General features: G+C 53.5%; 220 protein-coding genes, 2 pseudogenes, 2 riboswitches and 1 other annotated feature (1 of these 225 cut by a window edge). Of the genes and pseudogenes, 155 read left to right on the forward strand and 67 right to left on the reverse strand.

Annotated features, from left to right (window positions below; translation table 11 throughout):
• The 6 genes from galS to ACUY4S_RS07990 all read left to right on the forward strand — a co-directional run.
• On the forward strand, positions 1 to 481 hold the 3' end of the coding sequence (gene galS, locus ACUY4S_RS07965) for an HTH-type transcriptional regulator GalS (protein WP_458022676.1). 545 nt of this gene lie to the left of the window's left edge; the window shows 481 of its 1026 coding nt (coding positions 546–1026); its start codon lies beyond the left edge, outside the window; the stop codon is at positions 479 to 481.
• Positions 482 to 773: 292 nt separating this feature from the next.
• Positions 774 to 1772, forward strand: coding sequence for a galactose/glucose ABC transporter substrate-binding protein MglB (mglB, locus tag ACUY4S_RS07970; RefSeq protein WP_312687890.1), 999 nt, complete (start codon positions 774 to 776; stop codon positions 1770 to 1772).
• 79 nt (positions 1773 to 1851) lie between these two features.
• Positions 1852 to 3372, forward strand: coding sequence for a galactose/methyl galactoside ABC transporter ATP-binding protein MglA (gene mglA / locus ACUY4S_RS07975; RefSeq protein WP_312687887.1), 1521 nt, complete (start codon positions 1852 to 1854; stop codon positions 3370 to 3372).
• Positions 3373 to 3387: 15 nt separating this feature from the next.
• Complete coding sequence (gene mglC, locus ACUY4S_RS07980; protein WP_312687885.1) at positions 3388 to 4398, forward strand: galactose/methyl galactoside ABC transporter permease MglC; 1011 nt, start codon at positions 3388 to 3390, stop codon at positions 4396 to 4398.
• A 161-nt stretch (positions 4399 to 4559) separates the two neighbouring features.
• Entirely contained in the window at positions 4560 to 4787 is a 228-nt protein-coding gene (locus ACUY4S_RS07985) for a BssS family protein (RefSeq protein WP_312687884.1), read from the forward strand.
• A gap of 205 nt (positions 4788 to 4992) precedes the next feature.
• On the forward strand, positions 4993 to 5418 hold the full coding sequence (locus ACUY4S_RS07990) for a hypothetical protein (RefSeq protein WP_458022675.1): 426 nt from the start codon (positions 4993 to 4995) through the stop codon (positions 5416 to 5418).
• 9 nt (positions 5419 to 5427) lie between these two features.
• Here ACUY4S_RS07990 and sanA read toward each other — a convergent pair whose 3' ends face one another.
• The 4 genes from sanA to ACUY4S_RS08010 all read right to left on the reverse strand — a co-directional run bounded on the left by sanA (position 5428) and on the right by ACUY4S_RS08010 (position 8377).
• The gene (gene sanA, locus ACUY4S_RS07995) at positions 5428 to 6147 is read right to left on the reverse strand and encodes an outer membrane permeability protein SanA (protein ID WP_312687878.1); all 720 of its coding nucleotides are present in this window, start codon (positions 6145 to 6147) and stop codon (positions 5428 to 5430) included.
• Between the two features lie 125 nt (positions 6148 to 6272).
• The gene (gene cdd / locus ACUY4S_RS08000; RefSeq protein WP_312687876.1) at positions 6273 to 7157 is read right to left on the reverse strand and encodes a cytidine deaminase; all 885 of its coding nucleotides are present in this window, start codon (positions 7155 to 7157) and stop codon (positions 6273 to 6275) included.
• Between the two features lie 129 nt (positions 7158 to 7286).
• Positions 7287 to 7982, reverse strand: coding sequence for a CidB/LrgB family autolysis modulator (locus tag ACUY4S_RS08005; protein ID WP_312687873.1), 696 nt, complete (start codon positions 7980 to 7982; stop codon positions 7287 to 7289).
• Complete coding sequence (locus tag ACUY4S_RS08010; RefSeq protein WP_312687871.1) at positions 7979 to 8377, reverse strand: CidA/LrgA family protein; 399 nt, start codon at positions 8375 to 8377, stop codon at positions 7979 to 7981. Before ACUY4S_RS08010 ends, ACUY4S_RS08005 begins: the two co-directional genes overlap by 4 nt.
• Positions 8378 to 8608: 231 nt before the next feature.
• Between ACUY4S_RS08010 and dusC the strand changes: the two genes are divergently transcribed.
• The 6 genes from dusC to ACUY4S_RS08040 all read left to right on the forward strand — a co-directional run bounded on the left by dusC (position 8609) and on the right by ACUY4S_RS08040 (position 16434).
• Positions 8609 to 9565 carry a tRNA dihydrouridine(16) synthase DusC gene (gene dusC / locus ACUY4S_RS08015; RefSeq protein WP_458022674.1) on the forward strand — a complete coding sequence of 319 codons (957 nt, stop codon included), beginning with the start codon at positions 8609 to 8611 and terminating at the stop codon, positions 9563 to 9565.
• A gap of 247 nt (positions 9566 to 9812) precedes the next feature.
• Positions 9813 to 11138 (forward strand): OprD family outer membrane porin, encoded by a 1326-nt coding sequence (locus ACUY4S_RS08020; protein WP_458022673.1) that lies wholly within the window; start codon positions 9813 to 9815, stop codon positions 11136 to 11138.
• Between the two features lie 29 nt (positions 11139 to 11167).
• Positions 11168 to 12040, forward strand: a complete 873-nt coding sequence (gene surE / locus ACUY4S_RS08025; protein ID WP_312687861.1) for a 5'/3'-nucleotidase SurE — start codon at positions 11168 to 11170, stop codon at positions 12038 to 12040.
• A gap of 158 nt (positions 12041 to 12198) precedes the next feature.
• Positions 12199 to 13032 (forward strand): transcriptional antiterminator BglG, encoded by an 834-nt coding sequence (gene bglG / locus ACUY4S_RS08030; protein ID WP_312687859.1) that lies wholly within the window; start codon positions 12199 to 12201, stop codon positions 13030 to 13032.
• 138 nt (positions 13033 to 13170) lie between these two features.
• Positions 13171 to 15027 carry a PTS beta-glucoside transporter subunit IIABC gene (bglF, locus tag ACUY4S_RS08035; protein WP_458022672.1) on the forward strand — a complete coding sequence of 619 codons (1857 nt, stop codon included), beginning with the start codon at positions 13171 to 13173 and terminating at the stop codon, positions 15025 to 15027.
• A gap of 15 nt (positions 15028 to 15042) precedes the next feature.
• Positions 15043 to 16434 carry a glycoside hydrolase family 1 protein gene (locus ACUY4S_RS08040; RefSeq protein ID WP_312687854.1) on the forward strand — a complete coding sequence of 464 codons (1392 nt, stop codon included), beginning with the start codon at positions 15043 to 15045 and terminating at the stop codon, positions 16432 to 16434.
• 41 nt (positions 16435 to 16475) lie between these two features.
• Here the strand turns inward: ACUY4S_RS08040 and ACUY4S_RS08045 are convergent, their stop codons facing one another.
• Positions 16476 to 17390, reverse strand: a complete 915-nt coding sequence (locus ACUY4S_RS08045) for a LysR substrate-binding domain-containing protein (RefSeq protein WP_458022671.1) — start codon at positions 17388 to 17390, stop codon at positions 16476 to 16478.
• Between the two features lie 73 nt (positions 17391 to 17463).
• Between ACUY4S_RS08045 and ACUY4S_RS08050 the strand changes: the two genes are divergently transcribed.
• Positions 17464 to 18411: an MBL fold metallo-hydrolase gene (locus ACUY4S_RS08050; protein WP_458022670.1), complete on the forward strand. Its 948-nt coding sequence runs from the start codon at positions 17464 to 17466 to the stop codon at positions 18409 to 18411.
• Between the two features lie 42 nt (positions 18412 to 18453).
• Here the strand turns inward: ACUY4S_RS08050 and yohP are convergent, their stop codons facing one another.
• Positions 18454 to 18537 (reverse strand): small membrane protein YohP, encoded by an 84-nt coding sequence (gene yohP / locus ACUY4S_RS08055; RefSeq protein WP_015572324.1) that lies wholly within the window; start codon positions 18535 to 18537, stop codon positions 18454 to 18456.
• A gap of 110 nt (positions 18538 to 18647) precedes the next feature.
• Here yohP and ACUY4S_RS08060 point away from each other — a divergent pair, with 110 nt between their 5' ends.
• Positions 18648 to 19421 (forward strand): SDR family oxidoreductase, encoded by a 774-nt coding sequence (locus ACUY4S_RS08060; protein WP_312687847.1) that lies wholly within the window; start codon positions 18648 to 18650, stop codon positions 19419 to 19421.
• Here the strand turns inward: ACUY4S_RS08060 and ACUY4S_RS08065 are convergent.
• Positions 19418 to 20002 carry a DedA family protein gene (locus ACUY4S_RS08065; RefSeq protein WP_312687844.1) on the reverse strand — a complete coding sequence of 195 codons (585 nt, stop codon included), beginning with the start codon at positions 20000 to 20002 and terminating at the stop codon, positions 19418 to 19420. The two genes, ACUY4S_RS08060 and ACUY4S_RS08065, sit on opposite strands and share 4 nt — an antisense overlap.
• A gap of 169 nt (positions 20003 to 20171) precedes the next feature.
• Between ACUY4S_RS08065 and ACUY4S_RS08070 the strand changes: the two genes are divergently transcribed.
• Positions 20172 to 20759 (forward strand): Yip1 family protein, encoded by a 588-nt coding sequence (locus tag ACUY4S_RS08070; RefSeq protein WP_458022669.1) that lies wholly within the window; start codon positions 20172 to 20174, stop codon positions 20757 to 20759.
• Positions 20760 to 20939: 180 nt separating this feature from the next.
• Positions 20940 to 21887 (forward strand): D-alanyl-D-alanine endopeptidase, encoded by a 948-nt coding sequence (gene pbpG, locus ACUY4S_RS08075; RefSeq protein ID WP_312687838.1) that lies wholly within the window; start codon positions 20940 to 20942, stop codon positions 21885 to 21887.
• Here pbpG and ACUY4S_RS08080 read toward each other — a convergent pair whose 3' ends face one another.
• Positions 21888 to 22442: a GNAT family N-acetyltransferase gene (locus ACUY4S_RS08080; RefSeq protein WP_312687836.1), complete on the reverse strand. Its 555-nt coding sequence runs from the start codon at positions 22440 to 22442 to the stop codon at positions 21888 to 21890.
• Positions 22443 to 22557: 115 nt separating this feature from the next.
• Positions 22558 to 24279, reverse strand: coding sequence for a D-lactate dehydrogenase (gene dld / locus ACUY4S_RS08085; RefSeq protein WP_312687834.1), 1722 nt, complete (start codon positions 24277 to 24279; stop codon positions 22558 to 22560).
• 188 nt (positions 24280 to 24467) lie between these two features.
• Here dld and bglX point away from each other — a divergent pair, with 188 nt between their 5' ends.
• The 5 genes from bglX (at position 24468) to ACUY4S_RS08110 (ending at position 30656) form a co-directional block, all read left to right on the forward strand.
• Positions 24468 to 26765, forward strand: a complete 2298-nt coding sequence (gene bglX / locus ACUY4S_RS08090) for a beta-glucosidase BglX (RefSeq protein WP_312687832.1) — start codon at positions 24468 to 24470, stop codon at positions 26763 to 26765.
• Positions 26766 to 26913: 148 nt separating this feature from the next.
• Positions 26914 to 27831 (forward strand): glycine betaine ABC transporter substrate-binding protein OsmF, encoded by a 918-nt coding sequence (gene osmF, locus ACUY4S_RS08095; protein ID WP_312687829.1) that lies wholly within the window; start codon positions 26914 to 26916, stop codon positions 27829 to 27831.
• Positions 27832 to 27839: 8 nt separating this feature from the next.
• Positions 27840 to 28991 carry an ABC transporter permease gene (locus tag ACUY4S_RS08100; RefSeq protein ID WP_312687827.1) on the forward strand — a complete coding sequence of 384 codons (1152 nt, stop codon included), beginning with the start codon at positions 27840 to 27842 and terminating at the stop codon, positions 28989 to 28991.
• Positions 28988 to 29935, forward strand: coding sequence for an ABC transporter ATP-binding protein (locus ACUY4S_RS08105; protein ID WP_312687825.1), 948 nt, complete (start codon positions 28988 to 28990; stop codon positions 29933 to 29935). Before ACUY4S_RS08100 ends, ACUY4S_RS08105 begins: the two co-directional genes overlap by 4 nt.
• Positions 29919 to 30656 carry an ABC transporter permease gene (locus ACUY4S_RS08110; protein ID WP_458022668.1) on the forward strand — a complete coding sequence of 246 codons (738 nt, stop codon included), beginning with the start codon at positions 29919 to 29921 and terminating at the stop codon, positions 30654 to 30656. Before ACUY4S_RS08105 ends, ACUY4S_RS08110 begins: the two co-directional genes overlap by 17 nt.
• On the opposite strand, the gene ACUY4S_RS08115 is transcribed toward ACUY4S_RS08110, so the two are convergent.
• Entirely contained in the window at positions 30631 to 30744 is a 114-nt protein-coding gene (locus tag ACUY4S_RS08115; protein ID WP_312687822.1) for a protein YohO, read from the reverse strand. The two genes, ACUY4S_RS08110 and ACUY4S_RS08115, sit on opposite strands and share 26 nt — an antisense overlap.
• Before the next feature lie 280 nt (positions 30745 to 31024).
• On the opposite strand from ACUY4S_RS08115, the gene ACUY4S_RS08120 reads away from it, so the two are divergent.
• The 3 genes from ACUY4S_RS08120 to ACUY4S_RS08130 are packed head-to-tail and all read left to right on the forward strand — an operon-like array spanning position 31025 to position 33950.
• A complete protein-coding gene (locus tag ACUY4S_RS08120; protein ID WP_458022667.1) occupies positions 31025 to 32713 on the forward strand; it encodes a LytS/YhcK type 5TM receptor domain-containing protein in 1689 nt (562 codons plus the stop codon).
• The gene (gene btsR / locus ACUY4S_RS08125; RefSeq protein ID WP_312687819.1) at positions 32707 to 33426 is read left to right on the forward strand and encodes a two-component system response regulator BtsR; all 720 of its coding nucleotides are present in this window, start codon (positions 32707 to 32709) and stop codon (positions 33424 to 33426) included. Before ACUY4S_RS08120 ends, btsR begins: the two co-directional genes overlap by 7 nt.
• Positions 33427 to 33479: 53 nt before the next feature.
• A complete protein-coding gene (locus ACUY4S_RS08130) occupies positions 33480 to 33950 on the forward strand; it encodes a YehS family protein (RefSeq protein WP_312687817.1) in 471 nt (156 codons plus the stop codon).
• Between the two features lie 85 nt (positions 33951 to 34035).
• Here the strand turns inward: ACUY4S_RS08130 and ACUY4S_RS08135 are convergent, their stop codons facing one another.
• Positions 34036 to 34491: a YehR family lipoprotein gene (locus tag ACUY4S_RS08135; protein ID WP_312687815.1), complete on the reverse strand. Its 456-nt coding sequence runs from the start codon at positions 34489 to 34491 to the stop codon at positions 34036 to 34038.
• A gap of 88 nt (positions 34492 to 34579) precedes the next feature.
• Positions 34580 to 36610: a methionine--tRNA ligase gene (gene metG, locus ACUY4S_RS08140; protein WP_458022696.1), complete on the reverse strand. Its 2031-nt coding sequence runs from the start codon at positions 36608 to 36610 to the stop codon at positions 34580 to 34582.
• A gap of 164 nt (positions 36611 to 36774) precedes the next feature.
• Here metG and apbC point away from each other — a divergent pair, with 164 nt between their 5' ends.
• A complete protein-coding gene (gene apbC / locus ACUY4S_RS08145) occupies positions 36775 to 37884 on the forward strand; it encodes an iron-sulfur cluster carrier protein ApbC (protein WP_312687814.1) in 1110 nt (369 codons plus the stop codon).
• A 69-nt stretch (positions 37885 to 37953) separates the two neighbouring features.
• On the opposite strand, the gene ACUY4S_RS08150 is transcribed toward apbC, so the two are convergent.
• From ACUY4S_RS08150 to ACUY4S_RS08160, 3 genes are all read right to left on the reverse strand, one after another.
• Entirely contained in the window at positions 37954 to 38379 is a 426-nt protein-coding gene (locus ACUY4S_RS08150) for a GNAT family N-acetyltransferase (protein WP_312687812.1), read from the reverse strand.
• Positions 38380 to 38392: 13 nt separating this feature from the next.
• Positions 38393 to 38722 (reverse strand): RcnB family protein, encoded by a 330-nt coding sequence (locus ACUY4S_RS08155; protein ID WP_458022666.1) that lies wholly within the window; start codon positions 38720 to 38722, stop codon positions 38393 to 38395.
• Positions 38723 to 38921: 199 nt separating this feature from the next.
• The gene (locus tag ACUY4S_RS08160) at positions 38922 to 39935 is read right to left on the reverse strand and encodes a zinc-binding alcohol dehydrogenase family protein (protein WP_312687809.1); all 1014 of its coding nucleotides are present in this window, start codon (positions 39933 to 39935) and stop codon (positions 38922 to 38924) included.
• A gap of 308 nt (positions 39936 to 40243) precedes the next feature.
• A riboswitch (TPP riboswitch) is annotated at positions 40244 to 40339 on the forward strand.
• 34 nt (positions 40340 to 40373) lie between these two features.
• On the opposite strand from ACUY4S_RS08160, the gene thiM reads away from it, so the two are divergent.
• The 9 genes from thiM (at position 40374) to ACUY4S_RS08205 (ending at position 49831) form a co-directional block, all read left to right on the forward strand.
• The gene (gene thiM, locus ACUY4S_RS08165; RefSeq protein ID WP_458022665.1) at positions 40374 to 41156 is read left to right on the forward strand and encodes a hydroxyethylthiazole kinase; all 783 of its coding nucleotides are present in this window, start codon (positions 40374 to 40376) and stop codon (positions 41154 to 41156) included.
• Positions 41153 to 41953 carry a bifunctional hydroxymethylpyrimidine kinase/phosphomethylpyrimidine kinase gene (gene thiD, locus ACUY4S_RS08170; RefSeq protein ID WP_458022664.1) on the forward strand — a complete coding sequence of 267 codons (801 nt, stop codon included), beginning with the start codon at positions 41153 to 41155 and terminating at the stop codon, positions 41951 to 41953. The genes thiM and thiD overlap by 4 nt, the downstream gene beginning before the upstream one ends.
• A 151-nt stretch (positions 41954 to 42104) precedes the next feature.
• Complete coding sequence (fbaB, locus tag ACUY4S_RS08175; RefSeq protein ID WP_458022663.1) at positions 42105 to 43157, forward strand: class I fructose-bisphosphate aldolase; 1053 nt, start codon at positions 42105 to 42107, stop codon at positions 43155 to 43157.
• 238 nt (positions 43158 to 43395) lie between these two features.
• Entirely contained in the window at positions 43396 to 44550 is a 1155-nt protein-coding gene (locus ACUY4S_RS08180) for a mandelate racemase family protein (protein ID WP_312688216.1), read from the forward strand.
• 97 nt (positions 44551 to 44647) lie between these two features.
• Positions 44648 to 46276 carry an ABC transporter substrate-binding protein gene (locus ACUY4S_RS08185; RefSeq protein WP_312687800.1) on the forward strand — a complete coding sequence of 543 codons (1629 nt, stop codon included), beginning with the start codon at positions 44648 to 44650 and terminating at the stop codon, positions 46274 to 46276.
• On the forward strand, positions 46273 to 47310 hold the full coding sequence (locus tag ACUY4S_RS08190) for an ABC transporter permease (RefSeq protein ID WP_312687797.1): 1038 nt from the start codon (positions 46273 to 46275) through the stop codon (positions 47308 to 47310). Before ACUY4S_RS08185 ends, ACUY4S_RS08190 begins: the two co-directional genes overlap by 4 nt.
• The gene (locus tag ACUY4S_RS08195) at positions 47307 to 48212 is read left to right on the forward strand and encodes an ABC transporter permease (RefSeq protein ID WP_458022662.1); all 906 of its coding nucleotides are present in this window, start codon (positions 47307 to 47309) and stop codon (positions 48210 to 48212) included. The genes ACUY4S_RS08190 and ACUY4S_RS08195 overlap by 4 nt, the downstream gene beginning before the upstream one ends.
• Positions 48184 to 49047 (forward strand): ABC transporter ATP-binding protein, encoded by an 864-nt coding sequence (locus tag ACUY4S_RS08200; protein WP_312687793.1) that lies wholly within the window; start codon positions 48184 to 48186, stop codon positions 49045 to 49047. Before ACUY4S_RS08195 ends, ACUY4S_RS08200 begins: the two co-directional genes overlap by 29 nt.
• 10 nt (positions 49048 to 49057) lie before the next feature.
• Entirely contained in the window at positions 49058 to 49831 is a 774-nt protein-coding gene (locus ACUY4S_RS08205) for an ABC transporter ATP-binding protein (protein ID WP_458022661.1), read from the forward strand.
• A gap of 51 nt (positions 49832 to 49882) precedes the next feature.
• Here ACUY4S_RS08205 and yegS read toward each other — a convergent pair whose 3' ends face one another.
• The 3 genes from yegS to ACUY4S_RS08220 all read right to left on the reverse strand — a co-directional run bounded on the left by yegS (position 49883) and on the right by ACUY4S_RS08220 (position 53249).
• Complete coding sequence (gene yegS, locus ACUY4S_RS08210) at positions 49883 to 50782, reverse strand: lipid kinase YegS (RefSeq protein WP_312687789.1); 900 nt, start codon at positions 50780 to 50782, stop codon at positions 49883 to 49885.
• Between the two features lie 262 nt (positions 50783 to 51044).
• Positions 51045 to 52403, reverse strand: a complete 1359-nt coding sequence (trhP, locus tag ACUY4S_RS08215) for a prephenate-dependent tRNA uridine(34) hydroxylase TrhP (protein ID WP_458022660.1) — start codon at positions 52401 to 52403, stop codon at positions 51045 to 51047.
• A 117-nt stretch (positions 52404 to 52520) separates the two neighbouring features.
• Positions 52521 to 53249 (reverse strand): tetratricopeptide repeat protein, encoded by a 729-nt coding sequence (locus ACUY4S_RS08220; protein ID WP_458022695.1) that lies wholly within the window; start codon positions 53247 to 53249, stop codon positions 52521 to 52523.
• Positions 53250 to 53530: 281 nt separating this feature from the next.
• Between ACUY4S_RS08220 and ACUY4S_RS08225 the strand changes: the two genes are divergently transcribed.
• The gene (locus ACUY4S_RS08225; protein ID WP_458022659.1) at positions 53531 to 53995 is read left to right on the forward strand and encodes a helix-turn-helix domain-containing protein; all 465 of its coding nucleotides are present in this window, start codon (positions 53531 to 53533) and stop codon (positions 53993 to 53995) included.
• Between the two features lie 37 nt (positions 53996 to 54032).
• On the opposite strand, the gene baeR is transcribed toward ACUY4S_RS08225, so the two are convergent.
• The 7 genes from baeR to yegD all read right to left on the reverse strand — a co-directional run bounded on the left by baeR (position 54033) and on the right by yegD (position 66662).
• On the reverse strand, positions 54033 to 54755 hold the full coding sequence (gene baeR / locus ACUY4S_RS08230; protein WP_312687783.1) for an envelope stress response regulator BaeR: 723 nt from the start codon (positions 54753 to 54755) through the stop codon (positions 54033 to 54035).
• Complete coding sequence (gene baeS / locus ACUY4S_RS08235) at positions 54752 to 56287, reverse strand: envelope stress sensor histidine kinase BaeS (RefSeq protein ID WP_312687781.1); 1536 nt, start codon at positions 56285 to 56287, stop codon at positions 54752 to 54754. The genes baeR and baeS overlap by 4 nt, the downstream gene beginning before the upstream one ends.
• Positions 56284 to 57699 (reverse strand): MFS transporter, encoded by a 1416-nt coding sequence (locus tag ACUY4S_RS08240; RefSeq protein WP_458022658.1) that lies wholly within the window; start codon positions 57697 to 57699, stop codon positions 56284 to 56286. Before ACUY4S_RS08240 ends, baeS begins: the two co-directional genes overlap by 4 nt.
• A complete protein-coding gene (mdtC, locus tag ACUY4S_RS08245; protein ID WP_458022657.1) occupies positions 57696 to 60773 on the reverse strand; it encodes a multidrug efflux RND transporter permease subunit MdtC in 3078 nt (1025 codons plus the stop codon). Before mdtC ends, ACUY4S_RS08240 begins: the two co-directional genes overlap by 4 nt.
• Complete coding sequence (locus ACUY4S_RS08250) at positions 60774 to 63896, reverse strand: MdtB/MuxB family multidrug efflux RND transporter permease subunit (protein WP_312687775.1); 3123 nt, start codon at positions 63894 to 63896, stop codon at positions 60774 to 60776.
• Positions 63896 to 65128, reverse strand: a complete 1233-nt coding sequence (locus tag ACUY4S_RS08255; protein ID WP_458022656.1) for an MdtA/MuxA family multidrug efflux RND transporter periplasmic adaptor subunit — start codon at positions 65126 to 65128, stop codon at positions 63896 to 63898. The genes ACUY4S_RS08250 and ACUY4S_RS08255 overlap by 1 nt, the downstream gene beginning before the upstream one ends.
• A gap of 181 nt (positions 65129 to 65309) precedes the next feature.
• Positions 65310 to 66662, reverse strand: coding sequence for a molecular chaperone (gene yegD, locus ACUY4S_RS08260; RefSeq protein ID WP_458022655.1), 1353 nt, complete (start codon positions 66660 to 66662; stop codon positions 65310 to 65312).
• Positions 66663 to 66796: 134 nt separating this feature from the next.
• Between yegD and alkA the strand changes: the two genes are divergently transcribed.
• Complete coding sequence (gene alkA, locus ACUY4S_RS08265; protein ID WP_312687768.1) at positions 66797 to 67645, forward strand: DNA-3-methyladenine glycosylase 2; 849 nt, start codon at positions 66797 to 66799, stop codon at positions 67643 to 67645.
• A 76-nt stretch (positions 67646 to 67721) separates the two neighbouring features.
• On the opposite strand, the gene ACUY4S_RS08270 is transcribed toward alkA, so the two are convergent.
• Positions 67722 to 71051, reverse strand: coding sequence for a diguanylate cyclase (locus tag ACUY4S_RS08270; protein WP_458022654.1), 3330 nt, complete (start codon positions 71049 to 71051; stop codon positions 67722 to 67724).
• Between the two features lie 354 nt (positions 71052 to 71405).
• On the opposite strand from ACUY4S_RS08270, the gene udk reads away from it, so the two are divergent.
• From udk to asmA, 3 genes are all read left to right on the forward strand, one after another.
• Positions 71406 to 72047 carry a uridine kinase gene (gene udk, locus ACUY4S_RS08275; protein WP_312688212.1) on the forward strand — a complete coding sequence of 214 codons (642 nt, stop codon included), beginning with the start codon at positions 71406 to 71408 and terminating at the stop codon, positions 72045 to 72047.
• A gap of 86 nt (positions 72048 to 72133) precedes the next feature.
• Positions 72134 to 72715: a dCTP deaminase gene (gene dcd / locus ACUY4S_RS08280; RefSeq protein ID WP_312687764.1), complete on the forward strand. Its 582-nt coding sequence runs from the start codon at positions 72134 to 72136 to the stop codon at positions 72713 to 72715.
• A 25-nt stretch (positions 72716 to 72740) separates the two neighbouring features.
• Complete coding sequence (gene asmA, locus ACUY4S_RS08285; protein WP_458022653.1) at positions 72741 to 74591, forward strand: outer membrane assembly protein AsmA; 1851 nt, start codon at positions 72741 to 72743, stop codon at positions 74589 to 74591.
• Between the two features lie 49 nt (positions 74592 to 74640).
• Here the strand turns inward: asmA and ACUY4S_RS08290 are convergent, their stop codons facing one another.
• Complete coding sequence (locus tag ACUY4S_RS08290) at positions 74641 to 75225, reverse strand: NUDIX hydrolase (RefSeq protein ID WP_458022652.1); 585 nt, start codon at positions 75223 to 75225, stop codon at positions 74641 to 74643.
• 84 nt (positions 75226 to 75309) lie between these two features.
• On the opposite strand from ACUY4S_RS08290, the gene ACUY4S_RS08295 reads away from it, so the two are divergent.
• On the forward strand, positions 75310 to 76065 hold the full coding sequence (locus tag ACUY4S_RS08295) for a DeoR/GlpR family DNA-binding transcription regulator (RefSeq protein ID WP_312687757.1): 756 nt from the start codon (positions 75310 to 75312) through the stop codon (positions 76063 to 76065).
• A gap of 30 nt (positions 76066 to 76095) precedes the next feature.
• Here ACUY4S_RS08295 and ACUY4S_RS08300 read toward each other — a convergent pair whose 3' ends face one another.
• Entirely contained in the window at positions 76096 to 77679 is a 1584-nt protein-coding gene (locus ACUY4S_RS08300) for a TerC family protein (protein ID WP_312687755.1), read from the reverse strand.
• A gap of 692 nt (positions 77680 to 78371) precedes the next feature.
• Here ACUY4S_RS08300 and ACUY4S_RS08305 point away from each other — a divergent pair.
• From ACUY4S_RS08305 to ugd, 41 genes are all read left to right on the forward strand, one after another.
• Positions 78372 to 79511: a polysaccharide export protein gene (locus ACUY4S_RS08305; protein ID WP_312687753.1), complete on the forward strand. Its 1140-nt coding sequence runs from the start codon at positions 78372 to 78374 to the stop codon at positions 79509 to 79511.
• 6 nt (positions 79512 to 79517) lie between these two features.
• Positions 79518 to 79961: a low molecular weight protein-tyrosine-phosphatase Wzb gene (gene wzb, locus ACUY4S_RS08310; protein ID WP_312687751.1), complete on the forward strand. Its 444-nt coding sequence runs from the start codon at positions 79518 to 79520 to the stop codon at positions 79959 to 79961.
• A 2-nt stretch (positions 79962 to 79963) separates the two neighbouring features.
• Positions 79964 to 82132, forward strand: a complete 2169-nt coding sequence (wzc, locus tag ACUY4S_RS08315; protein ID WP_312687749.1) for a tyrosine-protein kinase Wzc — start codon at positions 79964 to 79966, stop codon at positions 82130 to 82132.
• Positions 82133 to 82239: 107 nt separating this feature from the next.
• Complete coding sequence (gene wcaA, locus ACUY4S_RS08320; RefSeq protein WP_312687747.1) at positions 82240 to 83085, forward strand: colanic acid biosynthesis glycosyltransferase WcaA; 846 nt, start codon at positions 82240 to 82242, stop codon at positions 83083 to 83085.
• Entirely contained in the window at positions 83085 to 83576 is a 492-nt protein-coding gene (wcaB, locus tag ACUY4S_RS08325) for a colanic acid biosynthesis acetyltransferase WcaB (RefSeq protein ID WP_312687745.1), read from the forward strand. The genes wcaA and wcaB overlap by 1 nt, the downstream gene beginning before the upstream one ends.
• Positions 83573 to 84790, forward strand: coding sequence for a colanic acid biosynthesis glycosyltransferase WcaC (gene wcaC, locus ACUY4S_RS08330; RefSeq protein ID WP_312687744.1), 1218 nt, complete (start codon positions 83573 to 83575; stop codon positions 84788 to 84790). Before wcaB ends, wcaC begins: the two co-directional genes overlap by 4 nt.
• Positions 84765 to 85985, forward strand: a complete 1221-nt coding sequence (gene wcaD / locus ACUY4S_RS08335) for a colanic acid polymerase WcaD (RefSeq protein WP_312687742.1) — start codon at positions 84765 to 84767, stop codon at positions 85983 to 85985. Before wcaC ends, wcaD begins: the two co-directional genes overlap by 26 nt.
• Before the next feature lie 13 nt (positions 85986 to 85998).
• The gene (gene wcaE, locus ACUY4S_RS08340; protein WP_312687740.1) at positions 85999 to 86745 is read left to right on the forward strand and encodes a colanic acid biosynthesis glycosyltransferase WcaE; all 747 of its coding nucleotides are present in this window, start codon (positions 85999 to 86001) and stop codon (positions 86743 to 86745) included.
• 22 nt (positions 86746 to 86767) lie between these two features.
• Positions 86768 to 87322, forward strand: a complete 555-nt coding sequence (gene wcaF / locus ACUY4S_RS08345) for a colanic acid biosynthesis acetyltransferase WcaF (RefSeq protein ID WP_312687738.1) — start codon at positions 86768 to 86770, stop codon at positions 87320 to 87322.
• Positions 87323 to 87347: 25 nt separating this feature from the next.
• The gene (gmd, locus tag ACUY4S_RS08350) at positions 87348 to 88469 is read left to right on the forward strand and encodes a GDP-mannose 4,6-dehydratase (protein WP_044173143.1); all 1122 of its coding nucleotides are present in this window, start codon (positions 87348 to 87350) and stop codon (positions 88467 to 88469) included.
• A 2-nt stretch (positions 88470 to 88471) separates the two neighbouring features.
• The gene (gene fcl / locus ACUY4S_RS08355; protein ID WP_312687732.1) at positions 88472 to 89437 is read left to right on the forward strand and encodes a GDP-L-fucose synthase; all 966 of its coding nucleotides are present in this window, start codon (positions 88472 to 88474) and stop codon (positions 89435 to 89437) included.
• Between the two features lie 2 nt (positions 89438 to 89439).
• Complete coding sequence (locus tag ACUY4S_RS08360) at positions 89440 to 89913, forward strand: GDP-mannose mannosyl hydrolase (protein WP_312687730.1); 474 nt, start codon at positions 89440 to 89442, stop codon at positions 89911 to 89913.
• Positions 89910 to 91208, forward strand: a complete 1299-nt coding sequence (gene wcaI, locus ACUY4S_RS08365; protein ID WP_458023564.1) for a colanic acid biosynthesis fucosyltransferase WcaI — start codon at positions 89910 to 89912, stop codon at positions 91206 to 91208. Before ACUY4S_RS08360 ends, wcaI begins: the two co-directional genes overlap by 4 nt.
• Positions 91205 to 92641 (forward strand): mannose-1-phosphate guanyltransferase, encoded by a 1437-nt coding sequence (cpsB, locus tag ACUY4S_RS08370; RefSeq protein WP_458023565.1) that lies wholly within the window; start codon positions 91205 to 91207, stop codon positions 92639 to 92641. The genes wcaI and cpsB overlap by 4 nt, the downstream gene beginning before the upstream one ends.
• Before the next feature lie 109 nt (positions 92642 to 92750).
• Positions 92751 to 94121, forward strand: coding sequence for a colanic acid biosynthesis phosphomannomutase CpsG (cpsG, locus tag ACUY4S_RS08375; RefSeq protein ID WP_458023569.1), 1371 nt, complete (start codon positions 92751 to 92753; stop codon positions 94119 to 94121).
• 58 nt (positions 94122 to 94179) lie between these two features.
• Positions 94180 to 95574 carry an undecaprenyl-phosphate glucose phosphotransferase gene (wcaJ, locus tag ACUY4S_RS08380; protein ID WP_312687725.1) on the forward strand — a complete coding sequence of 465 codons (1395 nt, stop codon included), beginning with the start codon at positions 94180 to 94182 and terminating at the stop codon, positions 95572 to 95574.
• Positions 95575 to 95583: 9 nt separating this feature from the next.
• A complete protein-coding gene (gene wzxC, locus ACUY4S_RS08385) occupies positions 95584 to 97062 on the forward strand; it encodes a colanic acid undecaprenyl disphosphate flippase WzxC (RefSeq protein ID WP_312687722.1) in 1479 nt (492 codons plus the stop codon).
• Positions 97063 to 97094: 32 nt separating this feature from the next.
• A complete protein-coding gene (gene wcaK / locus ACUY4S_RS08390; protein ID WP_458023566.1) occupies positions 97095 to 98375 on the forward strand; it encodes a colanic acid biosynthesis pyruvyl transferase WcaK in 1281 nt (426 codons plus the stop codon).
• Positions 98372 to 99592 (forward strand): colanic acid biosynthesis glycosyltransferase WcaL, encoded by a 1221-nt coding sequence (gene wcaL, locus ACUY4S_RS08395; protein WP_458023567.1) that lies wholly within the window; start codon positions 98372 to 98374, stop codon positions 99590 to 99592. The genes wcaK and wcaL overlap by 4 nt, the downstream gene beginning before the upstream one ends.
• A gap of 11 nt (positions 99593 to 99603) precedes the next feature.
• The gene (gene wcaM / locus ACUY4S_RS08400) at positions 99604 to 101016 is read left to right on the forward strand and encodes a colanic acid biosynthesis protein WcaM (RefSeq protein ID WP_312687715.1); all 1413 of its coding nucleotides are present in this window, start codon (positions 99604 to 99606) and stop codon (positions 101014 to 101016) included.
• 166 nt (positions 101017 to 101182) lie between these two features.
• A complete protein-coding gene (gene galF / locus ACUY4S_RS08405; protein ID WP_312687713.1) occupies positions 101183 to 102076 on the forward strand; it encodes a GalU regulator GalF in 894 nt (297 codons plus the stop codon).
• A 367-nt stretch (positions 102077 to 102443) separates the two neighbouring features.
• Complete coding sequence (gene rfbB / locus ACUY4S_RS08410; protein ID WP_458022645.1) at positions 102444 to 103529, forward strand: dTDP-glucose 4,6-dehydratase; 1086 nt, start codon at positions 102444 to 102446, stop codon at positions 103527 to 103529.
• Positions 103529 to 104428, forward strand: coding sequence for a dTDP-4-dehydrorhamnose reductase (gene rfbD, locus ACUY4S_RS08415; protein WP_458022651.1), 900 nt, complete (start codon positions 103529 to 103531; stop codon positions 104426 to 104428). The genes rfbB and rfbD overlap by 1 nt, the downstream gene beginning before the upstream one ends.
• Positions 104429 to 104477: 49 nt before the next feature.
• The gene (gene rfbA / locus ACUY4S_RS08420; protein ID WP_458022644.1) at positions 104478 to 105356 is read left to right on the forward strand and encodes a glucose-1-phosphate thymidylyltransferase RfbA; all 879 of its coding nucleotides are present in this window, start codon (positions 104478 to 104480) and stop codon (positions 105354 to 105356) included.
• Position 105357: 1 nt separating this feature from the next.
• Entirely contained in the window at positions 105358 to 105906 is a 549-nt protein-coding gene (rfbC, locus tag ACUY4S_RS08425; protein WP_312687710.1) for a dTDP-4-dehydrorhamnose 3,5-epimerase, read from the forward strand.
• A 6-nt stretch (positions 105907 to 105912) separates the two neighbouring features.
• The gene (locus ACUY4S_RS08430) at positions 105913 to 106887 is read left to right on the forward strand and encodes an FAD-binding oxidoreductase (protein WP_458022643.1); all 975 of its coding nucleotides are present in this window, start codon (positions 105913 to 105915) and stop codon (positions 106885 to 106887) included.
• Between the two features lie 15 nt (positions 106888 to 106902).
• Positions 106903 to 107676, forward strand: coding sequence for a glucose-1-phosphate cytidylyltransferase (rfbF, locus tag ACUY4S_RS08435; protein ID WP_458022642.1), 774 nt, complete (start codon positions 106903 to 106905; stop codon positions 107674 to 107676).
• A 5-nt stretch (positions 107677 to 107681) separates the two neighbouring features.
• Entirely contained in the window at positions 107682 to 108761 is a 1080-nt protein-coding gene (rfbG, locus tag ACUY4S_RS08440) for a CDP-glucose 4,6-dehydratase (protein ID WP_458022641.1), read from the forward strand.
• Positions 108762 to 108782: 21 nt separating this feature from the next.
• Positions 108783 to 110096: a lipopolysaccharide biosynthesis protein RfbH gene (gene rfbH / locus ACUY4S_RS08445; RefSeq protein WP_458022640.1), complete on the forward strand. Its 1314-nt coding sequence runs from the start codon at positions 108783 to 108785 to the stop codon at positions 110094 to 110096.
• A gap of 20 nt (positions 110097 to 110116) precedes the next feature.
• On the forward strand, positions 110117 to 111001 hold the full coding sequence (locus ACUY4S_RS08450) for an NAD-dependent epimerase/dehydratase family protein (protein ID WP_458022639.1): 885 nt from the start codon (positions 110117 to 110119) through the stop codon (positions 110999 to 111001).
• The gene (locus tag ACUY4S_RS08455) at positions 110998 to 112341 is read left to right on the forward strand and encodes an MATE family efflux transporter (protein ID WP_458022638.1); all 1344 of its coding nucleotides are present in this window, start codon (positions 110998 to 111000) and stop codon (positions 112339 to 112341) included. The genes ACUY4S_RS08450 and ACUY4S_RS08455 overlap by 4 nt, the downstream gene beginning before the upstream one ends.
• The gene (locus tag ACUY4S_RS08460) at positions 112334 to 113293 is read left to right on the forward strand and encodes a glycosyltransferase family 2 protein (protein ID WP_458022637.1); all 960 of its coding nucleotides are present in this window, start codon (positions 112334 to 112336) and stop codon (positions 113291 to 113293) included. The genes ACUY4S_RS08455 and ACUY4S_RS08460 overlap by 8 nt, the downstream gene beginning before the upstream one ends.
• 36 nt (positions 113294 to 113329) lie before the next feature.
• The gene (locus ACUY4S_RS08465; protein WP_458022636.1) at positions 113330 to 114628 is read left to right on the forward strand and encodes an O-antigen ligase family protein; all 1299 of its coding nucleotides are present in this window, start codon (positions 113330 to 113332) and stop codon (positions 114626 to 114628) included.
• Positions 114615 to 115175, forward strand: coding sequence for an acyltransferase (locus ACUY4S_RS08470; protein ID WP_458022635.1), 561 nt, complete (start codon positions 114615 to 114617; stop codon positions 115173 to 115175). Before ACUY4S_RS08465 ends, ACUY4S_RS08470 begins: the two co-directional genes overlap by 14 nt.
• Positions 115168 to 116187, forward strand: coding sequence for a glycosyltransferase family 2 protein (locus ACUY4S_RS08475; protein WP_458022634.1), 1020 nt, complete (start codon positions 115168 to 115170; stop codon positions 116185 to 116187). The genes ACUY4S_RS08470 and ACUY4S_RS08475 overlap by 8 nt, the downstream gene beginning before the upstream one ends.
• 16 nt (positions 116188 to 116203) lie before the next feature.
• A complete protein-coding gene (locus ACUY4S_RS08480) occupies positions 116204 to 117358 on the forward strand; it encodes a glycosyltransferase family 4 protein (protein WP_458022633.1) in 1155 nt (384 codons plus the stop codon).
• 13 nt (positions 117359 to 117371) lie between these two features.
• The gene (locus tag ACUY4S_RS08485; protein ID WP_458022632.1) at positions 117372 to 118793 is read left to right on the forward strand and encodes a mannose-1-phosphate guanylyltransferase/mannose-6-phosphate isomerase; all 1422 of its coding nucleotides are present in this window, start codon (positions 117372 to 117374) and stop codon (positions 118791 to 118793) included.
• A gap of 4 nt (positions 118794 to 118797) precedes the next feature.
• Positions 118798 to 120225, forward strand: a complete 1428-nt coding sequence (locus ACUY4S_RS08490; RefSeq protein WP_458022631.1) for a phosphomannomutase — start codon at positions 118798 to 118800, stop codon at positions 120223 to 120225.
• A gap of 48 nt (positions 120226 to 120273) precedes the next feature.
• Entirely contained in the window at positions 120274 to 121710 is a 1437-nt protein-coding gene (locus tag ACUY4S_RS08495; RefSeq protein ID WP_458022630.1) for an undecaprenyl-phosphate galactose phosphotransferase, read from the forward strand.
• 134 nt (positions 121711 to 121844) lie between these two features.
• Positions 121845 to 123251, forward strand: a complete 1407-nt coding sequence (gnd, locus tag ACUY4S_RS08500) for an NADP-dependent phosphogluconate dehydrogenase (RefSeq protein WP_312687684.1) — start codon at positions 121845 to 121847, stop codon at positions 123249 to 123251.
• 265 nt (positions 123252 to 123516) lie between these two features.
• Positions 123517 to 124683: a UDP-glucose 6-dehydrogenase gene (gene ugd / locus ACUY4S_RS08505; RefSeq protein WP_312687682.1), complete on the forward strand. Its 1167-nt coding sequence runs from the start codon at positions 123517 to 123519 to the stop codon at positions 124681 to 124683.
• A 29-nt stretch (positions 124684 to 124712) separates the two neighbouring features.
• Here the strand turns inward: ugd and ACUY4S_RS08510 are convergent, their stop codons facing one another.
• Positions 124713 to 125717 (reverse strand): NAD-dependent epimerase, encoded by a 1005-nt coding sequence (locus tag ACUY4S_RS08510; protein ID WP_312687681.1) that lies wholly within the window; start codon positions 125715 to 125717, stop codon positions 124713 to 124715.
• Between the two features lie 209 nt (positions 125718 to 125926).
• On the opposite strand from ACUY4S_RS08510, the gene wzzB reads away from it, so the two are divergent.
• Positions 125927 to 126910, forward strand: a complete 984-nt coding sequence (gene wzzB / locus ACUY4S_RS08515; protein ID WP_458022629.1) for an LPS O-antigen chain length determinant protein WzzB — start codon at positions 125927 to 125929, stop codon at positions 126908 to 126910.
• A gap of 35 nt (positions 126911 to 126945) precedes the next feature.
• Here the strand turns inward: wzzB and hisIE are convergent, their stop codons facing one another.
• The 9 genes from hisIE to hisL all read right to left on the reverse strand — a co-directional run bounded on the left by hisIE (position 126946) and on the right by hisL (position 134146).
• Positions 126946 to 127557, reverse strand: coding sequence for a bifunctional phosphoribosyl-AMP cyclohydrolase/phosphoribosyl-ATP diphosphatase HisIE (hisIE, locus tag ACUY4S_RS08520; RefSeq protein WP_312687678.1), 612 nt, complete (start codon positions 127555 to 127557; stop codon positions 126946 to 126948).
• The gene (hisF, locus tag ACUY4S_RS08525) at positions 127551 to 128327 is read right to left on the reverse strand and encodes an imidazole glycerol phosphate synthase subunit HisF (RefSeq protein WP_312687676.1); all 777 of its coding nucleotides are present in this window, start codon (positions 128325 to 128327) and stop codon (positions 127551 to 127553) included. Before hisF ends, hisIE begins: the two co-directional genes overlap by 7 nt.
• Positions 128309 to 129046 carry a 1-(5-phosphoribosyl)-5-[(5-phosphoribosylamino)methylideneamino]imidazole-4-carboxamide isomerase gene (gene hisA, locus ACUY4S_RS08530; RefSeq protein ID WP_458022628.1) on the reverse strand — a complete coding sequence of 246 codons (738 nt, stop codon included), beginning with the start codon at positions 129044 to 129046 and terminating at the stop codon, positions 128309 to 128311. Before hisA ends, hisF begins: the two co-directional genes overlap by 19 nt.
• The gene (gene hisH / locus ACUY4S_RS08535; protein WP_312687672.1) at positions 129046 to 129636 is read right to left on the reverse strand and encodes an imidazole glycerol phosphate synthase subunit HisH; all 591 of its coding nucleotides are present in this window, start codon (positions 129634 to 129636) and stop codon (positions 129046 to 129048) included. Before hisH ends, hisA begins: the two co-directional genes overlap by 1 nt.
• The gene (gene hisB, locus ACUY4S_RS08540) at positions 129636 to 130703 is read right to left on the reverse strand and encodes a bifunctional histidinol-phosphatase/imidazoleglycerol-phosphate dehydratase HisB (protein WP_458022627.1); all 1068 of its coding nucleotides are present in this window, start codon (positions 130701 to 130703) and stop codon (positions 129636 to 129638) included. The genes hisH and hisB overlap by 1 nt, the downstream gene beginning before the upstream one ends.
• Entirely contained in the window at positions 130700 to 131761 is a 1062-nt protein-coding gene (hisC, locus tag ACUY4S_RS08545; RefSeq protein WP_312687668.1) for a histidinol-phosphate transaminase, read from the reverse strand. Before hisC ends, hisB begins: the two co-directional genes overlap by 4 nt.
• Positions 131758 to 133062: a histidinol dehydrogenase gene (hisD, locus tag ACUY4S_RS08550; RefSeq protein WP_458022626.1), complete on the reverse strand. Its 1305-nt coding sequence runs from the start codon at positions 133060 to 133062 to the stop codon at positions 131758 to 131760. The genes hisC and hisD overlap by 4 nt, the downstream gene beginning before the upstream one ends.
• 4 nt (positions 133063 to 133066) lie before the next feature.
• Complete coding sequence (gene hisG / locus ACUY4S_RS08555) at positions 133067 to 133966, reverse strand: ATP phosphoribosyltransferase (RefSeq protein WP_312687663.1); 900 nt, start codon at positions 133964 to 133966, stop codon at positions 133067 to 133069.
• 34 nt (positions 133967 to 134000) lie between these two features.
• Positions 134001 to 134123, reverse strand: a sequence feature (His leader region).
• A complete protein-coding gene (hisL, locus tag ACUY4S_RS08560; RefSeq protein WP_001375657.1) occupies positions 134099 to 134146 on the reverse strand; it encodes a his operon leader peptide in 48 nt (15 codons plus the stop codon). It overlaps the preceding feature by 25 nt.
• 174 nt (positions 134147 to 134320) lie before the next feature.
• Between hisL and ACUY4S_RS08565 the strand changes: the two genes are divergently transcribed.
• The 5 genes from ACUY4S_RS08565 to tsuB all read left to right on the forward strand — a co-directional run bounded on the left by ACUY4S_RS08565 (position 134321) and on the right by tsuB (position 138312).
• Positions 134321 to 135145 carry an SDR family oxidoreductase gene (locus ACUY4S_RS08565; protein ID WP_458022625.1) on the forward strand — a complete coding sequence of 275 codons (825 nt, stop codon included), beginning with the start codon at positions 134321 to 134323 and terminating at the stop codon, positions 135143 to 135145.
• A 286-nt stretch (positions 135146 to 135431) separates the two neighbouring features.
• Entirely contained in the window at positions 135432 to 135494 is a 63-nt protein-coding gene (locus ACUY4S_RS23260; protein WP_505311344.1) for a hypothetical protein, read from the forward strand.
• Positions 135484 to 136845, forward strand: coding sequence for an APC family permease (locus ACUY4S_RS08570; protein WP_312687659.1), 1362 nt, complete (start codon positions 135484 to 135486; stop codon positions 136843 to 136845). The genes ACUY4S_RS23260 and ACUY4S_RS08570 overlap by 11 nt, the downstream gene beginning before the upstream one ends.
• Before the next feature lie 165 nt (positions 136846 to 137010).
• Positions 137011 to 138066 (forward strand): thiosulfate utilization transporter TsuA/YeeE, encoded by a 1056-nt coding sequence (gene tsuA / locus ACUY4S_RS08575; RefSeq protein WP_312687658.1) that lies wholly within the window; start codon positions 137011 to 137013, stop codon positions 138064 to 138066.
• Positions 138067 to 138084: 18 nt separating this feature from the next.
• Complete coding sequence (tsuB, locus tag ACUY4S_RS08580) at positions 138085 to 138312, forward strand: thiosulfate utilization sulfurtransferase TsuB/YeeD (RefSeq protein ID WP_312687657.1); 228 nt, start codon at positions 138085 to 138087, stop codon at positions 138310 to 138312.
• 32 nt (positions 138313 to 138344) lie between these two features.
• Here the strand turns inward: tsuB and sbcB are convergent, their stop codons facing one another.
• Positions 138345 to 139769, reverse strand: coding sequence for an exodeoxyribonuclease I (gene sbcB, locus ACUY4S_RS08585; protein WP_458022624.1), 1425 nt, complete (start codon positions 139767 to 139769; stop codon positions 138345 to 138347).
• 210 nt (positions 139770 to 139979) lie between these two features.
• On the opposite strand from sbcB, the gene dacD reads away from it, so the two are divergent.
• From dacD to ACUY4S_RS08605, 4 genes are all read left to right on the forward strand, one after another.
• Complete coding sequence (dacD, locus tag ACUY4S_RS08590; RefSeq protein ID WP_458022623.1) at positions 139980 to 141140, forward strand: serine-type D-Ala-D-Ala carboxypeptidase DacD; 1161 nt, start codon at positions 139980 to 139982, stop codon at positions 141138 to 141140.
• A gap of 120 nt (positions 141141 to 141260) precedes the next feature.
• Positions 141261 to 141734 (forward strand): DNA gyrase inhibitor SbmC, encoded by a 474-nt coding sequence (gene sbmC / locus ACUY4S_RS08595; RefSeq protein WP_458022622.1) that lies wholly within the window; start codon positions 141261 to 141263, stop codon positions 141732 to 141734.
• A 121-nt stretch (positions 141735 to 141855) separates the two neighbouring features.
• The gene (locus ACUY4S_RS08600; protein ID WP_312687649.1) at positions 141856 to 142914 is read left to right on the forward strand and encodes an FUSC family protein; all 1059 of its coding nucleotides are present in this window, start codon (positions 141856 to 141858) and stop codon (positions 142912 to 142914) included.
• A 166-nt stretch (positions 142915 to 143080) separates the two neighbouring features.
• Positions 143081 to 143416 (forward strand): DUF496 family protein, encoded by a 336-nt coding sequence (locus tag ACUY4S_RS08605; protein WP_312687647.1) that lies wholly within the window; start codon positions 143081 to 143083, stop codon positions 143414 to 143416.
• Positions 143417 to 143450: 34 nt separating this feature from the next.
• Here ACUY4S_RS08605 and ACUY4S_RS08610 read toward each other — a convergent pair whose 3' ends face one another.
• Positions 143451 to 144311: an L-threonine kinase gene (locus ACUY4S_RS08610; protein WP_458022621.1), complete on the reverse strand. Its 861-nt coding sequence runs from the start codon at positions 144309 to 144311 to the stop codon at positions 143451 to 143453.
• 612 nt (positions 144312 to 144923) lie between these two features.
• A riboswitch (cobalamin riboswitch) is annotated at positions 144924 to 145102 on the forward strand.
• A gap of 101 nt (positions 145103 to 145203) precedes the next feature.
• On the opposite strand from ACUY4S_RS08610, the gene ACUY4S_RS08615 reads away from it, so the two are divergent.
• Genes ACUY4S_RS08615 through cobT form a run of 20 tightly spaced genes read left to right on the forward strand, consistent with a single transcriptional unit; the run spans position 145204 to position 161674 of the window.
• The gene (locus tag ACUY4S_RS08615) at positions 145204 to 146580 is read left to right on the forward strand and encodes a cobyrinic acid a,c-diamide synthase CobB (protein WP_458022620.1); all 1377 of its coding nucleotides are present in this window, start codon (positions 145204 to 145206) and stop codon (positions 146578 to 146580) included.
• Positions 146577 to 147533: an adenosylcobinamide-phosphate synthase CbiB gene (gene cbiB / locus ACUY4S_RS08620; RefSeq protein ID WP_458022619.1), complete on the forward strand. Its 957-nt coding sequence runs from the start codon at positions 146577 to 146579 to the stop codon at positions 147531 to 147533. The genes ACUY4S_RS08615 and cbiB overlap by 4 nt, the downstream gene beginning before the upstream one ends.
• Before the next feature lie 11 nt (positions 147534 to 147544).
• Positions 147545 to 148177 (forward strand): cobalt-precorrin-8 methylmutase, encoded by a 633-nt coding sequence (locus ACUY4S_RS08625; RefSeq protein WP_458022618.1) that lies wholly within the window; start codon positions 147545 to 147547, stop codon positions 148175 to 148177.
• On the forward strand, positions 148174 to 149313 hold the full coding sequence (gene cbiD / locus ACUY4S_RS08630) for a cobalt-precorrin-5B (C(1))-methyltransferase CbiD (RefSeq protein ID WP_312687638.1): 1140 nt from the start codon (positions 148174 to 148176) through the stop codon (positions 149311 to 149313). Before ACUY4S_RS08625 ends, cbiD begins: the two co-directional genes overlap by 4 nt.
• On the forward strand, positions 149307 to 149912 hold the full coding sequence (gene cbiE, locus ACUY4S_RS08635) for a precorrin-6y C5,15-methyltransferase (decarboxylating) subunit CbiE (RefSeq protein WP_312687637.1): 606 nt from the start codon (positions 149307 to 149309) through the stop codon (positions 149910 to 149912). The genes cbiD and cbiE overlap by 7 nt, the downstream gene beginning before the upstream one ends.
• On the forward strand, positions 149902 to 150471 hold the full coding sequence (locus tag ACUY4S_RS08640; RefSeq protein ID WP_312687635.1) for a decarboxylating cobalt-precorrin-6B (C(15))-methyltransferase: 570 nt from the start codon (positions 149902 to 149904) through the stop codon (positions 150469 to 150471). Before cbiE ends, ACUY4S_RS08640 begins: the two co-directional genes overlap by 11 nt.
• Positions 150464 to 151237, forward strand: a complete 774-nt coding sequence (locus ACUY4S_RS08645) for a cobalt-precorrin-4 methyltransferase (protein WP_458022617.1) — start codon at positions 150464 to 150466, stop codon at positions 151235 to 151237. Before ACUY4S_RS08640 ends, ACUY4S_RS08645 begins: the two co-directional genes overlap by 8 nt.
• Positions 151218 to 152273, forward strand: coding sequence for a cobalt-precorrin 5A hydrolase (gene cbiG, locus ACUY4S_RS08650; RefSeq protein ID WP_458022616.1), 1056 nt, complete (start codon positions 151218 to 151220; stop codon positions 152271 to 152273). Before ACUY4S_RS08645 ends, cbiG begins: the two co-directional genes overlap by 20 nt.
• Positions 152273 to 152998, forward strand: coding sequence for a precorrin-3B C(17)-methyltransferase (locus ACUY4S_RS08655; protein ID WP_312687630.1), 726 nt, complete (start codon positions 152273 to 152275; stop codon positions 152996 to 152998). Before cbiG ends, ACUY4S_RS08655 begins: the two co-directional genes overlap by 1 nt.
• On the forward strand, positions 152998 to 153780 hold the full coding sequence (locus ACUY4S_RS08660) for a cobalt-precorrin-6A reductase (RefSeq protein WP_458022615.1): 783 nt from the start codon (positions 152998 to 153000) through the stop codon (positions 153778 to 153780). Before ACUY4S_RS08655 ends, ACUY4S_RS08660 begins: the two co-directional genes overlap by 1 nt.
• 10 nt (positions 153781 to 153790) lie before the next feature.
• Positions 153791 to 154585, forward strand: a complete 795-nt coding sequence (cbiK, locus tag ACUY4S_RS08665) for a sirohydrochlorin cobaltochelatase (protein WP_312687626.1) — start codon at positions 153791 to 153793, stop codon at positions 154583 to 154585.
• Positions 154582 to 155289, forward strand: a complete 708-nt coding sequence (locus ACUY4S_RS08670) for a cobalt-factor II C(20)-methyltransferase (RefSeq protein WP_458022614.1) — start codon at positions 154582 to 154584, stop codon at positions 155287 to 155289. The genes cbiK and ACUY4S_RS08670 overlap by 4 nt, the downstream gene beginning before the upstream one ends.
• The gene (gene cbiM / locus ACUY4S_RS08675; protein ID WP_458022613.1) at positions 155286 to 156020 is read left to right on the forward strand and encodes a cobalt ECF transporter S component CbiM; all 735 of its coding nucleotides are present in this window, start codon (positions 155286 to 155288) and stop codon (positions 156018 to 156020) included. Before ACUY4S_RS08670 ends, cbiM begins: the two co-directional genes overlap by 4 nt.
• Position 156021: 1 nt before the next feature.
• The gene (locus ACUY4S_RS08680) at positions 156022 to 156303 is read left to right on the forward strand and encodes an energy-coupling factor ABC transporter substrate-binding protein (RefSeq protein WP_312687619.1); all 282 of its coding nucleotides are present in this window, start codon (positions 156022 to 156024) and stop codon (positions 156301 to 156303) included.
• Positions 156287 to 156967, forward strand: coding sequence for an energy-coupling factor ABC transporter transmembrane protein (locus tag ACUY4S_RS08685; RefSeq protein ID WP_458022650.1), 681 nt, complete (start codon positions 156287 to 156289; stop codon positions 156965 to 156967). Before ACUY4S_RS08680 ends, ACUY4S_RS08685 begins: the two co-directional genes overlap by 17 nt.
• Positions 156968 to 156976: 9 nt before the next feature.
• A complete protein-coding gene (locus tag ACUY4S_RS08690; RefSeq protein ID WP_312687616.1) occupies positions 156977 to 157792 on the forward strand; it encodes an energy-coupling factor ABC transporter ATP-binding protein in 816 nt (271 codons plus the stop codon).
• Positions 157789 to 159312: a cobyric acid synthase gene (locus tag ACUY4S_RS08695; RefSeq protein WP_458022612.1), complete on the forward strand. Its 1524-nt coding sequence runs from the start codon at positions 157789 to 157791 to the stop codon at positions 159310 to 159312. The genes ACUY4S_RS08690 and ACUY4S_RS08695 overlap by 4 nt, the downstream gene beginning before the upstream one ends.
• Positions 159306 to 159851, forward strand: coding sequence for a bifunctional adenosylcobinamide kinase/adenosylcobinamide-phosphate guanylyltransferase (gene cobU, locus ACUY4S_RS08700; RefSeq protein ID WP_458022611.1), 546 nt, complete (start codon positions 159306 to 159308; stop codon positions 159849 to 159851). Before ACUY4S_RS08695 ends, cobU begins: the two co-directional genes overlap by 7 nt.
• The gene (cobS, locus tag ACUY4S_RS08705; protein WP_312687610.1) at positions 159848 to 160588 is read left to right on the forward strand and encodes an adenosylcobinamide-GDP ribazoletransferase; all 741 of its coding nucleotides are present in this window, start codon (positions 159848 to 159850) and stop codon (positions 160586 to 160588) included. The genes cobU and cobS overlap by 4 nt, the downstream gene beginning before the upstream one ends.
• A gap of 27 nt (positions 160589 to 160615) precedes the next feature.
• Entirely contained in the window at positions 160616 to 161674 is a 1059-nt protein-coding gene (gene cobT, locus ACUY4S_RS08710; RefSeq protein WP_458022610.1) for a nicotinate-nucleotide--dimethylbenzimidazole phosphoribosyltransferase, read from the forward strand.
• 32 nt (positions 161675 to 161706) lie between these two features.
• Here the strand turns inward: cobT and ACUY4S_RS08715 are convergent, their stop codons facing one another.
• Entirely contained in the window at positions 161707 to 162036 is a 330-nt protein-coding gene (locus ACUY4S_RS08715; RefSeq protein WP_312687608.1) for an ArsR/SmtB family transcription factor, read from the reverse strand.
• A 238-nt stretch (positions 162037 to 162274) separates the two neighbouring features.
• On the opposite strand from ACUY4S_RS08715, the gene fusA reads away from it, so the two are divergent.
• The 8 genes from fusA to ACUY4S_RS08755 all read left to right on the forward strand — a co-directional run bounded on the left by fusA (position 162275) and on the right by ACUY4S_RS08755 (position 172430).
• On the forward strand, positions 162275 to 164377 hold the full coding sequence (gene fusA / locus ACUY4S_RS08720; RefSeq protein WP_458022609.1) for an elongation factor G: 2103 nt from the start codon (positions 162275 to 162277) through the stop codon (positions 164375 to 164377).
• A gap of 192 nt (positions 164378 to 164569) precedes the next feature.
• Positions 164570 to 165511: a L,D-transpeptidase gene (gene ldtA / locus ACUY4S_RS08725; protein WP_458022608.1), complete on the forward strand. Its 942-nt coding sequence runs from the start codon at positions 164570 to 164572 to the stop codon at positions 165509 to 165511.
• Positions 165512 to 165807: 296 nt separating this feature from the next.
• On the forward strand, positions 165808 to 167238 hold the full coding sequence (locus ACUY4S_RS08730; RefSeq protein WP_458022607.1) for an efflux transporter outer membrane subunit: 1431 nt from the start codon (positions 165808 to 165810) through the stop codon (positions 167236 to 167238).
• A gap of 150 nt (positions 167239 to 167388) precedes the next feature.
• The gene (locus tag ACUY4S_RS08735) at positions 167389 to 168414 is read left to right on the forward strand and encodes an LLM class flavin-dependent oxidoreductase (protein ID WP_458022606.1); all 1026 of its coding nucleotides are present in this window, start codon (positions 167389 to 167391) and stop codon (positions 168412 to 168414) included.
• 417 nt (positions 168415 to 168831) lie between these two features.
• Positions 168832 to 170466, forward strand: a complete 1635-nt coding sequence (locus ACUY4S_RS08740; protein WP_458022605.1) for a carbohydrate porin — start codon at positions 168832 to 168834, stop codon at positions 170464 to 170466.
• A 163-nt stretch (positions 170467 to 170629) separates the two neighbouring features.
• Positions 170630 to 171220: a hypothetical protein gene (locus ACUY4S_RS08745; protein WP_312687596.1), complete on the forward strand. Its 591-nt coding sequence runs from the start codon at positions 170630 to 170632 to the stop codon at positions 171218 to 171220.
• Positions 171221 to 171376: 156 nt separating this feature from the next.
• On the forward strand, positions 171377 to 171859 hold the full coding sequence (locus tag ACUY4S_RS08750) for a cold-shock protein (RefSeq protein ID WP_312688201.1): 483 nt from the start codon (positions 171377 to 171379) through the stop codon (positions 171857 to 171859).
• 31 nt (positions 171860 to 171890) lie between these two features.
• Positions 171891 to 172430, forward strand: coding sequence for a DUF2058 domain-containing protein (locus ACUY4S_RS08755; protein WP_458022604.1), 540 nt, complete (start codon positions 171891 to 171893; stop codon positions 172428 to 172430).
• A gap of 89 nt (positions 172431 to 172519) precedes the next feature.
• Here ACUY4S_RS08755 and ACUY4S_RS08760 read toward each other — a convergent pair whose 3' ends face one another.
• Positions 172520 to 173218 (reverse strand): RluA family pseudouridine synthase, encoded by a 699-nt coding sequence (locus ACUY4S_RS08760; protein ID WP_458022603.1) that lies wholly within the window; start codon positions 173216 to 173218, stop codon positions 172520 to 172522.
• A gap of 484 nt (positions 173219 to 173702) precedes the next feature.
• Between ACUY4S_RS08760 and ACUY4S_RS08765 the strand changes: the two genes are divergently transcribed.
• The 4 genes from ACUY4S_RS08765 (at position 173703) to ACUY4S_RS08780 (ending at position 176672) form a co-directional block, all read left to right on the forward strand.
• Positions 173703 to 173978 (forward strand): flagellar transcriptional regulator FlhD, encoded by a 276-nt coding sequence (locus ACUY4S_RS08765; RefSeq protein ID WP_312687590.1) that lies wholly within the window; start codon positions 173703 to 173705, stop codon positions 173976 to 173978.
• A 310-nt stretch (positions 173979 to 174288) separates the two neighbouring features.
• Positions 174289 to 175827: a methyl-accepting chemotaxis protein gene (locus ACUY4S_RS08770; protein ID WP_458022602.1), complete on the forward strand. Its 1539-nt coding sequence runs from the start codon at positions 174289 to 174291 to the stop codon at positions 175825 to 175827.
• Between the two features lie 231 nt (positions 175828 to 176058).
• Positions 176059 to 176304 carry a DUF2543 family protein gene (locus ACUY4S_RS08775; protein ID WP_312687586.1) on the forward strand — a complete coding sequence of 82 codons (246 nt, stop codon included), beginning with the start codon at positions 176059 to 176061 and terminating at the stop codon, positions 176302 to 176304.
• Positions 176305 to 176438: 134 nt separating this feature from the next.
• Positions 176439 to 176672 carry a hypothetical protein gene (locus ACUY4S_RS08780; RefSeq protein WP_312687585.1) on the forward strand — a complete coding sequence of 78 codons (234 nt, stop codon included), beginning with the start codon at positions 176439 to 176441 and terminating at the stop codon, positions 176670 to 176672.
• A gap of 25 nt (positions 176673 to 176697) precedes the next feature.
• Here ACUY4S_RS08780 and ACUY4S_RS08785 read toward each other — a convergent pair whose 3' ends face one another.
• Together ACUY4S_RS08785 and ACUY4S_RS08790 are read right to left on the reverse strand one after the other, a co-directional pair.
• Positions 176698 to 177204 (reverse strand): hypothetical protein, encoded by a 507-nt coding sequence (locus tag ACUY4S_RS08785; protein WP_312687583.1) that lies wholly within the window; start codon positions 177202 to 177204, stop codon positions 176698 to 176700.
• 366 nt (positions 177205 to 177570) lie between these two features.
• Positions 177571 to 178101 carry a lipocalin family protein gene (locus tag ACUY4S_RS08790; protein WP_312687581.1) on the reverse strand — a complete coding sequence of 177 codons (531 nt, stop codon included), beginning with the start codon at positions 178099 to 178101 and terminating at the stop codon, positions 177571 to 177573.
• Between the two features lie 116 nt (positions 178102 to 178217).
• On the opposite strand from ACUY4S_RS08790, the gene ACUY4S_RS08795 reads away from it, so the two are divergent.
• The 10 genes from ACUY4S_RS08795 to ACUY4S_RS08840 all read left to right on the forward strand — a co-directional run bounded on the left by ACUY4S_RS08795 (position 178218) and on the right by ACUY4S_RS08840 (position 186031).
• Positions 178218 to 178946 (forward strand): MerR family transcriptional regulator, encoded by a 729-nt coding sequence (locus ACUY4S_RS08795; protein ID WP_458022601.1) that lies wholly within the window; start codon positions 178218 to 178220, stop codon positions 178944 to 178946.
• 230 nt (positions 178947 to 179176) lie between these two features.
• Positions 179177 to 179611: a nuclear transport factor 2 family protein gene (locus tag ACUY4S_RS08800; protein WP_312687577.1), complete on the forward strand. Its 435-nt coding sequence runs from the start codon at positions 179177 to 179179 to the stop codon at positions 179609 to 179611.
• Positions 179608 to 180327, forward strand: coding sequence for an SDR family NAD(P)-dependent oxidoreductase (locus ACUY4S_RS08805; RefSeq protein WP_312687575.1), 720 nt, complete (start codon positions 179608 to 179610; stop codon positions 180325 to 180327). Before ACUY4S_RS08800 ends, ACUY4S_RS08805 begins: the two co-directional genes overlap by 4 nt.
• The gene (locus tag ACUY4S_RS08810; RefSeq protein ID WP_458022600.1) at positions 180324 to 181583 is read left to right on the forward strand and encodes an NAD(P)/FAD-dependent oxidoreductase; all 1260 of its coding nucleotides are present in this window, start codon (positions 180324 to 180326) and stop codon (positions 181581 to 181583) included. The genes ACUY4S_RS08805 and ACUY4S_RS08810 overlap by 4 nt, the downstream gene beginning before the upstream one ends.
• A 1-nt stretch (position 181584) precedes the next feature.
• Entirely contained in the window at positions 181585 to 182307 is a 723-nt protein-coding gene (locus ACUY4S_RS08815; protein WP_458022599.1) for a DUF1365 domain-containing protein, read from the forward strand.
• Positions 182304 to 183524, forward strand: a complete 1221-nt coding sequence (locus ACUY4S_RS08820) for a class I SAM-dependent methyltransferase (protein WP_458022598.1) — start codon at positions 182304 to 182306, stop codon at positions 183522 to 183524. Before ACUY4S_RS08815 ends, ACUY4S_RS08820 begins: the two co-directional genes overlap by 4 nt.
• Positions 183521 to 184006 carry a DUF2878 domain-containing protein gene (locus ACUY4S_RS08825; RefSeq protein ID WP_312687569.1) on the forward strand — a complete coding sequence of 162 codons (486 nt, stop codon included), beginning with the start codon at positions 183521 to 183523 and terminating at the stop codon, positions 184004 to 184006. The genes ACUY4S_RS08820 and ACUY4S_RS08825 overlap by 4 nt, the downstream gene beginning before the upstream one ends.
• A gap of 14 nt (positions 184007 to 184020) precedes the next feature.
• Positions 184021 to 184530: a hypothetical protein gene (locus ACUY4S_RS08830; protein WP_458022649.1), complete on the forward strand. Its 510-nt coding sequence runs from the start codon at positions 184021 to 184023 to the stop codon at positions 184528 to 184530.
• On the forward strand, positions 184530 to 185060 hold the full coding sequence (locus tag ACUY4S_RS08835; protein ID WP_312687565.1) for a DUF3833 domain-containing protein: 531 nt from the start codon (positions 184530 to 184532) through the stop codon (positions 185058 to 185060). Before ACUY4S_RS08830 ends, ACUY4S_RS08835 begins: the two co-directional genes overlap by 1 nt.
• An 11-nt stretch (positions 185061 to 185071) precedes the next feature.
• Positions 185072 to 186031: a YbgA family protein gene (locus ACUY4S_RS08840; RefSeq protein WP_312687563.1), complete on the forward strand. Its 960-nt coding sequence runs from the start codon at positions 185072 to 185074 to the stop codon at positions 186029 to 186031.
• Between the two features lie 109 nt (positions 186032 to 186140).
• Here the strand turns inward: ACUY4S_RS08840 and ACUY4S_RS08845 are convergent, their stop codons facing one another.
• Together ACUY4S_RS08845 and ACUY4S_RS08850 are read right to left on the reverse strand one after the other, a co-directional pair.
• Positions 186141 to 186647, reverse strand: a complete 507-nt coding sequence (locus tag ACUY4S_RS08845; protein WP_312687561.1) for a DUF6622 family protein — start codon at positions 186645 to 186647, stop codon at positions 186141 to 186143.
• Positions 186648 to 186806: 159 nt separating this feature from the next.
• Positions 186807 to 187871, reverse strand: coding sequence for a GlxA family transcriptional regulator (locus tag ACUY4S_RS08850; protein ID WP_458022597.1), 1065 nt, complete (start codon positions 187869 to 187871; stop codon positions 186807 to 186809).
• Positions 187872 to 187991: 120 nt separating this feature from the next.
• Between ACUY4S_RS08850 and ACUY4S_RS08855 the strand changes: the two genes are divergently transcribed.
• Genes ACUY4S_RS08855 through ACUY4S_RS08865 form a run of 3 tightly spaced genes read left to right on the forward strand, consistent with a single transcriptional unit; the run spans position 187992 to position 189718 of the window.
• Entirely contained in the window at positions 187992 to 188723 is a 732-nt protein-coding gene (locus tag ACUY4S_RS08855) for an alpha/beta fold hydrolase (protein WP_458022648.1), read from the forward strand.
• A gap of 24 nt (positions 188724 to 188747) precedes the next feature.
• Positions 188748 to 189383, forward strand: coding sequence for an FMN-dependent NADH-azoreductase (locus ACUY4S_RS08860; RefSeq protein WP_312687556.1), 636 nt, complete (start codon positions 188748 to 188750; stop codon positions 189381 to 189383).
• Positions 189383 to 189718 (forward strand): YciI family protein, encoded by a 336-nt coding sequence (locus ACUY4S_RS08865; protein WP_458022596.1) that lies wholly within the window; start codon positions 189383 to 189385, stop codon positions 189716 to 189718. The genes ACUY4S_RS08860 and ACUY4S_RS08865 overlap by 1 nt, the downstream gene beginning before the upstream one ends.
• Before the next feature lie 33 nt (positions 189719 to 189751).
• On the opposite strand, the gene ACUY4S_RS08870 is transcribed toward ACUY4S_RS08865, so the two are convergent.
• Complete coding sequence (locus ACUY4S_RS08870) at positions 189752 to 190567, reverse strand: MBL fold metallo-hydrolase (RefSeq protein WP_458022595.1); 816 nt, start codon at positions 190565 to 190567, stop codon at positions 189752 to 189754.
• A 115-nt stretch (positions 190568 to 190682) separates the two neighbouring features.
• On the opposite strand from ACUY4S_RS08870, the pseudogene ACUY4S_RS08875 reads away from it, so the two are divergent.
• Positions 190683 to 190994: pseudogene (locus ACUY4S_RS08875) on the forward strand (hypothetical protein).
• A gap of 85 nt (positions 190995 to 191079) precedes the next feature.
• Here ACUY4S_RS08875 and ACUY4S_RS08880 read toward each other — a convergent pair.
• Positions 191080 to 191856, reverse strand: a complete 777-nt coding sequence (locus tag ACUY4S_RS08880) for a MipA/OmpV family protein (protein ID WP_458022594.1) — start codon at positions 191854 to 191856, stop codon at positions 191080 to 191082.
• A gap of 105 nt (positions 191857 to 191961) precedes the next feature.
• Here ACUY4S_RS08880 and ACUY4S_RS08885 point away from each other — a divergent pair, with 105 nt between their 5' ends.
• Together ACUY4S_RS08885 and ACUY4S_RS08890 are read left to right on the forward strand one after the other, a co-directional pair.
• The gene (locus tag ACUY4S_RS08885) at positions 191962 to 192648 is read left to right on the forward strand and encodes a response regulator (RefSeq protein ID WP_312687547.1); all 687 of its coding nucleotides are present in this window, start codon (positions 191962 to 191964) and stop codon (positions 192646 to 192648) included.
• The gene (locus ACUY4S_RS08890; RefSeq protein WP_312687545.1) at positions 192645 to 193832 is read left to right on the forward strand and encodes a sensor histidine kinase; all 1188 of its coding nucleotides are present in this window, start codon (positions 192645 to 192647) and stop codon (positions 193830 to 193832) included. Before ACUY4S_RS08885 ends, ACUY4S_RS08890 begins: the two co-directional genes overlap by 4 nt.
• Positions 193833 to 194087: 255 nt before the next feature.
• Here ACUY4S_RS08890 and ACUY4S_RS08895 read toward each other — a convergent pair whose 3' ends face one another.
• The gene (locus ACUY4S_RS08895) at positions 194088 to 194975 is read right to left on the reverse strand and encodes a GNAT family N-acetyltransferase (protein WP_458022593.1); all 888 of its coding nucleotides are present in this window, start codon (positions 194973 to 194975) and stop codon (positions 194088 to 194090) included.
• A 27-nt stretch (positions 194976 to 195002) separates the two neighbouring features.
• Positions 195003 to 196421: an efflux transporter outer membrane subunit gene (locus ACUY4S_RS08900; protein WP_458022592.1), complete on the reverse strand. Its 1419-nt coding sequence runs from the start codon at positions 196419 to 196421 to the stop codon at positions 195003 to 195005.
• A 227-nt stretch (positions 196422 to 196648) separates the two neighbouring features.
• Between ACUY4S_RS08900 and ACUY4S_RS08905 the strand changes: the two genes are divergently transcribed.
• Both ACUY4S_RS08905 and ACUY4S_RS08910 read left to right on the forward strand, forming a co-directional pair.
• Positions 196649 to 197758: an efflux RND transporter periplasmic adaptor subunit gene (locus tag ACUY4S_RS08905; protein WP_458022591.1), complete on the forward strand. Its 1110-nt coding sequence runs from the start codon at positions 196649 to 196651 to the stop codon at positions 197756 to 197758.
• Positions 197755 to 200817, forward strand: a complete 3063-nt coding sequence (locus ACUY4S_RS08910; protein ID WP_458022590.1) for an efflux RND transporter permease subunit — start codon at positions 197755 to 197757, stop codon at positions 200815 to 200817. Before ACUY4S_RS08905 ends, ACUY4S_RS08910 begins: the two co-directional genes overlap by 4 nt.
• A gap of 92 nt (positions 200818 to 200909) precedes the next feature.
• Here ACUY4S_RS08910 and ACUY4S_RS08915 read toward each other — a convergent pair whose 3' ends face one another.
• Together ACUY4S_RS08915 and ACUY4S_RS08920 are read right to left on the reverse strand one after the other, a co-directional pair.
• A complete protein-coding gene (locus ACUY4S_RS08915) occupies positions 200910 to 201365 on the reverse strand; it encodes a nuclear transport factor 2 family protein (RefSeq protein ID WP_458022589.1) in 456 nt (151 codons plus the stop codon).
• Positions 201366 to 201390: 25 nt separating this feature from the next.
• Entirely contained in the window at positions 201391 to 201945 is a 555-nt protein-coding gene (locus tag ACUY4S_RS08920) for a VOC family protein (protein WP_458022588.1), read from the reverse strand.
• Positions 201946 to 202077: 132 nt separating this feature from the next.
• Here ACUY4S_RS08920 and ACUY4S_RS08925 point away from each other — a divergent pair, with 132 nt between their 5' ends.
• The 3 genes from ACUY4S_RS08925 to ACUY4S_RS08935 all read left to right on the forward strand — a co-directional run bounded on the left by ACUY4S_RS08925 (position 202078) and on the right by ACUY4S_RS08935 (position 203954).
• Positions 202078 to 202962 carry a LysR family transcriptional regulator gene (locus ACUY4S_RS08925; protein ID WP_312687535.1) on the forward strand — a complete coding sequence of 295 codons (885 nt, stop codon included), beginning with the start codon at positions 202078 to 202080 and terminating at the stop codon, positions 202960 to 202962.
• Between the two features lie 139 nt (positions 202963 to 203101).
• Positions 203102 to 203506: a nuclear transport factor 2 family protein gene (locus tag ACUY4S_RS08930; RefSeq protein ID WP_312687533.1), complete on the forward strand. Its 405-nt coding sequence runs from the start codon at positions 203102 to 203104 to the stop codon at positions 203504 to 203506.
• 55 nt (positions 203507 to 203561) lie between these two features.
• Positions 203562 to 203954: a putative quinol monooxygenase gene (locus ACUY4S_RS08935; RefSeq protein WP_458022586.1), complete on the forward strand. Its 393-nt coding sequence runs from the start codon at positions 203562 to 203564 to the stop codon at positions 203952 to 203954.
• Between the two features lie 102 nt (positions 203955 to 204056).
• Here ACUY4S_RS08935 and ACUY4S_RS08940 read toward each other — a convergent pair whose 3' ends face one another.
• The 5 genes from ACUY4S_RS08940 to ACUY4S_RS08960 form a co-directional block, all read right to left on the reverse strand.
• Positions 204057 to 205280 (reverse strand): MFS transporter, encoded by a 1224-nt coding sequence (locus ACUY4S_RS08940; RefSeq protein WP_458022585.1) that lies wholly within the window; start codon positions 205278 to 205280, stop codon positions 204057 to 204059.
• A gap of 250 nt (positions 205281 to 205530) precedes the next feature.
• Entirely contained in the window at positions 205531 to 206016 is a 486-nt protein-coding gene (locus ACUY4S_RS08945; RefSeq protein ID WP_458022584.1) for an RES family NAD+ phosphorylase, read from the reverse strand.
• A gap of 24 nt (positions 206017 to 206040) precedes the next feature.
• A complete protein-coding gene (locus ACUY4S_RS08950) occupies positions 206041 to 206322 on the reverse strand; it encodes a hypothetical protein (protein ID WP_312687527.1) in 282 nt (93 codons plus the stop codon).
• Positions 206323 to 206433: 111 nt separating this feature from the next.
• Positions 206434 to 206883, reverse strand: coding sequence for an NUDIX hydrolase (locus tag ACUY4S_RS08955; RefSeq protein ID WP_312687525.1), 450 nt, complete (start codon positions 206881 to 206883; stop codon positions 206434 to 206436).
• A gap of 136 nt (positions 206884 to 207019) precedes the next feature.
• Positions 207020 to 207814: an AraC family transcriptional regulator gene (locus ACUY4S_RS08960; RefSeq protein WP_458022583.1), complete on the reverse strand. Its 795-nt coding sequence runs from the start codon at positions 207812 to 207814 to the stop codon at positions 207020 to 207022.
• Between the two features lie 220 nt (positions 207815 to 208034).
• Here ACUY4S_RS08960 and ACUY4S_RS08965 point away from each other — a divergent pair, with 220 nt between their 5' ends.
• The 3 genes from ACUY4S_RS08965 to ACUY4S_RS08975 are packed head-to-tail and all read left to right on the forward strand — an operon-like array spanning position 208035 to position 211055.
• Complete coding sequence (locus ACUY4S_RS08965) at positions 208035 to 209951, forward strand: FUSC family protein (protein WP_458022647.1); 1917 nt, start codon at positions 208035 to 208037, stop codon at positions 209949 to 209951.
• Entirely contained in the window at positions 209944 to 210159 is a 216-nt protein-coding gene (locus tag ACUY4S_RS08970; RefSeq protein ID WP_312687520.1) for a DUF1656 domain-containing protein, read from the forward strand. The genes ACUY4S_RS08965 and ACUY4S_RS08970 overlap by 8 nt, the downstream gene beginning before the upstream one ends.
• On the forward strand, positions 210156 to 211055 hold the full coding sequence (locus tag ACUY4S_RS08975; RefSeq protein WP_458022582.1) for an HlyD family secretion protein: 900 nt from the start codon (positions 210156 to 210158) through the stop codon (positions 211053 to 211055). Before ACUY4S_RS08970 ends, ACUY4S_RS08975 begins: the two co-directional genes overlap by 4 nt.
• Here ACUY4S_RS08975 and yajD read toward each other — a convergent pair.
• The 4 genes from yajD to ACUY4S_RS08995 all read right to left on the reverse strand — a co-directional run bounded on the left by yajD (position 211039) and on the right by ACUY4S_RS08995 (position 213568).
• On the reverse strand, positions 211039 to 211386 hold the full coding sequence (gene yajD / locus ACUY4S_RS08980; RefSeq protein WP_312687516.1) for an HNH nuclease YajD: 348 nt from the start codon (positions 211384 to 211386) through the stop codon (positions 211039 to 211041). The genes ACUY4S_RS08975 and yajD overlap by 17 nt on opposite strands.
• Positions 211387 to 211529: 143 nt before the next feature.
• Positions 211530 to 212015: an anti-virulence regulator CigR family protein gene (locus ACUY4S_RS08985; RefSeq protein ID WP_312687514.1), complete on the reverse strand. Its 486-nt coding sequence runs from the start codon at positions 212013 to 212015 to the stop codon at positions 211530 to 211532.
• A gap of 193 nt (positions 212016 to 212208) precedes the next feature.
• The gene (locus ACUY4S_RS08990; protein ID WP_458022581.1) at positions 212209 to 212739 is read right to left on the reverse strand and encodes a DUF6882 domain-containing protein; all 531 of its coding nucleotides are present in this window, start codon (positions 212737 to 212739) and stop codon (positions 212209 to 212211) included.
• Between the two features lie 79 nt (positions 212740 to 212818).
• Positions 212819 to 213568, reverse strand: coding sequence for a hypothetical protein (locus tag ACUY4S_RS08995; protein WP_458022580.1), 750 nt, complete (start codon positions 213566 to 213568; stop codon positions 212819 to 212821).
• A gap of 176 nt (positions 213569 to 213744) precedes the next feature.
• Between ACUY4S_RS08995 and ACUY4S_RS09000 the strand changes: the two genes are divergently transcribed.
• Positions 213745 to 215382, forward strand: a complete 1638-nt coding sequence (locus ACUY4S_RS09000) for a hypothetical protein (RefSeq protein ID WP_458022579.1) — start codon at positions 213745 to 213747, stop codon at positions 215380 to 215382.
• A 255-nt stretch (positions 215383 to 215637) separates the two neighbouring features.
• Here the strand turns inward: ACUY4S_RS09000 and ACUY4S_RS09005 are convergent, their stop codons facing one another.
• Complete coding sequence (locus tag ACUY4S_RS09005; protein ID WP_458022578.1) at positions 215638 to 216474, reverse strand: MipA/OmpV family protein; 837 nt, start codon at positions 216472 to 216474, stop codon at positions 215638 to 215640.
• 206 nt (positions 216475 to 216680) lie between these two features.
• Here ACUY4S_RS09005 and ACUY4S_RS09010 point away from each other — a divergent pair, with 206 nt between their 5' ends.
• Positions 216681 to 217358: a response regulator gene (locus ACUY4S_RS09010; protein ID WP_312687503.1), complete on the forward strand. Its 678-nt coding sequence runs from the start codon at positions 216681 to 216683 to the stop codon at positions 217356 to 217358.
• The gene (locus ACUY4S_RS09015; protein ID WP_458022577.1) at positions 217358 to 218746 is read left to right on the forward strand and encodes a sensor histidine kinase; all 1389 of its coding nucleotides are present in this window, start codon (positions 217358 to 217360) and stop codon (positions 218744 to 218746) included. Before ACUY4S_RS09010 ends, ACUY4S_RS09015 begins: the two co-directional genes overlap by 1 nt.
• Positions 218747 to 218875: 129 nt before the next feature.
• On the opposite strand, the gene ACUY4S_RS09020 is transcribed toward ACUY4S_RS09015, so the two are convergent.
• Entirely contained in the window at positions 218876 to 219805 is a 930-nt protein-coding gene (locus ACUY4S_RS09020) for a LysR substrate-binding domain-containing protein (protein WP_458022576.1), read from the reverse strand.
• Positions 219806 to 220054: 249 nt separating this feature from the next.
• Here ACUY4S_RS09020 and ACUY4S_RS09025 point away from each other — a divergent pair, with 249 nt between their 5' ends.
• On the forward strand, positions 220055 to 220348 hold the full coding sequence (locus ACUY4S_RS09025) for a DUF1330 domain-containing protein (protein WP_312687497.1): 294 nt from the start codon (positions 220055 to 220057) through the stop codon (positions 220346 to 220348).
• 116 nt (positions 220349 to 220464) lie between these two features.
• Here ACUY4S_RS09025 and ACUY4S_RS09030 read toward each other — a convergent pair whose 3' ends face one another.
• The 4 genes from ACUY4S_RS09030 to ACUY4S_RS09045 form a co-directional block, all read right to left on the reverse strand.
• On the reverse strand, positions 220465 to 220896 hold the full coding sequence (locus ACUY4S_RS09030; protein ID WP_312687495.1) for an SRPBCC family protein: 432 nt from the start codon (positions 220894 to 220896) through the stop codon (positions 220465 to 220467).
• A 76-nt stretch (positions 220897 to 220972) separates the two neighbouring features.
• Entirely contained in the window at positions 220973 to 221884 is a 912-nt protein-coding gene (locus ACUY4S_RS09035; protein WP_312687493.1) for a DMT family transporter, read from the reverse strand.
• A 57-nt stretch (positions 221885 to 221941) separates the two neighbouring features.
• Positions 221942 to 222961, reverse strand: a complete 1020-nt coding sequence (locus ACUY4S_RS09040; RefSeq protein ID WP_312687491.1) for an iron-containing redox enzyme family protein — start codon at positions 222959 to 222961, stop codon at positions 221942 to 221944.
• Between the two features lie 865 nt (positions 222962 to 223826).
• Positions 223827 to 225020, reverse strand: a complete 1194-nt coding sequence (locus ACUY4S_RS09045) for an MFS transporter (RefSeq protein WP_312687488.1) — start codon at positions 225018 to 225020, stop codon at positions 223827 to 223829.
• Positions 225021 to 225123: 103 nt separating this feature from the next.
• On the opposite strand from ACUY4S_RS09045, the gene ACUY4S_RS09050 reads away from it, so the two are divergent.
• The 4 genes and pseudogenes from ACUY4S_RS09050 (at position 225124) to ACUY4S_RS09065 (ending at position 229193) form a co-directional block, all read left to right on the forward strand.
• Complete coding sequence (locus tag ACUY4S_RS09050; protein WP_458022575.1) at positions 225124 to 226041, forward strand: LysR family transcriptional regulator; 918 nt, start codon at positions 225124 to 225126, stop codon at positions 226039 to 226041.
• Between the two features lie 247 nt (positions 226042 to 226288).
• Positions 226289 to 226771: a glutathione peroxidase gene (locus tag ACUY4S_RS09055; protein WP_458022574.1), complete on the forward strand. Its 483-nt coding sequence runs from the start codon at positions 226289 to 226291 to the stop codon at positions 226769 to 226771.
• 446 nt (positions 226772 to 227217) lie between these two features.
• A pseudogene (locus ACUY4S_RS09060) lies at positions 227218 to 228822 on the forward strand (type VI secretion system Vgr family protein); the annotation flags it as partial.
• A gap of 8 nt (positions 228823 to 228830) precedes the next feature.
• Positions 228831 to 229193: a hypothetical protein gene (locus ACUY4S_RS09065; RefSeq protein WP_458022573.1), complete on the forward strand. Its 363-nt coding sequence runs from the start codon at positions 228831 to 228833 to the stop codon at positions 229191 to 229193.
• Positions 229194 to 230048: the final 855 nt, after the last annotated feature.

Consider the following 230048-nt stretch of genomic DNA (forward strand, 5'->3'; position numbering starts at 1 on the left):
GGCGTCCAGTCACAAGATTGAAGATAACGATTTACGTCGCGAAGGCTGGTTCCGCGCACTGGAAGAGCAGGGCATTGCCGCGCCGGATAGCTGGGTAGGCACCGGATCGCCGGATATGCAGGGCGGTGAAGCCGCGATGGTCGAGCTGCTGGGGCGTAACCTGCAACTGACGGCCGTATTTGCCTATAACGACAGCATGGCCGCAGGTGCGCTGACGGCGCTGAAAGATAACGGCATTGCGGTGCCACAGCATTTGTCATTGATTGGTTTCGATGATATTCCCATTGCCCGCTACACCGATCCTCAACTGACTACTGTGCGTTATCCGGTGGCCTCGATGGCGCGTCTTGCTACGGAGCTGGCACTGCTGGGGGCCGCAGGGAAGCTGGATTTACAGGCTTCTCACTGTTTTATGCCCACGCTGGTGCGTCGCCATTCGGTAAGCCAGCGACAAACTGTGGCATCGATCACTAACTTATAACGTCGGGTGATGTAACCGTTTTCAATCTGTGAGTAAATTCACAGTATCTTAACAAGACGCTGACTATGATGTCAGCGTCTTAGAAGCTGAAACACGATGTAACGGTGAGTGTTTATTTTACCTGCGCTTTGCGGCGTTACACATCGAAGAAAGCGAATTCTGGAGCGTTACCGTACACGGACGAATGGATTTTTTTAGCGTGAGCTTCGGTCGAAAGTAACGTTCCATTAACATACTTCCCGCCGAGCATTATTCACAAGAACTACCCTGCATATAAAAAACCGGAGATACCATGAATAAGAAGGTGTTGACTCTGTCTGCTGTTATGGCAAGCATGCTTTTTGGCGCAGCCGCACACGCAGCGGATACCCGTATTGGTGTGACCATTTATAAGTATGACGACAACTTTATGTCTGTTGTACGTAAGGCTATCGAGAAAGATGCCAAAGCAGCGCCGGATGTACAGCTGCTGATGAACGACTCCCAGAATGACCAATCCAAACAGAATGACCAGATCGACGTCCTGCTGGCGAAAGGCGTAAAAGCACTGGCGATCAACCTGGTTGACCCGGCAGCGGCGGGGACTGTTATTGAGAAAGCGCGCGGCCAGAATGTGCCGGTGGTGTTCTTCAACAAAGAGCCGTCTCGCAAAGCGCTGGATAGCTACGACAAAGCCTATTATGTGGGTACCGACTCCAAAGAATCCGGCGTTATTCAGGGCGACCTGATTGCGAAACACTGGGCGGCGAATCAGGGCTGGGATCTGAATAAAGATGGCCAGATCCAGTTCGTACTGCTGAAAGGCGAACCGGGCCACCCGGATGCGGAAGCGCGTACCACTTACGTTATTAAAGAGCTGAATGACAAGGGCATCAAAACCCAGCAGCTGGCACTGGATACCGCAATGTGGGACACCGCTCAGGCGAAAGATAAAATGGATGCCTGGCTCTCCGGTCCTAACGCTAACAAAATTGAAGTGGTTATCGCGAACAACGACGCCATGGCAATGGGTGCGGTAGAAGCGCTGAAAGCCCACAACAAGTCTTCTATTCCGGTCTTTGGTGTCGATGCGCTGCCTGAAGCTCTGGCGCTGGTTAAATCCGGTGCGATGGCCGGTACCGTGCTGAACGATGCCAACAACCAGGCAAAAGCCAGCTTTGATTTGGCGAAAAACCTCGCCGAAGGTAAAGAAGCCGCTGCCGGCACCAACTGGAAAATTGAGAACAAAGTTGTTCGCATTCCTTATGTTGGTGTAGATAAAGACAACCTGGCTGAAATTGCCGGTAAATAATAAGCAAGCCTGTTCTCACTGGGCGCAACCTTTGTTGCGCCCTTTATAACACGATATGCCAGGCCAACAAGGTATAATTATGGTCAGCAATAATACTCAGTCGTCAGGTGAATTCTTGTTGGAAATGAGCAATATCAACAAGTCTTTTCCAGGCGTTAAGGCACTCGATAATGTCAATTTAAAAGTCCGTCCTCATTCCATTCATGCATTAATGGGTGAGAATGGCGCGGGTAAATCAACATTATTAAAATGTCTTTTTGGGATCTATCAAAAAGATTCCGGCAGCATCCTTTTTCAGGGAAAAGAGATCGATTTCCATTCCGCTAAAGAAGCACTGGAAAATGGTATCTCGATGGTTCACCAGGAACTTAACCTGGTGCTGCAACGTTCTGTTATGGATAACATGTGGCTGGGTCGTTATCCCACCAAAGGCATGTTTGTCGATCAGGACAAAATGTTTCGTGATACCAAAGCTATTTTTGATGAACTGGATATTGATATTGATCCGCGTGCACGCGTGGGAACTTTATCCGTTTCACAGATGCAGATGATCGAAATTGCGAAAGCTTTCTCCTATGACGCTAAAATCGTTATTATGGATGAGCCAACATCATCACTGACCGAAAAAGAGGTTAATCATCTCTTTAAGATTATCCGTAAGCTGAAAGAACGCGGCTGCGGTATTGTTTATATCTCCCACAAAATGGAAGAAATATTCCAGCTGTGCGATGAGATCACTGTCCTGCGCGACGGTCAGTGGATTGCCACCCAACCGCTGGAAGGGCTGGACATGGACAAGATTATCGCCATGATGGTCGGCCGTTCCCTGAACCAGCGTTTCCCCGACAAACAAAACGAGCCGGGCGAGACAATCCTCGAAGTCCGTAACCTTACATCGTTACGCCAGCCTTCGATTCGCGATATCTCTTTTGACCTGCGTAAAGGCGAAATCCTTGGGATCGCCGGTCTGGTCGGCGCAAAACGTACAGACATCGTGGAAACGCTGTTTGGTATTCGTGAGAAATCCGGCGGCACCATTAAGCTGCACGGCAAAACGATCAATAATCACAACGCCAATGAAGCCATTAACAATGGTTTTGCACTCGTCACCGAAGAGCGCCGTTCAACCGGTATTTATGCTTATCTCGATATTGGCTTTAACTCGCTGATTTCGAATATTCAGAATTATAAGAACAAAGTAGGTCTGCTGGATAATAGTCGCATGAAAAGCGATACCCAATGGGTTATCGATTCCATGCGAGTGAAAACCCCAGGCCACCGCACACAAATCGGCTCATTATCTGGTGGTAACCAGCAGAAAGTGATTATCGGTCGCTGGCTATTAACCCAGCCGGAAATTCTGATGCTCGATGAACCCACGCGCGGTATTGATGTGGGCGCAAAGTTCGAAATCTATCAGCTAATCGCTGAGCTGGCCAAAAAGAATAAGGGGATTATTATTATTTCCTCTGAAATGCCTGAACTATTAGGCATTACTGACCGTATTCTGGTAATGAGCAATGGCCTCGTCGCTGGAATTGTTGACACTAAAACCACAACGCAAAACGAAATTCTCCGTCTTGCGTCTTTGCACCTTTAAGATCAGGGGCTCCTCATGAGTGCGTTAAATAAAAAAACTTTTCTCACTTATCTGAAAGACGGCGGTATTTACGTTGTTCTTTTAGTGTTACTGGCCATTATCATTTTCCAGGACCCTACGTTCTTAAGTTTGCTGAACTTAAGTAATATTCTGACGCAATCCTCGGTGCGTATTATTATTGCACTGGGCGTGGCAGGGTTGATTGTCACCCAGGGGACAGACCTCTCTGCCGGGCGTCAGGTTGGCCTTGCGGCGGTGGTTGCCGCCACGCTGCTGCAATCCATGGAAAACGCTAATAAAGTGTTCCCGGATATGGCCACCATGCCTATTCCGGTGGTGATCCTGATTGTCTGCGCAATCGGCGCCATTATTGGTCTGGTAAATGGCATTGTGATCGCTTACCTCAACGTGACGCCGTTTATCACCACGCTGGGTACGATGATTATCGTTTATGGTATTAACTCTCTGTACTACGACTTTGTGGGCGCGTCGCCGATTTCCGGCTTTGACAGTGGCTTTTCGACCTTTACGCAAGGCTTTATTGCGCTGGGCAGTTTCCGTCTCTCTTACATTACGTTCTACGCGTTAATCGCCGTTGGCTTTGTGTGGGTGCTGTGGAATAAAACCCGTTTTGGGAAAAACATTTTCGCCATCGGTGGTAACCCGGAAGCGGCCAAAGTCTCTGGTGTTAACGTTGCGCTGAACCTGCTGATGATTTATGCCCTGTCCGGCGTGTTCTACGCCTTCGGCGGTATGCTGGAAGCGGGCCGTATTGGCTCGGCAACGAACAACCTCGGCTTTATGTACGAACTGGATGCCATCGCAGCCTGTGTGGTCGGCGGCGTCTCCTTTAGCGGCGGTGTGGGTACTGTGCTCGGCGTGGTAACCGGTGTCATCATCTTTACGGTTATCAACTACGGTCTGACCTATATCGGCATTAACCCTTACTGGCAGTATATTATTAAAGGCGGCATCATCATTTTCGCGGTGGCGCTCGATTCCCTGAAATACGCACGTAAAAAATAAGCACACTCTGTTTATCCGGCCCGCTGCTCGCAGCGGGCTTTTTTTTACCTGCACACGACGGGAAGGGGGGATCGTGAAAAAACTTTACGGCCGGGAAGTTGTTAAATTTTTCACTCCGGTGCTACGCTCAAATAAGGCACAGCATAAATGAGGTAATTCTAATGGAGAAAGAATTAGCGTTTCCTGCTTTTCCGGTTACCGGTTGGCAGGTGGGGCCAGTGGAAAATGTGAATGGTGTGGTAATGAAATTTGGTTACAGCACGTCGCCGTATGGACCAGGGGCGACAACCTTTGATTCGCAGTTTTTCAGTTTAACCCCGGAAATGGTCAGAAGTCTGATCTACGATTTAGAGTTAAGTTTGCATCAGTTCGAAGATAAAGTGGCCTGATAACCCCGCTGACGAGACTACCTCGCAGACGTGATCGTTTGCGCACTGCGCGGTAGTGATTGCCTTATGCAATTTTCTTACCTAAATGAACAACTTGCCATTAAATATTTAACATTTAAGTCAATTCTGAATGCCATAAGCGCTACGGGTACTTACGCTTTACCTATACATCTCTGAAATTAGTATCCGCAGCTCAGGGGCGCCTATGAATTTAGTGTATTTTAAAGTTGATAACCTTCCGCATGAAAAAACCAGTCACGGCAGTTTCTCCCTTAAGGGTGTTGAGCTACTTCGCGATGGCGAAGTCGTCGTCTCGTTGGGCGATGTGAAGGTCGATACATTGCCGGTGTACCGCTTTTGCACGGTGCCAACCGGGTTTCGTAAAATTGAGTACCGCATCAAAAGCGGGGCGCCAGCGCGCATTCACTGCTCTGCTGGCTATTTAAAAACGGGTGAGTATCTGGTTGATACCCCCCAGGGTGAGCAGACCTTCGCGTTTAACGCGTTGAATGGGCAATGGACGCTGGATAAGAATGCACAAGTGGTGATCGATGTCCGGGCGTTTGTAGAGCGTAAGTTTACGCTTGTCCGCCCGGCCCAAAACATTAACCGCAATGCCCCGGTATATTAATTACCCGTCTTAATTTTTCCCTTTTTTCTGAATATCGAGAAGCTGCTCGGCGGTAACGGCCGGGTAGCCTTGGGCATTGTCCGGGACTTCCTGCAGTGAAGGAATGGGGACCAGCGGCCCTAAGAAGCGCGGCTCGCGTTTAAACATATACAGGTCGGCAATGGTTCCCAGGCGTGCACCAAACTCACGTACACGCACGCTCCACATATCTTTCGGCGATGGTACCGCATAACACTGCGCCTGAATGCCCATATGCAGGGCAATAAACAGCGCACGTTCACAGTGGAAACGCTGCGTAATGATAATAAAATCATTTGTATCAAACACTTTTCGGGTGCGAACGATAGAGTCCAGGGTGCGAAAGCCCGCGTAGTCCAGCACGATATCCGAAGGGTCAACCCCCGCAGCAATCAAATCCTTACGCATGGTCATCGGTTCGTTATAGCTTTGCAGAGCATTATCACCGCTGAGCAGCAGGTAATTCACCTTGCCACTGTTATAGGCGTTCAGCGCACCCTGAATACGATAACGATAGTATTGATTGATGACGCCAGTGCGGTAGTACTTGGCGGTACCGAGCACGACGCCCACTTGCCGCCAGGGGAGATCCTGCAAATCGTCGTAGATATAGGGCGCGGTTTTCCAGCTCATCCAGCGATCGAGGCCAAGCGCGGTTAACAGCAGCAAGCCGACCAGGACTAACAGGCTGTATAACAAACGCTTTAACATGCGGGAGACTCGGTGCAGGATTGAAATTTCACTCAGGCTACTTTACCCGTCCGGCAAGCGCAAGAAACGGCAGCTCAATTGCGGGCTTTTTCATCACTGCGGGTGTGACTCCGCAGTGATGTGCGTCACGCCAACAGAACTCGTTCAATATTCTGGCAACCCAGCGCCCGCAGCGTTGCCACGGTGGCATCCCATTGCGTCAGCGGCGCGTCGGCACGTTCTGCCAGGATGGCGCGTTGCATATCCACATAATCATATCCGCTCAGGTTGAGTAAATTGAGGGCACCTTGTAATGGCGGTAGCGTGGGGTTAAAGGCGGCGTTTTCTGCGTAGCTGCCGTAGAAAATACGGCCATCGCGGCATTCAATCGCCACGCCGGAAGGGGAGTGTGTATACGGCGAGTGGCTTCTGTTCGCCGCGTTAACGGCAGCCTGCGCCAGTGCGTCGCCGCTGTGGGTAAAACCGTGGTTTTGCTCATCCATCAGCAGCGTTTTGATCGACAGATCTTTCGGGCCGAAAGCATCCGGCAGGTAGTCGGCCAGGGTGTGCACCGCGCGTCCTGGCAGATGAATGCGCAGATCCAGCCCACTATTCAGTTCATTCATAAACTGACGGCAGTGGCCGCAAGGCGTGTAGTTGACTGTCACTGACGCGAGTGCTTTCTCGCCGCGCGCCCAGGCATGGCTGATGGCGCTCTGTTCCGCATGGACAGTCTGCTGCATGGTAGCACCGAGGAATTCCATATTGGCGCCAAAATACCAGGCTCCGCTGACTCCCCGGGCAATAGCGCCGACATTGAAATGGGACAGTTCCGTGCGGGCGCAGGCGGCGGCCAGCGGCAGCAGCGCAAAAGCCAGTGCGTTTTCGTCCATCCCGCAGGCGCTGTGCAAGGTTGCCACCTGCTCCGCGCTCAGCATGGCGGGGAAATGCACATCCGCCAACAGGGGAGCCAGCGCGGATTGCACATTCTCCGCAAGCCCGGAAAACGCAGTGTGAAAACGTGAATGCATGGCGTTGCCTCGTAACAGTGTGTTGGAATCGTAGTTTACGGGGCTAAATAGCCCTTATGTGTGATTCACTTCACACTGTATGTGCAACTAATGAAACTCAAATGAAAAATGCGCGACGAATCGCAAATTTTAACGCATTACGGCGACGATCAGCGGAAACAAAAACGGCGCAATCAATGAGGTAATAATGCCGCAGATTACCAGCGCCAGTGAACTGAACGCCCCTTCCTGATAATCCAGTTCTGCGCAGCGCGCCGTGCCCAATGCATGCGAGGCAGTGCCCATTGCAAGGCCGCGGGCAGATTTGGTGTGGATACGCATCAGGTTTAGCAGGGTATGACCAAAGACCGCGCCCAGTACACCGACAAAAATCACACACACTGCGCTTATCGCAGGAATACCGCCGATGCTACCGCCCACCGCCATGGCAATCGGCGTTGTTACCGACTTCGGCAATATTGAGGCGGCGATTTCCGGTGTCGCTCCCATTAACAGTGCGATAGCCGTGCCTGAGACCATTGCCACCAGGCTACCGACAAAACAGATTGTGATGATCGACTTCCAGCGGGCGCGAATCTGGTGCAGTTGCTCATAAAGTGGAAAGGCCAGCGCCACCACCGCAGGTTGTAATAAGTCGTTAAGGATTTTGCTGCCCTGAAAATAGTGGTCGTACGGTGTACCGGTGATCAGCAGGATTGGGATGATCACCACCATGGCCACCAGAAGCGGGTTAAGCAGCGGGATTTTGAAACGTGCGGCCAGCTTACGTGCGGCAAAAAAAACGGCCAGTGTCAGCGGCAACGACCACCAAATATACGTCATCATTGTTTGCTACCTTTTTGCCCCGCCACTTTACGTTCACCGTGCGCCAGATGTGTGCTCCAGCTCACCACCAAAAAGACAATCACCGTGCTGATAGCACAGGAGACGATGATCGGGCCAAACTGCGCGCGCAGCAGGTCGTAATACTGCATGACGCCAACGCCAATCGGCACAAATAACAGCGCCATGTAGCGGATCAATATAAAGCAGCCGGGATTAACCCATTTCGCGGGCAGGATTTGCAGCGCCAGCAGCACAAACATAATCAGCATACCGATAATGCTGCCAGGAATGGCAATAGGCAGCAGCGAAGCCACAAAGATCCCTGCGTACAGGCAGGCATAGATAAGTACAAAAGCACGAAGATATTGCCAGATAATATTCAATGATTTACTCATGGTGAAAGCCCTTGCCTAAACGCATTCATCATACAATTAAAGCTAAAAACGTGCTACCGATCACATCATGAATTATGAGCATACCAAACATTCCTTTTTGGAACGTTATGCATTCCCACATGATCTTTCCGGCTGACTCCCAGCAAAGTGTAGTTTTGCACTACCACAAAGGCACTTTCCACGCTGCAGCAGAGACGCTACTATGGCGCCTCATTTTTTCCGGGGCGATTTATGCGTGTGTTACTGGCGCCAATGGAAGGTGTGCTCGATTCGCTGGTGCGCGAGCTGCTGACCGAGGTAAACGATTACGATTTATGCATCACCGAATTCTTGCGCGTGGTGGATCAACTGTTGCCGGTAAAATCGTTTTATAAAATCTGCCCTGAACTGCATCGGCAAAGCCGCACTTCATCCGGCACGCGGGTGCGCATCCAGCTGCTTGGGCAATACCCGGAGTGGCTGGCGGAAAACGCAGCCCGTGCGGTGGAACTGGGGTCGTGGGGGGTAGATCTTAACTGCGGTTGCCCGTCGAAACTGGTCAATGGCAGTGGCGGGGGGGCCACGCTGCTTAAAGACCCCGAGTTGATTTATCGTGGTGCAAAAGCCATGCGCGAAGCAGTACCCGCTCATCTCCCGGTGACAGTAAAAGTACGGCTGGGTTGGGACAGCCCATCTCGGCAGTTCGAAATTGCCGATGCCGTGCAGCAGGCTGGCGCAAGCGAACTTGTCGTACACGGGCGTACCAAAGAGGATGGCTATAAAGCCGAGCGTATTAACTGGCAGGCGATTGGTGAAATCCGCCAGCGGTTAACCATTCCCGTGGTCGCGAACGGGGAGATCTGGGACTGGCAAAGCGCTCAGCACTGCCTGGCGGCTACTGGCTGCGATGCGGTCATGATCGGGCGTGGCGCATTAAATGTGCCCAATTTGAGCCGGGTTGTAAAATATAATGAGCCCCGAATGCCATGGCCGCAGGTGGTCGCGCTGTTAGTCAAATATACGCAGCTGGAAAAACAGGGTGATACCGGTTTATATCATGTCGCACGTATAAAACAGTGGCTAAGTTATTTACGAAAAGAATATATTGAAGCGGGCGATCTTTTTGCCATTATTCGCACCTATAAAACCGCAAATGAAATTGCAGCAGCTATTTCCCGCGAGCTAAATCACGTTTCTGCAGATTTATAAAATAAGTCGCTGGATCATTGCAAGGCGGAGTGTTATTGATATTCGCGCAGCAACTCAGGATTGTCACTGTAATACAGGCAAAACCTAAAGCGTTTAAATCCATCTTCCATGGGTTTACGGTTTGGGTTTTTTTTGCTTTATTTTTATAACTATTTAAGTGAAATAGTTAAACAATCATCTAATAATTATCTGTATTTTTCTGGATATATGCTTTTTGCATATCTAAATATAAAATGGAAAGAACCGTATGGCGTCATTTAAATTCGCTTTACCTCTGGTTTTCATTATGGGTTGTAATAGTCCGGCATTTTCCGCCGATGATTTACCTTTCGCCACCCAGGGATTTTTTGAAGAGAGTCAGTTTAACGTTACGCTAAAAAATATATGGATGTTCAATACCGGCGATCAACTTGAGCAAGCCGGCGTCGGCGAACAGCGCGCCTGGGCGCAAGGCGTGCTGCTGGATTATCAAAGCGGTTGGTATCAGGATACGCTGGGCATAGATGCCTCCTGGTATAGCGTGGCTAAACTCTATGCCAATGACAACTTCGCTGGCAGGGATCTGGTGCGCGATGCCAACGGCAAGGCGGAAGGCTTCAACAAAGTTGGCCAGCTCTACGCCAAACTGAAATGGGGAGAGGACAACAAATACGCGCAGCTCAATGCTGGCTGGCAGCAGTTGTACAAATTCGGCATCCTCAACGTCACCCGTAGTCGCGCTGCGCCAAGCTCGTGGCAGGGCGTAAGCCTGGTCACACAATGGGAGGACCTGTCTGCCCGTGGCGCCTGGGTTTCTCGTTTTTCTGAGCGCGACGAGCCAGAGAAACGCCGCTTTTATACTTTGCAAAGCGGCAAACCGATTGACTATATCGTCACTGGCGACGTGAACTGGAGCCCAACAAAAAACATGCGCATAACGTGGCTGAGTGGCGAGAGTCAGCACTATTTACAACGCCACGGTTTAGAAACACAATTCTCAATGCCGCTTGGCGTGCAGGAAAAGCTCCTGTTGCGTGGAAGCTGGTATTACAACCGTGGCTTAAGTGAATGGGAAGGCACACGTGGCTTTAACCGTAGCGCCCGGCATCTTTTTGCTCTGGTGGGTTACCAATATAACGATATTGAATCCGGAATAGGCTGGTCAAAAACAAAAGCGCCGCTTAAAAATGGCCTGGGCAGTTTCTACTGGCATTTAGGTAAAAATACCCGGGGTGCATTTAATAGTCCTGCCGACGGAGAAGGAAACGATTATGTCAATGACGGCGAACAAATGCTCTATTGGTATGGGAGATATAAATTTTCGCCGGAATTGACTGTCGGATTGTTTGGTAATTATGGCTTTGGCGCGAAATATCAAGATACGGCGCTAACCCAGTGGGAATATGGCGGTTATTTTGCCTGGACACCGAAAATGATTAAGGGTTTTTCCTTGTTAGCCGGAATCGGACCAAGCTATAGCTGGAAATTAATAAATGGTAAACCCTGGTTGACAGAAGATAAACGCACCTTCCATCGAGCAAAAGGCATTGGCGGCACGGTGTCGATGGAATACAAATTTGGTCTGCTGAATTAAAAGGCTAATATAAATAAAAGGAATTAATAATGAAAAAAACAGTACTGGGATTGCTGTTAAGCATGCTGACCATGGCTCACGCTCAGGCTGCTGAACAGGCAATGCGGATATTGCTGGTGAACGATGACGGCTGCGAGTCTGTTGGCACGATCTCGCTGCAAGAAAAACTGGCCGCCAAAGGCTATGAGGTATGGATGGTGGCACCTGCCACCAATCAGAGTGGTATCGGGTCGGCGATCACCTTTAAACCCAATAAAATTTTTGACGTAAAAAAGGTGGCGGATAAACGCTACTGCTTTCCCGGCACGCCGGCGGATGCGCTGGATTTCGGCTTGCTTGGGGTGCTGAAAGATAACCCGCCGGATCTGGTGATATCGGGCGTTAACGACGGGCCAAATACCGGTGTAGCGCAACTCAATTCCGGTACGGTTGGCGCAGCAGTACGCGCAGTGCGCTATGGCTATCCGGCTATTGCAGCCAGTATTGGATACTTGTTGACAGCGGAGGAGATGAAAGCGGGCTGGCCAGCTACCCATAAATATTGGCCGGACTCTGTGGATTATGTCGTCTCGCTGGTCGATCAAATCAACAGTAACTGGCAGACCGGGCAGCCGGTGTTGCCAAAAGGTTCCGGTGTAAGCATTAACTATCCGCCACTGACGAAAAAGGAGATTAAAGGGCAAAAATACGTGGCCAATGAGCAGTTTCCGGCGCCCCAACACACCTACAAATTGCTTGCAGATGGGCGTGCTCAACAAATCATGAGCCAAAAAGTGTTGGAACCCAGCGAGGCAGACACCGATACCGGTTGGCTGAATAAAGGGTACATTACCTGGTCGTTGCTGGACGGCGAATGGAATGCGCCACAGTATGAGCCTCAATACAAAGCCATTTTTCAATAACTAAACGGCTGAGACGGCGATCACATTTTGTTTGCCGTCTCATTGTTCGTTACGGTGAAGCTGGTAGAGTGCACAGGTGGATTGTTACTGCGCAAGCAGGCTAAACCTGATTATCTGGCTTCTGTCGGATGTCAGGTTTTTTTGTTTCCGGGGTCGGGATGAAGATCGCCAAAGTCTTAAATAACAATGTTGTGGTGGTGCTGGACGAGCATCAGCGCGAGCAAGTGGTGATGGGCAGAGGTATTGCCTTTCAAAAACGTCCCGGCGATCGACTGGATGAAGCCAGCGTCGAGAAAGTGTTTGCGCTGCAAAGCGATGAGCTGGTGCGCCGCCTGAGCGAACTGCTGAGTCAGATCCCGCTGGAGGTGATGACGGCCTGCGACCGCATTATTGATCTCGCGCGTGGCCGGCTCGGTAAACTGCAGGAGAGTCTTTACATCACGCTGACAGACCACTGTTTTTTTGCCATCGAAAGGCAGAAAAAGGGCGCAGTGATCCGTAATGTGCTGTTATGGGAAATTAAACGCCTCTATCCCAAAGAGTTTCAACTGGGGCAGGAAGCACGGGCGATCATCGCCAAACGTCTCGGCGTGGAATTGCCGGAAGATGAGGCCGGTTTTATCGCTTTACATCTGGTCACGGCGCAGCTGAATAGCGAAATGCCAGAGGTGATGCACATCACCAAAGTGATGCAGGAAATTCTCCATATCGTGAAGTACCAGCTCAAGCTGGAGTACGATGAAGAATCGCTGAGCTACCATCGCTTTGTTACGCATCTGAAGTTTTTCTCTCAGCGCATGCTGAGCCGCACGGTAGTCGAAGATGACGATCTCTCGCTGCACCAGGCGGTGAAAGAGAATTACGCGCTGGCCTGGACCTGCGCTGAAAAAGTGGCGCGTCATCTGGTCAGCAACTACCAGCGTGACCTGACGACAGAAGAGATCATGTTTCTCGCCATTCATATTGAGCGAGTGAGAAAGGACCGGCGCTAAGCGCTGGCTTCGAAGACCATCTGGATTGTTACTGCGTGGTAAAACGCAGGCAAAACCTGAGTCCGGCATCGCAAGATGCGGGTCTCAGGTTTTTTTTTACTCAGTCACCGCCTTCGGGCAAGAAGCAAGGAACACAGCATGGAATATCAAGCGCTGGCGAAAGAGATCCTTAGCCACGTTGGTGGAAAGGAAAACATCAACAGTCTGGTGCACTGCGCTACGCGGTTGCGCTTTAAGTTAAAAGAGACGCAAAAAGCCGATGCCGAAGGGCTTAAAGCCAACCCCGGCGTGATCATGGTTGTGGAGAGCGGCGGCCAGTTTCAGGTGGTGATTGGCAATCACGTTCACGACGTCTGGCAGGCGGTACGCGCAGAAGCTGGGTTGACGGATGACACGCCGGTCGAAGCAACCGAAGAAAAAGGCAATCTGCTTGGCCGGTTAATCGACATTGTGTCCGGCATTTTTACGCCGTTTATTGGCATTCTCGCCGCATCGGGGATCCTCAAAGGTCTGCTGTCGCTGGCAACGGTCTGCGGCTGGCTCAGTACGGACAGTGGCACCTATAAAATCTGGTTTGCTACTAGCGATGCCCTCTTTTTCTTCCTGCCGTTGGTTTTGGGCTATACCGCCGGGAAAAAATTTGGCGGCAACCCGTTCGTTACTATGGTGGTGGGCGGCGCGCTGACCCACCCACTGATGATCAGCGCCTTTAACGCCAGCCAGTCCGCGGGGGCGGTGAGTGAATCTTTCCTCGGTATTCCCGTCACCTTTTTGAATTACAGCGGTTCGGTGATCCCGATTATTCTTGCCGCCTGGGTAAGCTGCTGGCTGGAAAAACAGGGCAACCGCCTGCTGCACTCATCGGTGAAAAATTTTATTACGCCGCTGATCTGTATCGCCATCACTGTACCGCTAACGTTCCTGATCATTGGCCCGGTTGCTACCTGGCTTAGCCAGATGCTGGCGCTGGGTTACCAGACAATTTACACGCTGGCACCATGGGCAGCCGGTGCGGCTCTGGGTGCACTGTGGCAGGTTTGCGTAATTTTTGGCCTGCACTGGGGACTGGTACCGCTGATGATCAACAACATTGCGGTGTTTGGTCATGACACCATGCTGCCGATTCTGTTACCTGCCGTGTTTGGTCAGGTTGGGGCCACATTAGGTATCTTTCTGCGCACCCGCGACGGGCGGCAGAAAGCGCTGGCAGGCTCAGCGATCGCAGCAGGGATTTTCGGCATTACCGAACCGGCAGTCTACGGGCTGACCTTACCTCTGCGACGTCCATTTATTTTTGGCTGCACCGCTGGTGCACTGGGCGGAGCCATTGTTGGTTTTAGTCATACGCAGGTTTATTCGTTCGGCTTTGCGAATATCTTCACGCTGGCACAAATGATCCCGCCGGGCGGAGTGGATGCAACCCTGTGGGGCGGGATCCTCGGCTGCGCGGTGGCGTTCATATTCTCTACTGTGCTGACGTGCGTCGCCGGCCTGCCAAAAATGCAGGCAGAAAATGCTCCCATTACCCCGGCAGAAGTGGATGACAATACGTTGCTGGCACCGATGAGCGGCACCGTGTTAGCGCTGGAACAAGTCCCTGATTCTACTTTTGCCAGCGGCCTGCTGGGCGAGGGAGTAGCGATTATTCCGGCGGATGGGCGGGTAACCGCACCGTTTGCGGGGGAAGTAGCCTCGCTGTTTGAAACGAAACATGCCATTGGCCTGCTAAGCGATAACGGCATTGAAGTGCTGATCCATGTCGGTATCGACACCGTAAAACTGGGCGGTAAACCTTTTACGGCGCATGTCCGCGTTGGCGACAAAGTGCAGGCCGGCGATCTGCTACTGGAGTTCGATCGCGCAGCGATCATTGCCAGCGGGTTCGATCTCGCCACGCCAATTATTATCAGTAACAGCGACAGCTTCGGTGGGGTCAGCACCGTCGCAACAAGCTCAGTTCAAGCCGGGATGCCGCTGCTGGCGGTGGCCCGTTAATCAAAGGAGTCTGCAATGAAATTATTCCCGAAAACGTTCTTATGGGGCGGTGCGATTGCCGCGAATCAGGTAGAAGGCGCTTATCTGGAGGACGGGAAAGGCCTCTCCACGTCGGACGTACAGCCGAAAGGGGTGTTTGGCGATGTGGTTGAGCGTGTGCCGGGTGATGCTGCCCTGAAAGATGTCGCTATCGACTTCTACCATCGCTACCCGGAAGATATTGCGCTGTTTGCAGAAATGGGCTTCAGCTGTTTGCGCGTCTCCATTGCCTGGACGCGTATTTTCCCGAATGGCGACGAAACCACGCCAAACGAAGCCGGGCTGGCTTTTTACGACAACCTCTTCGATGAGCTAGCCAAACATGGCATCACGCCGCTGGTCACCCTTTCTCACTATGAGATGCCGTGGGGGCTGGTAAAACAGTATGGCGGCTGGGGTAACCGCCATACCATTGGCTGTTTTGAACGCTATGCGCGTACGGTATTTACCCGTTACCAGCACAAGGTCAAGCTGTGGCTGACGTTTAACGAAATCAATATGTCCCTGCACGCGCCGCTGACGGGGGTAGGTTTGCCGGAAAACAGCAGCAAAGCGGATGTGTATCAGGCCATCCACCATCAACTGGTTGCTAGCGCGCTGGCAGTCAAAGCCTGCCACGAGATCATTCCTGACGGGAAAATCGGCAATATGCTGCTGGGCGGTCTGATGTACCCCCTGACCTGTAAACCGGAAGATATCTTCGAGACACTGCAACAAAACCGCAGTTGGCAGTTCTTTGGCGATGTGCAGTGCCGTGGTGCTTATCCGGGCTATATGCTGCGCTATTTCCAGGACAATGGCATCGCCATTGAGATCACAGATGCCGATCGGGAAGCGCTGAAATCGACGGTCGATTTTATCTCCTTCAGCTACTACATGACCGGTTGTGTCACCACCGATGAAGCGCTGAACCAGAAAGCGCGCGGCAACATTCTTAGCATGGTTCAAAACCCGCACCTGGCGAGTTCCGAGTGGGGCTGGCAGATCGATCCGATTGGCCTGCGCACCCTGCTGAATATGTTGTGGGATCGCTGGCAAAAGCCGTTGTTTATTGTCGAAAATGGGCTGGGTGCGAAAGACAAGGTGGAAGCGGATGGCACCATTAACGATGACTACCGTATTAACTATCTGAACGATCACCTGGTGCAAGTGCGCGAAGCGATTGAAGACGGTGTTGAGGTGATGGGTTATACCAGTTGGGGCCCGATTGATCTGGTCAGCGCTTCAAAAGCCGAGATCTCCAAGCGCTACGGCTTTATCTATGTCGATCGTGACGATGAAGGCAATGGCACGCTGGCGCGTAGTCGTAAGAAAAGCTTCTACTGGTACCGGGACGTGATTGCCAGCAATGGCGCAACTCTGAAGTAAGCTTTACCTGCCCGGTGCGCGCATTGCCGCCGGGCAGCTCCTCACTGCAGTAACTCAGCGATAAATCCTTTTAGCCACATCACTGCCGGATCGCTGCTGTGGCGCTGATGCCAGAGCATAGCGATCTCTACCGGTTCCACCTCGAGCGGGAGCGGGCTTGCCAGCAAACCCCGTGTTCGTTGCCACTCCGTTGCCAGTCCTCCCGGAACCGTTGCCAGTGCAGGCAGGGTTTCGAGCAATCCCGGCAGGGCCGAGAAATGCGGCGTCGTATAGAGGATCTGCCGCTGGTGGCCGGTTTTTGCCAGCAACGTGTCAAAGTGGCTGCTGGTCGCTTCCCGGTAACTGACCATCAAATGCGGCAGAGCGGCAAAGGTATCAGTATCCAGGGGGGCAGTTAGCGTCAGCTGCTTCGGGTGCCAGAGAGTGACAAATGGCATGGTCGCCAGCACTTCGCGCTCAAGCCAGCGTGGCCCGGCTGGCGCGACGCTGATGGCAAGATCCATTTCGCCCCCTTCCAGGCGCGCAGCATCGCTGAAGGGATCGCTGGCTACAACGTTCAGCCGAATGCCGGGAGCCGCGCATTGCAGCGCAGGGATCAGCGTCGGCATGAGCCACATTTCAACCCAGTCGGCCATTCCCAGCGTCAGCGTGGCGCTAACCGTGTGCGGATCGAAAGCCGCCTGCTGGAACAACGCGCTTTGCAATTGCTCCAGCAACGGCAGCAATTCGCTGTGCAGTTCTGTTGCCCGCGCTGTGGGCTGCATGCGATGACCGCTGCGGATAAATAGCGGATCGTCGAACAGATTGCGCAGGCGTGACAGCACACCGCTCACCGCCGGTTGCCCAAGATGCAGTTTATCGGCGGCTGCAGAGACACTCTGTTCGCGAAACAGCACAGCAAAGGCGATCAGCAGATTCAGATCGATCTTGCGGAAATCATTTTCTTTGATAGTCATTATTGCTCCAATCAATTGGATTGATAGTAGCGGTGGCGGGATACTGATGCAACAGAAACTCGCGGAGGGAATAATGAAACGTTATCCACTTTTACTGGCTTTGTTAACCACCGGTATGATGCAAAGCGCCGTGGGCGCGCCATTGTCGACACAACAATCGCAGGCACCCGGCTACTACCGAATGGCGATGGGAGACTGGCAAATCACTGCCGTTTCCGACGGCACGGTGGCGGTACCATTTGATAAATTACTGACGCACATTACGCCGCAACAGATGCAACAGCGGATGGCGCAGGCCAACCTGCCGGTGAATGCCGAAACTTCCATCAATGCTTTTGTGATCAACACCGGTATGCAACTGATTCTGGTCGATGCCGGAGCCGGGCAGCTGTTTGGAAAGGCGGGCGGGCATCTTCCCGAGAACCTGCGGGCGGCGGGTATCGATCCGGACGCTATAGATACCGTGTTGCTGACCCATATTCATGCTGACCACTCCGGTGGCGTACAGCGCGACGGAAAGCCAGTGTTCAGGAACGCAACTGTCCGGGTCGATCAACGCGATGTCGACTTCTGGTTGAATGTGGCCAATAAGAATAGGGTGGAAGAGGGGCAACGTCATACGTTTGCGGAATCTGAACGTTCTCTGCGTCCGGTCATTGAGGCTGGCAAACTCAGTACCTTCCAAGCTCCGGAACAGATCCTGCCAGGCATTGACGCCATTCCCGCACCGGGTCATACGCCGGGCAGCGTGATTTATCGGGTCAATCATGGCGGCAAAACGTTGATGTTATGGGGCGATATTATCCATGCGCATCCCGTGCAGTTACCGCAGCCTGAGGTCGCTATCCATTTTGATGTGAATCAGCAACAGGCTGTAGCGACACGGGAAAAAGTGCTGGCGCAGGTCGCACGCGAGGGGGACTGGATAGCGGCGGCACATATCGCCTTTCCTGGCATCGGCAAAGTGATGAAAGCCGATCAGGGCTATCGCTGGGTCCCGATCAATTACAGTGCGCAGTGAGAGTAACTATCTGGCCGGAGGGCACTGCCCTCCGGCTGGGGATCAGAAGATCATTTTAAACACGCCGGTAACGACTAACAGCCCAATTAAAAAGATAATCAGTATTACCCAAAGTAAAATCTTCAACATTTTCCGTGCCCTCCTGATTTTATGCGTAGTGCAAGCTTAGGCAATCTCCTGCATTTCTGCCTTTTTTCTATACTTAGCTGTTTACGATTCGAGGGGGAGGGCATGACATGTCTGGATCAAAAGTAGCGATTGTGACCGCAGCAGATTCCGGAATTGGCAAGCAGTGCGCGCTAATGCTGGCTGAACAAGGGTTTGATATCGGCATCACCTGGTACACCGACGAAGCCGGCGCGAAAGAAACCGCCCGCGAGGTTGAAGCGCAGGGCCGGCGCGCCGAGACCATCCAGCTTGATCTTAGCCAGTTGCCGCAAGGCGCACAGGCTATCCGTACATTGATTGAGCGCTTCGGGCGTCTTGATGCGCTGGTCAATAATGCCGGGGCGATGAGCAAAGCGCCGTTTCTTGATGTGACATTTGAGGCGTGGCGCAGCATTTTTACCGTGGATGTCGATGGGGCATTTTTATGTTCGCAAATTGCTGCCCGCCAGATGGTAAGCCAGGGGGAGGGCGGACGTATCGTCAATATTACCTCGGTACATGAGCATACGCCGCTACCGGAGGCCAGTGCGTACACAGCCGCCAAACACGCGCTCGGTGGTTTAACGCAGTCGATGGCGCTGGAGCTGGTGGAGCACAACATTCTGGTGAACGCCGTGGCACCGGGGGCCATCGCAACGCCAATGAATAATATGCAGGACGAGGATGCAAAACCCGGTTCCATGCCTATCATCCCGCTGGCGCGGCCCGGTAAGACCCGTGAGATTGCCAGTATGGTGGCCTGGCTCTGTTCGGCTGACGCCAGCTACACCACCGGGCAATCGTTTATTATTGATGGCGGTTTTATGCTGGCGAACCCGCAATTCAAACCGAAAACGTCCTAATGTTCTGACGGAGGGTTACGGCGTTTTTTGCGCCGGTGGTGGATCCAGCCGCGCAGGCAAAGTACCAGCACCAGCGCAATCGCCAGCCAGATCCAGCGTTTTACATGCTGGTCGAACTGGTGCAGCCACGGGCCAATCACTTCCCCGCCTACATAGCCGAGAGTCGTGAAAATCAACGCCCAGACGATGGCACCAATAATATTCAGCGGCAGGAAAATTTTCGGTCGCAGATGGCTGGTACCGATTAATATCGGGCCGATAATGCGAAAGCCATACATAAAGCGTGAACCGATAACGAACAAGTAAGGATGGCGGCGGATCAGTGACTGCGCCTGATGAATTTTCTCCCGGTAGCGGGTAAACCGACGCAGGATTTTGGTGCCATAGCGGCGGCCAACCAGGTAGAGCAACTGGTCGCCAATCATTCCGCCTAACGCCACCGATACGACCACCAGCCAGAAGCGCAGCAACCCCTGATGTGCCGCGACGCCGCCCAGCAGAGTAATGGTTTCCCCTTCAGCAACACTACCAATCACCAGAGCAGCATAGCCATACTGGCTAATCAGATTATTGATATCCATTGGTTATTACGTCCTCCCGGTAAAACGCCTTTAAGCATACACCCGATAACGCGTTCTCGCCGGAACAAACAAAACCGCCGATGCGGTCTTTTTTGTGTTGTACATAAAATAACCGCTAGAGTGAATTATACTGAACGTGTCGATGTTCGGGCATTAGCAAGGGGGCGTTATGAACCATGTCTGGGGACTTCTTTCCCATCCCGATCGTGAAATGCAGCTTATCAAGGGCGAAAACGAGACAATTTCGCATCACTATACCCACCACGTGCTGTTTATGGCGGCGATTCCGGTTATCTGCGCCTATATTGGTACAACGCAAATCGGCTGGAATTTTGGTGAAAACAGTGTGGTGACGCTGTCATTGTTTACCGGTTTCTATCTGGCCGTTCTGTTCTATGCACTTATGCTGGCAGGCGTGGCGGTGATGGGGCGCGTGATTTGGTGGATGGCACGCAGCTACCCGCAACGGCCTTCGCTGGGGCGCTGTATGGTATTTGCCGGTTATGTGGCAACGCCGTTATTCCTCAGCGGGCTGGTCGCACTTTACCCATTAGTATGGCTGTGCGCGCTGGTCGGTACCGTGGCGCTGTTCTATACCGGCTATCTGCTTTATGTGGGCATTCCAACCTTCCTGAATATCAATAAGGAAGAGGGGATGAACTTCTCCAGTTCAACGCTGGCTATTGGTGTACTGGTTCTGGAAGTGTTGCTGGCGCTGACCGTCATCCTGTGGGGCTACGGCTACCGCCTGTTCTGATGCCGTATGATCCCTGTGCGTTGCTGGTGTAAAAGCTGGCAACGCAATCTCTGGCAATCATTCTCCTGTGGCGACAACCCTGACTGACGGCTATTATGCCAAAGCCAGCTCTGTCATAGCTCTGACTTACAGATGCGGTGTGCGTAATAACGTGCGTGAATAATTTTCAGAAGTCTCACCATGCAGAAATTTCGAGTTTCCTTATTAAGCCTGGCCTTATTGTTGGCTGCGCCTGTGGCGCCGTTCGCTGTTGCGAAAACGACTGCTCCGGTCACTGCCGCTCAACCTGAAATTGCTTCAGGTAGCGCGATGATCGTCGATCTGCAAACCAATCAAGTGATCTATTCCAGTCACCCGGATCTGGTCCGCCCGATTGCCTCCATCACCAAGTTGATGACGGCAATGGTGGTACTGGATGCCCGACAACCCCTTGATGAGAAACTCTCTGTCGACATTAGTCAGACACCGGAAATGAAGGGGATTTATTCCCGCGTGCGTCTGAACAGCGAAATCAGCCGCCGCAATATGCTGCTGCTGGCGCTGATGTCGTCGGAAAACCGTGCTGCCGCCAGCCTTGCGCACCACTACCCAGGCGGTTACAACGCGTTTATAGCGGCGATGAATGCTAAAGCCAAAGCGCTGGGTATGACCAACACCCGCTATGTGGAACCAACCGGGCTGTCGATTCATAACGTTTCGACCGCACGTGACCTGACCAAACTGTTGATCGCGACAAAACAGTACCCGCTGATCGGGCAACTGAGCACCACGCGTGAAGAGATGGCGACCTTTGCTAACCCGGCATATACGCTGCCGTTCCGCAATACCAACCATTTGGTGTACCGCGATAACTGGAATATTCAGCTGACAAAAACCGGCTTTACCAATGCGGCCGGGCACTGCCTGGTGATGCGCACGGTTATCAACAATAAACCGGTGGCACTGGTGGTGATGGATGCATTTGGCAAGTTCACCCACTTTGCCGATGCCAGCCGCCTGCGGACCTGGATTGAAACCGGCAAAGTTCAGCCTGTTCCCGCATCGGCGTTGAGTTATAAGCGCCAGAAAGCAGCGCAGATGGCGCAAAACCCGTCTGAGGCTGGCGCGCAAACCGCGCAAAACGATTAACTATTCCGGCAGCGTCCAGTCACCGTCGTTGAGTGGGCGCTGCATAATCAACGTATCCCGCCAGTCCCCTTTTTTATAGCCGACGCTGCGCAACTGCCCGGCAAGCTCAAAACCGTATTTCTTATGCAGACGCAACGAGCCGGCATTGTTGTTGCCATCGCCGATCACCGCAATAAGCTGCCGCCACGGCCCCTCTTCACAACGTGTAATCAGCGCCTGCATTAAGGTGCTGCCAATACCGTGCCCTGGCATGCTGGCGTCGACATAAATCGACTCTTCGAGTGTGTAGCGGTAAGCCTCTCGTGGGCGATAGAAACTGGCATAGCAGTAGCCGACGACAATGCCATGATAGAGGGCGACCATCCAGGGTAAACCGTCGCTGGCCACTTTCGCCATGCGGGCACGCATTTCTTCAATGGTGGGGGGGACTTCTTCGAAGGAAGCGCGACCGTGGAGGACATGCCAGCTGTAAAGGGACGTAATCGCGTGCACATCTTCAGGGCAGGCATCACGCACCACGACCGCAGGGCCAGATAAGACATCAACAGCAGACATAACCGGTGTGCTCCTTCAAAGCAGGAAGCCATAGAAACGTTTCTATGGCCTTTTCGCTACTCTAGTATGAATGGAGCACACAATACAGCGTGTTGTACGGTTACTTTGCCCGCGTTCAGTGACGATTATCCGGCGCTTCGCTTTCTTGCCAGAATTTACGCTTGCTGGTTTTACCAATCCCGGGATTCATACTGTTCGTTGGGTCATTTTCCCGATAAAACCGTTTTAACGCTTCTGTCGCTTCGTACAAGTGACCGACATTATGCTCCGCCGGATATTGCGCTCCACGAGCGCGAAGCAGTGCCAGCATTTGCTCTTTAAGCGCATGGGCATCTACCCCTTTTTTCACAATGTAATCCTGGTGAAAAACATGGCACATAAAATGGCCATAGTAGAGTTTATGCACCAGTTGGCTGTCTATCTCTGGCGGCAGGTGCTCGAACCACTCGGTATCGTTACGCCGCAGGGCAATATCCAGCGGCAGAATATCCTCCACTTCGTCGGCATGCACAGCCTGGTAACGGATGGCGGCCCCCGCCGCTGCAAAACGGTGTAAAAAGGCTTTGCTGCCTTCTTCCGGCGTACAGACGAAAAAGTCGCCCTCCGCTTCGGCAAAATAGTTCTTCAGCCAGTTTTGCGCTTCGTCGATGCCCCCGCCGGACATTTTCAGCAGCAGGTGATGCTCGTACTTATCGCGCCAGGTTTTCATGCGCGGCGGCAGGTGCGACGGGAACAGGGCGCTGATTTTTTGCAGCGAACGGTCAACAAGATGCGGCTTGAAAAGAGCGGCTTTTTCCAGCAGCGCTTCTGTGCGCCCTTTCATGGTGAAGAAGAACGGCATTTTGTCGGTGCCGAGTTTGTCGATCATCAGGAAGGTATCTTTGCCGTAACGCTCGGTAATATCGTAAATATCCCGGTGCATATACTCCCCGGCGACGGGAAGATGCGTGAAGTTGGCCAGAATATGGCGGCGGATATGAGTGAGCACTGCCGTGTCGTTGGTGCCGATGTAAAAGACCTGTTGCTGCGCTTCGGCGGCGAAGGTATCGAGGCGTACAGCGAAGACAGCCAGCTTGCCCGCGCACCCGGAGGACTCAAACAGTCGTTCAGGATCGGCATTGTAACGTGCCGGGGTGTCAGCGTCGATATCGCGTACGCGGGTCACGTAATCGTGATCGTGGCCGTGGCGCTGATCGTATCGTACATCGCTCTCCTGAAGGCGTTCATCATCGAGCTTACTGAGGATTGCTTCTGGTGAGGAACCCAGGTCGATACCAAGATGATTCACCAGTTGCAATTTGCCCTGTTCATCAATGCGCGCAAAGAGCGACATTTCGGTATAGGCCGGGCCACGCTGCACCAGCGAGCCGCCGGAATTATTACAGATACCGCCAATGACCGATGCACCAATGCATGACGAACCGATGACGGAATGCGGCTCGCGACCCAGTGGTTTCAGGGCTTTTTCCAGTGAATAGAGTGTGGCGCCCGGCCACGCCAGCACCTGCTGACCGTTATCCAGCAGGTGTAATTTATCCAGCCTGAGTGTGCTGATAATCACTATCTGGCGATCATAATCGTTGCCGTTTGGCGTGGAGCCCTCGGTCAGGCCGGTATTCGCCGCCTGCATCAGGATAATTTTATCGGCGCGGACACAGGCATCCAGTACGCGCCACAGTTCGAGCAGCGTACCGGGAAAAACAACCGCCAGCGCATCGCCCTGGCCGGAGCGGAAACCCCGACGGTAGCGGGCAGTTTTTGCCGGATCGGTAAGCAGGTGAGATGGGCCAACCAGCCGTTTAAGTTCGGTAATAAAGGTATTATTTTCGTGTGGCATGTTCCCCTCCTTTGGCTAAACATGGCTTTTTTCGCCTATTGATAGTAGTCCTGTTAACCGGGCGGAGGGAGTGAATTCGCATAAAAATCAGAGTTCAACTCTGCAAGACGTGCCAGGATTATGTCACACTGCGTGCTTTCGCGGCCCGTTCCGCGGTTTTGGGTGAAAATACAAGAGAGTGAAACGACATGAAATGGCTATGTTCTGTAGGTGTCGCTGTGAGCCTTGCGCTGCAACCCGCGCTGGCTGAAGAGATGTTCGGCAATCATCCGCTGACGCCAGAAGCAAGGGATGCATTTGTCACTGAGTTGCTCAAAAAAATGACCGTCGATGAAAAAATCGGTCAATTGCGTTTGATTAGCGTCGGCCCGGATAACCCGAAAGAGGCGATCCGCGACATGATCAAAGTGAGCCAGGTTGGGGCCATTTTCAACACCGTCACCCGCCAGGACATCCGCGCGATGCAGGATCAGGCGATGCAGCTTAGCCGGCTGAAAATTCCTCTCTTTTTCGCCTACGACGTGGTGCACGGTCAGCGCACTGTGTTTCCAATAAGCCTTGGCCTTGCCTCCAGTTTTAACCTTGATGCGGTGAAAACGGTCGGCCGGGTTTCGGCGTATGAAGCCGCTGACGATGGCCTGAACATGACATGGGCACCGATGGTGGATGTCTCCCGCGATCCGCGCTGGGGGCGCGTATCCGAAGGCTTTGGCGAAGACACCTTCCTGACGGAAACCCTGGGCCGCACGATGGTTGAAGCGATGCAGGGCAAAAGCCCGGCGGATCGCTATTCGGTGATGACCAGCGTAAAGCATTTCGCCGCATATGGCGCTGTGGAGGGCGGCAAAGAGTACAACACGGTAGACATGAGCCCGCAACGTCTGTTCAACGACTATATGCCGCCGTATAAAGCCGCGCTGGATGCTGGTAGCGGTGGCGTGATGGTGGCGCTTAACTCCCTTAACGGCACGCCTGCGTCGTCGGACGCCTGGCTGCTGAAAGATCTGCTGCGCGATGAGTGGGGCTTCAAAGGCATTACCATTTCTGACCATGGCGCCATTAAAGAGCTCATCAAACATGGTACCGCGGCGGACCCGGAAGATGCCGTGCGCGTGGCGCTGAAGTCCGGCATCAATATGAGTATGAGCGACGAGTACTACAGCAAATACCTGCCGGGATTGGTGAAGTCCGGCAAAGTAACGATGGCAGAACTGGATGATGCGACCCGCCATGTGCTGAACGTGAAATACGATATGGGACTGTTTAACGATCCGTACAGCCATCTGGGCGCGAAAGAAACCGATCCGCAGGACACCAATGCCGAGAGCCGTCTGCACCGTAAAGAAGCACGTGAAGTGGCGCGCGAAAGCCTGGTGTTGTTGAAAAACCGTCTCAACACGCTGCCGCTGAAAAAATCCGGCACGGTGGCGGTGATTGGGCCGCTGGCGGACAGCAAACGTGACTCCATGGGCAGTTGGTCTGCGGCAGGCGTGGCTGACCAGTCAGTGACGGTGCTGACCGGCATTCGCAACGCGCTCGCCGGTAAAGGCGAGGTGGTTTATGCCAAAGGGGCCAACATCACCAACGATAAAGACATCGTTAACTTCCTGAATTTGTATGAACCGGCGGTAGTGGTTGATCCGCGTTCGCCGCAGCAAATGATTGATGAAGCGGTCGCCACAGCGAAAAAGTCTGACGTGGTGGTGGCTGTTGTCGGTGAAGCGCAGGGCATGGCCCATGAAGCCTCCAGCCGGACCGATATCACCATTCCGCAGAGCCAGCGTGACTTGATCGCGGCGCTGAAAGCCACTGGCAAGCCGCTGGTGCTGGTGCTGATGAACGGTCGCCCGCTGGCACTGGTGAAAGAAAATCAGCAAGCGGATGCGATCCTGGAAACCTGGTTCGCCGGGACGGAAGGCGGTAATGCGATTGCCGATGTGCTGTTCGGCGATTACAACCCGTCCGGTAAACTGCCAATGTCGTTCCCGCGCTCTGTCGGGCAGATCCCGGTGTACTACAGCCACCTGAATACGGGGCGTCCGTACAATGCCGATCAACCGAACAAATACACCTCCCGCTATTTTGATGAAGCCAATGGCCCGTTGTATCCGTTTGGTTATGGCCTGAGTTACACTACGTTCACTGTCTCCGATGTGAAAATGTCGGCACCGACGCTGACGCGTAGCGGCAAAGTGACCGCCAGCGTACAGGTGACCAACACGGGCAAACGCGAAGGGGATACGGTTCTGCAAATGTACATTCAGGATGTTACCGCCTCGATGAGCCGCCCGGTGAAACAATTGCGCGGTTTTGACAAGGTCAACCTGAAGCCTGGCGAAACCAAAACCGTCAGCTTCCCGATTGATGTTGAAGCCCTGAAGTTCTGGAACCAGCGCATGAAATACGACGCGGAACCGGGCAAATTTAATGTCTTTATCGGTGTCGATTCTGCCCGTGTTAAACAGGGCGAGTTTGAGTTGCGTTAATCCCTTGCAGGCCGGGAAACCGGCCTGATCCCTCCGGCTATACCTTATTCCTATATCGTTTAACGTGTTCACACGACAAAGCCGCTGTTTTTCAGCTACGCTTTTTTCTCAAGCTGCTGAAAAAGGCAGTAAAACTGAGGAAAACAGAATGACAATCACGAAGAAGATTGCCCGCTCACTGGCGCTGCTGGCGGCGGTGAGTTTACCTTTGCAGGCAGCAGAACCGGTAAAAGTAGGTTCTAAAATCGATACGGAAGGTGCGCTGCTGGGCAATATTATTTTGCAGGTACTGGAAAGTCATGGCGTAAAAACAGTCAATAAAGTTCAGCTTGGCACCACACCGGTGGTGCGCGGGGCCATCACGTCCGGCGAGCTGGATATCTATCCAGAATATACCGGTAACGGCGCTTTTTTCTTTAAAGATGAAAAAGATGCAGCATGGAAAAATGCGCAGCAGGGCTACGAAAAAGTGAAAAAGCTCGACGCTGAACAGAACAAACTGGTCTGGCTCACGCCTGCTCCGGCCAATAACACCTGGACCATCGCCGTGCGTCAGGATCTGGCGCAGAAAAATAAACTGACCTCCCTTGACGATCTCAGCCGTTATCTGAAAGAGGGCGGGGCCTTCAAACTGGCCGCTTCTGCAGAATTTATAGAACGCACCGATGCGCTGCCTGCTTTTGAAAAAGCCTACGGTTTTACACTTAAGCAGGACCAGCTACTGTCGCTGGCGGGTGGTGATACGGCGGTCACCATTAAAGCGGCCGCGCAGCAAACCTCCGGGGTGAATGCCGCCATGGCGTATGGCACCGATGGCCCGGTGGCGGCGCTGGGGCTGCAAACACTGAGCGATCCGAAAGGCGTGCAACCGATTTATGCGCCCACGCCGGTGGTACGCGAAGCAGTACTGAAAGCTTATCCCAAACTGGATGAATGGCTGAAGCCGGTCTTCGCCAGCTTGGATGAAAAGACGCTGCAAAAACTGAATGCCAGCATTGCCGTTGAAGGGCTGGACGCGAAGAAAGTGGCGGCGAATTATCTGCATGAAAAAGGCCTGGTGAAATAAGTCGCACAATGGATGTTTCGATACGCTGCCATAACCGCGTACTGCTGCTGTTAATAGTGCTGGCGCTGGTCGCCACCGCGTTGCCGTTTATCAATTATGCGCCGAACCGGCTGGTGTCTGGCGAAAGCCGTGCGTTATGGCAACTGTTCCCGGCACAATGGTTGCTGATGCCCTGCCTGCTGCTGGTGTTCAGCTTCCTGCCCGGACGGCGTGCGCAGGTGGCGACTCTGCTGCTGGCAGAAGGGCTGGTCTGGTTGCTGGTCTGGAGCGCCGGGAGGGCGGCAACGGATCTCGCACAATCCGGTAGCGCGCTGGCCCGCACCTCCCCCGGTAGCGGCTTATGGCTGTGGCTGGCCCTGTCGCTGCTGGCCTGTAGCGACGCCATCCGCCGTTTTGCCCACCATCCGGTGTGGCGCTGGTTACTGCACGCACAAATCTGGTGTGTCCCTTTGGGGTTACTGCTGAGCGGCGAACTGGATGATCTCTCGCTGCTGCGCGAGTACAGCAATCGTCAGGATGTATTTAACGATGCGCTTGCTCAGCATCTTACCTTGTTGTTCGGAACATTATTCCCGGCACTGGTGATCGGTTTCGCTATCGGCCTATGGTGCTACCGCCATCCCTTGCGTCAGGGGCCCGTCTTTACGCTGTTGAATATTATTCAGACCGTTCCTTCTGTCGCATTGTTCGGCTTGCTGATTGCGCCGCTGGCCGGGCTGGTGCAGCACTTTCCGTGGCTCTCGCGGTTTGGCATTGCCGGAACCGGTCTGACACCTGCGCTGATCGCATTAATTCTCTATGCCTTGCTGCCGCTGGTTCGCGGCGTGGTCGCAGGATTAAATCAGGTTCCGCCAGAAGTGCTGGAAAGCGCCAAAGCAATGGGCATGAATCGCCAGCAACGATTCTGGCGTGTCCGTGTGCCGCTGGCCTTGCCGCTGCTGCTCCGTAGCCTGCGAGTGGTGGCGGTGCAGACGGTCGGCATGGCGGTGATTGCTGCCTTGATTGGGGCGGGCGGTTTTGGCTCGCTGGTGTTTCAGGGGCTGCTGAGTAGTGCGCTGGATCTGGTGCTGCTCGGCGTGATCCCGGTCATCGCACTGGCGGTGATCGTGGATGCCCTGTTCGGTCTGGGCATCGCATTGCTGAAGGTAAAACAGCCATGATTGAGTTTAAGAATGTCAGTAAAATTTTTGCCGGACAGCGGGCAGTGAGCCATCTGGATCTGCACGTCAAAACCGGTGCGTTTTCAGTGTTGATTGGCACGTCCGGCTCCGGAAAATCCACCACTCTGAAGATGATCAACCGGCTGGTTGAGCATGATGAAGGCACCATCTGCTTTGCCGGGGAGGATATTCGTCGCCAGCCGGTGCTGGAGTTGCGCCGTCGGATGGGCTACGCCATCCAGTCGATTGGCCTGTTTCCGCACTGGACGGTGGCGCAAAACATCGCCACGGTGCTGCAACTGCAAAAATGGTCGCGCAGCAAGCGTCACGCGCGAGTTGATGAACTGATGGCGCTGCTTGGTCTGGAGCCGTCGCTCCGCGATCGTTTTCCACACCAGCTTTCCGGTGGGCAGCAGCAGCGGGTCGGGGTTGCCCGGGCACTGGCCGCCGATCCAGAAGTGTTACTCATGGATGAGCCTTTTGGCGCACTGGATCCGGTCACGCGCAGCGCCTTGCAGCAGGAGATGGTGCGTATTCACCGTCTGCTGGGGCGCACCATTGTGCTGGTAACCCATGATATTGATGAAGCGTTGCAATTGGCCGATCACCTGGTGCTGATGGACAGCGGTGAAGTGGTGCAGCAGGGCACACCGCTGGAGATGCTGACCGCCCCGCATAATGATTTTGTGCGCGAATTTTTTGGTCGTAGCGAGCTGGGTATTCGCTTGTTGTCGCTGCGCCAGGTGCGCGGTTACGTGCGCCACGACCAGTTTGTCGAAGGTGATCCCCTGCGGGACGATATGTCGCTGCGCGAGGCGCTGTCTGCCTTTGTTGCCCGCCAGCAGGAAGTCCTGCCTGTGCAGGACGCACAGGGGCAGCGTTGCGGCACTTTACATTTTCGCGATTTATTGCGCGTGGAGGCTGCCGGTGACCTGCCTGCGTGATCCGTTGTTATGGCTGGTGGCGCTATTTGTTGCGCTGCTACTCTGGCTACCGCACAGTACGGCGTTGTTTAGCATGCTGTTTCCGCAACAGCCGCGCCCGGTCTATTTGCAGGAGAGTTTTGTCGCGCTGACTGCCGCCCATTTCTCACTGGTTGCGGTTTCCAGCATGATTGCCATTGTACTGGGCATTGGCGTGGCGGTGGCCGTGACCCGTCCGGCGGGGCGAGAGTTTCGTCCGCTGGCGGAAACCATTGCTGCGGTTGGGCAAACCTTCCCGCCGGTCGCCGTCCTGGCGATTGCCGTTCCGGTACTGGGGTTTGGTAAAGAGCCGGCGATTATCGCACTGGTTCTGTATGGGGTTTTACCGATCCTGCAGGGGACGCTGGCGGGTATTGCCGCTGTGCCAGAGAGCGTGCAAAGCGTGGCGCAGGGGATGGGAATGAGCGGCAGCCAGCGTCTGCTGAAAGTGGAGCTGCCGCTGGCAGCGCCGGTGATCATCGCCGGGGTTCGCACCTCGGTGATCATTAATATTGGTACCGCCACCATTGCTTCAACGGTGGGTGCCAGTACGCTGGGAACGCCGATTATCATCGGCCTGAGCGGTTTTAATACGGCTTATGTGCTGCAAGGGGCGATTCTGGTCGCGCTGGCCGCCATCATTGTCGACAGAGGATTTGAACGGTTAGCGCGGGCGCTTAACCGACACCGCCACGCACAATAAACGAATACCCCGCCAGCATCACCCCGCTGATCCCGCCGATCGCCATCAGCAGAAAAAGGGTGACGACGAGAATTTTACCAGGCTTCATGGCATGCTCCTTTTGTTAAGACGGCTCAGTATAAAGGCTGCCGTGTTGTTGATAAAACATTAAATGCCAGTAAGACAACGCCGGTTGTTGCCACCGCCTCCTGCCGTGATGTTTTCGTACCGCTGCCACCCCCGGCGCTGCGGGATTTACCTTAAGGTATCTTCAGGCTGCGCCACGGTGTGATATTGAGCACGATTTGGCATTTTTTTGGAAAGCTTCAAAGAAACGAAAGGCGACTCCCTGTATGGTACGCGGTTTCGGTTGATGCGGTATGGCGGGTATGTACGAGTTTAATCTGGTGTTGTTGTTGCTACAGCAAATGTGCGTGTTTCTGGTTATCGCCTGGCTGATGAGCAAAACGCGTCTGTTTATTCCGCTGATGCAGGTCACTGTCCGCTTGCCGCACAAGCTATTGTGCTACGTCACGTTTTCTATTTTTTGCATTCTCGGCACCTACTTTGGTCTGCACATCGAAGATTCGATTGCCAATACGCGCGCGATCGGGGCGGTGATGGGCGGCTTGCTGGGCGGCCCGCTGGTTGGTGGGCTGGTAGGCCTGACCGGCGGCCTGCACCGCTATTCGATGGGCGGCATGACCGCGCTGAGTTGCATGATTTCAACCTTCGTAGAAGGGCTGCTTGGCGGGCTGATGCACAGCATCCTGATTAAACGCGGGCGCACTGATTTGGTGTTCAGCCCTTTCACCGCCGGGGCGGTGACGTGCGTGGCCGAGCTAATTCAGATGCTGATCATCCTGCTGATCGCCCGTCCCTTCGACAGCGCACTGCATCTGGTGCAGAGCATTGCGGCGCCGATGATGGTGACGAACACCGTGGGTGCGGCGCTATTTATGCGCATTCTGCTTGATAAGCGCGCCATGTTTGAAAAATACACCTCGGCGTTCTCTGCTACGGCATTGAAAGTCGCCGCCTCGACCGAAGGCTTTCTGCGTCAGGGCTTTAACGAAGAGAACAGCATGAAGGTGGCACAGGTGCTCTATCAGGAGCTTGAGATCGGTGCGGTGGCGATTACCGATCGGGAAAAGCTCCTCGCTTTTACCGGTACCGGTGACGATCACCATCTGCCGGGGCGGCCTATTTCCTCTGTCTGGACGCAGCGCGCTATTGAGACAGGAGAAGTGGTCTACGCTGACGGCAATGAAGTGCCATATCGCTGCTCATTGCATCCGCATTGCAAACTGGGGTCGACACTGGTGATCCCGCTGCGTGGCGAAAACCAGCGCGTCGTCGGCACCATTAAGTTGTATGAAGCAAAAAACCGCCTGTTCAGTTCCATCAACCGCACGCTGGGGGAGGGCATTGCGCAACTGCTGTCGGCGCAAATCCTTGCCGGACAGTACGAACGCCAAAAAGCGTTGCTTACCCAGTCGGAAATCAAGCTATTGCACGCGCAGGTGAATCCCCATTTTTTGTTCAACGCGCTCAATACCCTCAAAGCAGTGATCCGCCGCGACAGCGACCAGGCAGGCTTACTGGTGCAGTATCTGTCGACCTTCTTTCGTAAGAACCTCAAACGTCCTTCCGAGATTGTGACGCTGGCAGACGAAATCGAGCATGTTAATGCTTACCTGCAAATAGAAAAGGCGCGCTTCCAGTCACGTCTGCATGTGCAGTTGCATGTGCCGGACGCGCTCTCTCATCTGCATCTCCCGGCCTTTACCCTGCAACCGATAGTGGAAAACGCCATTAAGCATGGCACCTCGCAACTGCTGGGTGTGGGTGAAATAACCATTAATGCCAGCCTGGAAGGGGAGTATTTGCTGCTGGCGATAGAAGACAATGCCGGGCTGTATCAACCGAAGGGCGATGCCAGCGGGCTGGGAATGAGCCTGGTGGATAAGCGGCTGCACGCCCGCTACGGCAGCGAGTGCGGCATGACCATCGCCTGCGAGCCGGACATTTTTACCCGAATCACTCTGCGACTCCCGCTGGAGGAAAACGCATGTTAAAAGTGCTGATTGTTGATGACGAACCGCTGGCCCGGGAAAACCTGCGTATTTTGCTTCAGGAAGAGCGTGACATTGATGTGGTGGGCGAGTGCAGCAATGCGGTTGAAGCCATCGGCGCGGTGCATAAGCTGCGCCCGGATGTACTCTTTCTTGATATCCAGATGCCACGTATCAGCGGGCTGGAAATGGTCGGTATGCTCGACCCGGAAAACCGCCCCTATGTGGTTTTTCTGACGGCATTTGATGAGTATGCAATTCAGGCTTTTGAAGAACATGCCTTTGATTATTTACTCAAACCGATAGAAGCGCGCCGACTGGAAAAAACGCTTAGCCGCCTGCGCCAGGAGCGTAATGAACAGGATGTTTCCGTGCTGCCGGAGAATCAGGAGGCGCTGAAGTTTATTCCCTGTACCGGTCACAGCCGAATCTGGCTATTGCAAATGGACGAGGTTGCTTTTGTCAGCAGCCGCATGAGCGGGGTGTTTGTTACCAGCCATGAGGGCAAAGAAGGCTTTACCGAGCTGACCTTGCGCACGCTGGAGAGCCGTACGCCGCTGATCCGCTGCCATCGTCAGTATCTGGTCAACCTGGCGCATTTAAAAGAGATCCGTCTTGAAGATAACGGCCAGGCGGAATTATTACTGCGTGATGGCCTGACGGTGCCAGTGAGCCGGCGTTATCTGAAGAATTTAAAAGAGGCGCTGGGCTTGTAAATTCCTGTGCGATGCCTAAACTGCGCGCTGGTTCATTATTTCCGGGAAACAACATGCTTAATAACGATATCCTGCGTAGCCTGCGTTACACACTGCAAGTGGACAACAGTGCGTTGGTGCGCATTCTGGCACTCACAGACACGGTGGTCACGGTTGAACAGCTCGCACCCTGGCTGCGTAAAGAGGATGAGGCAGGTTATGCGCCTTGCCCGGATATTGTGTTGTCTGCCTTTCTGAACGGGTTGATTTACGAAAAACGCGGCAAAGATGACACCGCTCCACCGCTGGTGGCCGAGCGTAAGCTGAACAACAATATTGTGCTGAAGAAATTGCGGATTGCGTTCTCGTTAAAAACCGATGACATCCTGGCGATCCTGACCGAGCAAAAATTCCGCGTCTCGATGCCGGAAATCACGGCCATGATGCGCGCACCGGAGCATAAAAACTTTCGTGAATGTGGCGATCAGTTCCTGCGCTATTTCCTGCGCGGATTAGCCAGCCGGGTGCAGAAACCACAGAGCTAAACAAAACAGGCCGAATGACGGTATGACCCGCTCCGGCCTGTAAAATGATGCATGCCCGGTCAGCAATATGCTGCCGGGCAGGGTGTTATTGCACTTCTTTAAAGCCGCGCGCTTTCAGCAACTGCTCAGACTGCTTCATGCTAATTTTGCCATTGACCGTGCCGGTAAACTCAGAGCCCTGCAGACTATTCAACGCCGAGAAATCAACTTCGTTGTAATCCACATCCAGCGTCTCCTGCGCGTAGGTTTCTTCATAAACCACGCTCTCTTTGATCCCTTTCACGCTCTGGTATTTCTTGCTAATGGGATCCAGCACTTTCATCGCCTCATCTTTGGTTTTCGCGCCGATTGAAGCGTATTCAATTTTGTTTTTCGCCGTCTGGCGCTCAACCTGGTCGCCCTTGTAGTAATAAGTGAGCGTCACTTCGGTGCCCGCCTGTGACCAGCTGAAGGTCTTGCTCTGCTCTTTCTCTCCACAGCCTGCCAGGCCGGTAAGTAAAGCAACAGAAAAGAGTGCGGCAATGAGCTTACTGAATTTCACGATAATCCCCTGTTTTCCATGTGAAGTATTGATTTGTGTAACACCGATTTGAGTATAGAAAAAGGCGCTGAATCCAGCGCCTTATTTTTTACTTAACTTGCTGACCGGCTTTTGCGCCGCTGTCCGGGCTTAACAGGAAGATATCTTTCCCGCCAGGGCCTGCGGCCATCACCATCCCTTCGGAGATGCCGAAGCGCATTTTACGCGGAGCGAGGTTTGCTACCATCACCGTCAGGCGGCCAATCAGCGCGCCCGGATCCGGGTATGCAGAGCGGATACCGGAGAAAACATTGCGTTTTTCGCCGTCCAGATCCAGCGTCAGACGCAGCAACTTATCAGACCCTTCAACAAACTCCGCGTTCTCAATCAGCGCTACGCGCAGGTCGATTTTGGCAAAGTCATCAAAGCTGATGGTTTCCTGAATTGGGTTGTCGGCCAGTTCGCCGGTAGCCGGTGCGGCGGCAGCTTTCACTTCCTCTTTCGAAGCTTCAACCAGCGCCTCAACCTGCTTCATTTCGATACGGTTGTACAGCGCTTTAAACGCGTTCACCTTATGGCCGAGCAGCGGTTGCTGAATAGCGTCCCACTCAAGTTGCGTGTTCAGGAACGCCTCAGCACGTGCCGACAGCGACGGCAGTACCGGTTTCAGGTAGGTAAGCAGCACGCGGAACAGGTTGATACCCATAGAGCAGATGGCCTGCAGATCGGCATCGCGGCCTTCCTGTTTTGCCACCACCCACGGTGCCTGTTCGTCGACATAACGGTTCGCCACATCTGCCAGCGCCATAATTTCGCGTACCGCTTTACCAAACTCGCGGCTCTCCCACGCTTCGCCAATGGTGGCTGCCGCATCGGTAAAGGTTTTATACAGTGCCGGATCCGCCAGTTCAGCGGCCAGCACGCCGTCGAAGCGTTTAGCAATAAAACCGGCATTGCGCGAAGCCAGGTTAACCACTTTGTTCACAATATCGGCATTCACGCGCTGAACGAAATCTTCCAGGTTCAGGTCGATATCGTCAATGCGTGATGAGAGCTTAGCGGCATAGTAGTAGCGCAGGCTGTCGGCATCGAAGTGGTTGAGCCAGGTGCTGGCTTTGATAAAGGTGCCGCGAGATTTAGACATTTTCGCGCCGTTCACCGTGACATAACCGTGCACAAACAGATTGGTCGGTTTGCGGAAACCACTGCCTTCCAGCATGGCCGGCCAGAACAGGCTGTGGAAGTAGACAATATCTTTGCCGATGAAGTGATACAGCTCGGCGTCGGAATCTTTCTTCCACCAGTCGTCGAAGTTCAGATCGTTGCGCTTGTCGCACAGGTTTTTAAACGAGCCCATGTAGCCGATCGGCGCATCGAGCCAGACGTAGAAATATTTGCCCGGCGCATTGGGAATTTCGAAACCGAAATAGGGCGCATCACGGGAGATATCCCACTGCTGCAGACCCGATTCGAACCACTCCTGCATTTTATTCGCCACCTGCTCCTGCAACGCGCCGCTACGGGTCCATGCCTGCAACATTTCGCTGAACGAGGGCAGATCGAAGAAGAAGTGCTCTGAATCGCGCATCACCGGCGTGGCACCGGACACCACCGATTTCGGTTCGATCAGTTCGGTCGGGCTGTAGGTGGCGCCACACACTTCACAGTTATCGCCGTACTGATCCGGCGATTTGCATTTCGGGCAGGTGCCTTTAACAAAACGGTCCGGTAAAAACATCCCTTTTTCCGGATCGTAGAGCTGAGAAATGGTGCGGTTTTTAATAAAACCGTTCTCTTTCAGACGGGTGTAAATCAGCTCCGACAGCACGCGGTTTTCGTCGCTATGGGTGGAGTGATAGTTGTCATAGCTGATGTCAAAACCAGCGAAATCCGTTTGATGTTCCTGACTCATTTCGCCAATCATCTGCTCTGGCGTAATGCCCAGTTGCTGTGCTTTCAGCATAATCGGCGTGCCGTGAGCATCGTCCGCGCAGATGAAATTGACCTGATGGCCGCGCATTCGCTGGTAACGGACCCAGACATCAGCCTGGATGTGCTCCAGCATATGGCCGAGGTGGATGGAGCCGTTGGCGTACGGCAGCGCGCACGTTACCAGAATTTTCTTCGCGACTTGAGTCATAGTAGGCATTACATCTTCTTGAGAAAAAGGGGTATCGATAGTACCAAAAGGGGAATTAATGCGCCAAGCGATTAGGGCATTAATCCATAAATGGATAATTATTACGTGTGCGGTAAACTTGGCCGCTACAATGTCGTTTTCAGCATAACTACAAAGGAGTCGGGATGAGTTCGCAATCCCAGGCCAAATCCCCGGAAGCCTTACGTGCAATGGTTGCCGGAACGCTGGCCAACTTTCAGCACCCAACCCTGAAGCACAATCTCACCGCATTGAAAGCCGTGCACCACGTCGCATGGCTGGACGACAGTCTGCACATTGAACTGATCATGCCGTTTGTCTGGCGCAGCGCGTTTGAAGTATTGAAAGAAGAAACCAGCGCTGAGCTGCTACGCATTACTGGCGCGAAAGCCATCGACTGGAAGCTGTCGCATAACATCGCCACCTTGAAACGGGTGAAAAATCAGCCGGGCGTTAACGGCGTGAAAAACATTATTGCGGTCAGTTCCGGCAAAGGCGGGGTAGGGAAGTCGTCGACGGCGGTCAACCTTGCGCTGGCGCTGGCGGCGGAAGGGGCGAAAGTCGGTATTCTGGATGCCGACATCTATGGCCCGTCCATTCCGCTGATGCTGGGGGCAGAAAATGAGCGCCCGACCTCGCCGGACGGTACCCATATGGCGCCGATCATGTCTCACGGCTTAGCCACCAATTCGATTGGCTATCTGGTCACAGACGACAACGCGATGGTCTGGCGCGGCCCAATGGCCAGCAAGGCGCTGCTGCAACTGTTGCAGGAGTCGCTGTGGCCGGACCTGGATTATCTGGTGCTGGATATGCCGCCAGGCACCGGTGATATTCAGCTGACGCTGGCGCAGAATATTCCGGTAACCGGTGCGCTGGTGGTGACCACGCCGCAAGATATCGCGCTTATCGATGCGAAAAAAGGCATCGTCATGTTCGAGAAAGTGGAAGTTCCGGTGCTGGGCATTGTGGAAAACATGAGCATGCATATTTGCAGCAACTGCGGTCATCATGAGCCAATTTTCGGTACTGGCGGTGCGGAAAAACTGGCGCAGCAGTACCATACGCAACTGTTAGGCCAGTTGCCGCTGCATATTACGTTGCGTGAAGATCTGGATAACGGTACGCCGACTGTCGTGAGCCGCCCGGATAGCGAGTTCACGGCTATTTACCGCCAGCTCGCCGGGCGCGTTGCGGCGCAGCTTTACTGGCAGGGAGAGGTGATCCCCGGCGACATCGCCTTCCGCGCAGTGTAAAACAGACAGCCGGGCGGTTTATGCCGCCCGGCTGTCATCGTTTTACTGCCATTCATCACTTCAGCATCATCACTTCAGCACATAGTGCAGCAGCAAATAATCCCCTTGTGGCGAGGCACCCTGCGCTTCGATATGCCAGCCGTGGCGTTGATAAAACGCCAGCGCTTTTTTATTCAGCAACAGGCATTTCAGCGATCCGGTATGGGTAAAGGTCGATTGCACATGCCTGAGTAATGCACTGCCAACGCCCTTGCCCTGTGCATCCGGGTCAATAAACAAGTTATGCAGGAAGTTGTCGTTCTCGTAGACCGAGGCGAACCCAAGACGGTGCCCTTCCTCTTCGGCGACCCACACCGTTTCGCCCAGCACAGCGGCATCGAAATCTTCCAGCTGCCAGTCACTGCCATCGAGCCACGTCCAGCCGCTTTTGCGGGCACGCAGATAAAGAGTACGTAAAAACGGCCTGTCACTTTCTTGCCAGCGGCGAATAATCAAACCAGCCCCTTACTTAGCGGTGATAGAAGATATCACCATTATAGGCTTTAAGAATTTTGCCGTCGGTATCGGTGATCAGCACATAGTTGCCGCCCATATAGGTCCAGTGGCTACCCGCATCTGGTGCTGGCAGGTTGCGTAACTGCCACTGTTTAATATTGTACTCCTGACTGCGGTACATCTCCGGCACCGTATCACCGATGTTAAACTTGGTGAAATCGGCCACGAACTCCTTCACCTCGTAGGATTGCGGCCCACTAGCCGGTGTGGTCTGCGATTCGGCAAAGGCAGAAGTTGCGGTTGCCAACAGCGCGCCCAGAAGCATCATTTTTGTTTTACGCATACTCTCTCCAGGTTGTTCTTATCCATTTCACGCGGTTGCATAAATTAGCATGCCATCATTGCCGTTAACTTACGGGGGAGCAACAACGAAAAAATAACGCTTTGGTAAAAAGTGTAAGCAAACCCAGGAGAAAGCAGGAAAAGCGAACAGCAATTTCCGCTATCCGCTTGTAACCTTTGGGAATAATCCTGGCATCCCGTCAGTCCGTAAAGCCTTCCAGCACGATTTTACCGACTGCACGCTGGCTTTCGAGCAGGGCATGGGCTTTACGCAGATTAGTCGCATTGATGGCACCAAAGTGTTCCCCGAGCGTCGTTTGTAATACACCTTCGTCAATCAACGCGGCGACGCGTGTCAGTAATCGGTGCTGGGCAATCATATCGTCCGTGGTAAACATCGACCGGGTAAACATAAACTCCCAGTGCAGGGACACACTTTTTGCCTTCAGCGGCAGTGCATCAAGACTGTCGGGATCATCAATGAGCGCCAGCTTGCCTTGCGGTTTCAGGGCATTAATCAATTGCTGATAATGGTCCTGCGTGTTGGTAAGGCTGGCGACATGCGTCACCTCTTTTATGCCAATCCGTGCCAGCTCTTCGGTCAGTGGCTTGCTGTGATCAATCACATGATGAGCACCGCGCTCCAGAACCCATTGCTGGCTGGCGGGGCGTGAAGCGGTTCCAATCACCGTCATGCGCGTCAATTTGCGCGCCAGTTGGGTAATGATTGAGCCGACGCCGCCTGCCGCGCCAACGATCAGCAGTACATCCCCTTCGTTGCCGTTTTCGCGAATGCCAAGCCGGTCAAACAACATCTCCCAGGCGGTGATAGCGGTTAACGGCAGGGCCGCGGCAGAGGCGTTATCCAGCGTTTTGGGTTTCAGCGCTGTAATCCGCTCATCCACTAGTTGAAATTCGCTGTTACTGCCTGGCCGCGTTAATGCCCCGGCATACCACACTTCATCGCCCGGTCGAAAAAGCGTGACAGCTTCTCCCACCTCTTTCACCACGCCGACGGCGTCCCAGCCCAGCACGCGAGGCGTTTCGGCATTGAAACCGGCGCGCACTTTAGTATCGACCGGGTTAACCGAGATGGCTTTCACTTCTACCAGCAGGTCATGGCCGCTGGCCTGCGGCTGCGGCAGTTGGATATCGTTCAGGAAGGCCAGGTTGTTACCGTTTGGGGCAGCGTGGGTAATGGCGATTGCTTTCATAAATACTCCGTTAATGCGTTATTTATCTCAGTGCCGGTAAGGGTAGACAACGCCGTCATGATGAAAAACCCGTAAAAAGGAGCAGCACTTATCCTTAAGCAGTGAAAATCGCCACAGCCTGTAGCGCAGCCGTAGCCGGGAATGGCAGGCCACCGAACATCCATTGCTTCGCCACTGCGCTCGATCCTTGAGCGACAGGGGGCCATCAGCGGATATTTATCAACGCCAGATTATCTGCCATCGCCTCTTTTTGGGCTCCCTTGTATTCGCCTGCACATTCCCTTACTCTGCTGACCGGGACGCACTGTCCCTTTGACTCGGGGTGCCCTTCGTATGAAGGCTGAGAAATACCCGTACCACCTGATCTGGATAATGCCAGCGTAGGGAAGTCAGATGCCTGCCCGGCATCCCTTCTTCACGCCGGGCAGGAGCGAATTTATGCAACCTGACCTGCTTGATCGTGCGCAGACCGCGCATGTGTTACAGCAATTCCGCCGCCGTTCTCCCCTAGTGCACTGTATGACCAATGACGTGGTTCAGACTTTTACAGCCAATGTGCTGCTGGCTTTGGGCGCGTCGCCCGCGATGGTGATTGAACCCGAAGAGGCACAGCAGTTTGCAGCCATTGCCGATGCGTTGTTGATTAACGTCGGTACCCTTACTCGTGATCGTGCCGAAGCAATGCGCGCGGCCATCGACAGCGCGCAGGCAGCAGATACGCCGTGGACGTTAGATCCTGTTGCCGTCGGCGCGCTTACTTACCGAACCTCTTTCTGCGCACAACTCCTTACTTTGCACCCTGCGGCGATCCGCGGGAATGCCTCGGAAATTCTTGCCCTTGCCGGAATGAGCAGCGGCGGGCGCGGCGTCGATACCACGGACACCGCCAGCGCAGCGTTACCCGCAGCGCAAACACTGGCAAGGCAGACGGGCGCTGTCGTTGCGGTGAGTGGCGAAGTGGATTACATCACTGACGGGCAACGCACCCTGATGGTCACCGGTGGCGATGCGATCATGACGCGAGTAGTGGGCACTGGCTGCGCATTGTCGGCTGTTGTGGCGGCCAGCTGCGCGCTTGCTGGCGATCGGCTGGCGAATGTCGCCGCGGCCTGCGCGTTGATGTCGCAAGCCGGGAGCCAGGCGGTGGCCCGCAGCGAAGGACCCGGCAGTTTTGTGGCGGCCTTCCTTGATGCGCTGCATTCAGCAGGGGCAGATGCATGAAACGTATTAACGCACTGACTATCGCTGGCACCGATCCCAGCGGTGGCGCGGGAATTCAGGCTGATTTAAAAACCTTTTCTGCACTGGGGGCGTATGGCTGCTCGGTGATCACCGCGCTGGTGGCGCAAAACACCCGTGGCGTGCAATCGGTTTATCGTATCGAACCGGATTTTGTGGCAGCGCAACTCGACGCCGTGCTGAGCGATGTGCGCATTGATAGCACTAAAATCGGCATGCTGGCAGAGACGGACATCGTCGAAGCGGTGGCAGAGCGGCTGCGGCACTATCAAGTGCGTCATGTTGTGCTGGATACGGTGATGCTTGCCAAGAGCGGCGATCCGCTGTTGTCGCCATCGGCGGTGTCGGCGCTGCGGCAGCATTTACTGCCGCAAGTTTCGCTTATTACGCCTAATTTGCCGGAGGCGGCAGCGCTGTTGGAGGCGCCGCTTGCAGGTAGCGAACAGGAGATGCATGCGCAGGGCGAAGCGTTATTGGCGTTGGGCTGTGAAGCGGTGTTGATGAAAGGGGGCCACCTTAACGACGCCGAAAGCCCGGACTGGTTATTCACCCGTGATGGCGCGCAGCGTTTTACCACCCCGCGCGTGATGACGAAAAATACCCACGGCACAGGATGCACGCTCTCGGCTGCACTGGCGGCGTTACGCCCGCGTCATGCCAACTGGGCGGCCACTGTCGCCGAGGCGAAAGGGTGGCTAACAGCGGCGCTGTTACAGGCGGACTCGCTGGACGTCGGCCATGGCATTGGGCCGGTGCACCACTTCCATCAGTGGTGGTAAACCGGCATACGAAACGTGCCAGCAGATTATGCTGAAAAAGTGCGCTCGCGGTGGAAAATCGCGCACAGGAAGACCAGGATTATTGCTGCCCATCGTCAGATGGGTAAGGACAATCCATTTCGCCCTGTGCGAAGCTTACGGGAGCATAGCTATGACTGATATTGTGCAGTTACTTGGCAAAGACGCCGACAGCCTTCTGCAACACCGTTGTATTACCATCCCCGCTGATCAGCTCTATCTGCCGGGGGAGGATTACGTCGATCGCGTGATGGTGGATAACAATCGCCCGCCTGCGGTGCTGCGTAATATGCAGACGCTGTATAACCACGGGCGTCTGGCTGGCACCGGGTATCTGTCCATTTTGCCTGTCGATCAGGGCATCGAACACTCTGCGGGCGCGTCGTTTGCGGCGAATCCGCTCTATTTCGATCCGAAGAATATTGTCGAACTGGCGATTGAAGCTGGCTGTAACTGCGTCGCGTCGACCTACGGCGTGCTGGCTTCAGTTTCCCGTCGTTATGCGCACCGCATTCCGTTCCTGGTTAAACTTAACCATAACGAAACGCTGAGTTACCCCACCGAGTATGATCAGACCCTGTACGCCAGCGTCGAGCAGGCGTTTAATATGGGTGCAGTGGCCGTTGGCGCGACAATCTACTTTGGTTCCCAGGAGTCCCGCCGCCAGATTGAAGAGATCTCCGCTGCTTTTGAACGTGCTCACGAACTGGGCATGGTGACTGTGTTGTGGGCCTACCTTCGCAATTCTGCCTTCAAAAAAGAGGGCGTCGATTACCATGCCTCCGCCGATTTGACCGGCCAGGCGAACCACATTGCCGCTACCATCGGCGCTGACATTGTGAAGCAGAAAATGGCGGAAAATAACGGCGGCTATAACGCGGTGAATTTCGGTTACACCGATGAGCGCGTTTACAGCAAGCTGACCAGCGACAACCCAATCGATCTGGTGCGCTATCAACTGGCGAACTGCTATATGGGCCGTGCTGGGCTTATCAACTCCGGCGGCGCGGCAGGGGGCGACACCGACATGAGTGATGCCGTGCGCACGGCGGTCATTAATAAACGTGCGGGCGGCATGGGGTTGATCCTCGGCCGTAAAGCCTTTAAGAAATCGATGGCCGATGGCGTGAAGCTGATTAACGCCGTACAGGATGTTTACCTCGATCCCAAAGTCACCATTGCCTGATGGACGTTATCCCCTCTCTCGCAGAGGGGATAATGCTTTAAAACAACGCCTTAATTGCCTGAATTCTCCTTCCCGATCTTCATCACATTTCCGTAACCTTTTGTGAAAAATGTCACGCATCCTTGTGCGTATGCCCAGAAAATGACCGCCGCTTAGCGGAGATTGTCCGAGGATACGGCGTATTTTTGTGCATATATTTTGTAATGAAACAGCTTTTCAAAAACACCAAGGATCCATGATGAAAATTGAATCTGTAAATGTCACCGTCTTTCAGCACCCAACGCGACGGGTTTCCGACAGCGCCGGGCACTCTCATCCCGGCCCGGAGACGCAGGCGAAAATGGCCATGCTGACCATTACTGCAGACGATGGCAGCAAAGGGTATTCGTTTGCGCCGCCGGAAGTGGTGCGTCCCTTTGTCCTTAATGCGTTTTTCCGCAAAGTGATGGTGGGTCAGGATCCGTTTAACCGTGAACGCATCTGGCAGGATCTGGTGCACTGGCAGCGTGGCAGCGCTCATCAGCTGACCGAACGCGCACTGTCTTTTGTCGAGCAGGCACTGTGGGATTTGATTGGCCGTAAACTCAATATGCCCGTTTATAAATTGTTGGGTGGCTACCGCGATAAAGTCCCGGCCTATGGCAGCACCATGTGCGGCGATGAACTGGAGGGCGGGCTGTCGACCCCGGAAGAGTATGCCGCGTTTGCCGAACAACTGGTGGCCCGGGGCTATAAAGCCATCAAACTGCATACCTGGATGCCGCCCGTCAAATTCGCGCCAGACCCAAAGATGGACGTGAAAGCCTGCGCCGCGGTGCGTGAGGCGGTAGGGCCGGATATCGATTTAATGATTGATGGCTATCACTGGTACAGCCGTACCGAAGCGCTCTACATCGGCAAGGCGCTGGAGAAACTCAACTTCGCCTGGTTTGAGGAGCCGATGGAAGAGGAGAGCATGTCCTCTTACGCCTGGCTGGCGGAAAACCTGTCGATTCCCGTCATCGGGCCGGAAAGCCTGGGAGGTAAACATCACAGCCGCGCCGATTGGGTGAAAGCGGGGGCCTGCGACATCCTGCGTGCCGGGGCGAATGGCGTAGGCGGTATCTCGCCGACGCTGAAAGTCGCCAACCTTGCCGAATCGTTTGGCATGGATTGTGAAGTCCACGGTAACGGGGCGGCAAGTCTGGCGGTAATTGGTGCTATCCGTAACTGCCGTTGGTATGAGCGCGGGCTGTTGCATCCGTTCCTGGATTACGACCAACCGGCGGCCTACCTCAATAGTCTTGTCGATCCGATGGATGAGGACGGTTATGTCCATCTGCCACAGCGCCCCGGGCTCGGTGAAGACATCAATTTTGCCTATATCGAAGCCAATACGCTCAGCCACGACTGACCCATAACAATAGCCCGGAAGCACTGACTTTCGGGCCACGCAAGCCGGTAAGGCAGTAGCCATCTGGCAAAACGTACCCTACAAACGGTAGACAAAGATGAAAAAATCCTCGCTTGCCGGAGCGTGTCTCGTTGCGCTCTCGCTGATGATGGGGAGTGGAGCGGCGCGTGCAGCGACACCGCCCGACCAGCTCATCATTGGCATGAACATGAACAACCTGCTGACTCTCGATCCGGCGGCCATGACCGGCAACGAAGTGGTCGGTATTGTGGTTAATCTTTACGACTCGCTGGTGGAACTGGATCCGAACGAACAGACCAACGTCAAACCGGCGCTGGCAGAGTCGTGGGCGATCAGTCCGGATGGCAAAACGCTGACCTTTCATCTGCGCAAAAACGTCAAATTTCATTCCGGGAATCCGCTGACCTCAGAGGATGTGGTGTGGTCGATGCGCCGTTTGCTGCATCTTAACCTTGCGCAGGCCTCGGTATGGAAATCTTACGGTTTCAGTAAGAAAAATATTGATGACCAGATTTCCGCCCCGGATGCCTACACGGTACAAATTCGTCTGCCTAAGGCCAACGATCCGCAACTGGTGATTTATTCACTGGGCGCGCTGGGTAATCTGGGGGTGCTGGACAGCAAAACGGTGCAAAGCCATGCCGTGAATAATGACTGGGGCAACCGCTGGCTGACCACCAATGAGGCGGGATCCGGCCCCTTTATGCTGGAAACCTGGCAGGCAAAAGATGTCCTGCGTATGAAGCGCAACCCGGGCTACTGGCGTGAAGCGCCGAAGCTCAGCCGCGTGGTGCTGCGCCACTTCCAGGAGTCGCAAACCCTGCGTCTGATGCTGGCGAAAGGCGATCTGGATATCGCCAACAATATGGCGGTGTCCGATATCAATGCGCTACGTAAAGACCCCAATGTCACGGTAGAAGCGGTGCAAAAGGGCACGGTGTATTACGTGGCGATGAGCATGAAAGAGCCGCATTTTGCTAACCCGAAAGTGCGCGAAGCAGTGCGTTACCTGATTGATTATCAGGGCATAAATAAAGCCTTGATGCCGGGTTACGGTGTGCTGCATCAGCGCCCTATTAAAGCGGGTATGCCCTCGACCTTGCCAGATCCTGGGTACCGGCTGGATATCCCCCGCGCTAAAAAGTTACTGGCAGAAGCCGGTTATCCGGACGGTTTTGATACCACTCTTCGGGTACTGGCCGATCAGCCGTTTTTGAATATCGCCATTGCCGTGCAGTCGACACTGATGCAGGCAGGGATCAACGCCAAAATCGTCACCGGCACTGGCAACCAGATTTACGGTGCGATGCGTGAACGGAAATTCGACATGCTGGTCGGTCGCGGCGGCAGCGGCGTTGAGCCGCACCCCCATTCCAGCCTGCGCGCGCTGGTCTATAACCCGGACAACAGCGATGAAGCGCGGCTGACCAATTTTCAGGGCTGGCGTACCAGTTTTTATGACAAGCCGCTGAATGAGATGATCGACAAGGCCCTACTGGAGCGCGACCCGGAGAAGCAGAAAACCGACTATCAGCAAATCCAGTTGCGGTATGACCAGCTTATACCGGCCCTTATCCCGTTGTCGCAAATGGTGGATTCGGTGGTAGTGCGTAATGACGTGAAAAATTTCCAGTCGCACCCCTCGGCAACCACCTTCCTGCGCGAAGTCTATAAAAGCCCGTCTACCGGAGGAGAGAAAGGATGAGTACGCTGATACTTGCGCCTGGCTCGCGGGCCAGACGTCTGTCAAAACGGCTGACGCAGGTTATTGTCACGCTGTTTGGTTTATTGCTGCTGACGTTCTTTATCGGCCGGGTAATGCCTGTCGACCCGGTTCTGGCGATTGTCGGCCCGGATGCGGATCAAAGCACCTACCAGCAGGTCTACCAGCAGTTAGGTTTTGATAAGTCGCTGCTCACTCAGTTTGGCATTTACCTGAATAATCTCCTGCATGGCAACCTGGGGAATGCACTGCTGACCGGTAAGCCCGTGCTGGACGACATTGTTCGTGTCTTCCCGGCGACGCTGGAACTGGCAACGATGGCGATTCTCGTGGGGGCGGGTTTAGGGATCCCGCTCGGCGTGCTGGCCGCCGCCCGCCGTAACAGTCTCTCTGACTATGTGGTGCGCATTATCAGCCTGGCAGGTTATTCCACACCGATTTTCTGGGTCGGCATGATGGGGTTGCTGCTGTTCTACGCCTGGCTGGGGTGGGTTGGCGGTGCCGGGCGGCTGGATCTTGGGCTGGACGGTGTGGTGCCGCGTCGCACCGGGCTTATGACCGTCGATGCGTTGCTGGCGGGCAATGGTCAGGTGTTCTGGAATGCGCTCAACCATCTGGTGTTACCTGCTTCGTTGCTTGGTTTTCATTCGCTGGCGTACATCAGCCGTATGACCCGTAGTTTTATGCTGGCGCAGCTGTCACAGGAGTTCATTATTACCGCGCGGGTGAAAGGGCTGACCGAGCGGCAGGTGATCTGGAATCACGCCTTTCGCAATATCCTGGTGCAGTTGTTAACGGTGGTGGCGCTGGCTTATGGCGCATTGCTGGAAGGGGCGGTATTGATTGAAACCGTCTTTTCCTGGCCGGGGTTTGGCTCTTACCTGACCGGCAGCCTGCTGCTGGGTGATATGAACGCGGTGATGGGCTGTGTGCTCCTGGTCGGGGTGATCTTCGTGCTGCTCAATCTGCTCTCCGACATGCTGTACCAACTCTTTGATCCGAGGACGAAATCATGACGGTCTCTTTTGATTCGCCGGTTTCTTCTGCCCGCCATGAGCGTCATGTGCGGCTGAGAAAGCGCGTCGGACGCGCGGCGGGTTTTGTTGGCAAAATGGCGCGTAATCCGCTGACCGCTATCGGTGGCGGCATTGTTTTGCTGCTGCTCATTGTGGCGCTCTTTGCGCCGTTTATCGCACCCTACAACCCGTTGGTGCAGGATCTGGACAGCGCGCTTTCGCCACCCAGCGCCGCGCACTGGTTCGGCACTGATGAGTTCGGGCGCGATATCTTTAGCCGGCTGGTTTATGGCTCGCGGATTACGCTCTACATCGTGTTGCTGGTGTCCGTTACCGTGGGCCCGCTCGGCCTGCTGCTGGGCGTTACCGCCGGTTACTTTGGCGGCAAGGTCGATACGATCCTGATGCGCGTGACCGATATCTTTATCTCTTTCCCAAGCCTGGTGCTGGCGCTGGCGTTTGTGGCGGCACTTGGCCCGGGTCTTGAGCATGTGGTGATTGCCATTACACTCACCGCCTGGCCGCCAATTGCGCGTCTGGCGAGGGCCGAAACACTGTCGTTGCGGCAGGCCGATTTTATTTCAGCGGTACGCTTGCAGGGAGCCTCGCCGGTGCGGGTGCTGTGGCATCACATTGTGCCGCTCTGTCTGCCGTCGGTGATTATCCGTATCACCATGAATATGGCCGGTATCATCCTTACCGCCGCCGGATTGGGCTTCTTAGGACTGGGGGCGCAGCCGCCGGATCCGGAATGGGGCGCGATGATCTCCAGTGGGCGCACTTACATGATGGAGTGCTGGTGGGTAGTAACCATTCCGGGGCTGGCGATTTTAATCAACAGTCTGGCGTTTAACTTCTTGGGAGACGGCTTACGTGACATCCTCGATCCTCGCAGCGAATAATTCGCCGCTTCTTGATGTGCAAAATCTGCATGTCGACTTTGTCAACGGCCAGGCAGTCACGCATGCGGTGCGTGGTGTCTCTTTCACGCTTGGGCGGGAAAAACTGGCGATTGTTGGTGAGTCCGGTTCCGGAAAATCTACCGTCGGGCGGGCATTACTGCGTCTGCACCCGGCAAAAGCGCGCATTCATGCCGACAGCATGCAGTTTGGCAATATCGACCTGTTGAAAGTGGATGAAGCGCAAATGCGCGGCATTCGTGGCAAACGGATTTCGATGATTATGCAGGATCCGAAATATTCGCTGAACCCGGTAGTTTGCGTGGGCGACCAGATTGCCGAAGCCTGGTTAACGCATCATCCGGGTAAGAAAGCTGACGCAAAGGCCAAAGTACTTGAAATGCTGGATGTGGTGCGTATTCGCCAGCCAGAGCGTGTTTATCATCTCTACCCGCACGAGATCTCGGGCGGTCAGGGGCAGCGCATCATGATTGCGATGATGCTGATCACCGACCCGGAACTGGTCATTGCTGATGAGCCAACCTCGGCGCTTGATGTCTCTGTGCGCTTGCAGGTGCTGGGATTGCTGGATGATCTGGTCCAGTCACGCGGCCTTGGGCTGATTTTCATCAGTCACGATATCAACCTGGTGCGCAGTTTTTGTGACCGGGTGCTGGTGATGTACGCCGGGCGTGTCGTGGAGTCCATTGCGGCGAAAGACTTAGATCAGGCGCAACACCCCTATACGCAGGGGCTGATCCACGCCCTGCCGGAAATTCATCATCGCCGCCCGGTACTGCCGGTGTTGCAGCGCCAGGCCAGCTGGCTGGGCGAATAAGGAGCGCAAAATGATCACTGTGCAAAACCTCAACCTGGCGTTTGGCGAAGGGGAGAAGCGGAACCAGGTACTGAGCGATGTCTGTTTTTCGGTGCAGACTGGCGAGATCTTCGGCCTGGTCGGGGAATCTGGGTCGGGTAAAACCACCGTGCTGAAGTGCCTTGCCGGGCTGTTTACCCACTGGGATGGCGCGCTTTCCATCAATCATCAGCCGCTGGAAAAACGCCTTAGTCAGCCGCGTTGCCGGCTGGTACAAATGGTGTTTCAGGATCCCTACGGGTCGCTGCACCCGCGCCATACCATTGGCGATATTCTTGAAGAGCCGCTACACATTCATGGCATTCACGACCGCGATCGGCGTGTGAATACCTTGCTGGATAAGGTCGGATTGAGCCGCGCGTTTCGCGATCGCTATCCTCATCAACTCTCTGGCGGGCAGCGTCAGCGTGTGGCGATTGCCCGGGCGCTGATCCTTGAGCCTCGCGTACTGCTACTGGATGAGCCGACCTCGGCGCTGGATGTGTCGGTGCAGGCGGAGATCCTCAATTTGCTGGCGGCATTGCATCAGGAGTCGCACCTGACTTACCTGATGGTCACCCACGACCTTGGCGTGATTGCCCACCTGTGCCAGAAAGTCGCGGTGATGCAACACGGCAGGATCCTGGAAACGCTCACGGTGGATGACCTGGTCAGCGGGGCAGCGCAAACGCCGTATACGCAAATGCTGGTCAATGCCAGCCAGCGCTACAGCCGTGAAATGGCGCGGGAAGTGGCAGCGTATTAAAGGAAGGCAGGCCGGAGAAGGCAGTTGTGCCTGATCCGGCCTGGCGTGCGACTAGCGCAGTAACGGGCAATCTGGCGGCAGCCGGCATTGCAAGGCGTTGGGTAACACTTCTATGCGAAAATGTTCGCCGCGCAGCGGTTCGCCGTCGAGGTTAAAAGTGATCTCATGAGGGGCACTGATTTCAAACCACGCCGACTGACCGTCGACAATGTGCGGGTTGTCATCCGGCTGTGTCAGGGTGGTGAACAGGGCAGGCAGCAGTTCATCGCCGGTAAAAATACGCAACTGCAATAAGCCATCGTTGATCAACGCCTGCGGGCAAAGCTGTTGCCCGCCGCCCGCCTGGCGCCCGTTACCTATGCCAATCACCAGCGCATCGCCCTGCCAGTGAAAATTGTCGCCACGAATTTCACAGCGGTCGGCTTTCAGCATATCCATGCGCATCAATCCGTGGATCAGGTAAGACACTCCGCCTAGCGCCGCTTTCAGTTTTTCCGGCGTTTCGCTGGTAATGCGCGTCCCAAAGCCGCCCGTCGCCATATTAATAAAACAGGTTTCATCATTAACCCTGGCGATATCTACCGGTACGGCTTTGCCAACAATCGCCAGTTGCAGCGCTTTATCCAGCGTTTCGGGTATGGCGGCGCTGGTAGCAAAATCATTGGCGGTGCCGAGCGGTAAAATGCCCAGTGCCGGTACAGCGTCGCCTGCGCATTCCACCAACGCTGTTGCCACTTCGTTGATGGTTCCGTCGCCACCGGCCGCAATCACCGTTGCGACGCCAAGCTGCTCTGCCTCTTTGACGTAACGTCCGGCATCGCCTTTTTCCCAGGTAACCCGAACCTGAATATCCATACCTTCTTCGCGAAGGAGTGTCACTGCCTCGCGTAGCGTCTCGTCACCGGCGCTTTTACCGTTGAGGATCAATAAGCTTGTGGGAAATTTGCGCATCCTTTTTCATCCTGGCTGAATAACATTAGAAAGTGTATCTCATGAAAAAGGGTAGTTGAGGAAAAGCGGATGAAGAGAGAAAAAATCAGCCTGCGTAAGGGAGATTACGCAGGCTAAGGAGGTGGTTCCTGGTACAGCTAGCATTTATGGGTTATGTTTTTCAGCGACAGCGATAATACCCATATTAACCGCAACGGTATGTGATCCGATTCTAAGAATCTTACCCTGCAATAAATAACCGTGCTTAACTATCCCTCTGCACTCAGGCGTGCGGATTTCGCGTCGACTGCCCGGTAAAATTACGCATCAACAATGCGTATTCCAGCGCCATATCTTCCGGTACGGGCAACCAGACTGTGTATCCGTCGCCAGGGGCGACAGGCATGGCTTCGCCTTTGGCGTTTTCCATATGCTCAAGGGTAAAATTGACGTTGCCCTGCGGCGTCATCAGTTCGAGGCTATCGCCCACCGAGAATTTGTTTTTGACCGCCACTGCCGCGAGGTGGCCTTTGCGTTCGCCGGTAAATTCGCCAACGAACTGCTGGCGCTCGGAGACGGAGTAACCGTACTCGTAGTTCTGATAATCATCATGGGTATGGCGGCGCAAGAAACCTTCGGTATAACCGCGGTGCGCCAGTCCTTCCAGCGTTTCTAACAGCGAGGCGTCGAACGGTTTACCTGCGGCGGCATCGTCAATGGCCTTACGGTACACCTGCGCAGTGCGGGCACAGTAGTAGAAAGACTTCGTGCGGCCTTCAATTTTCAGCGAGTGCACGCCCATTTTTGTTAGCCGCTCAACATGCGCGATGGCGCGCAGATCTTTCGAGTTCATGATGTAAGTACCATGCTCGTCTTCAAACGCGGTCATGTACTCACCCGGACGCTGGGCCTCTTCAATCATAAACACTTTGTCGGTCGGCGCGCCGACGCCCAGTGTAGGTTCGATGTTTTGCACCGGGATCGGCTCATGAACATGGACGATATTGCCAATGGCGTCTTCTTTGCCTTCCTGCACCTTGTATTCCCAGCGGCAGGCGTTGGTGCAGGTGCCCTGGTTCGGGTCGCGTTTATTGATATAACCCGACAGCAGGCAGCGACCGGAGTAGGCCATGCACAGTGCGCCGTGAACGAAAATCTCAATTTCCATATCCGGCACCTGGGTGCGAATCTCTTCGATCTCTTCCAGCGACAGTTCACGGGAAAGGATCACCCGGCTCAGACCCATTTGTTGCCAGAACTTCACCGTTGCCCAGTTGACGGCATTCGCCTGAACGGAGAGGTGAATTGGCATGTGCGGGAAGTTTTCGCGCACCATCATGATTAACCCCGGATCGGACATGATCAGCGCATCCGGCCCCATATCCACCACCGGTTTCAGGTCGCGGATAAACGTTTTCAGCTTGGCGTTATGCGGAGCAATATTCACCACCACGTAAAATTGCTTGCCCAGCGCATGGGCTTCATTAATGCCGATTTGCAGGTTTTCGTGGTTGAATTCGTTATTACGCACGCGCAAGGAATAGCGCGGCTGGCCCGCGTAAACGGCATCTGCGCCGTAGGCGAAAGCGTAACGCATATTTTTCAGCGTTCCCGCCGGGGAAAGGAGTTCCGGTTTAAACATGATGTTCTCATTCTGATGACAGGTCAGATAGCTTCACCGGGGTGAAGCCGTAGGGGAGTTCCCCTAAATTTAGGGCGGGAATTGTAGCGCTGCGGGCGGGGGGAGTAAACCTGCGCGTTACTGCACGCGCAGGTATTTACCGTCGGCACTGACGTTATGACCAAAACCGCAATTCATCGGGTCATCGGTCTGGGCTTCCAGGGTTTGCATATCTGCCGATAGCGCCAGCGAAATGGTGCATTGCGAAATATCATCATGCAGCTTAATGTCGCCTTTACCGTTTGTAAGCGTCACTTTCTCGGAGAACTCCCCGAGGTTTGGCCCGGAATAAAGCCCCATGATCCCAAACGAGTAACCTGCCCAATCGGCCTGATAGCGCGCATTGCCTTCTGCTTTCAGCGTCAGCACTTCCCATTCACCACGCCCGGCGTATTGCCAGTACTCCCCGGCGGCAGAGGTCGGCTTGGGCAGCGCTTTCAGCTTGTCCTGAATGCGCGACAGATTGTACTGCGACTTCTGATCGTCCGGCATGATTTGCAGCCAGGCTTGTGCCTTGCGATATTCGCCCTGGCGGATCCACGTCAGCGCCACGTTATTGTAAGCCGTGGCCATGAGCACATCATTGGGCTGATCTTTGCCATATTCACATTGCTCAATCCATGCGGCTTGCTGTTCGAAAGCCTCTCTGGCTTTGGGGTAATTTTTGGCCTGATAATATTGGTTGCCCTGTTTGGCGTAATCGGTAATTTTGGCGCAGTCGGCGGCGATTTGAGCCTCGGTAATCTCCGCCTGGCAGCCAAACGCAGCAAACAGCAGCGTCAGCGCGCCGTAACCATATTTCCTCATCATCCCTTTCCTTTTTTGTGGGCCACGCGATTTGCCGCATCGCCTGGTGTTATGACTCTCGATAAAACGGCCATTTTTGCGGGAGCTATCATACAGAGGATGGTGCCCTTGTTCGCGGTAAAATACCCTACCAGTAAAGATGGGTCTGTCGCCTGTGTTGCTTCCCGGCTTATACTGACGGTGGGCTGTCGGGGCCGTGTCGGGCGGCTGTCGGGTCAGGATCGTGTTCCCGGCGCCAGGATTAAGCGACACTGCAAGCCGGTTATCTGTGGAGAGAAAAGATGAGTAGCAATAAAGTAAAAACGCTGCGTCTTGCCCGCGCCTGGTCTCAGGAGCAGCTTGCAGAGATGGCCGCGTTGAGTGTCAGAACGGTGCAGCGTATTGAGAATGGCGATCATCCTTCACTGGAGACATTGAGTGCACTGGCAGCCGTCTTCGGCGTGAGTGTGACGGCGTTGTCCGGCCAGGATGAAGCGGGTGACGACGCGCTGGATCAACGGGTGCAAGCCGCGCGGGAAAAGGTCGAGGCCGAGGGTAAATTCTGGCGTTCGCTGCTGACGGGGGGGATTGTTTGCGTTTTTCTCTTTTTCCTGAATCGCAGTACTGCGCCGGAAAGCATCTGGTCACTGTGGGTGGCGGCAATGTGGGGAGGATTGTTGCTGGTGAAAGGGTTGCGCTTGTTTGTGTTTGACGGGTGGATTGCGCAGTGGCAAAAGCAGCGTTTACAGCGTCTGGTGCGCAAATAAGCCTGTGCCGGGCGGTTAGCCCGCCCGACACGCGCGGTTATGCCAGTTTGCAGGCGTCTGCTTCCCAGCGATACCCCACGCCATACACCGCGCGGATGAAAGATTGCTCCTCGTCCAGCGCTTCCAGTTTACGGCGCAGATTCTTGATATGGCTGTCTATTGTCCGGTCGGTCACTACACGGTAGTCATCATAAAGATGATTGAGCAGCTGCTCGCGAGAGAAGACTTTACCCGGCTCGCTGGAGAGGGTCTTCAGCAGGCGGAACTCCGCCGGTGTTAAATCCAGCAATTTGTTGTGCCAGCTCGCCTGAAAACGCCCCTCGTCTACGATTAGTGGGCTTTCTGCATCCAGCGCCTGCAGCTCACGTTGTGGTTTGCAGCGGCGCAGAATGGTTTTCACCCGCGCCACTACTTCGCGTGGGCTGTAAGGTTTGCAGATGTAATCATCTGCGCCAATCTCCAGCCCCAGCAGGCGGTCAATCTCTTCGATTTTCGCGGTCACCATAATGATGGGCACATTGCTGAAACGGCGAATTTCACGGCACAGCGTCAGGCCATCGGTTCCCGGCAGCATCAAATCAAGCAGCATCAAATCCGGTGGCGTCTGGCGCACATACGCCAGCACCTGGTCACCATGATTGATCAGCGTTGGTGCATAGCTGGCCGCGCGCAGATAGTCGATCAACAACTGCCCCAGCTTGGGTTCATCCTCCACGATCAAAATGCGTGGCGTGTTTTCATCAATGGGTAACTCAGTCATATGTCTCTCGATTTTTCGCGTTCAAGCGGTAGTTCAACTGTAATGCTAACCCCGCCAAAAGGCGAGTGCGCGGCATGGATAGCGCCACCGTGCGCCTCCACAATATTTAAACAGATAGCAAGCCCTAACCCGGAACCGCCGCTGGCGCGGTTACGGGAACCTTCCGTGCGATAGAAGCGTTCGAACAGCCGGGTTAGCTGCTCATCACTCACCCCTGGCGCGCTGTCGGCAAAAGACATGAGCAACTTGCCATTCTGGGTTGTCGCCCGGATAGACGTTCCGCCACCGGCATCGGTATACCGTAAACTGTTCTCCAGCAGGTTATTGAACAGTTGCATCAGCCTGTCAGGATCGCCAAACACAATGGCACGCGGTGGCGCTTCCAGTGACAGTGTCAGGTTGCGGCTGGCGAAGCGCTCGCGAAACGCGCCCGCGGCAATCTCCAGCAGCGAAACCACATCCAACGGCGCACGCTGATAGGCCAGTGCGCCTTCATCAGACATTGAGAGCTGGTGCAAATCATCCACCAGTTTGGTAAGTGTGCCCACTTCCGCCTGCAAGGACATCACCGACTCGGGAGTGAACTTACGCACGCCGTCCTGAATCGCTTCCAGTTCACCACGCAGGACCGCCAGCGGGGTGCGCAACTCGTGGGAGATGTCAGCCATAAAGTCGCGGCGCATCTGCTGGTTTTTCTCCAGCGTACTGGCCAGCAGATTAAAATCGCGTGCCAGGCGCCCCAGCTCATCATGGCTGCCGGGTGTCACCCGGGTTGAAAAGTCGCCGGAAGCCAGTTTATGCGTCCCTTCGACCAGCCGTTTAACCGGTGCCAGCAAGCCGCGCGCCAGCGGGAAAGTGGCGATCGCCGCCAGCAGGGTGGCAAGCGCCACAATTAACCAACTGGTGCGCTGTTGTTGGCGGTCAAAATTGATGTCGGTATTACGTGTCAGCCGCTCAATGGGCGAGGCGATAACCCAGCCCACGGTCTTGTGATTAACCTGAATGGCTTTGCGGGTACCGTCGTCCGGTACAGGCGAACGCGGCCCGACCAGGACGTTGTTGTCCAGATCAACCACCCAAAACCGGGTGCGCCAGCCAGGCGGTGGCATCCCCGGCCCTGGCGGGCCCGGTTCCCGTTCGGGCTCACCTTCCGGAACGGGAGGCATGTCACGATCTCTTTCGCCGCCCATGCCTTCTTCCATACTGGCTCCAGGGCCACGAATGTTAGTGTACGGCGGGTTGCCACCATGATCCTCGTCATGCTCATTTTCGCGCTCAAACGATCGCAGCAACTGGAAAATCATCCGGTTATTGTTACGTAAGAACTGCCAGCTGCCGTTCTGGGCGTACTGTTCTGCCAGCGAGTCGCTCAGCATCTGCAGACGTTGCTCATTACCCCGCTTAACGTAATCGATAAAGCCGCGCTCAAAACTGATTCGCACCGCCCAGTGCATGGTGATCAGCAGCACGATGCAGGTCGTCAAAATGGCGAGAAACAGTTTGGCCGTAATGCCCGGCCGCCAGAATTTCATGATTGACTCCTTTTGCGCCGGGCAATGACGACGTTTTTGCTGGCGTCATCCGGGACGCGAGCGAAAAGCAACACCGGTAGTGCAATCACCACTGCCATGCTGAGATAAGCGTACAGAAAAACATGATGCGCCATACCGCTGCCAGCCGACAGATGCTGCGAGCCAAAGAGCCCCAGCAGCAGACCCGCGACAGTGACACCAATACTCATTGATAACTGCATAATCATCGATAACAGGCTGTTGCCGCTGCTGGCCAGTTCGTCCGGCAGATCTTTGAGCGTCAGGGTGTTCATTGAAGAGAAACGCATGGAGTTAATCATCCCCTGGCAGAACAACACAACAGGCAACACGTAGTACCAGCCAAGCAGGGCCACGCTCATAAACAGCAAGCTTACTAATGCCAGTCCAAGCGTTGAGCAGACCAGCACCCGGCGGTAGCCGAAACGGTTGACTACCTGCACAACGATACGTTTCATTCCCATGCTACCCAGCACCATGGGGATCATCATTAACCCTGCATGAAACGGGGAAAAGCCGAGGCCAATTTGTAAAAACACCGGCGTCATAAACGGCAACATGCCGCTGCCCACTCGCCCGGCAAAACTGCCTGCCAGACCAAGTGAAAAGGTTGGGGTACGGAACAAACGTAAATTAAACAATGCGCCATCATTGCCTTTTGCATGCAGCAGGTAGGTGATAATGGCAACCGCGCCCACGGCGACCAGCAGCGCGAGCGCCAGGGGGGAAAGCCCCAGCCCTTTATGCCCGTCGAGAGCCAGCGTTAGCGTTGCCATGCCGCAAGCCAGCAAAACAAAACCGGCGATATCAAAACGGCGGGTTTGCAATGTGTAATTCGGCATCAGGGTGAGGGTCGCGATAGCGCCGATAATCCCCACGGGCAGGTTAATCAGGAAAATCCAGTGCCAGGAGGCGTACTCCACCAACATGCCCCCCAGCGCCGGGCCGAGCAGTGGCCCCACCTGGCCGGGCAGGGTGACGAAGGTCATGGCCGCCATGTATTGATCGCGCGGCACGATCTTCATCACCGTCAGCCTGCCGACAGGCACCATCATTGCACCGCCAACGCCTTGTAGCACACGCGCCATCACCAGTTGATCGAGCGTGGAGGCTTGCGCGCAGAACAGGGAGCCGGCGGTAAACAGCACGATAGCGACGAAGAAAATATTGCGCACGCCGACCCGATCCGCCAGCCAGCCGCTGGCGGGCAGCATAACGGCCACTGTCAGAACGTAAGAAACCACCACCATATGCATATGCAACGGACTCTCCCCCAGGCTGGTGGCCATGGAGGGGAGGGCGGTATTCACAATCGTCGTGTCCAGTGATTGCATAAAGAAGCCAAAGGCGACGATCCAGAGTTGCCAGCGTATGTTTTTAGGGAGTTCATTCATTCACTAACGGGCTCTCTCTCATGGCGGCGAAAACGCAGGCGCAGGCGATCAAAAAACAGATAGACCACTGGCGTGGTATACAGCGTGAGTAACTGACTCATTACCAGACCGCCAACAATGGTGATCCCCAGCGGCTGACGCAGTTCCGACCCATCGCCACCAGAAATCACCAGCGGTAAGGCGCCAAACAGCGCCGCCAGCGTGGTCATCATAATCGGGCGAAAACGCAGCAGGCAGGCCTGGAAAATAGCCTCTTCGGCATTCAGATTACCCTGGCGCTGTGCTTCGAGGGCGAAGTCGACCATCATAATGGCGTTTTTCTTCACGATGCCAATCAATAGCATAATGCCAATTAATGCAATCAGGCTAAAAGGAGCATTGAACAGTTCCAGCGCCAGCAGTGCGCCTACCCCGGCCGAAGGCAGAGTTGAGAGGATAGTCAGCGGATGGACATAACTCTCATACAAAATACCCAGTACGATATAGACCGTGGCGATGGCCGCCAGGATCAGGATCACCTGGGAATTCATCGTCTCCTGGAACACCTGAGCAGTCCCGGCAAAACTGCCTCGCACGCTGGAGGGAACGCCGAGCTGGGTCATGGTGCGGTTAATGGCATCGCTGGCCTGAGATAACGACGAGCCGGTCGCCAGGTTAAATGCGATGGTCGAGGCCGCAGACAATCCTTGATGGTTTACCGACAGCGGCGCATTGGCCGGACGCCAGTGCGCAAAATCGGAGAGCGGGATCGATTTGCCTTCGCTGTTGATGATAAACATTTTATCCAGCGCGCTTATGTCCTGGGTGTAGCGCGGATCGACCTCCATCACTACTTTGTACTGGTTCAACGGTTGATAGATGGTCGAAATCTGCCGCTGACCAAACGCGTTATTCAGCAGGCTGTTGGCTTCCTGCACGCTGATGCCAAGGCGCGACATGGTGGCGCGGTCATAAACCAGATTCATTTCAGCGCCATTATCTTGCTGGTCAGAGTTCACGTCCGCCAGTTCAGGCAGGGCGGCGAGGGCTTTACGGATCTTTGGCTCCCACTCGCGCAGCGCGCTCAGATCATCCGACAGCAGCGCGTACTGATAGCTGGCATTGGCTTGTCTGCCGCCGACGCGAATATCCTGTACTGCCACTAAAAACAGACTCGCACCCGGCTCTTTCGCCAGCTTGCCACGCAGACGATCAATCACCTGCTGGGCGGTTTCATGGCGCACATCGCGAGATTTCAGGGTAATAAACATCATGCCGCTGTTAACCCGCGAGCCACCGGTAAAACCGGTAACATTATCCACCGCCGGATCGTCGCGGATGATCTTCATAAAATCCTGCAACTTAATACGCATCGCCTGGAAGGAGATGCTCTGATCTGCCTGAATGCCACCCATCAGCACACCGGTATCCTGCTCCGGGAAAAACGTTTTGGGGATGGTGATATACATCCAGATATTTAGCGCGATGGTGGCGAGCAGTACCATACCGACCAGGCGGGCGTGGTTTAGCACCCATTTTAAAGAGCGGGCATAGTGTTGCTGAAGGGCAATCAACAGGCGACCTACGCCGCGTTCACGGGTACGCGAACGCGGCTGATGGCGTTTCAGCAGCCAGCCGCACATCATGGGAGTCAGTGTCAGCGAGATCGCCAGCGAAATACCAATCGCCACGGATAGCGTCACGGCGAATTCCCGCAGTAGCCGACCAGGCAGGCCCGCCATCAAGAGCAGCGGCAGGAACACCGCCACCAGCGAAATACTCATCGACAGTACGGTAAAACCCACTTCCCGCGTGCCTTGCAGTGCCGCCTGCAACGGTTTCATGCCCGCCTCGAGATGGCGGGAGATGTTCTCCAGTACCACGATGGCATCATCCACCACGAAGCCCGTGGCAATGGTCAGCGCCATCAGCGACAGGTTATTCAGGCTAAACCCACACAGGTACATGGCGGCAAAGGTACCAATTAACGACACCGGTACTGCCACTGCCGGGATCAGCGTTGCCCGCCCCGATCGCAGGAACAGAAATACCACCAGGATCACCAGCGCAACGGAAATAATCAGCGTTTGCTCGACTTCCGCGAGCGATGCACGAATGGTCGGAGAGCGATCCTGGGCGATTTGCAGGTCAATTGCCGCCGGAATGGTCTTTTGCAGCCCCGGCAGGCGCGCGCGAATACTGTCGACGGTTTCAATAATATTGGCTTCCGGCAGTTTGCGGATCATCAGCAAAATCGCCGGTTTGGCATTGGTCATCCCCGCGTTGCGCACGTCCTGGACTGAATCCGTGACTGTTGCGACATCGCTTAAACGCACTGCGGCACCGTTATTGTGGTGAATAATCAATGGCTGGTATTCGGCGGCGGTTTTCAGTTCATCATTGGACTGAATCTGCCAGCGGTGCGTACCATCTTCCACAGCACCTTGCGGCCGGCGCACATTGGCGTCGCTGATGGCGGTGCGCACAGCATCCAGTGAGACGCCTTGATTAAACAGCGCTTGCGGGTTGAGATCGACCCGCACGGCAGGCAGCGAACTGCCGCCTACATCCACATCGCCGACCCCCTGGATCTGCGCGATGGTTTGCGCTAACTGGGTCGAGGCAAAATCGTACAGCTGGCCCTGCGAGTACGTGTCTGACGTAAGCGTCAGGATCATGATCGGCGCGTCAGACGGATTGGCTTTGCGGTAGGTCGGGCGGCTGGGCATCCCGCTCGGCAGCAGGCTTTGCGCAGCATTGATCGCAGCCTGGACATCGCGCGCCGCGCCGTTGATATCGCGGTCGAAATTAAACTCCAGAATAATCCGCGTGCTGCCCAGTGAGCTGGTTGAGGTCATCTCGCTGACCCCGGCAATACGGCCGAGTGAGCGCTCCAGCGGCGTGGCGACCGACGAGGCCATGGTTTCCGGCGCGGCGCCGGGCAGCGAGGCGCTGACCATGATCACCGGAAAATCCACCTGCGGCAGTGGGGCGACCGGCAGCAGCCGGAAGCCGAGAATGCCGCACAGCGTAATGGCCAGCGAAATCAGGATCGTGGCCACCGGGCGGTAAATGAAGATCGCAAAAAACTTCACTTACGCCTCCTCTTCACGCCGGGGGAAGCGGTTTTTCGCCCACAAAGCCAGCTGGTCGAACAGCAGATAAATAACCGGGGTGGTAAACAGCGTCAGCACCTGGCTGACCAGTAAGCCGCCGACCATGCCGATGCCCAGCGGGCGGCGCAGCTCCGCGCCAACGCCTGTGCTCAGCATTAATGGCAACGCACCGAGCAGGGCCGCCAGCGTGGTCATCAGGATCGGGCGGAAACGCAATAAGCAGGCCTGGAAAATGGCCTCCCGCGGCGACATGCCCTCTTCACGCTCGGCGGCGAGGGCGAAGTCGATCATCATGATGGCGTTTTTCTTCACAATGCCGATCAGCAAGATAATGCCGATAATGGCTATCACGTCCAGTTCGCTACCGGATATCAACAGTGCCAGTAGAGCGCCCACACCGGCGGTGGGCAGCGTGGATAAGATCGTGATCGGATGGATAAAACTCTCATATAACACGCCGAGCACGATATACATTGCCGCCACAGCGGCCACAATCAACCAGATCGTACTGCCCAGCGCGGCCTGGAAGGCCAGCGTACTGCCCTGGAACTGGGTAGTAATGGTGGTCGGGAAGTTGAGCGTTGTTTCGCTATCGAGAATAGCCTGTACCGCTTCGCCGAGTGAATAACCGTCGGCCACATTAAAAGAGATGGTGGTGGCAGGGAACTGATCCAGGTGGTTGATACTTAGCGGGGCATAACGCTGTTCAACTTTGGCAATCGACGACAGCGGCACGACGCCGCCATCGGTGCTGGTCAAACGGATATTATCCAAAGCAGACAGGCCAGGCGTTTGCGCCGTATCGTGCTCCAGCACCACGCGATACTGGTTAGCCTGAGTATAAATCGTTGAGATCAGTCGCTGGCCAAAAGCGTTGTAAAGGGCGTTATCCACATCCGACAGGGTAATACCGAGACGACTGGCGCTGTCACGATCAACGTTCACATAGGCCACCAGGCCTTTATCCTGCCAGTCGCTGCTAACATCGGCGAGCTGCGGCAGCGCCTCTAATTTACTGACCAACTGCGGCACCCAGGTACTCAGGGCGTCCAGCGAGTTCGCTTGTAAAGTGAACTGATACTGTGTGCGGCTGACCTGAGTATCGATGGTTAAATCCTGGATCGGTTGCAGGTATAACGAGACTCCAGGCACTTTCGCCGTTGCCTGCTGCAAACGTTCGATCACCGCTTGCACGCGATCGTCGCGTTCATCCAGCGGTTTTAGATTGATTTGCAAGCGCGCGCTGTTCAGAGAGGGATTGGTACCGTCGACGCCGACAAACGAGGTCAGGCTCTCTACCGCCGGATCCCGCAAAATAACGTCTGCTGCCTGGCGCTGGCGCTCGGCCATGCTGGCGAAAGAGGCCGATTGCGGCGCTTGCAGCGTCCCCTGGATAATGCCGTTGTCCTGCACAGGGAAGAAGCCTTTCGGGATCACCACCCACAACATGATCGACAACAATAACGTGCCCACGGCGACGCTCAGCGTCAGCCACGGGTGATTAAGCACTTTGGCCAGTAACCGACCATAGGCGGCAATCACCCGCTCGAAGAAACGCTCGGAGGCACGCGAAAAACGGTTCTGCTTGCGCAAGGATTCTGCGCTCAGCATGCGTGCGCACATCATGGGCGTCAGCGTTAGGGACACCACCGCCGAGATAAGGATTGCAATGGCCAGCGTAACGGCGAATTCACGGAAAAGGCGGCCCACAATGTCGCCCATAAACAGCAGCGGGATCAACACGGCAATCAACGAGAAAGTCAGCGAGATAATGGTGAAACCAATTTCGCCCGCACCTTTCAGCGCAGCCGCCAGCGGTTTTTCGCCCTTTTCGATATATCGCGAGATGTTTTCAATGACCACGATGGCATCGTCCACGACAAAGCCGGTAGCAATGGTGAGCGCCATTAACGTCAGGTTATTGATGGAGAAGTCCAGAAATACCATCGCCGCGAAGGTACCTATCAGCGATAGCGGAACGGCAACACCAGGAATAATGGTGGCGGGAATATTACGCAGGAACAGGTAGATGATCATCACCACCAGCGCGATGGCCAGCATCAGTTCAAACTGCGTATCGCTAACCGAGGCCCTAATATTGGTAGTGCGGTCAGACAACACTTTCACGGTCACCGATTTCGGCAGGCTTTCAGTCAGTTGCGGCAGCAGCGTGCGAATACTGTCGGCGGTATTGATAATGTTCGCGCCGGGCTGGCGCTGCACGTTCAGCACAATCGCCTGTTGCTTATTCGCCCATGCGCCGAGCCAGCTATTCTCTGCCCCTTGTTCGACCGTGGCGATATCCCCCAGACGGATCGGTGCGCCATTTTGATAAGCCACAATCAGCTGACGGTACTCCTGCGCGGATTGCATTTGATCGTTGGCTGAAAGGGTGATGGCACGGGTCGGGCCGTCGAGACTACCTTTCGCCGAGTTAACGTTGGCATTACTGATGGCGGTACGGATGGTTTCGCTGGTCAATCCCAGCGCGGCGACTGCCTGCGCATTGAGCTTGACGCGAACCGCCGGGCGCTGACCACCCGAGAGCGTGACCAGGCCGACGCCAGAAACCTGGGAAATTTTTTGCGCGACCCGGGTTTCCACCATGTCTTCCACCTGCGTCATCGGCAGGGCAGAAGAGGTGACTGCCAGTGTCATGATTGGCGGATCCGCCGGGTTCACTTTGCTATAAACCGGCGGATTGGGCAGATCGGAGGGCAACAGACTGTTGGCAGCATTGATGGCTGCCTGCACTTCCTGTTCCGCCACATCCAGCGGCAGGGTGAGCTGGAATTGCAGCGTGACCACCGAGGCGCCGCCAGAGCTTTGCGATGCCATCTGTTTTAACCCGGACATTTGCCCAAACTGGCGCTCAAGCGGTGCGGTCACCGCCGAGGTCATGACATCGGGGCTGGCACCGGGATAGAGCGTTACCACCTGAATGGTGGGGTAGTCCACTTCTGGCAAGGCAGAAACAGGCAGGAAGCGGTAACCGATAATCCCGGCAAGCAGAATGGCCACCATCAGCAATGTGGTGGCGACGGGACGCAAAATAAACAGGCGCGAAGGGCCGCCGGTTCTCCCTGGCGGTAACAGTTGCATCAGGCGCGCGCTCCCCTGGCGGGATTTTCACGCCTGGCTGGTATCTCCTGCGCGCTTTTAGCATCCACCACTTCGACTTTAGCCCCTTCCGTCAGACGATCAATACCGTCTGTCACTACCCGGTCGCCAGCGGATAACCCGGCGGCGATCACCACTTTCTGGCTGTCCTGGATCCCTGGCGTGACGATGTGTTTGCTGACCTGATTTTTGTCATTCAACACCCAGACGAAGTTACCTTCATTACCCATTTGCAGGGCAGCTGCCGGGATCACGACCGCATCTTGTTGCGTGGACACCAGCATTCGCGCATTGACGAACTGGTTGGGGAACAGCAAATCATCCTGATTATCAAAACGGGCCTTCAGCTTGATGGTGCCGGTTGTCGCATCGATCTGGTTATCCAGGCTTAACAGCGTACCGCTGCTGAGCTTCTGTTTATTGGTGCGATCCCAGGCTTCAACAGACAATGCCTGCCCGTTTTTCTGCGCCTGCATAACGGTGGCAATGTCGCTTTCCGGCAGGCTAAACACCAAATCAATGGGATGAGTCTGCGTCAATACCACAATGCCCGTCGTATCGCTGCTGCTGATTTGATTACCAATATCAACCTGTTTTAAACCCACGCGGCCTGATACCGGCGCGGTAATACGGCTCCAGTCGAGTTGTAACTGCGCACTGGCGACGGCGGCTTCATCCGCTTTTACGGTACCGGCTGATTCGGTGACCAACGCTTGCTGGGTATCCAGATCCTGGCGGGAAACAAGGCTGGTTTTCGCCAGTTGCTGATAGCGCGCCAGGTCACGACGGGCATTCGCCAGAGTCGCCTGATCTTTCGCCAGTTGCCCTTGCGCCTGCGCCAGCGCAACCTTGAATTCGCTCGGGTCGATTTCGGCTAACAGATCGCCTGCTTTCACCTGCTGGCCTTCCTGAAAGTGGAGCGCCAGCAGTTGGCCGCTGACGCGGCTGCGCACGGTGACCGTGTTAACGGCGGTGATAGTGCCAAGACCGGAGAGATAGCGGGGTACAGATTCATGCGTTGCCTGAGCCGCCTGTACTGGCGGCAGTGCGCCGCCTCGCATACCATGGCGACCGCCCCCCGGGCCCGGGCCCTGCATTTGCGCGGTTGCAGCAGGTGAGTTCTCTTTATGACTGAAGTGGTACCAGACAGCGGCAATCGCCGCGATGACCACGACCGCGACAATCGCGCGGCTGAAACTAACACTGCCTTTCATCGTAATATGTATCTCATCCAAAAAACGATTGCCGCAATAATACTAGTTTAGTAATGCTATGCCGCAGAAAAATGGAGGAAAAATGAAACACTGTCTGGAAACGTATACAAGGAATGGTAATTTGCGTTAGGGGTATTCTGGCGCAGAAAATAATGCCGGGTGGAGGACACCCGGCAGAAGATTAACGGAACAATACCTGCGCCCAGCGCGCCAGTCCCGCCGTTACAGAACCGAAATCGTCTCCGCCCGCGATGGGAATACCAGGGAGCGTTTCCGCCAACGCTTTTTTGATAATGGGTGAGCGGGCGCTACCGCCTGTCAGGTAGATCACTTCCGGCATGGTGGTGCTGTTTGCCAGGGCCAGTTGTACCTGCTCAAGGATCCGCTGTAACGGCTGGTTGAGTGCTGCTTCCAGTCCCTCCTGGCTGATGGATGTCGCCAGGCTGTCGCTAATAAACGGCAATTGCGCGACGGTGTCTGCCTGTTCTGAGAGGGCAATTTTGCTCTCTTCAGCGCTGCGCACGAGGCGGTAGCTAAGACGCTGACGCCACACTTTATGCAACAGTGCGACTTTGTCAGCATCGCGCGCATCGCGCAGCAGATCATTCAGCAACCGGCCATTCGCCGCGCTGTAAAACTCCGTCTGCGCCGGCACATCGTTTATTGCCACTGCGTTCCACCACGGCAGGATCGGCAGCGCAATGCCTTTTTCTGTCTGTCCGCCCATGCCAAGTAACGGCATCAGGTTTTTAAACGCCAGCGCAATGTCCAGATCGTTACCGCCCACGCGGCAACCACTGTGGCCGAGCAGGCTGTCAGCACGATCCTGCCTGGCGCGCCATTGCGGCCCCATTAACAATAAGGAGCAGTCGGTTGTTCCGCCGCCGATGTCGACAACCAGAACACGTTTCTCTGCGCTGAGCGTGGCTTCAAAATCGAGCCCTGCCGCCACGGGTTCATACTGGAAAACGACATCGCGGAAGCCCGCGCGTTTGGCCGCCCGCGCCAGGATCCCCTGCGCCTGCGCGTTGGCTTCTTCTCCGCCCAGCCCCTGGAAGTTGATCGGGCGACCAATCACTGCCTGGTCAATGTTTTCAGGCAGTTGCGACTCGGCCTGCAGGCGAATGTGTAGCATCATGGCGCAAACCAGATCTTCAAACAGCGCGATTTGCTGGGGTTTTAGCCCGCTGGCACCCAAGAAGGACTTCGGCGATTTAACGAAGTACACTTCTTCCGGATCGCTGACATACTGGCGCAGTGAGGCGAGGCCAAACTGCACACTGTTTGTCGAAACCTCAATATCTTCCTCGCGGTTAAAGCTGACCGCCCGGCGCAGCAACGCCTGGGTTTCGCTTCCCGTTGCCGGAACCTGATGATGGCGGAACAGCCATTCGCTGACCGCTTCGCGCGTAGGTGCGCAAAGCATCGACGGCAGCAGCGTGCTGCTATTTTCCATGGTCAAAAGTTGCGGCGTATCGTCGCGCATGACGGCGACTGAGCAGTTCGCTGTACCGTAGTCAAAACCTACAAACACGTAGTGATCCCCATGCCAGTGAAGAAGGGGGGCGACTTTAGCCGAATGCACGTCAGGCGACAACCGGAATATGAAAGCAAGGCGCAGATCCGCTAAGGTATTTATGCTGTTAGCCTCACACTTCAGGAGTTGTTATGTACACACTGCGTTGGCAGCCGCCCTACGACTGGGCGTGGATGCTGAGTTTTTTAGGTGCGCGTGCGGTAGCGGGCGTCGAAGCGATCGACGAAATGCGTTATGTGCGCTCGTATGCCCGGGACGGTTACCGGGGGCTGATTACCGCGCAACCGGATGCGGCGACGGCAACGCTCAATATTACTCTTAGCGAAGGCCTGAAGCCCATCGCCGATCATTGTCTGCAGCGGGTGGCCTGTTTGTTCGATCTGCAGTGCGATCCGCAATTAATCGGTTCTGTGCTGGGCGAGTTAGGTGCCGCGCGCCCCGGTTTGCGTTTACCCGGTTGTGTCGATCCTTTTGAGCAAGGGGTTCGCGCTATTTTAGGGCAACTGGTGAGCGTGGCGATGGCGGCAAAACTGACGGCAAAGGTGGCACAGCGCTACGGTGAAGCGCTTGAAGAAGCGCCGGGTTTTATCTGTTTCCCCACGCCGCAGCAGTTAGCACAAGCCCGGCCGGAAGATCTAAAAGCATTAGGAATGCCGCTTAAACGTGCCGAGTCATTGATTTATCTGGCGCAAACGGCATGTGACGGGCGTTTGCCGCTTTCACAGCCTGCCGATGTGGAACAGGGAATAAAAACGTTACAGACATTTCCGGGGATCGGACGCTGGACGGCAAGTTATTTTGCGCTGCGTGGCTGGCAGGCACCGGATATTTTTCTGCCAGATGACTACCTGATTAAACAACGCTTCGCCGGAATGACGCCCGCGCAAACCCGGCGTTATGCAGAGCGCTGGCAGCCGTGGCGTTCATATGCCTTGCTGCATATATGGTATACGGATGGCTGGCAACCTGACGAGCAATAAAGCTCTCGGTCTGGCCGCCTGGCACCCGGTCAGAGTGTGATTTTCTACGGTATGGCGACCTGGAGGGTATGCGCCCTCAGTTGATGGCGAAATAACTGGTATTGAGCATTAAATCCAGCGGTTGTGGCTGCGAAATAATATCGCCATAAATTAAATCGATACCGATGCCGGATAGCGTATCCATCATCAAGGGCTGATTGGTCGGCCCGGCGATGCTCTTCAGGCCAAGGCGCTGGGCGTGGTTCTGGATAATGGTCACCATCATCTCATCCATCAAATTGCCCTGTACATTGGCCACCAGCCCTGGCTCCAGCAGTAAATAGTCGGCCATATGGGGGGCGAGGCGGTTGAACACCTCCAGATCGTGACCAATATGACTCAAAATGATGCGGCAGCCAGCATGACGCAGGCGCTTCATATTTTCTGCCAGGGTTGGGCCTTCATGCATTAACGCATCGGCATCGATCACCAGGTGCAGCAGACGTCCCGGCATTGGGCCATGTTCCAGCAGATCCAGCAGCTCATCGACCAGTGGTACGCTGGCAAGCCCGGAGACGGAGAGTGGCAAAGCAATGCCCAGCCCTTTCCCGGCGACGGCAGTGGCATGATTACGAAAGAACTCGTGGAAGACGCGGCGATCGAGCGCGCGGATCAGTTCTGACTCGGTTAAGCCAGACCGGAAAGCATACTCCTCCATGACTTCTCCTTCGCTGGTCCACAAACGCAGGGAGATCAGCCAGAAATTACAGGCTTCGGGCACGCGTGGTGAGGCAACACCGCGCGCAATTAACAGCAGATGGTTGTCTTTGATCATGTGCCACTGCTCGTCCTGCGACATCACGTTGCGTTCTTGCGTCATCATGTCCTGCTGCGGCTCGTAAACGGTCACCACGCCGCGGCCTTTATTCTTCGAAGCATAGAGCGCAATGTCCGCCTGCGACATCACGTCGGTCGCCTGGTGGTTGTTCTGATCAATAAGTGTGATGCCGCAACTGGCGCCGATCCGGTGCTGACTGCCTTCCCACGCAAAAGTGTAATCATTGATGGCCTCGACAATACGCCCGGCAATATAGCGTGCACTTTCAATATTACAATCCGGGAGTAACAGGCCAAACTCATCGCCGCCGAGGCGGGCGAGGATGTCGGTAGAACGTAACATGCTCAGCATCAGCGAGGAGATTTCGCGCAGCAATGCATCGCCAGCCGCGTGCCCGGCGCTGTCGTTCACCGCTTTGAAACGGTCCAGATCGATAAACACCAACGCATGGCGCAGCGGGAATTCCTGCACGGTCACCAGCAGGCGTTTCAGGTGGTTTTCAAAGCTGACGCGGTTTGCCAGGTGGGTGAGGGCGTCGTGAGAGGCGCTGTAACTCAGTTGACGCAGCATTTTACGTGATTCGGTGACGTCCTGAATGACCAGTACCGAACCGATATTTTGCCCGTCCAGCGTACTGAGTGGCGTAATGCTGTAATGGATATCGAAATGGCCGCCTGTCCGGCAGTGCAAAACCACATCCTGTTCAATATCCGAACGGGACATATCTCCGCTGTGAATATTTTCCATCGTCGGGCCGTGATCGCCAAAGGTGATTCGCAACACGGTGAGCAGCGGTTGCCCCATCGCCTGTTCTTGCGACCAGCCGCTCATCTTTTCAGCCACCGGGTTCATAAAGGTGACATTCATTTCGACATCTGTACAAAGCACGGCTTCGCCGATGGAGTCCAGCGTAATGTGCAGGCGCTCTTTTTCCTGGAACAGCGCGTCGTTAAGTTGCTTAACCTCGGTCATATCCATATTGACGCCCAGCAGGCGTTCAACTTCGCCGTTTTTGTTCAGTACCCGGTTCGCCAGCGCACGAATATGGCGAATGCCGCCTTTTACGTTAATGCGGAACTCTAGCTTAAAGGCGATGCGTGCGACCAGCGAGTCGCGGATAACGCGTTCGATTTCAGCGCGGTCTTCCGGCACCACACGCTCATACCACAATTGCCAGGTGGGCTTGATGTGCGAGGGCACTTCGTACATCTCGAACATCCGCTTATCCCAACTGATAATGTCTGGCTCCAGCTCCCACTCCCAGATGCCAATACCGCCAGCTTCGTTGGCGAGCGTAATGCGCTCCATTAACCGCTTATTTACCCATTCGGTCTGTTTCAGATCGTTAATGTCTTCTATCTGGGCAATAAAGTAGAGCGGCGTACCGTCTGCATGGCGCACTACCGAAACGGCGAGTAACGCCCAGACCAGATCGCCACTGCGGGTGTAATACCGTTTCTCCATGGAGTAGCTGGGGATCTCGCCGCGCACCAGCTGAGCCATCTGTTCAAGATCGGCACTCAAATCTTCCGGCCAGGTCAGCTGTTGAAAGGTCATTAAACGCAATTCTTCCTGGCTGTAGCCGAGAAACTTGCACAGCGCCTTGTTAGCCTGAAGCCACTGGCCGTCGGTTCCTACCAATGCCATGCCGATGGCCGAGTATTCCATGGCGTTACGAAACCGTTCCTCACTCTCGGTAATGTGTTTGCGCTCCGCGCGAAACGCGTACATCACCATCGTCATCACGTTCACCGGCAGCAGGATCATCAGGAAAGGCAGCCAGGGGGCGTTGATCATCACGCCGGTTCTTGGCTGGGTAATCAGTTGCGGGTCAAGCGCGATGACCATTGAGACCATCATCACCGTACTTAGGAACACTAAAAATGCTTCGACACGTGGCAACCGCACCGCGCTCCACATCAACAGCACAATCACGGCGGTGAAGGGCCAGGGCAAGTAATGCAGCGCCAGCCAGCTCAGTACCAGCGTGGCCGCAAGGGTCGCGAGGGTTTCCACCAGCAATTGCGGTTTACGGTGACGTAATAAATAGTGCGGTTTAAATAGCAAACCCAGCGGCACCAGGGCCAGCGCGGCAATCGACTCGGATAAAAACCACGTCAGGAAAGTGCGCAGCAGCGAGTCGCCCGGTACCAGCAAGCAGACCAGAACGGCCCCGACCAGCGGAGGGATCAGCGCGCTGCCGATAGCGAGGCGGATCCAGTCACCGAGATTTTGCAGCGGGTTGTACCAGGGGAGCAGTTTGCGCAACAAGATAGCGCCGACGGCGGCTTCGACAATATTGATTGCCGTATAGCGTAAATCGACATAATTCACCGAGAAGAGAAAGACGGTGGCGGCCACATTGCCTAATACACAGGCGAAAGCAATGCCCGGCCACATCCGCCCGGCATGACGATAAAAGGCGACGGTCATAATGACGGTCGGAAACCACAGCGGCGCGATCAGCGTGCCAAAACGAATCAGCTCAAGCGAGAACAGGGTGAAGATAAAAGAGAGCAGACCTAAACTGACGAGCCGCAGTCCAGGATGGGGTGTGGTAACCAAAACGCGCTGGTATTGTTTCTTCATTACCGCCTAATCCGCAAATCCTGTTCCGTCGGGAACGGAGTCCGGACGTATAAATTTGAATTTTGGATTATGCTAGTACAAACAATTTACAATTCCTATGGTAGCCGCTCATAATTTGACATCATAATGATATTAATTACTTAGTCGGTCGAAAAATGGCGCACGCTGCGTCATTTTTGCACGTTTAAATTTGCCCAAAGTCACTCTGCTGGCTGAAAATCCCCGCCGTTTGCCATGGCCTTCATCACGCGCGTATTCGACTGGTATCGCGACCGCGAAATCCCTATAATTGCCGCGTTTGACGCCCCGGCGTCGTCCTTCCTTTACATCCAGGTTAATCAGGTCGCTAAATTTATGACTGATAAGTCTCATCAGTGCGTCATCATCGGTATCGCCGGCGCCTCCGCTTCAGGTAAAAGTCTTATTGCCAGTACACTCTATCGTGAGCTGCGCGAACAGGTTGGTGATGAACACATTGGCGTTATTCCGGAAGACAGCTATTACAAAGATCAAAGTCATTTGTCGATGGAAGAACGTGTCAAAACCAACTACGACCATCCAAGCGCGATGGATCACAGCCTCTTATTCCAGCACTTACAGTCTATTAAGCGCGGCGAAGCCATTGAATTGCCCGTGTACAGTTATGTCGAACATACCCGTACGCAGGAAACGATTCTTATTGAGCCTAAAAAAGTGATCATCCTTGAAGGGATCCTGCTGCTCACGGATTCCCGCCTGCGCGGTGAGATGAACTTCTCAATATTTGTCGATACCCCGCTGGACATCTGCCTGATGCGCCGTATCAAGCGCGACGTGAATGAACGCGGGCGCTCAATGGACTCGGTCATGGCCCAGTATCAAAAAACGGTGCGTCCGATGTTCCTGCAATTTATTGAACCTTCCAAACAGTACGCAGATATCATTGTGCCGCGCGGGGGCAAAAACCGTATCGCCATTGACATCCTGAAAGCCAAAATCAGCCAATTTTTTGAATAATACATGTTAGGCTGTAACACTCAGTATTAACTCACTGACCCCTGAGGAAACTTCAGGGGGATGTCGCACCAAAAGGAGAATGTGCCATGCGTCTTTGTGACCGCGATATTGAAGCCTGGTTGGATCAGGGCCGCCTCGCGATTAACCCGCGTCCGCCGGTAGAGCGAATTAATGGCGCTACTGTTGATGTCCGTCTGGGCAACAAATTCCGCACATTCAGTGGGCATACGGCGGCGTTTATTGATTTAAGCGGCCCGAAACATGAGGTCAGTGCCGCACTCGACCGCGTGATGAGTGATGAAATTGTCCTCGCTGAGGGTGAGGCGTTTTATCTGCATCCGGGTGAACTGGCGCTGGCTGTCACTTACGAGTCCGTGACGTTGCCTGCGGATCTGGTGGGCTGGCTGGATGGCCGCTCGTCGCTCGCGCGCCTGGGCCTGATGGTGCATGTTACGGCACACCGTATCGATCCGGGCTGGTCTGGCTGTATCGTGCTGGAGTTCTATAATTCGGGCAAGTTACCGCTGGCGTTGCGTCCGGGTATGCTGATTGGCGCGCTGAGTTTTGAACCGCTCTCCGGCCCGGCCGATCGTCCCTATAACCGCCGTGAAGATGCCAAGTACCGCGATCAGCAAGGCGCTGTAGCCAGCCGTATTGATAAAGACTGAGTGACTTATCCGTACTGAGGATGCCATGAGAAGAGTGTTAACCACGCTGATGATTTTACTGGTCGTGCTGGTAGCCGGCCTGTCGGCGCTGGTATTGCTGGTCAATCCCAACGATTTTCGCGCTTACATGGTGCGCCAGGTCGAAACGCGCAGCGGCTATCAGCTTCAGCTTGATGGCCCGTTGCGCTGGCATGTCTGGCCGCAGCTTAGCATTCTTTCCGGACGCATGACTTTAACCGCGCCAGGGGCACAAACGCCGGTCATAAAAGCCGATAATATGCGTCTTGATGTCGCGCTCTGGCCGCTGCTTTCACACCAGTTGCAGGTCAAGCAGGTGATGTTGAAAGGGGCGATTATTCAGCTGATCCCCGGCAGCAAACCCGTGGCGCAAAAAGACGCGCCGGTGGCACCGCAAGAAAATACCCTGCCGGATGTGGCGGACGATCGCGGCTGGTCGTGGGACATTGCCGGTTTGCAGGTGGCCGACAGCGTACTGGTACTACAGCATGAAAATGATGAACAGGTCACCGTACGCGATATTCATCTGCAAATGGAACAGGATGCCCGCCATCAGGCGACGCTGGATTTCTCCGGGCGCGTGAACCGCAATCAGCGCGACCTGACGTTGTCGCTCAGTGCGAAAATGGATGCCCACGATTACCCGCACACGCTTACCGCGGTGATCGACAATCTGAAATGGCAAGTGCAGGGCGGCGATATCCCGGCGCAAGGCATTGCCGGGGAAGGGCAGTTGCAAGTGCAGTGGCAGAGCGCCCAACAGCGGGTGACGCTAAGCAACCTCAGTCTGACAGCCAACGACAGCGCCTTAACGGGTAATGGCAGTGTGACGCTGGGTGCGAAGCCGGTCTGGGCGCTGGAGTTGCAGTTCGCCAACCTGAATCTGGATAACTTACTGGTGCCGGAAGCGTCTGCCGCCGCCAGTGCCGACGTGCAGCAGCAGGGGCAGGCGCAAAACCGCCTGCCCCGGCCGGTGATCGCCAACAGCCAGGATATGCCACAATATAACAGCCTACGCGACTATAGCGCGCAGATTGGCCTGACTGCGAAGACGCTGCGCTGGCGCGGCATGACATTTACCGACGTGAAGGGGCTGTTTAATAACCAGCAGGGCCTGCTTTCCATTCCGACCCTCGAAGGGAAAATGGGCAATGGTCAGATATCGCTGCCTGGCTCGCTGGATGTGCGTAGCGAGCAGTCGCAGGCCATGTTCCAGCCGCGTCTGACCGACATTGAGATCGGCACCATTCTTAAGGCATTCAACTATCCTCTCGGCCTCAGTGGCGACCTGACGCTGGCGGGGGATTTCTCCGGGCCACGTATCGACGCGGACAATTTCCGTCGTCACTGGCAGGGTGAAGCGCATATTGATCTGAAAAACAGTCGTATGGAAGGGCTTAACTTCCAGCAACTCGTCCAGCAGGCTGTTGCGCGCAGCAGTGATGTAAAGGCGCAGGATAATTTTGAAACGGCCACACGGCTGGACACGTTCACCACCGATCTTTCGCTGGAAGAAGGTCAGGTCACTTTCAGCGATATGCAGGGTAGTTCCCCGGTGCTGTCGCTGACTGGCGAAGGGCACATGGATTTGCTGCAGGAGACGGCGAATTCGCGCTTTAATGTGCGGGTGCTGAAAGGCTGGCAGGGTGAGGGAGAGCTGGTCGAGTTCCTGAAAAACACCCCAATCCCGCTTACCGTTTACGGTAAATGGCAGGCGCTGAATTACAGTCTGCAGGTCGATCAATTGCTGCGTAAGCATTTGCAGGATGAAGCCAAACGCCGCCTTAGTGACTGGGCGGATCGCAATAAAGATCGTCAGAGCGGTAAAGATGTAAAAAAACTGCTCGATAAAATGTAACGCCCTGTCCGGCCTCGTGCAGGCCGGACATGCGCAGCGCATTGCGGCATTACATTATGCCTTCGAGTGCCAGGTGTTGTAGCAGCATAATGGTTTTGCCGTCGGCAATTTCACCGCTGCGGATCCCCGCCAGCGCAGCGCTGAATTCCATTTCCACCACTTCAATATCTTCGCCTTCGTCTGCCAGCCCGCCGCCATCGCTGATGCGTCTGCTGTCGTCATATTCGGCAATAAAAAAGTGCAACTTTTCCGTGACCGAACCAGGGCTCATCCACGCTTCGAAAACCTTCTGTACCTGCTCAAGGCGATAGCCGGTTTCCTCTTCCACTTCATGCTTGATCCGTTCTTCCGGTTCAAGCGCATCCAGCAGCCCGGCAGCCGCTTCCAGCAAAAAGCCATCGTGCTGATTAACAAACAGCGGCAGGCGAAACTGCCGGGTGAGGATAACGCTACGGCGGGCTTTGTTATAAAGCAGGATCACCGCGCCGTTACCACGATCGTACACTTCGCGGGTCTGGCGCTGGTATTCGCCATCACGACGACGGAAGTCGAAAGTGTATTGCGTGAGTTTTCCCCAGTGTTTTGATAGTGGCCTGGAGGAAATAATGCGTATTTGTGCATGTTCAGTTTGCATGGTGGCTCCTGTGGACGTAATATTTGCAGCATAACGTGCAGTTTCGTGCATTATCAAGATATTTCGTGCAAACAGGAGTGCGCAGTGCTGACCTCACAACGTAAGCAGTTGATCCTTGAGCGCCTGGCCGCAGAGGGGCAGGTGCTGTCTAAACATCTCAGCGAGCTTTTTGGCGTTTCTGAAGATACCGTGCGCCGCGATTTACGTGAGCTGGCCGCTGAGGGACGCCTCCAGCGTGTTCATGGCGGGGCGCTGCCAGCTTCTGCGGCTATCGCCACTTTTTCAGAACGCCAGAGCCTGCAATCGGACGCCAAACGGCGCATTGCACAAAAAGGGGCGGAGCTGGTGTCGCCGGGCCAGGTGGTGATGATTGACGGAGGAACAACGACTGCCGAACTGATCACTTTCTTCCCGCCGGATCTCCATCTGACGGTAGTGACTCACAGCCCGGGCATTGCGGTAGGGCTGGCACAACATCCGTTGATCAAGGTCATAATGATTGGCGGTCAGCTTTATAAGCACTCGATCGTCAATGTCGGTGCTGCGGCGTTGGAAGGCATTTCCCGCGTGCGCGCCGATCTCTTCTTTATGGGTGTGACAGGCGTACATGTGGAGGCCGGTCTGAGCACCGGGGATTTTGAAGAGTCGCGGATCAAGCGAGCAATGGCAGACAGGGCGGCAGAAACGGTAGTGCTGGCCTCTCCGGAAAAACTGCATACTGCCTCGCCATGGGTGATTGGCGATATCTCGCTGGTCAATACGTTGGTGGTGGATGCGCAAACCGACACCAGCAGTCTGGCGGGATTTGCGCACCGGGGGATCGCGATTGTCAAAGCCTGAAGTCCTGCCGGGCCTTCGTGGCCTGGCGGGCTACACTTCGTAATCGAGATCGTCTTCGCTTTGCAGGGGGATTAACTGCACTTTCTGCACGCGATGGCTTTCCACTTCGAGCGTTTTCAGCATGACGTTACCCACCTGTACCTCTTCGCCGGGCTGTGGCACCCGTTGCAGGTATTCCATCAGCAAGCCGGCAATGGTGTGGTACTCACGTTTATCGTCCAGCGGCAGGGGAACGTATTGCACCAGGTCTTCCAGCGGCATATGGCCGTTAGCTGTCCAGCTACCGTCGCTGTTTTTCTGAATATCATGGCGGGCGTCGATCTCCTCGACTTCATTGGGCAGGTTACCGGCAATGGTTTCCATCACGTCACTTAGCGTGACAATCCCTTCTACGGAACCGAACTCATCCACCACGAAAGCAAAGTGCGTACGGGCATTGCGGAACTGCTCAAGCGCCGGTAACAGCGGCAGGGTTTCCGGGAATACCAGCGGCTGGCGGATTAAGGCTTTCAAATCCAGGGCGTCCCCGCGCAGCGACTGCTGCAACAGATCAATCACATGCACGACACCGAGCAACTCTTCTTCATCATCTCCGCCTGTGATGACCATCCGGGTATGCTGATTTTTATCGATCAGGGCGCGGATTTCCGCTTCCGGCGCACTGAGATCAATGTGCTCAATATCATGGCGCGAGGTCATAATGCTGCTGACGGAACGCTGATTCAGGTTCAGTACACGTTCAATCATGCGTCGCTCTTGCGGGTTGAAAATCTGGTTGTCATCGCTATCGCGTAGCATCGACGCGGTGTCGGCGTCCAGCTCGGCATCTTCTTTCCGCCCGCTCAGCAGGCGCATTACTGTTTCGGTGGTGCGCTGACGCAACGTCTGATTGGCGAATAAGAAGCGCCGCCGGTTGAAAATCGCCAGCTGATTCAGGGCTTCAATCATTACAGAGAAACCAATCGCCGCGTACAGGTACCCCTTCGGTATATGGAAACCAAAGCCATCTGCGACCAGACTAAAGCCAATCATCAGCAGGAAGCTTAAACAGAGGATCACAATCGTTGGGTGGCTGTTGACGAAGCGGGTCAGGGATTTGCTGGCGATCAACATCAGGGAGATAGCAATGATCACTGCCGCCATCATTACCGCCAGGTGGTCAACCATGCCCACCGCGGTGATCACCGAGTCGAGGGAGAAGACGGCATCCAGCACTACTATCTGTATCACCACGCCCCAAAATTTTGCCCCGCGCCGCTGCGACGGGTTATCGCTATCTTTCCCTTCCAGCCGTTCGTTAAGTTCGACCGTGGCTTTAAACAGCAGAAACAGGCCGCCAATTAACATAATCAGATCGCGGGCGCTGAAGCTTAAATCCCGTACCGTAAATAGCGGGTTGGTCAGTGTCACCAGCCAGGAGATCGAGGCCAGTAGCAGTAAGCGCATCAGCATGGCGAGAATAAGCCCGGTCACACGGGCGCGATCGCGTTCTGCGGGGGGTAATTTTTCTGCAAGAATTGCAATAAAAACCAGGTTATCAATCCCGAGCACCAGTTCGATCACCACCAGCGTGACCAGCCCAGCCCAGATTGACGGATCGGCAATCCATTCCATCGTTAACGTAACACCTTCAGTGATATGACAATTGTCACAGGGCGATCATGGATAAAGCCGACAGAAAATGCAACGCCAGCCTACGATTAATCTTATTTAATATGCCAAACAGGATATATGACAATCTCTTTTCCCTATTTTTATTGGGATTAATAGTTTCTGAATAATAATCAAATTAAGACATTTCGCATGGGTAGTCGTGGATATTGAATTTGTCAATATACGTAAAATCCTAAAAAACGAAAAGTTTGGCCTTAATATTATTCTTAAAAAGATGTTAATCACCAGATGTTAACTTGCCTGCTATTCGCTTAGCTGCAACAATTCTCCGTGCATCATTCAAATATACCAGCGATGTTATTTTCAGCATTGTTTGTCAGTGCTAAAAACACCACCCGCAGTATTTTATCTGACCTGTCTCGTGTCATCGTCAGAAGAGGATAAAAAGGATGTCTGGCAATACCTTAGCGTCGAATCAGTGGTTTGGTTACTGAAAGCCAAGGGCGGTAGCGTGCCCGACAGTTGTCAGATAACCCAGATTATTCTGTATTCGCATGTGGTTGAATAAGCTCTTTTTAGGACTGATGCCAGTTATATTTCTTCGCGATTAACTGCATTCTGAATCTGTGTACAGCTTGAGCGCTTATATAAATCGCACAGGATAATTACTCTGCCAAAGTGATAATTAATCAATGATGAAATCTAAAACGAAATTGATGCCATTATTGGTGTCCATAAGCTTAATGAGTGGCTGCACAGTTTTCCCCGGTAGCAATATGTCTACGATGGGAAAGGATGTGATTAAACAGCAGGATGCAGACTTTGATTTAGACCGCATGGTGAACGTTTACCCATTGACGCCGCGTCTGATTGAACAATTGCGCCCGCGTCCGAATGTTGCTCAGCCAAATATGTCGCTGGATCAGGAAATTGCGGCCTACCAGTACCGTGTTGGCCCTGGCGATGTCCTGAACGTCACCGTCTGGGATCACCCGGAATTGACGACCCCGGCCGGTCAGTATCGCAGCTCCAGCGATGCCGGTAACTGGGTACAGCCAGATGGCACCATGTTTTACCCTTATGTCGGCCGCATTCAGGTTGCCGGCAAAACGCTTAGCGAAATCCGTAGTGATATTACCGGCCGTTTAGCGACGTACATCGCTGACCCGCAGGTGGACGTTAATATCGCCGCCTTCCGCTCGCAAAAAGCCTATATCTCAGGCCAGGTGGGCAAATCCGGTCAACAGGCCATTACCAACGTGCCGCTTACCGTACTTGATGCGGTCAACGCCGCGGGCGGTCTGACCGATAATGCCGACTGGCGCAACGTTGTTCTGACCCACCAGGGGAAAGAGCAGCGCATTTCTCTGCAAGCGCTGATGCAAAACGGCGACCTAAGCCAGAACCGTTTGCTTTACCCGGGCGACATTCTTTTCGTTCCACGTAATGACGATCTGAAAGTCTTCGTGATGGGTGAAGTGAAAAAACAGAGCACCCTCAAAATGGACTTCAGCGGCATGACGCTGACCGAAGCGCTGGGCCAGGCCGAAGGTATCGATCTGACAACCTCCAACGCCAGTGGTGTGTTTGTGATCCGTCCGCTGACAGGCGAGAACGGTCGCGGCGGCAAGATTGCCAATATTTATCAACTGGATATGTCAGACGCCACGTCACTGGTGATGGCGACGAATTTCAGACTCCAGCCGTATGACGTGGTGTACGTCACAACTGCTCCGGTGGCGCGCTGGAATCGTCTTATCTCCCAGTTGCTGCCGACAATCAGTGGCCTTCGCTACATGACCGATTCGGCCAGCACCATACATAAATGGTAATGCGCAATGTTCAATAAAATTTTGGTGGTATGTGTGGGGAACATTTGCCGTTCCCCCACGGCAGAGCGGCTGCTGAAAAAATACCAACCCGCATTAATTGTGGAGTCTGCTGGTCTGGGGGCGCTGTCTGGACGTAGCGCCGATGCCAGCGCCGTAAGTGTGGCGGCGGATCATCAACTTTCTCTGGAGGGGCACATCGCGCGGCAAATTACCGGGAAAATGTGCCGCGAATATGACCTGATTCTGGTCATGGAAAAGCGCCATATTGCCGCGCTGTGCGAGATTGCCCCGGAAATGCGTGGAAAGGTCATGCTGTTTGGCCACTGGGATAACGAACGGGAAATCCCCGATCCCTATCGCAAAAGCCGCGAAGCCTTTGAAGCCGTTTACACCTTACTTGATCAGTCTGCCCGCCAATGGGCGCAGGCATTGCAAGCTCAGCAGGGATAACAATGACAGAGAAAACACACCAATCGCATCATGCTGCCCCGGCGGTGGGCAATGACGAAATTGATATTGGCCGTTTGTTGGGCACAATTGTTGAAGCTCGCTGGTGGGTGCTCGGCATTACGTCGGTGTTTGCGCTTATCGCCGTCGTATATTGCTTGTTTGCTACGCCGATCTATAGCGCAGACGCGCTGGTGCAAATCGAGCAGAACACGGGCAGTTCACTGGTTCAGGATCTGAACAGTGCACTGTCGAACAAACCACCCGCCTCGGAAGCAGAAATCCAGCTCATCCAGTCACGCCTGGTGCTGGGCAAAACCGTGGATGATCTCGACCTCGATATTTCCGTGGTCAAAAACACCTTCCCGTTATTTGGTGCCGGTTGGGACCGCTTGATGGGGCGCCAGAATGAAACAGTAAAAGTCACCACCTTTACGCTGCCGAAAGGCATGAATGAAGACACCTTTACGGTGAAGGTGCTTGGCCCGAAACAGTACATTCTGTCCAGTGATAATGGTTTTGAAGCCCGCGGTGAAGTGGGGCAGTTGCTGAGCAAATCCGGCGTCAGCATGATGGTTGGGTCGATTCAGGCGTCTCCGGATAGCGAGTTTACCGTAACCAAGTTTTCGACGCTGGGGATGATCAACAACCTGCAGAACAACCTTACTGTCACCGAGACAGGTAAAGATACCGGGGTGCTGAGCCTGAGCTTTACCGGCGAAGATCGTGAGCAGATCCGCGCCATCCTTAATAGCATTACCCGCAATTACCTTGAGCAGAATATTGAGCGCAAATCAGAAGAAGCCGCCAAGAGCCTGATTTTCCTCGATAAGCAGTTGCCAGAAGTGCGCCACAATCTCGACGTCGCCGAAGATAAACTGAACGCCTATCGTCAGACGAAAGATTCAGTGGATTTGCCACTGGAAGCGAAATCCGTGCTGGATTCGATGGTCAACATTGATGCGCAGTTAAACGAGCTGACCTTCCGTGAGGCCGAGATTTCCAAGCTGTACACCAAAGTGCACCCGGCTTACCGCACACTGCTGGAAAAACGCCGCGCACTGGAAGATGAAAAAGCCAAACTGAACGATCGCATCACCGCCATGCCGCAAACGCAGCAAGAAATTGTGCGTCTGACCCGTGATGTCGAATCTGGCCAGCAAGTCTACATGCAACTGCTGAATAAACAGCAGGAACTGCGTATCACCCAGGCGAGTACCGTTGGCGATGTGCGTATCGTGGATCCGGCGATTACCCAACCTGGTGTGCTGAAACCGAAGAAGGCGCTGATTATTCTCGGCAGCATTATTCTTGGTCTGATTGTCTCAATAGTGGCCGTACTGCTGCGTTCACTGTTCAACCGTGGTGTTGAAAGCCCGCAGGTACTGGAAGAGCATGGTATGACCGTTTATGCCAGCATTCCGCTGTCGGAATGGCAAAAAGCACGCGACACCATCAAAACCAATAAAGGCGTTAAGCGTTACAAACAGAGCCAGTTGCTGGCGGTCGGTAACCCAACGGATCTGGCGATTGAAGCCATTCGCAGCCTGCGCACCAGTTTGCATTTCGCCATGATGCAGTCGCGTAACAATGTCCTGATGATGACCGGGGTCAGCCCGTCAATTGGTAAAACCTTCGTCTGCGCCAACCTGGCCGCGGTGGTGAGTCAGGCCAACAAACGCGTACTGCTGATCGACTGCGATATGCGTAAAGGCTATACCCACGAACTGCTGGGCACCGACAACATCAACGGCCTGTCTGATGTGCTGGCCGGTAAAGGCCCGGTGGAAAACTGCGCCAAACCGACTTCCATCAGCAACTTTGACCTGGTGCCGCGCGGGCAGATCCCGCCGAACCCCTCTGAATTGTTGATGAGCGAGCGTTTCGCACAGCTGATCCAGTGGGCCAGCAGCCACTATGACCTGGTACTGATTGATACCCCGCCAATTCTTGCCGTGACCGATGCGGCCGTCGTGGGTCGTCACGCTGGCACGACTCTGATGGTTGCCCGCTACGCGGTGAACACGCTGAAAGAGATCCAGACCAGTTTGAGCCGCTTCGAGCAGAACGGCATTGACGTTAAAGGCGTGATCCTGAACTCGATCTTCCGCCGGGCCACGGGCTATCAGGATTACGGTTACTACGAGTACGAATACAAGTCCGATTCGAAATAACAAGACCTTCACCTCTACCCTCAGCGCGCTCCGCCCTCTCCCGAAACAGCGGGGGAGGGCGGGAGTGAGGGCGAAAGCGGCATGTTGAACGTATTAGGGATCGCATCATGAGCACAACAGCAAATCCGTTAATTTCAATTTATATGCCAACCTGGAACCGGCAGCAGCTGGCGATCCGCGCCATCAAATCGGTACTGCGCCAGGATTATCCGCACTGGGAAATGATCATCGTTGATGACTGCTCCGCCTCCTTTGAGCAGTTACAACAATTTATAGAAGAACTGGGCGATCCGCGTGTCAGCTATACACGCAACGCGTTCAACTCGGGTGCCTGCGCGGTGCGCAACCAGGCGATTTTGCAGGCGAAGGGGCAATACATCACCGGCATTGATGACGATGATGAATGGACACCAAACCGTCTGTCTGTCTTTCTGGCACATAAAGATCTGCTGAACACGCGCGGCTTTCTCTACGCCAATGACTATGTCTGCCAGGGCGAAGTGTATAGCCAGCCAGCCAGTCTGCCGCTGTACCCGAAATCGCCGTTCTCGCGCAAGCTGTTCTACAAGCGCAACATTGTGGGTAATCAGGTGTTTACCTGGGCATGGCGCTTTAAAGAAAGCCTGTTTGATACCCAACTGAAAGCCGCGCAGGATTACGACATTTTCCTGCGCATGGTGGAAGAGTACGGCGAGCCAGCGAAAATCGAAGAAGCTACGCAGATCCTGCACATTAATCACGGTGAAATGCAGATCACCTCGTCGCCGAAGAAGTTTTCCGGCTATTTCCATTTTTACCGTAAGCACAAAGCGAAGTTCGACCGCGCCAGTAAAAAATACCAACTGTTTACGCTGTACCAAATCCGCAATAAGCGCATGAACTGGCGCACGCTGTTAACGCTGTTTTCACTGCGCAACGGTAAACGTCTGGCTGATGGATTGCGGGGGAAATAATGCGTCTGGAAGACTTTCGCGCAAACCACTGGAGTCTGCGCCCATGCTGCATGGTTGCGGCCTACCGCATTGCCCATTTTTGCTCCGTATGGCGCAAAAAGCATGTGATTAACAATCTCTGGGCAGCCCCTGTTTTGCTGCTCTACCGCTTTGTCACCGAATGCCTGTTCGGCTATGAAATCCAGGCCGCCGCCACCATTGGCCGCCGTTTCACCATTCATCATGGCTATGCCGTGGTTATCAACAAAAATACCGTAGCGGGTGATGACTTCACTATTCGTCATGGCGTAACGATTGGAAACCGCGGGGCAGATAATCTGGCATGTCCGGTCATTGGTAATGGCGTTGAGCTCGGTGCCAATGTGGTGATGATTGGCGATATCACCATCGGTAACAACGTCACCATTGGGGCGGGCAGCGTCGTGCTCGACAGTGTGCCGGACAACGCGTTAGTGGTCGGTGAGAAAGCGCGTGTGAAGGTGATCAAATGAATATTTTGCAGTTTAATGTCCGCCTTGCCGAAGGCGGCGCGGCGGGTGTTGCGCTCGATTTGCACCAGCGTGCGCTACAAAAAGGGATGCAGTCGCGTTTTATCTATGGGTATGGCAAAGGCGGCAAAAAAAGCGTCAGTCACGATGACTATCCGCAGGTCTACAAACAGACACCGCGCCTGACGTCGATGGCCAACCTGGCGCTGTTTCGCCTGTTTAACCGAGATGTGTTTGGCAATTTAAACAATCTCTATCGCACCATTACCCGCACGGCAGAGCCAGTGGTGCTGCATTTTCATGTGATGCACAGCTACTGGTTAAACCTGAAAGAGGTGGTCGAATTTTGCCAGAAGGTGAAAGCGCATAAGCCCGATGTCACGTTTGTCTGGACCTTGCACGATCACTGGAGCGTGACAGGGCGCTGCGCCTTTACCGATGGCTGTGAAGGCTGGAAAAACAACTGCCAGAAATGCCCAACGCTGACTAACTATCCGCCGGTGAAAGTGGATCGTGCGCATCAGTTAGTGGCCAGTAAGCGTGCGCTCTTTAACGAGATGCTGGCGCTGGGTTGCCAGTTTATCTCGCCCAGCCAGCACGTTGCGGACGCGTTTAATAGCCTGTATGGCGCAGGCCGTTGCCGCATTATTAATAACGGCATCGATGTGGCGACAGAAGCGATTCTCTCAGAGCTTTCGCCCGTGACCGTAACCCAGGGGAAACCCAAAATTGCTGTGGTGGCCCACGATTTGCGCTACGACGGTAAAACGAACCAGCAGCTGGTGCGCGACATAATGGCGCTGGATGACCGCGTTGAGTTGCACACTTTCGGCAAGTTTTCGCCCTTTGAAGCGAAAAACGTAGTGAACCACGGTTTTCTCACTGACAAACGCAAACTGATGAGTGAACTCAATCAGATGGATGCGTTGTTATTTACCTCGCGCGTGGATAACTACCCGTTGATCTTATGTGAAGCCTTATCGATTGGCGTACCGGTGATTGCCACCCACAGTGATGCGGCGCGCGAAGTACTGCAAAAATCTGGCGGGAAAACCTTTAGCGAACAAGAGGTGCTGCCGCTGGTGCAGTGCCATAAAGCGGAGATCGCGCAGGCGGTGTTTGGCGACAGTCTGGAGGCGTTCCGCGCCCGCAGCCGCCAGGCCTACAGTGGACAACAGATGCTGGAGGAATATGTCTCATTCTATCAGGGTCTGTAGTTATCTTTTGTTGCCGCTGATTTACCTGCTGGTCAACGTTAAGATAATTTCGCTCGGCGAAAGCTTCCCGGTCACCATTGTGACGTTCCTTCCGCTACTGCTGCTGCTGTACGTGGACAGGATCAGCGTGAAAAAGCTGATGATCGCATTAGGCGCCGGGGCAGGGCTGACGCTGTTCAACTTCGTGTTCGGTAAATCGCTGGACGCCAGTAAATATGTCACGTCGACGATGCTGTTTGTCTACATCGTGATTATTATCGGCATGGTATGGAGTATTCGGTTTAAAACCATATCGCCGCATAACTACCATAAGATTTTGCGATTTTTCTATATGGTGGTGACGTTTGTGGTAATGCTTGCGGCAATGGAAATGGCGCAGATTATCCTTACTGGCGGCAGCAGTTTGATGGAAACGATCTCGAAATATCTCATCTACAGCAACAGTTACGTGCTGAATTTCATCAAATTTGGCGGTAAGCGAACCACGGCACTCTATTTCGAACCGGCCTTCTTCGCTCTGGCATTAATCTCAATTTGGCTCAGCGTGAAACAGTTCGGTATCAAAACGCCAAAGACCGATGCTATGATTTTGGCAGGGATAGTACTTTCGGGATCGTTCTCTGGGGTAATGACGTTTATCCTGTTCTACCTGCTGGAGTGGGCTTTCCAGTATCTGAACAAAGACGCGATCCGTAAAAAGTTACCGTTAGCAATTATTTCATTGGCAGTGTTTATTGTCGGCCTGGTATTTGCTTTTCCATATATCGCCACACGCATTGGCGATTTAGGGACGGAAGGTTCTTCCTCTTATTACCGTATTATCGGTCCGTTAGTGATGGTGGGATATTCCCTGACCAATATCGACGGGGTAGTAAGATTCGGCTCACTTTATGAATATGTCGCATCATTCGGAATCTTTAACGGTGCAGACGTCGGGAAAACAATAGACAATGGGTTGTATCTGCTGATCATTTATTTTTCATGGTTCGCAGTAATACTGACCGGATGGTACCTGTTTAAAGTTGGGAAAATGATGATCAGCGCCTTTGGCAATAATCAGAATTTTCGCGTTCAGCTTTACTTGTTCACTCCGATATCGTTGTTTTTTACGGGGTCAATTTTTAGCCCGGAATATGCGTTTTTAATTGTTTGTCCATTTATTCTGCGCAAGGCGTTGAATATAACGGCAAGATGATGAGGTGGGTCACATGCTGCTAACTGTTATTACTGTTGCATTTCGCAATCATGAAGGTGTGGTGAAGACCTGGCAGTCTCTGGCCCATCTGGCGAAAGCGCAGGATATCGAGTTCGAATGGATTGTGGTTGATGGCGGCTCGCAGGACGGAACTGCGGATTTTCTGAAAAGTCTTAACGGTCAATATAATTTACGTTACATCAGTGAGCGTGACAAAGGCATATATGATGCTATGAATAAAGGCATTGATATGGCGTCAGGCCGCTTCGCTTTATTCCTCAATTCCGGCGATATATTCCATGAAGAAATTGTGGATGTTGTTCGTCAGCTGGAAGATCAAACCGAAACCGCGATGTATATTGGTGATGCGATGCTGGATTTTGGCGATGGTACTAAAATTCGCCGCACGGCAAAACACGGCTGGTATATTTATCACAGCCTGCCAGCAAGCCATCAGGCAATATTTTTCCCGGTGACGGGTCTAAAAACATACCCCTACGATCTGCAATTTAAAGTCTCTTCCGATTACGCGTTAGCAGCCAGAATGTTTAAAGCGGGTTTTCCGTTTAAGCGTTTGAAAGGCCTGGTGTCTGAATTTTCTATGGGCGGTGTTTCTACATCGAATAACCTTGAACTCTGTCAGGATGCCCGAAAAGTTCAGCGCACAATATTGCGAGTGCCAGGTTTTTGGGCGCAATTGTCCTATTTATTGCGTCTGCGGACGACAGGCAAAGCAAAGGCCTTATATAACAAAGCATAACGCTCAAATATAAGGAAAACCGATGCAGGACTTACAAGGATTCTCCGTGCCGAAAGGCTTTCGGGGCGGCAACGCTATTAAGGTTCAACTGTGGTGGGCGGTTCAGGCGACATTATTCGCATGGTCCCCACAGGTGCTGTATCGCTGGCGTGCATTCTTATTACGCCTGTTTGGCGCAAAGGTAGGTAAGGGCGTGGTTATTCGCCCTTCGGTGAAAATCACCTACCCGTGGAAATTAACGTTAGGCGATTACTGCTGGGTAGGAGATGACGCAGTGTTATACACGCTGGGTGATATTTCTATCGGTGCGAATTCAGTTGTTTCACAGAAATGTTATTTGTGCACTGGCAGTCACGATTATATGAGCGCGCATTTCGATATTAACGCGACGCCAATTGTGATTGGCGAGAAATGCTGGCTGGCGACAGATGTGTTTGTCGCTCCCGGCGTGACCATCGGCGACGGGACGGTGGTGGGTGCGCGCAGCAGTGTTTTTAAAACGCTACCGGCAAATGCGATTTGCCGTGGCAATCCCGCAGTGGTGACGCGCGAACGCGTTGAAAAGGTAACCCCCTAACAGGGAACATTGAGGAAAATAAATTATGTCTAAAGTCGCTCTCATCACCGGCGTAACCGGGCAAGATGGTTCTTATCTGGCAGAACTGCTTCTGGAAAAGGGCTATGAAGTCCACGGCATTAAGCGTCGCGCCTCCTCATTCAATACCGAGCGTGTGGATCACATCTATCAGGATCCGCACACCAGCAATCCGAAGTTCCACCTGCATTACGGTGACCTGACTGATACGTCGAACCTGACCCGTATCCTGCAGGAAGTTCAACCGGATGAAGTGTACAACCTGGGTGCGATGAGCCACGTTGCGGTCTCTTTCGAGTCCCCGGAATACACCGCCGATGTGGATGCCATGGGTACGCTGCGTCTGCTGGAAGCGATTCGCTTCCTCGGTCTGGAAAAGAAAACCCGCTTCTACCAGGCATCCACTTCCGAGCTGTACGGCCTGGTGCAGGAGATCCCGCAGAAAGAAACCACGCCTTTCTACCCGCGCTCTCCGTATGCTGTTGCCAAACTGTATGCCTACTGGATCACCGTGAACTACCGTGAATCTTATGGCATGTACGCTTGTAACGGCATCCTGTTCAACCACGAGTCTCCGCGCCGTGGCGAAACGTTCGTCACCCGTAAAATTACCCGCGCTATCGCCAACATCGCACAGGGTCTGGAATCCTGCCTGTACCTCGGCAACATGGACTCCCTGCGTGACTGGGGCCATGCCAAAGACTACGTGAAAATGCAGTGGATGATGCTGCAACAGGAAAAACCGGAAGACTTCGTTATTGCGACCGGCGTGCAGTACTCCGTGCGTCAGTTTGTTGAAATGGCGGCAGCACAACTGGGTATCAAACTGCGCTTCGAAGGTACGGGCGTGGAAGAGAAAGGTATTGTTGTTTCCGTGACTGGCCACGATGCGCCAGGCGTAAAACCGGGTGATGTGATTGTTGCCGTTGACCCGCGTTACTTCCGTCCTGCTGAAGTAGAAACCCTGCTTGGCGACCCGACCAAAGCGCACGAAAAACTGGGCTGGAAACCGGAAACGACGCTGCAGGAAATGGTTTCCGAGATGGTGGCGAAAGATCTGGAAGCAGCGAAAAAACACTCACTGCTTAAGGCCCATGGTTACGAGGTTGCGATCGCACTGGAGTCCTGAGCATGACGAAACAACGTATTTTTGTGGCTGGCCATCGCGGGATGGTGGGGTCAGCCATCGTACGGCAGCTGGAACAGCGTGCGGATGTTGAACTGGTGCTGCGTTCCCGTGAGGAACTGAACCTGTTGGATTCCGCCGCCGTGCATGCGTTTTTCGCGAATGAACGTATCGACCAGGTGTATCTGGCGGCTGCGAAGGTGGGGGGTATTGTGGCGAACAATACCTACCCGGCGGACTTCATCTACGAAAACATGATGATTGAGAGCAACATCATTCACGCCGCGCACCAGCATGACGTGAACAAATTGTTGTTCCTCGGTTCGTCCTGTATTTATCCGAAACTGGCGCACCAGCCGATCGCGGAAAGCGAACTGCTGCAAGGTACGCTGGAGCCGACTAACGAACCTTATGCGATTGCCAAGATTGCCGGTATCAAGTTGTGCGAATCCTATAACCGTCAGTACGGTCGTGATTACCGTTCGGTAATGCCGACCAACCTGTATGGTCCGCACGATAACTTCCATCCGAGCAATTCTCATGTGATCCCGGCGCTGCTGCGCCGCTTCCATGAAGCCACAGCGGAAAATGCGCCGGATGTGGTGGTGTGGGGCAGCGGTACGCCGATGCGCGAATTCCTGCATGTGGATGATATGGCCGCGGCCAGCATTCACGTTCAGGAACTGGCCAGCGAAGTGTGGCAGGAAAATACCGAACCGATGCTGTCGCACATTAACGTAGGCACCGGTGTGGACTGCACTATTCGCGAGCTGGCGCAGACCATTGCTAGCGTGGTGGGTTACAAAGGGCGTGTGGTGTTTGACGCCACCAAACCCGATGGTACGCCGCGTAAATTGCTGGATGTGACGCGCCTGCATCAGCTTGGCTGGTATCACGAGATTTCACTGGAAGCAGGGCTTGCGAGCACCTACCAGTGGTTCCTTGAAAACCAGCACCGGTTCCGGGGGTAGGCATGTTTTTGAGTCAGGAAGATTTTGCCACGGTGGTGCGTTCAACCCCGCTGATTTCTATCGATTTAATCGTGGAAAATTCACGCGGCGAGTTTTTGCTCGGCAAACGCACTAACCGTCCGGCCCAGGGTTACTGGTTCGTACCGGGCGGACGCGTGCAGAAGGATGAGCCGCTGGCGGCCGCTTTCGAGCGTCTGACCCAGGCTGAACTGGGACTGCGCCTGCCGATGTCGGCGGGCGAGTTCTACGGCGTCTGGCAGCACTTCTATGACGATAACTTTTCCGGCCCGGACTTCTCCACCCATTACATTGTGCTGGGATTCCGTTTGCGGGTAGACGAACAGACGCTCGAACTGCCAACGGATCAGCACAATGATTATCGCTGGGGAACGCCGGAGTCGCTGATTGCCGATCCGTTGGTGCATGACAATAGCCGCGCCTATTTCCTCGACGCACAGGGAGTGCCGGGCTTATGAAAATCCTGGTCTATGGCATTAACTATTCGCCGGAGCTGACCGGGATCGGTAAGTACACCGGCGAGATGGTGGAATGGATGGCCCGTCAGGGCCATGACGTGCGCGTGATCACCGCGCCGCCGTACTACCCGGAATGGAAAGTGGGCGAGCACTACAGCGCCTGGCGCTGGCGTAAAGAGCAGGGGGCCGCAACCGTCTGGCGTTGCCCGCTGTACGTTCCTAAGCAGCCGTCAACGCTGAAACGATTGCTGCATCTGGGTAGTTTTGCCCTGAGCAGCTTCTTTCCGCTGATGGCGCAACGTAGCTGGAAACCCGATCGCATTATCGGTGTCGTCCCGACGCTGTTTTGCACGCCAGGTATGCGCCTGCTTGCCAAACTGAGCGGTGCGAAAACGCTGTTGCATATTCAGGATTATGAAGTCGACGCCATGCTCGGTCTGGGCATGGCCGGCAAAGGCAAAAGCGGTCGTGTGGCGCGACTCGCGATGGCCTTTGAGCGCAGTGGATTGCACAACGTGGACAACGTATCGACCATTTCCCGTTCAATGATGAATAAAGCGCGGGAAAAAGGCGTTGCTGCGGACAAAATTATCTTTTTCCCGAACTGGTCTGAAGTTGCGCGTTTCCGCGATGTCGACGCGGAGAGCGTCGCGCAATTACGCCGCAACCTTGGTCTGCCGGAGGATAAAAAAATCATTCTTTATTCCGGCAATATCGGTGAAAAGCAGGGGCTGGAGAGCGTGATTGAAGCCGCTGCCCGGCTGCAAAGCCATCCGTGGCTATTTGTCATTGTCGGACAGGGCGGCGGTAAAGCACGCCTGGAAAAAATGGTAAGCGAACGGGGCCTGAGCAATGTGAAGTTCTTCCCGTTACAGCCTTATGACGCGTTGCCCGCGCTATTACGCATGGGCGACTGCCACCTGGTTATCCAGAAGCGCGGTGCGGCAGATGCCGTTTTGCCGTCCAAATTAACCAACATTCTGGCGGTAGGTGGCAACGCGGTGATCACCGCGGAAGAGAGTACTGAACTCGGCCAGCTGTGTCTGACCCAGCCTGGCATTGCGGTCTGCGTGGAGCCGGAATCGGTGGATACGCTGGTCTGGGGCATTGAACGCGCACTGGCGCTGCCCAAAAACAACACGGTGGCACGTGAATATGCCGAACGCACGCTCGAAAAAGAGAACGTGTTACGCCAATTTATTGCTGATATCAGCCCGGAGGATTCGGCTCAGCCTGTGGCCGCGCATGCGCATCACAGCAGCCTGAATTTCGACGGCAATGGGGATAAATCATGAGTCAAACGCAACTGTATCCGGTGGTGATGGCCGGAGGCTCTGGCAGTCGTCTGTGGCCGCTGTCCCGCGTGCTTTACCCTAAACAATTTCTCTGCCTCAAGGGCGATCTCACCATGCTGCAAACCACCGTCAGCCGTCTGAATGGGGTGGAGTGCGAAAGCCCGGTGGTGATTTGTAATGAGCAACACCGTTTTATTGTTGCCGAGCAACTGCGTCAGCTGAACAAGCTGACCGAGAATATCATTCTCGAACCTGCCGGGCGCAATACCGCACCGGCTATCGCGCTGGCGGCACTGGCGGTGAAACGCCATAACCCGGATAGCGATCCGTTAATGCTGGTGCTGGCGGCTGACCATGTGATCCAGAATGAAGAAGCGTTCCGCAGCTCGGTGCGAGACGCCATTCCGTATGCAGAGAGCGGCAAACTGGTGACCTTCGGCATTGTGCCGGATCTGCCGGAAACCGGGTATGGCTACATCCGTCGTGGCGAGGTCTGTGAAGGCAAGGCCGACGCGGTTGCGTTTAACGTGGCGCAGTTCGTTGAAAAGCCAAACCTTGAAACCGCGCAAGGCTATGTCGCGACAGGCGAATATTACTGGAACAGCGGTATGTTCCTGTTCCGTGCCGGGCGCTTCCTTGAAGAACTAAAAAAATACCGTCCGGATATTCTCACCGCCTGCGAACAGGCGATGGAGGCTACCGACCCGGATATGGACTTTATCCGTGTGGATGAAGAGGCGTTCCTGGCCTGCCCGGAAGAGTCTATTGACTATGCAGTCATGGAAAGAACCGCTGATGCGGTGGTCGTGCCGATGGATGCAGGCTGGAGCGATGTGGGCTCATGGTCTTCGCTGTGGGAAATCAGCCAGCACACGCCGGAGGGAAACGTCCACCACGGCGACGTGATTAGCCACAACACCGAAAACAGCTATGTTTATGCGGAGTCCGGGCTGGTCACCACCGTCGGGGTAAAAGATTTAGTCGTAGTGCAGACCAAAGATGCTGTGCTGATCGCTGACCGCAATCAGGTGCAGGATGTGAAAAAAGTGGTCGAAAAAATCAAAGCGGATGGTCGCCATGAACACCATATCCACCGCGAAGTCTATCGTCCGTGGGGGAAATATGACTCTATCGATTCCGGCGACCGTTATCAGGTAAAACGCATTACCGTTAAGCCGGGTGAGGGGCTTTCCGTGCAGATGCATCACCACCGTGCCGAGCACTGGGTGGTGGTCGCGGGCACGGCGAAGGTGACCATTGACGACGACGTCAAGCTGCTGGGCGAAAACGAGTCTATCTATATCCCGCTGGGCGCGCGTCACTGCCTGGAAAATCCCGGCAAAATCCCGCTCGATCTGATTGAGGTGCGCTCCGGTTCGTATCTCGAAGAGGACGATGTCGTGCGGTTCAAGGATCGTTACGGGCGCGTGTAACGCCCGACACCGGATGAGGCGACCTCATCCGGTCTGCACACTTTTTTTAATCCCATATTGATGGCCATTTTGCGGTCAAGGCTGACTGTTGCCTGAAGAAGAGGTAATGATGGAAAAATTAACCTGTTTTAAAGCTTACGATATCCGTGGAAAGCTGGGCGATGAACTGAATGAAGATATTGCATGGCGTATTGGCCGCGCCTACGGTGAATACCTGAAGCCCGAGACAATTGTGCTGGGCGGTGATGTACGGCAGACCAGCGAGTCGCTGAAAATGGCGCTGGCAAAGGGTCTGCAGGACGCCGGCGTCGATGTGCTTGATATCGGGCTTTCCGGTACGGAAGAGATCTATTTCGCCACCTTCCACCTCGGCGTGGATGGCGGCATTGAAGTCACCGCCAGCCACAACCCGATGGACTACAACGGGATGAAACTGGTGCGTAAGGGTGCGCGCCCGATCAGCGGTGATACCGGTCTGCGCGATGTGCAGCGTCTGGCGGAAGCGAACGATTTCCCGCCGGTGAACCCGGAAAAACGCGGGAGCTATCAACAAATCGACCTGCGCGATGCCTATATTGACCATCTGCTTGGCTATATCGACACCAACAACCTGACGCCGTTAAAACTGGTGATTAACTCCGGTAACGGTGCCGCAGGCCCGGTGATCGATGCGATTGAAGCCCGCTTTAAGGCACTGAATGTGCCGGTAACCTTCGTGAAAGTGCATAACGACCCGGATGGCACCTTCCCGCACGGTATTCCTAACCCGCTGTTGCCGGAGTGCCGCGCCGATACCCGTAATGCGGTGATTGAACACAACGCCGATATGGGTATTGCGTTTGACGGCGACTTTGACCGCTGCTTCCTGTTTGACGGTGACGGCCAGTTTATCGAAGGCTATTACATCGTGGGGTTGCTGGCGGAAGCGTTTCTGGAAAAACACCCCGGCTCCAGGATCATCCACGATCCGCGTCTCTCCTGGAATACCGTCGACGTGGTAAGCCGCGCTGGCGGTACCCCGGTAATGTCGAAAACCGGCCACGCCTTTATCAAAGAGCGTATGCGCCAGGAAGATGCCATTTACGGTGGCGAAATGAGCGCACACCACTACTTCCGCGACTTTGCCTATTGCGACAGCGGCATGATCCCCTGGCTGCTGGTAACCGAACTGCTGTGCCTGAAAGGCAAAACGCTGGCTGAACTGGTCAGCGATCGCATGGTGGCATTCCCCGCAAGCGGTGAAATCAACAGCAAACTGGCCGATCCGGCCACGGCGATTGCCCGTGTTGAACAACATTTTACCCCGGGTGCGCTGGAGATCGACCGCACGGACGGGATCAGCATCGCTTTCGCCGACTGGCGCTTTAACCTGCGCTCTTCCAACACCGAACCGGTGGTGCGTCTGAACGTGGAATCCCGTCACGATGTCTCGTTGATGGAAGCACGAACGCAGGAAATTCTGGCGCTGTTGAATCAGTAACTATGAGGCGTTCCTCTCCCCTGGTCGGGGGAGAGCGAACAAACAGGCAGGTACAACGATGACGAATCTAAAAAAGCGTGACCGGGCCAAAACGAATGCATCGTTAATCTCCATCGTGCAGCGCTTCTCTGACATCACCATTATGTTTGGCGGGCTGTGGGTGGTGTGCAAGGTGAACGGGTTGCCGTTTTTTTACATGCATCTCATGATGGCTCTGATTACCCTGGTCGTCTTCCAGATGATTGGCGGGATGACTGATTTTTATCGCTCCTGGCGGGGCGTCAAAATGATGACTGAACTGACGTTGCTGCTGCAGAACTGGACATTAAGTCTGATCTTCAGCGCGGGCGTGCTGGCGTTCAACAATGATTTTGACAACACCTTCAATATCTACCTTGCCTGGTATCTGTTAACCAGTATGGGCTTAATGCTGAGCCGTGCGGTGATACGTTTCGGCGCGGGCTGGTTGCGTAACCTGGGTTACAACACCCGACGCGTCGCGGTGGCCGGGGACCTGCCCATCGGCCAGGAACTGCTTGAAGGCTTCCGTAATGAGCCCTGGCTGGGGTTTGATGTGGTGGGGGTGTACCACGATCCGCAGCCTGGCGGTATTACCACCGGTTGGGCTGGCAATCTCGATCAACTGGTTGAAGATGCCAAGTCTGGCAAAATCCATAATGTCTATATCGCTATGTCGATGAATGACTCGCGTTGCATTAAAAAGCTGGTGCGCGATCTGGCGGATACCACCTGTTCGGTGATCCTTATTCCGGATGTCTTTACCTTTAATATCCTGCATTCACGTATTGAAGAAGTGAATGGCGTGCCGGTTGTCCCGCTGTATGACACGCCGTTGTCCGGGGTAAACCGTATCCTGAAGCGCATTGAAGACATTGTGCTCTCGTCGCTGATCCTGCTGCTGATTTCGCCGGTGCTGCTGGCCATTGCCGTGGCGGTGAAGATGAGCTCACCGGGGCCGATTATTTTCCGCCAGACCCGCTACGGTATGGACGGTAAGCCTATCAAAGTGTGGAAATTCCGTTCAATGCGCGTGATGGAGAACGACAAAGTGGTGACGCAGGCCACACAGAACGATCCCCGTGTTACTCGCGTCGGCAGTTTCCTGCGCCGGACCTCGCTGGATGAGTTGCCGCAGTTTATCAACGTGCTTACTGGTGGGATGTCCATCGTTGGGCCGCGTCCGCATGCGGTTGCGCACAATGAGCAGTATCGCTCGCTGATTGAAGGCTACATGTTGCGTCATAAAGTGAAACCTGGCATCACCGGCTGGGCGCAGATCAACGGCTGGCGTGGCGAAACCGACACGCTGGAAAAAATGGAAAAACGTATTGAATTCGACCTTGAGTATATCCGTGAGTGGAGCCTGTGGTTCGATATCAAAATTGTTTTTCTGACCATCTTTAAAGGCTTTGTTAACAAAGCGGCGTATTAAGGAAAGGTCATGAGCCTGAGAGAGAAAACCATCAGCGGCGCCAAGTGGTCAGCCATGGCCACCTTGACCATTATTGGTCTGGGGCTGGTACAGATGACGGTTCTGGCGCGCATTATCGATAATCACCAGTTTGGTCTGCTGACCGTATCGCTGGTGATTATCGCCCTGGCGGACACGCTGTCGGATTTCGGTATCGCTAACTCTATTATTCAGCGTAAAGAGATAAGCCACCTTGAGCTGACCACGCTTTACTGGCTGAACGTCGGGCTGGGGATTGTGGTCTGCGTGGCGGTTTTTTCCCTGAGCGGTGTGATTGCCGATGTGCTGAATAACCCGGACCTGGCGCCGCTCATCAAGACGCTGTCGTTGGCTTTTGTGGTTATCCCGCACGGTCAGCAGTTCCGCGCCTTGATGCAAAAGGAGCTGGAGTTCAACAAAATCGGCGCCATTGAAACGCTGTCGGTACTGGCAGGCTTTAGCTTCACCGTGGTGAGCGCCTTTTTCTGGCCGCTGGCGATGACCGCTATCCTCGGTTATCTGGTCAATAGCGCCGTGCGCACGCTGCTGTTCGGCTATTTTGGTCGTAAGATCTACCGTCCTGGGCTGCATTTTTCCCTTGCATCGGTAAGTTCAAACCTGCGTTTTGGCGCATGGTTGACCGCAGACAGCATTATCAATTACGTCAACACCAACCTCTCAACACTGGTGCTGGCGCGCATTCTTGGTGCCAGCGTCGCCGGGGGATATAACCTGGCGTACAACGTGGCGGTGGTGCCGCCGATGAAGTTAAACCCAATTATCACCCGCGTGCTGTTCCCGGCTTTTGCAAAAATTCAGGACGATACTGAGAAACTGCGCGTGAACTTCTACAAACTGCTGTCGGTCGTGGGGATCATTAATTTTCCAATTCTGCTCGGGCTGATGGTGGTGTCGAATAACTTCGTGCCACTGGTATTTGGCGACAAATGGAACAGCATTATTCCGATCCTGCAGTTGCTGTGCATCGTGGGGCTGCTGCGTGCGGTCGGAAACCCGATTGGCTCACTGCTGATGGCAAAAGCGCGCGTGGATATCAGTTTTAAATTCAATGTCTTTAAAACGTTTCTGTTTATCCCGGCCATCATCATCGGCGGGCATCTGGCTGGCGCGCTGGGCGTAACGCTTGGTTTCTTGCTGGTGCAAATTATCAACACCATTCTGAGCTACTTCGTGATGATTAAACCGGTACTGGGCTCCAGCTACCGTCAGTACATTTTGAGCCTGTGGCTGCCGTTCTACCTGTCATTGCCGACGCTGGTGGTCAGCTATGGCCTGGGGCTGGCACTGAATGGCCATATGCCGCTGGCCGCCATGCTGGCAATTCAGGTTGCTGCCGGTGTGGTCGCTTTTGCGCTGATGCTGATTGTTTCGCGCAATGCGCTGGTGGTGGAAATGAAGCGTCAGTTTTGCCGCAACGAGAAATTAAAAACGCTGCTCCGCGCAGGCTAAGAAACGTTATTGAACCCCTTTAAGAGGTCGTTATGAAATTATTGATCCTTGGCAATCACACCTGCGGTAACCGTGGCGACAGCGCAATTTTACGCGGATTGCTGGATGCGATTGCCCTGATTGAGCCTGACGCAGAAGTCGATGTGATGAGCCGTTATCCGGTGAGCTCATCGTGGTTGTTAAATCGCCCGGTGATGGGCGATCCCCTTTACAGTCAGATGAAAGAGCACAATAACGCTGCCGGGTTAATGGGGCGCGTGAAAAAAGTGCTGCGCCGCCGTTATCAGCACCAGGTGCTGCTGTCGCGCGTGACCGACACCGGCAAGCTGCGCAACATTGCGATTGCGCAGGGCTTTACCGATTTTGTTCGTCTACTCTCCGGCTACGACGTCATTATTCAGGTGGGCGGCTCCTTCTTCGTCGATCTCTATGGCGTGCCGCAGTTTGAGCATGCACTCTGTACGTTTATGGCGAAAAAACCGCTCTACATGATTGGTCACAGCGTTGGGCCGTTCCAGAATGAGCAGTTCAATCAACTGGCGAATTATGTGTTCGGTCACTGCCAGGCGTTGATACTGCGTGAAACCGTCAGCCTGAACTTAATGAAGCAAAGCAATATCACCACCAGCAAAGTGGAGCAGGGCGTCGACACGGCCTGGCTGGTAGATCATCACCAGCAGGATTTTGTTGCCAGCTATGCGGTGCAGCACTGGCTGGATCTGGCGGCGAAAGAGAAGACCGTGGCGATCACGCTGCGTGAGCTGGCGCCGTTTGATAAACGCCTTAACACCACGCAGCAAGCCTACGAACAGGCCTTTGCAGGCGTGGTGAATCGTATTATTGATGCGGGTTACCAGGTTATTGCTCTGTCGACCTGTACCGGGATCGATAGCTATAACAAGGATGACCGGATGGTGGCCTTGAATATGCGCCAGTATGTCAGCGACCCGTCGCGCTACCATGTGGTCATGGATGAGCTGAACGACCTGGAAATGGGCAAAATCCTCGGCGCTTGTGATTTAACCGTGGGGACGCGTCTGCATTCGGCCATTATCTCCATGAACTTTGGCACGCCGGCAATTGCCATTAACTACGAACACAAGTCGGCCGGCATTATGCAACAACTTGGGATGCCGGAAATGGCCGTGGATATTCGCCACCTGCTGGATGGTTCGCTGGCATCAATGGCTGCCGATACGCTTGGTCAACTGCCTGCCATCAATGCGCGCCTGGCGACCGCAGTGGCGGCGGAGCGCGAGAAGGGCATGACGATGGTGAAATCGGTGCTCGATCGCGTGCAGGGGGTGAAATGAAAGTCAGCTTTTTTCTGCTGAAGTTTCCTCTCTCGTCTGAAACTTTTGTCCTCAACCAGATTGTTGCTTTTATCAATATGGGATTTGAGGTGGAAATCGTCGCCCTGCATAAGGGCGATATGAGTAATACGCACGCAGCGTATACCGACTATAAGCTGGCGGAGAAGACGCACTGGCTGCTGGCTGAGCCGGAAGGGAAGTTGGCGAAACTGAGCTATCGCGCGCAAGCCATCGCGCGCGGCTGCTGGAAATCGTCCACCTGGAAAGCGCTGAACATGTCACGCTACGGGGATGAAGCGCGCAATTTGATCCTCTCGGCCATTTGCGCGCTCGCACCGCGCGCCTTTACCGCGGATGTGTTTATTGCCCATTTTGGTCCCGCGGGCGTCACGGCAGCTAAGCTGCGCGAGCTGGGGGTGCTGAAGGGTAAAATTGCGACGGTTTTTCACGGTATCGATGTTTCGCACCGCGAGGTGCTTAATCACTACACCCCGGAGTATCAGCGACTGTTTCAGCGTGGCGATTTGATGTTGCCGATCAGTGAATTGTGGGCCGGGCGCCTGAAGAGTATGGGCTGCCCGGAACAGAAAATTGCCGTTTCACGCATGGGTGTTGATATGACCCGCTTCAGCCTGCGTCCGGTCAAGGCGCCAGGCTCTCCGCTGCAGATTATTTCCGTTGCCCGCCTGACCGAGAAGAAGGGCTTGCATGTGGCGATTGAAGCCTGCCGTTTACTAAAAGAACGTGGCGTCGCCTTTAAATACAGCATTCTTGGCATTGGCCCGTGGGAACGACGCCTGCGCACGCTGATCGAACAGTTTCAACTGGAAGATGTCATTGAGATGCCGGGTTTCAAGCCCAGCCATGAAGTCAAAGCGATGCTCGATGAAGCAGATGTGTTTCTGCTGCCTTCAGTTACCGGCGCGGATGGCGACATGGAGGGCATTCCGGTGGCCTTGATGGAAGCTATGGCGGTGGGGATCCCGGTGGTTTCTACGGTGCACAGCGGCATTCCGGAATTGATTGAAGCTGGCGCATCTGGCTGGCTGGTACCGGAAAACGATGCGGAAGCGCTGGCGCAGCGCCTCGCGGCGTTCGGCAAGATGCAGGATCAGGATCTGGTGCCGGTCGTTACCCGTGCGCGCGAAAAGGTCGAGTCCGACTTCAACCAAAAAATCATTAATCAGCAACTGGCAAGTCTGCTGCAAACGCTTTGAACAGAGGTTTTATGGCCGCTAAGAAATCAACAGCCCTTACCCGACGTTCCTTCCTCGCCGCCGGTTCAGCCCTGGCGGCTTTGCCCCTTTTGCACTCTCCGGCCGCGCGTGCGGTCACGGGGGGCGGCACCGTTGATATCCGTAAGTACAATAATAACGACTGGCCTGCGGCGTTGAAGCAGGCCTTTAACGATGGGCAAACGGTGGAGATCCCCGCAGGCCTGGTGTGTGAAAATATCAACACCGGGATTTTTATACCGGCAGGCAAAACGTTGCTGATACGCGGAGCCCTGAAGGGCAGCGGCCGCGGTCGTTTTGTCCTGCAGGATGGTAGCCGCGTCATTGGCGAGAACGGCGGTAGCCTCTACAACATTACGCTGGATGTGCGCGGCTCTGACTGCGTCATCAAAGGCGTATCGATGAGCGGCTATGGGCCGGTGATGCAAATTTACATTGGCGGCAAAGAAAAACGGGTGATGCGTAACCTGGTGATCGACCAAATCACCGTCACCAAAGCAAACTACGCGATCCTGCGTCAGGGCTATCATAATCAGCTGGATGGCGTGCGCATTACCAACGGTCATTTTAGTGATTTGCAGGGCGATGCGATTGAATGGAACGTGGCGATTAACGATCGCAACATTCTGATTTCTGACCATGTCATCAACAATATCGATTGCACAAACGGCAAGGTGAACTGGGGCATCGGTATTGGTCTGGCGGGCAGTACCTACGACAATACTTACCCTGAAGATCAGGCCGTTAAGAACTTTGTTGTGGCGAATATCACTGGCAGCAACTGTCGTCAGTTGGTGCATGTGGAGAACGGTAAGCACTTCCTTATCCGTAATATCAAAGCGGAAAATATCACCCCGGATTTCAGCAAAACGGCGGGGATTGATAATGCGACGGTGGCCATTTATGGCTGCGACAACTTTGTGATTGATAATGTCAGCATGGTTAACAGTGCGGGAATGTTAATCGGCTATGGGGTGATTAAGGGTAACTACCTCTCCATTCCTCAGAATTTTAAGCTCAACGACATCCATCAGGACAACACCAGCAGTAAATATAAGCTGCGCGGTATCCAGATATCATCGGGTAATGCCACCTCGTTTGTGGCAATAACAAAACTGAAAATGCAACGCGCAACGCTCACGCTGCATAACAAACCTCAGCATCTTTTTTTACGTGATATCAATGTGATGCAGGAAGCCGCAGTCGGCCCGGCGCTGAAGTTGAATTTTGATTTACGCAAAGATGTGCGTGGCCGTTTTATGGCCAAACAAGATACGCTGCTGTCGCTGGCGAATATTCATGCTGTAAATGAACATGGGCAAAGTTCAGTGGATATCGACAATGTCGATCAGCATGTGGTGAATACCAATAATTTGAATTTCCGTTTACCCGCTCAAAAACGATAAGTCAGTTTACGATAAATCCTGGTGATTTGATCTGCAGGACAGGCGTAAATCTACAGCCCGGGACATTTGGCGTAACAATCTTTCACTGTAGCGGGCTGCGAACCCACTGGCGAAAATAGCGTAAAGGTCTATAATTCATCCAATTATTTATAGGTGGAAGAAATCAATGGTTAATTTGAAAGCAGTTATTCCGGTAGCGGGTCTGGGGATGCATATGCTTCCCGCCACCAAAGCAATTCCAAAAGAGATGCTACCGATTGTCGACAAGCCGATGGTTCAGTACATCGTCGACGAAGTTGTTGCTGCAGGGATCAAAGAAATCGTGCTGGTCACTCACTCGTCTAAAAACGCGGTTGAGAACCACTTCGACACCTCCTATGAGCTTGAAGCGCTGCTTGAACAGCGTGTTAAGCGTCAATTACTGGCGGAAGTGCAATCCATTTGCCCGCCGGGCGTGACCATTATGAACGTGCGTCAGGCACAGCCGCTGGGGCTGGGTCACTCGATTTTGTGCGCACGTCCGATTGTGGGCGATAACCCGTTTGTTGTCGTTCTGCCGGATATCGTTCTCGATACCGCTACCGCCGATCCGCTGCGCTATAACCTCGCGGCGATGGTTGCGCGCTTTGCTGAAACGGGCCGTAGCCAGGTGCTGGCGAAACGCATGAAAGGCGACCTCTCTGAATACTCAGTGATTCAGACCAAAGAGCCGCTGGATAGCGAAGGAAAAGTCAGCCGTATTGTTCAGTTTATTGAAAAACCGGATCAGCCACAGACGCTGGACTCCGATCTGATGGCAGTAGGGCGTTATGTACTTTCTGCCGATATCTGGGCGGAGCTGGAAAAAACCGAGCCGGGCGCATGGGGCCGTATTCAGTTAACCGATGCCATTGCTGAATTAGCGAATAAACAGTCCGTCGACGCGATGCTGATGACCGGCGAAAGCTACGATTGCGGTAAAAAAATGGGTTATATGCAGGCCTTTGTTAACTATGGGCTGCGTAATCTGAAAGAAGGCCAGAAATTCCGCGAAAGCATTAAAAAATTGCTGGCGCAATAAGCGAATAATTCGCAATACGTTTGCAGGGGCAGTAAAGAGTGGCGGTAAGACGATAATGTCTTCGGCATATTCTTTCTGCCCTTTTATTTTGTATATGAATCAATAAATAAGCAAAGGTCAGTGTGTGAGCAGTACAAGGGGGAGGGTGTGATTTTCCCTTGTTTCCGGGGCTGTTTCGGCGGAGAATAGCCGTTTAACTTTTTGTGCTTGATGGTCAGCTAAATGCGCTGGCATAAAAATGAGCCGTCATCGTACAGTACACTGGTAGCTGAAGAGCCAGGGGCGGTAGCGTGTCTGAATTTCCCTGCGTTATTCTTCATCGCTCTCCTTCATTTAAGACAATGCAAAGCAAGAACGGAAAAATCTCGTGAAAATACTGGTCACAGGTGGCGCTGGCTTTATTGGGTCGGCCGTTGTCAGGCATATCATTAATAATACGCAAGATTCTGTGGTTAATGTTGATAAATTAACCTATGCCGGCAACCTTGAATCACTTATTACTGTTGCGGACAATGACCGCTATTTTTTTGAGCATGCCGATATTTGCAATGCCGCAGAGATGGCGCGTATTTTCGCGGAACATAAACCGGATGCCGTCATGCATCTGGCGGCCGAAAGCCATGTCGATCGTTCTATTACTGGCCCGGCCGCTTTTATTGAAACTAACATTGTTGGTACCTATGTTTTGCTTGAAGCGGCGCGCGCATACTGGACCACGCTGGAGAGCACAGCAAAACAGGCTTTCCGCTTTCACCATATTTCGACGGATGAAGTGTACGGCGATTTGCCGCATCCGGATGAAGTCTCTGCCGGGCAGGCGCTGCCGCTGTTCACAGAACAGACCGCCTATGCGCCGAGCAGCCCTTACTCTGCTTCTAAAGCTTCCAGCGATCACCTGGTTCGCGCCTGGCGCAGAACCTACGGTTTTCCGACCCTCGTGACCAACTGCTCGAACAACTACGGTCCGTTCCATTTCCCGGAAAAACTGATCCCGCTGGTGATCCTCAACGCTCTCGAAGGTAAGCCATTGCCAATTTACGGTAAAGGCGATCAGATCCGCGACTGGCTGTATGTAGAAGACCACGCACGCGCGCTGTATACCGTGGTGACCGGCGGCGTGGCGGGTGAAACCTACAACATTGGCGGCCATAATGAGAAGCAGAACCTGGAGGTGGTGCACATCATTTGCGATCTGCTGGACGAAATGGTGCCGAAGGCTGGGTCATACCGCGATCAAATCACCTATGTTACTGACCGTCCCGGTCACGATCGCCGCTATGCGATCGATGCGGATAAAATCAGCCGCGAGTTGGGCTGGAAACCGCAGGAAACGTTCGAGTCCGGTATCCGCAAGACTGTGCAGTGGTATCTGGATAACCAGCAATGGGTTGAGAATGTTAAAAGCGGTGCCTACAAAAGCTGGATCGAACAGAACTACGAGAAACGCTCATGATGAATATTCTGTTATTCGGCAAAACCGGGCAGGTCGGCTGGGAGCTGCAACGCGCGCTCGCCCCGCTGGGCAATGTTATCGCGGTTGATGTAAGCTCCACCGACTACTGTGGAGACTTCAGCAATCCGCATGGGGTTGCTGAAACGGTGCGCCGTATCCGTCCTGATGTAATTGTTAACGCCGCAGCGCACACCGCGGTAGATAAGGCAGAATCAGAACGCGAGTTTGCTGAACTGTTAAACGCGACCAGTGTTGCCGCGATTGCGCGCGAAGCCGCCGCCCTCAATGCATGGCTGATTCACTACTCGACCGATTACGTTTTTCCGGGGACCGGGGATAAACCCTGGTGCGAAAACGATGAAACGGCGCCGCTGAATGTCTACGGTGAAACAAAATTAGCGGGCGAAAAGGCCGTACAGCAGTTTTGCCCGAAACATCTGATTTTTCGTACCAGTTGGGTATATGCCGGTAAAGGCAATAATTTCGCTAAAACCATGCTAAAGCTGGCGAAAGAGCGTGAAACCGTGTCCGTGATTAACGATCAGTTTGGTGCGCCGACCGGCGCGGAACTGCTGGCTGACTGTACGGCACATGCTATTCGCATTGCACAGCAGCAGCCTGACGTCGCGGGGCTTTACCATCTCGTCGCCAGCGGAACAACCACCTGGCATGCCTATGCGCAACTGGTTTTCGAGCAGGCGCGTAAAACGGGCATTACCCTTGCGGTAAACAACGTTAATGCCGTGTCCACTGAAGCCTTTCCTACACCGGCAAAACGCCCGCATAATTCACGCCTCAACACAGAGAAATTCCAGCGCACGTTTGGGCTTGTGCTTCCGCAATGGGAAACGGGTGTAAAACGCATGCTGGAAGAACTTTTTACCTCTGTGACGCTTTAACGAGGCGTCATTTTTCTGTGTGATGGCCACTTTTGTTCGAGATAACAAAATGAAAACACGTAAAGGAATTATACTGGCGGGCGGTTCCGGCACACGCCTGTACCCGGTGACCATGGCTGTGAGTAAACAACTGCTGCCAATTTATGATAAGCCGATGATCTATTATCCTTTGTCCACGTTAATGCTGGCAGGGATACGCGACATTTTAATCATCAGCACGCCACAGGATTTGCCTCGCTTTGAACAATTGCTCGGCGATGGCAGCCAGTGGGGCCTTAATCTGCAATATCAACTCCAGCCAAGCCCGGATGGCCTGGCACAGGCTTTTATCCTCGGCGAAGCGTTCATTGGCAACGATCCTTGTGCGCTGGTGCTGGGTGATAACATCTTCTATGGCCATGACCTACCAAAACTGATGGATACTGCGGTTAATCAGGAGAGCGGCGCGACGGTGTTTGCTTACCATGTTAACGATCCAGAGCGTTACGGTGTGGTGGAGTTCGACAGTGCAGGCACTGCCATCAGCCTTGAAGAGAAGCCGCTTGAGCCGAAAAGTAACTATGCGGTGACCGGGCTCTATTTCTACGATAATGATGTTATCGACATGGCGAAAAATCTTAAGCCTTCTGCACGCGGTGAACTGGAAATTACCGACATCAACCGGATTTATATGGAGCAGGGCCGTTTGTCCGTGGCGATGATGGGGCGTGGCTATGCGTGGCTGGACACCGGCACGCACCAGAGTTTGATTGAAGCCAGTAACTTCATTCAAACCATCGAAGCGCGCCAGGGATTGAAAGTTTCCTGCCCTGAGGAGATTGCCTTCCGTAAGAAATTTATCGATGCGGAGCAGGTGAAAGTTTTAGCAGAACCGCTGAAAAAAAATGCCTATGGTCAGTATCTGCTGAAAATGGTTAAAGGTCATTAAGATGAATATTGTCAAAACTGCGATTCCCGATGTACTGATTTTTGAACCTAAAGTCTTTGGTGACGATCGCGGATTTTTCTTTGAAAGCTTTAGCCAGCGCATTTTTGAAGAGGCTGTTGGCCGCGAAGTCCGTTTTGTTCAGGATAATCACTCCAAATCCAAAAAAGGGGTGCTGCGTGGTCTGCATTATCAGTTGGCACCTCATGCGCAGGGCAAATTAGTTCGCGCCGTTGCTGGTGAGGTGTTTGACGTGGCGGTAGATATCCGCCGAAGCTCCTCCACGTTTGGCCAGTGGGTCGGCGTGCATTTGTCGGCGGAAAATAAACGCCAGCTATGGATCCCGGAAGGATTTGCTCACGGATTCGTGGTTCTCAGTGAAACGGCAGAATTTGTTTATAAGACCACCAACTATTATTTTCCACAGTCTGAAGGCAGCATTGCCTGGAATGATCCGCAACTGAATATCGAATGGCCGCTTAACGCAGAGCCCGAGCTCTCGGCGAAAGATGCTGCCGCGCCTTCCTTTACCGATGCAAAAATGTTTGAGTAAAAGCCTGTGTCTCATTTAATTAAAATCTTCCCGGCGGATATCTCCTTTTCCGGTGAAAGCGAAAAAACCCTGCTGGATGCTGCGCTGGATGCAGGTATCCACTTGGAGCACAGTTGCAAGAATGGCAGCTGCGGGGTTTGCGAAGCGCAATTGCTTTCAGGTGAGGTTCGCGATGCGCAAGAGAGCCTTATTACGGCGGGCAATAACATTCTGACTTGCAGTTGCCACCCTGTTGGAGATGTGTCGCTGCAGGCGACCTATTATCCGGAGCTCGCCGGGCAGGTGAAAAAAATCACGCCTTGTAAGGTCGTTTCTGCCGAATATGTCTCTGCGGACGTGCTTAAACTGATCCTCCGCTTTCCGCCGACCGCACAAATTAACTATCTGCCGGGGCAGTACATCAATTTGCAATATCAGGGCGTCACGCGCAGTTATTCGGTGGCAAACGCCGATGAGAAACAAGGCATTGAGCTACATATCCGTAATGTACCCGGCGGGCAAATGAGTCAGTTGGTATTTGGCGGACTGGCCGCGAATACCTTAATGCGTATTGAAGGCCCATGCGGAACCTTTTTTATCCGTAAAAATGATCGCCCGGTTATATTTATTGCTGGTGGTACTGGTTTTGCCCCGGTTAAAGCCATGGTGGAGTCATTACTGGCTGAGCAGACACAGCGCGATATTTATATTTACTGGGGCATGCAACGGGAAGAACATTTCTACTCTTCTTTACCGCAGCAATGGTCTTCGCAATATACCCATATTCGTTTTATTCCCGTCGTCTCCAGCGATCAAGGCGAGTGGCAGGGCCGCAGAGGTTTTGTCCATAATGCGGTTGTAGAGGATTTCGATAATTTAGAAGATTTTGATGTTTATGCTTGTGGTTCGCCCGTGATGATCGAAGCTAGTCGAAAGGATTTGATGACGTTGGGATTGCCGGCTAAACATTTTTATTCAGACGCGTTTACCGTATCAAAATAATTTGAGGACAAAGATATGAAAGCCGTGATATTAGCCGGTGGCCTGGGTACACGTTTAAGTGAAGAAACGGTATTAAAACCAAAGCCGATGGTTGAGATCGGTGGGAAGCCCATCCTGTGGCATATTATGAAAATGTACTCTGCTCACGGTATCCGTGATTTCGTCATTTGCTGCGGCTATAAGGGATATGTGATTAAAGAGTATTTCGCCAACTATTTTCTTCATATGTCAGATGTGACCTTCCATATGGCGGAAAACCGCATGGAAGTTCATCAAAAACGCGTTGAACCCTGGAATGTTACCCTCGTTGATACCGGTGAAGCGTCCATGACCGGCGGGCGACTGAAACGTGTTCGCGATTACGTCAAAGATGACGAAGCTTTTCTTTTTACTTATGGCGACGGCGTCTCCGATCTTGATATTACCGCCACCATTGATTTCCATCGTCAACATGGCAAAAAAGCGACGCTGACGGCGACTTTCCCTCCGGGCCGATTTGGCGCGCTGGATATTCAGAATCGACAGGTGCGTTCGTTTAAAGAGAAGCCGAAAGGCGACGGCGCAATGATTAACGGTGGTTTTTTTGTGCTTAATCCATCCGTTATTGATTTGATTGATAACGATGCCACCACATGGGAACAAGAACCGTTGATGAAGCTGGCAGAGCAGGGCGAATTGATGGCGTTCGAACATCCTGGTTTCTGGCAGCCGATGGATACCCTGCGTGATAAAACTTATCTCGAAGGACTCTGGGAAAAAGGGACCGCTCCCTGGAAAACGTGGGAGTAATGCGGATGATTGATGCTTCATTCTGGAAGGGCAAACGTGTCTTTATTACCGGACATACCGGTTTCAAAGGTTCCTGGTTGACGCTGTGGCTGCAATCCATGGGCGCCGTGCTTAAAGGCTATTCGCTGAATCCGCCGACAGAGCCGTCTTTATACGACAGCGCCGGGGTGGAAAAGCTGATTGATTCCACCATTGGTGACATCCGTAACTATGATCAGTTATCGGCTGCCATCAATGAGTTCAAACCAGAAATTGTCTTTCATATGGCTGCACAGCCGCTGGTCAGACTCTCTTACGATGAGCCTGTTGAAACCTATTCGACTAATGTTATGGGTACCGTCCATTTACTGGAAGCGGTTAAACGTGTTGGTGGCGTAAAAGCGGTGGTGAATATCACCAGCGACAAATGTTACGACAACCGCGAATGGGTCTGGGGCTATCGCGAGCACGAAGCGATGGGGGGATATGATCCCTATTCAAACAGCAAAGGTTGCGCAGAGCTGGTGGCTTCGGCGTATCGCAATTCTTTCTTTAATGAGAAAGATTACGAAAAACATGGTGTTGCACTCGCTTCCGTGCGCGCAGGCAATGTGATTGGCGGCGGCGACTGGGCAAAAGATCGCCTGATTCCTGACATTCTGCGTTCGTTTGAGAAGCAACAAACTGTTATCATCCGCAACCCTCACGCGATACGTCCGTGGCAGCACGTGCTGGAACCGCTGTCGGGCTACATTACGATTGCTCAGCGGCTGTATAACGAAGGGCCGGCATTTGCCGAGGGCTGGAACTTTGGTCCGCGTGAAGATGATGCAAAGCCGGTGCAATTTATCGTCGAAACCATGGTGAACATTTGGGGAGACGATGCGGCATGGCTGCTGGACGGTAATGAGCATCCTCATGAAGCCCATTACCTGAAACTTGACTGCTCAAAGGCGCGTATGCGTCTGGGCTGGCAGCCGCGCTGGGATCTTGTTGAAACGCTGGAGCGTATTGTGAAGTGGCACAAAGCATGGATTGCTGGCGAAGACATGCTGATGCGCACCCGGAAGGAAATCAGCGAATACATGAACACTCCTTTGAAATAATTGAATAACAGGAACGAAGCAATGAGCGCAAACAACCTGCGTGAGCAAATCTCTCAATTAGTTGCCCAATATGCTGACGAAGCGTTAAGTCCGAAGCCGTTTGTTGCTGGCAGCAGCGTCGTACCGCCCTCTGGTAAAGTGATTGGCGCGAAAGAGCTTCAGCTGATGGTTGAAGCCTCCCTGGATGGCTGGCTGACAACGGGCCGCTTCAATGACGCGTTCGAGAAAAAACTGGGTGAGTTTATCGGTGTACCGCATGTACTGACCACTACCTCTGGTTCTTCTGCAAACCTGCTGGCACTGACCGCGCTGACTTCCCCGAAGCTGGGCGATCGTGCACTGAAGCCGGGCGATGAAGTGATCACCGTGGCTGCTGGCTTCCCGACTACGGTTAACCCAACCATCCAGAACGGCCTGATCCCGGTATTTATCGATGTGGATATTCCGACGTACAACGTCGATTCCAAACTTATCGAAGCCGCCGTATCGGATAAAACCAAAGCGATCATGATCGCTCACACACTGGGCAACGCATTCGATCTGACTGAAGTTCGCCGCATCGCGGATAAATATAATCTGTGGCTGATTGAAGACTGCTGCGACGCGCTCGGTACAACCTACGACGGAAAAATGGTCGGTACTTTCGGTGATATCGGTACCGTCAGCTTTTACCCGGCGCACCACATCACAATGGGGGAAGGCGGAGCGGTATTCACCAAATCTTCCGAGCTGAAAAAGCTGATTGAGTCCTTCCGTGACTGGGGTCGTGACTGCTATTGTGCGCCGGGTTGCGACAACACCTGTGGCAAGCGTTTTGGCCATCAACTGGGCTCTCTGCCGTTCGGCTACGACCACAAGTACACCTATTCCCACTTGGGTTACAACCTCAAAATCACCGATATGCAGGCAGCCTGCGGTCTGGCACAGCTGGAGCGCATTAACGAATTTGTGCGCCTGCGTAAAGAGAACTTTGCGTACCTGAAGCAGGGGTTACAGTCCTGTGCGGAATTCCTCGAACTGCCGGAAGCAACAGAGAAATCCGATCCGTCATGGTTTGGTTTCCCGATTACCCTGAAAGAAACCAGCGGCGTAACGCGTGTTGATTTGGTGAAGTTCCTTGATGAAGCTAAAATTGGTACGCGCCTGCTGTTCGCCGGGAACCTGACTCGCCAGCCTTACTTCGCCAACGTGAAATACCGCGTTGTTGGTGAGCTGACAAATACTGACCGTATTATGAATCAGACCTTCTGGATCGGTATTTACCCAGGGCTGACCAAAGAGCATTTGGATTTTGTGGTTTCCAAATTTGAAGAGTTCTTTGGTTTGAATTTCTGATAGCAATTGATGGGCGTTTTATGTTGAACAAAAAAATTATCCTCACCGGAGCGAGTGGTTTTATTGGTAAGCATTTACTCGTAAAGCTATTAGCAGAAGGTTACACTGTATTAGCATTAAAACGCCCAGAAAGCGCAATCAGCACCAGAACAGAGAATGTTGTCTGGATAAATATTGATGACGTTGAATCCCATCCATTTTTTCAGGATGGTGTGGATGCAATAATTCATCTGGCTACTGATTATGGACGGGGGGAAAAAAAAGGCGTTACGTCACAATATGAATGCAACGTCCTGCTGCCACTTCGTCTTATGGAAATTGCGGCGATGAATAAAATCCCATTATTTATCTCTGCAGACACCTTCTTCGGTAAGTTTGAGGAACAGTATTCGTACATGAAAACGTATATGCTGTCCAAACGACATTTCAGAGAGGTTGCCCGAGAGTTTCTTCTTAATACAGACACCGGTTTTGCTAATCTTCGCTTAGAGCATGTTTATGGTGAAGGTGATGGGGCTAAAAAATTTATCCCCTTTATCATCAGCGCGCTTGTGGATACTGCCGAAGAGGTCAAATGCACAAGTGGTGTTCAGCGGCGTGATTTTATCTATGTCGAAGATGTTATCAATGCTTTTATGGCTGTTCTCAGACGCCATCCAGCAAGGCAATTTGTTGAATATGAAGTCGGAACAGGTCAGTCGCATTCTCTAAAAGAAATGATTGAAGAAATTAAATGTCAACTCAAAAGTGTTACGCCAGTTAATTATGGTGCCATGAAGCTTAGAGATGATGAAATAATGGATTCAAAAGCAGATTTAACAAATCTCAATAAATTAGGTTGGCATCCTTCTTATAGTTTGAAAGAGGGTGTGAAAAAAATGTTGAGCAAAGAGAAGTCAATTTGAGCATATTACAACGACTCGGGATGGATAGGGCAGTTATTTATGTTTTGCTCGGAAAAACAATATCGATATTATCAGGTCTGTCGATTATTTTATTAATTCCTCATTTTTTGAGTGAAGAGTTGCAAGGGTATTACTATACTTTTAATTCTTTAGTTGCTTTGCAAATTATATTCGAATTGGGTTTTTCAGGCGTTATTATTCAGTTCGTAAGTCATGAAATGGCGGCGCTTCAATATGTTATTGAACGTAAAACCTTTGAAGGTGAGTTGCAAAAAAAACAACGCATCCTGTCGATCGTAACATTTTCAATCAGATGGTATGGTGCTATTGCAATGGCCATCGTGCTGTTTGTTGGACCGACAGGTTATATCTTTTTCAGCCTTGAAAACAATGGTACTATACACTGGCAGAACGCCTGGATAACACTAACCGTTGCAACTGCTATTAATGTGTTTTTTATCTCTGTGGTGTCGATAGCTGAAGGGTGTGGCCTGGTTGTAAAAGTAAATAAAATGCGAGCCATACAGGCATCGCTAGCCGCATTATTATCTATATTCTTCCTTGTAAGTGGTTATGGTCTGTATGCCACCGCAGCTATTGCTATTTCGGGGTGCGTGGTTTATTTAATTTTTGCATTGCGCTATTTCAGTCGCACGTTACATGAGTCCTTTTTTACAAAAATAGCTGAAAATTTGACATTTTCTGGAATTTCTTGGAAAAAAGAAATTCTCCCGATGCAATGGCGAATCGCCTTAAGCTGGATGTCAGGATATTTTATCTTTTTTGCTATGACGCCAATCGCGTTTAAGTACTTTGGCCCTGTCTATGCCGGTAAATTAGGGATGTCCTTGACGCTTTGTAATATGATTATGGCAACCGGTCTGGCTTGGGTTTCGACCCGTTTTCCTAAATGGGGAAAATTAATTTCTCAGGGCAACAGAGCCGAACTGGATGCTTCTTTTCGTGGGTCACTTATCCAATCATCATGTTTTGTATTGATTTGCCTAATCGGCGCAATCTGTTCATTGATTACGCTCAATTATTTGGAGTTTGACTTTACGCAACGCTTCTTTTCACCTGGAGAGTTTTCAATTCTCTGCGTGGCGATTTTAGGCTCACATTTGGTCGCCTGTATGGCAACTTATATTCGGGCCCATAAGATTGAAAAAATGGCGATGGCATCGCTGATTATGGCTATTTTAACTACCTCGTGTATGTCGTTAGTAGCGGTATTGCATTTCGAGAGATGGTATATGGTAGTATATTGCTTAATAGTCTGGGTATATTTCGTTCCTCACGCCTTTTTGATTTTTAGGGAGTTCAAAAGAAATAATGGCTGATGTGCAAAAACTATTATCGATAACCATTCCTACATATAATCGCGCGGATTATTTAAAACGGTTATTAGAGTCTATTCAGCCCCAAATAAAAGAATATAACCATGATTTAGAAGTTATAATCATTGACAACGCATCGGCCGATCATACGCAGGAGGTTGTTTCTGATTTTTTAAGCAATGTATCTATAGCGCAATACATTCGGAACGATGAAAATCTTGGTATGGATGGTAATTTCAAAAAATGTTTCGAATCAGCCACTGCGAAATATTTCTGGATGATCGGTGATGATGATGTACTTAGTGATGATGCGATTGCGAATGTAATATCTGTACTGAAAAATGTGGATACATACAATTTACTCTATATATCATCGACTATTACCCATTGTGCATCAAATGAACGGTTGAGTTATAATGTTTTTACCTCGAGCGAAGACTTTATTAAGCGAGTAGGCATAATGTTCACTTTCATTTCAGGCATGGTGTGTAATAAGCAAGCGTATTTGTTACTGGCTAGTCAAAATAAACCGACTATGATAGAAGGTTCTTTTCTGATGCATATGTATTGGCAACTGCCGCTGCTAAAGAATGGGAAAAATTTTGCAGTTATTAATAACAAAATGATCTACGCAACGCCAGATAATTCAGGTGGATACCGCCTTTTCCATGTTTTCTCTAAGAATTTATCTTCTCTCTTGGATACGTTTTATAACAGAAAAGATTTTGCCAGTAAAAAAATCAGAAGCGCAGCCGCACTCTTCTTAATGAATTTTCTTAATAACGCGCAAAAAACACGTGGCTATGAGAAAGAGGATTTTATGACAGACTGTGATTATGCGTTCAGAGACTTGGCTATGTATCGTTATTTCTTGCGATTTTTTTATCTAAATCCTGCGTTGCTTAAATTTTCTCATCAATTAAAACCATTGATTAAACGAATACTGGGAAAGTGATTTTTGGCATTCACCAACATATATGGTAAATCTGAAATGTTAAACAGAGTTTCGTTTGAAAGAATCATTCTTTTTTTGATAATAACAATCGTTGGCTCTCCATATCTTAGTTCGTGGCTCCCTAAAGTTTCAAATATGCCGATAGGTCCGCTTATTCGCTGCATGGCTATCATTTTATTTTATGCAGTGATTATCTACGCATTATTTTTATCTGGAAGAGTGAAAATCAATGGCACGCTGTGCACAATTCTTATTCTGATGCTGGTAGGTATTCTGCTGTCAATTATTGAGAATCAGTCGAATATTTTACAAGTGGTTTTGGGGTTGCATGCGCTAGTCTTCTATCCGATGGTTTTTAGTATCCTCGCGTGTTATTTCAATAATGATTACGACAGCGACCGCTGGCGCCGAATTGCTCTTTTTTTAAAGCAAGTTCTAACTATTATTTTTCTTATCACCAGTACGATTGCAATTATTGATGTCGTAACCGATGGGCAATTCACCCTAGTGCTTGGCTACAATCCGAACTACGGTGGAGATAATTTTTCGCTTATTAACCGGTATTATGATCTCGTTAGAGCCAACGGGGGATTTGCTGATGCGCTGGCATTCGGTTATTTGATGGTTATTGCCTTCATCTTCTTTGCTTATAATATTTTTAGTAAGTATGGTTCGAAGTATGTAAATTTTTTGGGTGCCATACTTTCTACCGTCGCCTGCTTTATGTCAATTACGCGCGGAGCAATTATTGCTCTAGTACTCGCTGGGTTAATATTCCTTTTACGCAGTAATATTATAGTCAAAATCAGTGCTGCATTTATGGCTTTGTTGTTGCTTGTTGCCATTTCTTTGAGTAGTTATTCTGATGTTTTTATAGGGCGTTTCACCGACAGTGACAAAGGTTCAAAAGTTTCCACCACGTTGCGTTTTGATATGGCATTAAAGTCGGTAGATTTTCTGGTTAAACACCCGCTAGGAGAAGGTCTGGGATCGCAGGGTGCAGGAAGTACGCTCTCGAAAACAACCGAGAGAATTAACACCGACAACTTTATTTTCCATGGTTTGTTAGAAGCTGGCATTTTTGGTGGTTTGATGTTTCAGGTGCTTGTGTTATATCAGTTCAGAGTTTTCTATAAAAAAACAAAGGGATCCCGGCAATTTTTCTTCGCATTATTCTTCCTTTACTGGTTGTCTGCAGCGGTGAGTTCTTCGTTACAAGCAGGCATTCTGTCTGTTTTATTTTGGGTCGTGTGTTTTATTATTTATAGTGAAACTATAATTAAGAGAAGAAAAGTACTCTATGAATGCAGGGAAGTAAGCTATGTTGACCTATAAAATTAAGAGTAGGTTGCGTGCGTTGTATTACAATCTCACACGCAAGTTATCCATACGAATGTTGGGAACTAATCCAAAGATTTTCGGGGCAAAATATATAAAAATGACGAACTGCTCAATTGGAGATAATTGTTGGATACAAGCGGTCGATAAATATAAAAAACAACGTTTTTTTCCGGAAATAATTTTCGGGGAAAACGTGATGATGAGTTGTAACGTTCATATCTCTGCAGTGAAAAAAGTAGAAATCGGGAATAACGTTCTATTGGGTTCTAATATTTATATTGGTGATCATTCACATGGTTCAACACGTCCTGAAAAATATGAACCAAATCTCCCTCCTGCGTTACGCGATCTGGATGATATTGCAGAGATAAAAATTGGAGACAACATCTGGGTTTGTGACAATGTGGTGATCCTTGCCGGAGCATCTATTGGGAAGGGATCGATAATTGCTGCGAATTCAGTTGTAAAGGGGCATTTCGAAGAAAATAGTCTTATTGCCGGAAACCCAGCAAGACTCATAAGGAAACTGACTAATGGGTAATGTCGCAACAATTTCAGTTGTTATACCAAGCTATAATCGGGTTCAGGAGTTGCAAGAACTTCTTGATTCTGTACTGACTCAGAAGAATTACCCTGATGAAGTGCTCATTTGTGAAGACAACTCTCCGGAAAAATTCAATATTCAAAAGATGGTTGATTCTTTTCGGAGTGAGTACGAAAAAAATAAAATAAAGCTCACTTTTATTATCAATGAAGCCAATCTTGGTTACGATAAAAATCTAAGAAAATGCATTGAAAGCGCTTCTGGAGAATGGGCGTTGATTATGGGTAATGACGATCTACTATTACCTAACGCTGTCTCTGAAGTGAAGAACTATATCGCAAAAAACTCTCAGGTAAATTTCATTTCGCGCACATTTTTGCGTTTCAATCATGATATTAACAAGCCAATTGGTTTGTCTTCCTTGAATGATAAAGATACGATTTATAAATTGGGCTTATCAGAACCAAAAATGATTTTCAGAACAGCAGGTTTTGTTGGCGGATTAGTTGTCAAAGTTCCTTTCGCAAAAACATTACATACTGAAGAATTTGATGGTTCACTCTATTATCAAATCTATCTGGCAGCTTCAGCTTTTATCGGTACTGGTATCGGCTATATCTCACAACCTATTATCGGTGGCCGTGCTGATAACCCCCCCATGTTTGGTCAGGCGGCGGACGATAAAGAAGTTCATATCCCTGGCAGCTACACGGCTCGCGGGCGTGCTGCCATGTGGCGTGGTGTTCTCACCATTGCGAAAAGCGTGGGTGAAAAACATAATGTTGATCTTTACACGTCGTTAAAACGGGAGCTCACAACCAGACAGTCATTCCATATTTTTGAAATGAATGCGGGGCAAAGCATCAAGGTTAATAAAGAATTAAAGCAAGAACTTGCGGCATTAGGTTTAATGAGCCACCCTGTGCCACTTGCATTTTATTTTCTCAACTGTACGTTGAAATCTAATTCACGTTTTGTTTACAAAGCCATCCGCAAAATCATGCAATAGTGACAAGGTCATTTCAATGAAAAACGATGTTAAAATATCCCTTGTTCATGAGTGGCTGTTAAGCTATGCAGGTTCAGAGCAAGTTTCCGCACAAATACTAAAGACTTTTCCTGAGGCTGACCTTTTTTCGGTGGTCGATTTTCTTACGCCGGAACAACGTGCACATTTCCTTAATAAAAATGCGAAGACAACCTTCATCCAAAATCTGCCAAAGTCGCAAAAATATTATCAAAAATATCTCCCGCTAATGCCGCTTGCTATTGAGCAGTTGGATGTTTCGGCGGCGGATATTGTTATCTCCAGCGCGCATGCGGTTGCGAAAGGGGTGATTACCGGCCCGGATCAATTACACATTAGCTATGTGCATTCACCTATTCGATATGCATGGGATCTTCAACACCAGTATTTACGAGAGTCTGGCCTCAATAAAGGATTAAAAGGCTGGTTGGCCAAATGGATTTTGCACAAAATGCGTATTTGGGATTACCGTACAGCAAATGGCGTCGATCATTTTCTGGCAAACTCCCAGTACATTGCTCGTAGAATAAAAAAAGTTTACGGTCGCGAAGCTGATGTTATTTATCCTCCGGTGGCCGTAGATGATTTTGAGCTGAAAACCGAAAAGTCTGACTTTTATTTGACAGCATCAAGGATGGTTCCTTATAAGCGAATCGGTTTGATTGTTGAAGCGTTTAATGCCATGCCTGACAAAAAACTGATAGTTATTGGCGACGGTCCGGATTTCGAGAAAATTAAAAAAACTGCTGCAGCCAACGTCACAATGATGGGCTATCAGTCATTTGCAGTTTTGCGCGAGCATATGCAAAACGCAAAAGCCTTTGTGTTTGCCGCTGAAGAGGATTTCGGCATAATTCCTGTTGAAGCCCAGGCTTGTGGTACGCCTGTGATCGCGTTTGGTAAAGGGGGGGCACTCGAGACCGTCATCCCGCCGGAACACAGCCATCCGACGGGCGTTTTCTTTGCGGAACAGACCGCCAGCGCCATTGTTGAAGCTGTTGAAACTTTTGAGAAGAGCAGATCCATATTTACCCCGGAAGCATGTCGTAGAAATGCTGAGCGTTTTTCACAGCAGCGTTTTGAGCGTGAAATAAAAGAATATGTCGAATCAAAATGGGCGGACTTTTGCCGTTATCGGCAGGTAAAAGGTTAATGTTGGTAGCGCTATGAAAAATATTATGCCAGTGATCATGGCTGGCGGCAGCGGAAGCCGTTTATGGCCACTTTCGCGGGAGATGTATCCAAAACAATTTTTGCAGGTCGGCGGCAGCAAAACCATGCTGCAACAAACGGTCAAGCGCCTGGAAAAATTACAAACTAATCCGCCTGTCGTGATATGCAATAACGAGCACCGGTTTCTTGTTGCGGAACAACTGCGCGCTATCGATAAACTGGCTAATAATATTATTCTGGAGCCATTAGGTCGTAATACTGCCCCGGCCATCGCTTTAGCGGCGTTTACGCTCCTCCAAAACAAACAGCACAATGTGGATCCAATCATGTTAGTGCTGGCTGCTGATCATGTTATTCAGGATGAAGATGCCTTTATTGCATCTGTCAGGCAGGCCGTTGAATATGCCGAACATGATAAACTGGTGACTTTTGGTATTGTTCCTTCCCATCCTGAGACCGGGTACGGTTATATTCGCCGTGGACAGGCTCAAGGTGACAGGGCATTTGTTGTTGCCGAATTTGTTGAAAAACCTAGCTATGATATAGCCTGCGATTATTTATCCAGCGGTGAATACTACTGGAACAGTGGTATGTTCATGTTCAAAGCTGAAAGTTACCTGGCTGAGTTAAAAAAATACCGCCCCGATATTTTTGCTCAGTGCGAACGCGCGATGGCGCGGATCAATCAGGATTTAGATTTTGTAAGGATTGACGAGCAGGCTTTTGCGCAATGTCCCGCGGAATCCATTGATTACGCCGTGATGGAGCACACCGATCATGCTGTTGTCGTACCAATGGATGCCGGCTGGTCTGATGTCGGGTCGTGGTCGTCGTTGTGGGATATTTCTACAAAGGATGAACGCGGCAATGTAAAACATGGGGATGTCCTCGAGTTTGACTGCCATAACATCTATGTCCATTCGGAAGACGCGCTGGTAGCGACCTTAGGGCTGCAAAATACCGTCGTGGTCCAGACCTGTGATGCGATTTTGATTGCGGATAAAGGCCACGTGCAGAATGTGAAAAAAGTGGTTGAGCATCTTAAGTCCAGCCGCCGAACTGAGCATCGTGATCACCGCGAGATCTATCGGCCCTGGGGAAGCGTTAATACGCTAGTGCAAGGAGAGGATTACCTTGTTCGTAAAGTTACCGTGCGGCCAGGAAAGCAACTTGCTGCGCAAATCCATCATCAGCGTGCTGAACACTGGACGGTACTATCCGGGCGCGCAAAGGTGATTCTTCAAGACCGTGAATATTTCGTCGAAGAAAACCAGTCAACATTTATTCCTGCAGGTCTGGTCCATATACTGGCAAATGCGGATTCAACTCCTCTGGAAATCATTGAAATTCAATCAGGCAAAAATTTAAGCGAAGACGATGTCATTCGTGTAGTAAATCCTGTTTCAGAGAAATAATAAAATGTCAGACTTTTTAAGCAATGTTGTGATTAACAGTTCGAACATCCAGTTTGGTACCAGCGGCGCAAGGGGACTGGTGCACCATTTCACACCGCAAGTGTGCGGTGCTTTTACTGCTAATTTTTTGAGTACGACTGCTGCCACGTATACTTTTGATACCGTTGCGATTGGTATCGATAACCGCCCGAGTAGTTATGATATGGCACGAGCGTGCGCCGCGGTCGTCGAGTATATGGGATTCAAGCCGTGTTACTGTGGTGTTATTCCCACTCCGGGACTGGCCTGTTTTGCACTTGAGAAAAAAATCCCGGCTATCATGATAACCGGTAGCCATATCCCATTCGATCGAAACGGGTTGAAGTTTTATCACCCTACGGGGGAAATAACGAAGTCTGACGAAGCGGTAATTTTAACGGGAAGTACCCGTTTTTCCTTGCCTACCAGATTGCCTGAATTGCCGGTTAACAACGATGCCAGCGCGCACTATATCGCGCGTTATACTTCATTCTTCCCTGAAAATGCCCTTGCCGGAATGCGGATTGGTATTTACGAACATTCCAGCGCCGGGCGGGATATTTACCCTGCACTGTTTGCGATGCTCGGCGCTGAGGTTTTTTCCCTTGGCCGTAGCGATCAGTTCGTGCCTATCGATACTGAAGCGGTATCCGAAGAGGATCGGCAGCGGGCGATAAACTGGTTACGCGAGTATGACCTGGATGCCGTATTTTCAACCGACGGTGATGGCGATCGGCCACTACTGAGCGATGAGAAGGGACAGTGGCTGCGTGGCGATATTCTCGGATTACTATGCTCTTCGCATCTGGGTATTGATGCAGCGGCAGTGCCGGTGAGCAGTAACAGCGTTATCTCGACTAGCGGTTTGATCCCTCACGTTGTGCTGACCAGAATCGGCTCGCCGTATGTTATCGCTGCATTTGACGCATTACTGGAACAATTCGGTCAAGTTGCCGGTTTCGAAGCCAATGGTGGCTATCTGTTAGCCAGTGATGTCAACCATGCGGGCCGTACGTTGAAAGCATTACCAACCCGTGATGCGTTGTTGCCAGCAGTGACGGTATTGGTTTCAAGTCAGCACAAAAAGATCAGTCAGCAATTAGCGGAATTACCACCGCGTTATACCTCATCGAATAGACTGCAGAATTTTTCTCCCGCCCGGAGCGTTGCTTTGCGGGATAAACTTGTGAATGACCCTGCGAGGGTCCTAAACGCTTGCGGTTTAGCTGATGCGCGCGTTGTTGGACAGGATATGACGGATGGCGTCAGGTTGCGGTTAAACAACGACGATATCATTCATCTCCGACCCTCCGGCAATGCGCCTGAATTACGATGCTATGCTGAGTCCGCCTCTTCAGACAAAGCAGATGAGTTAGTCAGAGTGGTTCTCTCACATATTGAGGATAACTTCTGATGACTAACGTAAATCAGCTTTCCAATCAATTAGAATCGTGAGGGGATAATGGAATTTAAGGATGTGAAAAATAATTATAAGCCCTTCTTGTGTCAGTTTTTTCTCGCGCTGTCTGATTTTATCTTTTTTAATCTGTCACTGGTTTTTGCACTGGCGCTAGTCTATTTTCTGTTCGATGATTTACAGCGTTTCATCCCGCAGGAGCAGTTTCAATATCGTATTGTTTCCCATTTTATATTGTCATTAACCTGTGTCGCGTGGTTTTTAATCCGCCTGCGTCACTATTCTTACCGCAAACCGTTTTGGTATGAGCTGAAAGAGATCCTGCGTACAATCATCATTTTTGCGATCTTTGATTTGGCGTTGATTGCTTTTACAAAATGGCAGTTTTCGCGTTTTGTCTGGGTGTTCTGTTGGAGTCTGGCGCTCTTTATGGTGCCCTTTTTCCGCTTTACCACGAAGTATTTGTTGAATCGGTTTGGTATCTGGAAAAAGAAAACCATCATTTTGGGCAGCGGTAAGAACGCACGCGAAGCCTGGTTTGCCCTGCAAAGTGAAGAGATGCTGGGATTTGAAGTCGCGGCTTTCTTTGATGACGAGACAACGCAGGACAAGCTTCTCGATTGCCCGGTTTACAAAGATGCTGATGACATCTGGCAGGATCCCGATCTTAAACATGTGCATTTTATCATTGCTTTCGATGTCGATGAGATAGACAAGACGGTCGCTTGGCTGAGGGAGTTGTCCAAACATCAGTGTCGCTCAGTAACTGTCATTCCTTCATTGCGAGGACTGCCGCTGTATAACACTGATATGTCTTTTATTTTCAGCCATGAAGTGATGCTGCTGCGCATCAATAACAACCTTGCGAAACGCACCTCGCGCTTCCTTAAGCGTTCTTTTGATATTGTATGCACGCTGCTTATCCTGCTCGTTTCATCACCGTTGTTTATCTACCTGTGGTACAAGGTGACGCGTGACGGTGGGCCAGCCATTTATGGGCACCAGCGGGTCGGCCGCGCCGGAAAACTATTCCCGTGCTACAAATTCCGCTCTATGGTGATGAACTCGCAAGAGGTTTTACAAAACTTGCTCGAGAATGATCCACAAGCGCGCGAAGAATGGGACAAGGATTTCAAACTGAAGAATGACCCACGCATCACGAAGGTAGGGCATTTTATCCGCAAAACCAGCCTTGACGAGTTACCCCAGCTGTTTAACGTATTGAAGGGTGAAATGAGCCTCGTAGGGCCGCGTCCGGTGGTGACAAAAGAGCTGGAACGCTACGAACTGGATGTGGACTATTATTTGATGGTGAAACCCGGAATGACGGGCTTGTGGCAGGTGAGCGGACGAAACGACGTAGACTACGATACGCGCGTCTATTTTGACTCCTGGTATGTGAAGAACTGGTCATTGTGGAACGATATCGCCATTCTTTTCAAAACAGTTAAAGTTGTGCTTCGCCGGGATGGCGCTTATTAGTACAGGCGCGACAGCGCGCGGCGTCAAGTGGCATCTATTGCTACCAGCTTAGGGTATTCCTGAGTTAACATTACTTTTACTTAACCCAGCCAGAGAAAGCATGGCAGGGTATTCACACCTGACAGGAGTATGTGATGTCCAAGCAACAAATCGGCGTTGTGGGTATGGCCGTGATGGGGCGTAACCTGGCGCTTAATATTGAGAGCCGTGGCTATACCGTTTCCGTTTTCAACCGCTCCCGCGAAAAAACTGAAGAAGTGATTGCAGAGAATCCGGGTAAAAAGCTGGTTCCTTACTACACCGTGAAAGAATTTGTTGAATCCCTGGAAACCCCGCGCCGCATCCTGCTGATGGTGAAAGCGGGCGAGGGCACCGACAAAGCCATCGAATCGCTGAAACCGTACCTGGACAAAGGCGACATCATCATTGATGGCGGTAATACTTTCTTCCAGGACACTATTCGTCGTAACCGCGAGCTCTCTGCAGAAGGCTTCAACTTCATCGGTACCGGTGTTTCCGGCGGTGAAGAGGGCGCGCTGAAAGGCCCGTCCATCATGCCTGGCGGCCAGAAAGAAGCTTACGAGCTGGTGGCACCGATCCTGACTAAAATTGCGGCCGTTGCAGAAGATGGTGAACCGTGCGTGACTTACATTGGTCCGGATGGCGCGGGTCACTATGTCAAAATGGTGCACAACGGTATCGAATATGGCGACATGCAGCTGATCGCCGAAGCGTACGCACTGCTGAAAGGCGGCCTGAACCTCTCCAATGAAGAGCTGGCGAAGACCTTTAGCGAGTGGAATGCTGGCGAGTTAAGCAGCTACCTGATCGACATCACCAAAGATATCTTCACCAAAAAAGATGAAGAGGGTAAATACCTGGTTGATGTGATTCTGGATGAAGCGGCGAACAAAGGCACTGGTAAATGGACCAGCCAGAGCTCGCTGGATCTCGGTGAACCGCTGTCGCTGATCACAGAGTCTGTCTTCGCACGTTACATCTCATCCCTGAAAGATCAACGCGTTGCCGCATCTAAAGTCCTCTCCGGCCCGCAGGCTAAACCTGCTGGCGACAAAGCCGAATTCATCGAGAAAGTCCGCCGCGCACTCTACCTGGGCAAAATTGTGTCCTATGCACAGGGCTTCTCACAATTGCGCGCCGCATCTGACGAGCACAACTGGGATTTGAACTACGGTGAAATCGCGAAGATTTTCCGTGCTGGCTGCATTATTCGTGCGCAGTTCCTGCAGAAAATCACCGATGCGTATGCAGAAACCCCGGCTATTGCTAACCTGCTGCTGGCTCCGTACTTCAAGAAAATTGCCGATGACTATCAGCAGGCGCTGCGCGACGTTGTAGCCTATGCGGTCCAGAATGGTATCCCGGTTCCGACTTTCTCTGCCGCCGTCGCTTATTACGACAGCTACCGTTCAGCGGTGCTGCCGGCGAACCTGATCCAGGCGCAGCGCGACTACTTCGGGGCACATACTTACAAACGTACTGATAAAGACGGTGTGTTCCACACTGAATGGCTGGATTAATCTGATAATCAGCCCGTTGATAAAGCAAGCCCGGTTATTGTAACCGGGCTTTTTTTTCCGCTGAATCGCCGCCGTTACGCGACGTCGTCTTCATTTTCCTGAACGTTGCCTGCTAAACGGTGCATAAACGCCGCCGTTACGCGCCGTTTGCCGCCTTGACAGTCCCTCAACTTAAGAGGTAAAAACCCCAACAGTTATTGATAATAAGCGGTGGCGGCAGGGTCGCCATCTCCGGTTTCATACACTCACTAAAGTTGCTTATCGAATGAAAATAACAATCTCCGGAACAGGTTATGTTGGTCTATCGAACGGGATCCTGATCGCGCAGCACCATGAGGTCGTGGCGCTGGATATCGTGAAAGAAAAAGTCGATATGCTTAATCAGAAGATTTCTCCTATCGTTGATAAAGAAATCCAGGAGTATTTGCAGAATAAGCCGCTGAACTTCCGTGCCACCACAGACAAGCACGATGCTTATCGCGGCGCAGACTACGTCATTATCGCGACGCCGACGGATTACGATCCGAAAACCAACTATTTTAATACCAGCTCAGTAGAAGCCGTGATCCGTGACGTACATGAGATCAACCCGCAAGCGGTGATGATCATCAAATCGACGATCCCAGTGGGCTTTACCGAATCCATTAAAGAGCGTTTTGGTATCGATAATGTGATCTTCTCGCCTGAATTTCTGCGCGAGGGAAAAGCGCTCTACGACAATCTCTACCCGTCACGTATCGTCATCGGTGAGCGCTCCGCGCGTGCAGAACGTTTCGCCGCTCTGCTGCAGGAAGGGGCTATCAAAGAAAATATTCAGGTGTTGTTTACCGACTCTACCGAAGCGGAAGCGATCAAACTGTTTGCTAACACCTACCTGGCAATGCGCGTCGCTTACTTTAACGAGCTGGACAGCTATGCTGAGAGCCTGGGGCTGAATAGCCGCCAGATTATCGAAGGTGTTTGCCTTGACCCGCGTATTGGCAATCACTATAACAACCCGTCGTTTGGCTATGGTGGTTACTGTCTGCCAAAAGATACCAAGCAACTGCTGGCGAATTACCAGTCGGTGCCGAACAATATTATCTCGGCCATTGTGGATGCTAATCGAACGCGTAAAGACTTTATTGCTGACTCCATTCTTTCACGTAAACCGAAAGTGGTGGGTGTTTATCGTCTGATCATGAAAAGCGGTTCTGATAACTTCCGTGCCTCATCTATTCAGGGCATTATGAAGCGCATCAAAGCCAAAGGGGTTCAGGTCATCATTTATGAACCGGTGATGAAAGAAGATGAATTCTTCCATTCCCGCGTGGTACGCGACCTGGAAGCCTTCAAGCAGGAATCCGATGTCATTATCTCTAACCGGATGGCAAAAGAGCTGGCGGATGTGGCAGATAAGGTCTACACCCGCGATTTATTCGGCAACGACTAAAAAAGAAACGGCCCTCAGGGCCGTTTTTCTTACATCTTGTAGTACGTTTTGTACCACTCCACAAATCTCTTCACGCCTTCTTTTACCGACGTCTGCGGTTTAAAACCAATAGTTTCATACAACGGTTGCGTATCGGCGCTGGTTTCCAGTACATCCCCTGGTTGGATCGGCATCATATTTTTCTGTGCTTCCATTCCCAACGCCTCTTCCAGTGCCGTGATGTAATCCATCAGTTCTACCGGTGAGCTGTTGCCAATGTTATAGACATGGTAAGGCGCAGAACTGGTTGCGGGGGTGCCGGTTTCCACGGTCCATTCCGGGTTCGCCTGGGGGATCACATCCTGCAAACGAATAATCGCTTCAACAATATCGTCGACGTAGGTAAAGTCGCGCTTCATTTTGCCGTAGTTGTACACGTCAATGCTTTTCCCTTCCAGCATTGCTTTGGTGAACTTGAACAGCGCCATATCCGGGCGTCCCCACGGGCCGTATACGGTGAAGAAGCGCAGGCCTGTGGTCGGCAAACCATAAAGATGGGAGTAGGTGTGCGACATCAGTTCATTGGCTTTTTTAGTCGCCGCATAGAGTGAAACCGGGTGATCCACGGTGTCATCCGTTGAGAATGGCATTTTGCGGTTCAGGCCATAAACCGAACTTGAGGACGCATACAACAGGTGTTGTACGTGATTATGGCGGCAGCCTTCAAGCACGTTAAGGTGCCCAATCAGGTTGGCTTCTGCATAAACATGAGGATTTTCCAGGGAGTAACGAACACCCGCCTGCGCGGCAAGGTGGATGACCCGATCAAATTTTTCCCCGGCGAACAGTTGAGCCATTTTCTCACGATCGGCGAGGTCTATCTTATGAAACGTGAAGGCAGGATCGTTGAGCAGATCCAGGCGGGCCTGTTTGAGGCTGACATCGTAGTAATCATTCAGGTTATCAATGCCTGTGACCTGGTGGCCCGCCTGTAGAAGGCGCTGGCTAACGTGAAAACCGATAAAACCGGCGGCGCCGGTAACCAGATATTTCATCTCTCATCCTTTCTGATATCAAAAAACAGCAATCCCTTATTGTATGATGATGGTCGCGCGATCGCTATCAGTTATAAATACAGAAATTACTCACATTGTTTGAGTAATACTCAAGTAATAAAATGTCAGAAAAATTCTATAGTGAAATGAGGCAATGTCGTTAAACTTGCCGTTCATCGGTATATTTTACTTTCCGCATTAAGGTTGCTATGACACACGAAAAGAATAACACGGCTGTAAGACGCGATGATGATAGTGAAGGTATTGATTTATTTGATGTAATCCTGCAGATCTGGCGTGGAAAATGGATCGTTGTCATTTTTATCGCTTTGGCCCTTGCCATCGCTGTTGCATATTTAAGCACAGCCAAACATAAGTGGACGTCAACCGCGGTTATTACTATGCCGGATGCCGGACAAATCGCCGATTATGCTACTGCATTCAGCACGGTCAGTAACGATCCCACACTTAAAATGCTGGATATTCGTCAGCAGGTGATTGAACGCTACGGCTCCGCGTTTATGATTTTTGCGCAGAATTTAGCGAAACAAAATGCTGGCGGTGAATTATCAATTGATAATCAGGTCAGTGGTCAGACTCTGCCACTGAAGGTCAATTACCGCGCTTCCAGCCCAGATGAAGCGCAACAGAAACTGACCGAATACATTCACGAGGTTGATGCGCGTACCAGCAAGGAGCTGAACGAAGAACTTCTGCCAAGTATCCAGGCTCGTCTGCGTGAGTTACAAGCCGGGATGGATACACAAGAAAAAGTGGCGCAGGAACAAAAGGCACTGCGTTTGCAGCAAATCACCCAGGCGCTGACTATCGCCCGCGATGCAAACGTCACCGCGCCGCAAATCACACAGGCGCAGAATGTTTCTCAGGATACGCTGTTCCTGTTGGGCAGCGCTGCGCTGGAGTCGATGATCAAAAACGCTGCATCCCGCCCGCTGGCGCTATCTGAGGATTACTACAAGTTCCGCCAGGAATACCTGGATGTGCAAAGCCTGAAATCCGATCCAGCCAGTATGCACACTTACCGCTATGTGATGGAGCCGGATTTGCCTGTCCAGCGCGACGGACCGAAGCGTAGCCTCGTGTTGATCATCGCTGTTCTGCTAGGCGCAATGCTAGGGGCGGCTTTCGTACTTGCCCGGCACGCCATTCGCAGTTACACGCGCAGAGCGTAAAAAAAACCGGGCCAGGCCCGGTTTTTTTATCGCTCTTATTTATGCCGCTTGCGCAGGTTTTCGATCACTGTTGTCAAATCCAGTTGCTGATCCTGCAGTAAAACGAGCAGGTGGTACATCAAATCAGACGCTTCGTTCGTCAGTTCTTCGCGATCGTTCACCGTGGCCGCCAGCGCGGTTTCCACACCTTCTTCACCCACTTTCTGCGCGATACGTTTGGTGCCGCTGGCATAAAGTTTGGCGGTATAAGAACTTGCCGGATCCGCTGTTTTGCGCGACGCCAGGAGTTCTTCAAGCTGGTACAGGAACAGCCACTGATGGCTGTTGTCGCCAAAACAGCTTGATGTCCCGGTGTGGCAGGTGGGGCCAATCGGGTTTACCAGAACCAGCAGGGTGTCGTTGTCGCAATCCGGGGCAATATTCACGACGTTGAGAAAGTGGCCGGAGGTTTCGCCTTTTGTCCACAAACGCCCTTTGGTGCGCGAGAAAAAGGTCACTTTACCGCTGTCCAGCGTTTTTGCCAGCGCATCCTTGTTCATATAGCCCAGCATCAGGACTTCACCGGAAACCGCATGCTGCACCACGGCGGGCAGCAGTCCGTCGGTTTTTTCCCAGTCCAGTTGGGCCAGTTGTTGCTCTGTTAACATATCCTGATCTCCACGCCCTGGCTTGCCAGGTACGTTTTTAACTCACCAATATTAATGATCTGTTTGTGGAACACGGAGGCGGCCAGCGCGCCGTCAACATCCACATCGCGGAAGGCCTCAAGGAAATGCTCCATGGTGCCAGCGCCGCCGGATGCAATAAGCGGAACATGGCATACGTCGCGCACTTTCTTTAATTGCTCAAGGTCGTAACCGTTACGCACGCCATCCTGGTTCATCATGTTTAACACGATTTCCCCGGCGCCGCGCTTTTGAACTTCCTGCACCCAATCCAGCGTTTCCCATTGCGTTACCCGGGTGCGGCTTTCATCGCCGGTGTATTGATTGACATGGTATTTACCTGTCGCGGCGTCAAACCATGTATCAATGCCGACCACAATGCACTGCACGCCAAAGCGATCCGCCAGCCGGGTGATCAGTTCAGGATCCGCCAGCGCAGGGGAGTTAATGGAAATTTTATCGGCACCGAAAGAGAGGATCTTTGCTGCATCGTCAGCCGACTTAATACCGCCAGCCACGCAGAAAGGGATATCAATGACCTCCGCCACGCGCGCTACCCAGCTTTTATCGACCACACGCCCATCGCTGGAAGCGGTGATATCGTAAAACACCAGTTCATCTGCGCCTTCTTCCGCATAACGTTTTGCCAGTGGCACTATGTCGCCAATGATTTCGTGATTGCGGAATTGCACGCCTTTCACGACCTGACCATCACGCACGTCAAGACAAGGGATTATCCGTTTTGCCAGCATTGAATGGCCTCCTTCACCGTGAATTTACCTTCCAGCAGCGCACGCCCAACAATCACGCCACGTACGCCAGTGCCGCGCAGTGCAGCGATATCATTAAGGTCGCCAATTCCCCCTGAAGACTGGAATGCCACCTGCGGCCAACGCGCACAAATTTCCTCATAGAGCGAGACATTGGAGCCCGCTAACGTTCCGTCGCGGGAAATATCGGTGCACAGCACGTGCTTCAGTCCGACAGCGAGATAGGTCTCCACCAGTTCTTCCAGCGTCACGCCGGAGTTCTCCTGCCAGCCGCTGACGGCGACCTGTTTGGTTCCCTGGTGGTCAAGCCGCACATCCAGCGCCAGTACCAGTTTGTCGGCACCGAACCGCGTAAACCAGCCTTTAACCACGTCCGGCGATTTTACTGCCGTCGAGCCGATGACCACCCGGGCGACACCGGCTTCCAGCAGGGTAGCCACGTCGTCTTCCGTACGCACGCCGCCCCCCACTTGCACAGGTACATTGACCCCAGCGACCAGTGTTTTTAATAGTGGGATCTGGCGACGTGCGGGGTCTTTCGCACCGGTTAAATCGACCAAGTGCAGCACTTCGGCTCCCTGTGCGGCATAATCCTGCAAACGCGGCAGCGGATCGCTACCGTAGTCCCGTTGTTGCGCGTAATCCCCCTGATGGAGACGCACCACGGTACCGTCAATCAAATCTAACGCGGGAATAATCATCACATCTCCAGGAAGTTTTTCAGCAACTGCGCGCCAGCGCGCCCCGAACGCTCCGGGTGGAATTGCACGCCGTAGAAATTGTCTTTCTGTACGGCGGCAGTAAATGGTTCACCATAATCGCAACGGGCAAGGGTGTTTTCATTCACCGGCATGGCATAGCTGTGCACGAAGTAGAAATAGGCACCGTCGTCGATCCCCTGGAACAGGCGAGTGCCCGCTTTCGGGTAGACCTGGTTCCAGCCCATGTGAGGCAGCGGCAGACCGACATCGCGCATTTTGGGCACATCCTGATCGATGATACCCAGCAGCGAAACGCCGTTATTCTCTTCACTAAAACGCCCGAGTAGTTGCATGCCGAGGCAGATGCCGAGCACCGGCTGCGTACAGGCTTTAACCAGGTCGACCAGCTCGCGCTCGCGTAGCTGATCCATCGCTGCCTGTGCGGTGCCCACGCCGGGCAGAAAGAGTTTATCTGCGCGCAATACCACGTCCGGATCGCGGCTTACCCGCGGATCGTAGCCGTGGCGGGAAATGGCTGACCTGACTGAGTTCAGGTTGGCGCAGCCGGTATCGAGGATCACCACATTCATTACAGCACTCCTTTTGAGGAGGGGAGGGTGTCGCCTTCTACGCGGATAGCCTGTCGCAGGGTACGGCCGAATGCTTTAAACAGGCTTTCCACACGGTGATGGTCGTTCTTACCTTTGGTTTTCAGGTGCAGCGTTACGGCCATGGTATAGGAGAGTGAGCGGAAAAAGTGCTCGACCATCTCGGTACTCAGATCGCCCACGCGCTGATAGGTAAACTCAGCTTTATATTCAAGGTGCGGGCGGCCGGAAATGTCCAGTGCACAGCGGGCCAGGCATTCATCCATCGGCAGCACGAAGCCGAAACGGTTAATGCCGCGCTTATCGCCGAGCGCCAGTTTCAGTGCTTCGCCCAGCGCCAGACCGGTATCTTCAACGGTGTGGTGATCGTCGATATACAGATCACCCTTGACGGTGATTTCCATCCGAAAACCGCCATGTGTGGCAATCTGATCCAGCATATGATCAAAGAAACCGACACCGGTGTGGATCTTGCTACCACCCTCGCGATCCAGCCACACTTTGACATCAATCTGCGTCTCTTTAGTGTGGCGTTCTACATGAGCGTAGCGGTCGCGCCGGGTAAGCTGTTCGCCAATCATCGGCCAGTTCAGCGTTTCGCGGTTATAACGAAGGCCGGTAATGGCCATATTGTTCGCCAGCTCGATATCCGTGGCACGGTCGCCAATAACATAGCTATTAGCCACGTCGAGCACGCCGTCCGCCAGCCAACGCTGCACCAGTTTTAATTTGGGTTTACGGCAGTCGCAGGCATCGTCCGGGAAGTGCGGGCAAATCAGCACCTCTTCAAACGCCACACCCTGCGAGTTGAACACTTGCATCATCAGATTATGCGGGCCATCAAAGTCCGCCTGCGGGAAGCTGTCGGTGCCAAGCCCATCCTGGTTAGTGATCATCACCAGTTTAAAACCTGCTTGCTGTAGCTTCAGCAGTACCGGGATCACCTCTGGCTCAAATGCCAGCTTGTTGAAGTTGTCGACCTGATAGTCAGTGGGCGGTTCGGAAATCAGTGTTCCATCACGGTCAATAAACAGGTACTTCTGGCTCATACTTGCTCCGCACGTAAAGCGTCAATGACGCGCTGGCTCTCTGCACGGGTGCCGATAGTAATGCGCAGGCAGCCGCTTAAAGAAGGTTGCTTGTTCTGGTCTCTAAGGATAATGCCCTGATCCCACAAAGATTTAAACACTGCACTGGAAGCCGTGAAACGCACCAGAATGTAGTTTGTCTCGGAGTCAAACACCTGTTCCACGCACGGGATGTCTTTTAACGCGGTGACGAGGTATTGACGCTCGGCGAGAATTTGCGCCACGCGTTCGCGCATCGCCACAATTCCTAGCGGGCTAAGGGCTTGCGCCGCGATGTCCGCTACCGGCGTTGACAGCGGATACGGTGCGATCACCTTCAGCAGCAGGTTGATAACGTCTTCGTTAGCCAGCGTAAAGCCGCAGCGCAGACCGGCGAGTGCGAAGGCCTTTGACAACGTGCGCAATACCACAAGGTGCGGGTATTCGCTCAGCCAGCCTGCCAGCGTTGCTTGCGGGCAGAACTCAATATAGGCTTCATCAGCGACGACAATCGCTTTACCGCGGGTCATCTCCAGCAGTACACGCAGATCCTGCGGATGAATAATCTGTCCGGTTGGGTTGTTCGGGCTACAGACGTAAACCACTTTCACGTTGTCGAGTTTATCGGCGATACCCTGCAGATCCAGTTGCCAGTTGTCCAGCGCCTGTACAGTTCGGTATTCCACGCCAAAGGTTTCGGCGCTAACGCTGTACATGCCATACGTCGGCGGGCAAAACAGCACCGCATCCTTACCTGGTTCGCAGAACGCACGGATCAGCAGTTCGATGCCTTCATCAGCACCCCGGCTGACCAGCACTTGCTCCGGTTTTACGCCCGCGTACTGCGCATAATTGTCGATGACCGCTTTCGGCTGGCATTCCGGGTAACGGTTTAATGTTTGCTGCCCCAGCTGGAATTCTACGGCTGTCGGGAATTCGTTCGCATTCAGCCAGACATCGCCTTTACCGCCAAGGCGGCGGGCGGACTGATACGGTGTCAGTTCACGCACATTCTTGCGCGCCAGTTCTTCAATACTCATGCTTGCTCCTTCAGCGCCTTGACGCGCAAAGTGACGGCGTTTTTGTGGGCGGCCAGGCGTTCGGCCGCCGCCAGCGTTTCAATGGTGCTGGCCAGTGCGGCAAAGCCATCACGGGACAGCTCCTGAACCGTCATTCGCTTCTGGAAATCAGCCAGCCCAAGGCTGGAACAGGTGGCGGTATAACCGTAGGTCGGCAATACGTGATTCGTCCCGGATGCATAATCGCCCGCCGATTCCGGGGACCAGTCGCCAAGGAACACGGAACCGGCGCTGGTGATGCTGTCAACCAGCGCGCGGGCGTCGCGGGTCTGAATAATCAGGTGCTCCGGGCCATACTGATTCGAAATCTCCACACACTGTTCGAGGTCGCGCGCCACAATGAGACGGCTGGCAGACAACGCCTGGCGAGCGGTTTCAGCGCGCGGCAAATCTGCCAGTTGACGCTCAACAGCTTGTGCAACGCGGGTCGCCATCTCGCTGTCCGGCGTCAACAGGATCACCTGCGAGTCCGGGCCGTGTTCCGCCTGCGACAGCAAATCAGAGGCGACAAAATCCGGTGTTGCACCGCTATCGGCAATGACCAGCACTTCCGACGGACCGGCTGGCATATCGATTGCCGCGCCGTCAAGACGTTGGCTAACCTGGCGTTTTGCTTCCGTGACAAACGCGTTGCCTGGCCCGAAGATTTTATCGACGCCTGGCACCGACTCCGTGCCGAACGCCAGCGCGGCAATCGCCTGCGCGCCGCCCACTTTAAAGATCTCCTGCACGCCACAGAGCTGTGCGGCGTAGAGGATCTCGTCGGCAATCGGTGGCGGCGAGCAGAGCACTACTTTCTGGCAACCGGCAATACGTGCCGGCGTCGCCAGCATCAATACCGTAGAGAACAGCGGGGCGGAACCGCCAGGAATATAGAGACCGACCGACGCGATAGGGCGGGTAACTTGCTGGCAACGCACGCCGGGCAGGGTTTCGATATCCACGGTGTGCAGTTTTTGCGCATTATGGAAGGTATCGATATTTTTCACTGCCACGGCCATTGCCTGTTTGATCTCCTCGCCCAGCCGTGCGCTTGCGGCAGCGATCTCTTCCGCGGTGACTTTCAATGCGTCGACCTGGGTTTTATCGAACTTTGCGCTGTATTCACGCAGGGCACTGTCGCCGCGGGCTTTGACGTTATCCAGAATCTCAACCACGGTACGGGTGATGCTGTCAGAAGCGGAGATTGCCGGGCGCATTAACAACGCACGTTGTTCTTCTGCGCTGCTGCTGTTCCAGTCGATTACGGTATTGAAGCTCATGGCCTTACTCCATCATCTTCTCAATCGGCAGCACCAGGATTGAGCTTGCACCCAGCGCTTTCAGTTTCTCCATGGTTTCCCAGAACAGCGTCTCGCTGCTCACCATGTGCATGGCAACGCGCTGCTGGTCGCCTGCCAGCGGCAGAATTGTCGGGCGTTCTGCGCCTGGCAGCAGGGCGATAACTTCCTCCAGACGTTCACTGGGTGCATGCATCATGATGTATTTGGATTCACGCGCCTGGATAACACCCTGGATACGGGTCAGCAGTTTGTCGATCAGTTGCTGCTTCGCTTCAGTGATGTCGCCATCGCGCTGGATCAGGCACGCTTTAGAGCGGTAAATCACTTCGACTTCACGCAAGCCGTTTGCCTCCAGCGTTGCGCCGGTAGAGACCAGATCGCAAATGGCATCAGCCAGGCCGGCACGCGGTGCTACTTCTACAGAACCGTTCAGCAGGCAGGAGCGGAAAGCCACGCCTTTCTGGTCAAGATACCGTTTAAGCAAGTGCGGGTAAGAGGTGGCGATACGTTTGCCATCCAGGGCTTCCGGGCCGTTCCATACTTCGTCAACCGGGGTGGCCAGCGACAGACGGCAGCCGCCGAAATCAAGACGGCGCAGTGTAAAGTAGCGCGGGTCTTCGCCCTGCGCACGGCGGGTCAGGAGCTCTTCTTCCAGCACGTTCTCACCAATAATGCCGAGGTCGACAACGCCGTCCATTACCAGGCCTGGAATGTCATCGTCACGTACGCGCAGAATATCGATTGGCATGTTTTCCGCCAGTGCGATCAGACGCTGGGTGTGCAGGTTGATCTTAATGCCGCAGCGGGCCAGCAATTCGCGTGAGTCTTCACTCAGGCGACCGGATTTCTGAATAGCTATGCGTAAACGCGAGTTATCTAACATTCTGTTGTCCTCTTTATCCTGCTGAATTTTGTTCAAAAAAAAGCCCCCGGAAGAAAATCTTCCGGGGGCTTTCTCTGCGTTCATGCACCACTGGAAGATCTAAACGTCTTCCAGCACACATCGCCTGAAAGACTAGTCAGGATGATGGTGATGATGGTGTTTAAATTGAACGCGGGTCATAAAATTCTCGATGAATGCTTATTCATATGTTGTCGTTTAACCTAAACCACTTTGGTTGCGGAAGGCAAGGGCTTTTTTTCATCTTTAAATCATTTCATATAGGTTCTATAAATTGTCAGTTATCGCGGACTGGCGTAGCCTTGGAAGGTCGGAAGCAAGAGAGCAGGGGGACGCATGAAAAAGGTCGCGATTATTGGCCTGGGGTGGTTGGGCATGCCGCTGGCGCTGTCACTGACGGCCAGGGGCTGGCAGGTCACCGGTAGCAAAACCAGCCAGGATGGCGTGGAAGCAGCGCGCATGTGCGGCATTGAGAGCTACAAACTGAATCTCGAGCCGGAATTAGTTTGCGAGGCGGCAGATCTCGATGCATTAATGAACGTTGATGCGTTGGTGATTACTCTTCCCGCCCGCCGCAGTGGCCCAGGCGAAACATTTTACCTGCAGGCGATGCAGGAAATTGTCGACTCAGCGCTGGCATACCATATTCCGCGGATCATTTTTACCAGTTCCACTTCTGTTTATGGCGATGCCGCAGGACTTGTGAAAGAAACCACCGCGCGCAACCCGGTGACCGCCAGCGGGCGCGTACTGAAAGAGCTGGAAGATTGGTTGCATAATTTGCCTGGCACCTCGGTGGATATTTTGCGTCTCGCCGGACTGGCGGGGCCTGCGCGGCATCCGGGGCGTTTTTTTGCCGGTAAAACGGCACCGGATGGTGAGCAGGGTGTCAATTTTGTCCATCTGGAGGATGTGATCGCCGCCATTACGCTGTTGTTACAGGCGCCGAAAGGCGGGCATATTTACAACCTCTGTGCGCCGGAGCATCCGGCTCGCGCCACTTTCTACCCGGCAATGGCGCGCCAGCTTGGGCTGGCACCGCCGCAGTTTTCCGCGTCACACAGTCCGCAGCGAGGGAAAATCATCGACGGCAGTCGCATTTGCAAAGAGTTAGGCTTCGACTACCTTTATCCCGATCCGATGCAGATGCCGTTGGAGTAATAATTTTTAGCAAATAGTGCTATTGATAAGATTGATAATCGCGCGATAGCCTATTAATCATGCGCTTAGATACATGATTTGCGTAAACTGCGTCGCATTGTATTGTCATCACGCTTTAGTTTGGTGCAAAATATGCCGCTGCAAAAAATGAAGAGATTAACCGACGCCATCTGCCGTCGGTTATTTTTTTGCAGGCAAAACGTCATTCAATAAAAGAGGCCGGGCTTCGTACCGGATAGATACACATTTAAAAACCGACAGTCGTTGTCGCTGAGGAAAGAACAAAATGGGGCAATTTTTTGATTTTGCGCCGGCTCTCGCCGTACAGGAGGAAAGCCATGTCGCATAACGTTACTCCAAAAACCTCTCGCGTGGAATTACGTAAGACTCTTACGCTGATTCCGGTTGTAATGATGGGCCTTGCCTATATGCAGCCGATGACGCTGTTCGATACGTTTGGTATCGTCTCTGGCCTGACCGATGGCCATGTGGCGACCGCGTATGCCTTCGCGCTCGTCGCTATCCTCTTTACTGCGCTGAGCTACGGTAAGCTGGTACGCCGCTTCCCGTCTGCGGGCTCTGCCTATACCTACGCGCAAAAATCAATTTCTCCGGCCGTGGGTTTCATGGTGGGCTGGTCGTCGCTGCTGGACTATTTGTTCATGCCGATGATCAACATCCTGCTGGCTAAAATTTACTTCGAAGCGCTGGTGCCTTCGGTGCCGTCGTGGCTGTTCGTGGTGGCGCTGGTGGCCTTTATGACCATCTCTAACCTGCGCAGCATCAAGACCGTTGCGAACTTCAACACCCTGATTGTGATCCTGCAGATGGGGATTGTTGCGGTGATTGTTGGCCTCATCGTCTATGGGGTGTCCCATGGTGAAGGCGCGGGAACACTGGTGAGTTCGCGTCCGTTCTGGTCGGAAGGTGCGCATGTGGTGCCGATGATCACCGGGGCGACGATCCTCTGCTTCTCGTTCCTTGGTTTTGACGGTATTTCATCTCTGTCTGAAGAGACTAAAGATGCCGAACGCGTGATCCCGCGTGCGATTTTCCTGACGGCGTTGATTGGCGGTGTGGTGTTTATCGCAGCATCTTACTTCCTGCAACTCTACTTCCCGGACATCTCGCGCTTTAAAGATCCGGATGCGTCCCAACCGGAAATCATGCTCTATGTTGCCGGTAAAACCTTCCAGTGGGGCGTGCTGATTTTCTCCAGCGTAACGGTATTGGCCTCCGGTATGGCGGCGCATGCAGGTGTTTCACGTCTGATGTACGTTATGGGGCGCGACGGTGTTTTCCCGAGCCGTTTCTTCGGATACGTTCATCCGAAATGGCGCACCCCGGCCTGGAACGTGTTGCTGGTGGGCGCGATCGCACTGCTGGCAATCCGCTTCGACCTGGTGACAGCCACCGCGCTGATCAACTTTGGTGCATTGGTGGCTTTCACCTTCGTTAACCTGTCGGTGATTTCACAGTTCTGGATCCGCGAGAAGCGCAACAAGACGCTGAAAGACCACGTTAACTACCTGGTGTTACCGGTGTGCGGCGCCCTGACTGTCGGCGCGCTGTGGGTCAACCTTGAGCAGAGCTCAATGATCCTCGGCCTGATTTGGGGTGGTATCGGTCTGGTTTACCTGGCGTGCGTTACCCGCAGCTTCCGTAATCCGGTTCCACAATACGAAGATATTGCCCAATAATCTTCGCGCTAGCCGCATAAAAACCGGAGCATTGACTCCGGTTTTTTTATGCCTGCGATTTACCGGTAAATAACCAAAGGCACTAAATTAGATTTTTTCGTTATTGATTGCGCACCGCCTGCCCGGGAATAATCCCCGGTCTAATTATTTTCCGGCGTAGTAATTATGTTATCTATGATTTTGAGTGGATTAATCTGCGGGGCGTTGCTGGGCTTCGTCATGCAGCGTGGGCGCTTCTGCCTGACGGGCGGTTTCCGCGATATGTATATCGCCAAAAACAACCGCATGTTTTATGCCTTGCTGATTGCCATTGCGATACAGAGCGTCGGGGTTTTCGCCCTGATTCAGGCCGGGCTGCTGCAGTACAACGCCGGTGCGTTCCCGTGGCTGGGGACGGTCGCTGGCGGCTATATCTTTGGCCTTGGGATTGTCTATGCGGGCGGTTGCGCCACGGGCACCTGGTACCGTGCGGGCGAAGGGTTAATTGGCAGCTGGATTGCCCTGTTTACCTATATGGTGATGAGTGCGGTGATGCGTTCTCCGCACGCCGACACGCTTAACGGGGTGCTAAAAACGTACAGCACGCCGCATAATTCTATTGCCGAAACCTTCGGCCTCTCCGTGTGGCCCTTAATCGCCGTATTGCTGGTCGTTACCCTGTGGTTTGTCGTCAAAGAACTGCGTAAACCGAAGCTGAAAATTGCCTCGTTGCCGCCGCGTCGCCGTGGGCTGGCGCATCTGTTGTTCGAAAAGCGCTGGCATCCGTTTGTCACCGCGGTGTTGATCGGCCTGATTGCGTTGCTGGCCTGGCCGCTCAGCGAAGCCACCGGGCGGATGTTTGGCCTGGGCATTACCTCCCCGACCGCTAACATTCTGCAGTTTCTGGTGGCAGGGCAGAGCAAGTTCCTGAACTGGGGCGTCTTCCTGGTCCTGGGGATCTTTCTGGGGTCGTTTATTGCCGCGAAGGCCAGCCGGGAGTTTCGCGTCCGTGCGGCAGATGTACAAACCACGTTGCGTAGCGGAGCCGGCGGGCTGCTGATGGGGGTCGGGGCGAGCATGGCCGGTGGCTGCTCAATTGGTAATGGTCTGGTGATGACCGCCATGATGACCTGGCAGGGCTGGATCGGGCTGGTATTTATGATCTTTGGCGTATGGACTGCGTCATGGTTTTTATATGTTCGTCCACAGCGCAAAGCAAAACTTGCAGCGGCTGCGGCATAATTATTAACAGGAGCTGTTATGGCCGTAAAAAAACTGGACGTGGTAACGCAGGTTTGCCCGTTCCCACTGATTGAAGCAAAAGCGGCGCTGGCGGAGATGGCCAGCGGCGATCAACTGATCATTGAATTTGATTGCACCCAGGCGACCGAAGCCATCCCGCAATGGGCCGCAGAAGAAGGCCACACCGTAACGGATTATCAGCAGGTTGGCGATGCCGCCTGGAGCATCACCGTTCAGAAAGCGTAAGCCACATGCCCTCCCATCACGGGAGGGCGCACTCAGACAATCTCTTCTGCGTACTGCCACAGCGCCTTTAATAACGCCTGCTTTTCACTGTCGCCTTCATGCTGCTGAAACAACATTTGCAGTTGATCGGCATACTGTTGCAATGCCTCTGGCGTAAAAACATTGCGGCGATGCTGTAGCCAGCGTTGCTGCTCGTTTTCATCCAGCGTTCCGGGGAAATTACGCGCGCGGTAGTTGAACAACAGTTTTTCAATGCGGCTATCGGCAAACGTAATATCCAGTGCCGGCAGGTTGCGCGGCTCGGTTTCCAGTACGATTTTCATTGCTGCACGGTCGGCGTCGCTGAAGAAGCCGTTATATAGCTGTGCATCAACATTTTCCGAGGGTACGAAAGGTTCGGCGTCAGCAAAAATCGCCAGCACCTTTTCACGTACCTGCGGGTTATCACGCAGGATCTGCAGATTATCGAGACACTGTTGACGATTAATGCCCAGACGTTCGGCATCCTGCGGGCGCAACGTGTTGCCTTGCGCAAGGATGGGGCATTTATTCAGATGTACCAGTTTTACCGGCACGGCGGCGTTATCGCCCAGGTCCGTTTTCGCTGTGTACAGCCGTTCGCGCAGGGCGTCGGCATCCAGTTCCAGCAATGGCGACATATCGCCCGCCAGATCCACCATAATCACCGCGTTGCGGTTTTCCGGGTGCCAGGCCAGGGGCGCCACCCAGCTGGTGTTACCACGCCAGGCACCGAACATCCCGGAGACATGGACCAGCGGCTTCATTTGCGGCACATCAATCAGCGTCGCCAGCTTTTGTTTATGACGATGGCTGAACAGATAATCAAACAGTTTTGGCTGCTTCGCTTTTACCAACTGCGCCATGGCAATGGTGGCGTACACATCAGCCATCGCATCGTGGGCATTACTATGCTCAATCCCGTTGGCTTTGGTCAGATGCTCAAGGCGGAAACTTGGCAGGCCATTGTCATTTTCCGGCCAGTTAATGCCCTCCGGGCGCAGCGCATAGCAGGCACGCATCACATCCAGCAGATCCCAACGGGAGTTGTGATTCTGCCAGCTCCATGCGTAGGGATCGTAAAAGTTGCGATAGAAAATATTGCGCGTGACTTCATCGTCAAAACGCACGTTGTTATAACCAAGTACGCAGGTTTTCGGCACCGTAAACAGGTCGTGAATGCGCCGGGCGAAGGCCGCTTCGTTATCGCCTTTGGCGCGAGCGATTTGCGGCGTAATGCCGGTTATCAGTACCGCTTCTGGTTGCGGAAGATAGTCGTCTGCGGGCTTGCAATAGAACACCTCCGGCTCGCCGATGATGTTGAAATCTGCATCGGTGCGAATGGCAGCGAACTGCGCCGGGCGATCCAGCGACGGGCTGGTGCCGAAAGTTTCGTAATCATGAAAGAGAAAAGTGGGCGTTACGGCGGAATCAGACACCAGAAACTCATCCTGTCAGTAAATATGCCCTCTATGGTAAACCATCCGGCGTGGAGTGCCGAAGAAAAACCCGCGCGGCGTACGGTAAACTTCGCAAAATCAGGCTGCTAAATCAGACTTGTGTCACATTTTATTGCAATTTAAACAGGTAACGACACACGAACTTCCGTAAAAAGAACGGCGATTTTAGATGCTTATGAGGATATTTCATTGAAACGCCGTTTGTTTGCTGCTTCCTTGCTGGCGCTCTGTGTAAACAGCGCCCTGGCCGACGATTTACCTTTCGCCCCGCAGCCACCGGCGATTCAGGCTGGATCCTGGGTACTGATGGACTATACGACCGGGCAAATTTTAACTGCAGGGAATGAACATCAGCAGCGCAACCCGGCGAGTTTGACCAAACTGATGACCGGCTATGTGGTGGATCGCGCTATCGACAGCCACCGCATCCGTGCCGACGACGTCGTGACCGTGGGCCCCGATGCATGGGCGAAAGGCAACCCGGTGTTTGACGGATCATCGCTGATGTTCCTTAAACCGGGCGATCGCCTGACGGTACGTGACTTGAGTCGTGGTCTGATTGTCGATTCCGGCAATGATGCCTGCGTCGCGCTGGCGGACCATGTGGCGGGCGGGCAACCGCAGTTCGTCGCTATGATGAATGATTACGTGCAGAAACTGAACCTGCGCGATACGCATTTCGAAACTGTGCACGGACTGGACGCCCCCGGACAGCACAGTTCGGCTTACGATCTGGCAGTGCTCTCCAGGGCTATCATTCACGGCGAGCCGGATTTCTACCATATGTACAGTGAAAAAAGCCTGACATGGAACGGCATTACGCAGCAAAACCGCAATGGCTTACTGTGGGATAAGACATTGAATGTCGACGGGCTGAAAACCGGGCACACGTCAGGCGCAGGATTTAATCTGATTGCTTCCAGCACTGATGGCCAACGCCGTTTGATCGCGGTCATCATGGGCGCAGACAGCCCAAAAGGCCGCGAAGATCAGGCCCGCAAATTGCTGCACTGGGGCCAGCAGAATTTCGACACGGTACAGATCTTACGTAACGGTAAAAAAGTGGGCAGTGAGCGCGTCTGGTATGGCGATAAAGAGCAGGTGGACGTGGGTACCGACCAGGATTACTGGATGGTACTGCCCAAAGCCGAGTTGCCTAATATCAAAGCCAAATATGTGCTGGATGCCAAAGAGCTGAACGCGCCGCTGGCGGCACATCAGCGCATTGGAGAGATCCAGCTCTACGATCGCGATCAGGTCGTTGCACACTGGCCGCTGGTCACGCTACAGCGTATTGGCAAAGGCGGTTTCTTCTCACGTCTGAGCGATTATCTGCATCATAAATCCTGACGTTGCGGCGGGCCGAGAGGTCTGGGTGCGAGTCTGCTCCCATAATTGCGATGGGAGCGTGGTAGCCCTTTGCTAAACGGCTATACTGTATGTCCAAACAGTAACGGTAAGGGAGGCAGCATGGGCTACAACGTGAAGCAGCTTGAAAAACGCCGTATCGCCGGTTTCCATCTGGTGGGGCCGTGGGATGAAAAAGTCAAACAGGGTTTCCAGCAGTTGTTGATGTGGGTCGATCATCACCACATCCAGCCGCTGGAGTGGATCTGCGCTTATTACGATAACCCGGACGAAGTGCCGCCAGAAAAACTGCGCTGCGACGTAGCGATTACCGTCGACAGCGCGTTTCAGGTGCCGGCGAACAGCGAAGGGGTCATCACTACCGAAATTCCCGGCGGGCAGTATGCCGTTGCGCATGCCCGGGTCTACAACGAAGAGTTTGAGCAGTGCTGGGATCGCTTTTTCGATGAGTTACTGAGCGATCAGTCGTTGCAGATTGCCGCCGGGCCCTGCTTTGAGGTCTACCAGAACGACGGGCAAAGCGATGGCTACTGGGAAATCGACATGCATATCCCGGTGGAGCCAAAAGTACTTTAACGCGTCGGGCAAGATAAAAGAGGCGACAGTCGGCATTTGTCTGCCTCTTTTTTGTTTTAAACAGTGATTCACGCCACGGAAAAATCGCTACAATTTCGCTTTTGCAGACTGGAGAGCGGCAGTGCGTCGCGATAAATCACTCAGCCCTTTCGAAATTCGTCTTTACCGCCACTACCGCATCGTGCACGGTTTACGCGTGATGCTGGCCTTTATCCTGACGTTTTTGTTGATCCGTCTGTTGAGCGTACCAGAGGGCACCTGGCCGCTGATCACGCTGGTTGTGTTGATGGGGCCGATCTCATTCTGGGGGAATGTGGTACCGCGGGCGTTTGAACGTATTGGCGGTACGATTTTTGGCGCAGTGCTTGGCCTGATCGCTTTAAAATTAGAGCTGATCTCACTGCCGGTTATGCTGTTGTGGTGTGCCGCAGCCATGTTCCTCTGCGGCTGGCTGGCGCTGGGGAAAAAACCCTACCAGGCCCTGTTGATTGGCATCACGCTGTCGGTGGTGGTTGGCGCGCCGCCCGGTGATATGCATACCGCGTTGTGGCGCAGCGGCGATGTGATTATCGGTTCACTGCTGGCGATGTTATTTACCGGTATCTGGCCGCAGCGCGCCTTTCTGCACTGGCGTATCCAGATGGCAAGTTTTGTGACCGCGTTTAACCGGGTCTATCAGGCGGGCTTCTCCCGTAATCTGGTTGATCGTCCCCGGCTGGAAAAACATCTGCAAAAGATCCTCAACGATGTGGTGAAAATGCGTGGGCTGATTACACCGGCCTGTAAAGAGACGCATATTCAGAAAGCGATTTTTGAGGCTATCCAGACGGTCAGCCGCAATATGGTATGTATGCTGGAACTGCAAATCAACGCACACTGGAGCTCACGCGCCAGCCATTTCGTGATGATTAATGCCCGGACGTTGCAGGAAACGCAGCAGATGACACAACAGACGCTGTTGACCATTGCGCATGCGTTGTATGAAGGCAACCCGCAGCCCATTCTCGCCAATACGGAAAAACTGAATGAGATTGTCGCTGAGCTTCGCCAGCTAAGCGAGGCGCATAAAGGCGATGCGCTGGCCGAAACAGCGATCCACGGTTATGTCTGGTTGAGTATGGAACTGGCGCGCCAGCTGGAACTGTTGTCGCATTTGATCTGTCGCGCCCTGCGCAAATAAGCGACAGATAACCATTTGCTTCAGTCAGGTTGTTTCGATTCAGCATGGTTTGAGGTTATGATAGCGAAAAGGAAAAATCATTGTCATCTGCAGCGGCTTTGAGTTAGGTTTGCCTCCATGCCGTTGCTTTAACGAATCCGAATCTCACATAATCAGGGGTGTAAAAATGGAAACGAATAAGCCTTCATTCCAGGACGTACTGGAATTTGTGCGTCTGTTCCGCCGTAAAAACAAATTGCAGCGCGAAATCCAGGACGTCGAGAAGAAGATCCGTGATAACCAGAAGCGCGTACTGCTGCTGGACAACCTGAGCGACTACATCAAGCCAGGCATGAGTGTTGAAGCTATTCAGGGCATTATCGCCAGCATGAAAACCGACTACGAAGACCGCGTTGATGACTACATCATCAAAAACGCCGAGCTGTCGAAAGAACGTCGCGACATTTCCAAAAAGCTCAAAACCATGGGTGAACTGAAAGCAGGTGATGCGAAAGCAGAGTAACCCGCTTGAGCGGTGAGAGGTTTGCCTCTCACCGTTATGTTACCCCTCCCGCCACCATTTTCAGCAGGAAGTTCTGCGGCCAGTGCGCCAGCAGTTTCATCTCTTTAAGCCAGCCGCGTACCGCCTCCACATCATGACGATCACTGTCGAGCAACAGCCCGACCACGCTGCCGCTGTGAGCAACATTCAGACCGTACAGATCCCCTCGTTCCACCAGACGCAACAGCGTATTAAATGCCGGCTTGGGCAGTAACGCCTGGCTGGCGATGGCGCTAATGGTTGCCGCTTCGCCGAGCAGCGTCGCGTTGTTCTCTGCGCAGGCTTGCTGCAACTTACCCCAGGCGCTTTCCAGCGCGGTGGCATTCTCCTGCAGGATCTGCTGGCGCGGCAGGCGATGGTAATCCGCGGTAGTCAGCGTAAGCGGGCTTTCCAGCACCAGTACCTCCACCTGCGGCAGGCCTCCACAGTGGATTTGCGTACCGGCCGTATTGTGATCAAACAACGTCAACTGCGGGAAGAGGGTGCTGTCGGTCGGTTCCAGTGCCACGCACAATTGTGCCAGCGTGCGTTCATCAAGGGGGAGTTGCAAATGGCGGGCGGTTGCGACAGCGGTCGCAGCAATATCCGCAGTGCTGCTCGCCATCCCTTTCGCCACCGGAATGGTGGAGTGACACGCAATGCGCAGAGTTTGTCCCAATCCTGGCGGCAGTTGCCAGTGAGCAAGCAACTGACGGACCATCGCACGGGTGAGTGGGCGCTCATCATTACGTGGCTTACCGCTGGTAACCTCGACACAGCTATACCAATCCACCGGACAGGAAACCAGCTTTTCACTGCCAAGGATCCAGCCCTGGATAAGTTCACCGCAGGATGCGGGACACTGAGCCTGTGCCACAGCGCTGCTCCTTAAAAATAAAAGCCCGGATAGTGTCACTTTGCTCCGTCGAACGCCAGCGTTTCCCAACGTGTCGCCGCCGTCTCCCTTTTGTTGCTGCTGTGGGCAGGTGCGAAGAGGGGCAAACATACCACAGAGCCAGCGCTGCGCTATATCATTGTCAGTGGGATTTACCGGGAAAGCGTAGCAGTGCATTTTTACCGGACCCTTAATGAGTGAAGTAAATTATTTCCCCCCTCTCTGGGAACGGGAATCAACCACCGGGATCTGCACGCATAAAAAACTCTCTCACTGCGGTGGATGTGCAACCGGCAGGGTGGCAGTTAAGGATTTTCTCACACCGGTTATTTTTCACTCATTGCGCTAAACCTATCCGTTAACAACGCAAACATTTCGTGTGCAGAATCATGCAAATGATAGCAGCGATAAAATTCCCAACACCCGCAAGGGTTTCGCCAGATGCTGGATATATCAGGCTTCGTTCAGCGTGGTAAGCAATAAATTGTTATAGCGCAACAAAATAGTGATCCCATGCCGTTAAACTGAATCCGTTTTTATTTCCCTGATGCGATAAAGTGCATCAGGGAAAAATCAGGGTGATAGTTCTTTGCCGTGATTATTATTCTATCAGGTTACGCCGCAATATAATGCGGCAGGGAAGGGGGTGAAATTCCCCCGCAGCCCCCGCTGCTGTGATGCTGACAACCCCGTATGGCCACTGATCGCACGATCGGGAAGGGCGGGTGAGGATGACGCTAAGCCAGAAGACCGACCTGATCAGATATTTATCAACAACTTCGGTGGGAAGCGTGTTGCTCAGAGGCGTACAGTCGAAAGACTGGACTGACGCGCGTCCTGACTTCATCTTTCCGCCGGTAACGGGGTTTCAGGAATGTCAGACAGGCGCAGCGCTTTTATTCTTGCCGGAACCGGTAGCGGCTGTGGTAAAACCACCGTCACCCTTGGGCTGCTGAAGGCGTTACAGCAGTCTGGCCTGCGCGTACAACCTTTCAAAGTCGGCCCGGACTACCTCGACACCGCCTGGCATACCGCCGTTACGGGAGTTTTCTCGCGTAATCTCGACAGTTTTATGCTGCCTGCACCCACCCTCAATGCCCTTTTTACTGAACATCTGCTCGCTGCCGACGTAGCGGTGATCGAAGGCGTGATGGGGCTGTATGACGGGTATGGCACCGATCCCCACTACTGCAGCAGCGCGGCTCTGGCGAAACAACTTGGCGTACCGGTGATCTTGTTGGTGGACGGCAAAGCTGTCTCCACCTCCATTGCTGCCACGGTCATGGGCTTTCAGCATTTCGATCCGCAGTTACCCATTGCCGGGGTGATCATCAACCGTGTGAACAGCGACAGCCATTATCAATTACTGAAACACGCCATTGAACGTTATTGCGGGTTGCCGGTGCTGGGTTATGTGCCGACGGTGGCGGGCGTGGCGCTACCGGAGCGCCAGCTCGGGCTGGTGACCGCACGGGAATCGGTGATTGATACCCCGGCATGGCGCGACTTTGCTCTGCGCCTGCAACAGACGGTTGATATCCATCAACTGCTCGCCCTGAGTAAGATTGACACCTTACCGCAGGGCACATCGCCCGCGCTGCCATCACTGGCGGGGGCCGGGCTGACGTTGGCGCTCGCTGACGATGAAGCGTTCAATTTTTACTACCCCGATAATCTGCAACTGCTGGCGCGTGCGGGCGTGCGCATTGTGCGTTTTAGCCCCCTGCATGACAACGCGTTGCCGGAGTGCCAGATGCTATGGCTGGGTGGCGGCTATCCGGAACTGCATGCCCACACCCTTTCGGAAAACAGAGCCATGCTGGAGGCCATTCGGGACGCGCACCGGCGTGGCGTGGCCATTTATGCCGAATGTGGCGGGCTGATGTACCTCGGTTCTTCGCTCCGCGATGCAGACGGCGTGTGCTGGCCGATGGCAAACGTCATTCCAGGCCACAGTGAGATGGGCAGGCGCCTGACCCGGTTTGGCTACTGTGAAGCACGCGCCACCCGCCAGACACTGCTTGCCGCCGCAGGAGAAACGCTGCGCGGCCATGAGTTTCACTACTCTGATTTCACCGCGCAGCGTGAATGTGTGCTGGATTGCCACAAAACCCGTGATGGCGAAGTGCTGTCACGCTGGCAGGGCGGCTGGCAGGTGGGTAATACCTTTGCCAGTTATTTGCATCTTCATTTTGCGCAACGCCCGCAAATGCTCAACCACTGGTTCGCCGCCGCGAGGCACAGCCAATGACGCTGCTGGCATGGTGTGCAGCTTTTTTACTGGATCGTCTGCTTGGCGACCCGCAGCACTGGCCGCACCCGGTGCGCTGGATAGGCGCGTTGATCACCCTGAGTCAGCGGGCGGTGCGCCGTTGCTGCCACAGCGATACGGCGTTACGCGTCGGGGGCGGGGTGATGTGGCTGGTGGTTGTCGGGGCGAGCTGGGGCGTTGCGTGGGGCATTTTATCGCTGGCGGCCGCTGTTCACCCGTGGTTCGGCTGGTGCGTGGAAGTATGGATGATCTACACCACGCTGGCGGCACGTTGCCTGGCAGATATGGCGCGCAACGTCGAACGCGCACTGCGTTATGGTTCACTCAGCGACAGCCGTAAACAGCTGTCGTGGATTGTCGGGCGCGATACCTCGCAACTGCAACCGCCGCAAATCACCCGGGCGGTTGTCGAGACGGTGGCAGAAAACACCGTCGATGGGGTGATTGCGCCCCTGTTCTTTTTGCTGGTGGGCGGCGCACCGCTGGCGATGGCCTACAAAGCCGTGAATACACTGGATTCGATGGTCGGTTACAAGCATGAAAAATACCGCGCCATCGGGATGGTCAGCGCGCGGCTGGACGATGCCGCGAACATCCTTCCTGCCCGTTTGAGCTGGGTACTGCTGAGCATTGCGGCCCTGCTCTGCGGCAATCATGCCCGTGAGGCATTACGCATTGGCTTTCGCGACCGACGCAACCACAGCAGCCCGAACTGCGCCTGGCCGGAAGGCACCGTTGCCGGTGCGCTGGGTGTGCGCCTTGGCGGGCCGAATAACTACTTCGGCGAGCGCGTCGAAAAACCCTGGATCGGAGATGAACGCCGCGCCATTGACGCAGACGACATTCCGCGAACAATTCGATTGATGTGGGTCGCCTCCACGCTGGCATTGGCGCTGTTTGTGCTGGTGCGTTATGCGTTGGCGGGAGCCTGAGGATAAAACAGATGGATTACTTGCAGCAACCGCAGGCTATTGAAGCCAGGAGTTTTGTCATCATTGGCGACATCATTACCCAAACCCGCCCGGAATACCGCTTTGCCAGCCCACTGCATGAAGCCGTGATCAAACGGGTGATCCACACCACTGCCGATTTTGACTGGCTGGACATCCTGTGGTTTTCCGCCGACGCGCTGGAAGGCCTGTGCAGCGCCATTACCCGCGGCTGCACGCTCTATACCGATACCACCATGGCGCTCTCCGGCATTAACAAAACGCTGCTGGCGCACTTTGGCGGGGAAGTACGCTGCTATATCTCCGATCCGCGCGTGGTGCGCCGTGCCAAAGCGGACGGCATCACACGTTCAATGGCGGCAGTCGATTTAGCGTTGGGTGAAGAGGGCGAAAAAGTTTTTGTCTTCGGTAATGCGCCGACAGCGCTGTTTCGTCTGCTCGAACACCAGGCGCAAGTTAGCGGCGTGGTGGGCGTACCGGTCGGTTTTGTTGGCGCGGAAGAGTCGAAAGAGGCGCTGGTTGCAAGCGGTTTACCCGCCATTGCCGCCCGTGGGCGCAAAGGGGGCAGCAACGTTGCGGCGGCCATCATCAATGCGCTGCTCTACCAGTTGCGGGAGGCACAATGAGCGAACCGGCGTTTGATGCTCCGGTGTGGCATAACGGAAAAGCACTTCGCAAAGGTTATACCACCGGGTCCTGCGCCACGGCGGCCGCGAAAGTCGCCGCGCTGATGGTGCTGCGTCAGCACATCATCCATCAGGTTTCCATTGTCACGCCCTCTGGCGTCACCTTGCATCTCAACGTGGAGTCGCCTCATATCGAAGGGCAACAAGCCCTGGCCGCGATACGCAAAGATGGCGGTGACGATGTGGATGCGACTCACGGCATGCTGATTTTTGCCCGTGTGGCGTTAAACGACAGCGGGGACATAACGCTGCGTGGCGGCGAAGGCGTAGGGCGAGTTACCCGCAAAGGCATCGGCCTTGCGATAGGCGAAGCGGCGATCAATCGCACGCCGCGGCAGACCATTGAAGCCGCTGTCCGCGAGGTGATTGGCCCGACACGTGGCGCTGAGGTGGAAATTTTCGCCCCGGAAGGGGAAGCGCGGGCAAAGAAAACCTACAACGGGCGGCTTGGTATTCTGGGTGGCATTTCGATTATCGGCACGACCGGCATTGTCACGCCCATGTCGGAAGAGAGCTGGAAACGGTCACTGTCGCTGGAGCTGGAACTGAAACGCGCAGCCGGCATGGAGCGGGTGATTCTGGTTCCCGGCAACCACGGCGAACGCTTTGCCCGTGAGCAGCTTGGCGTGTCGGGCGAGCTTGTGGTGACAATGAGTAACTTCGTTGGCTACATGATTGAAGAGGCGGTACGGCTCGGGTTCAGGCAGGTCGTCCTGATTGGCCACCCCGGCAAACTGGTGAAAATTGCCGCCGGGATCTTCCATACCCACAGCCATATTGCCGACGCACGTATGGAAACCCTGGTGGCGCATCTGGCTCTTCTCGGCGCTCCTCACGCGTTACTGCTGGCCGTGAGCGAATGCGACACCACTGAAGCGGCGATGGAGCATATCGACGCGGCCGGATTCAGTCACCTTTACGATCGCCTGGCAACGCGCATTTGTCAGCGTATAGAGCAGATGCTGCGTTTCACCCGCCAGCCGCCACAATGCGATGCCGTGATGTTCTCCTTTGATAACACGGTGCTGGGCAGCAACCGCCCGCTGGAAACTATCGCAAGGGAGCTGCAATGTTAACCGTCGCAGGAATGGGGCCAGGCAACCTTGCCTTAATGACGCCCGCAGCTTTAGACGCCGTAGCCCAGGCGGACGTGCTGGTCGGCGGAAAGCGCCATCTGGCGCAGTTTCCCGCTTTCGGTGGTGAGAAACGTGCGCTGGATGCGGATATCCCCGGTTTACTGACCTGGCTGGAGCAGCAAGCCGCCCGCCGTGTGGTGGTGCTGGCGTCTGGCGACCCGCTGCTGTATGGCATTGGCACCCGTCTGGTGGCGCATTTTGGCATTCAACGGCTGCGCATCATTCCTGGCATTAGCGCCGCTCAGTATCTCTGCTCACGCACGGGGATTGATATGAACGACATCTGGCTTACCAGCAGCCACGGGCGCGACGTGGATTTTGCGCGGCTTGTGCGTGAGCGAAAAGTGGCGATGGTCACCGACGCGCACTGTGGCCCGAAAGCCATTGCCGATGCCCTGATTGCGCGTGGCGCGGCAGATCGCTGGCTGGTGATCGGTGAAAACCTGGGCATGGACAATGAGCGTATCCACCGGGTACGCCCGGCGGATGTCCTGGAGCAATACGCGATGAATGTGGTGGTGATCCTCAATGAAAGATGAGCTGTTTATTCGTGGCGAAAAAGTGCCGATGACCAAAGAAGCGGTACGTGCGCTGGCGCTGTCGAAACTGGCACTGCAGCATGCGCACCACTTGATTGATATCGGGGCGGGGACGGGCAGCGTCTCGATTGAGGCGGCGCTAACGCACCCACAACTGCGGGTCACGGCCATTGAACGTAACCCCGCGGCGCTCGGTTTACTGGAAGAGAACTGTCTGCGTTTTGCCTGCCGCAATATCGCCATTGTGGCCGGGGTTGCGCCACTGTTTGTCGATCAGACCGCAGACGCCGTATTCATGGGCGGCAGCGGCGGCAATCTGACGCAACTGATTGACTGGTCTTTGGCGCAGTTGCACCCCGGTGGTCGATTAGTGATGACTTTTATTTTGCAGGAGAACCTCAACACCGCGCTGGCGCACCTGGCCTCTTGCCCGGTAATCGCGCTGGATTGCCAGCAAATTCAGGTTTCGCTGCTGACCGGGCTTGGCAGCGGTCACTACTTTAAACCCCATAATCCCGTTTTTTTGATTTCCTGCGAAAAGGAGAAGCGCCATGGCTGACAACATGTCGGCAAGCACTGTGTGGTTTGTTGGTGCCGGGCCGGGCGACAAGGAGTTGATCACCCTCAAAGGGTATCGACTGCTGCAACAGGCGCAGGTGGTGATTTACGCCGGATCGCTGATCAATACCGAACTGCTGACCTATTGCCCGCCGGGAGCGGAGTGCCATGACAGCGCGGAACTGCACCTTGAACAAATTATTGACCTGATGGAAGCCGGGGTGAAACAAGGCAAAGTGGTGGTGCGCCTGCAAACCGGCGATGTGTCGCTGTATGGATCCGTTCGCGAACAGGGTGAAGTATTAACCCGCCGTGGCATTGACTGGCAGGTGGTGCCGGGGGTTAGCGCATTTTTGGGCGCAGCAGCAGAACTGGGGGTCGAGTACACCGTCCCGGAAGTGTCACAAAGCCTGATTATCACCCGGCTGGAAGGGCGCACCCCGGTCCCGCCGTGCGAACAACTGGAAGCCTTTGCCCGCCATCAGACCTCAATGGCTATCTACCTCTCCGTGCAGCGCATTCATCGCGTGGCGGAGCGCTTAATCGAAGGCGGTTACCCGCCGAACACACCGGTGGCGGTGATCTATAAAGCCACCTGGCCGGAGAGCCAGACCGTGCGCGGCACGCTGGCGGATATTGGTGACAAGGTTCGCGAGGCCGGGATCCGCAAAACCGCGTTGATCCTCGTCGGCGCATTTCTCGGTGAGGAGTACCACTACTCCCGACTCTACGCGGCGGACTTTAGCCATGAATACCGTAAAGCCTGACTCTGTTGCGCTGTTCTGCCTGACGCCAGGCGGCAAGGCGCTGGCTGAACGCCTGAAACCGGCGCTGCCTGTGACCTGTTTTACCAGCGAAGCGCTGCACTCGCCAGGATTTGTTGCTTTTGACGGCGGCTTTGCTCACGCCCTGCGCGAGGCATTTCGCCACGCTTCGGCAATCATTTTCATTGGCGCGACCGGCATTGCCGTGCGCGTTCTCGCGCCGCTGGTGAACGACAAATTTAGCGATCCGGCGGTGATCGTTATTGATGAGCGGGGCCAGCATGTGATTAGCCTGCTCTCCGGTCACTACGGCGGCGCAAATGCACTGGCGCGTTACCTGGCCGGGGTACTGGGGGCCGATCCGGTGATCACCACCGCGACCGATGTCAATGAAATGGCGGCACTGGACATGCTGGCCATTCAGTTGGATGCGCGTATGGCGGATTTACGCCCGGCGGTGAAAGAAGTCAACCACATGCTGGTGAGCGGTAAACGCGTTGGCTTGTGGTGCGAAAAGGCGCTGCAAGAAGAGCTCGACAGGTGCGATACGCGCGGGTTTATACCTGTGGCAGATCTCAGCGTGCTACCCGAACTGGATGGCCTTGTCTGCGTTACCACCCAGGCGACATTACCTGCGTCTGGCGTGCCACTTTACAAACTGGTGCCAAAACGGGTGGTTGCCGGCATTGGCTGCCGTCGTAATACGCCGTTTGAACTGCTCCTGACGTTGCTACAACGGCAGTTGCTGGCGCACCACTTCGATCCGCTGGCGCTGCGTGCCATCGGCAGCATCACCCTGAAAAAGGATGAGCACGGGCTAAACGCGCTGGCGCAGCGGTTGCACGTACCGTTCGAGGTTTTTACTGCCGAGGCGCTGCGTCAGCATGAGCACCATTTTCCCGCTTCAGACTTCGTGCGGCAAGCCGCCGGGGTCGGCAGCGTGTCCGGCCCGGCCGCATGGCTCATGTGCCAGGGGCACAGGGTGGGCGAAACCCTGCGTGAGCAGGGCGTGACTATTACTTTGGGAGTATCACACTGATGTTAACCGTAATCGGGATTGGCCCGGGCTCGCAGGCGATGATGACCATGGAGGCCGTGGAAGCCTTGCAGGCGGCGGAGATTGTCGTCGGTTATAAAACGTATACCCATCTGGTGAAGGCGTTTACCGGCGATAAGCAGGTGATCAAAACCGGCATGTGCAAAGAGATTGAGCGCTGCCAGGCAGCCATTGAACTGGCGCAAGCCGGGCACAACGTGGCGTTGATCAGCAGCGGCGACGCTGGCATTTACGGCATGGCCGGGCTGGTGCTGGAACTGGTCAGTAAGCAGCAACTGGATGTGGAGGTGCGTCTGGTGCCGGGCATGACCGCCAGTATTGCCGCCGCTGCGCTGCTGGGTGCGCCGTTAATGCACGACTTTTGTCACATCAGCCTCAGCGATCTGATGACGCCCTGGTCGGTGATTGAAAAACGCATTGTTGCTGCCGGTGAAGCAGATTTTGTTATCTGTTTCTACAACCCGCGTAGTCGTGGTCGCGAAGGCCACCTTGCGCGGGCATTTGAATTGCTGGCGGCCAGCAAAAGCGCCAGTACCCCGGTTGGGGTAGTGAAATCCGCTGGTCGTAAAAAAGAAGAGAAATGGCTGACCACACTGGGCGACATGGATTTTGCCCCGGTGGATATGACCAGCCTGGTGATCGTCGGCAACCGCGCGACCTATGTGCAAAACGGCCTGATGATCACCCCCAGGGGGTACACCTTGTGATGGCCGGAGAAGTACTGGTGATTGGCGGCACCAGCGACGCACGCCATATCTGCCAGCAACTGGATGCGTCCGGGGTGTCGTATACCTTATCGGTGGCGACACCGACCGGGCAGCAACTTGCCGGAAATATTCGTGGTCAGGTGCGTTGCGGTCGTCTGGACATGCACGACATGGTGGCCTGGTTGCAACAAAACCGCACACGCTGGGTGATCGACGCCTCTCACCCGTATGCCGACGTCGTGAGCCGCAATATTGCGCTGGCCTGCGCGCAGGCAAAGGTGCTGTTAAGCCGTTATCAGCGACCGGAACAACAGCCGGATTTTGCCCACCCTCTGCTGTTTAACGTCGCCACCCTGGAAGCCGCGTGTGACAAAGCCCGCGAGCTGGGGGAGCGCGTTTTGTTGACCACCGGCAGTAAAGATCTGGCGCGCTGGCGGGCTGGTCTGCCCGGCAAAACGCTGTTGGCGCGCGTGTTGCCAGTGCCGGATGTTCTGGCGCAGTGCGCAGCGTTGGGGTTTGGCGTCGGCGAAATCTTCGCGCTCTGCGGCCCGTTCAGCGCGGAATTTAACGCGGCCTTTTACCGCCAGTCCCGGGTTGACGTGATGATCACCAAAGCCTCGGGGGCAGAAGGGGGGTATCTGGAAAAGGTTTTGCCCGCGCTGGATGCTGGCATCCCGTGCATTGTAATTGCCCGCCCGCAGCCTGCGGTGATGGGGGAGGAGTTACTCGAGAGTCAGGACGCATTTTCGCAGCGTTTGCGGCGCTGGCTGGCGGCACAGTGAAGGAGAAAACATGAAAAAAGCACTTCTGGTAGTGAGTTTCGGCACCAGTTATCACGATACCTGTGAGAAAAACATCGTCGCCTGCGAACGTGAACTGGCGGCCAGTTGCCCGGATCGCACGCTTTTTCGCGCGTTTACCTCCGGCATGATCATTCGCAAACTGAAGCAGCGCGACAATGTGCATATCGACACGCCACTGGAGGCGCTGCAAAAGCTGGCGGATGCCGGTTATCAGGATGTGGCGATCCAGTCGCTGCACATTATCAACGGTGATGAATATGAAAAAATCGTCCGTGAAGTTCAGGCGCTGCGCCCGCTGTTTCAGCGGCTGGTGATTGGCGCACCGCTGCTCAGCAGCCATGACGATTACCTGCATCTGATGCAGGCGCTTTCACGCCAGATGCCGATGATTGGCCACGATGAGCGCGTGGTATTTATGGGGCATGGCGCCAGCCATCACGCCTTTTCTGCCTACGCCTGCCTTGACCATATGATGGCAGCGCACCGCTTCCCCGCGCGGGTTGGCGCGGTGGAAAGCTACCCGGAAATCGATCAACTGATTGACGAGCTGCGCCATCAGGACGTTAAGGCCGTGCATTTAATGCCGTTGATGCTGGTTGCGGGCGATCACGCGATTAACGACATGGCATCGGAGGATGACGATTCTTGGAAAACGCAATTTGAACGGGTTGGCATCGCCGCCACGCCATGGCTGCAAGGACTGGGGGAAAATGCCGACGTACGGGCGATGTTTGTTGATCATCTGCAACAAGCGCTGGCACAGAAAATGGAGGCCGCAGCATGAGCGGTAAGCTTTACGCCTTGAGCACCGGGCCAGGCGCAGCCGATCTGATCACCGTGCGCGGCGCACGCCTTCTTGGGCAGCTCGATGTGCTCTACGCCCCCGCCGGGCGCAAAGGCGGCGACAGCCAGGCGTTGTCAATTGTGCGTGAATACCTGGGTGAACAGACGGAAGTACGCTGTTGCCACTTCCCCATGAGCGCCGACAGCGCGGAAAAAGAAGCCGTGTGGAATGACGTTGCCACTGCGATGAACGCAGACGTGCAGGCCGGAAAGCAGGTCGGTTTTATCACCCTTGGCGATGCCATGTTGTTCAGCACCTGGGTGTTTTTGCTGCAACGTCTGCCGCACCTTGAATTACTGGAAATTGTTCCGGGGGTGACGTCGTTTGCCGCCATTGCGGCCCGCACACAGATGCCGCTGGCGATGGAGCAACAGTCGCTGGGCGTTATCTCCTGTACCGCTCCCGAGACGGACATTCGCCAGGCGTTGCACCATCACGACAGCCTGGTGTTGATGAAAGTGTATGGCCGCTTTGGACGCATCAAAGCATTGCTGATGGAAGCCGGTTTGCTCGACTGCGCGCTGATGATGGCCGAAGCGACACTGCCGGGGGAACAATGCTGGCGGCAGCTCGGTGAGGTCAGCGACGACCAGCCGCTACCCTATTTTTCCACTATCCTGGTGAATAAAGGAGTGAAGGGATGATCGCGCAAGGTCTGAAACGGCTGTCATTCAGCGGCCTGGCGGCAGCGTTGCTGCTGATGGTGGTGCCGCAAGAAGCGTTTGCCATGCACATCATGGAGGGGTTTTTGCCGCCCTTGTGGGCGCTGGCATGGTGGATGCTGTTTCTGCCGTGCCTGTGGTACGGGCTGGTGTGTCTGCGCCGCATTGTGGCGGAAGATAACAACCAGAAAGTGCTGCTGGCGCTGTGTGGTGCGTTTATTTTTGTCCTGTCGGCGTTAAAAATCCCCTCGGTAACGGGCAGTTGTTCGCACCCTACTGGCGTTGGCCTGGCGGTGATTATGTTTGGCCCCGGCGTCGTGGCGGTGTTGGGCGCGATTGTGCTGCTGTTCCAGGCGCTGTTGCTGGCGCACGGTGGCCTGACAACGCTTGGCGCAAACGGTATGTCGATGGCGGTAATTGGCCCGGTGATGGGTTACCTGGTGTGGAAACTGGCCTGCCGCGCGAGGGTTCGCCGCGATGTGGCGGTGTTCCTTTGCGCCATGCTGGCGGATCTGGTGACTTACTTTGTTACGTCAGTACAGCTTGGGGTGGCCTTTCCGGACCCGCAACAGGGCGCCAGCGGATCGATCGTCAAATTTATGGGTATCTTCTGCCTGACGCAAATCCCGATTGCTCTCGCTGAAGGATTACTGACGGTGATGATTTACGAGCAGCTTACGAAACGTCAGCTGCTGAGCGTGCGGGGGCATTAAGGTGAAAAAAACAGTGATGTTACTGGCAATGGTGGTGGCGCTGATGGTATTGCCCTTTTTTATTAATCACGGCGGTGAATATGGCGGCGCTGACGGTGAGGCAGAAAGCCAGATCCTGGCCCTTGCTCCGCATTATCAACCGTGGTTCCAGCCCCTGTACGAACCCGCCAGCGGTGAGATCGAAAGCCTGTTGTTCACCCTGCAGGGTTCGATTGGTGCAGCGGTGATTTTCTACATCCTTGGCTATATGAAAGGCAGGCAGCGTGATCGCGACCGCGCTTGATCGGCTTAGTTACCAGAGCCGCTGGTATGCGGTGGCACCCGAGCGTAAGTTACTGTTCTGGCTGGTAATAATGGCACTGGCATTGACCCTGCCGCCGTTTGGGCAGGCTATGTTGCTGGCGCTACTGGCGGCTTTCACCTGCTGGCTGCTGCGCATCTCGCTGCGGCGCTGGCTACGCTGGATGGCGATCCCGATTGGTTTTTTGCTGGTGGGTGTGGTGACCATCCTGTTCAGCATTACCCCCGAACCGCAACAGGTGATATTCGGCGTGCAGATGGGCAGTGTGTGGCTGGGGGTGACGCCGGAAGGGCTGGCGGCGGCGAACGGCACGCTGTGGCGCAGTCTGGCTGCGCTGGCAGCCACGTTCTGGCTGGTGCTGAATTTACCTTTCCCGCAATTGATCCTGCTACTGAAACGTGGGCGTGTGCCGCGTCTGTTGACCGAGCAAATCCTGCTGACCTGGCGTTTTATCTTTATTCTGCTGGACGAAGCGGCGGCGATCCACCGGGCGCAGACGCTGCGTTTTGGCTACCGAACCCTGCCGCAGGGTTACCGTTCGCTGGCGATGCTGGTTGGTCTGTTATTTACCCGCGTGCTGTTGCGTTATAAAGCGATGGCGATCACGCTGGATATCAAACTTTATCAGGGTGATTTTCACCTGTAAGGATATGGCATGCTGGTCACCGATAACCTGTGGTTCAGTTACCAGGATGAACCGACGCTGAAAGGGTTGACCCTCGACTTTTCCCGCCAGCCGGTCACCGGCCTGGTGGGAGCCAATGGCTGCGGCAAATCGACGCTGTTTATGAACCTGAGCGGCATTTTGCGCCCGCAACAAGGGGCAGTGTTGTGGCAGGGTAAACCGCTGGACTACAGCAAGCGTGGCTTGCTGGCGTTGCGCCAGCAAGTGGCAACGGTATTTCAGGATCCCGATCAGCAAATTTTTTATACCGATATCGACAGTGACATAGCCTTTAGCCTGCGTAACATTGGCGTACCGGAAGAGGATATTGCCCACCGCGTTGACGATGCGCTGACGCTGGTCGATGCGCACTCTTTCCGCCAACAGCCGATTCAGTGCCTGAGCCATGGGCAGAAAAAACGTGTCGCTATCGCTGGTGCGCTGGTATTACAGGCGCACTATTTGCTGCTGGATGAGCCGACCGCCGGGCTGGATCCTGCCGGGCGAACCCAGATGATAAACATCATTCGGCGTATTGTGGCGCAGGGCAATCATGTGGTGATTTCCAGCCATGACATTGATTTGATTTATGAAATCTGCGATGCAGTGTATGTGCTGCGTCGCGGAGAATCGCTGGCGCAGGGGACGCCGGGCGACGTATTTGCCCGCCGGGCGTTGATTGAAGCGGCCGGTCTGACACAGCCCTGGCTGGTGAAACTGCACAGCGAGCTGGGAATGCCGCTGTGCAAAAGCGAAGATGAATTTTTTGCCCGGATGCGGGCAATGCCGGTTAAGGAGGCGTCATGACGCAGGCAATTATGCTGCAAGGCACCGCGTCGGATGTGGGCAAGAGCGTGCTGGTCGCGGGGTTGTGCCGTATTTTTTATCAGGATGGGCGAAAGACCGCGCCGTTTAAATCGCAGAACATGGCGCTGAATTCCGGCATAACACCGGAGGGCCAGGAGATGGGGCGTGCACAAATTTTCCAGGCTGAAGCGGCAGGTATTGAACCGGATGTGCGCATGAACCCGGTGTTACTGAAACCGACCAGCGACAGGAAAGCGCAGGTGGTGCTAATGGGTAAAGTCGCCACCAATATGGACGCCGTAAGCTATCACGCCTATAAACCCCGCTTGCGCGAGCAAATTATTGGGGTGTACCAAAGCCTTGCAAGCGAGTATGACGTGCTGGTACTGGAAGGGGCTGGCAGCCCGGCGGAGATTAACCTGCGCGATCGCGATATCGTTAATATGGGCATGGCAGAAATGGCAGGGTGCCCGGTGATCCTGGTGGCAGATATCGACCGGGGCGGCGTTTTTGCCGCGATTTACGGTACGCTGGCGTTGTTGCAGGAGCATGAGCGCTGGCGCGTGAAAGGGGTCATCATCAATAAATTTCGCGGCGATGAGGCGCTGTTAACCCCCGGCATTCAGCAGATCGAAGCGTTGACGGGCGTCCCGGTCATTGGCGTGATGCCGTGGCTGGATGTCGACCTCGAAGATGAGGACGGCGTGGCATTACAACGCGGCAAATACCTGCTTAGCCACGAGCGGGCACTGGATATCGCGGTTGTTCAACTGCCGCATATCGCTAATTTTACCGATTTTAATGCGCTCGCGGCCCAGCCGGATGTTCGCGTGCATTATGCCCGCACCGCCGAGGCGCTGTGCACCGCCGACCTGATTATTCTGCCAGGCAGTAAAAATACGCTGGGCGATCTCAACTGGTTACGGGAAAGCGGGCTGGCAAAAGCGGTGCTTGATGCCCACCGCGCCGGTGTGCCGGTGATCGGCGTGTGTGGTGGTTACCAAATGCTCGGCGAAACCATCATCGATGAGGTGGAGTCCACGCTGGGTACCCAACCAGGGCTGGGATTACTGGAGACGGTCACCCGGTTTGCCCGTGACAAAACCACGATCCGCGTAGAGGCTTGCATGCATGCCTCGTTGCCCGGCTGGCTGGCTTGTTGCAACGGACTGGCGCTGCGCGGCTACGAAATTCACATGGGCGAAACTACCCTGCACAGCGACTGCCAGCCCGCATTGTGGCTGCACAAAAATGGCCACCATGTGGCGGATGGCGCGGTGAGTGCCGACGGGCAGGTGTGGGGGACTTACGTGCACGGTCTGTTCGACAACGATGCGTTTACCCGCGCATTGCTGAACGGCCTGCGCCAGCGTAAAGGACTGCCACCGCTGGACGTAGCGCTGAATTATGCGCACTACAAAGCGCAGCAGTTTGATATTCTCGCCAGCGCCATGCGCAAGCATGTCGATATTGAACGCATTTACCAGATTATGCAGCAGCATCAGGAGCCAGCATGTTAACCCTTGTTACCGGCGGTGCGCGCAGCGGCAAAAGTCGCCATTCGGAGTCGCTGGTTGCCCATGCCACCAGCGTGTTGTACATCGCTACTTCGCAAATTTTCGATGCGGAAATGGCGGCGCGTATCCAGCATCACCGGGAAGACCGCCCGACCCACTGGCGCACCGAGGAGCGCTGGCAACAGCTGGCAGAGATTATTACCCCGCGAAATAACCCCGATGAAGCCGTGCTGCTGGAGTGCATCACCACTCTGGTGACCAATCTGCTGTTTGCCTTTGGCGAAGGTGAAGAGGTCGGGAACTGGGATTACGTTGCGCTGGAAGCCCGCGTGCAGCAAGAGATCGACGCATTGCTTGCCGCCTGTGCGGCCTGCCCGTCGCCCGTGGTGCTGGTAACCAATGAAGTCGGAATGGGCATTGTGCCGGAAAACCGCCTGGCGCGGCACTTCCGGGACATTGCCGGGCGCGTCAATCAACGGCTGGCACAGGCGGCAGATGACGTGTGGCTGGTGGTGTCGGGTATTGGAGTCAAAATCAAATGATCAAATTGTTCTTCGCCACGCTGTCGTTTATCAGCCGTTTACCGGTACCCGGCCGTTGTGTTCAGGGGCTGGATGTGGCGGATTATGTGCGCGGCATTGTGACCTTTCCGCTGGTGGGCGTGCTACTCGGTGCGTTAAGTGGCGGGGTACTGGTGGTGTTGCAACCCTGGTGTGGCGCGCCGCTGGCAGCTTTGTTTGCGGTGCTGACGCTGGCGTTATTAACGGGCGGTTTCCACCTGGATGGTCTGGCCGATACCTGCGATGGCGTTTTTTCCGCCAGGCGGCGGGAAAAGATGCTGGAAATCATGCGTGACAGTCGTCTCGGCACACATGGCGGTCTGGCGCTGGTCTTTGTGCTGGTGGCGAAAATCCTTGTGCTCAGTGAACTGCAATTGCGTGATAGCGCCATGATCGCCTCGCTCGCCGCAGCCTGTGCCGTGGGGCGCGGCGGCTCGGTGTTACTGATGTTCGGCCATCGTTATGCCCGTGAAGAGGGGCTGGGAAACCTGTTTATTGGGAAGGTTTCGGGCAAAGACACCCTGATCACCTTGATCCTCACCGCGTTGATTGTGGCCGGGCTACTCGGCGGTAAAGGCGTTGTGGCACTGCTGGTGACGCTGGCGGCGCTGTTTTTGCTTGGGCTGCTGCTCAAACGAACGCTCGGTGGGCAGACCGGCGACACGTTAGGGGCGGCGATTGAGCTGGGCGAACTGATTTTTCTTCTGGTGCTGTTATAAACAGCACGCAACATAATGAGAAACACCATGCAGACTTTGACGACTTTACTGGCTGGGATCCCCGCGCCCGATGATGTGGCAATGGCACAGGCACAGCAGCATCTTGATGGCTTACTGAAGCCCGTGGGCAGCCTGGGGAGGCTGGAGGCATTAGCCGTCCAGCTGGCGGGGATGCCCGGGCTGAACGGGTTACCGCGAATGCGCGAAAAAGCGATCGTGGTGATGTGCGCCGACCATGGCGTCTGGCATGAAGGGGTGACCGTTTCTCCTCGCGTGGTGACAGCCATTCAGGCGGCAAATATGACCCACGCGACGACTGGCGTCTGCGTTCTGGCCGCGCAGGCCGGGGCGAAAGTGCATGTGCTGGATGTCGGTATTGATGCCGATCCCATTCCCGGCCTGGTCAATATGAAAGTGGCGCGCGGCAGCGGCAATATCGCCACTGGCCCGGCAATGAGTGCGCAACAAGCGGAAGCGCTGCTGCTGGAAACGGTTCACTATACCCGTGAACTGGCGCAGCAAGGGGTGACCCTGTTTGGCGTGGGTGAACTGGGTATGGCGAACACCACGCCAGCGGCAGCCATCGTCAGCGTGTTGACTGGGGAGGCGCCGGGATCCGTGGTGGGTATTGGCGCGAATCTGCCGGAATCCTTGCTGGGGCACAAGGCGGCGGTAGTGCGTAACGCAATAGCAGTTAACCAGCCCGATGCGGCGAACGGGCTTGATGTGCTGGCGAAAGTCGGCGGTTATGATCTGCTGGGCATGGCCGGGGTGATGCTGGGAGCGGCCTCCTGCGGGTTGCCCGTGGTGCTGGACGGTTTCCTCTCCTACGCGTCGGCGCTGGCCGCGTGCAGGATTGCCCCACAGGTAAAACCGTATCTGATCCCCTCACACCTCTCCGCCGAGAAAGGCGCGCGTGTTGCGCTCGAACATCTTGGCCTCGAGCCGTATCTCAATATGGGGATGCGTTTAGGGGAAGGCAGCGGCGCAGCGCTGGCGATGCAACTGGTGGATGCCGCCTGCGCCATTTACCACAACATGGGCACGCTTGCAGACAGTAATATTGTGTTGCCAGAGGGTAAATAACCCGTCTTAACTTTCTGATAATAATGTATTTATCAGGCCTGATCATCCGGCATACTGCCGCGCGCCATCGCCTGTAACAGGGTATCCAGCAAGCCGGGGAAACAGATATCCAGGTCTTCCCGGCGCAGTGAAATCATATTTTCCCGCCCCTGCGGGCGCTGCCACACCACACCGCTATCGCGCAATACGCGCCAGTGATGGGTCATGGTCGATTTCGCCACATCGTCCGGGCGCAGCGCATTACAGCTCAGTTCACTGCCGTCGGCCAGCCGCTTTATGATCGCCAGCCGCAGGGGGTTGCCAAGGGCCAATAGCACATTTTCAAGGCGAAATTGTTCACGTTCTGGGTGGTTAGCGATCATCATTTTCCTGTAGTGGCGGGTACGCGGCAGACATCAATTGCGGACCGCATCGGCGGCTGGGCCGGTACTATACGCAAACTGTATGGCGAAAGCCACGACGTCAATCGTTACGCCATCAATCGTAATAATAGCAAAAATAGTTCGAATATACTCGTACTGTTGTACTATCATAGATGCCGTGAATGAAACGCGGCCAATTCCGGCCGCGAACAAACAGTCAAATGACTAAGGACGCATCATGCCCCGACCCATTCCTCTCGAACGTTATCGCAACATCGGTATCTCCGCGCATATCGATGCCGGTAAAACAACCACCACGGAACGCATCCTGTTTTACACCGGGATGAGCCACAAACTGGGGGAAGTACACGATGGCGCGGCAACAACCGACTGGATGGCGCAGGAGCAGGAACGCGGCATTACCATTACTTCGGCTGCGGTAAGCTGCTTCTGGCCCGGTATGGACCGCGGTTATGAGCCCCATCGCATCAATATTATTGATACCCCAGGGCACGTGGATTTCACGATTGAAGTGGAACGTTCTATGCGGGTACTCGATGGCGCAGTGATGGTGTATGACTCCGTTGGCGGCGTGCAGCCGCAGTCGGAAACCGTATGGCGTCAGGCCAATAAATATCATGTGCCGCGTCTCGCCTTTGTCAACAAAATGGATCGCCCCGGCGCGGACTTCTTCCGCGTGGTGCAGATGATGGTCGACCGGCTGAAAGCCAACCCGGTGCCGATTGTTATTCCGATTGGCGCAGAAGAGCACTTCACTGGCGTGGTGGATCTGATCAAAATGCGCGAAATCATCTGGGATGATGCCACGCAGGGGATGACATTCAGCTACGGCCCGGTGCCGGACGAGTTGCTGGTAACGGCACAGGTGTGGCGTGAAAAAATGATCGCTGCCGCCGCTGAAGCCAGCGAGACATTGATGGATAAATATCTGGAAACGGGTTCGCTGGATGAGGCCGAGATTATCGAAGGTCTGCGTAAACGCACCATTGCGGGTGAGATCCAGCCGATGTTGTGTGGCAGTGCGTTTAAAAACAAAGGCGTTCAACGCATGCTGGATGCGGTCGTCGAGCTAATGCCTTCGCCGCTGGATATTCCTGCCATTCAGGGCGTGGATGAAAAAGGCCGGGTGGCTGAACGTCATGCCAGCGATGACGAGCCGTTCTCGGCGCTGGCATTCAAACTGATGACCGACCCGTATGTAGGCCAGTTGACCTTTATCCGCGTCTATTCCGGCGTGCTGAAAAAAGGGGATGCTGTCTACAACCCGGTCAAAGGTAAGAAAGAGCGCATTGGGCGTATTGTGCAGATGCATGCCAACGATCGCCACGAAGTGGACGAACTGCGCGCAGGCGATATAGCCGCCTGTGTCGGACTGAAGGACGTCACAACGGGCGACACGTTAAGTGACCCGGATACGGTGATCACCCTGGAACGGATGGAGTTTCCGGAGCCAGTGATTTCGCTGGCCATTGAACCGAAAACAAAAGCGGACCAGGAAAAGATGGGCATTGCGCTGCAACGACTGGCCGCTGAAGATCCGTCGTTCCGTCTGCATACTGACGAAGAGTCTGGCCAGACGATCATTTCCGGCATGGGTGAGTTGCACCTGGAAATTATCGTTGATCGGATGAAACGTGAATTCGGCGTGGAGGCGAACATTGGTCGCCCGCAGGTGACTTACCGTGAAACGTTACGCAAAACGGTAAAAGATATTGAAGGCAAATTTGTCCGCCAGTCCGGTGGTAAAGGGCAATATGGGCATGTGGTATTAACACTTGAGCCGCAGGCACCGGGAACGGGCTTTGTATTTGAAGATGCCACCAAGGGCGGCGTGGTGCCGCGCGAGTATATTCCCTCGGTGGAAAAAGGCCTGCGCGAAGCCATGAATAACGGCGTGCTGGCGGGCTATCCGGTTGTCGATGTGAAAGCGATCCTGACATTTGGTTCCTATCACGATGTTGACTCCTCGGAAATGGCCTTCCGTATGGCGGCGATTTTTGGCTTTAAAGAGGGGGCGCGTAAAGCGGACCCGGCGATCCTTGAACCGGTGATGCACGTAGAAGTGGAAACGCCGGAAGAGTACGCCGGTAACATTATGGGCGATCTCTCCTCACGGCGCGGAATGGTGCAGGGCATGGAAGAGCGCTTTGGTAGCCAGATTATTCGGGCAGATGTGCCGCTGGCAGAAATGTTTGGCTACTCCACCACGCTGCGTTCCATGTCGCAGGGGCGTGCAACCTACAGCATGGAGTTCCACCACTACGCGGAGGCGCCGCGCAACGTGGCAGACGATATTATCGCGAGCCGCACCAAAGCCTGACGCATAAGCGACAAAACCCAAACCCCGCTTCGGCGGGGTTTTTATTGTGATCGCTTTCTCGTCCTGACCGAACATCCTGTGTCGTGCATGTTTTTTTGACGCACCAGGCGGGTAACGCCCTGTAAAAAGGGAGAAAAAGGATAAAGCGGGCTATGATATACACATCTTTGCGGTGCCCGAGGAAAGGAACTGATGCGTCGAATTCAATTTTTGTTTTGCCTGTTGGCCCTGCTCTGCGCGTCCCGTGTGCTGGCAGTTAGTTACCCGTTGCCGCCGGAAGGTAGCCGACTGGTGGGCAACCCGCAAATTATCACGGTTCCGCCGGGTAATACGCTGCCGCTGGAAGCTTTCGCGGCGCAATACGGTCAGGGGCTGAGCAATATGCTGGAAGCGAACCCGGACGTCGATCCGTTCCTGCCCAAATCGGGGTCGCAACTGACCATACCGCAGCAAATCATCCTGCCCGCTACCGTGCGAGAAGGCATCGTGGTGAATGTGGCCGAAATGCGCCTCTACTATTACCCGAAAGAGAGCAACACGGTGGAGATTTTACCCATCGGTATTGGCCAGGCCGGGCGAGAAACGCCGCGCAACTGGGTGACGGCGGTCGAGCGTAAGCAGGAAGGGCCGACCTGGAGCCCAACGCCGAATACCCGGCGTGAATATGCCAAAGAGGGGAAAACCCTGCCGGCGTTTGTACCCGCCGGGCCGGATAACCCGATGGGGCTGTACGCCATCTATATTGGTAAGCTCTACGCCATTCACGGCACCAATTCGAATTTTGGTATCGGGCTGCGCGTCAGCCAGGGCTGTATCCGCCTGCGAAACGCAGACATTCAATATTTGTTTGATAACGTGCCTGTGGGGACCAGGGTGCAGATTATCGATCAGCCGGTAAAAACCACCCTCGAACCGGATGGGAGCCGCTGGATTGAAGTCCATGAACCGTTGTCGCGCAACCGCGCGGAGTTTGAATCGACCAATAAAGTGCCGCTGCCCATGTCGCCGGTGCTACGCGCCGCGATGCAGGGTGAAGGGGTGGATGCGAACCGGGCAACTGAAGCGCTCGAACGTCGTTCCGGCATGCCGGTGAATATCAGCACGCTGCAGGTAACCAAGAGCGGTCACTTATAATTTGGTGATACAGGAATACATTTACCCGAATGAAAAAATATTCATTCGGGTTTTATTGTCATCCCTAAATCGTCTCCCCGGGAGGGAGGTTTAATTTTTTAGACATATCCTGAAAAATAAACTTCACAAAATGGAGTAAATACGTTTTCTTTGTGTTTTATTTTGGGTGCTGTCTTTCGGTAAATAGAAAATTCTACTTTTAAGCACTAAAGGATAACCTCTCAGCCTGTATTTAAACGGTAGGATGTCAATAATAGTTAAATCTAAAATCTATGACATTCGCAGGGCAATCCATAATGAACATTTATCCGCAGGGGAAGATATTCAGCCTGTCGATTCTGACGGTGTTAATTTTAAGCGGCTGTGCCACATCTGAAGGTTTAAACACCCGCAATAAAATGTTAAATGCAAAAACGTTGCAGGCAAATGAGACGTTATCTGGCGTGCAATTCAGCCCGGCCAGATGGCCGCAGCGCAACGTGTGGCAAAGCTTTAACGATCCGCAACTTAATGCACTTATCCGCGACGGACTGGCCTCGAGCCCGACACTGCAGGAAGCCAACGCACGTGCCGACAAGGCCAATGCCTCTGTCACCGCCGCACGGGCGGCGCAGATGCCGGACATCAATATGGATGCCAGCCTTACCCGCTCCCGGGTGGCAAAAGTTGATGACCCCTTATTGGAAGGTAAAAATTACAGCACGCTGCGTACCACGTCGCTAGGTGCCAGTTATATGCTCGATTTATGGGGTGGGAAAAAAGCCGCCTGGGAAGCGGCATTAGGTAATGCTAAAGCCAGCGAACTGGATAAACAAGCTGCCAGTCTGAGCTTATCGGCAAATATTGCCCGTGCGTGGAATAATCTGAATACTGCGTGGAAATTAGAAAAAATAGCCGCAGCTAATGCCGGGCGGCTGAAGAAGATCAGTGAAATACAGCGCCAGTTTTATCAGGGCGGTCTTTCACCGGAGTATCAATACAAACAGGCGCTGGCAAATAATAATGATGCACAGGCCACCTGGTTGCAGACGCAAGAAAATGTGACTACTGCCGGAATTAAATTATCGACCCTGGTGGGGAAAGGCCCGGATTACTGGCGGTATTTAAAACCTGCCGAACAAAATATTACAGCGCAAGATACGTTGCCGTCGGTCATTCCGGCGGAATTAGTCGGGCGTAGACCGGATGTGGTGGCAGCACGCTGGCGCGTAGAGGCGGCAGAAAAGCAAATCACGGCGACGAAAACCGCGTTCTACCCGAACATTAACCTGGTGGCAGAAGCCGGGACACGTAACCTGCTGGGCGATGCTTTCGTTGGCGCGCCCAGCCAGTTCTTCAACGTTGGCCCGACGCTATCATTACCCATTTTCGATGGCGGCAAACGCCGGGCGGATCTGGCCAGCAGTAACGCCGACTGGGATATCGCGGTCGCGCATTATAACAGCCTGCTGGTTTCAGCCATTGGCGATATCAGCACCACGATTGTGAGAATGAAGTCGCTGGAGCAGCAACGGGTGCAAAACGAAGAGGCCGATAAGCTGGCGCACAGTGCCTGGGATGATGTTTCTGCACAGTTTAAAGCCGGTATCCGCCCGTGGCTGGATGTGCTGTCGCTACAGGATCAGTTGCTCGCTTCCGATCGCAACCTGGTACAAATGAACGCTGACATCATGGATCAAAACATCCTATTGATTGAACAACTGGGTGGCGGAGTGGTGACCCGGTAGGCAGGTTGGTCAATTAATTTGAAGCATTATGTTAATCAAACGATATTTATTTGCGGCGGGTAATGCGTAGAGTAGGGAAGACGCAAAGCAGGGCTGCGGCAACAGGCGCAGTTCTGCTGAAGATTTCCCTGAAAAAAGGACAACTACGTCATGAAGAAGATCGGATTTTTGTCATTTGGTCACTGGACGCCGTCGCCGCAGTCCGGAACCCGTTCAGCAGCGGATGCGCTGCTGCAATCCATCGATCTGGCTGTTGCCGCCGAAGAGTTGGGTGCCGACGGCGCCTATTTCAGGGTGCATCATTTTGCCCGCCAGTTGAGTTCACCGTTCCCGTTACTGGCGGCTATCGGCGCGAAAACCCGGTCTATTGAAATTGGCACTGGCGTTATTGACATGCGTTATGAAAACCCCTTGTATATGGCGGAGGATGCCGGTGCAGCGGATTTGATCGCCGGCGGTCGCTTGCAACTGGGGATCAGCCGGGGTTCGCCGGAGCAGGTCATTGATGGCTGGCGTTATTTTGGTTACCAGCCTGCAGAAGGTGAAAACGAATCGGATATGGCGCGCCGCCACACCGAGGTGCTGCTGGATGTGCTGCGTGGTGTAGGGTTCGCCAAACCCAATCCCCAACCAATGTTCCCAAACCCGCCGGGGCTATTGCGTCCAGAACCCTTTTCAGAAGGGCTGCGCGAACGCATTTGGTGGGGCGCGGGGTCCAATGCCACCGCGGTATGGGCAGCACAACGAGGGATGAACCTGCAAAGTTCGACGCTAAAAGATGATGAAACCGGTGAGCCGTTCCATATTCAGCAAGCGAAACAGATCCGTGCTTATCGCGAAGCCTGGGCACAGGCCGGGCATAGCCGCACGCCGCGCGTTTCTGTCAGCCGCAGTATTTTTGCGCTGATGGACAACCGCGATCGGGCTTATTTTGGTGCCAGCAGTAACGACAGCGATAAAGTCGGTTTCCTTGATGAGAAAACCCGCGCCATCTTCGGGCGCAGTTATGCAGCAGAACCCGAGAAATTAATCGAACAACTGAAGCAGGATGAAGCGATTGCCGAAGCGGATACGCTGTTACTTACTATACCGAATCAGTTGGGTGTGGATTATAATGTGCATGTGATTGAGGCAATTCTTAAGCATGTTGCACCTGCAATGGGCTGGCGGAATTAACGCTAAACTCTGAGCGAGTTCACAAAATAACGTGACAGTGCAATGCAGGACTTGTCTGTGTAATAAAAGACAGTATTCTGTCGCAGAAGAAACTGGATTGTAACCGTATTCGTTGTTACCCGATGCGGGCAAAACCTGAATCAATTTCTGAGCGCATAGCGCCGGAAAACGATTCGGGTTTTTTTTTGCGCGCAAAACAGGCCAGGCGCTGGTCCTGTCATTATCAGGCTAAATCATAAGCCCAACGGCGGAGTGTTATGCACATCAGCTAACCGACAATATTACTAAAAATAGCCAGTGCGGGCGTCGCGCTGGACAGGGAATTACCGGTACACCGGATGCAATATGAATGCATCAGGCGGCCAGCTATTACCAAAATAATACTTCTCAGTCACGCTACTCTACAGGGTTATTGTTATGAATAAGAAGACTATAAATAAAAAGCATCAGTTGAAATGGATAGTAGTATTAATCTCTTCAGCGCTTGTATCTAATAGTGCTATTGCAGCGAAGCTGACTGTAGAGCAGCGTCTGGAATTGCTGGAAAAAGAGCTGGCGCAAAACAAACAGGAATTACAGGCCACAAAACAAACATTACGGCAATATCAACGTTATTTCGAGCGGCAGCCGCAGAGTAATAACAGTGAGGCAACCGTGGTTGCCAGTAATGTGAAAACTGGCGAGAAAAAACCTGCTGCACCGGCTACTGTGCCCGCGGCCAGCACAACGAACGTCAGTGGCGCAACACCGGCACAGGACGTGACGCTGGCCGACATTAGTCAATACGTGAAAAACGATATTGGTTTTGAGTATTCCGGTTACTTCCGCTCCGGCTGGTCTACCGGCACACGCGGTGCACCGAAGTCCTATGCTATTGGATCGCTGGGGCGTTTTGGCCAGGAAAACAGTGCCTGGTTTGATTTGCAACTCTCGCAGAAGGTCTACGACAACGGCGGCAAGGTGGCGAAAGCGGTAGTGATGCTCGACGGTAACGTTGGCCAGCAGTACAGCGCGGGCTGGTTCGACAGCACCTCGGAGAATTTGCTGCAATTCTCCGATATCTACGTGACGACCAAAGGGTTCCTGCCGTTTGCGCCTGGGGCAGACTTCTGGGTCGGTAAGCACAATATGCCGGTCTATGAAATTCAGATGCTGGACTGGAAAAGCCACCGCACCAATGCGGGTTCTGGCATCGGGCTGGAGAACTGGCAGCTTGGCCCGGGTAAACTGAATGTCTCGCTCACCCGCGAAGATGTTAATGCGCATGCCGTAGACTATGCGACTTCCGGCAACACTCAGCAGGTGAACACCAATAGCGCCGAGGTGCGTTATAAAGCGATCCCGCTGTGGGATAAAGCAACGCTGGAAGTGTTTGGTCGCTACGCCATGCCAAATGAAACCGATGATAACCGCAGCAATGAGAATGATGGCAGCTACTACAGCGTGAAAGATGCCTGGCACGCCGGACTGATTCTGCGCCACACTTTTACCGGCGGTGGATTTAACGAATTAACGGTGCAGGGGGCGGATAACTCCATCGCCAGCGGCTTTGCCCTTATTTCGGACTCCAACCCGACCTTCGGCTATAACGATCAATACTATGGCGAACATTCTTACGGCAAAGCTTTCCGCGTGGTATCTCAGGGCGAAAACTATTTACGCCCGGATGTGATCATGGCGCATGCGCTGGTCTATGCACACGGTAACGATGTTTACGATTACAATACTGGCGCGCACACCGACTTTAATTCCGTCCGCGCAGTTATTCGCCCGGCCTATATCTGGGATACGAATAACCAGACCGGCGTGGAGCTGGCGTGGTTTGATCAGAAAAATAAAACCGCAGGCGAGACGTATCACGAGTCTGGGTATAAAACCACGCTGTACCACGCGTTGAAAGTGGACACCAGCATGCTAACCTCGCGCCCGGAAATTCGCTTCTACGGCACTTACCTCAAAGCGCAGGAAAATGGCATCAGCCAGTTTGAGTTTGCCGATGCAAAAAGCGATCAGTTTACTGTCGGCGTCCAGGCCGAAGTATGGTGGAAGTAAATTCGTAATATAAAGCCTGTGTCCTGCAGGCTTTTCCTGCCCTGTTTATGGTCTGTTTTGCCTCGCGTATCCTTATTTCTGGTAGTGGATCCGATTTTTGCTCTACCCGGTTAGGGTGCATAATCATTTCTTTCATCGGAAATAAAAGTCAGAGGAGAGACAAATGCGAAGTGTCCTCATCCTGCTGCTTGCCGGTTTACTGGCCGGATGCGAAGTCAGTTCACCGCAAAAAGCGCAATACAATGCGGAATATGAAAACAGACAGGATATTCACACACAAAATGTGTACCGCTTTAAAGCACAACCCCTGAAGTCCAGTGGTAAAAAATATTGGGGCGCCGGAAATTTAGCCGAGCTTTTTTATGTGAATGCGGATAACACCGCCGTGGTGGAGTTACATTTTAACTACCCGGCAAAGTCACTGGATACCGTCTCACGGGACGCACAAAACACCCTGCTGCGCGAGAGAACCTGGCACCTGCTTGATGAGTCAGCATCGAAACCCGCCGACCCGGAAGCGAATTACCTTTATCTGACCAAAGACGGCAGGTTACTGCGGCAAAAGCGACATTGCACCCCGGATATGGGCGTTGGGTGTCAGTGGCACAATTATGAACTGTTTATTACCCGTCACGGCGATCTGATGGTGCAATATGCTTCAGGCGGCGCAGGTCTGGCATTTCTGATATTGCCGGTTTACAGCTCGTATCAATACGTTGAAATCTTCCCCAAAGTACAGACTACAACACCCTAGCGCGATGCAGGCTTCCTGAGCGACAGCAGGAAGCCATTGCCTCGCATCACTGAAATTTCTCGTCCACACTTACACCAAAGACATGGTTTGCGCAGGCATTGTGCTTTACACTGCGCGCTGCAAAATTTGAGTAGATTAACGATTATTCAGGCGGTAATGGCGATGAACGGTACGATCACAACGTGGTTTAAAGATAAAGGTTTCGGATTTATCAAAGATGAGAATGGGGATAACCGCTATTTTCACGTGATTAAGGTCGCCAACCCTGATTTGATCAAGAAAGATGCGGCCGTGACTTTCGAACCCACCACCAATAATAAAGGGTTGTCCGCCTATGCGGTGAAAGTCGTGCCTGAGAGTAAATACATCTATATAGCGGGCGAGCGTCTGAAGCTTACCTCAATCAAGTCTTATCTGGTGTACAGCGAAGAAGTGCCTGTTGATACCCGCATTGATAAAGAGAACGCGGTGCTGTCCGTAGGGCTATTGATGGGGAATATTCGCCCTAAATCCACCGCACAGCCGGGGGAAATGCGCGCGCTGAAAAAGCTGGCGATCACCACCTTCCAGGGCACGACGCTGATCTTCACCGAAGATGAAATAGACATTGATGCCACAGTAAAAATGTTGAAAGTCTGACACTCCATTTTATTGAACGGGTTTGATAACGATGACAAAACTTACCTTGCAAGAGCAAATGCTGAAAGCAGGCTTAGTGACCAGCAAGAAAATGGCCAAAGTTCAGAGAACGGCTAAAAAATCCCGTGTTCAGGCACGTGAGGCCAGAGAGGCGGTGGAAGAGAATAAAAAAGCGCAGCTTGAGCGTGATAAGCAATTAAGTGAGCAACAAAAACAGGCCACGCTGTCGAAAGAGTACAAAGCACAGGTGAAACAGCTGATTGAAATGAACCGGATCACTGTAGCGAAAGGCCATATTGGGTTTAATTTTACCGACAATAACCTCATTAAAAAAATCGAGGTCGATAAGCAGACTCAGGCGCAGCTGATCAATGGCCGTCTTGCCATTGCCCGCCTGTCGGTAGATAACAACGGCGAAAGTGAATATGCGATTATCCCGGCGAGCGTGGCAGATAAAATTGCCCAGCGCGATGCCAGCAGCATTGTATTAAACAGTGCGCTCAGCCAGGAAGCGCAGGATGAAGACGATCCTTATGCTGATTTTAAAGTGCCTGATGATCTGATGTGGTGATGCACTGCCTGCGACTTATCTTCCCCTATTTCTGCTCTCGCATGTCCTGCTTCGCCTGGCGTTCTCGCCAGGCTCTCTTCTTCATGGTGTTAAAACGGGCTGGCGTAATGCATGCTGAGCGGTGCTTTACTCACCGGATGGACAAATTGCAACGTACTGGCATGTAACATCAGCCGTGGCGTCTGTTCGCTACCAGGCAGCAGGCGGCCACCATACAAATCGCAACCCAGAATCGGGTGGCCGAGTAGCTGGCAGTGAATGCGCAACTGGTGGGTGCGGCCGGTTTCGGGTGTGAGTTCAACACGCGATACCGGCAACCGGGTACCGGTTTCTGACTGACGGTAAAAACGTTCGATAACACGATAGCGTGAGCGGGCGGGTTTACCGTGGAGGGCGCAAATCGACATACGCGGGAATAATGCCGGATCTCTGGCGATTGCCGCGTCGATGACCCCGTTATCATGATCCAGATGGCCACACAGCAGTGCGCTGTATGTCTTGCTTACGCTGCGTTGGCTGAATTGCTGACAGAGCGCGGCATTGATCGCTTTGTTGTGGGCCACCACCATCAGCCCGGATGTGCCAAAATCCAGGCGGTGAACCAGCGTACAGCCGGGGAAGCGCTGCACCAGTCTGTAATGCACAGAATCGAGATTTTGTGGATTTTTCCCCGAGAGGCTAAGTAACCCGCTGGGTTTATTGATAATCACCAGGTGTTCATCCTGCCAGAGCGTCTTTATCTGCTCATGGCACGGTGGGGCAATAAACGTATCGTCAATCGTCGACATCAGGCTACCTGCGGAGAAAGGGGCAGCGGATAATACCCCATTTACAGCCGACTGACGAATGGGGTTATGCACGTCACTGGCATACCTCCGCTTCGCGGAAAGATATTTCCTTCGGGCTTTTATGCCAACCAGCGGCCCAAAAAATTGAACCAGGCGCTAACCCACCCGGGAAGGTATTTCTTAATTATTCTTAAGGTTCGCGCTCTTAAATTGAGAGAATATAATATATCATTTATTCAAAGGTGATATATTCCTATTCTTACAGCCACTTGAATATGCTAAATAAGAGATTAGCGACTAAAAGCGTAACGGGAAAAATGTCATTACAGCATTAACGGAATGATAATTAATTATTTTTTAACAGTCTGAAATAAGTTTACATTATTTCTATAGCTAATTTGCATTTTATATATATTATTGCGGCCGACGGATGATGTTGCCAGGGGGGCTTCACTTTAGATGATATATTCTCTGGGGCAAAAAAATGATTAACCGCGACAACCTTCTGCAAGATATTCATCAATTAAATTTAGCCTACCTCTTACTGGTCCAGCGTCTGGCAAGTGAGACCGGCGACGTCAACACGTTGAGCAACGGTCTTAGCGGTGAGATGCTGGAGAAAGTCGCCGCATTAACCCTTCCGCAGCTTGTTTCTCTTGCAGAGACAAACCAGATTATTGTCAAGCCTACTTTTAACTGTGCCGAACCCGCAAAAAATAACGCATACGAAAGTTTAAAATTGAGTTCGCGTTTTATTTAACCGCAAGAGTCCTGACTTTTCACTGGCGTCAGGAAAATCTCATCTCATTCACCTGAGCGAGCCGCTCCCTGTTTTATAGCGTGGCGATATAATAATTCTCTGTTCAAAAAATAAATAAAAAGCCGGTTTGAATTAAATGGCATGTGATTGCTGCGTTTGCCGGTTTATAAATGCCCTGTCTAACTGTTTGATTTAAAAAACTAAAGAAAATTAAGTTAAATCTCAACGCTAAGTGGCCGATAACATTAATCTTATTGGCTGTGCTCCGGCGCGGCCTTTTTTTGAAATAATCTCAAGCAAAGGAATAAATATGTCAGTAAGGCGTTTTTCGTTTCTCGTTTTCAGCCTTTTACTTGGTATCTTCCTCGTCAGTTCAGCGTCTAACCTGTGGTCACTGACCCGCAGCAACGACTCGCTGGATAATGTGAATAAAGAAATTCGTGTGGTGCTGTCGGTCATCGATCCGATTAACCACAGTCGCACACTGCGGGTGCGGCTGATGGAAGCCATGATTAATGCTTCCCTGGGCGACAAACAGAAAACGCAAGCGTCGCTTGAGAGCGCTAAAGCCGTGATGCAGAAGGCGACAGATGCATTCAATAATTATCAGGCTGCGCCTGCTGTCGAAGGGGAAGAGGCGCTTTCCGCCCCTTATCGCCGCGCCTGGCAGACCTATGTCGACGAAGGGCTGCGCCCGCTGATGGATGCCGCAAGTGCCAATGACACTGCACGGTTTAATCAGCTTGTCAGCACGACCATTCCGCAACTTGACCGTCAGTTTGAGATTACACTCGATAACTTGCTCGCTTTTCGCGAAAAATACGCCCAGCGTCTTAATAACGAGGCGCAGAATCGCTTTGTGAACAGCATGGTGACCCTTGGCGTTTTTGTGGTGCTGTTTACGCTGATCATTGCTGCCATATTTATCCTGCTTCGACGTCGTGTGCTTTCGCCGCTGGACACTGCACGCCGCCATTGCCAACAGATGGCAGCAGGGGAGTTGCATCTTCCTGTGAATCACGGCTCGAAAGATGAAATTGGCGATATGCTGGGTTCGCTGGAGCAGATGCGTCTGTCGCTGGTGGAAATCATTACTCAGGTACGTACCTCCAGCCAGAGCGTGGCGCACGCGGCAGAAGAGATTTCTGCCGGTAATACCGATCTCTCAGCACGTACCGAAGAGCAGGCTGCTTCGCTTGGGCAGACCGCGGCCAGCATGGAACAACTGACTTCTACTGTGAAGCACACCTCTGAAAATACCCAGCAGGCGAACACCCTTGCGGCAACGATGCGTGACTCTGCGCAGGAAGGTAACACGATCGTTGAAAAAGCGGTGATGTCGATGAAGGAGATCGAGTCCAGCTCCGGCAAAATCGACACCATCATTTCATTAATTGAAGACATCGCTTTCCAGACCAATATCCTGGCGCTGAACGCAGCGGTTGAAGCCGCAAGAGCCGGCGAGCAGGGGCGCGGGTTTGCCGTGGTGGCAAGCGAAGTGCGAAACCTGGCGCAACGCTCATCGCTGGCGGCGAAAGAGATCAAAGAACTTATTGAGGCGTCCAGCAGGCAAGTGCTGTTGGGGAGCGAAAGGGTATCGCAGGCGGGTGAAAGCATGCAGCGAATTATCAGCGCTGTTCAGCATGTTTCCGGGTTAATGTCGGAAATTGCACTCTCGACCGGTGAACAGAGTCGGGGCATTGACCAAATAAACCAGGCTGTTGCACAGATGGATACTGTCACGCAACAAAACGCCGCACTGGTAGAGGAAGCGTCTGCAGCGGCCTATTCGCTTAAAGAGCAGTCGCAGGTATTGGAAGAGACGGTGGCCGTTTTTAAACTCGGCTAATGCTTTACCGAAAGAAAGCACAGGCAGGCGAAAGCCTGCCTTGTCGTTTTTGTGGCAGTCATGGTGATGGATTGGGCGTAATGCTGAGACGGGTGGCGAAGGGGTAAAAAATTATTCGGTGTCCCGATGATATGATGAGTGCCGGAACAAAAAATAAAATAAGAGTGCTATTATCCTCGCTGGATGCTGCGAACCAACACTGTCACCGACATTAACCCCAGGGGAACACCTATGAGCCAGCAAGTACCGCTGAAATTTTATGACATTGTCGATGAGTATTCGACGGAATCGGCAACGCCGGTTAACGAGTCTGAACGTGACGCACTGGCGTACTATTTCCAGCTGCTGCTCACACGCTTAATGAATAATGAAGAAATCAGCGAAGCCTCTCAGCAGGAGATGGCCCGTGAAGCGGGTATCCAGGAACCGCGTATTGATGATATCGCTAACTTCCTGAATCAATGGGGCAACGAGTAACTTCTGTTGCCATTCATGAAAATATATTTTCAGCCCTAAAAATATATCCGCTTCAGCCGATACTTAAAGTAGAACACAATCGTCCCGTCACCTCTCAGGCAGGCTGTTGATTTACTTTAAATTTCGGAGATGTTATGAAGCGGATAACATTAGGTCTTATTCTCGCGGTGGTGATGAACAGCGCGCTGGCAGGGGGCGATGTTCACGGCACGATTGCTCTTCGGCTGGTGATCCTGCCGGCCAATGGCTGCCTTGAAGACGTCTGCGTGGTGGATCCCGGCAAAGCATTCGCTGCCATGCAACAGGGGAAACAGGCAGATGCGTTTATCACCACCCGGCAAGGACATCTGCTCACCATCGCCTTTTAGCGCCAGTGCTGACCTGGCGCGCAAATTAATACTGAATATTCGCCATCGCTTTATAGCGTTCCGGCAATGCACTGTTCAGTGCCAGTACTTTCTCCAGAATGGAGAAAGCGGGTGTACCTTTCGCTCGTTCTGCACTGACAATGGCCTCACGGATAGTGAAGGCGGCGGCAGAAACCCGGGCAAAATATGCCTCGGAATCGGCGGTTTGTAATTCACCGGAAACGGCATAACGCACCGTCGGCCATTCGGTAAAATCGATTAAAGGAAAAGCCTCTTTATCCGGCGAAACATTGGCAGATAATAACTCTTCTGCCTGCGACGGATCTTTTTTTGCCAGTGCCAGCAGTGCTAAGCGATATTTTATTTTTGACAGAATGTCGCCGCTTTCTTTTTCTGCCGCCAGCGTGGTTACCCATGCCGATAATTCATCTGCCACCTGTTTCTGCGGCGGTGCGGTTTTATGGTCTTCCTTGGTTTGCGCACTGTTAAGTGCTGCAATTTCAATTAAATAATTTAAAATTTCTAATGTCATCTGTGACACCTGGTTATATTGGCAGTCTTACTCTGTAAAAAATGCGATTGACAGAGATGGGCAGTGGCTTTATCAGTTTGTTAATTACGCAAACGTAATGTCCTGTTCAAAAAGACGCTCAAATAACCATCAGCAGGTGAGGGCTTTTATTTTGAGTTCCTGTATTTCATGGCGCAATAACATTGCCAATGAATATAATATATCTGTTTGCTGAAACAGTATTAGCGAGAGAAAGTATTTTGAAAAACGAAAAAAACTGCGGCGTAGTGTGAGTTCAACTCAACATAGCGGGGAGTGTGTGCGGGCGGGCAGCGGGAGTTCTCAGCGCAGCGCCGACGGGCTGGCGAATCACTCCCGCATTCCGCGTTACGCTTTTTGTTTTACCCACACCAGTTGATCAACTCTGAAACCCAGGCTTCGTGCGGTGTTCAGGTAATCCTGCTTGACTGCATCCGGCAGTGTTGGTGTGCGCGACAGGATCCACAAGTACTCACGGTTCGGGCCGCTAACCAGCGCGTACTGGTAATGCTCATCCAGCTTAATGACGTTATAACCGCCATAGAATGGCCCAAAGAACGACACTTTTAACGCGGCAGTGGTCGGCTCGCCGGTAAAGTAGGCTTTCCCTTCGCTCTCGCTCCACCTGTTTTTCTGCGGATCATGCCCACGATTGAGCACGCTAATGCCGCCATCGCTGCGTTTGCCGTAGGTGGCGGTGACCTGGTCAAGGCCGCGTTCGAAGCGGTTTTCCAGGCGAGCAATTTCATACCATTTGCCGAGATAACGGCTGGCATCAAAGCCTGTGATGGGCTGAACCCCTTTCGGTGGGGTAGGCGATTTGCAGGCAACCAGCGTCAGGGCGATAGCGACACCGGTAACAACGGGCCATAGCTTCATGAGAACTCCTTTCATTGCGCGATTGGGAGAAAGTGTAGTGCAATCATTGCGTACTTCATTCACCCCGGAAATATTCGTATTATATTGAGAGTATTCTTTGTTATCAGGCGTACCCCATGTCTTACTCCATCGGTGAATTTGCCCAGTTGTGCGGCATAAACGCAACCACGCTACGCGCGTGGCAGCGTCGTTACGGCCTGCTCAAACCGCTGCGCACGGACGGAGGGCACCGGTTATACAGTGACGAGGATGTTCAGCAAGCGCTGAAAATTCTCGACTGGGTGAAAAAAGGCGTACCGGTCAGCCAGGTTAAACCGCTGCTGGCGCGTCCAGGCGCGCGGCGTACTAATAACTGGCTCACTCTGCAGGAGAACATGCTGCAGCGGCTGAAAGAGGGCAAAATCGAATCTTTGCGCCAGTTGGTTTACGACGCAGGGCGTGAATATCCGCGCCCGGAACTGGTCACGGAAGTCTTGCGCCCGCTGCGCAGTAAAGTTTCCGCCAACGTTCCGGCCATGATGACCCTGCGCGAAGTCCTCGACGGCATCATCATTGCCTATACCTCGTTCTGCCTCGAAGGGGATAAAAAAGCACCGGGTGATAATTACCTGATCACCGGCTGGCACCTCACCGACCCATGCGAAATCTGGCTTGAAGCGCTTAAACGCACCGGGCAGGGGCACCGCATTGACGTGCTCCCTGTGCCGCCCGCCACGCTGGCCCCGGAGATCTTCCCGGAACGCAAATGGTTGTTGGTGACCTCCGGCAAACTCACCCTTGCGCGCAAAAAACAGCTTGAACAGTGGCAGCACCAGGTACGCTTCCTCGACGTGATTCCGCTCTAACCCCGTCTTTCCCCGTCCATTTTGTTTGCAGGCAACCCTCCTTCAGGAAGGCGCCTTGCTACGTCTTTAAAAAAATACCAAAAATAACTGCATAAATTAACTCTTTTTAAGTTATTGAAATTAGTGATTTATAAAAAATATTTTCATCAAAACTTGGACAAATAAAAGTAATTGTGTAAGTTTTAGATATGCCGTTACACCACGTTGTTCAACGCCCAGGTGAGAAACCCATGAGCACAAAGTCCTCTGTCATCGATCGGTTTGTTGATTACTACACCGGGCTGGAGAACCAGCCGCCAGCGGCGTTGGCTGCGCTCTACCACACGGATGCCGGGCTTATCGATCCGTTTGGCGAGCACCAGGGATTGTTCGCCATCCAGCGTTATTTCACCCACCTGCTGGTCAACGTGCAGCATTGCCGTTTTTCCATCGATACCCTGCTGTGTGACGGCAACCGCTGGGCCGTGACCTGGACGATGTACTGGTCGCATCCGCGCATTTCGGGTGGCGAGACGCTGACGCTTCCGGGTTGCTCAATCGTCGATGTGCAGGACAACCTGATCATTCGCCAGCGGGATTACTACGATGCGGGGCAGATGATCTACGAACACCTTCCCCTGCTGGGATGGGCGGTACGTGGTGTAAAACGGAGAGTGTGCGCATGATGACTGTCCTCATCACAGGCGCCAGCTCTGGTATTGGCGCCGGACTGGCGAAATCCTGGGCCGACGATGGCTGCCATGTCATCGCCTGCGGCCGGGATCCCGAGCGGCTTGAGGCGCTGCGCCAGTACCACCCGAACATCAGCGTCCGGCTGTTTGACATGACCGATGCTGAAGCCTGCCGCCAGTCGCTGGTGGACTGTGCTGCCGACCTGGTCATCCTGTGTGCGGGAACGTGCGAGTATCTGGATCACGGCCTGGTGGATGCCGCACTGGTGGAACGGGTACTGACCACCAATGTGCTGGGACCGGTAAATTGCCTGGCGGCATTGCAGTCGCAGCTTGTTGCCGGCAACCGCGTGGTGCTGGTCAGTTCCATGGCCCACTGGCTGCCGTTTCCCCGTGCTGAAGCGTATGGTGCATCCAAAGCCGCGCTCACCTGGTTTGCCAATAGTCTGCGCCTCGACTGGGAGCCAAAAGGCATTGCCGTCACGGTGGTGTCGCCAGGTTTTGTCGATACCCCGCTAACGCGTAAAAACGATTTTGCCATGCCGGGCCAGGTCAGCGTGGCGGACGCCGTAAAGGCGATCCGCCGCGGGCTGGCGAAAGGGAAAAATCACATTGCTTTCCCGTCCGGTTTCAGTGTTGTTCTGCGCCTGCTGTCGGCGTTACCTGTTTTTCTCCAATATGCGCTGTTGCGCAGGATGGTGCGCTCATGAAGATTGCCATTATCGGCAGCGGTATCGCCGGGTTGACCTGCGCCTGGCGGCTGGCGGGGCATCACCAGGTCACACTGTTCGAAGCGGAGCCGACGGTCGGCGGCCATACCGCCACCGTTGATGTCGCCACCCCGCAGGGTACATATGCCATCGATACCGGGTTTATTGTCTATAACGACCGCACGTATCCACGCTTTATGGGCTTACTCAGCGAACTGGGCCTCAGCGGACAAAAAACGCAGATGAGCTTCTCTGTGCATAACCCGCACAGCGGGCTGGAATATAACGGGCATACCCTCATCTCGCTGTTTGCGCAGCGGCGGAACCTGGCTAACCCGGCATTCTGGGGATTGCTGAAAGAGATTGTGCGTTTTAACCGGCTGGCGAAACAGACGCTGATGGCTGAAATAGACGACCACGCCACGCTGCAGACCTTTCTTGAGCAACACCGTTTTGGCGACTTTTTTGCCCGGCATTACATTTTGCCGATGGGGGCAGCCATCTGGTCTTCCTCGCTTCAGGAGATGCGACGTTTCCCGTTGCCGCTGTTTTTGCGCTTTTTTGCCCACCATGGCTTGCTGGATATTGCCGATCGGCCGCAGTGGTACGTGGTGCCCGGTGGTTCACGCGAATATACCCGTGCGTTGCTGGCAAAACTGGGCGATCGCCTGACGCTTCACCTGGATTCCCCGGTGCATCAGGTGGTTCGCCATCAGGACAGTGTCACGCTGCAGCTTGCAAATGCTCATCACACTTTTGACCAGGTCATTTTCGCCTGCCACTCCGCACAAGCGTTGCAGTTGCTTGCCGAACCCACATCCGCCGAACGTGCGGTGTTGGGTGATATAGGCTGGCAGCGCAATGAGGTGGTATTGCACAGCGATCCTCGCTGGTTGCCGGTGCGTCAGCGTGCATGGGCAAGCTGGAACTATCGCCTGAGCGACAGCGATCAGCATCGTGCCTGTGTGACCTACAACATGAATATTTTGCAAGGGCTGCCAGCGGGCAGTCCGCTGTTTTGCGTGACCCTGAACCCGGATGCCCCGATCGATGACCGCCACGTCTGGCGGCGCTTCGTCTATGAGCACCCCCTGTTTAACCCACAAAGCTGGCGTGCTCAGGCCAGGCGCAGCGAGATCAATGGTCAGCAGCGCAGCTGGTACTGCGGAGCCTACTGGTACAACGGCTTCCACGAAGACGGGGTACGCAGTGCGCTTGATGTGGTGCACGGTATTGCTGCCGGGGAGGGCCAGTAAAATGAACAGCTGCCTCTATCACGGGGTGCTGCGCCACCGTCGCCTGCAGCCAAAAGCGCACCATTTTCGCTACCGCGTGTTTATGGCCTGGCTCGATCTGGACGAACTGAACTGTCTGCCGTCGGTTGGCGTGCATCGCAACCGTTTTGCCGCGGCGGCATTCCACGATGCGGACTATCCGCTTGGCACGCCGTTGAAAAACAACGTGCTCAACCGGCTGGCAAGCCTGACCGGGGAACGCCCCGATGGCTGCGTAATGCTGCTGACGCAACTGCGCTATTTCGGCTTTCACTTTAACCCGGTCAATTTTTACTACTGTTACGACGCTGCTGGCGTGCTGCGCTGGATCCTGGCGGAAGTGCGTAATACGCCGTGGAACGAGCGCCACTATTACGCCGTAGACGGTCAGGCGGCACGCCCGCTGGAGAAAGCGTTCCATGTCTCGCCCTTTAATCCGATGGACATGGTTTATCACTGGCGTTTCAACAACCCCGGTAAAACGCTGCATATGCATATTGAAAACCATCAACAGGCGAAAGTGTTCGATGCCACGCTGACGCTCCGCCGCGAGCCGCTGACGCGCGCCAGCCTGCGTTCGCTATTGCTGCGTATTCCGTTTATGACACTCAAAACCGTACTGGCCATTTACTGGCAGGCGCTGCGGCTGTGGCTGAAGCGCGTCCCCCTTTACAACCATCCCGCTAGCAGGAGTGAACGCTCATGACCGATCCCGCCTTTGCGCTTGAACCCGATATTTCGCGCAATGTCCGTATCGCACGATGGCTGCTTTTTCGCCTGCTGAGTGGCATCCGCGAGGGGGCGCTTACGATACGTGATGGGGCGCAGACCTTCCGGTTTGGCGATCCTTCAGCCGCGCTGCATGCCGAGGTGCAGATCCTGGTGCCAGGCGTTTACTGGCGGCTGCTGACAGGCGGCAGTCTCGCTGCCGCAGAAGCCTGGATAGATGGCGAGTGGCAGACCCACCAGCTTCCCGTGTTGTTGCAGATTGTGGCACTCAACAGCAAGGTGCTGGCACGGCTGGAAAGCGGTTTTCGCTGGCTCGGCAGGCCGATTGAGCGGCTGCGCCACTGGACGCGACGCAATCACCGCCAGCAGGCACGGGAAAATATCGCTGCACATTACGATCTGGGCAACACGTTTTATGCCCACTTTTTGGATGAAGATTTGCTCTATTCCAGCGCCCTGTTTACGGCAGAGGATCAGGATCTCGGCGGGGCTCAGCAGGCCAAAATGGCCCGTCTGTGCGAGCAACTGGCATTAACGCCGGATGATCATCTGCTGGAAATCGGCACCGGGTGGGGGGCGATGGCGGAGTACGCCGCGCGTCATTACGGTTGCCGTGTAACCACCACCACGCTATCGCACGAGCAGTATGCCTGGGCAACCGCGCGGATTGCCCGTGCGGGGTTGCAGGATCGGGTGCAGGTTCTGCTGTGTGATTACCGAGATCTGACCGGTGTGTTCGACAAACTGGTCTCGGTAGAGATGATTGAAGCGGTGGGGGAACGTTATCTGCCCGCGTTCTTCCGCACCTGTCAGGCGCGTTTACGCCCCGGTGGGCGCATGGTGATTCAGGCCATCACCATTCAGGATCAACGCTACCGTGAGTACAGCAAAAGCGTTGATTTTATTCAGCGCTATATATTTCCCGGCGGATTTTTACCGAGCATCACGGTAATGAATACCTTAATGACGCGCCACACCGATTTCGTGGTGCGTAATCTGTTCGATATGGGGCCGGACTACGCCCGCACGCTGGCGCACTGGCGGCAGCGCTTCGTTAACGCCTGGCTGGAGATTGAAAAACTGGGGTTCAATGACCGCTTCCGCCGGATGTGGCTTTACTACTTTGGCTACTGCGAAGCCGGGTTTAATGCCCGCACCATCAGCGTGGTGCAGCTCACTGCGGAGCGGGTATGAAACGCTATCTGCAGGTTTTTCTGCTGGCGGTTGCCTTTGATCTCTACTGGACGCTGGTGGTGCTCTTTCGCGAGCGCGGCCTGTTTTTGTGGCTGGGCCTGGCGATCCTCGCCTGCATGTTGCTTTCGCCTGCGCAACGCCTTAATGCCGTATTGCTGGCGGCCGCAGGCAGCGGGCTGGATGCCGCCTGGGCAGGGACAGGGCTTCTCAACTTTCACGGCGACGGGCTGTTGCCGTTGTGGATGGTGGCGCTGTGGCTGATGTTTGCCACCGTCTGGACGTCACTGACGCGAACCACCACGCTGCCGGAATGGCTGCTGGTGGTACTGGCAACGCTGGGCGGCCCGGTGGCATACCTCATCGGTGAGCGGCTGGGGGCGATCGTGTTCCTGCAACCCACGTTTATTGTCGTCAGTTGGATGGCCTCTGGCTGGTTGGTAATGATGTTGTTTTTCCACATCTTTCTGGGGAGACGACCATGAGACGCACAGTACTGATGCTGATGCTGATGCTGCTGGTCGCAGCTGCGCCTGCCAGCGCCGCCGACTGGCTGAACTGGCGCAAAGTGGGGGACGCAACCCTGAGCTGGGGGCCGTTTACAGTCTATAACTCGCAACTGCGCACGCCAGCCGGGCATTATAGCGGGCCTGGCGCGGATCAAGCGCTCATTATCACCTATCAACGTGATATCGACCGCGAGACGCTGGTGGAGGCTACCCGTGAGCAATGGCAGGCACAGGGGATCCTGACGCAGGAGCCGCAAAGCGAGGCCTGGTTGCAGATGTTGCAGACGCTCTGGCCGGACGTCACGCCAGGCGCACAGCTGGCGTTTGTGCTCACCGCTCAGCAGGGGCAGTTCTGGTATCGCGCTTCGCCACGACAGAAGGGCTTTACCCCGCTGGGTCCACGCCAGTCAGCCGCCTTTAGCCGCCGTTTTCTGGCGATCTGGCTTGATCCCAACACGCAATACCCTGAACTGCGTAAGCAGTTAATCGGAGGTCACTGATGAAACGCATGATAATGATTGGCCTGGCGCTGATGATGCTACTGGCCGGTTGTAGCACAGGGATTGAAGAGTACCGCCACCAGCAACCGCCGCTGGATATTTTTCACTATTTCCAGGGCGACACCGAAGCCTGGGGCATGGTGCAGGATCGCAGTGGTAAACAGCTGCGCCGCTTCCATGTTGCGATCCACGGCGAGGTGGCGGGCGAGACGCTGACGCTGAATGAACATTTTGTCTATGACGATGGCGAGAAACAGCAGCGGGTGTGGCACATCCGGCGCATTGGCGCTGACCGCTACGAGGGCACCGCGGGCGATATCGACGGCGTCGCCACCGGGCAGGCGGCAGGTAACGCTTTTCACTGGCGCTACAGCATGAACGTGAAGGCCAGCGGCAGCACCTGGCTGCTACACTTCGATGACTGGATGTATCTGCAGGACGGGACGCATCTCTTTAACAAAACCGAGATGAAGAAATTCGGCCTCACCGTCGGGACCGTAACACTTTTCTTCAGCCGTAAAGCGCCGTAACAGGAGGGCTTATGAACACGCAACCCGTCATTGGCATCAGTGGATGCCTGACCGGCTCAGCCGTACGTTTTGATGGCGGGCACAAACGGATGGGCTTTGTGATGGACGATCTGGGGCAGTGGGTGACCTATAAACCCATCTGCCCGGAAATGGCTATCGGCCTGCCAGTGCCTCGTCCGGCGCTGCGTCTGGTGCAGACCCCTGAAGGGGAAAGTCGTATGCGTTTCAGCCATGCGCCACACGATGATGTGACCGAAAAAATGGCGGCCTTCAACGCTGCCAGCCTTCCACAGTTTGCAGGTTTGTCGGGCTTTATTGTCTGCGCCAAATCGCCGAGCTGTGGTATGGAGCGTGTGCGGCTGTACGATGAGAAGGGCAATCGCGGACGTAAAGAGGGGGTGGGATTATTTACCGGTGCGTTGCTCGACGCCTACCCGTGGCTGCCGGTCGAAGAGGACGGTCGTCTGCACGATCCGCAGCTACGAGAGAATTTTGTTGAGCGTGTGTTCGCCCTGCATGAACTGAACACCCTGCGCGCCAGCGGCCTGACCCGTCACGCACTGCTGGACTTTCACAGCCGCTACAAACTGCAATTGCTGGCGCATCATCAGGCGGGCTACCGCGAAATTGGGCCGTTTGTCGCGTCGCTGCATGAGTGGGACGATCTGGACGCGTTTTTCGTCGTCTACCGCGAAAAACTGATGGCGATCCTGAAAAAAAACGCCTCGCGGAAGAACCACACCAACGTGCTGATGCATATTCAGGGCTATTTCCGCGAGCACTTAAACAGTCGCCAGCGCGGAGAGCTGCGCGATGTGATCCTCCATTATCGCAACGGCCTGCTGCCGATCCTCGCGCCGATAACCCTGCTGAAGCACTATCTGGCGGAGTACCCGGACCACTACCTGCTGCAACAAAACTACTTTGCCCCGTATCCGGACGACTTAGGTCTGCGTCTGGCCGTTAGCTAACACTCATGAAAAGAAGGCCCACCTGACCCTGTAGGGCACACCACATGCCACCTTAGACGACACTTCACTGTCGTCTTTTTTTATGCTTAGCACTGGCATCCGGCCCGTGTTACCCGGCGCGGTGCCGGTACCACGGTATAAACACCCGCAGCGTACCCCCCCAGAACAGGCCATCGACCAGCCCTGTCAGGAGCCCATACAGCAGGCAAAAAGGCGGTGCGTTACGCAGTTCAGGGTGCAAATAAAGGGCGGCGTTCAGCCCATATTTAAGGCCGAAGGCAAGAAGAATGAGCACCAGCGTCAGCGGTGTGCCAGGGCGAATGATCAGGCCCGGCGAACCGGCACGCTTCACCGGTGGTTGCGTGCGCCATAACAGATAGCCAAGGGCAACGCCTGCCGGCATACCCGCAGCCATCATTGCCAGGCCTACTTTCGCATGGCCCAGCTCGCCTGTGAGGGTCACGGTTCCCCACACCAGAAACAGCAGCGGGAGAAAAAACAGCCTGCCTGGCGGCATTTCCCGATCGGACAGCGCCTTCACCCCACGAAAGAGCAGCAACATAAACAGGCCCCACACCCACACCGGTGTATTGCTAATAAACGGTATTAATGACATCACTCCCCCTGATGACTTCGCATTTTTGGACGGCCAGAGCCAGCGTTCGCAAGCAGGAAGAGGTTGCCCTGTGTTCACCGTCAGGCCCACGGCAGGCAGGCGACAGCCGCCTGACAGCAGGCTGACAGAGACGATCCGCAACGGTAGAAGGCGGCGTGGTCAGGTGGGGCTGACATCGCCCATGCGGGTTTTAACCCACTGGCGGTAACTGCCCGGCGACATGCCCATCAGCGCACTAAAAGCCCGCCGGAACGCCGTCTCATCTTTGTAACCGCAAGCGAGCGCCACCTGTAATACGCTTTTCGCCGGCATGGACAAAAGCATGGCCGCATTTTCAATTCGCACCCGGGTAATAAACGCTTTTGGGCTTTCCTGAATGAGCGCCGCCATTTTGCGGTTCAGTGTGCGGGTGGTCATGTTGAGCGCCGCCGCCAGTTGTTCGACGGTGATGTCCGGGTGCTGATACCGCACCAGATGCTCTGCCTGCATCAGAAGAGGGTGCCTGGCATTAAGGAAGCCACCAGGGGCATAAAGCTGTTGCGACAAGGGCTGGCTGTCCGCCACCGCCATATCGGCGGTCAGTCTGGCTAATTCGCTCCCCGCATGCTGGCGGACGAGGTGGATAACCAAATCGACCCATGACAGGGGGCCGCCGGTGGTCACCACGTTATCTTGTTCGACCAGTACTCTTCCCCATTGCGGTCGGGCCTTTGTGAAGCGATCCCGAAAGGTGTGATACAGCCACCAGGTGGTGGCGCAATCCCGTTCATCCAGTAACCCCGCTTCAGCAAGCACAAAACTGCCGGCGCAGGCACCGGCTACACCGCTTCCCTGCTGGTATTGCTGTTTCAGCCACGCGGCGGCGGCTGTCACGGCTTCCCGCTCTAGCGGGTATTTTTGCTCATCCAGTTGCATGCCGCTGGCAATGATCAGATTGAAGCGCGGCACGCTGTCAAAGGCACCGTCGCTGGCTATTTCCCGACCCTGCACATCGGCAACGGGTTTACCGTCGCGGGTGATCACGCTGACGTCAAAAAAAGGCGAGTCGCGTTGCAGCGCTGGATTGAGCGTCGGGTTTTGCACAATAACCTGATTTGCCAGCCAGAACATGTCCGCCAGCCCGGAGAGGGCCGATCGCATACTGCCCGGCAGTGCCAGTAAGCCAATTTTCATGGTGAATTCCCGAAGCTGAAATAATGTCTGATTTTGCATGTTACATGTCATTAAAGACACTTCATAGCGCACAACGCTGGCCGTTACACTGATGAAAATTCACTGCACTCACGCAATAAGGAGCGGGGCAGGGTGAGACATTTCAATAACATCATTCGACGACTGAGGCTAATGACCGGCCTGCTGGTGGCGTTTAACCCGGCTTCACACGCGGAGGATCGCAACATCAAAAATATCGTCCTGGTTCACGGTGCCTTTACCGATGGCTCAAGCTGGTCTGCCGTAACGGCACGGCTTCAGGCTAAGGGGTATCACGTTACCGCCGTGCAAAACCCGCTGACCTCGCTTCATGAGGATGTGGCAGCCACAGAACGGGTGATTGAACGGCAGAAAGGGAGTGTGTTGCTGGTGGGGCACTCATGGGGTGGCGCGGTGATCACCCAGGCCGGAAATGCGGCAGCGGTAAAGGGGCTGGTCTATTTATCTGCGCTGGTACCGGACAGGGGTGAATCGGTAGCACAAGCGCTGGCGCGGTTTGGTGCGCCAATGCAGGGTATGACAGCGGATAAGCAGGGCCTGATTTGGCTCGATAACGCCGCGATGTTTCAGCGCCTGATGGCCAATGATCTTGCCGCGCCGCAGGCGCGTCTGCTGGCCGCTGTTCAACAACCTATTACGGCGGCAGCCTTTGAGGAGAAAGTGACTGCTGCTGCGTGGCGTGACAAACCGAGCTGGTATCTCATTACCGAAAATGACCACGCGCTGAACGCAGCGGTTCAGGCCCGTTTCGCCAGGCAGATCAATGCCCATGTTTCACGAGTACCTTCAGCTCACATGTCTATGATGTCGCACCCTGCAGCGGTGGCCGAACTGATAGACCGGGCTGCACGTCGTCTTCATTAACCCTTCTTTGCAAAGGTGGAACGTATGAAAGTCCTGCATCTCGACGCCAGTATTACCGGAGAATATTCCCTTACTCGTCAGCTTTCCCGCGAGGTTGTCAATACGCTGACCGCGCGCGGAAACGTTAATAGCGTGATTTACCGGGATCTGGTGAAAGACGAAATCAGCCATTTAACGGGAGCCATCGCCGCAGGTTTCCGCCCGGTTCCTGGTAACGAGCCCACACCCGACGCACTGACCCGTGAATATCAAACGTCAGACACACTGATGGCTGAGTTTCTGGCAAGTGATGTGATTGTAATGGGCGCGCCGATGTACAATTTCTCTGTTTCCTCCCAACTGAAAGCCTGGCTTGACCGCCTTGCCCAGCCGGGTAAAACCTTCCGTTATACCGCAGAAGGCCCGATCGGGCTGGTGAAAGAGAAAAAGGTGATCATCGTTTCCGCAAGAGGGGGGTTTTATTATCAGACACCCCTGGAAAAAATGGATTTTCAGGAGCGTTATTTGCGCACGTTTCTGGGTTTCCTCGGCATTACAGATATTGCCGTGATCCGGGCTGAGGGTGCGTCTAAAACCGATGAAATCAAACAGCGCGGGATTGCACAAGCGCTGGAAACCCTGCCTTCAGTCATCGACGATCTTTTACGTGCGGAGAAATAATGATGTTGCATGCTGTCATACTGCATTACCAGTGCCGCAAAGAGGAACTTACCGTTCACCTTGAAGGGCATAAAACCTGGCTAATTAATGGGATGAGTTCAGGCAGGGTTATTTTCGCCGGGCCATTAAGTGACAACCGCGGCGGGTTTATTCTGCTTGACGGGGAAAATGAAGAGCACGTCGTGCAGTACATGCAAACCGATCCCTTTGTCGACTATCACCTTGTCAGCGTGACGATCTACAGCATTGAACCGGCGATGATTGCGCAGGGCTTCGCGGAAAAGTGGGCACCGACAGCGAAGGTGATCGCCGCCAGCGGCCCAGGCGGAAGCTAAAAAGCGGGCCACAGCCAATCTGGCCAACGTTTCTCACCGGCAATGATTTGCCGGTGTGTCCTCCAGGCAGGCAATATACATTTCAGCGGAACGGCGCACGATATCGTCTGCCTGTTCCGTTATTTCTCTGCCTTCAAACCCGCCGTAGAGTTTCGCAAACCGCAGACTTTCCAGGCGGCGCACCATCTCGCTAACCGTTGCGCCGGGGAGCGGCAACATATTGGGGTAGCTCCACATAAACGAGACGGCATTTGCGCCAGGCGTGACTTGCAACGTATCGCCGGTGAACAACGCGCCGTCGCCGCGTGACCAGTGCAGCACGCTGCTGCCGGGGAAATGCCCGCCCGTACGGAGAATGCTCACCTCTGTGTTTAGCGCAAAGGAATCGCCTTCCCACAATGTCAGGTAGGGACTGTCGCGCATGATCCACTGGCGATCGCTGGCGTGCAGGTAAACCGGAGCCGCAAATTCCGCCGCCCAGTCTTGCAGAGTGGTGTAAAAATGCGGATGTGAAATGGCGATAGCCTTTAGCCCACCCAGTGCGGAAATCAGCGTTTTGGTGGCATCGTCCAGGTTGGCGATGCAGTCCCATAAAATATTGCCTTCCGCGGTGCGCAGCAGGAACGCTCGTTGGCCGATGGCAAATTCCGGTACCGTGCTCATGCTCAGCAGATCGTGTTCGTGCTGCTGCCATTTATTGGTGTGCGTGGCAATGAGGTCAGGGAAGTTAACCCATTGCTGCCCAGTTTTGGGCACAAACTGACGCGCATCCGCACAAATGGCGCACCGTGCCGGAGGGGAGGACGTTATGGACCAGGAAGTGCCGCAGGCGTTGCAAAGTGTGATCATCGCGTTGTCCTTTTTTTGTTTACCCTTCAAGCCTGGCACAGCCTGTAGCGGGCGTGACACTCTGCCTAACGAAGGAGGGTATGCTGCTCCTTCATGACCAACAGAGGAAAAACGCATGATTGTCCGTACATGGCACGGTTGCGTTCCGCTTCAGCATGCGGAAGGCTTCGCGAAACACCTTGAACTTACCGGTGTATGACATGCTAAAAGCATCGCGGGAAACCGGGGCGCGTGGGTGCGCAGAGAAGATCAGGGGGACTGGGCGCATTTTTTTCTTGCCACCTACTGGCAGGATCTTGCGGCGGTGAAGGCATTCGCCGGGGAACATTATCATGTTGCCGTGACCTATCCGGACGATGAGGTTTTTGCGTTGTTGTCCGACCCCTATGTTTTTCAGCATCAGGTGGACGCGGTTACACCGCTGTAAAAGGCATTCAGCCACGCCCTGCAAGAGACGATGTTGCGGTAAACCTGCCTGCTGGCTTCATGCCGTCAGACAGGTTTTTCGCATCTTAAAATGTGTAAGCTGCGCCGAGGGTGAAGGTAAAATAATCGTCTTTTTTAACAATCGGACTGTTGTTCACCCGATTGGGTAAAGTGGTATAACGCACATCAGCATAACCTGACCAGTTATTACTGAACATATGTTGCCAGTTAATACCGTAATCAATACTGTTAATACCGCTCCCCGCAGAATATTTTCTGAAGCCAGAATTTACACTTTGTTTATCATTCACACCAAACCAGGTATTATTAAAGCGGGCATCACCATATTTGGCTTCAGAGCTGAAAACGAGCGTATCAATATCATTATTAAAGGCCACAATATTCACTTTCCCGGTATATTGCATCCCCTGGCTGTCCGTCAGCGGAGCAATGATATTACCTTCAAAGCCAATCCACGGGGTGGCCCACCATCCCATCGTCGCTGTGGTGGTTATTGCAGGGTCGATTTTCCCCATGCCTTTTAGCGTGTCCGAACCGTCCTGAATCCATGAGTTACCGCTATCCGTGCGGCCTGTCGAATAGCCAATCGCCTGACCGAGATAAAGACCATTGTCGAACTGATGGCTATAACCCAGGCCTTTTTCTGTATTGAGGAACCAGCCACCAGAAGTCCATTCGAAGTAAGGTAATGCATGCGTCTCATACTTATCGGAACCGGTATATTTTGGTGCATACTGTGCGCCCAGTCCGAGGGTAATTGATGACGATGAATTTTCTGCTGCAGCGTGCACTGAAAATGAAATAATAAATAATGCAGCAACAGTGGTTTTTATTTCCTTCATAAAACTCCCGGGATCAATTATGCTTACAACAATGGGATTCAAAGTATGCATGCAGATAATCAAAATACCTGCAAGATTTAATCAAGATTCTGTCAAGGTGCGAATGTGAAACGTGTCTTAATTATTGAAGATGACCTCGATGCGGCGAATGTGCTTGAGGCTTATCTCAAGCATGATCAATTTCAAACATCCATCGCCAGCAATGGCCAGCGTGGTCTGGAGCTGGTGTTTAGCTGGAAGCCTGACATTGTTTTGCTTGACGTAATGCTGCCCGCGTTGAGTGGCACGGATGTTTTGCTTGCGCTGCGCCGCCGGAGCGATGTGCCGGTGATCATGATCACCGCGGTCAGTGACGGTAGCGATAAAATCACCGCGCTGCGTTTTGGCGCCGATGACTACGTGGTCAAACCCTATAACCCCGGTGAAGTGGTGGCCAGGGTGCATGCCGTGCTGCGGCGCTATGCGGGCGAACGCAGTAATGCCTTGATTCAGTTCAGGGGGCTGAAAGCAGACACCGAGTCGATGACCGTCAGTGTGGAAGATGGAAACGGGGCCTCAACAATACTGGATCTGACGCCGACGGAGCTTTCCTTGTTGGTCACTTTTTTGAAGTCGCCGAATAAAGCGTTCACCCGCCAGGCGTTGCTGGAAGCCTGCCTGCCTGAAAGTGATGCGCTGGAACGCGTGGTGGATACCCATATTTATAATTTACGCAAAAAACTGGAAGCGGCAGGGCAAACCGATCTGCTGATTAATATTCGCGGCATTGGTTACAGGTTTGCCAACCTATGAAACCCTTTCAGTCCCAGCCGCAAAAAGAACCGCGCACCTTATGGGCATGGATTTGCCGGCGTTTGGTCTCGCTTGCCGTCGGCAGCATTTTCATTATCGCTTTTCTCATGTGGCTGCGATTTTATGTGCAGAATAAATGGCACGAATATCGGATGCCGGAAGCAGTGCGAGCGGAACTCGCTGTGCTGCTTCAAAACCCGATGCAGGACATTAACCGTTACCACCAAATTATTGATACCTGGTACGGGCTACACTATTCCGACCCAACTATCGGGGTTATGGACTGGTTGATTCTGGTTGCGCTGGTGCTGGTGTTTATTCCCGTTATTGTGCTGGTTACACTGAAGGCTGCGCGGCCCATTTCACACCATATCGGCCGGCTGGATCGCGCTGCCCGCTCTGTGGCCACGGGGGGGTTCGGCTATAAAATACCGGTTCCTGAAACACTGCCGCTTGAATTACGCAGCCTCACTGAAAACTTTAATGGCATGTCGTTGCAGCTTGAACGGTATGAAAAGGACTTGAAAAAAGCGCACGTCATGTTGGCGCATGAGCTTCGCTCGCCGCTTACTGCCGCCATTGGGCGCTTACAAGGGATGATTGACGGGATATTTGAACCCACGCCGGACCAGTTGAATATGGTCATGCGACAAATGAAAGCCCTGAACCGGCTGGTAGAAGATCTGCATTTGCTGAAACTGGCAGATGCCGGTGAGCTTAACCTCAATATTATGCCGGTCAATATCAATGATATTGTCCGGGAGAAGATTGCATGGATAACGCCAACGGCAGAAAAGGCCGGGGTCGCCATTACCCAGCAGAAATTGCCCGCGCTTACGGCAATGGCCGATCCGTATCGTATTGGCCAGGTTTTCCTGATACTGATGGATAATGCGTTGCGCTATGCCGCTGACGGGAAAATCATCGCGATCAGTTATCGCACCGACGGCGAGACAGTCAGCGTTATTTTCAGGGATCAGGGGCCCGCGGTAGCGGATAATTTTCTGGAAAATATCTTTGCCCCGTTTGTGCGCGAAGATACCTCCCGCTCCCGCCATGCCGGTGGTTCCGGGCTGGGGTTATCCATCGCTCACGCTATTTGCGCAGCGCACGGCGGTAAGCTGAGCGTTGAAAAGTGCAGCGAGGGTGGGCTGGCATTCAATGTGCAACTTCGCGTGCGTTAATTTATTGGGTAGGTTGACGTATTCTTAACAATACGCGCGCAGAAACTTGATGATGAGGGCGTTAAATACAGGGTAAACGGAGGTTTACCATGTCGTTTACGCTCATTGATTGTTTGCTGTCCGCGTATCATAAAATGCCTTATCGCTGCATCTGGATACTCATCATCGCGCTGTTTCTTTTTGCTGTTCAGATTGTGCTGGCAATAATGCTGGATGCTCCCGCATCACGTCGAAAATAACCGCTGTACGAAGCGGTTAGCAGATTATTTTGCCGGTGCGCGTCGGTTCTGACCACCGCAGTTTATATTCCCAGTTCTTGTCGTACAGTCCGATAGCAAAGGCCATGTGTTTATTTTGTGCGTGGCATAATTTGCGGGCATCGGTGATGTTCGCCCACATCAACAGACTGCCGGGGCTGTGCTGCGCAAATTGCGGATCCAGCCCGCCATTGGGTACATCAAAATAAATCATACGCTGGCTCGGAGCCGCCAGAACCAGGTCAATGGCACAGGGCATGCCGTCAAAAAACAAGACATTGCCAAAAATCATATGCCGTACAGCAGACAGCAATTCTGTTATTTTCATTCGGTCATAGCATCTTACCGTATCAGCAAAACGGCGTTTGAAAAGGTATACATAAAGCCGGGCAATCTCGGCGGAGGACAATTCAGCGAGCGGATAACAGGTGCCGCCGGCCGCAAGAAATTTTTTTAATTCACTGTTTCTTTTGCGTGTGGTTTTGACGGAAAAGTGATCCTTTATGCGGCATATCTGGCGTTTGTTACGGTAAATAAATGCCGCATTAATAATATTGCGACGATTTGCCGCCGACAGGCGATTCGTTCGCTCCGGAAACCAGATTTTTTGTTCCGCAGCCACTGGCATCATCACCTCATCATAGGATATCGGATAGTCGCGCCAGACATTCAATCCGACGTGTTTCCCATCAGCAGTGAAATACGCAGCAGTGGTTTCGCCCCGCTGGCAATAGTGCCAGAATGTGAACTTCATACACCCTTTTTTTAAAAAGAATTGCACCAGATCCGGGTGCATATTTACGCTGCCACCAAATTGATAATACGCAGCGGCATAACGTTCAAAATCACAGGGGGACCACCCCATGAGTTTATGTTTTATATTCATTATTCCGTAACCTGAATTAAAAAAGCGTTAAATCGTATTATCGCCACCCAGCACGGCATACAGTTTTACCGTCTGAATCAGATAGTGCAGACGCGATTCAAGCTGTTGTTTTTGTGCTTCGAGGAGGTCGTTGTTTTGCTGTATCAGGCTCTCTTTACTGAGCTGACCGGCAGCCTGAGACATGGTGCTCATCTGGTACTGTTTTAGTGCCGCGCGGTATATCGCCTCACTATCATCCAACTGGGCTTTCATGGCCGTCTGGCCTGCAAGGGCATCGGAGACATCCCTGAATGCCTGTTGAATGGCTTTCTGGTAATTCACTATTTCAATTTGCTTATTCAGATCGGCGTTCGTCAGGTTGGCTGCATTTTTTCCCCCATCAAAGATGGGCAATGTTATGGAGGGCACAAAACTCCAGGCCGCGGTGCCGCCTGTTAACAGCTTACCGAGATCTGCCGAGGAGGAGCCGCCCGCCGCGGTAATTGAGATGGTCGGGAAAAAAGCTGCCCGTGCCGCGCCAATACGCGCGTTTGCAGCCTGCAATTGGTACTCTGCCGCCACGATGTCCGGGCGTTTGAGCAGCACTTCGGAGGGCAAGCCGCTTGCCAGCGCCGGGAAATGCCAGGCCTGATCGAGGGTCGCGCCAGTGAACAACGAGGCAGGCAACGGCTGGCCGACAAGAAGTTGCAAGGCATTGTAATTTTGCTGGGCCTGTAACTTAAGCTGCATCAGTTGCGCTTGCGCGCGGTCGGCCGCTTTGCTGGCATTCATGACTTCATTCTGGCTTAACGCGCCTGCCGCGCAGGCCTGCTGCGCCATTTCTTTCAGCGTCAGTGTATTGTTAACCAGGCGCTCATAAATACCCACGGCTTGCTGGGTGGAGAGATAAGTAAACCAGGCACTGACGGTTTGTTCGATTAAATTAATGCGCAGCGCCCTTGAGGCGGCTCCGGCAGCGAGATACTCGTTTAGCGCGGCCTCTTTCAGGCTTTGCAGACGCCCCCAAAAATCGATTTCCCACGAGGCTGACACCAGTTTTGCATCATATTGTCGCCACGTTACCGCTCCCGTATCGACGGTGTCGAAGATGCCAGCCGGTTCATGGGCCGCGGTTTTCTCGAGAGTAAGAGTGATATTCGGTAGCGGTGATAACCGTTCTACGCCATATTGCGCCGCGACTTTTTTTAAATTCAGCGCTGAAACCTGCATGTCTTTATTTCCGGCGATGGTCAGCGCGATCAATTGTTGTAATCGGGCATCGCTAAAAAAAGGAGGGGCGGTGTGAGAAGCGACAGCTACTGTATTATCCGCAATGATCTGCTGATTCCAGCGCAGGGGGATATGCGCGTCCGGGCGATGATAATTCGGCGCAAGATGGCAGCCTGTTAATAATGCTGAAAACAGTGCGGCAGTTAATAATGAAAGTGGGGTGGTCGCTGACGCCATTATTCCGTCTCCGAAGCCTCGTGAATATGAATGAAAGACGGCTTTTCCCGCCTGCACGGCAGATTATCCAGAGCTTTATCAATAAACGGTCAAGGGCCATTCAAGGTTGACGCAATATTGTGGTAAAGGGGGATTTTTTATTAGCGTTGACCATATCTTGATAATCCCTCATCTATTCCTTGTTCTTCCTGCGTTGAGATACTGACCTGGAATAACCCGGGATTGATATGATGCGATATCAGAAAAAAACAACGCTTCAGGAACGGATCACCTCGCCTTCAGGTAAAGTGATTTGCGCCTTTGCTTTTTCGCTGCTGCTGGCGGCGTGCGATGATAGCCAGATAAAAACCGCGTCTCTGCGGCCCGTGAAGACCTGGATCGTTAGCCAGGCGCAGCCCGCGCCGTCCATGACCTGGACAGGAACAATTGAGCCTGCCGAAGAGGTCACACTGCAATTTCGTCTCAACGGTAAACTGGGCAGCAAGCCGGTCGATGTTGGGGCCAGCGTGACGAAAAACCAGACGGTAGCGCAACTGACGGCAACGCAGAGCGCCGAAGACACCGCTGCGGCACTGGCGGAATATCAGGATGCCGTGGTGGCCGAGGAGAAGGGGCGCCAGGCCCTGGAAAGAAGTAAAAAGCTGTTTGCTATTGGCACCGTTTCACGCGCTCAACTTGAAGAGGCGGTATCCTCTCTTGCCACACTGACCGCGCGCAAAGTCCGTGCGCAGGCGCAAAAAAATAACGCCCTGAATGGATCCGATTTCAGCAAACTGCAGGCGCCGTTCGATGGCAGGGTGACGGCTTATCCCGCGATGGTTGGGCAAAACATCTCCGCTGGTCAGGATGTGCTCAAGATCGCTTCTGCACAGGCGGAAGTGCAATTCAGCGTGTCCTCTGAACTGGCAGCAGCGCTTCACCCCGGCGACGGGCTTACTGTGCTTTACGCAGGTCGCCGCCTGCCCGGACACATCAGGTACATCACTCCGCAACTCGACAGCACCACCCGCACCAGTCTGGTTCGCGCCTCGCTGGTGACAGAGGGTGTTGATCCGGTGTTTGGCACAGCAGTCTCTGTTGAGCTTGCGGTTGCAAAAGAGCAGGTGATGCCTTTACCTGCCTCTGCACTGACGCGTGCGGGCGATCAACCGGCGGTATTTGTTGTCAACCCGACCACCGGCGCACTCGATATCCGCCCGGTCAGCATCGCCCGTTTTTCTGCGGATAAAGCCTACGTCTCGGCGGGCCTGAAAACCGGCGAGAAAGTGGTCACGGCTGGCGTCAATACATTACAGAACGGGGAAAAGGTGAGTACCGGTGCTGAGGCCGCAAAATGAATCTTGAGAAATATAACCTTTCCGCATGGGCTTTAGCCCATCAGCAACTGGTCAGTTTTTTTCTGCTGATCATTATGGCCGCAGGTTGCCTCTCTTTCACCGCACTTCCGCGTGACGAGGATCCGGCCTTTACCATTAAAACCGCCGTGATCAGCGTTGACTGGCCGGGAGCCACCCCGAAGGAGATGGTCGATTTGGTGGCCGATCCGATCGAAAAAGCGGTGCAGGAGCTACGCTGGTTTGACAGCGTAGACAGCCTGAGTCGTAACGGCCATAGCGAAATCACCGTGAACCTGCTGGATGCCACGCCGCCTTCTGAGGTGAAGCCATCCTGGGAATCGTTGCGCAAAAAAATGCGCGATATCGCCCCCAGCCTGCCAGAAGGTACCAGCGAACCGGCGGTAAACGATGAGTACGATGCCACTTACGGCACGATTTATGGCATCACCGGTGAGGGGTTTTCCAGCGAGGAGTTCCGCACTTTCGCCGATAACATCCAGCGCGATCTCCGCACGGTGAAGGATATCGGCCGCACAGTACAGATCGGTGTGCAGCCCCAGCAGGTGATCCTGAGCTTCTCTGCACGCCAGCTTGCGACCATGGGGATCTCCCCGGACGACATTTTGACGGCGCTGAAAAACAATAATGCCGTCACGCCATCAGGAGATTTACGCACCGCGGATGACCGTATCCGTTTTCAAATCAGCGGCACGAAGCTGAATGAGGATGCGCTGAAACAGATCACGTTGCATGCCGGCGGGCGCGCCATTTCGCTGCCGGAAATCGTTACCGTTACGCGAAAAAACGCGCAAACGCCGCAGCCGGTGTTCCATGTTAATGGCCAGCCTGCACTGGGCATCGGCATCGCGATGTCGCCGGGCGGCAATATGTTGCAGTTTGGCAAAGCACTGGATAACAAGCTGGCGCAGATCACCGCCACGCTGCCGCATGGCATCACGATAACCAAAGTCGCCACGCAACCTGCGATTGTTGACGAGGCCGTCGACGGCTTTTTACACGTCCTGCTGGAAGCCATCATCATTGTGATGGCCGTATCGTTTGTTTCGCTGGGGTTGCGGGCAGGGCTGGTTGTCGCTGTGGCTATTCCTATCGTGCTGGCGCTGACTTTCGTGGGGATGGATCTGGCCGGGGTAGGGCTACAGCGGATTTCGTTGGGTGCGTTGATCATCGCGCTGGGTCTGCTGGTGGATGACGCCATGATCACCATTGAGTCGATGGTTTCACACCTTGAGAAAGGGGAGCCGTTGCGCAAAGCGGCTTCCAGCGCCTTTGTCAAAACCGCCTTTCCAATGCTCACAGGCACGCTGGTGATGATTGCCGGGTTTATTCCCGTCGGGTTCGCCAAATCGATGGCGGGGGAGTACTGCTATTCGTTATTTGCGGTGATCTTTATTTCCTTACTCAGTTCCTGGATTGTGGCGGTGCTGTTCTCCCCCCTTAGCGGAGTCTGGCTACTCAATGGTGCGAAGGTCGCCCGGCATGATGATGCCCGACCCGGTCGCGTGGCGGGGATGTATCACCGCTTGCTGGCATTTACCCTACGTCACCGCATCGCCGTTATTGCCTCATCCGTGCTGCTGTTCGTGATCGCCGCCTGGAGCAGTCAGTGGTTGAAAAGTGAGTTTTTCCCCGCCTCAGACCGCCCGGAACTGCTTGTCAGCCTGACGTTACCGCAAAACGCCACGCAAGCGCTGACCGAAAAAGAGACCCGGCGGCTGGAGAGACTTCTCAGTAACAATCAGAACGTTCGCCGCTACTCCTCGTACATTGGCACCGGCGCGGTGCGTTTCTATCTGCCGATGGATATTTTGTCGGACGCAGAAAATACCGCTCAACTGGTGGTGGTCGCGAAAGATCTGGCCGCGCGGGAAACGCTGCAGGCTGAACTGACCACCGTTCTGCAACAGCAGTTCAGCGATATTGTGACGCGTATTGCGCCGCTTGAACTGGGCCCGCCGGTTGGCTGGCCATTGAAATACCGTGTTACCGGGCCGGATTTCAATCAGACCCGCATTTATGCACACCAACTGTCTGGCCTGCTGGCAAAAGATACGCGCGTCACGGGACTGAATATGACGGCGGGCGATCCGCAGCGTACCGTGAAGGTCACAATCAACCAGGCCGCCGCCAGCCTCGCGGGCCTTGACGCTGAGCGCATCGCGAAAACGCTGAACATGTTTTATACCGGTCTGCCGGTGACTGAATTGCGGGAGAACACGCACCGTACAGAGGTTATTTTGCAGGGCAGCGATGAAGACAGACACAACCTTTCCGGTCTGGAAGGGACGCTGATTACAACCGCGACGGGCGCGAAAGTTCCCTTATCACAGGTGGCTTCTTTGTCATGGGGCTTAACCACCCCGGAGATCCAGCGCCGTAACCGGGAAGCTTCGGTAACGATTCAGGGCGATGTCATCGCCGGGCAGAATGTCAACCGGGTGGGAGCCGCGCTGGTTCCGGTCATCGATCGCTTCAGGCAAACGCTGCCGGCCGGGTACAATGTGGCGGTGAGCGGGGCATCTGAAGAGTCTGACAAAGGCAACGATTCTTTGATGTCCGTGCTGCCGGTAACCGTGATCGTGATGCTCGGCGTCATGATGGTGCAACTGCAGAGTTATTCACGGGTGATCCTCGCCACGCTGATGGCGCCATTTGGCTTTATCGGGGTGGTTGCCGCGTTACTGCCAACCGGCACGCCACTGGGGTTTGTCGCGCTGCTTGGCGTTATTGCGTTGAGTGGCATGATCATCCGTAATGCGATAATCCTGATTAGCGAGGCCGACGAGAACCTCAGGTCGGGCCTCGCCAGCCAGGATGCGATTGTGAATGCGGCGAAACACAGAGCCCGGCCTATTATGCTGACCGCCTGTGCGGCGATCTTCGGCATGATCCCCATTGCCCGGCAGGTTTTCTGGGGACCGATGGCATTTGCCATTATCGGCGGGCTGGTGGCAGCCACGTTTTTTACCCTGACACTGCTGCCGGCATTGCTGAGTTATTTACTGGCCTGGGAATCGCGACACTCCGCTGAGCAATAGGGCTTTGCCTGGCGGGTAAGAGCGTTAACGCGCTCAGCGCTTTTTTACCTCGGGTCGCGCGTTGGCGGGGAAGTCCCCGCCAGCCTGTTGCCTCAACGGCCAGGGAACACGCGTGCACTCGACAGCTTACCGTCTTTAAGCGTAAAGATATCCTCTCCGCGCACCCGATAAGGGTTGTCCTGCGGGCCGTAACCCCAGGTTACACGGGCAATGCCGTGATTCCACTCTGCCGCCGCTGGGGTAAAGATAAACCCCGGATGTTGTGCCTGAACCTGACGGATGGCGGCATTGACACGCGCCGATCCCGCTGACAGGCCGTTTTCGTCGGCCACGAAAAAATCGGCCGTGTAGACAGCGGCAAAACCTTTCGCTCGCGCTGCTGCATCGGTGTTATTCCAGAGCGCAAAATGGTTGTCGATGAGCTGTTGCAGTTCTGCAGGGGCTGCCAGGGTTGTCTCAATGTTCATGGTCGTGCTCTTTGCGAAGGTGATAGATGTGCCTGCCAGCAGTGCAGCCAGCAGTATCCTTTTGGGGATTAACGTTTTCATTGCTTTCTCCGGTGAGTGCAGGCCGTCACTGTCTCGGGCGCGCGTTGCCCACCAGTTCAATCTGCGAGCCCCAGGGTGTCAGGAAGTAAAACCACTGAGTACCATCGGCATTAGTCACTGGTTCGTTAAGCGTTTTCAGTCCCGCTTTCTTGATCGCCTCATAGCTGGATAAGACATCATGCGTTCTCAGCGCGATATGGGTGGCCGCGTCGTCATCCTGGTGTGGGCGGTGATGGTTAATGTGCTCGCCCCGGTACTGAAAGAGTTCCACCCCGGTCCCGTCTGGCAGACGCAACATGACAAAACGCGTTAGCTCGCTGGAGCGGCGCCAGTTGAAGGCAGATTTCCACGTTGCCGGGAGGGGGCCAGGTGTCGCGTCTGTCTCCAGCGTCGCGCCGAAGGTGGTCTGGAAAAAAACGATCGCCTTGTCCAGATCCGGCACATTGATGCCGGTATGATCGACACCCGCCACGGCGACCAGCGGCGCGGACGGGGCGCTGAAAGCCGGTGCAGCCATGCTGGCTGCGGCTAACAGCAGCGAAGATGCAAAGAGCGTTGAAGTGATACGGTTCGTTTTCATGGGGGTGTTCCTGTTGTCAGGGTTGCGATGGGAAAAGCATATCGACGGCAGGATGTTTTCAAAATAGAATGATTCGAAATTCATCATTGCAGATTTGAAATGACCAGGTTCCCTGATTTCGAAGGACTCGCGATGTTCGCCAAAGTGGCCGAAGAGGGCTCTTTTGCCGCAGCGGCAAGAGTGATGGGCGTCTCCGTGCCGACCGTCTCGCGTGCTGTTGCAAGGCTTGAAGAGCGCCTGGGCGGCAGGTTGTTTAACCGTACCTCCCGCCAGCTTGCCCTCACGGAGTTTGGTCAGAGCATGGCCGCAAAAGCCTCGGAGATGTATCGCCAGGCGGAAGAGGTGGAGAGCGAAGCGCATGAACTGTCGGTGCAGCCGCGCGGCCTGGTAAGGCTGGCGGTGCCAATGTCGTTTGGCTTGCGCTGGGTGGCACCTCTGTTGCCAGAACTGATCCGCGCGTTCCCTGAGCTGAGCGTGGATCTGCATCTGTCTGATGCGTCCGCTGATTTGATTGCAGAAGGCTATGATGCCGCACTGCGTATTGCCGCGTTGCCGGACTCCTCGCTGGTGGCGCGCAAGCTGTGCGCGGTAACGCAATATTTGGTGGCCGCCCCTGCGTACCTTGCAGCACACGGCGCGCCGCAGCATCCTCGCGAGTTATCTTCCCGGCCCTGTTTCAGTTATGCCTACCGGGCACGCAGCCAGGTCTGGCGTTTTACCCATCCGTCCGGCGCGCAGGAGGATATCGTGCCCAACGGCCCGCTCAGAGTGACCAATTCCGATGCGTTGCTGCCGCCGCTGCTGGCAGGACTGGGTATAGCCGAGCTGCCGGAGTTTATTGCAGCAGAGTATTTGCAAAACGGGCAACTTGTGCAGCTGCTGGAACCGTGGTCCATGACCCAGGGTGGGCTCTATTTTGTTACGCCCACATCGCGCAGTCGTCCGTTAAAAGTCAAAGTATTGTCCGACTTCTTTGCCCGGCATCTCAGCCAGCCCGTCTGGCGCTGGCCCGGCTGATCTCCCCGTGGCGGCCATCCTTTCATTTTTGAAAGGATGAGTTTCATTCTTTGCTATTTCACACGCTCCTGAGTCTCTTTATTGTGGCTTAACGCCGCCGATACCGGCCCGGCACCTCAATAACAGGAGCGTACTCACCATGAAAACCGCCGTGCAGTTACTGCAAAACTACCTGGACAGCATTCAGCATCCCGGCATCGCCGCCGCCCTTTTTGCCGATGAAGGCGTGCTGGAGCTGCCTTACCTGCAAACGCTGGGTCTGCCGCATCGCGCACAGGGGCCTGCCCAAATCGAGGCCTTCATCACCGGGTTACTGGCAAAGGTTCCGGATTTTCGTTTCCGACATATCCAGTTTTTTATCGATACCCCGACCCAGGCTTTCGGTGAATACAGCGTAGAGGCGGCAATCGCCGGGACCGACCGTATTTATAAACAGACCTATGCCGGACGGCTGGTGGCAGAAGGGGGGAAAATCACGCTGCTGCGTGAGTCGCTGGATACGCTGGCAGCATGGCGCGCCTTCGGCGGCGGGCAGTCCGCCTGATGGCCGTCGGTTTAATCCTTTACGCTCTGAATTTATCGACACTAAGGTGAGAAAAATGAAACGAAATACAACGGCTGCACGTCCGTCTTCTGTGGGCGACCATGATAAAACGCAGGCCACCCAAATTGTGGTGAGCGCCTGGTACCGCGTACATCCGGAGGATCGCCAGACTTTTATCGATGCCGTAAAACCGGACATGCAGGCCGCACAACAAATGCCAGGCTGCGTGTTTTATGCCTTTTCTCAGGATCTGCTTAACCCGGACGCTTTTCACTTGTCTGAGGGCTGGACCGACATCGAGGCGTATGAACGGCATGAAAACGCAGAGACGTTTTTAACGGCGCTGGCGACGGTAGTTAAACATGTACGCATCCTGCATCGTGAAGGGGTTCGCTATGAGGTCGCGAAACAGCACATTGAGGATCCGCGCGGCAAAGTAACTGATTAATGAGTGGTCAGTGATGCAAAGCGTGCCGCCCAGGGCAGCACGCTTCACCACAGTCCTTTCTTAAGTATTGATATGCCCGGCCAGAAACAGGCCGGGCGGATTTTAGTCTGTTGTGCTTGCGCTATAGACCCAGAGCAAAACGCCAACGCCACCCAGACTGAGGAGTGACATGCTGTAAAGCGCCGTAAATGCACTCAGGTTATTTGCGATCACACTGGTGATGCCGGTAAAGAACGCGGCGGTCATGACTTGTGAACGCCATGTCATTGCACTGGCTCTCGCCACCTGGTCTTCGGGGAAGTGTTTAAGCACGCCGAAGGTTCCCAACGCAAACACCATATTCGACGCCACGTGGGCACTGAAAATTATCACCAGCCCGGCCCAGAGGGATCCGGCGGAGAGCGGTAACAGAAAATACCCGCCAATAAACCCGCCCAGGCATACCAGCAACAGTCGGTTATTCGCGCCATAGCGCTGCATTTTACGGGCATCAAGCATTAGCGGGCCACAGAGTTGCCCAAGGCTACGAGCGAAAAGCAACGGGAGTGCCAGGCTGGCGGGATCTTCAGGCCTGACTTCCTGTGCCAGCGCCGGTAAAAGTGCCATAGCCGGAGAACCCACTGCGGCAAGCGCAGGTAACAGCATCACGCTTCGTTTTTGCAAGGGAGATAGCGTTGGCCAGAAGCGTTTCTGCATAACCGTTGCTTTCTCTTCAGGATGGCACGTCAGTACCTGAAATACAGACGCCGAGGCCAGCAATAAAACAGCAGACGCGGCAAAGCTCAGGGCGTCTATGGCAAGAAGATGGAGAGGCGACATCACGTCGAACAGTAATACGCCCAGTCCGGTTCCCAGGAGTACGTGGGCGGCAAAAATGAGGGTTTCCATCGCGGTGGCTGCGGGTAACTCGTCATGATGTAAGCCACGTTTAAACAGCAGTGTCAGCGCCGGATAACTCATGCCGCTGAGCAGGGCCTCCAGACTCTGAACAGCCAGCAGCGCCGGAATGTTATGCCACAACACCCCCCATAATGGGAAAGCCAGGGCAAGCAGCCCGAGTAGCTCCGTCAGAATAAGGATCCGCAGCGGTGAAACGTGCTTGCAAAGCGTCTCGCCCCACAAGCTGCCGATAAAACTGGGCACCATCGACAACAGATAAACGAGGGTAAGTGTCGCAGGGGAAGCCTGCCAGTGTAAAAGTGTTGAAAACACAATGACCTGAGTAAGCCCATTACCGAGTGATGACAAAATGTAGGCAAAACCCAGGAAGCGCAGCCAGCCATGGCGACGCAGTGCGCGAATGAGCGCAAGCAGTAAGGTATTCATGTATAAAGATTCTCATCATAAATAACAGAAGCCCGCAAAGCCCACTGGCAGTGCGGAAGGGCAAAACTGTTAAAAAGAGAGCATCTTTACATTGGGAAATGGACTCGCATGAAAGCAGACGCGGTACTGTACCACATAAGCAGTCGATAGCACTTATGAGGTGATCACCGCGGCAATACCGACGTCATATCCGGTTCAGTTAACACCATCTTTACCCCCTTGTTGGCGTAACCGCTTTTGGGGGAATCATTTATTCAATAAGAGACACCTGAGCCAGGCTGCTGCCATTCCAGGAGAAAAGCACCAGATGCCAGAGGCCGGGCGCTTTGCGGGAGGGATCGATTAACCCGTTCATTCCTAAAGATTCCAGGCGCTCACGGACATGCCATGAGCGTGGAATACCTCCCTCCTTCACCGCTTCCTGCCAGGGAGAAATCGCATCGTTAAGGTCAATGCCAGCGGCCCGTCGTGCCTCACTGTTTCTCAAATCCAGAATCTTATGCGCGATAACTCTGACTTTTACAATTTCCAGGCGGGCGCTCCGGTTGCCTTTATGCGTTTGCATTGCGGCTTCTACCCCTTCGGGAGAGGAACTGAGATAGAGCGTAGGCTGATGGCTGTTCGAATAGCGTCCAGGCGCGCTGGAGCCCGACAACGCAAATTCCCGGTAGAGGGGATCGATTGCCCGATAAAAAATCCCATTGATGTCTGTATGAATAGGGAGGCGTTCAATCATTTCGCCGCTACCTCTGCAATAGCGTTATTTTTCGTTAGGGTTCCAGTAGACCTGAACGCCCGTTATCAGCGAGAAGAACTTGATTGCGGCTTCTTTGCCTTCTTCAACCGTGGGGTAAGGTTGGGAAAGATACACCTCGCCACGCGCGTGTGTGAAAAAGCGGCGGTGTTCCGGTTTAACTTCAACGCCCGTTAATTTTTTCACCTGCTCCCGGCTGCAATGGATGCGGTATCCCTGATCTTTATAGTTCTGAAGGGCAAAAACGCCCGTGGTATTGTTAGCCGCAGTGCGCGCAAGATTGGTCATATTTCTTTCCTGTTTACCCTTAATGTTGGCAATGTTTTGTCTCGTGTTGCTCAGTGTTAAGCGGCTGCTTATTATAAGGGCAGACGCTGTACTTCCTGCTGCTAACCCGTTTCAAACCCTTTCATCCCAGCCAAATTCTGAATAGGTTTGCCCGTCATGAATGGCGTTTATCGCCTGGCGCACATACGGGATGGTCTTGTCAGGCAACATGGTGATATTCATCCAACGGACGTCTGCGTGTTTGTCGGGTTCCGCCAGGAAAGGCAGCCCCCGCCACTGACGGCAGATAAAAAAGTGACCCATCCAGGAACGGTTTTCAGTCCACACATGCAGGGTGTGAGCAAGATGCATTGAGGCAGGCGAGGCCTCAACACCGGTCTCTTCCTTTAATTCTCTGGCTGCGGCACAAGATAGCGTTTCCCCCTGTTCAAGTCCTCCTGCGGGTAAGCTATAGCAGCCATCCATCCAGCCCGTATTGGCGCGTTGTAGCATCAAAATCTCGTCTCCTTCAAGAAGTAAGACGAAGACGGCAATAGAAAGGTGATATCTGTCCCGACTCATGCTGCGGTTCCCTGAACGCGGATAATACTGACTCTATATACAGTGATTGTTCGTCGCTGGGTATCTACCAATTCTGGAACAGGATCGTCGTAAAGGTCGTTTTTTCGCGCAGCCTGAGTAAGGGGCATGCCCACCGTTAGCGCGCACCGGCTTTGCGTTCGGCAAAGTAGTGCGCAGGTGTGCTGCCCATGGTTTTCCTGAACATAGTAATGAAGGCATTGACCGACTCATAACCCAGTTTCGCTGCCACATTTTGCACGGATACGCCGCTGGCCAGCTCTTGCAGTGCAATGATCAAATGCAGTTGCTGACGCCAGCGCCCGAAAGTCAGCCCGGTTTCGCGCAGCATTAAACGCGCAAGGGAACGTTCGCTGAGCGCCAGCCGTTTTGCCCACGTTTTAAAGGTGCTGCGATCCTCCGGGTGGCTGACCAGCGTATCGGCCATGGCACGGATTTTAGGGTTGGCGGAAACCGGCAGGCTCAGTTTTTGCTGCGGCATTGTCACCAGTTCATCCAGCGTCACACGGGTCAGCCTGGTGACATGGCTATCCGGCGGCTGATCCACCCCTTCGCGGGTTAACCGGTCCACCAGGGCAGTAATCAGGGGAGAAATCGCCAGCGTGCAACATTTTTCCGGCAACGTGGCGGCCCCCGGTTCAATAAACAAATAATTGAGATGCGCATTCCAGGTTGCAGTGGCGCTGTGCGGAATGCCGCCAGGGATCCAGACAGCACAATCGGGCGGCACTATCCAGATATCGTTTTCCGCGCGACAGATCACCGCGCCGTACAGCGCAATAATCAGTTGCCCTTTGCGGTGGGTATGCACCGGCACTTCTGCGGCATATTCCATAAAATCCAGATGACGTGCGACAGCCGGGCACGCGGTGCTATCGGGGTCAAACAAGGTTGTAGCGAATTGAGGGTTCACGTGATTGGCCACATTTAGGTATTTTTTGACAGAATAGAGTATTTAATCGCATCTGCAAGCCGGTAATAATCCCGGCATGAACAAAACAGACTGCTTTTACTCGCCCGCCTGGCGGGCTACCGGCGAGGTGTGTCGCCGGGTGCTGCGGGCGCTTGCTGCCCCTGCCGTACTGAATGATGCCAGTGCGCTGCTCTACTCTGCCAAAAGCTTTGCCGCCGCGATGCTGGCCTATTACATCGCGTTGTCAGTCGGCCTGCAAAGGCCCTCCTGGGCAATCATTACTGTTTATATTGTGTCGCAAACCTCGGTGGGTGCGTCGCTGAGTCGGAGTCTCTATCGTCTGGCTGGAACGGTCATCGGGGCCGGGGCGACCGTGTTGATTGTGCCTGCCTTCGTGAATATGCCGATTCTATGCAGCGCGGTGCTTACTGGCTGGATCACGTTCTGCCTTTTTTTATCGCTACTTGAGCGCACGCCGCGCGCTTACGCTTTTGTGCTGGCAGGTTACACCGCCAGTTTGATTGGCTTTCCTGCGGTTACCGATCCGGGGGCGATGTTTGACACCGCCATCACCCGGGTACAGGAGATCACCATTGGTCTTTTCTGCGCCGCCGTGATCCATCGCTATGTGTTGCCGAAACGGCTTTCCGGTCTGTTCAACAGCACCTTAGCAGAGACGCTGCGCTCTGCACGGCAGCGCCTTGCCGACACCCTAAGCGGCAATGTGCATGAGCTACACGGCACTATGCGGCTGGCTCAGTCACTGCAGTTCCTGCAGGGCATCAGCCACCATATTCCTTATGACTTCACTCTCTCGGCACCTGTACGACAGGCGAGAAAAGCCATTCACGATCGACTGGCACGGTTGTTGATAGTGAGCGGCGAATTACGCGATCGCTTACAGATGATTAACGCGCTGCCAGCCGACCTGCAGAGACTGCTGAACGATGTGCAGGCCTGGCTGACCTGTGAGGAAGACGTGGAGCGCAAAACCAGGGGGTGTGCGCTACAGCAATACGGTGAGCAGGTAATGCAGCAGCGCGCTGCCCATGTGCGCAATCGTGAGCAGGCCGTGCAATTGAGCATCGCCCGTCATCTGACGGAGGCCGTTGCACTGCTGCAACAAAGCGAGCGTTTTGCCGCGGCTATCCACCATGCGAAACCGCTGCCGATGGAGGCGCAAGAGCAGGGGATAAAAGGCTATGTGTTTCATCGCGATCCCCTGACGGCCGCGCGCACTGCGCTGGGCGCGGCGGTGATTATCTTCAGCGGTTGCCTGGTGTGGATTTTCCCGGCCTGGCCTGATGGGGGGACGGCGGTCTCTATTCTTGGGGTTTGTTGCACGCTGTTTGGCAGTTTCGACACGCCTGCGCCACACATTGTGAAATACATTATCGGTTCTTTCTGGGGCGTGGTGATAAGCCTGCTCTACAGCTTTGCCCTGCTGCCGCAGGTGGCTGAATTTCCGGTGCTGGTGGCCGTGCTCGCCCCGGCTTATCTGCTGGCCGGATCGCTGCAGGCGCGGCCACCTACCACTTTTATGGCGATGGGCATCACCCTGACATTACCGGTGTTATGTGAGTTAGGCGCTCACTACAGCGGTGACTTTGCGGCGGCGGTGAACACCGCGATCGCCTTATTTGCTGCTACCGGTTTTGCGGTGGTTGGAATGAGCCTGCTGCAAACCGTGCAGGCCGACGCCGCCATCAACCGTTTGCTGGCCCTGTGCCGGCGCGACATTCGGCACAGCATAAAAGGCACTTTTAAGCATGATGACGTGCACTGGACCAATCTGATGATTGACCGTACAGCCTTGTTGCTGCCGCGCTTGCAGCGAAGCGATCGCGCCTCCGGGCAGGTGCTTAACGAGATACTGCATTACCTGAGTCTTGGCCTCGCTGTTCTGCATTTACGCCGCATCACTGCCCCGGCTGGCAGTGATGTGGCTCGTGACATCAATGATGTGCTGGCCCGGCTAAGCCGGCGGACAGACATCCCGGCTTTACGCCAGCGTATCGTTGTATTGATTGGTATTTACTCGCCTGCGGCGGATGAGGCAACGCGTGTGCTGACTGACCGACTGGTGGATCTGCACTGCGCCTTGTGGGAGCGGGAGAAGGAGCAGATGAGTGATTAATGACATCAATCTTGGCGGTGTCTATGTACCCGGCCTGCTGCTCATCGCGCTGGCGGCGCTGCTCTGCACACTGGGATGGGTGCCATTTTTCGCTTTTAGCAGGTTCTGCCGCCGCTTGCCTTGTCGCCCGCTGATGGGGCTCTCTTTGTATATCGTCACCTTTTCCTTGCTGTTGCAGGGGCTGAATGCGCTGGGGTTATTCGCATGAAATCGTTTTTTTCTCTGTTGGGCCGCTATGCACTGACGTTAAGTGCCGTGATGATGGCAGCGTTTCTGGCGTACCTTCTCTGGAAACATTATGCCCAAACCCCCTGGACGCGTGATGGCCGGGTGCGTGCGGACGTGGTACGGATTGCACCAGACGTTTCCGGTCCCGTGAATCAGGTGGCTGTGAGCGATAATCAGTGGGTGGAACGTGGCGATGTGCTCTATTCCATTGATCCGCACTGGCTGCAGCTGGCCGTCGCCAGTGCGCAGGCTGACGTTGAGGCAAAGCACCATGAGAGGGTGATGCGCCAGGATGCAGCCCGGCGACGCGCACAGATTAAAGGCATGATTTCTGGCGAAGACCTCCAGCAAACAGGCAGTGCCGCAAGCGTGGCCGCCGCGAATTATCAGGGGGCGCAGGCTGCGCTGGAGCTGGCCCGGCTCAATTTAGCTCACGCTGTGGTGCGGGCGCCTGTTTCGGGTTATGTCACGCATCTCCGGTTACGTGCCGGCGACTATGCCACGGCGGGGGAGACGAACGTGGCGATTATCGACGCGCACAGTTTTTGGGTCGTTGGCTATTTTGAAGAGACAAAACTGCACCATATTCGTGTGGGGGATAGCGCCAAAATCGCCCTGATGGGGGTTGAGCCTACCCTCAGCGGCCATGTGGAAAGCATTGGGCATGGGATCGGTGACAATAATGACGAGACAGGCGGGCTGGGGTTGCCCAATGTGGAACCCACCTTCAACTGGGTGCGGCTTGCACAGCGTATTCCGGTGCGCATTCACATTGATACTTTGCCTGAAGGGGTAGAGTTAGTGGCCGGGTTATCCGCCAGTGTCTCTGTGACGCCCCAGAGACACCGTGCGGGCGAGACTACTTCTTCTTATTGAGCAACGATTGTAAATCGGCAAACGGGTTCCAGGTGGCGGCTGCAACGTCGTTTTGGGCGTCCTCGCCCGCCACTACCCGTGTGCCGTACTGGTCGGCCTCTGTGTACTTCTCATGTTCATGATCATGGCAAAAGAGACATAACAGTTCCCAGTTGCTGCCATCTGCCGGGTTATTGGTATGATCGTGATCGATATGGTGAACCGTGAGTTCACGCAGGTTGGAATAGACAAACTCGCGGGAACAGCGTCCACACACCCAGGGGTAAATTTTTAACGCTTTTTCGCGGTAGCCGCTTTCCAGCTGCGCGTAGTTTTTTGGGATCAGAGCCATGGCGGGTGCCACCTGTTTGCAAAAGATAAGCGGCTACTATATCTCATAACGGCAGGCCTGCCGAATGCTCGTCGCCAGACGATGATGACGCTGCGCGGGCACAAAAAAGCCCCGCTGTGGCGGGGCTCCAAAAAGGGGAGAGGTTAATCAAACACGCCGTTGATGACGGCAGTCACAATGGCAGTGCTTAACGCAATAAGCACTAAATCATCGCCAACCGCCCGCCATTCATAGCCCGGATAATAGGGCAAAGCGTTAAGCATGGAGGCAGGAAGTGTTTTTTTGGCAATACCTGGAGGCAACGGTTTCCCGCGGGCGACATTTTTCGCGATCCCTGGCGGCAGGGCCTGATAGCCGACAAGGCCATAATTAACAGCAAGGGAGCGGGCGCGCGCGAAGGTGATATCAGCGTTAACATTATCGGGTTTACCGGCGTTTTTGCGGTTGCCATGGTCGCTATTCGACTTGCCATTCCCCTGGCCATTGTTCCCGCTGTTTCCGTGGTTGCCACTGTTTCCATGGTTGCCGCCGCCATTGCCGTTACCGGGGTTGGCATAGACAGGTGAAGCAACCATAACGAGAGAGATAACCGCCGCAAGTGCAGTTTTAAAAGTGCGACGTGTAAGCATGATGTTGAACCCTTGAGGTGAAGTACACACGTCGAAGATAGGACAAGGCGAAGCGCGTAACAATGTCACGATTTCTGATTTTGCAGCGCGGGTTGTACGACCTCTTTTGATGCCTCATCACCGCCAGCATGGACCTGGCGCCGGGAGCAACGGGCCCTGTAACATCGTGAAGATCAGCAGGGCCGGCAGGGGGTTAATCTTGCAACGGGCTTAGCGTCACCGGGCCATAAACCATTTGCACACGGGTTGATCCGGATGCACCGCTGTAAGCGCCTTCGCCACCGTTCAGGTGGCAGGCCAGGGCTGTAAACGCCCAGACCTCTTCCATCGACGCCGAAAGAGTACGGGTGGTGAGTTCCGCCTTTCCGTACTGCTCGCCAAAGTCGCGTACGCGACGGGCAAAAGCGGCCAGCGGTTCGCTCACAGAGGGATGATCCCAGCCCCACAGCCATGTGCCATCATCGGTATTGTAGGTACCAATGACCTGCACCGGGGCGGTGGCCACCCGCTGTTTTTCTTCACTGGTAAAGGTGATGGTGCCTTCGTCCAGATCCACGGCCCATGAGGCGGTATCAATCCCCCACATCTCCACGGCGGCCTGAGTGCGCAACTGCAGCTCGTTATTGGCGCGGGCGAGGGTCAGTTCCGGCTCTGAAAGCACTTCCGGCTCGTTGCTGGCGTTTTTCTCTTTACTGCCAAACAGTTTTTTTAAGAAACTGGCCACTGGCTCGCTCCTGTTCTCATTGTGGGCATAACGCTTGCTACGTTATGCATGGGTAAAATCAACGGCCAGATCGCGGCGCTTATTTCAGGATGTCGAGGCTTTGTTGCAGTGTGAGAATATCGCCCGGCTGCCCTTTACCCTCTACGGTATCGGTAAAATAGTTGTAGTCGAGATCAATCCACTGCTGAAGTTTTGCTGCGTAGTCGTTCGGATATTGCGCCTGCTCGATAGCCGGTAGCGACTGATAATGCTCCAGGACCTCGCTAAAAAAATGCGTTAATTTGCCGCTACGGCTGTACTCAGCCATGGCTTTGGCCACGACCTCTTTTCGCCACGCATACTCCTGATCGGCCGTCTCTTTCAATGCTGCCCGCCGTTCATTGATTGTGTAGAGCCCGCTGTCGTCGTAGGTGATTAATGCCAGCTTGTCGCGCGACAGGCCGGCAAAGGGGTTTTTGCCATTTTGATGAACAAACTGAGTGGCCGCTTCGGCCCTGGCTAGCCGATCGGGATCGGTTGAATCTGGCACGTCTGCGTCATGACGCGCGCGGCTGGCATCCCATGCAGGGCCGCTTATCTCCTGTAAACGTGCGGCAGCCTTCGCGGCGAGTGCCTTCCTGTTAAGACCGGCATACCCGGTATCCGCCCGGCTTGCACTGTCACTTAATTGCTGTGCGAGTGAAGACAACACCACGGCGTTTTTTACCTGGCTGTTAACGTTTACGCTTGCATTCTCCGCGGCAGCAGATGAAACGGGCTGCGCTGGCGTGCGACCGCTCTCCACCGTCGAAGGGTGAAGTGAGGGGCGACTACCGGGCGGGTTGATCATCGCTGCATTTCCTTGTGGCGGTGGTTAGAGGGAAGACATCCTGCGACATTCTGACGCGAACGGCCCGGTGTGAGCACCTACTGGATCAGGGGATCACCGCTATTAAGCGCATCAGGAATGCGCTATAAAAAGCCGCAAGATCAATTAGAGCAGGAATCTCTGATAAGGAAACCCGCATGAAGCAATGGCTGGCAAAACTCTTTGGCAAACACGCTCCCGCGCAACCCAACACCACAGATGGTGCATTCCCGATCCCCTGGGAAAGCCACCGGCAGAGCCTTTATCGTTTTTTATTGCCTTATGCGCAGAAAGCCGGTCCGCTGCCGGAAAGCGCACAAACCCTGCCGGACGATGATCGCCTGCAAGGGGAGCTACGCTGGGTCGCTGGCGGCATGGATGGTGCATTCGGTCATCATGGCGGTGGAGGAAACGCAGAGGAAACGGCGGAACAACTGGTCAGCGCCCTGATTGCCGCGACTGAGCAGCCCACGCCCGGCAACCTGCAGCAACTGTATGCATTGCTCACCGGGCATTCACCGATCGATTACATTGACAGCCTGATGGAAAAACTGCCGCAGACCGCCTCACTCTCGCCGCAGAAAGTTCACGATCTGATGCAGTGGCTGGCGCAAGAGAGTCCCGATCGTAACCCGGTGAAATGCGCCATTGCGTTGTTGGCTTTTTTCCCTTCAGAAGAGAACCGGGCGCGGGTGACTACGCTCGGGCTGCACGAAGAATTTACCCTGTTTACCGCCGTCGCGTTGCACAACATGTTGCCGGCACATCTGCATGAAGATGCGCTGGTGACGCTGGCGAAACGGGTGCAGGGCTGGGGGCGTATTCAGCTTATTGAACGCTTGCCGGAAGTGGTATCCCCCGCGACCCGCGGTTGGTTGCTGCGTGAAGGCTACGACAATGCGGTGATGCAGGAATACACCGCCTGGGATTGCGCCACCAAAGGGCAGCTTCTGGCGGCATTAATGCAGGGCCAGCCGGATACCGCATTGTTGGCTGGCGCGGGTGACATTCTCTCGGCGCTAATTAACGGCGGGCCTGCGCGCGACATCGCCGACTATGCCGATGGCGCACAGGCCTGCTATCAGTGGCTGGCGCGGGTCCGCCAGTCGCCGGAGGATGATTTGCGCCATCTGCTCAATGTGGATGCAATCGGTTATTTTGTGAACGATGACGAAAAGGAGTGGGAACCATTACTCGCGCTGGGGTGGAATGAAGATCTTCGCCAGCGTATTCGTGACGACGTTCAGGCTATCTTCGCGCAGCCGAAATGGCGACAAAGAGTGGAACGCAATCTTGCTAACCGCGACGCGCCGGATTTTTATATCACGCTGCGGGCAGCGAAATTGTTCGGCATTGATACCTGGCCTGTGATTTTTGACCGTCAGGCAGCCGATGCGCAGGAAAATAACTGGTACGATTTAATGCAGAGCCGCTTTCCAGCGCGCATTGAGCAGGTGCTGGGGTTGGCCGAATCGCAGCTGGATCTGGCGGCGATTGCCAGCGGGCCGGATATGCAAACGGGGGTAGGCCCGCATTATCAGCAGCATGGCATGCTGGACTTTATCCTGCAGGAGCTGGATCGCTTCCCCGGCATCGGCTGGCGTTTTATCGAAACGGGTCTGCGCAGCCCGGTGATCCGCAATCGCCATATGGCGCTCACTGCGCTGGAAAGCTGGCCGCCGCATTCGCTTCCCGATGGGGCGCATAGCCTGCTTGAAACGGCATGCCAGCAGGAGCCGGACGAACAAATTCGTGCGCGGTTAGTGCAGGCGCTGGCGCAATACAACGCTGGGTAGTAAGCGACATGCTGTTCATTCCGCTCCTGGCTTTTGATCTGTTCCGGGCTGATGCTACCCGGCGTGTCCGGAGCCTGAGCTGAGGCAAAGGGCAAAGGGCAAAGGGCAAAGGGCAAAGGGCAAAGACGCTGCGTAACGGGCATGATCAGGGCGGGAGAGTTGAGGCTTGCCCCGTTATCCGAAACGGGGCGGATCGCCTGCGTAGTCAGTGAGCGTGAAGAGCCACACGCTGACGCGAAACACGTGGAATAACGATCAGAAGCTATAGGTCACCATCAGGCTTCCCGTGGGTGATGATTTTCGTTGCACAATCGGGCTGTTGCGGGCGTCACCCGTTAGCTGCGTATAGCCTGCTGTCGTCACTATGCTCCAGTCCGGGGTGAGCTTGTAGGTCCAGTCAATATTCATGTCATAGGCATACATTCCCGAACCGGCATCATACTGAGCAAACCCTGAGGCGGCCGACTGTGAGGCGCTTACGCCGTAGTAAGTTTGCATATACTGGCTCGTCCCCCAATTGCCGGTCAGGGCCAGCGTCACGGAGTTTTTCGCTGACGTATACAGCGGGCTGGTAATGCCAAAATGCAGCGCCGTACCGTTGCTTCGCTCAGAAAGCGGCACTTCAGCCTGCAGTTGCAAATTAAGCCAGCCGGCCACCTTGTACCCCAATGTCGGTACACCGATAGCCGAGCCTTTGACGTCGCCCATTCCCCGCAACTCATCGCTGCCGCTGCTGACCGAGCCACTGTCAGCGTTATGATCCTTACGGCCTGCGCGATAGCTCAGCGCAGCGCTGAAATTCAGCTTGCCGAGCGTGTTGCCGTAACCGATGCCCCGCGTGCTGCTAATGAAGAAGCCATTTGCCATGGAGTAATCAAGCACCAGGGCGGTTGTGGCGTGGCTCTTATCCGAACCAGAATAACGCGGCGCAACATTCACGCCTCCCCCCAGAGTCAGCGCGGTGGCTTGTTGCTGTTCTGCCGCCAGTGTTGGGGTGGCGAGCAACGCCAGTGCAACGCCCGGCACTATTTTTTTCAGGCTGCGACCCGAGCGCAATGGGGGGAATGTATGACGCAGTTCGGTATTTCTCATTAAAGAAGTCCTTGTGGATTCAAATGATTACGATAGAAGTAAGTGGTTAACGCCAGAATGCTCATGTTGAATGCTTACCCTAAAGTTCTGATGAGCCGAAAATGAAGAAAGAGTGAAGTAAAAACTGGTAACGTAAATCTGATAGATTTCCTGATACCGATTTTTTCTTCAGACGTTCTTCATTCACCGCTGATACCGTAACCATCGTGAAAATTCTCCTAATCGAAGACGACCTGGATCTTGGCAATGGCGTGCGCATTGCGCTTGCTGATCAAGGATTTGACGTCATATGGGTTCGCCGCAAAGAGGATGCGCTGCATCAAATTGATGTTTGTGTGCCAGAACTTGTGCTGCTCGATCTCGGGCTGCCCGATGGCGATGGCATGAGCCTGATGGCGTGCTTGCGTCAGCATTGCAAGGGCATCCCTGTCATCATCCTGACTGCGCGAGGGACCCTGCAAGATCGCCTGAGCGGGCTGGATGCCGGTGCAGACGACTATCTGGTCAAACCTTTTGTGCTCGCCGAGTTGTTGGCAAGGGTGAGAGCCCTGGCACGCCGCAGTTATGGTTTTCAGGATGAGGCGATCGAAATCCGCGGGCTCTCTCTCCATGTGCCGACGCGCCGCGTCACCGTGAGTACGGGCCATGTTGAATTGACAGCCAGCGAATACGCGCTGCTGGAAACGTTAATGTTGCGTGCTGATCGCGTGCTGACACGCAGTTTTCTGGAAGAGAGGATCTTTGGCGCCAAAGAAAATATGAGTAATGCGCTCGATGTGCATATGGGGAACCTGCGTCGCAAAATCGGCGACGGCTATGTGCGCACGGTGAGGGGGGTAGGGTATGTCATTGATACCGTACCGATTCAGAAGGGAGCAGGTTGATGCAAAATTTTTGGCACCACCTGAGGAACCCAACACTCGTCCGGCGAATTATGATCGCCCAGATGGTACTGCTTACACTGCTTTGGTGCCTTTTTCTGACCTACGTTTTGTGGGAGGACCTGCGCAGCCCCCCAATATTAACGGGCAATAAGACTTACGAAACCCTGTTTACCGTGATTGATAGCATGGACGATCGCCCGCAGGATCGGGCGAATGTGCTTGCGGCGTTCAGCAAGGCATTGCAGGAAGATTATGGCGGTGGTGATGATCCTGAACTGTCAGTGAGCCTCATCGTGCGCAAGAATAACGCGATACTGTTTTCATCTGCTGGCGCCCCGACGGGTGTGACCAACACCCGTTATGGGGAAATTCAGCGTATTCAGAGTGACGGTCGTACCTGGACTAGCCGTACCCTGATGTCCGGGAATTCCGACGCGGAGGTGACACTTATCACTCCTGCCGGAGGCTGGAACTTCTTTATTTACCTTAACTCGCGCGGCTACTACATACTGCCGTTGCTGGTGTGCATCCCTTTTCTTGTGTTTCCCGCGTGGCTGTCCATTCGCATTGCCATGCGCCCCTGGAGCAAAGTGGTAAGGGAAATTTCCTTACGAACGCCGGAAGATCTCTCTCCCTTAAAAGCAGTCCCGAGGCACAGGGAGCTTCGCCAAATGGTCGATGCGGTTAATGGATTCCTTGCCAGGGTGCGAGAAAGCACGGAAAGGGAAAGGGTTTTCATTGCAGACGCCGCCCACGAATTGCGAACGCCACTGGCGGCAATGCGCATCAACGTTGAGGCGCTACAGTCCTATGTCAGCAGCAATAGCCAACAAGAGCTGCTTGCGGGGATTGTTCGCAGCAATAGCCGTGCGGCCCGCCTCGTTAATCAACTGCTGCTGATGATGCACAGCGAAGCGCGCATTGACACGGTTATGGTGCCTGTGCCGCTGACCACGCTCATACAAGAGCGCATGGCTGCGTTAGCCCCTCTCGCTGCCGAACGCAGGATTGAACTTGAATTCTACACGCAGGATGAAATCTGGATCACAGGGGTGAGGGAACGCCTGATGTCGCTGATTGATAATGTGATTGAAAATGCCGTGAAGTACAGTCCAGAGGGCGGACGGGTAGAAGTGGATGTGCGATCATTCGACACCGCCACGCAGCTCCGAGTCTCCGATGCCGGGCCCGGCATTCCCGTTGAGTTAAGAGAACGGGTGTTTGACAGATTTTTTCGCGATCCAAATCAGATGCAAAGCGGGAGTGGCCTGGGCCTGGCAATCGTCAAAGCGGTTGCGCAGCAGCACAACAGCAGCGTTGGCATGAGCACGTCTGCAGAAGGTGGCCTCATGGTAACGGTTGATTTCCCAGGCTACACATCTGCCTGAACATTCGCCCTCAACCCGCGGAGGGCTGGGGGCAATCGCAGGTATTGGCATGAGGCAAGGCGGGTGCGTATCGACGCGGTGTAATGCAGGCGCTGTGCGCCAAATGCGGACGTGGCAAACTTGCCTTACTTATACCGAAGATGAAGCCTGAGGACTGTCAAAGTAAGGTTTTAAAATATCTTCAGTCCAGTGCATAAAGGCCCGGACTCGCTGCGACAAATTACGCCGGTGCGCAACGACAAAAAACGCCGCGAGCGGCTCTGGACGCAAGTCGGGAAGAACTTCCACCAGCGCGCCACGTTTGATGTGAGGTAACAGCGAGGAATAACCGCCCTGAATCAAACCTAACCCCGCCAGCCCTGCCTCATGATAATCCGGTACGCTGTTGACTTTCACCGCGCCAGGTAAGATCAGCGACTTATAGCCAGCACTCGTCGGATACGACCAACCGTCAGGTTTCGAACCCAAATTACGCACATAGTGCACCATCCTGTGCTGCTGTTTGAGCAGATCATCAAGGGACTGTGGTACCCCAAATCGCTCCAGATAACGCGGGCTTGCGGCATTGATCATGCGCAGATGTCCCAGTGGACGTGCAATAAGCGTCTCATCAACAACGGGGCCGAGACGAACCACGCAGTCAAACCCTTCCTGAACCGGATCGACCCGGCGGTCAGTACTTGAAAGCTCAATTTCAAGGTCAGGGTGTGCTTCCATCAACTGGGGCAGAGCAGGGATCACCACGCTCTGTGTCAATACCGTGGGCATGTCAACGCGTATCCTCCCTCGCAGGGATGTCCCCTCGAGGGAGAACATGGATTTCAATTCCTCGGCTTCTGAAAGAAGGTCGCGGGCGCGCGAATAAAAAGTCCGCCCGTCTTCCGTCAACTGCACTGTTCGCGTTGTCCGGTGTAAAAGCGTCGCACAGACCTCTTGTTCAAGCTCGCGGACTACCACAGACGCGCGTCCTTTCTGGATGCCTAAACTTTCAGCCGCCTGCGTAAAGCTCTTCATTTCCGCCACACGCGCAAAAATTATCAATGCGTCCAGATTTTTCATTGTTCACCTTTTGGGTAACAGTGCGTTATTTTTTTCGCTATTTATGGCGATATTAATACTTAATAGACTGCTTTCACACCGCGTATCTCGCATCACGCTTGATGAGGGTAACGGGATGGATAAGCAAAACATCGTGAACGCATCGTAAATACATCGGGTGACACTGAAGTCTGAAAACCAGTTCAGCTTAAGTTATCGCTTTTTTATGGACTTACGCTGGAATACACCCTCGCCTGAAAGGATAAAGAGATGAATAAAGGTTATTTAATCGCCCATGTGACTGTTACAGACCCCGTCGCATACGCTGAGTATGCCAAAGCGGCCGGAGAGGTCATGAAGAATTTTAATCCGAAGATAATTGCCTGGTCCGGGCAGTACGAAAATCTGGAGGGCGAATCGCATGATCGTCATGTCGTTTTTGAATTCGATTCTTTTGCGGAAGCGAAACGTTTTTATGAAAGCCCGGACTATCAGGCAGCAAGGTCAATACGGTCGGGTGCTGCAACCGGAACGTTTGTATTGGTTGAAGGTGCCGCGCATTAATATGCAAGGTGTAATGTCCGCGTCATGTTCAGAGCCGGCTTGATGCCTTTTTTCAGCCCGCTCTGCGGCATGAACTTCAATGATGGGGGGAGAGGCTTGATGCTTTCAAATATCATTTACAGTGAATCTGTTTCGGCAAGGTATTGAGCTAATCCCTCCATCACTTCCGGGAAGTCCGCGCTAATTCCTTCTCCGAAAACCTTCGCCTGAGGCCCATGGGTACTAATAGCATAAATCAAAGTACTCTCACCGGGGCCGGATGCCTCAATACGATGTTCAACTTTGACCCGTGTTTCATCCACCCATGTCTCATCAATGAAATGTTTTTCTTCTGAAACATCGGTGAGCTGACTACGGACAATATCGCCTTGCGGTAATTCCATGGTGAACCATGTTCCCGTCTGGAATGGCCCCTCGATAGTGATCGATTTTACGCCAGGGTTCCATCGCTTCCAGTTATCGGTGTCGACAAACGCCTGCCATATTGCTTCCGGCTTGCTTCTTACCGTGATCTTATAAGACTTATTCCAGGCGTTGTCTTCATTCATAAAATTGCTCATCGGATAGCGTAAATGGACACATTGAATGTGTAGTTATAATGGCGCAACGCCAAAATGCCAAGCCTCATTGTTGTTCGCGGGTGTGGTTGACGCGATGTCGGGCCGAACAGCACACGATACCTGACACAATCAAAACCAGTGTAACGATGTGGTAAGTTCGGAGTTCATTGCCAAGAAACACGATGCCCATAATACCGCCGGAGACAGGGATAAGATGGGTATAAATCTCACTCCGGGTGGTACCTATTAGTGATACGCCTTTATTCCAGAACACATAGGAGAGCCATGACGGGAAAATAATCAGGTAAAGAATACCGGCGATGACGGAGGGGGACACTCGGTAAATAACGCCCTGGTACTCCGGTGCGAACAGGGCATGCAGGATAAACATCGGTACGAGAATTAACGTACCCAGCAGGGAACTGAAAGCGACAAAGGACGTATTTGTTACCGAGGTGTCTTTAAGGCGTAAGAACGCGCAATAAAATGCCCAACTCAATGCGGAAATAATGGTCAGCACATCCCCCCAGCCAAAAGCCTGCATCCGCCCGTTGCCACTGGCACTGGAAAATGCGAGGTACAGCACCCCCACCGTACTGGCCACAACGCCAGCAATATTTCGCGCCGAAATGGATTCGCGAAAAAGGAAATGATTAATAAACAGAACCAGGCAGGGGGTACTGGAGATGTAGATAGCTGCGTTAAGGGAGGTTGTGTACTGAAGGCCGATATATAAACTCAGTGGGAAACAAACCTGGCCCAAAAAAGAGAGGAGAATATTTATGCGAATATTCTTTCGCAATGAGGCGAAATCGATGCAGAATCGCTTCCAGTAAAATGAAAGCATCAGCAGGGTGGTGCCACCCCAGCGGATCAGACTCAGCCCATAGGGGTCGACGTACTGCACCAGTATATGCCCCACGACATAGTTCCCACCCCAAAAAATTGCGGCCAGCGCCAGTAATAAGTAAGCCACACATTCACTCCCGTTCAGCACAATTAAAAACCCGGAGCGCTCTCCGGGCCGGTATCATCAGAGTTTCGTCAGTTTCTGCATCAGTTGATCGTAATAGCGCTCCGCAGTCCTCAGCCTCAGTAAACTGCCGAGATAGAATTCTTTGCGGGTTTCAGGGTACCGCTCGGCGATCACATCAATAACGTTATACAGCCAGTCATCCCCGTGCTTGATATCAATAGTGATGTGTTCCGTATAATATTTTACATCGCGATCGATAAGCCCCAGACGCAGGCATCCATTAACCAGTTTTTCATACTGGGGCGGATCGAGTACTTCAGTCATCGCCATTACCCCCAGCAATTTGTAATAGTGGCTACGGTTAACGGAACCGATCATAAAGGCATTATGCCCGGCCAGGGCCTCAGCCCCGTACATGTCGATGTAATGGTTATCAGGGAGTTTTATATCCTGCCGTGCCAGCACGTCCTTATAAAGATTGACATGTGTGAAGACATTGTCACCATGCCCTATTTCATCCCACAGGTTTTCACTGATCGTTCCACGTGTTTCTGGCTGGGAGCCTATGAGGGTGTAAGCCACCAGATCAAAGAAAATCAGGTTGAGTGCGCTGTCACTTTTAAAAAAATAATAAAGTTGCTCTGTTGAGGCGTCCTTTTCCAGAAACTCAAAAAGAGGATGATGTGAGGCATTATGTGCATGCCACACTGTTTTTAAATAATCCCCATAATGCGGGGCTGTGTTCACCTCCTGGGGCACAGAAAGCTGGCCGAATTCATGTTCCAGCCATCCATCCTCAATGGTCTTTTTAATTTCCAGCAGCGCCGGGTCGTACTGGTGTGATGCAGGGGCGGAGAGCGGGTGGGCCAGTACGCTCTGGTAAATAATAAAAAGTGCATGCTGGGCAATTTTCTGGTCGGAGGCCACGCCCTGATAATAGGCCCGTTGCATTATATCGCGCAGTGTTTCGCTATCCGGTGATTTATTCGTTTCGCCATTGATATAACTGAGCAGGCTCTGTGTGAAACCATACATATCTTCTTTAAATACGGGTTCAATCCTGCTGATATTAAACATGCTGATGTCCTTTTTTATTAGCCTCGCTAATTCTGTGGTTATTGCAGATAGGGGTATTGTGATCTTGATCACATAAAAAAGCATATATTTTAGCAATAAAAGCCTTTTTGGTTGCGGTTTATCCCAGCGGTTTTTTTCATGAATCCTTCAGCGATTGATAATTAACTTGTAACGAAAATGCGGGGGGGTAATTTGTGAGTTATTTGCAAAAAATTAATAGAAAACCTGCTCTGAAATGCAAGGTATATTATTTTTCATAATATCCATTTTAAAAGTAAACTGTAATGGTGCAAATGTTAATGCCAGTATGGGATTGATTGAGATGCACTCTGTGGGAGTGAGATGTTTATATTTTTTAGCTATTAACGGATTTCATTATTATAGTATTTTTCATGAAGGGTAATGTAATTTTTATTATGTAAGGCATCCTCGAAAAGAATGTTTTGCCACACGACAGTCTTTTTTACGCGCGGTGTGGACATGGGCATGTGCCGGGTCTGTCTTATGCCAGGCGTGGACCGTGAAAAATCTACCTGAATATCTCTATAGTGTGCGGCACACGCACAAGATTGCCCCTCATCTCTGCAGACGATGGCTGTTACCAGGTCGGGATGCAGAGCACAAGGTCACGGTGCCGCTTTATGTGTCTGGCCGGCAGGAGATGATGTCCCCTGCCGATTTTTTTGTTTTCCTTTTCCGCAAATCACCCAGATAGCCGGGATTGCCTGTATTAAACAGCCGGATAGCCTCCCTTTACCGGCAGTGGCTGACCGTGGAATGCATAACAGGGCAAACAGTAAACACGAGATTTATCTTATCCTTCACCCTTCGTTAGAAATAAGAGCCAGAACTCATCAATGATGAGTTAGTCTGGCTGGGCAGTACGTTTAGCCAGTTTCTTTTGCAGAATGATAACGATAATCGGGAACCCTGATGCGGAAACGGCACAAACCGCCAGCAACGTATTCACATTTTGTGGTGCCATACCATGTTCAGGTAATAAAAAAGCAGACAGGAAAAATGCGACGGTTGTAATCAGATACATGATTGATGTCTGTAATGAAGAGAATTCCGCCCGGTGTCTGTCATCTGGAAACGGGATCGTCACCACCGAAGATACAACCAGGCGACTGTAAGACGCACCGAGAAATAAAGTGATAAATAACGCCGCGTGCGAATATCCCAGGACGGGAATGAGCAAACTCACGATAAAGAGGATTGTTGAACCTGTAGCCAAAACTAAAGCAGAAAACCGGGAGATTAACAGGCCGGTAATTTTTGTAGACAGATAACCTGCCACACCCCCGCCGAAGAACAACCAGGGCAACAAGTCTTGCGAAGCGCCCAGTTGCCGTGTCATTAACGGTACCAGAACAGGAATGACCAGCATTGGACTAAACTGTACAAGCGCATTACTGGATGCAAACAATAAAGTATTCCCATCAAGAGGCGGCGTGCGGAGCGTGTCGTAAGAGCCAGCGTCTGCGGGTAGGATGAATACGCTTAGCGGCAAGGCCAATAAACAAAGTACACTGATTAACCACAACGCAACGTGCCAGCCATAATGCGTGCACAAAAATAATATAGCCGGCATTCCTGCAATGCTTACCAACGAAAATGCCGCAATGACCGTTGCCAGCATTTTTCCGCGCAGGTGAGTCGGTGCGTTATTGATTAATATACTGGTACCCACCCCCATTGTTGTCCCTCCAACTAAGCCTGCACAGAATCGTAATATCAGCAGGAGACTAAAACTGGCGGTGAATGTGGTCAAAAGTGTCAGCAGGCCCAGTAGTGCCATATTGGCGATTAAAAAACGTTTTTTATTGAAACGACCAATCCGGTAAAAAGCGATAACACCCGAAAGGACTGCACCCGAGGTGTACATCCCGGACACATAGCCGGAGAATGAGACGGGAACTGAGAAATCTGCGGCCATAAACGCAAATACAGGGTTAAACATCATGTATTCCAGCGCATTCGTGAACTGGATAAAAGCCATAACAATGGCTATCCGCATAAGGGCTTTATGATCAAACATTGGGGTGATCGGTGGCATAGCAAGCAACCTGTGGATGAAAGATATCCGAGTTTAACCGCTATCAAAAATGATGATTAGATGGTAAAAATGGCGCTCATTATTATCAATTGTGGGATAGCTAATGCGTCCAGCTCTTGACTTTACTGCCCTGAAAGTCTTCATTGCAGTGGTTGAAAACGACAGTTTTATTGGGGCTGCGAAAGTCCTCGAAATGCCGTCATCCAATGTGAGCCGTTGTATTTCTCAATTAGAGGAAAGACTACATCTTCAGCTTATTGAGCGTAACACCCGTTATATGAAACTCACGCAGGCGGGGCATCTGCTCTATTTACGCGCGAAGCCCTTACTGGAGGCACTGGAGCAAACTGAAACCGAATTAACATCGCGACAAATGCAGCTCAAGGGCCCGTTGCGCCTCTGTATTCCCAATGAAGTAGGTCCTGCATTGTTGGGTTCTGTTATCGCCGATTTTGCCTGCCAGTACCCGGATCTGGAAATAAGCTGTGTCACCAATTTGTCAGGTTTTGAATCCCTGAGAGATGAGCTGGATTTAGCGGTCATTATTACCCGTGGTCAGTTGGATGACAGTGACTATATAGCCCGTCATTTGATGACTATCCCTTGCACCGTGGTTGCTGCTCCCTCCGTCATTCAGCGTTATGGCACGCCTTCTCATATTCAGCAATTTGAAACGTTACCCTGTATTACTACGGTAAGTGCACTGAAAGGTGCGCCCTGGCAGTTTGTCAATATTAAGGGGGGATTCGAGACAATTAAGGTGAACGGGCATTATCGGGTAAACAGCGGAGAGATGGCAGGACGCGCTGCGGTAGCGGGTGTGGGTTTTGCCATTCTGTCGAAACAAGCCTGCCAACCTTATATTCGCGATGGACGGTTAATTGAGGTTGAGTTCGAACAAGCGGCTGCGCCATTGCAATTGTTTGCACTTTATTCAGATCGGCGTTATTTGCCGGCGAAAACAAGAGCGCTTATTGATTTCATGCAGCAGAAATTGAACGATATAACCTTAGCAACCTGAGGCGGCAGTGAATTGCCATAGCGAATGGAGCTGGCACAATGCATCTCCACTTAAAATAAAACGTATTCTTCTCGCTTCGGGCTGCCTGTTTGTTGTTCTTTTCGTTCGACTTTGCAAAGATGTACCGCGCGATCCCTGACCTGCTACACCCTCAGAAAGGGATTGGCTCCACATGGCCTGTTCACCGGCAGCAACATGCTGCGTGGCAGTGTCGAAACTGAACAGGTTCTGCTTTAAGGATCCCGCTATGACACCCTTTCATCAACTTACCGCCACCAGTCTGGGCGGTCAGCTTATCGCTATGAGCGACTATGCCGGTAAGGTGGTTCTGGTCGTTAATACCGCCAGCCGGTGTGGATTCACGCCACAATACGGTGGCCTTGAGGCGCTCTATAAGAAATACGCCGCCCAAGGTTTAGTGGTGCTTGGTTTCCCCTGCAACCAGTTTGGTAAACAGGAGCCCGGCAGCGCCGACGAAATAGCCCAAACCTGTCTCATCAATTACGGGGTGAGTTTCCCAATGTTCGGGAAAGTCGAGGTCAACGGAAGCGCAGCGCACCCGGTATTTCGCTATTTGAAAAACGCATTACCCGGTGTGTTTGGTGGGCGGATCATGTGGAACTTCACTAAATTTCTGATCGGACGCGACGGTAAACCACTCAAGCGTTTTGCACCGATCACCACCCCGGAGAAAATGGAAGCGGCAATCTTAGCTGCTCTTGAAACCTGACGGGGTTGGTATTTCAAGCCATTTGATTTTGAACGCTTTCGAACTTCATTCACCGGTTGATAACAGTTCGCTTTTTTGCTCAAGCTGCCCGGTCCGGGCTTCTCACGGGTAGCTTTGTGCCAGGAGTGGACGTTGCTGACATCAGTTTGCGTTGATTAACAGGGAGCTGGCCACCAGGATTAATCCGATTCTGTAAAGTCCCGGTAAAATTTTTACAAAGTGTGTAGTCAGGCAGCTTCCTGTTGCAGTTTAATAAGCGCCATTATGCCTATCAGGAGATACTAGGAAGGGCCCTCCCACCCAGTAGTTCTTTCATGCCAAATCGTATAACAATTCAAACGCCCATAGATGGGCTTCTTTTCTGAAAAAATGTCAGGTCATGAGGCCATTTCGCAACCATTCTCACTCAATGTCGTGCTGCTAGGTACAGATGCACGGATCGATTCGTGACGCCGGGCCTTTACAGCCTGGACGACTACGACTTCCGTAAACCTAATGCATGGCTGCATCATGCTCGCCAGAATCCCTCCTCTCCGCAACCCGGAAAAATAGATGTTTATGACTGGCCGGGGAGATTTGTTGATCATGGACACGGCGAAACGTATGCGCGGATCCGCCAGCAAAGATGGCAAGTAGAACATCATCGTATTAATGGAACTGCGACGGCGCTCGGCATTGCGCCAGGCACGACATTTCTATTAAGCAATGCCCCCTTCTTTAGTGATAACGGTGAATATCTCACAACTGAAGCCCATTATCAGTTTGAGGAAAACCGCTATGCCAGCGGCGCGGACAATAATACGCATCACCAAATCGATTTCTCTGTCATTCCATCAACGGTGGTATTCCGACCTGCTCAAGCCACATCCTGGCCGAGAACATATGGGCCGCAAACAGCGAAAGTTGTTGGCCCGCAAGGTGAAAGTATTTGGACTGACAGGTATGGCCGGGTAAAAGTTAAATTCCATTGGGATCGTCAAGGTAAAGGTGATGACACCTGCTCTTGCTGGGTACGCGTTTCAAGTGCCTGGGCTGGGCAAGGGTTTGGTGGGGTACAAATTCCTCGTGTTAATGATGAAGTGGTCATCGATTTTATTAACGGAGACCCGGATCGTCCCATCGTAACAGGCCGTGTTTACAATGAAGCCAGTATGCCGCCGTGGGAGTTACCAGGCGATGCCACCCGTATGGGCTTTATGACACGTAGCAAAGATGGGAATAAAGACAATGCCAGTTATCTGTTCTTTGAAGATCGGATTGGGGGGGAGACGGTAGACCTGCATTCAGAACGAAATATGAATATTTCCGTTGAAAATGATAAGGCGGTAAATATCGATGGTCATCGTACAACTAAAATAGGCAAAACCCAAAATGACGAGGTCGTCGGAGATGCCTCTTTCTATTACCAGGCGAAACGGACGACGACTGTTGATAAGGAAGAAACGGCGACGTTTAATCAGGGCACAACAACAACCATCTCGAAGGGGCGTAAACTGACCATCACTGATAGTGGTGATATTTCTGATATTAAAGGAAATGTTACAACAACAATTGATGGCTCGGTTGATACGAAAATAAAGAACGGTTGGCAATATCTCACCCTCGAAGATGGCAGTATGTGGGTCAAGATCTCCACGGGTGGGCGCGGTGTTGAAATACAAAATGGTGATGAGCTACTTGTTCATAGTGGTGGACAAAAAAATATAATTACCGGTGGTGTAAATACAACGATCACAGGAAACTGGGAACAGAAAATAACTAACGGTGACATTACAATTTCAACGCCAGGCACCATAACAATTAAAGGTGATACGAAGGTTGATATTCAAGCTCCTGACTGGTATGAATTCAAAGCAATTGCTCTGGCATTGAAATTGAATGAGAGCTCGTTTGGTTTGACCGAAATAGCTTCCAGAGGATTCAAATATGAGACAAACCCTGCCCAGATTAAATTGAGGGGTAATACTGGATTCGAGGTGCATGTCAATGGTGTCCAGGTTAAAAAGGACATAGTTTCCATAAAAAATGCCGCTCTACAAATAATTACATGAGGTTTAGGATGTCAAAGTATTCAGGAATAATAGCAACCCTTTTGCCTTTGTTATTAATAGTCTCTGTCATTTTCTATTTCTTACAGGGTTATTACGTATACTTAAAGATTAAAAAAGACCCTGTCCATACTAAAGCTAAAATTGTTAGCTACGTTCCCGGAAGCCCTAATAATTTAGGAAAAGTAGATATTGCAATAACTTATACATTTACAGCTGACAATAAAGTCTACACAAAGGGAAAAGAAAACTTAACTATTAATACGGTAGATCTTAATAAAGAGCATATCGGTAAAGAAGTTCCGATCGTCTATTACCGGAAGGATCCTAACTACAGCAAAATTGATGTATATGATGAGAGCTTACGTAATTAATAATACCTACTATTAACATATAGGGGCAGTTACCGCCCCTATTTACTTGACTATGGTTGCTCTATCTGAAAATCTAACATATCCAGTTCGGTTCGCATATACCCATCCTGAAAAGCAGAAAATGAAGCCATCCGTTAGAAAGATATATTTTACCCTTGGTTAATGCGTAAATCCTGATAAACATCTCTGCCTGACACGCATTATTACGAATATATACCGAGTGTGCAATGCACAACTACAATTGCAGACAGAAGTTGCACGTAAAAAAACTTATGATTGCCCCGGACTAAAGTTTCTTGATAAAAAATATCACTAACTTCGCTTTTCACTACATACTCGTTTAAAAACAGCGGCCCCTCCTAAATAGGTATGATAATATCACGCTAAATCTGCATCTTTATCGACTGCTTGACAAGATACTCTTACAAGGGGTTTTCAATGTCCAATTATTCAGGAATCATCGCAATGATAGGGTCTTGCGTTATACTCGGCTTTATTATTTTATTTATATTTAAAGGTTGTTTTCTGCACAGGATACTCAAGAAAGAGCCGGTCTATGCCAAGGCGAAATTATCACTTATTTCCCGAAAATGCCAAATGAAAAAGGTCGCCTTGATATCGTCATGACCTACACCTTCGTTGTAGAAAATAAAACCTATACCAAAGAGCAGCACATATTAAATATCAACACCCTCGATCTAAATAAATATCATGTAGGTAAAGAAGTTCCCATCGTCTATTACCGCAAAGCTCCTAATTACAGCAAATTTGATGTGTATGATGAGAGCCTGTGCAATTAATCTCATACAAATTATTAATGCATAAATCAGAATCTACTCAGGGGCGCTTATCGCC

The organism is Kosakonia beeri (assembly GCF_054165705.1).

Excerpts from the sequence above, each read along its gene's own strand:
- ACUY4S_RS08770 (WP_458022602.1), top strand. The coding sequence starts at position 174,289 with ATGTCAGTAAGGCGTTTTTCGTTTCTCGTTTTCAGCCTTTTACTTGGT.
- apbC (WP_312687814.1), top strand. The coding sequence starts at position 36,775 with ATGAGTTCGCAATCCCAGGCCAAATCCCCGGAAGCCTTACGTGCAATG.
- ACUY4S_RS08855 (WP_458022648.1), top strand. The coding sequence starts at position 187,992 with ATGACCGGCCTGCTGGTGGCGTTTAACCCGGCTTCACACGCGGAGGAT.
- ACUY4S_RS08880 (WP_458022594.1), bottom strand. The coding sequence starts at position 191,856 with ATGAAGGAAATAAAAACCACTGTTGCTGCATTATTTATTATTTCATTT.
- tsuB (WP_312687657.1), top strand. The coding sequence starts at position 138,085 with ATGGCCGTAAAAAAACTGGACGTGGTAACGCAGGTTTGCCCGTTCCCA.
- ACUY4S_RS08670 (WP_458022614.1), top strand. The coding sequence starts at position 154,582 with ATGAGCGGTAAGCTTTACGCCTTGAGCACCGGGCCAGGCGCAGCCGAT.
- ACUY4S_RS09015 (WP_458022577.1), top strand. The coding sequence starts at position 217,358 with ATGCAAAATTTTTGGCACCACCTGAGGAACCCAACACTCGTCCGGCGA.
- ACUY4S_RS08985 (WP_312687514.1), bottom strand. The coding sequence starts at position 212,015 with ATGCTTACACGTCGCACTTTTAAAACTGCACTTGCGGCGGTTATCTCT.
- ACUY4S_RS09020 (WP_458022576.1), bottom strand. The coding sequence starts at position 219,805 with ATGAAAAATCTGGACGCATTGATAATTTTTGCGCGTGTGGCGGAAATG.
- ACUY4S_RS08840 (WP_312687563.1), top strand. The coding sequence starts at position 185,072 with ATGAACACGCAACCCGTCATTGGCATCAGTGGATGCCTGACCGGCTCA.
- baeS (WP_312687781.1), bottom strand. The coding sequence starts at position 56,287 with ATGAAATTCTGGCGGCCGGGCATTACGGCCAAACTGTTTCTCGCCATT.
- ACUY4S_RS08570 (WP_312687659.1), top strand. The coding sequence starts at position 135,484 with ATGTCGCATAACGTTACTCCAAAAACCTCTCGCGTGGAATTACGTAAG.
- osmF (WP_312687829.1), top strand. The coding sequence starts at position 26,914 with ATGACAATCACGAAGAAGATTGCCCGCTCACTGGCGCTGCTGGCGGCG.
- hisF (WP_312687676.1), bottom strand. The coding sequence starts at position 128,327 with ATGCTGGCAAAACGGATAATCCCTTGTCTTGACGTGCGTGATGGTCAG.
- udk (WP_312688212.1), top strand. The coding sequence starts at position 71,406 with ATGACTGATAAGTCTCATCAGTGCGTCATCATCGGTATCGCCGGCGCC.
- ACUY4S_RS08915 (WP_458022589.1), bottom strand. The coding sequence starts at position 201,365 with ATGAAAACGTTAATCCCCAAAAGGATACTGCTGGCTGCACTGCTGGCA.
- wzzB (WP_458022629.1), top strand. The coding sequence starts at position 125,927 with ATGACACACGAAAAGAATAACACGGCTGTAAGACGCGATGATGATAGT.
- ACUY4S_RS09045 (WP_312687488.1), bottom strand. The coding sequence starts at position 225,020 with ATGCCACCGATCACCCCAATGTTTGATCATAAAGCCCTTATGCGGATA.
- dld (WP_312687834.1), bottom strand. The coding sequence starts at position 24,279 with ATGCCACACGAAAATAATACCTTTATTACCGAACTTAAACGGCTGGTT.
- cbiB (WP_458022619.1), top strand. The coding sequence starts at position 146,577 with ATGACGCTGCTGGCATGGTGTGCAGCTTTTTTACTGGATCGTCTGCTT.
- mglB (WP_312687890.1), top strand. The coding sequence starts at position 774 with ATGAATAAGAAGGTGTTGACTCTGTCTGCTGTTATGGCAAGCATGCTT.
- ACUY4S_RS08045 (WP_458022671.1), bottom strand. The coding sequence starts at position 17,390 with ATGACTATCAAAGAAAATGATTTCCGCAAGATCGATCTGAATCTGCTG.
- surE (WP_312687861.1), top strand. The coding sequence starts at position 11,168 with ATGAAAAAAACAGTACTGGGATTGCTGTTAAGCATGCTGACCATGGCT.
- wzc (WP_312687749.1), top strand. The coding sequence starts at position 79,964 with ATGACAGAGAAAACACACCAATCGCATCATGCTGCCCCGGCGGTGGGC.
- fcl (WP_312687732.1), top strand. The coding sequence starts at position 88,472 with ATGACGAAACAACGTATTTTTGTGGCTGGCCATCGCGGGATGGTGGGG.
- asmA (WP_458022653.1), top strand. The coding sequence starts at position 72,741 with ATGAGAAGAGTGTTAACCACGCTGATGATTTTACTGGTCGTGCTGGTA.
- cbiK (WP_312687626.1), top strand. The coding sequence starts at position 153,791 with ATGAAAAAAGCACTTCTGGTAGTGAGTTTCGGCACCAGTTATCACGAT.
- ACUY4S_RS08755 (WP_458022604.1), top strand. The coding sequence starts at position 171,891 with ATGACAAAACTTACCTTGCAAGAGCAAATGCTGAAAGCAGGCTTAGTG.
- yegS (WP_312687789.1), bottom strand. The coding sequence starts at position 50,782 with ATGCGCAAATTTCCCACAAGCTTATTGATCCTCAACGGTAAAAGCGCC.
- ACUY4S_RS08485 (WP_458022632.1), top strand. The coding sequence starts at position 117,372 with ATGAAAAATATTATGCCAGTGATCATGGCTGGCGGCAGCGGAAGCCGT.
- ACUY4S_RS08955 (WP_312687525.1), bottom strand. The coding sequence starts at position 206,883 with ATGAGTCGGGACAGATATCACCTTTCTATTGCCGTCTTCGTCTTACTT.
- rfbF (WP_458022642.1), top strand. The coding sequence starts at position 106,903 with ATGAAAGCCGTGATATTAGCCGGTGGCCTGGGTACACGTTTAAGTGAA.
- ACUY4S_RS08795 (WP_458022601.1), top strand. The coding sequence starts at position 178,218 with ATGTCTTACTCCATCGGTGAATTTGCCCAGTTGTGCGGCATAAACGCA.
- wcaM (WP_312687715.1), top strand. The coding sequence starts at position 99,604 with ATGGCCGCTAAGAAATCAACAGCCCTTACCCGACGTTCCTTCCTCGCC.
- hisD (WP_458022626.1), bottom strand. The coding sequence starts at position 133,062 with ATGAGCTTCAATACCGTAATCGACTGGAACAGCAGCAGCGCAGAAGAA.
- ACUY4S_RS08490 (WP_458022631.1), top strand. The coding sequence starts at position 118,798 with ATGTCAGACTTTTTAAGCAATGTTGTGATTAACAGTTCGAACATCCAG.
- hisC (WP_312687668.1), bottom strand. The coding sequence starts at position 131,761 with ATGAGTATTGAAGAACTGGCGCGCAAGAATGTGCGTGAACTGACACCG.
- ACUY4S_RS08865 (WP_458022596.1), top strand. The coding sequence starts at position 189,383 with ATGATGTTGCATGCTGTCATACTGCATTACCAGTGCCGCAAAGAGGAA.
- ACUY4S_RS08850 (WP_458022597.1), bottom strand. The coding sequence starts at position 187,871 with ATGACATGTAACATGCAAAATCAGACATTATTTCAGCTTCGGGAATTC.
- ACUY4S_RS08870 (WP_458022595.1), bottom strand. The coding sequence starts at position 190,567 with ATGATCACACTTTGCAACGCCTGCGGCACTTCCTGGTCCATAACGTCC.
- fusA (WP_458022609.1), top strand. The coding sequence starts at position 162,275 with ATGCCCCGACCCATTCCTCTCGAACGTTATCGCAACATCGGTATCTCC.
- yajD (WP_312687516.1), bottom strand. The coding sequence starts at position 211,386 with ATGGCTCTGATCCCAAAAAACTACGCGCAGCTGGAAAGCGGCTACCGC.
- ACUY4S_RS08065 (WP_312687844.1), bottom strand. The coding sequence starts at position 20,002 with ATGGATATCAATAATCTGATTAGCCAGTATGGCTATGCTGCTCTGGTG.
- wcaC (WP_312687744.1), top strand. The coding sequence starts at position 83,573 with ATGAATATTTTGCAGTTTAATGTCCGCCTTGCCGAAGGCGGCGCGGCG.
- cbiE (WP_312687637.1), top strand. The coding sequence starts at position 149,307 with ATGTTAACCGTCGCAGGAATGGGGCCAGGCAACCTTGCCTTAATGACG.
- ACUY4S_RS08940 (WP_458022585.1), bottom strand. The coding sequence starts at position 205,280 with ATGAATACCTTACTGCTTGCGCTCATTCGCGCACTGCGTCGCCATGGC.
- ACUY4S_RS08220 (WP_458022695.1), bottom strand. The coding sequence starts at position 53,249 with ATGAGGAAATATGGTTACGGCGCGCTGACGCTGCTGTTTGCTGCGTTT.
- ACUY4S_RS08130 (WP_312687817.1), top strand. The coding sequence starts at position 33,480 with ATGCTTAATAACGATATCCTGCGTAGCCTGCGTTACACACTGCAAGTG.
- cbiD (WP_312687638.1), top strand. The coding sequence starts at position 148,174 with ATGAGCGAACCGGCGTTTGATGCTCCGGTGTGGCATAACGGAAAAGCA.
- ACUY4S_RS08475 (WP_458022634.1), top strand. The coding sequence starts at position 115,168 with ATGGGTAATGTCGCAACAATTTCAGTTGTTATACCAAGCTATAATCGG.
- ACUY4S_RS08735 (WP_458022606.1), top strand. The coding sequence starts at position 167,389 with ATGAAGAAGATCGGATTTTTGTCATTTGGTCACTGGACGCCGTCGCCG.
- ACUY4S_RS08945 (WP_458022584.1), bottom strand. The coding sequence starts at position 206,016 with ATGATTGAACGCCTCCCTATTCATACAGACATCAATGGGATTTTTTAT.
- ACUY4S_RS08190 (WP_312687797.1), top strand. The coding sequence starts at position 46,273 with ATGAGTACGCTGATACTTGCGCCTGGCTCGCGGGCCAGACGTCTGTCA.
- ACUY4S_RS08790 (WP_312687581.1), bottom strand. The coding sequence starts at position 178,101 with ATGAAGCTATGGCCCGTTGTTACCGGTGTCGCTATCGCCCTGACGCTG.
- ACUY4S_RS08645 (WP_458022617.1), top strand. The coding sequence starts at position 150,464 with ATGGCTGACAACATGTCGGCAAGCACTGTGTGGTTTGTTGGTGCCGGG.
- bglX (WP_312687832.1), top strand. The coding sequence starts at position 24,468 with ATGAAATGGCTATGTTCTGTAGGTGTCGCTGTGAGCCTTGCGCTGCAA.
- hisG (WP_312687663.1), bottom strand. The coding sequence starts at position 133,966 with ATGTTAGATAACTCGCGTTTACGCATAGCTATTCAGAAATCCGGTCGC.
- ACUY4S_RS09025 (WP_312687497.1), top strand. The coding sequence starts at position 220,055 with ATGAATAAAGGTTATTTAATCGCCCATGTGACTGTTACAGACCCCGTC.
- ACUY4S_RS08360 (WP_312687730.1), top strand. The coding sequence starts at position 89,440 with ATGTTTTTGAGTCAGGAAGATTTTGCCACGGTGGTGCGTTCAACCCCG.
- ACUY4S_RS08305 (WP_312687753.1), top strand. The coding sequence starts at position 78,372 with ATGATGAAATCTAAAACGAAATTGATGCCATTATTGGTGTCCATAAGC.
- ACUY4S_RS08155 (WP_458022666.1), bottom strand. The coding sequence starts at position 38,722 with ATGCGTAAAACAAAAATGATGCTTCTGGGCGCGCTGTTGGCAACCGCA.
- ACUY4S_RS08995 (WP_458022580.1), bottom strand. The coding sequence starts at position 213,568 with ATGATCAACCCGCCCGGTAGTCGCCCCTCACTTCACCCTTCGACGGTG.
- ACUY4S_RS08105 (WP_312687825.1), top strand. The coding sequence starts at position 28,988 with ATGATTGAGTTTAAGAATGTCAGTAAAATTTTTGCCGGACAGCGGGCA.
- ACUY4S_RS08895 (WP_458022593.1), bottom strand. The coding sequence starts at position 194,975 with ATGAATATAAAACATAAACTCATGGGGTGGTCCCCCTGTGATTTTGAA.
- ACUY4S_RS08615 (WP_458022620.1), top strand. The coding sequence starts at position 145,204 with ATGTCAGACAGGCGCAGCGCTTTTATTCTTGCCGGAACCGGTAGCGGC.
- ACUY4S_RS08605 (WP_312687647.1), top strand. The coding sequence starts at position 143,081 with ATGGAAACGAATAAGCCTTCATTCCAGGACGTACTGGAATTTGTGCGT.
- ACUY4S_RS08760 (WP_458022603.1), bottom strand. The coding sequence starts at position 173,218 with ATGTCGACGATTGACGATACGTTTATTGCCCCACCGTGCCATGAGCAG.
- ACUY4S_RS08950 (WP_312687527.1), bottom strand. The coding sequence starts at position 206,322 with ATGACCAATCTTGCGCGCACTGCGGCTAACAATACCACGGGCGTTTTT.
- wcaL (WP_458023567.1), top strand. The coding sequence starts at position 98,372 with ATGAAAGTCAGCTTTTTTCTGCTGAAGTTTCCTCTCTCGTCTGAAACT.
- ACUY4S_RS08780 (WP_312687585.1), top strand. The coding sequence starts at position 176,439 with ATGAAGCGGATAACATTAGGTCTTATTCTCGCGGTGGTGATGAACAGC.
- ACUY4S_RS08195 (WP_458022662.1), top strand. The coding sequence starts at position 47,307 with ATGACGGTCTCTTTTGATTCGCCGGTTTCTTCTGCCCGCCATGAGCGT.
- wcaF (WP_312687738.1), top strand. The coding sequence starts at position 86,768 with ATGCAGGACTTACAAGGATTCTCCGTGCCGAAAGGCTTTCGGGGCGGC.
- ACUY4S_RS08775 (WP_312687586.1), top strand. The coding sequence starts at position 176,059 with ATGAGCCAGCAAGTACCGCTGAAATTTTATGACATTGTCGATGAGTAT.
- ACUY4S_RS08160 (WP_312687809.1), bottom strand. The coding sequence starts at position 39,935 with ATGAAAGCAATCGCCATTACCCACGCTGCCCCAAACGGTAACAACCTG.
- ACUY4S_RS08935 (WP_458022586.1), top strand. The coding sequence starts at position 203,562 with ATGAAACGAAATACAACGGCTGCACGTCCGTCTTCTGTGGGCGACCAT.
- ACUY4S_RS08640 (WP_312687635.1), top strand. The coding sequence starts at position 149,902 with ATGAAAGATGAGCTGTTTATTCGTGGCGAAAAAGTGCCGATGACCAAA.
- wcaK (WP_458023566.1), top strand. The coding sequence starts at position 97,095 with ATGAAATTATTGATCCTTGGCAATCACACCTGCGGTAACCGTGGCGAC.
- ACUY4S_RS09000 (WP_458022579.1), top strand. The coding sequence starts at position 213,745 with ATGAAGCAATGGCTGGCAAAACTCTTTGGCAAACACGCTCCCGCGCAA.
- ACUY4S_RS08930 (WP_312687533.1), top strand. The coding sequence starts at position 203,102 with ATGAAAACCGCCGTGCAGTTACTGCAAAACTACCTGGACAGCATTCAG.
- wcaB (WP_312687745.1), top strand. The coding sequence starts at position 83,085 with ATGCGTCTGGAAGACTTTCGCGCAAACCACTGGAGTCTGCGCCCATGC.
- ACUY4S_RS08565 (WP_458022625.1), top strand. The coding sequence starts at position 134,321 with ATGAAAAAGGTCGCGATTATTGGCCTGGGGTGGTTGGGCATGCCGCTG.
- wzxC (WP_312687722.1), top strand. The coding sequence starts at position 95,584 with ATGAGCCTGAGAGAGAAAACCATCAGCGGCGCCAAGTGGTCAGCCATG.
- ACUY4S_RS08965 (WP_458022647.1), top strand. The coding sequence starts at position 208,035 with ATGCTGGCCTATTACATCGCGTTGTCAGTCGGCCTGCAAAGGCCCTCC.
- metG (WP_458022696.1), bottom strand. The coding sequence starts at position 36,610 with ATGACTCAAGTCGCGAAGAAAATTCTGGTAACGTGCGCGCTGCCGTAC.
- hisB (WP_458022627.1), bottom strand. The coding sequence starts at position 130,703 with ATGAGCCAGAAGTACCTGTTTATTGACCGTGATGGAACACTGATTTCC.
- ACUY4S_RS08050 (WP_458022670.1), top strand. The coding sequence starts at position 17,464 with ATGAAACGTTATCCACTTTTACTGGCTTTGTTAACCACCGGTATGATG.
- ACUY4S_RS08290 (WP_458022652.1), bottom strand. The coding sequence starts at position 75,225 with ATGCAAACTGAACATGCACAAATACGCATTATTTCCTCCAGGCCACTA.
- ACUY4S_RS08010 (WP_312687871.1), bottom strand. The coding sequence starts at position 8,377 with ATGAGTAAATCATTGAATATTATCTGGCAATATCTTCGTGCTTTTGTA.
- ACUY4S_RS08810 (WP_458022600.1), top strand. The coding sequence starts at position 180,324 with ATGAAGATTGCCATTATCGGCAGCGGTATCGCCGGGTTGACCTGCGCC.
- wcaJ (WP_312687725.1), top strand. The coding sequence starts at position 94,180 with ATGACGAATCTAAAAAAGCGTGACCGGGCCAAAACGAATGCATCGTTA.
- ACUY4S_RS08225 (WP_458022659.1), top strand. The coding sequence starts at position 53,531 with ATGAGTAGCAATAAAGTAAAAACGCTGCGTCTTGCCCGCGCCTGGTCT.
- ACUY4S_RS08800 (WP_312687577.1), top strand. The coding sequence starts at position 179,177 with ATGAGCACAAAGTCCTCTGTCATCGATCGGTTTGTTGATTACTACACC.
- ACUY4S_RS08450 (WP_458022639.1), top strand. The coding sequence starts at position 110,117 with ATGTTGAACAAAAAAATTATCCTCACCGGAGCGAGTGGTTTTATTGGT.
- ACUY4S_RS08205 (WP_458022661.1), top strand. The coding sequence starts at position 49,058 with ATGATCACTGTGCAAAACCTCAACCTGGCGTTTGGCGAAGGGGAGAAG.
- ACUY4S_RS08185 (WP_312687800.1), top strand. The coding sequence starts at position 44,648 with ATGAAAAAATCCTCGCTTGCCGGAGCGTGTCTCGTTGCGCTCTCGCTG.
- ACUY4S_RS08480 (WP_458022633.1), top strand. The coding sequence starts at position 116,204 with ATGAAAAACGATGTTAAAATATCCCTTGTTCATGAGTGGCTGTTAAGC.
- cobS (WP_312687610.1), top strand. The coding sequence starts at position 159,848 with ATGATCAAATTGTTCTTCGCCACGCTGTCGTTTATCAGCCGTTTACCG.
- dcd (WP_312687764.1), top strand. The coding sequence starts at position 72,134 with ATGCGTCTTTGTGACCGCGATATTGAAGCCTGGTTGGATCAGGGCCGC.
- ACUY4S_RS08815 (WP_458022599.1), top strand. The coding sequence starts at position 181,585 with ATGAACAGCTGCCTCTATCACGGGGTGCTGCGCCACCGTCGCCTGCAG.
- ACUY4S_RS08900 (WP_458022592.1), bottom strand. The coding sequence starts at position 196,421 with ATGGCGTCAGCGACCACCCCACTTTCATTATTAACTGCCGCACTGTTT.
- rfbC (WP_312687710.1), top strand. The coding sequence starts at position 105,358 with ATGAATATTGTCAAAACTGCGATTCCCGATGTACTGATTTTTGAACCT.
- gnd (WP_312687684.1), top strand. The coding sequence starts at position 121,845 with ATGTCCAAGCAACAAATCGGCGTTGTGGGTATGGCCGTGATGGGGCGT.
- ACUY4S_RS08655 (WP_312687630.1), top strand. The coding sequence starts at position 152,273 with ATGTTAACCGTAATCGGGATTGGCCCGGGCTCGCAGGCGATGATGACC.
- ACUY4S_RS07990 (WP_458022675.1), top strand. The coding sequence starts at position 4,993 with ATGAATTTAGTGTATTTTAAAGTTGATAACCTTCCGCATGAAAAAACC.
- ACUY4S_RS08040 (WP_312687854.1), top strand. The coding sequence starts at position 15,043 with ATGAAATTATTCCCGAAAACGTTCTTATGGGGCGGTGCGATTGCCGCG.
- wcaD (WP_312687742.1), top strand. The coding sequence starts at position 84,765 with ATGTCTCATTCTATCAGGGTCTGTAGTTATCTTTTGTTGCCGCTGATT.
- rfbH (WP_458022640.1), top strand. The coding sequence starts at position 108,783 with ATGAGCGCAAACAACCTGCGTGAGCAAATCTCTCAATTAGTTGCCCAA.
- ACUY4S_RS09030 (WP_312687495.1), bottom strand. The coding sequence starts at position 220,896 with ATGAATGAAGACAACGCCTGGAATAAGTCTTATAAGATCACGGTAAGA.
- sbmC (WP_458022622.1), top strand. The coding sequence starts at position 141,261 with ATGGGCTACAACGTGAAGCAGCTTGAAAAACGCCGTATCGCCGGTTTC.
- mglA (WP_312687887.1), top strand. The coding sequence starts at position 1,852 with ATGGTCAGCAATAATACTCAGTCGTCAGGTGAATTCTTGTTGGAAATG.
- ACUY4S_RS08860 (WP_312687556.1), top strand. The coding sequence starts at position 188,748 with ATGAAAGTCCTGCATCTCGACGCCAGTATTACCGGAGAATATTCCCTT.
- ACUY4S_RS08270 (WP_458022654.1), bottom strand. The coding sequence starts at position 71,051 with ATGAAGAAACAATACCAGCGCGTTTTGGTTACCACACCCCATCCTGGA.
- ACUY4S_RS08845 (WP_312687561.1), bottom strand. The coding sequence starts at position 186,647 with ATGTCATTAATACCGTTTATTAGCAATACACCGGTGTGGGTGTGGGGC.
- ACUY4S_RS08745 (WP_312687596.1), top strand. The coding sequence starts at position 170,630 with ATGCGAAGTGTCCTCATCCTGCTGCTTGCCGGTTTACTGGCCGGATGC.
- ACUY4S_RS08820 (WP_458022598.1), top strand. The coding sequence starts at position 182,304 with ATGACCGATCCCGCCTTTGCGCTTGAACCCGATATTTCGCGCAATGTC.
- ACUY4S_RS08465 (WP_458022636.1), top strand. The coding sequence starts at position 113,330 with ATGTTAAACAGAGTTTCGTTTGAAAGAATCATTCTTTTTTTGATAATA.
- ACUY4S_RS09040 (WP_312687491.1), bottom strand. The coding sequence starts at position 222,961 with ATGTTTAATATCAGCAGGATTGAACCCGTATTTAAAGAAGATATGTAT.
- ACUY4S_RS08660 (WP_458022615.1), top strand. The coding sequence starts at position 152,998 with ATGGCCGGAGAAGTACTGGTGATTGGCGGCACCAGCGACGCACGCCAT.
- ACUY4S_RS08060 (WP_312687847.1), top strand. The coding sequence starts at position 18,648 with ATGTCTGGATCAAAAGTAGCGATTGTGACCGCAGCAGATTCCGGAATT.
- ACUY4S_RS08715 (WP_312687608.1), bottom strand. The coding sequence starts at position 162,036 with ATGATCGCTAACCACCCAGAACGTGAACAATTTCGCCTTGAAAATGTG.
- ACUY4S_RS08080 (WP_312687836.1), bottom strand. The coding sequence starts at position 22,442 with ATGTCTGCTGTTGATGTCTTATCTGGCCCTGCGGTCGTGGTGCGTGAT.
- ACUY4S_RS08460 (WP_458022637.1), top strand. The coding sequence starts at position 112,334 with ATGGCTGATGTGCAAAAACTATTATCGATAACCATTCCTACATATAAT.
- ACUY4S_RS08695 (WP_458022612.1), top strand. The coding sequence starts at position 157,789 with ATGACGCAGGCAATTATGCTGCAAGGCACCGCGTCGGATGTGGGCAAG.
- ACUY4S_RS08120 (WP_458022667.1), top strand. The coding sequence starts at position 31,025 with ATGTACGAGTTTAATCTGGTGTTGTTGTTGCTACAGCAAATGTGCGTG.
- ACUY4S_RS08300 (WP_312687755.1), bottom strand. The coding sequence starts at position 77,679 with ATGGAATGGATTGCCGATCCGTCAATCTGGGCTGGGCTGGTCACGCTG.
- cdd (WP_312687876.1), bottom strand. The coding sequence starts at position 7,157 with ATGCATTCACGTTTTCACACTGCGTTTTCCGGGCTTGCGGAGAATGTG.
- ACUY4S_RS09055 (WP_458022574.1), top strand. The coding sequence starts at position 226,289 with ATGACACCCTTTCATCAACTTACCGCCACCAGTCTGGGCGGTCAGCTT.
- ACUY4S_RS08975 (WP_458022582.1), top strand. The coding sequence starts at position 210,156 with ATGAAATCGTTTTTTTCTCTGTTGGGCCGCTATGCACTGACGTTAAGT.
- thiD (WP_458022664.1), top strand. The coding sequence starts at position 41,153 with ATGAAACGTATTAACGCACTGACTATCGCTGGCACCGATCCCAGCGGT.
- ACUY4S_RS08925 (WP_312687535.1), top strand. The coding sequence starts at position 202,078 with ATGTTCGCCAAAGTGGCCGAAGAGGGCTCTTTTGCCGCAGCGGCAAGA.
- rfbD (WP_458022651.1), top strand. The coding sequence starts at position 103,529 with ATGAATATTCTGTTATTCGGCAAAACCGGGCAGGTCGGCTGGGAGCTG.
- ACUY4S_RS08750 (WP_312688201.1), top strand. The coding sequence starts at position 171,377 with ATGGCGATGAACGGTACGATCACAACGTGGTTTAAAGATAAAGGTTTC.
- ACUY4S_RS08495 (WP_458022630.1), top strand. The coding sequence starts at position 120,274 with ATGGAATTTAAGGATGTGAAAAATAATTATAAGCCCTTCTTGTGTCAG.
- ACUY4S_RS08765 (WP_312687590.1), top strand. The coding sequence starts at position 173,703 with ATGATTAACCGCGACAACCTTCTGCAAGATATTCATCAATTAAATTTA.
- hisH (WP_312687672.1), bottom strand. The coding sequence starts at position 129,636 with ATGAATGTGGTGATCCTCGATACCGGCTGCGCCAACCTGAACTCAGTC.
- ACUY4S_RS08785 (WP_312687583.1), bottom strand. The coding sequence starts at position 177,204 with ATGACATTAGAAATTTTAAATTATTTAATTGAAATTGCAGCACTTAAC.
- alkA (WP_312687768.1), top strand. The coding sequence starts at position 66,797 with ATGTACACACTGCGTTGGCAGCCGCCCTACGACTGGGCGTGGATGCTG.
- ACUY4S_RS08835 (WP_312687565.1), top strand. The coding sequence starts at position 184,530 with ATGAAACGCATGATAATGATTGGCCTGGCGCTGATGATGCTACTGGCC.
- ACUY4S_RS08100 (WP_312687827.1), top strand. The coding sequence starts at position 27,840 with ATGGATGTTTCGATACGCTGCCATAACCGCGTACTGCTGCTGTTAATA.
- ACUY4S_RS08255 (WP_458022656.1), bottom strand. The coding sequence starts at position 65,128 with ATGAAAGGCAGTGTTAGTTTCAGCCGCGCGATTGTCGCGGTCGTGGTC.
- ldtA (WP_458022608.1), top strand. The coding sequence starts at position 164,570 with ATGCGTCGAATTCAATTTTTGTTTTGCCTGTTGGCCCTGCTCTGCGCG.
- ACUY4S_RS09005 (WP_458022578.1), bottom strand. The coding sequence starts at position 216,474 with ATGAGAAATACCGAACTGCGTCATACATTCCCCCCATTGCGCTCGGGT.
- bglF (WP_458022672.1), top strand. The coding sequence starts at position 13,171 with ATGGAATATCAAGCGCTGGCGAAAGAGATCCTTAGCCACGTTGGTGGA.
- wcaA (WP_312687747.1), top strand. The coding sequence starts at position 82,240 with ATGAGCACAACAGCAAATCCGTTAATTTCAATTTATATGCCAACCTGG.
- tsuA (WP_312687658.1), top strand. The coding sequence starts at position 137,011 with ATGTTATCTATGATTTTGAGTGGATTAATCTGCGGGGCGTTGCTGGGC.
- wcaE (WP_312687740.1), top strand. The coding sequence starts at position 85,999 with ATGCTGCTAACTGTTATTACTGTTGCATTTCGCAATCATGAAGGTGTG.
- thiM (WP_458022665.1), top strand. The coding sequence starts at position 40,374 with ATGCAACCTGACCTGCTTGATCGTGCGCAGACCGCGCATGTGTTACAG.
- ACUY4S_RS08805 (WP_312687575.1), top strand. The coding sequence starts at position 179,608 with ATGATGACTGTCCTCATCACAGGCGCCAGCTCTGGTATTGGCGCCGGA.
- ACUY4S_RS08625 (WP_458022618.1), top strand. The coding sequence starts at position 147,545 with ATGGATTACTTGCAGCAACCGCAGGCTATTGAAGCCAGGAGTTTTGTC.
- cobT (WP_458022610.1), top strand. The coding sequence starts at position 160,616 with ATGCAGACTTTGACGACTTTACTGGCTGGGATCCCCGCGCCCGATGAT.
- ACUY4S_RS08240 (WP_458022658.1), bottom strand. The coding sequence starts at position 57,699 with ATGAATGAACTCCCTAAAAACATACGCTGGCAACTCTGGATCGTCGCC.
- ACUY4S_RS08020 (WP_458022673.1), top strand. The coding sequence starts at position 9,813 with ATGGCGTCATTTAAATTCGCTTTACCTCTGGTTTTCATTATGGGTTGT.
- bglG (WP_312687859.1), top strand. The coding sequence starts at position 12,199 with ATGAAGATCGCCAAAGTCTTAAATAACAATGTTGTGGTGGTGCTGGAC.
- hisA (WP_458022628.1), bottom strand. The coding sequence starts at position 129,046 with ATGATTATTCCCGCGTTAGATTTGATTGACGGTACCGTGGTGCGTCTC.
- mglC (WP_312687885.1), top strand. The coding sequence starts at position 3,388 with ATGAGTGCGTTAAATAAAAAAACTTTTCTCACTTATCTGAAAGACGGC.
- hisIE (WP_312687678.1), bottom strand. The coding sequence starts at position 127,557 with ATGTTAACAGAGCAACAACTGGCCCAACTGGACTGGGAAAAAACCGAC.
- baeR (WP_312687783.1), bottom strand. The coding sequence starts at position 54,755 with ATGACTGAGTTACCCATTGATGAAAACACGCCACGCATTTTGATCGTG.
- wcaI (WP_458023564.1), top strand. The coding sequence starts at position 89,910 with ATGAAAATCCTGGTCTATGGCATTAACTATTCGCCGGAGCTGACCGGG.
- ACUY4S_RS08510 (WP_312687681.1), bottom strand. The coding sequence starts at position 125,717 with ATGAAATATCTGGTTACCGGCGCCGCCGGTTTTATCGGTTTTCACGTT.
- dusC (WP_458022674.1), top strand. The coding sequence starts at position 8,609 with ATGCGTGTGTTACTGGCGCCAATGGAAGGTGTGCTCGATTCGCTGGTG.
- ACUY4S_RS08920 (WP_458022588.1), bottom strand. The coding sequence starts at position 201,945 with ATGAAAACGAACCGTATCACTTCAACGCTCTTTGCATCTTCGCTGCTG.
- cobU (WP_458022611.1), top strand. The coding sequence starts at position 159,306 with ATGTTAACCCTTGTTACCGGCGGTGCGCGCAGCGGCAAAAGTCGCCAT.
- ACUY4S_RS08825 (WP_312687569.1), top strand. The coding sequence starts at position 183,521 with ATGAAACGCTATCTGCAGGTTTTTCTGCTGGCGGTTGCCTTTGATCTC.
- rfbA (WP_458022644.1), top strand. The coding sequence starts at position 104,478 with ATGAAAACACGTAAAGGAATTATACTGGCGGGCGGTTCCGGCACACGC.
- gmd (WP_044173143.1), top strand. The coding sequence starts at position 87,348 with ATGTCTAAAGTCGCTCTCATCACCGGCGTAACCGGGCAAGATGGTTCT.
- rfbG (WP_458022641.1), top strand. The coding sequence starts at position 107,682 with ATGATTGATGCTTCATTCTGGAAGGGCAAACGTGTCTTTATTACCGGA.
- ACUY4S_RS08180 (WP_312688216.1), top strand. The coding sequence starts at position 43,396 with ATGAAAATTGAATCTGTAAATGTCACCGTCTTTCAGCACCCAACGCGA.
- ACUY4S_RS08690 (WP_312687616.1), top strand. The coding sequence starts at position 156,977 with ATGCTGGTCACCGATAACCTGTGGTTCAGTTACCAGGATGAACCGACG.
- ACUY4S_RS08905 (WP_458022591.1), top strand. The coding sequence starts at position 196,649 with ATGATGCGATATCAGAAAAAAACAACGCTTCAGGAACGGATCACCTCG.
- ACUY4S_RS08830 (WP_458022649.1), top strand. The coding sequence starts at position 184,021 with ATGCTGATGCTGATGCTGCTGGTCGCAGCTGCGCCTGCCAGCGCCGCC.
- btsR (WP_312687819.1), top strand. The coding sequence starts at position 32,707 with ATGTTAAAAGTGCTGATTGTTGATGACGAACCGCTGGCCCGGGAAAAC.
- cbiG (WP_458022616.1), top strand. The coding sequence starts at position 151,218 with ATGAATACCGTAAAGCCTGACTCTGTTGCGCTGTTCTGCCTGACGCCA.
- sanA (WP_312687878.1), bottom strand. The coding sequence starts at position 6,147 with ATGTTAAAGCGTTTGTTATACAGCCTGTTAGTCCTGGTCGGCTTGCTG.
- ACUY4S_RS08910 (WP_458022590.1), top strand. The coding sequence starts at position 197,755 with ATGAATCTTGAGAAATATAACCTTTCCGCATGGGCTTTAGCCCATCAG.
- cpsB (WP_458023565.1), top strand. The coding sequence starts at position 91,205 with ATGAGTCAAACGCAACTGTATCCGGTGGTGATGGCCGGAGGCTCTGGC.
- ACUY4S_RS09065 (WP_458022573.1), top strand. The coding sequence starts at position 228,831 with ATGTCAAAGTATTCAGGAATAATAGCAACCCTTTTGCCTTTGTTATTA.
- galF (WP_312687713.1), top strand. The coding sequence starts at position 101,183 with ATGGTTAATTTGAAAGCAGTTATTCCGGTAGCGGGTCTGGGGATGCAT.
- pbpG (WP_312687838.1), top strand. The coding sequence starts at position 20,940 with ATGCAGAAATTTCGAGTTTCCTTATTAAGCCTGGCCTTATTGTTGGCT.
- ACUY4S_RS08740 (WP_458022605.1), top strand. The coding sequence starts at position 168,832 with ATGAATAAGAAGACTATAAATAAAAAGCATCAGTTGAAATGGATAGTA.
- ACUY4S_RS08890 (WP_312687545.1), top strand. The coding sequence starts at position 192,645 with ATGAAACCCTTTCAGTCCCAGCCGCAAAAAGAACCGCGCACCTTATGG.
- fbaB (WP_458022663.1), top strand. The coding sequence starts at position 42,105 with ATGACTGATATTGTGCAGTTACTTGGCAAAGACGCCGACAGCCTTCTG.
- cpsG (WP_458023569.1), top strand. The coding sequence starts at position 92,751 with ATGGAAAAATTAACCTGTTTTAAAGCTTACGATATCCGTGGAAAGCTG.
- ACUY4S_RS08730 (WP_458022607.1), top strand. The coding sequence starts at position 165,808 with ATGAACATTTATCCGCAGGGGAAGATATTCAGCCTGTCGATTCTGACG.
- ACUY4S_RS08070 (WP_458022669.1), top strand. The coding sequence starts at position 20,172 with ATGAACCATGTCTGGGGACTTCTTTCCCATCCCGATCGTGAAATGCAG.
- wzb (WP_312687751.1), top strand. The coding sequence starts at position 79,518 with ATGTTCAATAAAATTTTGGTGGTATGTGTGGGGAACATTTGCCGTTCC.
- ACUY4S_RS07985 (WP_312687884.1), top strand. The coding sequence starts at position 4,560 with ATGGAGAAAGAATTAGCGTTTCCTGCTTTTCCGGTTACCGGTTGGCAG.
- ACUY4S_RS09050 (WP_458022575.1), top strand. The coding sequence starts at position 225,124 with ATGCGTCCAGCTCTTGACTTTACTGCCCTGAAAGTCTTCATTGCAGTG.
- ACUY4S_RS08250 (WP_312687775.1), bottom strand. The coding sequence starts at position 63,896 with ATGCAACTGTTACCGCCAGGGAGAACCGGCGGCCCTTCGCGCCTGTTT.
- ACUY4S_RS08470 (WP_458022635.1), top strand. The coding sequence starts at position 114,615 with ATGTTGACCTATAAAATTAAGAGTAGGTTGCGTGCGTTGTATTACAAT.
- cbiM (WP_458022613.1), top strand. The coding sequence starts at position 155,286 with ATGATCGCGCAAGGTCTGAAACGGCTGTCATTCAGCGGCCTGGCGGCA.
- ACUY4S_RS08005 (WP_312687873.1), bottom strand. The coding sequence starts at position 7,982 with ATGATGACGTATATTTGGTGGTCGTTGCCGCTGACACTGGCCGTTTTT.
- trhP (WP_458022660.1), bottom strand. The coding sequence starts at position 52,403 with ATGTTTAAACCGGAACTCCTTTCCCCGGCGGGAACGCTGAAAAATATG.
- ugd (WP_312687682.1), top strand. The coding sequence starts at position 123,517 with ATGAAAATAACAATCTCCGGAACAGGTTATGTTGGTCTATCGAACGGG.
- ACUY4S_RS08115 (WP_312687822.1), bottom strand. The coding sequence starts at position 30,744 with ATGAAGCCTGGTAAAATTCTCGTCGTCACCCTTTTTCTGCTGATGGCG.